Annotated in this window: 180 protein-coding genes, 2 tRNA genes, 1 other RNA gene, 2 pseudogenes and 1 riboswitch (2 of these 186 only partly in view); of the genes and pseudogenes, 91 read left to right on the forward strand and 94 right to left on the reverse strand. The window is 47.7% G+C overall.

Annotated elements, in window-relative coordinates:
• A protein-coding gene (locus AAE250_RS06005) for a SusD/RagB family nutrient-binding outer membrane lipoprotein (RefSeq protein WP_294600656.1) crosses the window boundary here: on the forward strand, window positions 1-234 show its final stretch. 1578 nt of this gene lie to the left of the window's left edge; the window shows 234 of its 1812 coding nt (coding positions 1579-1812); its start codon lies off the left edge, out of view; its stop codon occupies window positions 232-234.
• A 102-nt stretch (window positions 235-336) separates the two neighbouring features.
• Here AAE250_RS06005 and AAE250_RS06010 read toward each other — a convergent pair whose 3' ends face one another.
• Entirely contained in the window at window positions 337-1536 is a 1200-nt protein-coding gene (locus AAE250_RS06010) for a hypothetical protein (protein ID WP_294600654.1), read from the reverse strand.
• 412 nt (window positions 1537-1948) lie between these two features.
• Here AAE250_RS06010 and AAE250_RS06015 point away from each other — a divergent pair, with 412 nt between their 5' ends.
• The 5 genes from AAE250_RS06015 to AAE250_RS06035 all read left to right on the forward strand — a co-directional run bounded on the left by AAE250_RS06015 (window position 1949) and on the right by AAE250_RS06035 (window position 6931).
• A complete protein-coding gene (locus tag AAE250_RS06015) occupies window positions 1949-2638 on the forward strand; it encodes a response regulator transcription factor (protein WP_294600652.1) in 690 nt (229 codons plus the stop codon).
• The gene (locus tag AAE250_RS06020; RefSeq protein WP_294600651.1) at window positions 2613-4409 is read left to right on the forward strand and encodes a sensor histidine kinase; all 1797 of its coding nucleotides are present in this window, start codon (window positions 2613-2615) and stop codon (window positions 4407-4409) included. The genes AAE250_RS06015 and AAE250_RS06020 overlap by 26 nt, the downstream gene beginning before the upstream one ends.
• 28 nt (window positions 4410-4437) lie before the next feature.
• Window positions 4438-4638: riboswitch (cobalamin riboswitch) on the forward strand.
• A 269-nt stretch (window positions 4639-4907) separates the two neighbouring features.
• Entirely contained in the window at window positions 4908-6281 is a 1374-nt protein-coding gene (locus AAE250_RS06025; protein ID WP_294600649.1) for a tryptophanase, read from the forward strand.
• A gap of 101 nt (window positions 6282-6382) precedes the next feature.
• Window positions 6383-6682: a GNAT family N-acetyltransferase gene (locus AAE250_RS06030; protein ID WP_294600647.1), complete on the forward strand. Its 300-nt coding sequence runs from the start codon at window positions 6383-6385 to the stop codon at window positions 6680-6682.
• Window positions 6683-6694: 12 nt separating this feature from the next.
• Window positions 6695-6931 (forward strand): (4Fe-4S)-binding protein, encoded by a 237-nt coding sequence (locus AAE250_RS06035; protein ID WP_294600645.1) that lies wholly within the window; start codon window positions 6695-6697, stop codon window positions 6929-6931.
• Here the strand turns inward: AAE250_RS06035 and AAE250_RS06040 are convergent.
• From AAE250_RS06040 to mutY, 4 genes are all read right to left on the reverse strand, one after another.
• Window positions 6892-7521, reverse strand: a complete 630-nt coding sequence (locus tag AAE250_RS06040; RefSeq protein ID WP_294600643.1) for a 4'-phosphopantetheinyl transferase family protein — start codon at window positions 7519-7521, stop codon at window positions 6892-6894. The genes AAE250_RS06035 and AAE250_RS06040 overlap by 40 nt on opposite strands.
• Window positions 7521-8873, reverse strand: coding sequence for a gliding motility-associated protein GldE (locus AAE250_RS06045; RefSeq protein WP_294600641.1), 1353 nt, complete (start codon window positions 8871-8873; stop codon window positions 7521-7523). The genes AAE250_RS06040 and AAE250_RS06045 overlap by 1 nt, the downstream gene beginning before the upstream one ends.
• A 23-nt stretch (window positions 8874-8896) precedes the next feature.
• Complete coding sequence (locus AAE250_RS06050) at window positions 8897-9352, reverse strand: single-stranded DNA-binding protein (protein ID WP_294600639.1); 456 nt, start codon at window positions 9350-9352, stop codon at window positions 8897-8899.
• 73 nt (window positions 9353-9425) lie between these two features.
• A complete protein-coding gene (mutY, locus tag AAE250_RS06055; protein ID WP_294600637.1) occupies window positions 9426-10466 on the reverse strand; it encodes an A/G-specific adenine glycosylase in 1041 nt (346 codons plus the stop codon).
• 262 nt (window positions 10467-10728) lie between these two features.
• On the opposite strand from mutY, the gene AAE250_RS06060 reads away from it, so the two are divergent.
• Together AAE250_RS06060 and AAE250_RS06065 are read left to right on the forward strand one after the other, a co-directional pair.
• Complete coding sequence (locus tag AAE250_RS06060) at window positions 10729-11004, forward strand: HU family DNA-binding protein (protein WP_294600635.1); 276 nt, start codon at window positions 10729-10731, stop codon at window positions 11002-11004.
• 237 nt (window positions 11005-11241) lie between these two features.
• Entirely contained in the window at window positions 11242-12816 is a 1575-nt protein-coding gene (locus AAE250_RS06065; RefSeq protein WP_294600633.1) for an Rne/Rng family ribonuclease, read from the forward strand.
• A 46-nt stretch (window positions 12817-12862) separates the two neighbouring features.
• Here the strand turns inward: AAE250_RS06065 and AAE250_RS06070 are convergent, their stop codons facing one another.
• The 7 genes from AAE250_RS06070 to AAE250_RS06100 form a co-directional block, all read right to left on the reverse strand.
• Window positions 12863-14035, reverse strand: coding sequence for an iron-containing alcohol dehydrogenase (locus AAE250_RS06070; protein WP_294600631.1), 1173 nt, complete (start codon window positions 14033-14035; stop codon window positions 12863-12865).
• 64 nt (window positions 14036-14099) lie between these two features.
• Window positions 14100-15035, reverse strand: a complete 936-nt coding sequence (locus AAE250_RS06075) for a phosphatase PAP2 family protein (RefSeq protein ID WP_294600629.1) — start codon at window positions 15033-15035, stop codon at window positions 14100-14102.
• The gene (locus tag AAE250_RS06080; protein WP_294600627.1) at window positions 15035-15685 is read right to left on the reverse strand and encodes a CDP-alcohol phosphatidyltransferase family protein; all 651 of its coding nucleotides are present in this window, start codon (window positions 15683-15685) and stop codon (window positions 15035-15037) included. Before AAE250_RS06080 ends, AAE250_RS06075 begins: the two co-directional genes overlap by 1 nt.
• Complete coding sequence (locus AAE250_RS06085) at window positions 15675-16202, reverse strand: GtrA family protein (RefSeq protein WP_294600626.1); 528 nt, start codon at window positions 16200-16202, stop codon at window positions 15675-15677. Before AAE250_RS06085 ends, AAE250_RS06080 begins: the two co-directional genes overlap by 11 nt.
• The gene (locus tag AAE250_RS06090; RefSeq protein ID WP_294600624.1) at window positions 16187-16660 is read right to left on the reverse strand and encodes a phosphatidylglycerophosphatase A family protein; all 474 of its coding nucleotides are present in this window, start codon (window positions 16658-16660) and stop codon (window positions 16187-16189) included. Before AAE250_RS06090 ends, AAE250_RS06085 begins: the two co-directional genes overlap by 16 nt.
• 117 nt (window positions 16661-16777) lie before the next feature.
• Window positions 16778-18067: an inositol-3-phosphate synthase gene (locus AAE250_RS06095; RefSeq protein WP_342288787.1), complete on the reverse strand. Its 1290-nt coding sequence runs from the start codon at window positions 18065-18067 to the stop codon at window positions 16778-16780.
• A 108-nt stretch (window positions 18068-18175) separates the two neighbouring features.
• Window positions 18176-20713, reverse strand: coding sequence for a DUF5686 and carboxypeptidase-like regulatory domain-containing protein (locus tag AAE250_RS06100; protein WP_294600620.1), 2538 nt, complete (start codon window positions 20711-20713; stop codon window positions 18176-18178).
• Window positions 20714-20902: 189 nt separating this feature from the next.
• Here AAE250_RS06100 and aspT point away from each other — a divergent pair, with 189 nt between their 5' ends.
• Together aspT and aspD are read left to right on the forward strand one after the other, a co-directional pair.
• Window positions 20903-22597, forward strand: a complete 1695-nt coding sequence (aspT, locus tag AAE250_RS06105) for an aspartate-alanine antiporter (protein ID WP_294600618.1) — start codon at window positions 20903-20905, stop codon at window positions 22595-22597.
• A gap of 186 nt (window positions 22598-22783) precedes the next feature.
• Window positions 22784-24400, forward strand: a complete 1617-nt coding sequence (gene aspD, locus AAE250_RS06110) for an aspartate 4-decarboxylase (RefSeq protein WP_294600616.1) — start codon at window positions 22784-22786, stop codon at window positions 24398-24400.
• 4 nt (window positions 24401-24404) lie between these two features.
• On the opposite strand, the gene AAE250_RS06115 is transcribed toward aspD, so the two are convergent.
• The 3 genes from AAE250_RS06115 to AAE250_RS06125 all read right to left on the reverse strand — a co-directional run bounded on the left by AAE250_RS06115 (window position 24405) and on the right by AAE250_RS06125 (window position 28679).
• Window positions 24405-25718, reverse strand: coding sequence for a sensor histidine kinase (locus tag AAE250_RS06115; protein ID WP_294600614.1), 1314 nt, complete (start codon window positions 25716-25718; stop codon window positions 24405-24407).
• Window positions 25719-25730: 12 nt separating this feature from the next.
• Window positions 25731-27089, reverse strand: a complete 1359-nt coding sequence (locus AAE250_RS06120) for a sigma-54-dependent transcriptional regulator (RefSeq protein ID WP_294600612.1) — start codon at window positions 27087-27089, stop codon at window positions 25731-25733.
• Between the two features lie 102 nt (window positions 27090-27191).
• Window positions 27192-28679: a TolC family protein gene (locus tag AAE250_RS06125; protein ID WP_294600610.1), complete on the reverse strand. Its 1488-nt coding sequence runs from the start codon at window positions 28677-28679 to the stop codon at window positions 27192-27194.
• A gap of 271 nt (window positions 28680-28950) precedes the next feature.
• Here AAE250_RS06125 and mce point away from each other — a divergent pair, with 271 nt between their 5' ends.
• From mce to AAE250_RS06160, 7 genes are all read left to right on the forward strand, one after another.
• Complete coding sequence (gene mce / locus AAE250_RS06130) at window positions 28951-29364, forward strand: methylmalonyl-CoA epimerase (RefSeq protein WP_294600608.1); 414 nt, start codon at window positions 28951-28953, stop codon at window positions 29362-29364.
• A 69-nt stretch (window positions 29365-29433) separates the two neighbouring features.
• On the forward strand, window positions 29434-30987 hold the full coding sequence (locus AAE250_RS06135) for an acyl-CoA carboxylase subunit beta (RefSeq protein ID WP_342288788.1): 1554 nt from the start codon (window positions 29434-29436) through the stop codon (window positions 30985-30987).
• A gap of 31 nt (window positions 30988-31018) precedes the next feature.
• Window positions 31019-31951, forward strand: coding sequence for an OadG family transporter subunit (locus AAE250_RS06140; RefSeq protein WP_294600604.1), 933 nt, complete (start codon window positions 31019-31021; stop codon window positions 31949-31951).
• Window positions 31952-31975: 24 nt separating this feature from the next.
• The gene (locus tag AAE250_RS06145) at window positions 31976-32407 is read left to right on the forward strand and encodes an acetyl-CoA carboxylase biotin carboxyl carrier protein (protein WP_294600602.1); all 432 of its coding nucleotides are present in this window, start codon (window positions 31976-31978) and stop codon (window positions 32405-32407) included.
• Window position 32408: 1 nt separating this feature from the next.
• Window positions 32409-33569: a sodium ion-translocating decarboxylase subunit beta gene (locus AAE250_RS06150; RefSeq protein ID WP_294600600.1), complete on the forward strand. Its 1161-nt coding sequence runs from the start codon at window positions 32409-32411 to the stop codon at window positions 33567-33569.
• Window positions 33570-33731: 162 nt separating this feature from the next.
• Window positions 33732-35084 carry a tetratricopeptide repeat protein gene (locus AAE250_RS06155; RefSeq protein WP_294600598.1) on the forward strand — a complete coding sequence of 451 codons (1353 nt, stop codon included), beginning with the start codon at window positions 33732-33734 and terminating at the stop codon, window positions 35082-35084.
• A gap of 112 nt (window positions 35085-35196) precedes the next feature.
• Window positions 35197-37047 (forward strand): glycoside hydrolase family 13 protein, encoded by a 1851-nt coding sequence (locus tag AAE250_RS06160; RefSeq protein WP_294600596.1) that lies wholly within the window; start codon window positions 35197-35199, stop codon window positions 37045-37047.
• 367 nt (window positions 37048-37414) lie between these two features.
• Here AAE250_RS06160 and AAE250_RS06165 read toward each other — a convergent pair whose 3' ends face one another.
• On the reverse strand, window positions 37415-38419 hold the full coding sequence (locus AAE250_RS06165; protein WP_294600594.1) for a class II fructose-bisphosphate aldolase: 1005 nt from the start codon (window positions 38417-38419) through the stop codon (window positions 37415-37417).
• A 259-nt stretch (window positions 38420-38678) separates the two neighbouring features.
• On the opposite strand from AAE250_RS06165, the gene AAE250_RS06170 reads away from it, so the two are divergent.
• The gene (locus AAE250_RS06170) at window positions 38679-40160 is read left to right on the forward strand and encodes a glycoside hydrolase family 30 protein (protein ID WP_294600592.1); all 1482 of its coding nucleotides are present in this window, start codon (window positions 38679-38681) and stop codon (window positions 40158-40160) included.
• A 129-nt stretch (window positions 40161-40289) separates the two neighbouring features.
• On the opposite strand, the gene AAE250_RS06175 is transcribed toward AAE250_RS06170, so the two are convergent.
• Window positions 40290-41297, reverse strand: coding sequence for an endonuclease/exonuclease/phosphatase family protein (locus AAE250_RS06175; RefSeq protein WP_294600590.1), 1008 nt, complete (start codon window positions 41295-41297; stop codon window positions 40290-40292).
• Window positions 41298-41474: 177 nt separating this feature from the next.
• Between AAE250_RS06175 and AAE250_RS06180 the strand changes: the two genes are divergently transcribed.
• From AAE250_RS06180 to AAE250_RS06190, 3 genes are all read left to right on the forward strand, one after another.
• Window positions 41475-41726: a type B 50S ribosomal protein L31 gene (locus AAE250_RS06180; RefSeq protein ID WP_005835945.1), complete on the forward strand. Its 252-nt coding sequence runs from the start codon at window positions 41475-41477 to the stop codon at window positions 41724-41726.
• 145 nt (window positions 41727-41871) lie between these two features.
• Complete coding sequence (locus AAE250_RS06185; protein WP_294600576.1) at window positions 41872-43875, forward strand: sensor histidine kinase; 2004 nt, start codon at window positions 41872-41874, stop codon at window positions 43873-43875.
• Between the two features lie 107 nt (window positions 43876-43982).
• Window positions 43983-45503 carry a M48 family metallopeptidase gene (locus AAE250_RS06190; RefSeq protein WP_294600574.1) on the forward strand — a complete coding sequence of 507 codons (1521 nt, stop codon included), beginning with the start codon at window positions 43983-43985 and terminating at the stop codon, window positions 45501-45503.
• Window positions 45504-45569: 66 nt separating this feature from the next.
• On the opposite strand, the gene gcvT is transcribed toward AAE250_RS06190, so the two are convergent.
• The 3 genes from gcvT to AAE250_RS06205 form a co-directional block, all read right to left on the reverse strand.
• Window positions 45570-46655 carry a glycine cleavage system aminomethyltransferase GcvT gene (gene gcvT / locus AAE250_RS06195; RefSeq protein WP_294600572.1) on the reverse strand — a complete coding sequence of 362 codons (1086 nt, stop codon included), beginning with the start codon at window positions 46653-46655 and terminating at the stop codon, window positions 45570-45572.
• 36 nt (window positions 46656-46691) lie between these two features.
• Window positions 46692-47915: a peptidase T gene (gene pepT / locus AAE250_RS06200; protein WP_294600570.1), complete on the reverse strand. Its 1224-nt coding sequence runs from the start codon at window positions 47913-47915 to the stop codon at window positions 46692-46694.
• Between the two features lie 116 nt (window positions 47916-48031).
• Window positions 48032-49441, reverse strand: a complete 1410-nt coding sequence (locus tag AAE250_RS06205) for an amidophosphoribosyltransferase (protein ID WP_294600568.1) — start codon at window positions 49439-49441, stop codon at window positions 48032-48034.
• A 167-nt stretch (window positions 49442-49608) separates the two neighbouring features.
• Here AAE250_RS06205 and AAE250_RS06210 point away from each other — a divergent pair, with 167 nt between their 5' ends.
• Window positions 49609-51018 (forward strand): MFS transporter, encoded by a 1410-nt coding sequence (locus tag AAE250_RS06210; protein ID WP_294600566.1) that lies wholly within the window; start codon window positions 49609-49611, stop codon window positions 51016-51018.
• Window positions 51019-51096: 78 nt separating this feature from the next.
• Here the strand turns inward: AAE250_RS06210 and AAE250_RS06215 are convergent, their stop codons facing one another.
• A complete protein-coding gene (locus tag AAE250_RS06215; protein WP_294600564.1) occupies window positions 51097-53283 on the reverse strand; it encodes a glycoside hydrolase family 97 protein in 2187 nt (728 codons plus the stop codon).
• Between the two features lie 202 nt (window positions 53284-53485).
• Window positions 53486-53902, reverse strand: a pseudogene (locus tag AAE250_RS06220) (HU family DNA-binding protein); the annotation flags it as partial.
• Window positions 53903-54642: 740 nt separating this feature from the next.
• Between AAE250_RS06220 and crcB the strand changes: the two are divergent.
• The 4 genes from crcB to eno all read left to right on the forward strand — a co-directional run bounded on the left by crcB (window position 54643) and on the right by eno (window position 57617).
• Entirely contained in the window at window positions 54643-55014 is a 372-nt protein-coding gene (crcB, locus tag AAE250_RS06225; RefSeq protein ID WP_294600562.1) for a fluoride efflux transporter CrcB, read from the forward strand.
• A gap of 16 nt (window positions 55015-55030) precedes the next feature.
• Window positions 55031-55699 (forward strand): pentapeptide repeat-containing protein, encoded by a 669-nt coding sequence (locus AAE250_RS06230; protein ID WP_294600560.1) that lies wholly within the window; start codon window positions 55031-55033, stop codon window positions 55697-55699.
• Window positions 55700-56028: 329 nt separating this feature from the next.
• Window positions 56029-56256, forward strand: coding sequence for a hypothetical protein (locus tag AAE250_RS23625; protein ID WP_446715730.1), 228 nt, complete (start codon window positions 56029-56031; stop codon window positions 56254-56256).
• Between the two features lie 80 nt (window positions 56257-56336).
• Complete coding sequence (gene eno / locus AAE250_RS06240; RefSeq protein WP_294600558.1) at window positions 56337-57617, forward strand: phosphopyruvate hydratase; 1281 nt, start codon at window positions 56337-56339, stop codon at window positions 57615-57617.
• A 103-nt stretch (window positions 57618-57720) separates the two neighbouring features.
• Here eno and bglX read toward each other — a convergent pair whose 3' ends face one another.
• The 8 genes from bglX to AAE250_RS06280 all read right to left on the reverse strand — a co-directional run bounded on the left by bglX (window position 57721) and on the right by AAE250_RS06280 (window position 73331).
• Complete coding sequence (gene bglX, locus AAE250_RS06245; protein ID WP_294600557.1) at window positions 57721-59973, reverse strand: beta-glucosidase BglX; 2253 nt, start codon at window positions 59971-59973, stop codon at window positions 57721-57723.
• A gap of 2 nt (window positions 59974-59975) precedes the next feature.
• Complete coding sequence (locus AAE250_RS06250) at window positions 59976-61268, reverse strand: glycoside hydrolase family 2 TIM barrel-domain containing protein (RefSeq protein WP_294600555.1); 1293 nt, start codon at window positions 61266-61268, stop codon at window positions 59976-59978.
• Between the two features lie 18 nt (window positions 61269-61286).
• Window positions 61287-62666: a family 16 glycosylhydrolase gene (locus AAE250_RS06255; protein WP_294600553.1), complete on the reverse strand. Its 1380-nt coding sequence runs from the start codon at window positions 62664-62666 to the stop codon at window positions 61287-61289.
• Between the two features lie 76 nt (window positions 62667-62742).
• The gene (locus AAE250_RS06260) at window positions 62743-64107 is read right to left on the reverse strand and encodes a hypothetical protein (protein ID WP_294600551.1); all 1365 of its coding nucleotides are present in this window, start codon (window positions 64105-64107) and stop codon (window positions 62743-62745) included.
• A gap of 24 nt (window positions 64108-64131) precedes the next feature.
• On the reverse strand, window positions 64132-65739 hold the full coding sequence (locus tag AAE250_RS06265; RefSeq protein ID WP_294600549.1) for a RagB/SusD family nutrient uptake outer membrane protein: 1608 nt from the start codon (window positions 65737-65739) through the stop codon (window positions 64132-64134).
• A 20-nt stretch (window positions 65740-65759) separates the two neighbouring features.
• Window positions 65760-68954 carry a SusC/RagA family TonB-linked outer membrane protein gene (locus AAE250_RS06270; protein ID WP_294600547.1) on the reverse strand — a complete coding sequence of 1065 codons (3195 nt, stop codon included), beginning with the start codon at window positions 68952-68954 and terminating at the stop codon, window positions 65760-65762.
• Window positions 68955-69245: 291 nt separating this feature from the next.
• Window positions 69246-72131 carry a helix-turn-helix and ligand-binding sensor domain-containing protein gene (locus tag AAE250_RS06275; protein WP_294600545.1) on the reverse strand — a complete coding sequence of 962 codons (2886 nt, stop codon included), beginning with the start codon at window positions 72129-72131 and terminating at the stop codon, window positions 69246-69248.
• Window positions 72132-73257: 1126 nt separating this feature from the next.
• A tRNA-Thr gene (locus tag AAE250_RS06280) sits at window positions 73258-73331 on the reverse strand.
• A 238-nt stretch (window positions 73332-73569) separates the two neighbouring features.
• Here AAE250_RS06280 and AAE250_RS06285 point away from each other — a divergent pair.
• From AAE250_RS06285 to AAE250_RS06310, 6 genes are read left to right on the forward strand one after another with little or no spacing between them, the layout of a single operon-like run.
• Entirely contained in the window at window positions 73570-74115 is a 546-nt protein-coding gene (locus tag AAE250_RS06285) for a DUF4199 domain-containing protein (protein WP_294601987.1), read from the forward strand.
• Between the two features lie 54 nt (window positions 74116-74169).
• A complete protein-coding gene (locus AAE250_RS06290; RefSeq protein WP_294601989.1) occupies window positions 74170-75123 on the forward strand; it encodes a glycosyltransferase family 2 protein in 954 nt (317 codons plus the stop codon).
• 2 nt (window positions 75124-75125) lie between these two features.
• Complete coding sequence (locus AAE250_RS06295; protein ID WP_294601991.1) at window positions 75126-75608, forward strand: DUF6452 family protein; 483 nt, start codon at window positions 75126-75128, stop codon at window positions 75606-75608.
• The gene (locus AAE250_RS06300) at window positions 75577-76344 is read left to right on the forward strand and encodes a DUF6048 family protein (RefSeq protein ID WP_294601993.1); all 768 of its coding nucleotides are present in this window, start codon (window positions 75577-75579) and stop codon (window positions 76342-76344) included. The genes AAE250_RS06295 and AAE250_RS06300 overlap by 32 nt, the downstream gene beginning before the upstream one ends.
• Window positions 76345-76349: 5 nt before the next feature.
• Complete coding sequence (locus AAE250_RS06305) at window positions 76350-76931, forward strand: manganese efflux pump MntP (RefSeq protein ID WP_294601995.1); 582 nt, start codon at window positions 76350-76352, stop codon at window positions 76929-76931.
• Between the two features lie 27 nt (window positions 76932-76958).
• Complete coding sequence (locus AAE250_RS06310; protein WP_294601996.1) at window positions 76959-77978, forward strand: FAD:protein FMN transferase; 1020 nt, start codon at window positions 76959-76961, stop codon at window positions 77976-77978.
• A 4-nt stretch (window positions 77979-77982) separates the two neighbouring features.
• Here the strand turns inward: AAE250_RS06310 and AAE250_RS06315 are convergent, their stop codons facing one another.
• Window positions 77983-78351: a DMT family protein gene (locus tag AAE250_RS06315; RefSeq protein WP_294601997.1), complete on the reverse strand. Its 369-nt coding sequence runs from the start codon at window positions 78349-78351 to the stop codon at window positions 77983-77985.
• Between the two features lie 12 nt (window positions 78352-78363).
• Window positions 78364-79110, reverse strand: coding sequence for an ATP-binding protein (locus tag AAE250_RS06320; protein ID WP_294601999.1), 747 nt, complete (start codon window positions 79108-79110; stop codon window positions 78364-78366).
• 141 nt (window positions 79111-79251) lie between these two features.
• Here AAE250_RS06320 and AAE250_RS06325 point away from each other — a divergent pair, with 141 nt between their 5' ends.
• From AAE250_RS06325 to mnmE, 5 genes are read left to right on the forward strand one after another with little or no spacing between them, the layout of a single operon-like run.
• Window positions 79252-80682, forward strand: coding sequence for a tetratricopeptide repeat protein (locus AAE250_RS06325; protein WP_294602001.1), 1431 nt, complete (start codon window positions 79252-79254; stop codon window positions 80680-80682).
• A 7-nt stretch (window positions 80683-80689) separates the two neighbouring features.
• Complete coding sequence (locus AAE250_RS06330) at window positions 80690-81160, forward strand: NfeD family protein (protein ID WP_294602003.1); 471 nt, start codon at window positions 80690-80692, stop codon at window positions 81158-81160.
• 24 nt (window positions 81161-81184) lie between these two features.
• On the forward strand, window positions 81185-82186 hold the full coding sequence (floA, locus tag AAE250_RS06335) for a flotillin-like protein FloA (RefSeq protein ID WP_294602005.1): 1002 nt from the start codon (window positions 81185-81187) through the stop codon (window positions 82184-82186).
• A gap of 12 nt (window positions 82187-82198) precedes the next feature.
• Window positions 82199-83077, forward strand: coding sequence for a nucleoside phosphorylase (locus tag AAE250_RS06340; RefSeq protein ID WP_294602007.1), 879 nt, complete (start codon window positions 82199-82201; stop codon window positions 83075-83077).
• 39 nt (window positions 83078-83116) lie between these two features.
• Window positions 83117-84502 (forward strand): tRNA uridine-5-carboxymethylaminomethyl(34) synthesis GTPase MnmE, encoded by a 1386-nt coding sequence (gene mnmE, locus AAE250_RS06345; RefSeq protein ID WP_294602009.1) that lies wholly within the window; start codon window positions 83117-83119, stop codon window positions 84500-84502.
• Window positions 84503-84946: 444 nt separating this feature from the next.
• Here the strand turns inward: mnmE and AAE250_RS06350 are convergent, their stop codons facing one another.
• Entirely contained in the window at window positions 84947-85984 is a 1038-nt protein-coding gene (locus tag AAE250_RS06350) for an alcohol dehydrogenase (RefSeq protein ID WP_294602083.1), read from the reverse strand.
• A 173-nt stretch (window positions 85985-86157) separates the two neighbouring features.
• Here AAE250_RS06350 and AAE250_RS06355 point away from each other — a divergent pair, with 173 nt between their 5' ends.
• Genes AAE250_RS06355 through AAE250_RS06375 form a run of 5 tightly spaced genes read left to right on the forward strand, consistent with a single transcriptional unit; the run spans window position 86158 to window position 90257 of the window.
• Complete coding sequence (locus AAE250_RS06355) at window positions 86158-86841, forward strand: glycine zipper domain-containing protein (RefSeq protein ID WP_294602011.1); 684 nt, start codon at window positions 86158-86160, stop codon at window positions 86839-86841.
• Window positions 86842-86884: 43 nt separating this feature from the next.
• Window positions 86885-87196: an ATP-dependent Clp protease adaptor ClpS gene (locus AAE250_RS06360; protein ID WP_294602013.1), complete on the forward strand. Its 312-nt coding sequence runs from the start codon at window positions 86885-86887 to the stop codon at window positions 87194-87196.
• Between the two features lie 13 nt (window positions 87197-87209).
• A complete protein-coding gene (locus AAE250_RS06365) occupies window positions 87210-89468 on the forward strand; it encodes an AAA family ATPase (RefSeq protein WP_294602015.1) in 2259 nt (752 codons plus the stop codon).
• A complete protein-coding gene (aat, locus tag AAE250_RS06370; RefSeq protein ID WP_294602016.1) occupies window positions 89446-90084 on the forward strand; it encodes a leucyl/phenylalanyl-tRNA--protein transferase in 639 nt (212 codons plus the stop codon). Before AAE250_RS06365 ends, aat begins: the two co-directional genes overlap by 23 nt.
• 14 nt (window positions 90085-90098) lie before the next feature.
• Complete coding sequence (locus tag AAE250_RS06375) at window positions 90099-90257, forward strand: hypothetical protein (protein ID WP_294602018.1); 159 nt, start codon at window positions 90099-90101, stop codon at window positions 90255-90257.
• 15 nt (window positions 90258-90272) lie between these two features.
• On the opposite strand, the gene AAE250_RS06380 is transcribed toward AAE250_RS06375, so the two are convergent.
• Both AAE250_RS06380 and AAE250_RS06385 read right to left on the reverse strand, forming a co-directional pair.
• Window positions 90273-91130 (reverse strand): MBL fold metallo-hydrolase, encoded by an 858-nt coding sequence (locus AAE250_RS06380; RefSeq protein ID WP_294602020.1) that lies wholly within the window; start codon window positions 91128-91130, stop codon window positions 90273-90275.
• 57 nt (window positions 91131-91187) lie between these two features.
• Entirely contained in the window at window positions 91188-92783 is a 1596-nt protein-coding gene (locus tag AAE250_RS06385) for a sensor histidine kinase (RefSeq protein ID WP_294602021.1), read from the reverse strand.
• A gap of 282 nt (window positions 92784-93065) precedes the next feature.
• On the opposite strand from AAE250_RS06385, the gene AAE250_RS06390 reads away from it, so the two are divergent.
• Together AAE250_RS06390 and AAE250_RS06395 are read left to right on the forward strand one after the other, a co-directional pair.
• Window positions 93066-94691: an RluA family pseudouridine synthase gene (locus AAE250_RS06390; RefSeq protein ID WP_294602022.1), complete on the forward strand. Its 1626-nt coding sequence runs from the start codon at window positions 93066-93068 to the stop codon at window positions 94689-94691.
• Window positions 94692-94716: 25 nt separating this feature from the next.
• Window positions 94717-95217 (forward strand): GNAT family N-acetyltransferase, encoded by a 501-nt coding sequence (locus tag AAE250_RS06395; RefSeq protein WP_294602023.1) that lies wholly within the window; start codon window positions 94717-94719, stop codon window positions 95215-95217.
• Here the strand turns inward: AAE250_RS06395 and AAE250_RS06400 are convergent.
• A complete protein-coding gene (locus AAE250_RS06400; protein ID WP_294602024.1) occupies window positions 95139-95999 on the reverse strand; it encodes a TIGR01777 family oxidoreductase in 861 nt (286 codons plus the stop codon). The two genes, AAE250_RS06395 and AAE250_RS06400, sit on opposite strands and share 79 nt — an antisense overlap.
• Window positions 96000-96163: 164 nt before the next feature.
• On the opposite strand from AAE250_RS06400, the gene AAE250_RS06405 reads away from it, so the two are divergent.
• Window positions 96164-97471, forward strand: a complete 1308-nt coding sequence (locus tag AAE250_RS06405) for a rhamnogalacturonidase (protein WP_294602025.1) — start codon at window positions 96164-96166, stop codon at window positions 97469-97471.
• A 14-nt stretch (window positions 97472-97485) separates the two neighbouring features.
• On the opposite strand, the gene nfo is transcribed toward AAE250_RS06405, so the two are convergent.
• The 4 genes from nfo to AAE250_RS06425 form a co-directional block, all read right to left on the reverse strand.
• Complete coding sequence (gene nfo / locus AAE250_RS06410) at window positions 97486-98319, reverse strand: deoxyribonuclease IV (RefSeq protein WP_294602026.1); 834 nt, start codon at window positions 98317-98319, stop codon at window positions 97486-97488.
• 12 nt (window positions 98320-98331) lie between these two features.
• Complete coding sequence (locus tag AAE250_RS06415; RefSeq protein WP_294602027.1) at window positions 98332-98640, reverse strand: MGMT family protein; 309 nt, start codon at window positions 98638-98640, stop codon at window positions 98332-98334.
• A 60-nt stretch (window positions 98641-98700) separates the two neighbouring features.
• A complete protein-coding gene (locus AAE250_RS06420; RefSeq protein ID WP_294602028.1) occupies window positions 98701-99183 on the reverse strand; it encodes a PepSY-like domain-containing protein in 483 nt (160 codons plus the stop codon).
• A 63-nt stretch (window positions 99184-99246) separates the two neighbouring features.
• Complete coding sequence (locus tag AAE250_RS06425) at window positions 99247-101163, reverse strand: tetratricopeptide repeat-containing sensor histidine kinase (RefSeq protein ID WP_446715731.1); 1917 nt, start codon at window positions 101161-101163, stop codon at window positions 99247-99249.
• A 371-nt stretch (window positions 101164-101534) separates the two neighbouring features.
• Here AAE250_RS06425 and AAE250_RS06430 point away from each other — a divergent pair, with 371 nt between their 5' ends.
• Both AAE250_RS06430 and AAE250_RS06435 read left to right on the forward strand, forming a co-directional pair.
• Window positions 101535-101813: a zinc ribbon domain-containing protein gene (locus AAE250_RS06430; protein WP_294602032.1), complete on the forward strand. Its 279-nt coding sequence runs from the start codon at window positions 101535-101537 to the stop codon at window positions 101811-101813.
• A 3-nt stretch (window positions 101814-101816) separates the two neighbouring features.
• Window positions 101817-101909: pseudogene (locus AAE250_RS06435) on the forward strand (nitrous oxide-stimulated promoter family protein); the annotation flags it as partial.
• Here AAE250_RS06435 and AAE250_RS06440 read toward each other — a convergent pair.
• The gene (locus tag AAE250_RS06440) at window positions 101906-102370 is read right to left on the reverse strand and encodes a MaoC family dehydratase (protein ID WP_294602034.1); all 465 of its coding nucleotides are present in this window, start codon (window positions 102368-102370) and stop codon (window positions 101906-101908) included. The pseudogene AAE250_RS06435 and the gene AAE250_RS06440 overlap by 4 nt on opposite strands.
• Window positions 102371-102556: 186 nt before the next feature.
• Here AAE250_RS06440 and AAE250_RS06445 point away from each other — a divergent pair, with 186 nt between their 5' ends.
• From AAE250_RS06445 to AAE250_RS06460, 4 genes are read left to right on the forward strand one after another with little or no spacing between them, the layout of a single operon-like run.
• Window positions 102557-104434 carry a PAS domain-containing sensor histidine kinase gene (locus tag AAE250_RS06445; RefSeq protein ID WP_294602036.1) on the forward strand — a complete coding sequence of 626 codons (1878 nt, stop codon included), beginning with the start codon at window positions 102557-102559 and terminating at the stop codon, window positions 104432-104434.
• A 10-nt stretch (window positions 104435-104444) separates the two neighbouring features.
• Window positions 104445-105167 carry an SDR family NAD(P)-dependent oxidoreductase gene (locus AAE250_RS06450; RefSeq protein WP_294602038.1) on the forward strand — a complete coding sequence of 241 codons (723 nt, stop codon included), beginning with the start codon at window positions 104445-104447 and terminating at the stop codon, window positions 105165-105167.
• 38 nt (window positions 105168-105205) lie between these two features.
• Complete coding sequence (locus AAE250_RS06455) at window positions 105206-106186, forward strand: lytic transglycosylase domain-containing protein (RefSeq protein WP_294602040.1); 981 nt, start codon at window positions 105206-105208, stop codon at window positions 106184-106186.
• 23 nt (window positions 106187-106209) lie between these two features.
• Window positions 106210-106878, forward strand: a complete 669-nt coding sequence (locus AAE250_RS06460; RefSeq protein WP_294602086.1) for an MgtC/SapB family protein — start codon at window positions 106210-106212, stop codon at window positions 106876-106878.
• Window positions 106879-106903: 25 nt separating this feature from the next.
• Here the strand turns inward: AAE250_RS06460 and AAE250_RS06465 are convergent, their stop codons facing one another.
• The 3 genes from AAE250_RS06465 to AAE250_RS06475 form a co-directional block, all read right to left on the reverse strand.
• Complete coding sequence (locus AAE250_RS06465; RefSeq protein WP_294602042.1) at window positions 106904-107674, reverse strand: TIGR03915 family putative DNA repair protein; 771 nt, start codon at window positions 107672-107674, stop codon at window positions 106904-106906.
• On the reverse strand, window positions 107671-108936 hold the full coding sequence (locus tag AAE250_RS06470; RefSeq protein WP_294602044.1) for a putative DNA modification/repair radical SAM protein: 1266 nt from the start codon (window positions 108934-108936) through the stop codon (window positions 107671-107673). Before AAE250_RS06470 ends, AAE250_RS06465 begins: the two co-directional genes overlap by 4 nt.
• Window positions 108937-109080: 144 nt before the next feature.
• Window positions 109081-109254 carry a histone H1 gene (locus AAE250_RS06475; protein WP_106068360.1) on the reverse strand — a complete coding sequence of 58 codons (174 nt, stop codon included), beginning with the start codon at window positions 109252-109254 and terminating at the stop codon, window positions 109081-109083.
• Window positions 109255-109404: 150 nt separating this feature from the next.
• On the opposite strand from AAE250_RS06475, the gene AAE250_RS06480 reads away from it, so the two are divergent.
• The 6 genes from AAE250_RS06480 (at window position 109405) to AAE250_RS06505 (ending at window position 115211) form a co-directional block, all read left to right on the forward strand.
• The gene (locus AAE250_RS06480; protein ID WP_294602048.1) at window positions 109405-110049 is read left to right on the forward strand and encodes an AlbA family DNA-binding domain-containing protein; all 645 of its coding nucleotides are present in this window, start codon (window positions 109405-109407) and stop codon (window positions 110047-110049) included.
• 39 nt (window positions 110050-110088) lie between these two features.
• Window positions 110089-111477: an alanine/glycine:cation symporter family protein gene (locus AAE250_RS06485; RefSeq protein ID WP_294602050.1), complete on the forward strand. Its 1389-nt coding sequence runs from the start codon at window positions 110089-110091 to the stop codon at window positions 111475-111477.
• 54 nt (window positions 111478-111531) lie between these two features.
• Window positions 111532-112161 carry a hypothetical protein gene (locus AAE250_RS06490; protein ID WP_294602052.1) on the forward strand — a complete coding sequence of 210 codons (630 nt, stop codon included), beginning with the start codon at window positions 111532-111534 and terminating at the stop codon, window positions 112159-112161.
• A gap of 175 nt (window positions 112162-112336) precedes the next feature.
• Window positions 112337-114433 (forward strand): KamA family radical SAM protein, encoded by a 2097-nt coding sequence (locus AAE250_RS06495; protein WP_294602054.1) that lies wholly within the window; start codon window positions 112337-112339, stop codon window positions 114431-114433.
• Window positions 114434-114487: 54 nt separating this feature from the next.
• Window positions 114488-115063, forward strand: coding sequence for a uracil-DNA glycosylase family protein (locus AAE250_RS06500; RefSeq protein ID WP_294602056.1), 576 nt, complete (start codon window positions 114488-114490; stop codon window positions 115061-115063).
• A 75-nt stretch (window positions 115064-115138) separates the two neighbouring features.
• Window positions 115139-115211 (forward strand) — tRNA-Trp (locus AAE250_RS06505).
• Window positions 115212-115264: 53 nt separating this feature from the next.
• Here AAE250_RS06505 and AAE250_RS06510 read toward each other — a convergent pair.
• The 4 genes from AAE250_RS06510 to AAE250_RS06525 form a co-directional block, all read right to left on the reverse strand.
• A complete protein-coding gene (locus AAE250_RS06510) occupies window positions 115265-115810 on the reverse strand; it encodes a 7-carboxy-7-deazaguanine synthase QueE (protein WP_294602058.1) in 546 nt (181 codons plus the stop codon).
• The gene (gene queD / locus AAE250_RS06515) at window positions 115797-116129 is read right to left on the reverse strand and encodes a 6-carboxytetrahydropterin synthase QueD (protein WP_294602060.1); all 333 of its coding nucleotides are present in this window, start codon (window positions 116127-116129) and stop codon (window positions 115797-115799) included. Before queD ends, AAE250_RS06510 begins: the two co-directional genes overlap by 14 nt.
• 111 nt (window positions 116130-116240) lie before the next feature.
• Complete coding sequence (locus AAE250_RS06520) at window positions 116241-117074, reverse strand: phosphodiester glycosidase family protein (RefSeq protein WP_294602061.1); 834 nt, start codon at window positions 117072-117074, stop codon at window positions 116241-116243.
• A 113-nt stretch (window positions 117075-117187) separates the two neighbouring features.
• Entirely contained in the window at window positions 117188-118063 is an 876-nt protein-coding gene (locus AAE250_RS06525) for a pyridoxamine kinase (protein ID WP_294602062.1), read from the reverse strand.
• A 35-nt stretch (window positions 118064-118098) separates the two neighbouring features.
• Here AAE250_RS06525 and AAE250_RS06530 point away from each other — a divergent pair, with 35 nt between their 5' ends.
• Window positions 118099-118479 carry a YbaN family protein gene (locus tag AAE250_RS06530; RefSeq protein WP_294602064.1) on the forward strand — a complete coding sequence of 127 codons (381 nt, stop codon included), beginning with the start codon at window positions 118099-118101 and terminating at the stop codon, window positions 118477-118479.
• A 17-nt stretch (window positions 118480-118496) separates the two neighbouring features.
• On the opposite strand, the gene AAE250_RS06535 is transcribed toward AAE250_RS06530, so the two are convergent.
• The 4 genes from AAE250_RS06535 to AAE250_RS06550 all read right to left on the reverse strand — a co-directional run bounded on the left by AAE250_RS06535 (window position 118497) and on the right by AAE250_RS06550 (window position 120580).
• Complete coding sequence (locus AAE250_RS06535; protein ID WP_294602066.1) at window positions 118497-119087, reverse strand: 5'-methylthioadenosine/S-adenosylhomocysteine nucleosidase family protein; 591 nt, start codon at window positions 119085-119087, stop codon at window positions 118497-118499.
• Window positions 119088-119126: 39 nt separating this feature from the next.
• A complete protein-coding gene (locus AAE250_RS06540) occupies window positions 119127-119411 on the reverse strand; it encodes a winged helix-turn-helix domain-containing protein (RefSeq protein ID WP_294602068.1) in 285 nt (94 codons plus the stop codon).
• Window positions 119396-119989 carry a hypothetical protein gene (locus AAE250_RS06545; protein ID WP_294602070.1) on the reverse strand — a complete coding sequence of 198 codons (594 nt, stop codon included), beginning with the start codon at window positions 119987-119989 and terminating at the stop codon, window positions 119396-119398. Before AAE250_RS06545 ends, AAE250_RS06540 begins: the two co-directional genes overlap by 16 nt.
• 108 nt (window positions 119990-120097) lie before the next feature.
• Window positions 120098-120580 carry a hypothetical protein gene (locus tag AAE250_RS06550; RefSeq protein WP_294602071.1) on the reverse strand — a complete coding sequence of 161 codons (483 nt, stop codon included), beginning with the start codon at window positions 120578-120580 and terminating at the stop codon, window positions 120098-120100.
• A gap of 376 nt (window positions 120581-120956) precedes the next feature.
• Here AAE250_RS06550 and AAE250_RS06555 point away from each other — a divergent pair, with 376 nt between their 5' ends.
• From AAE250_RS06555 to AAE250_RS06570, 4 genes are all read left to right on the forward strand, one after another.
• Window positions 120957-121250: a hypothetical protein gene (locus AAE250_RS06555; protein WP_294602090.1), complete on the forward strand. Its 294-nt coding sequence runs from the start codon at window positions 120957-120959 to the stop codon at window positions 121248-121250.
• 14 nt (window positions 121251-121264) lie between these two features.
• A complete protein-coding gene (locus tag AAE250_RS06560; protein WP_294602074.1) occupies window positions 121265-121555 on the forward strand; it encodes a cell division protein ZapA in 291 nt (96 codons plus the stop codon).
• A 129-nt stretch (window positions 121556-121684) separates the two neighbouring features.
• Window positions 121685-123223 carry a ribonuclease Y gene (rny, locus tag AAE250_RS06565; protein ID WP_294602077.1) on the forward strand — a complete coding sequence of 513 codons (1539 nt, stop codon included), beginning with the start codon at window positions 121685-121687 and terminating at the stop codon, window positions 123221-123223.
• Between the two features lie 120 nt (window positions 123224-123343).
• Entirely contained in the window at window positions 123344-124096 is a 753-nt protein-coding gene (locus tag AAE250_RS06570) for a copper homeostasis protein CutC (protein ID WP_294602080.1), read from the forward strand.
• A 200-nt stretch (window positions 124097-124296) separates the two neighbouring features.
• Here the strand turns inward: AAE250_RS06570 and AAE250_RS06575 are convergent, their stop codons facing one another.
• The 4 genes from AAE250_RS06575 to AAE250_RS06590 all read right to left on the reverse strand — a co-directional run bounded on the left by AAE250_RS06575 (window position 124297) and on the right by AAE250_RS06590 (window position 130702).
• Complete coding sequence (locus AAE250_RS06575; protein ID WP_294598504.1) at window positions 124297-126963, reverse strand: transglutaminase domain-containing protein; 2667 nt, start codon at window positions 126961-126963, stop codon at window positions 124297-124299.
• Between the two features lie 51 nt (window positions 126964-127014).
• The gene (locus tag AAE250_RS06580) at window positions 127015-127428 is read right to left on the reverse strand and encodes a DUF2141 domain-containing protein (protein WP_294598507.1); all 414 of its coding nucleotides are present in this window, start codon (window positions 127426-127428) and stop codon (window positions 127015-127017) included.
• A gap of 289 nt (window positions 127429-127717) precedes the next feature.
• The gene (locus AAE250_RS06585) at window positions 127718-129661 is read right to left on the reverse strand and encodes a TonB-dependent receptor plug domain-containing protein (protein WP_294598510.1); all 1944 of its coding nucleotides are present in this window, start codon (window positions 129659-129661) and stop codon (window positions 127718-127720) included.
• Window positions 129662-129799: 138 nt separating this feature from the next.
• Window positions 129800-130702 carry a LytTR family DNA-binding domain-containing protein gene (locus AAE250_RS06590; RefSeq protein ID WP_294598513.1) on the reverse strand — a complete coding sequence of 301 codons (903 nt, stop codon included), beginning with the start codon at window positions 130700-130702 and terminating at the stop codon, window positions 129800-129802.
• Window positions 130703-130926: 224 nt separating this feature from the next.
• On the opposite strand from AAE250_RS06590, the gene AAE250_RS06595 reads away from it, so the two are divergent.
• Entirely contained in the window at window positions 130927-131067 is a 141-nt protein-coding gene (locus AAE250_RS06595; protein ID WP_294598515.1) for a hypothetical protein, read from the forward strand.
• An 84-nt stretch (window positions 131068-131151) separates the two neighbouring features.
• Here AAE250_RS06595 and AAE250_RS06600 read toward each other — a convergent pair whose 3' ends face one another.
• From AAE250_RS06600 to dinB, 7 genes are all read right to left on the reverse strand, one after another.
• Window positions 131152-131526 carry a YccF domain-containing protein gene (locus tag AAE250_RS06600; protein ID WP_294598517.1) on the reverse strand — a complete coding sequence of 125 codons (375 nt, stop codon included), beginning with the start codon at window positions 131524-131526 and terminating at the stop codon, window positions 131152-131154.
• 45 nt (window positions 131527-131571) lie between these two features.
• A complete protein-coding gene (locus AAE250_RS06605; protein WP_294598519.1) occupies window positions 131572-133200 on the reverse strand; it encodes a hypothetical protein in 1629 nt (542 codons plus the stop codon).
• Between the two features lie 12 nt (window positions 133201-133212).
• Window positions 133213-134361, reverse strand: a complete 1149-nt coding sequence (locus tag AAE250_RS06610) for a DUF4249 domain-containing protein (protein ID WP_294598521.1) — start codon at window positions 134359-134361, stop codon at window positions 133213-133215.
• Between the two features lie 6 nt (window positions 134362-134367).
• Window positions 134368-137109: a TonB-dependent receptor gene (locus AAE250_RS06615; protein ID WP_294598523.1), complete on the reverse strand. Its 2742-nt coding sequence runs from the start codon at window positions 137107-137109 to the stop codon at window positions 134368-134370.
• 2 nt (window positions 137110-137111) lie between these two features.
• On the reverse strand, window positions 137112-137795 hold the full coding sequence (locus tag AAE250_RS06620) for a hypothetical protein (protein ID WP_294598525.1): 684 nt from the start codon (window positions 137793-137795) through the stop codon (window positions 137112-137114).
• Between the two features lie 86 nt (window positions 137796-137881).
• Window positions 137882-139003 carry a DUF4249 family protein gene (locus AAE250_RS06625; protein ID WP_294598527.1) on the reverse strand — a complete coding sequence of 374 codons (1122 nt, stop codon included), beginning with the start codon at window positions 139001-139003 and terminating at the stop codon, window positions 137882-137884.
• Between the two features lie 92 nt (window positions 139004-139095).
• Window positions 139096-140187: a DNA polymerase IV gene (dinB, locus tag AAE250_RS06630; protein WP_294598529.1), complete on the reverse strand. Its 1092-nt coding sequence runs from the start codon at window positions 140185-140187 to the stop codon at window positions 139096-139098.
• A gap of 121 nt (window positions 140188-140308) precedes the next feature.
• Here dinB and AAE250_RS06635 point away from each other — a divergent pair, with 121 nt between their 5' ends.
• The 13 genes from AAE250_RS06635 to AAE250_RS06695 all read left to right on the forward strand — a co-directional run bounded on the left by AAE250_RS06635 (window position 140309) and on the right by AAE250_RS06695 (window position 163680).
• Window positions 140309-142225: a helix-turn-helix transcriptional regulator gene (locus AAE250_RS06635; RefSeq protein WP_294598531.1), complete on the forward strand. Its 1917-nt coding sequence runs from the start codon at window positions 140309-140311 to the stop codon at window positions 142223-142225.
• Window positions 142226-142400: 175 nt separating this feature from the next.
• Window positions 142401-144929 (forward strand): fimbrillin family protein, encoded by a 2529-nt coding sequence (locus AAE250_RS06640; protein ID WP_294598533.1) that lies wholly within the window; start codon window positions 142401-142403, stop codon window positions 144927-144929.
• A gap of 56 nt (window positions 144930-144985) precedes the next feature.
• Window positions 144986-147001, forward strand: a complete 2016-nt coding sequence (locus AAE250_RS06645; RefSeq protein WP_294598535.1) for a fimbrillin family protein — start codon at window positions 144986-144988, stop codon at window positions 146999-147001.
• A 726-nt stretch (window positions 147002-147727) separates the two neighbouring features.
• Window positions 147728-149422 carry a hypothetical protein gene (locus AAE250_RS06650; RefSeq protein ID WP_342288790.1) on the forward strand — a complete coding sequence of 565 codons (1695 nt, stop codon included), beginning with the start codon at window positions 147728-147730 and terminating at the stop codon, window positions 149420-149422.
• Window positions 149423-150366: 944 nt separating this feature from the next.
• Window positions 150367-152355, forward strand: coding sequence for a GLUG motif-containing protein (locus AAE250_RS06655; RefSeq protein ID WP_342288791.1), 1989 nt, complete (start codon window positions 150367-150369; stop codon window positions 152353-152355).
• Between the two features lie 323 nt (window positions 152356-152678).
• Window positions 152679-153113, forward strand: coding sequence for an endonuclease domain-containing protein (locus AAE250_RS06660; RefSeq protein ID WP_294598541.1), 435 nt, complete (start codon window positions 152679-152681; stop codon window positions 153111-153113).
• A gap of 1236 nt (window positions 153114-154349) precedes the next feature.
• A complete protein-coding gene (locus tag AAE250_RS06665; protein ID WP_294598542.1) occupies window positions 154350-155834 on the forward strand; it encodes a GLUG motif-containing protein in 1485 nt (494 codons plus the stop codon).
• 162 nt (window positions 155835-155996) lie between these two features.
• Complete coding sequence (locus AAE250_RS06670) at window positions 155997-156218, forward strand: dephospho-CoA kinase (RefSeq protein ID WP_294598544.1); 222 nt, start codon at window positions 155997-155999, stop codon at window positions 156216-156218.
• Window positions 156155-156652 carry a putative toxin-antitoxin system toxin component, PIN family gene (locus AAE250_RS06675; RefSeq protein WP_342288792.1) on the forward strand — a complete coding sequence of 166 codons (498 nt, stop codon included), beginning with the start codon at window positions 156155-156157 and terminating at the stop codon, window positions 156650-156652. The genes AAE250_RS06670 and AAE250_RS06675 overlap by 64 nt, the downstream gene beginning before the upstream one ends.
• Window positions 156653-156833: 181 nt before the next feature.
• Entirely contained in the window at window positions 156834-159434 is a 2601-nt protein-coding gene (locus tag AAE250_RS06680; RefSeq protein WP_342288793.1) for a hypothetical protein, read from the forward strand.
• Between the two features lie 72 nt (window positions 159435-159506).
• A complete protein-coding gene (locus AAE250_RS06685; RefSeq protein WP_294598546.1) occupies window positions 159507-161084 on the forward strand; it encodes a hypothetical protein in 1578 nt (525 codons plus the stop codon).
• A gap of 199 nt (window positions 161085-161283) precedes the next feature.
• The gene (locus AAE250_RS06690) at window positions 161284-163239 is read left to right on the forward strand and encodes a heavy metal translocating P-type ATPase (protein WP_294598547.1); all 1956 of its coding nucleotides are present in this window, start codon (window positions 161284-161286) and stop codon (window positions 163237-163239) included.
• 9 nt (window positions 163240-163248) lie between these two features.
• Window positions 163249-163680 (forward strand): Fur family transcriptional regulator, encoded by a 432-nt coding sequence (locus AAE250_RS06695; RefSeq protein ID WP_294598549.1) that lies wholly within the window; start codon window positions 163249-163251, stop codon window positions 163678-163680.
• 28 nt (window positions 163681-163708) lie between these two features.
• On the opposite strand, the gene AAE250_RS06700 is transcribed toward AAE250_RS06695, so the two are convergent.
• The 5 genes from AAE250_RS06700 to AAE250_RS06720 form a co-directional block, all read right to left on the reverse strand.
• Window positions 163709-167224, reverse strand: coding sequence for an alpha-L-rhamnosidase (locus AAE250_RS06700; RefSeq protein ID WP_294598551.1), 3516 nt, complete (start codon window positions 167222-167224; stop codon window positions 163709-163711).
• A gap of 117 nt (window positions 167225-167341) precedes the next feature.
• Window positions 167342-168814 (reverse strand): RagB/SusD family nutrient uptake outer membrane protein, encoded by a 1473-nt coding sequence (locus tag AAE250_RS06705; RefSeq protein ID WP_294598553.1) that lies wholly within the window; start codon window positions 168812-168814, stop codon window positions 167342-167344.
• Window positions 168815-168835: 21 nt separating this feature from the next.
• Window positions 168836-172219, reverse strand: coding sequence for a TonB-dependent receptor (locus tag AAE250_RS06710; protein WP_446715732.1), 3384 nt, complete (start codon window positions 172217-172219; stop codon window positions 168836-168838).
• 147 nt (window positions 172220-172366) lie between these two features.
• Window positions 172367-173314 carry a FecR family protein gene (locus AAE250_RS06715; protein ID WP_294598559.1) on the reverse strand — a complete coding sequence of 316 codons (948 nt, stop codon included), beginning with the start codon at window positions 173312-173314 and terminating at the stop codon, window positions 172367-172369.
• Between the two features lie 74 nt (window positions 173315-173388).
• Complete coding sequence (locus tag AAE250_RS06720) at window positions 173389-173949, reverse strand: RNA polymerase sigma-70 factor (protein WP_294598562.1); 561 nt, start codon at window positions 173947-173949, stop codon at window positions 173389-173391.
• Window positions 173950-174215: 266 nt separating this feature from the next.
• Here AAE250_RS06720 and AAE250_RS06725 point away from each other — a divergent pair, with 266 nt between their 5' ends.
• Both AAE250_RS06725 and AAE250_RS06730 read left to right on the forward strand, forming a co-directional pair.
• Window positions 174216-175862 (forward strand): sigma-70 family RNA polymerase sigma factor, encoded by a 1647-nt coding sequence (locus AAE250_RS06725; RefSeq protein WP_294598564.1) that lies wholly within the window; start codon window positions 174216-174218, stop codon window positions 175860-175862.
• A gap of 71 nt (window positions 175863-175933) precedes the next feature.
• Complete coding sequence (locus tag AAE250_RS06730) at window positions 175934-176710, forward strand: class I SAM-dependent methyltransferase (protein WP_294598566.1); 777 nt, start codon at window positions 175934-175936, stop codon at window positions 176708-176710.
• A 24-nt stretch (window positions 176711-176734) separates the two neighbouring features.
• Here the strand turns inward: AAE250_RS06730 and AAE250_RS06735 are convergent, their stop codons facing one another.
• The 4 genes from AAE250_RS06735 to ssrA form a co-directional block, all read right to left on the reverse strand.
• Window positions 176735-177253: a PIN domain-containing protein gene (locus AAE250_RS06735; RefSeq protein ID WP_294598568.1), complete on the reverse strand. Its 519-nt coding sequence runs from the start codon at window positions 177251-177253 to the stop codon at window positions 176735-176737.
• 34 nt (window positions 177254-177287) lie between these two features.
• On the reverse strand, window positions 177288-177650 hold the full coding sequence (locus tag AAE250_RS06740) for an STAS-like domain-containing protein (protein WP_294598571.1): 363 nt from the start codon (window positions 177648-177650) through the stop codon (window positions 177288-177290).
• 12 nt (window positions 177651-177662) lie between these two features.
• On the reverse strand, window positions 177663-178553 hold the full coding sequence (locus AAE250_RS06745; RefSeq protein ID WP_294598573.1) for a hypothetical protein: 891 nt from the start codon (window positions 178551-178553) through the stop codon (window positions 177663-177665).
• A 240-nt stretch (window positions 178554-178793) separates the two neighbouring features.
• Window positions 178794-179190: a transfer-messenger RNA gene (gene ssrA / locus AAE250_RS06750) on the reverse strand.
• 971 nt (window positions 179191-180161) lie between these two features.
• On the opposite strand from ssrA, the gene AAE250_RS06755 reads away from it, so the two are divergent.
• The 4 genes from AAE250_RS06755 (at window position 180162) to AAE250_RS06770 (ending at window position 187467) form a co-directional block, all read left to right on the forward strand.
• The gene (locus AAE250_RS06755; RefSeq protein WP_294598576.1) at window positions 180162-182993 is read left to right on the forward strand and encodes a beta-glucosidase; all 2832 of its coding nucleotides are present in this window, start codon (window positions 180162-180164) and stop codon (window positions 182991-182993) included.
• Between the two features lie 4 nt (window positions 182994-182997).
• Entirely contained in the window at window positions 182998-184107 is a 1110-nt protein-coding gene (locus tag AAE250_RS06760) for a lactonase family protein (RefSeq protein ID WP_294598578.1), read from the forward strand.
• A gap of 113 nt (window positions 184108-184220) precedes the next feature.
• Entirely contained in the window at window positions 184221-185270 is a 1050-nt protein-coding gene (locus tag AAE250_RS06765; protein ID WP_294598581.1) for a DUF4831 family protein, read from the forward strand.
• 226 nt (window positions 185271-185496) lie between these two features.
• Entirely contained in the window at window positions 185497-187467 is a 1971-nt protein-coding gene (locus tag AAE250_RS06770) for an LruC domain-containing protein (RefSeq protein ID WP_294598584.1), read from the forward strand.
• Window positions 187468-187572: 105 nt separating this feature from the next.
• On the opposite strand, the gene AAE250_RS06775 is transcribed toward AAE250_RS06770, so the two are convergent.
• The 16 genes from AAE250_RS06775 to AAE250_RS06850 all read right to left on the reverse strand — a co-directional run bounded on the left by AAE250_RS06775 (window position 187573) and on the right by AAE250_RS06850 (window position 204353).
• Window positions 187573-188418: a helix-turn-helix domain-containing protein gene (locus AAE250_RS06775; protein WP_294598588.1), complete on the reverse strand. Its 846-nt coding sequence runs from the start codon at window positions 188416-188418 to the stop codon at window positions 187573-187575.
• Between the two features lie 41 nt (window positions 188419-188459).
• Entirely contained in the window at window positions 188460-188810 is a 351-nt protein-coding gene (locus AAE250_RS06780; protein ID WP_294598590.1) for a PqqD family protein, read from the reverse strand.
• A 22-nt stretch (window positions 188811-188832) separates the two neighbouring features.
• Entirely contained in the window at window positions 188833-190290 is a 1458-nt protein-coding gene (locus tag AAE250_RS06785; RefSeq protein WP_294598594.1) for an MFS transporter, read from the reverse strand.
• 160 nt (window positions 190291-190450) lie between these two features.
• Complete coding sequence (gene secG / locus AAE250_RS06790) at window positions 190451-190840, reverse strand: preprotein translocase subunit SecG (RefSeq protein WP_294598598.1); 390 nt, start codon at window positions 190838-190840, stop codon at window positions 190451-190453.
• 4 nt (window positions 190841-190844) lie between these two features.
• Window positions 190845-191627: a tetratricopeptide repeat protein gene (locus AAE250_RS06795; protein ID WP_294598601.1), complete on the reverse strand. Its 783-nt coding sequence runs from the start codon at window positions 191625-191627 to the stop codon at window positions 190845-190847.
• Window positions 191628-191631: 4 nt separating this feature from the next.
• Window positions 191632-192156: an LptE family protein gene (locus AAE250_RS06800; protein ID WP_294598604.1), complete on the reverse strand. Its 525-nt coding sequence runs from the start codon at window positions 192154-192156 to the stop codon at window positions 191632-191634.
• Complete coding sequence (locus AAE250_RS06805; RefSeq protein WP_294598607.1) at window positions 192143-193393, reverse strand: sigma-54 interaction domain-containing protein; 1251 nt, start codon at window positions 193391-193393, stop codon at window positions 192143-192145. Before AAE250_RS06805 ends, AAE250_RS06800 begins: the two co-directional genes overlap by 14 nt.
• A gap of 1 nt (window position 193394) precedes the next feature.
• A complete protein-coding gene (pdxA, locus tag AAE250_RS06810; RefSeq protein WP_294598610.1) occupies window positions 193395-194492 on the reverse strand; it encodes a 4-hydroxythreonine-4-phosphate dehydrogenase PdxA in 1098 nt (365 codons plus the stop codon).
• A 7-nt stretch (window positions 194493-194499) separates the two neighbouring features.
• Entirely contained in the window at window positions 194500-195558 is a 1059-nt protein-coding gene (locus AAE250_RS06815) for a DUF4837 family protein (RefSeq protein WP_294598613.1), read from the reverse strand.
• Window positions 195559-195629: 71 nt separating this feature from the next.
• Window positions 195630-196670, reverse strand: coding sequence for a 23S rRNA (adenine(2503)-C(2))-methyltransferase RlmN (gene rlmN / locus AAE250_RS06820; protein ID WP_294598616.1), 1041 nt, complete (start codon window positions 196668-196670; stop codon window positions 195630-195632).
• 165 nt (window positions 196671-196835) lie between these two features.
• The gene (locus AAE250_RS06825; protein WP_294598619.1) at window positions 196836-198974 is read right to left on the reverse strand and encodes a peptidylprolyl isomerase; all 2139 of its coding nucleotides are present in this window, start codon (window positions 198972-198974) and stop codon (window positions 196836-196838) included.
• 123 nt (window positions 198975-199097) lie between these two features.
• Window positions 199098-200354: a hemolysin family protein gene (locus AAE250_RS06830; RefSeq protein WP_294598621.1), complete on the reverse strand. Its 1257-nt coding sequence runs from the start codon at window positions 200352-200354 to the stop codon at window positions 199098-199100.
• A gap of 4 nt (window positions 200355-200358) precedes the next feature.
• Window positions 200359-200997, reverse strand: a complete 639-nt coding sequence (lptC, locus tag AAE250_RS06835; protein WP_294598624.1) for an LPS export ABC transporter periplasmic protein LptC — start codon at window positions 200995-200997, stop codon at window positions 200359-200361.
• Between the two features lie 4 nt (window positions 200998-201001).
• Window positions 201002-202324: a tetratricopeptide repeat protein gene (locus AAE250_RS06840; protein ID WP_294598627.1), complete on the reverse strand. Its 1323-nt coding sequence runs from the start codon at window positions 202322-202324 to the stop codon at window positions 201002-201004.
• 45 nt (window positions 202325-202369) lie between these two features.
• Window positions 202370-203635: a hypothetical protein gene (locus tag AAE250_RS06845; protein WP_294598629.1), complete on the reverse strand. Its 1266-nt coding sequence runs from the start codon at window positions 203633-203635 to the stop codon at window positions 202370-202372.
• Entirely contained in the window at window positions 203622-204353 is a 732-nt protein-coding gene (locus AAE250_RS06850; RefSeq protein ID WP_294598632.1) for a type III pantothenate kinase, read from the reverse strand. The genes AAE250_RS06845 and AAE250_RS06850 overlap by 14 nt, the downstream gene beginning before the upstream one ends.
• 909 nt (window positions 204354-205262) lie before the next feature.
• On the opposite strand from AAE250_RS06850, the gene lnb reads away from it, so the two are divergent.
• The 5 genes from lnb (at window position 205263) to AAE250_RS06875 (ending at window position 213225) form a co-directional block, all read left to right on the forward strand.
• On the forward strand, window positions 205263-206480 hold the full coding sequence (gene lnb / locus AAE250_RS06855) for a lipoprotein N-acyltransferase Lnb (protein WP_294598635.1): 1218 nt from the start codon (window positions 205263-205265) through the stop codon (window positions 206478-206480).
• A complete protein-coding gene (locus AAE250_RS06860) occupies window positions 206480-208048 on the forward strand; it encodes an alkaline phosphatase family protein (protein WP_294598638.1) in 1569 nt (522 codons plus the stop codon). Before lnb ends, AAE250_RS06860 begins: the two co-directional genes overlap by 1 nt.
• A gap of 108 nt (window positions 208049-208156) precedes the next feature.
• Window positions 208157-211498, forward strand: coding sequence for a preprotein translocase subunit SecA (gene secA, locus AAE250_RS06865; RefSeq protein WP_294598641.1), 3342 nt, complete (start codon window positions 208157-208159; stop codon window positions 211496-211498).
• Between the two features lie 114 nt (window positions 211499-211612).
• A complete protein-coding gene (locus AAE250_RS06870) occupies window positions 211613-212713 on the forward strand; it encodes a DUF6340 family protein (RefSeq protein ID WP_294598644.1) in 1101 nt (366 codons plus the stop codon).
• Window positions 212714-212778: 65 nt separating this feature from the next.
• A complete protein-coding gene (locus AAE250_RS06875; protein ID WP_294598647.1) occupies window positions 212779-213225 on the forward strand; it encodes a hypothetical protein in 447 nt (148 codons plus the stop codon).
• Window positions 213226-213325: 100 nt separating this feature from the next.
• On the opposite strand, the gene AAE250_RS06880 is transcribed toward AAE250_RS06875, so the two are convergent.
• The 6 genes from AAE250_RS06880 to AAE250_RS06905 all read right to left on the reverse strand — a co-directional run bounded on the left by AAE250_RS06880 (window position 213326) and on the right by AAE250_RS06905 (window position 226848).
• A complete protein-coding gene (locus AAE250_RS06880; RefSeq protein ID WP_294598649.1) occupies window positions 213326-216322 on the reverse strand; it encodes a glycosyl hydrolase family 28-related protein in 2997 nt (998 codons plus the stop codon).
• 9 nt (window positions 216323-216331) lie between these two features.
• On the reverse strand, window positions 216332-219346 hold the full coding sequence (locus tag AAE250_RS06885) for a glycosyl hydrolase family 28-related protein (RefSeq protein ID WP_294598652.1): 3015 nt from the start codon (window positions 219344-219346) through the stop codon (window positions 216332-216334).
• A gap of 84 nt (window positions 219347-219430) precedes the next feature.
• Window positions 219431-220150 carry a DUF3823 domain-containing protein gene (locus AAE250_RS06890; RefSeq protein WP_294598655.1) on the reverse strand — a complete coding sequence of 240 codons (720 nt, stop codon included), beginning with the start codon at window positions 220148-220150 and terminating at the stop codon, window positions 219431-219433.
• A 23-nt stretch (window positions 220151-220173) separates the two neighbouring features.
• Window positions 220174-222135: a RagB/SusD family nutrient uptake outer membrane protein gene (locus AAE250_RS06895; protein ID WP_294598658.1), complete on the reverse strand. Its 1962-nt coding sequence runs from the start codon at window positions 222133-222135 to the stop codon at window positions 220174-220176.
• A 14-nt stretch (window positions 222136-222149) separates the two neighbouring features.
• On the reverse strand, window positions 222150-225596 hold the full coding sequence (locus AAE250_RS06900) for a TonB-dependent receptor (RefSeq protein ID WP_294598661.1): 3447 nt from the start codon (window positions 225594-225596) through the stop codon (window positions 222150-222152).
• A gap of 238 nt (window positions 225597-225834) precedes the next feature.
• On the reverse strand, window positions 225835-226848 hold the full coding sequence (locus AAE250_RS06905) for a FecR family protein (RefSeq protein ID WP_294598665.1): 1014 nt from the start codon (window positions 226846-226848) through the stop codon (window positions 225835-225837).
• Between the two features lie 136 nt (window positions 226849-226984).
• On the opposite strand from AAE250_RS06905, the gene AAE250_RS06910 reads away from it, so the two are divergent.
• From AAE250_RS06910 to AAE250_RS06925, 4 genes are all read left to right on the forward strand, one after another.
• Complete coding sequence (locus tag AAE250_RS06910; RefSeq protein ID WP_294598668.1) at window positions 226985-227575, forward strand: RNA polymerase sigma-70 factor; 591 nt, start codon at window positions 226985-226987, stop codon at window positions 227573-227575.
• 329 nt (window positions 227576-227904) lie between these two features.
• Complete coding sequence (locus AAE250_RS06915) at window positions 227905-228390, forward strand: hypothetical protein (RefSeq protein ID WP_294598670.1); 486 nt, start codon at window positions 227905-227907, stop codon at window positions 228388-228390.
• Window positions 228387-229316, forward strand: coding sequence for a ThuA domain-containing protein (locus tag AAE250_RS06920; protein ID WP_294598673.1), 930 nt, complete (start codon window positions 228387-228389; stop codon window positions 229314-229316). Before AAE250_RS06915 ends, AAE250_RS06920 begins: the two co-directional genes overlap by 4 nt.
• Window positions 229317-229321: 5 nt before the next feature.
• Window positions 229322-230686, forward strand: the 5' portion of a protein-coding gene (locus AAE250_RS06925) for a glycoside hydrolase family 9 protein (protein WP_294598676.1). The gene runs 1029 nt beyond the window's last position; 1365 of the gene's 2394 nt are visible here — the first part of the coding sequence; its start codon is at window positions 229322-229324; its stop codon lies off the right edge, out of view.

Genomic DNA, 230686 nt, shown 5'->3' on the forward strand with positions numbered 1-230686 from the left:
GGAAACTTCGGAGTAGTATATCCGGATATCGATCGTCCAAAGAGCATTCGTGCAGCAGCCTCATCCCAAAAATTCCCGGGCGCTTCAAAAACAAGCGAGAACTATTGGTGGCGCCGTATGGCTCATTGCTCACACGAAGTTAACTACAACGCCAAGAATTTGGAAGCTTCAAATCCTAAAGCAATGGATAATGATATTTGGTCTGTTCCGGTATGGTGGGATATTGAAGAATAAAAATGATAAATGAAACCGAAGACTTTAACGGTCTTCATTCATAGATGATGATCAGAACAGCCGGTTCGGGACGAATCGGCTGTTTGTTTTCCCCTCCTCTTCCTACTTCCCTATCGGCTGTATCCTCCTCCTCACATCCTTAGAAATCTCCAGGAACATATAGTTCAACTTACCGGAATGGATGCCTTCTTCATTTTGCTTATACTTCTTATTAGCATATTCTTTTGATTTATCAAAGGCAATGCGCGACATCTGGTTCTGCGACTTTCCCACCATCGTAGAGTCCAGTTGCTCATCCGGAAAAAAATCATCCAAATCCACATCACCTATCATGGTCGTTTCAAGGAAGTTCATGCCTTTATGGTCAGAATCCGTATAATACCCTACAAACATGTGCCCCGGGGTACGCACCAGTATAGGTTCTATATTTATGGCACGCAGCAAAGAAGCAAACAATACAGTACCATCTACACAATTGATTTGCGAGGACTCCAGCGAATCATCAAATGTACGCACGCGTTGCGAAAAGACCACATTACTGGAAAGACTCGTATTGGACACCGAACTATAACGGAATTTACGCTTCTGAAGCACATTCCACAGTGCATACACCTGTTTGTCCACTACCGCAGCACCGCCTTGATAACCTAAGAAGCGATTGACGATACGGGTATCCAGCGCCTCACGCAGCAACTGGTCAATCATTGGATTCTCCTCATTTACGTATGCAGCAAAGAAAATACCGGTATCATGGAACTTAGTACCATTCGTGACATACCCCAACAAACATTCGTTAATGCTGCGAACCGAGAAAGTACGTACCCTTTGCCCCAGATCTTTACCATTCATCTCCGTAGTAATAGCCACGCTGATAGGTTCTGCCTGGTTATTATTCTTCAAAGCCTCATAGTTCCAGATGATATCGGGATAGATGATATACTCCGTACGCGGCTTTGCCAGCACGAACTCGGAAACAGAGCGGGAAAAAAACGGGGTTTCCGCTACCTCTACCCGTACCCGGCTATACACCTTCCCCGAACGGATACGAATAGCTATGCAGGACTTCGGATTTCCTACATACATCGAATCTACCGGCACTATAACCTGGGCATCGGTAGTAGCCACCGAAAGAATGCTGGAAGGGAAAATATTGCCCCCCAGTTCATCCGTAATTTCAAACCCCGAACGGAAAGGAGCCGTATTCAGCCAGACAGAGCCAATTATCACTAAAATCAAAGTACCCACAATGATACGCAAACGCCATTTGCGGGAATACTTTCCCAGATATATAAGTTCATTCATACAATCAATCCACTTTATGAAGCAAAGATAATATTTATTTGATGAGGATACAAAGGACCGAGGAAGTGTTTAAAAGAAAATATCTCAACATAAAAAACGCCTCCAATTTTTTCACTAAAAATCCCTCCCATTTTTACTAAAATTCCGACTGATTTTTACTAAAATTCCGGGAGATTTTTAGTAAAAATTTCCTGCCCCTTCAGAAAGCATTCTGAAAGGGGTTATGAGCAAACCACCGGAGGATCTCTTTTTCTGACAAACTGCCGGATATAGCAAGATTTGTAACCGAATTGTAACACTTGTTTCATCATTACGTAACAAATTTGCCTCACTTTTGTCGAGGAAAAGAAATAAAGTTTAACTTTGTGACAGGAGATTTGTTTTACCCTTGTCATACATAAACAATAACGCAATGAACGATTACCGGATTTTAGTAGTAGACGACGAAGAAGATTTGTGTGAAATCTTAAAATTCAACCTCGAAAATGAAGGATACGAAGTGGATACGGCAAACTCTGCCGAAGAAGCACTGAAAATGGATATCAGCAGTTACAACCTCTTGTTGCTGGATGTGATGATGGGAGAGATTTCCGGTTTCAAGATGGCAAGCACGTTGAAGAAAGATAAAAAAACAGCCCAAGTGCCCATCATCTTTATAACTGCCAAAGATACGGAGAATGACACTGTTACCGGTTTCAACCTGGGAGCGGACGACTATATTTCCAAACCTTTTTCGCTGCGGGAAGTAGTTGCACGCGTTAAGGCCGTACTGCGACGCACCCAGCAGGGAGAAACAGAGCGCATACCGGAACAGATTGTCTACAAGTCACTGGTGCTGGACATCATCAAAAAGAAAGTCAGCATCGACGGTACAGAAGCTCCCCTCACTAAAAAAGAATTTGAAATATTATTATTGCTTTTGCAAAATAAAGGACGCGTTTTCTCGCGCGAAGATATATTGAGCCGTATCTGGAGTGATGAAGTATACGTACTGGACCGTACCATAGACGTAAACATCACCCGCCTGCGCAAGAAAATCGGAATATATGGCAAATGCATCGTAACTCGTTTAGGATATGGTTATTGTTTCGAAGCCGAATAAAGACAAGCATTTCTTGTCATTCAGCCGGAAGTTATTCCTTTCGGTCATCTCGCTGTTCATAGTGTTTGCAGCTTGCTTCATTGCCTATCAGTATCAGCGGGAAAAAGAATACAAAATAGAGTTGCTGGACGTGCAACTGCAAGGCTATAACGACAGATTGTATCAGGAATTAGGAAAGATTCCGGGCAATCTATGGACCTCCATGTTGGATGACTATGTCTCAAAATCCGTAGACAAAGAATTGCGTGTCACAATAATAGATTTGGAAGGGAATGTATTATTCGACAGTTACCATACTCCAAACCTGCATTTAGACAACCACATCAAACGTCCGGAAGTACAAAGGGCATTGAAAGACGGTAGAGGCTACGACGTACGGCGCACATCAGAGACCACCGGAAAAGCGTATTTCTACTCCGCGACAATCTACAATGACTGTATCATCCGTTCGGCCCTACCCTACGACATTAATCTGATGGAAAATTTGTCGGCCGACTCACATTATATATGGTTCACTCTCATCATATCGCTCTTGCTGATATTTATTTTCTATAAGTTCACTTCCAAGCTGGGCACCGCCATCAATAACCTGCGCGAGTTTGCCAAAAGAGCCGATAAGAACGAACCTATAGAGATGGATATACAGTCAGCTTTCCCACATAACGAACTCGGAGAAATCTCACAACATATCATACAGATATACAAACGTCTGCGTGAAACCAAGGAAGCCCTCTATATCGAACGCGAGAAGTTAATCACCCACTTACAAACCTCCCGCGAAGGCTTGGGCGTATTCACCAAAGATAAAAAAGAGATACTGGTAAATAACCTGTTCACCCAATACGGTAACTTAATCTCGGACTCCAATCTGCAGGCCACCGAGGATATCTTCTCCATCTATGAATTCCAGAAGATAACTGATTTCATCAGCAAAGCCCAGAAGCGTCCTTCCGGCAGAGAAGAAAAAAGAATGTCTATCAATATCAACAAGAACGGACGCATTTTCGTTGTAGAGTGTATCATTTTCCAGGATTTAAGTTTTGAGATTTCCATCAATGACATTACCCAGGAAGAAGAACAAATCCGCTTGAAACGTCAACTGACGCAAAACATTGCCCACGAGCTGAAAACTCCCGTAAGCAGTATACAGGGATATCTGGAAACGATCGTAAACAATGAAAACATGCCACAGGACAAGATGCAGATTTTCCTGGAACGCTGCTACGCCCAGAGCAACCGCTTAAGCCGCTTGTTGCGCGACATCTCCGTACTGACCCGCATGGACGAAGCTGCCAACATGATCGATATGGAGAAAGTAGATATCAGCATCCTGGTAACAAATATTGTAAATGAAGTATCGCTGGAATTGGAAGAAAAGCAGATTACGGTAGTCAACTCCCTGAAACCCAAGATACAGTTGCGGGGAAATTATTCGCTTCTCTACTCCATCTTCCGCAATCTGATGGACAACGCTATCGCATACGCCGGGACGAATATACACATCAACATCAGTTGTTTCCGCGAAGACGAACATTTCTATTACTTCAGTTTTGCAGATACCGGCGTAGGTGTTCCACAAGAGCATCTGAACCGTTTGTTCGAACGCTTCTACCGCGTAGACAAAGGCCGTTCAAGAAAGCTGGGCGGAACCGGCTTAGGACTTGCCATCGTAAAAAATGCAGTCATCATTCACGGAGGAACCATCTCAGCCAAGAACAATCAAGGCGGAGGACTGGAATTTGTATTCACACTGGCCAAAGAAAAAGCATAGAAGAGTTATGAGTTATAACTATTTTTTCCTATCTTTGCAGTGCATTGGTTTGCCGTCTTTGTTCGAAGGCGGCAATTAAAAGGGAATTAGGTGCAAATCCTAAACAGTCCCGCTGCTGTAAGTTTCGCAAAATGTTGCAGACATCACCCTATGCCACTGGAAGTTCGCTTCCGGGAAGGCGCCTGTAACAGAAATAAGTCAGAAGACCTGCCATGCACATGTTATCATTGCTTTCGAGGAAAAAGCGTTGAGTCTAATGAACCGGACAAGTCGTCCATCATTTCATTCATCAAACCTGATTCAGAGAAAGTAAAAGGTAAATAAACTCTGCCAAGTTTATTTGTTGATGTCCGGTCGAAGTGATTTCGCCCGGACATTTACATTACAAAAAGTCACCAATTAATTGGATATTATCTAAATAATACTTATATTCGGCACACTAAACTCTCAAAACAGGTTTAGCCGTTAACTTATTGTCAAATCCTTAAAACATAAAACATGGAATTGCCATTTGCCGAATCATGGAAAATTAAAATGGTGGAACCTATCCGTAAAAGTACCCGCCAAGAACGTGAACAATGGCTGAAAGAAGCCCATTACAACGTATTTCAACTGAAGTCAGAACAAGTTTATATCGACCTTATCACCGATTCGGGCACTGGAGCCATGAGCGACCGTCAGTGGGCAGGCATGATGCTGGGCGATGAAAGTTATGCCGGAGCCTCTTCCTTCTTCAAATTGAAGGAAGTTATTACCCGGCTGACCGGCTTTGATTACGTCATCCCTACACACCAGGGACGTGCCGCCGAAAACGTATTGTTTTCCTACCTGGTGCACGAGGGGGATATCATTCCGGGAAATTCTCATTTCGATACTACCAAAGGACACATTGAGGGGCGTAAAGCTATAGCTTTGGACTGTACCATAGACGAAGCCAAACAGACGCAACTGGAAATCCCGTTCAAAGGAAATGTAGACCCCGCCAAACTGGAGAAGGCATTGCAGGAGCATGCAGAGCGCATACCGTTTATCATCGTTACCATCACCAACAACACAGCAGGAGGCCAGCCGGTTTCCATGCAAAATCTACGCGAAGTGCGTGTCCTTGCAGACAAATATAACAAACCTGTCCTCTTCGACTCCGCCCGCTTTGCCGAGAATGCCTATTTCATCAAGATGAGAGAAGACGGTTATTGTAACAAAAGCATCAAAGAGATCACTCATGAAATGTTCGACCTTGCAGACGGCATGACCATGAGCGCCAAAAAAGACGGTATCGTAAATATGGGCGGCTTTATAGCCACCCGCCGGAAAGACTGGTACGAAGGTGCCAAAGGTTTCTGCGTGCAATACGAAGGCTACCTTACTTATGGCGGTATGAACGGCCGGGATATGAATGCACTTGCCATCGGGCTGGATGAAAATACAGAATTTGATAATCTGGAAACCCGCATCCACCAGGTAGCCTATCTGGCCAGGAAGCTGGACGAATACGGCATCCCCTATCAACGCCCTGCAGGTGGCCATGCCATCTTCGTAGATGCTCCTAAAGTATTGACGCATGTCCCAAAAGAAGAATTCCCGGCACAGACATTGACTGCCGAATTATACCTGGAAGCAGGCATACGCGGTTGCGAAATCGGGTATCTGCTTGCCGACCGCGACCCGATAACCCGTGAAAACCGTTTCAATGGGTTGGACCTGCTTCGCCTTGCCATCCCCCGCCGTGTTTATACCGACAACCACATGGATGTGGTGGCAGCCGCATTGAAAAATGTATATGACAAGCGCGAAAGCATCACCCACGGGGTACGCATCACCTGGGAAGCTCCGCTGATGCGGCATTTCACCGTACAACTGGAAAGATTATAAATAGAGCAACGTCGTTCTTCGTTTGTTTTTTGGTTAATTTCTAAAAAACAAAATTGCTTTATCAAGTGTTATATGATGGTAAACATTAAATACTTGTAATTATGGCAGAAGAATATGAACTGATAGACAACGAAGAACGACGTCAATACGAGTTCCACATCGAGAAATATACTCCGAGAATAGAGTATATCAAGTCTACCAACGGCGAAATCTACCTGACTCATACCGAAGTACCATCTGCACTGAATGGCAGAGGGATTGGCAGTCAGCTTGTAGAAAAATCATTAAAAGATATAGAGAGACAGGGACTCAGGCTGGTGCCGTTGTGTCCGTTTGTTGCCGCGTACATTCACAAACACCCTGAATGGAAGCGCATCGTATTAAGAGGTGTTCACGTTTAAAAAAAGATTGTTATGGAAAGTACTAAAGAATATACCAATGGCGAGTTGACCATCATCTGGCAACCCAAACTATGCCAACACTCCGGAATTTGTGTCAAGACACTTCCCAATGTATATCATCCGAAAGAAAAGCCTTGGATACAGATAGAGAATGCAACCACAGAAGAACTGATTGCGCAAATCAAGAAATGTCCTTCCGGTGCATTGAGCTACAGACTTAACGTCAATACAAAGTCAGAAGATAAATAATAGTGGATGGTAAATCTGCGTTTCTCCGCCGTACGGTATTCTTCGGCGGAGAATATGCCACTTTCATTTACGGGAAAAGGCAATACCCGCATGTGTTCCCGAAAATCGACATCCGAAGCATTCATGCATTTGAACATGGTTTCCTTGGCCGACCAATGAAGTAATAACGACCAAATTTCAGTGCCCCGAAACAAGGATGCTTCTTCATCCTCGCGCATAAATTTGTGTGCTACCCTCCGAACCCTCTCGCCATACTGTTCAATATCAATGCCGACTTCTTTATCCGGCATTCCCAGAACAACAGCAACATAACCTTTGGTATGAGAAATACTAATGGAGGCGGAAGCATCCGCCAAATAAGGCTTTCCGGTAGGATAATAGGCTATTTCCTTCTCCTCACCCAGCAACGTATAGAGCAACACACGGACAGCAAGCCACTCCAACCGGCGGTACTCCGCCTTAAAACGCTGCATACCTTGCAGGTACACATCTTTACCTGGAAGCATGGCAAGCAGTTCGTCCAGAGTCTCGTCTGTTTTCCATACTCCCCATTGGCAGGAAGAGTCTGTATGTTGCAGAAAAAGAGGCATTACTTTTTGTCTTCGGCAGCATCTCCTGCCGGTTCGTTAATGGTAAATTTCACTTTGAGGATGCGGCGGTTATCCATTTCCAGCACTTCAAACTCATAGCGGTCGTAAGTAACTTTTTCATGAAGAGCCGGAAACTCCCCTTTCAGTTCGAGCAAAAGTCCTGCCAGCGTATCGGCATCCCCTGCCACGTCATCAAAAGTTTCCTCGTTTATCTTGGTGATTTTATAGAAATCCGTCAACTGTGTTTTAGCCTCGAATACCCAGGTATGATCATTGAGCACGGCATAAGTACGCTCTTCATCATCATACTCATCATGGATCTCACCGACTATTTCTTCTATAATGTCTTCCATGGTCACAATACCCGATGTACCTCCAAATTCATCGACCACAATGGCAATATGAATCTTATTTGCCTGGAAGTCACGAAGCAGGTCATCAATCATCTTTGTTTCCGGCACAAAATAGGCCGGACGGATAAGCGATTGCCAACGGAAGTTATCGCCTTTATTCAGATGGGGAAGTAAATCCTTGATGTAAAGCACTCCCTTTATGTTGTCGCTGGTATCTGCATAAATGGGAATACGGGAATAAGCATTCTCAATAATACACTTCAGCACCTCCTTGAAAGGTGTACGGATGTCCAGATCGACTACGTCCAGACGGGAAGTCATAACCTCCTTTGCCGTTTCGCCTCCAAAGCGGATAATGCCTTCCAGAATATTGTTCTCTTCCGAAAGCTCCGCTTTATCCGTCAACTCTAAAGCATGCGACAATTCATCGACCGAAATATTATGATTCTTGCGTACAACATGCTTGTTCAGGAAAGAAGTGGAACGTACCAACAAGGATGCCAACGGATAAAATACAGAACGAAACACGGTGATGCCCGGAGCCGCAAAACGACAGAAAGTCAATGTCTTCTGCGCTGAATAGATCTTAGGCATAATTTCACCGAAAAGCAACAACAGGAAGGTTAAGATGACTGTCAGAATAAGGAACTCTGCAATAGGAGAATGAAACCGAAATACATTCATAAAGAAGAAATTGCAGAGCATAATAATGGTTACGTTCACAAAGTTGTTCGTAATCAATATCGTAGCCAACAAGCGTTCGCTATTATCCAGCAAATTACTGATTTTTTCATCCGAAGGATGTTTCTTCTCCGCAATCGTATTCAGATCCGACGGAGAAAGCGAAAAGAAGGCTATCTCGGAAGCTGATGCAAAGCCGGAAACAAGCAGGAGTAAGCCTGCCAACACAAGGGCTATAATAGCCGAAATAGAAGGAACTTGTACGGATATACCGTTAAAAACATCTGCCAACTGGCATAAATAAGCGTCTGGATCCAAAGAATTTGGTTTTAGTTAAACAATTAGAACGGCAAATCGTCCGTCGGATTATCTTGCGCAGGAGCAGCCTGCGGTTGTACTTGCTGTTGCGGTTGGGCACTCGCTCCACCTTGCGGGGCATAAGGAGCAGCACTGGGAGTGGCATTTCTCGGGGTTAACATCTCCATATTATCAACGAAGATTTCCGTTACATAGCGCTTAATCCCTCCCTGGTCGTCGTACGAACGGGTACGGATTTTACCCTCTACATAGAGTTTATCCCCTTTATGCACGTATTTTTCTACGATCTCGCCCAAGCGACCGCGGAATATAAGGTTATGCCATTCGGTGCGGTCGGGGATTTGCGTACCATTCTGTAGCGTATATCCTTTCTCGGTGGTAGCCAGAGAAAGCTGGGCAACACAGTTTCCACCCTCATAATAGGTTACTTTGGGATCTTGTCCTACATTTCCTATCAATATCACTTTATTTACTGACATAAGCTTCTATTCTTTAGATTTTGCTGCCAAAATTAACGAGAATATTCACACTATGCAAGAATACAAACAACTTTTATACATATTTCTCCAAGAAAATATGTATCAGCCTAGGCATGGCATAATGCTCCATGTCTTCTATCCTAATCCGCTGATAACCGGGAAAAGAGGCGGATGTTTCCGGCAAAACAGCCTCATAGAAGTGGGTGTAAATCACCCGGTGAGACAAAACGTGCTTCACGTTGCGAAGCACCGAACGAACCTTCGGAGCCTCCCCTTTTGCAAAAAGTGCATGTAGCTGCGGGCATGCAAGAAACTCCTCCTCCGATAAATCTTTTTCGGTCTCGACCAGCGGCAACTCAAACAGATTTTTCCAGATGTCATTTCCCGTTCTCTTATTAATCAAGGTATACGCGCCCATGCGTACATATATATAATTGAAATAACGGTTAGTAGTTTTCGTCTTATGCTGCTTCACAGGTAACTGAAGAACTGTCCCTTTCGACAAGGCGGAACAACTGTCGGACAAGGGGCAAAACATGCAATCAGGCGCTTGAGGGGTACACTGGATAGCTCCAAAATCCATAATCGCCTGATTATAATCCGCCGGACGGGATTTATCAAGCATCTCTTCCGCTAAAGCTGCAAAAGTCTTCTTGCCTTCGGTAGAATCAACCGGTATATCAATGCCGAAATAACGGGAAAGTACCCGGTATACATTCCCATCCACCACTGCATAAGGCATATTATAAGCAAAAGAGCAGATGGCAGCTGCCGTGTAGTCTCCTACTCCCTTCAGTGCACGCACCCCCTCATAAGTTTCAGGAAACGCTCCATTCATACTTTCAGCCGCCGCATGCAGATTGCGCGCACGGGAGTAATAACCCAAGCCCTGCCAATATTTCATAACTTCATCTTCCGAAGCCTCAGCCAACGCCCGCACATCCGGAAAACGATGCACAAAACGAAGGAAGTATTCATATCCCTGCGCCACCCTTGTCTGTTGCAAAATGATCTCGGATATCCATATCAGATAGGGATCGGTTGTCTCTCTCCACGGCAGTTCCCTTTTGTTTTCCGCATACCATTTCAGCAAAGTTTCAGTAAATATATTCATCTCAATTACAGTCTTTTAAGAGAGCTACACCCTTTACCCCAAATGGTGTAGCCCTAACCTAAAAAAGGTGTAGCCATCCGGGCAAAAGGGTGTAGCCCTTTCCAAAGGAACAAAAATACAGTTTTTCAGCCTAACAAAACTTAATGCCGAGACTTTTTTAGAAAATTGTCTGAAATATATTTTTTAGAGCCGCCAAAAAGCTATATATTTGCAGTCCAAAAAATTAGGAAAACTATAGTAATAATATTTTTTTTGAAGAAAAATGACTAAAGCTGATATTGTAAACGAAATTACAAAGAACACCGGAATTGATAAGACAACAGTACTTACAACCGTTGAAGCATTCATGGACGCAGTGAAAGCATCTTTATCTAACGATGAAAATGTTTACCTCCGCGGGTTTGGTAGTTTTGTAGTGAAGAAAAGAGCACAGAAAACTGCTCGTAACATCTCCAAGAACACTACAATTATCATTCCGGAACATAACATTCCGGCTTTCAAGCCTGCTAAGACATTCACCATTTCAGTGAAGAAATAATAAACAATAGTATTAACCCATAAAATTTTGAAGCTATGCCAAGCGGAAAGAAAAAGAAAAGACATAAAATGTCTACGCACAAGCGTAAAAAAAGACTAAGAAAGAACAGACATAAAAGCAAAAAGTAATTTTTAGTCTGAAGGACAAAATAAAGAACAAACTTGTGAAGCTAATTGTCTCGCGGGTTTGTTCTTTGTTTAAGTACCAAATTTAATTTTTAATTAAAAGCAAATCATTGTGACAAGCGAACTCGTTGTAGACGTACAGCCCAAAGAGGTCTCCATCGCACTGCTCGAAGACAAGAGCCTGGTGGAACTTCAAAGCGAAGGAAGAAACATCTCCTTCTCGGTGGGCAACATGTATTTGGGACGCGTCAAGAAGTTGATGCCCGGCCTGAATGCCTGCTTCGTGGACGTGGGTTACGAGAAAGATGCTTTTCTTCATTACCTGGACTTAGGTCCTCAATTTAACTCGTTAGAGAAGTACGTAAAGCAGACTTTAAGCGACAAAAAGAAGCTGAATCCTATTACGAAAGCAACCATACTTCCCGACCTTGAAAAAGACGGAACGGTTTCCAACACACTCAAGGTGGGACAAGAAGTAGTGGTGCAGATTGTCAAGGAGCCTATCTCGACCAAAGGGCCACGACTGACTTCCGAGCTTTCCTTTGCCGGAAGATATCTCGTGCTCATTCCTTTCAACGATAAGGTTTCCGTATCACAAAAAATTAAATCGAGCGAAGAGCGCGCCCGCCTCAAACAGCTGCTGATGAGCATCAAGCCGAAGAATTTCGGCGTTATCGTCCGCACCGTTGCCGAAGGCAAACGCGTGGCCGAGCTTGACGGAGAGCTTAAAGTATTACTGAAACATTGGGAAGAAGCCATTACCAAAGTACAGAAAGCCACTAAGTTTCCGACGCTGATTTACGAAGAAACCAGCCGCGCCGTAGGTTTGTTGCGCGACTTGTTCAATCCTTCTTTCGAAAACATCCACGTGAACAACGAAGCGGTGTACCACGAAATAAAGGATTACGTAACTCTCATCGCCCCTGAACGGGCAGGAATCGTTAAGCTGTACAAAGGACAACTCCCCATTTATGACAATTTTGGTATCACCAAACAGATCAAGTCGTCATTCGGCAAGACCGTTTCATACAAAAGTGGTGCCTACCTGATTATTGAGCATACTGAGGCGCTTCACGTAGTAGACGTGAACAGCGGTAACCGCACCAAGAATGCCAACGGGCAGGAGGCCAACGCACTGGAAGTGAATCTGGGAGCAGCCGACGAACTGGCACGCCAGTTACGACTGAGAGATATGGGTGGTATCATCGTGGTGGACTTCATCGACATGAACGAAGCCGAAAACCGACAGAAGCTTTACGAACGTATGTGCCAAAACATGCAGAAAGACAGAGCACGCCACAACATCCTGCCGCTCAGCAAATTCGGGCTGATGCAGATTACCCGCCAGCGCGTGCGGCCGGCTATGGATGTCAACACCATGGAGACCTGTCCTACCTGCTTTGGAAAAGGCACCATTAAATCGTCCATCCTCTTTACGGACACTTTGGAGAGTAAAATTGACTATCTGGTCAACAAATTGAAGATTAAGAAATTCTCGTTACACATCCACCCGTACATCGCAGCCTACATCAACCAAGGACTTGTTTCCTTGAAACGGAAGTGGCAGATGAAGTACGGATTCGGTATTAAGATTATTCCAAGTCAGAAACTCGCGTTTCTGGAATATGTATTCTACGATCCGCAAGGTGAAGAGATAGATATGAAGGAAGAAATCGAAATCAAATAAGAAAGACGGCGAAGTAAATGATAAACTTCGCCGTCTTTTTTTTGTATTATAATGCCAGTCTATAGATCTCTTTACTATCCTGTTTCGTCAACTTCACATAGTTACCTACAAACTCGCCCTTATTGCGGTGCAGACTATCTGCCAGGCGGTCTATATCAGGATTCTCGATACCGAGTTCTTTAAAGTTCACCGGCAGCCCCATATAGCGGAAGAAGAATTTCAGGCGGGAAACTCCGGCTAAAGCCATCTCCTCCAGATCTTCCGATTCGGGCACACCCAGAACGCGGGTGGCAAACTGTGCAATCTTCTTCGGGTTATGCTCTGCCATAAAAGTCATCCAGGCAGGAACAATCACCGACAGCCCTGCACCATGCGTTACGTTGTAAATGGCGCTGACTTCATGTTCCAGAAAGTGCGAAGCCCAGTCTTCTTCACAGCCTATGCCACAAGTGCCGTTATGGGCAATGTTACCACACCACATGACATTGGCGCGTGCGTTATAGTCGTTCGGATTCTGCTTTACGCAGTAAGCCATTTTAATAATGGCCATCAATGTACCTTCGCAAAGACGGTCGCTGATTTCCACCTCAGGGGTATTGGTGAAATAACGTTCCATAATATGTACCATCATGTCGGCAATGCCGCATGCCGTCTGGAAAGGGGGCAACGTAAAGGTCAGTTCGGGATTCATGATAGAGAAAACAGGGCGTAACACCTCAGGAGCACGAAGACTCAGTTTCTGAAGGGTATCGGTCTTCGTGATTACCGAATTTCCCGAGCCTTCGCTGCCAGCTGCGGGAATGGTCAATACAACGGCTACTTTCAGAGCTTTCGTAACCTGCGCCTTGCCGATAAAGAAATCCCAAAAATCACCCTCATAAAGCACGCCGGCAGCAATGGCTTTTGCCGTATCAATGACGGAACCACCACCTACGGGGAGCATCATATCCACTTGTTCGCGACGGCAAATGTCAATGCCTTCGTATACTTTGGTATCGACCGGATTGGGCTGAATACCTCCCATCTCGCAAAACTCAATGCCGGCTTCCTGCAAAGATTGCTTCACTCTGTCCAGCAGGCCACTCCGCACTACAGAACCGCCACCATACACAATCATCACTTTCCGGGCACCGTGTTTACGAGCCAGCGCACCGGCTTGCATTTCAGTTTCTCTTCCGAAAACGAACTCGGTAGGGCTGTAAAAAACAAAATTATTCATACTTGCATTATTATAGATTTATTCGGTTACATAAATGGGAATTTAGGGGCGCAGCGCCCCTAAATTATAATTTAATGTACCTGCCATATCTTTCATAGAACAGCTTGAAAGCCCCCCACTTCATCAATCCTTTTTCAAAGACCAGGATGCCCAGCAAAGCGCAGGAAATGCCCAGTATTACATCAATCAGATAATGATGGCCCGAATAAACTGCCGTCCACCAAATGCCTACCATGATAAAAGCAAACAAAGCAATCAGCCATTTTTTACAACGGTCCATGATAGCATAAGCCAGGGCTACCACCATATACGCAGCATGGAGCGAAGGAACTGCTGCAAAGACATTGGCATTCCGCCCGTAAATGGAATTGAAGATAGAACATCCCATGAGTTCATCAAAACGTCCCAATCCGGCTACATTGCCCGGAGTATCGAGCATCGGCTCAAACCCATAATTCATGGCATACCAAGGCGGAGCGGCCGGATGAATGTAATACCCTGCAAAGCCGATAAGATTCACCAGGAGGAATACCATCGCAAAACGGAGATACACCTTGCGGTCACCCTTCAGATAAAGCCACAACCCGAAAGCAATGGGAACCGGCACCCAGCAAAGATAAAATACTCCTGCAAAGAAGTCGGCCACCGAACAATGGTTCAGAGCAAAGTATTCACAAGGAATAAGGGTAGTACCATTGACCGACAAGCCGAAAAGAGACTTTTCCGCCTCATACAATCCCTTCACATCAATAGGATTTACCTCATAATTAGGATATACACGCATCCAGTCGTAAGAAATAGCGAACACGATAAAAGGTAATAGCGCTACTGCCAACTTACGAGTCGTTTTTCCTGCAAAAAACAATACCAGAAACAGACCTGTCATCAAGAAGTGCTCCGGGCGAAATCCGATACAAATCCCTGTCAGAATCAAAAAAAGCACCGTAATGCCAATAACCAAAACAACCTCTTTCACAGAGGGGAAGAATGTTTTTCTCATTATTTATTATTCAATAGTTTATAGCAATGCGCCAGGCGGGCAAATGCCGTCAAGTTTGCCAGAATAGCAATCACCGTTAAAGGTACAATCAGTATCAGCATAGGATCGAATGCCGTACAGTCACCAAAAACGCCGCAGAAGATAGCGCCGAGGGCAGTCAGTACAACCCGCTCGGGACGCTGCATGAAGCCTACCTTGCAATCCAGTCCCAAACCTTCGGCACGGGCACGCACATAGCTCACCATCAGCGAGCCAATCAGTGCGATGAACGTAATCATGGAGCCCCACAGATAGCCCTGCAATATCAGATAATAAAAGATGCCGAACAGAGTCACCAGTTCACTGTAACGGTCGAGTACAGAGTCGAACAATGCGCCGAAAGTAGAACTCATATTACCCAAACGCGCCACACGCCCGTCCATCATGTCGAACAAACCGGCAAAGAGCACAATGCCGCCTGCCCAGCCTACATAAGCCAGTTCACCACTCTTGTACATGCCTGCATAGACAAACAAAGCAGCCGCCACGATATTCAGCACCAATCCCGTAGTCGTAATAAAGTTAGGCGTAATGCCAATTTTAATCATACCGCGCACCACAGGATTGATAATTTTGTATATCACCTGCTGCAACCAATCTCTATAATTCATATTCGTCCTTTTTGTTCTCTAAATAATGTTTCAGAAATCCCTTGAAGTTATGATTCCGGTAAACGAAAAACTTCTGCAGATGGTAGTTCCAGAAGAATGCCACCAGCACAGCTACAATAACCTTCGACAAAATAAACACGTTGTCGACGTAATAGCCCAGCAGCCCGTTGACCCACGTCATGCCTGTAAGCCATTCCGTCAGGGCAAATGTCCCCCAGGTATTCAGCAGAATACTACCTCCCCAAACGAAGAGGTATTTCACGGCAACATGTACCTTCTTTACGTTTTCGGCATGGAACACCCAGCCGTAGTTAATGGCACAGTTCACAATGCCTCCTACTACGGAACCTATAAATGTAGCATAAAGATAGAAAACGCCGAAAGCCTTCACCAGAAGAATAGTCACCAGAAAATCGACAAAACTTGCAAACTGCGCAGATAGTTGAGCCTTGAAAAAGACCCAAACATCATAGCGCCATTTTGCGCCTTTGCTCTTCTCTTTCAACTGATAATCCATCTCGCTATAATCAGAATTATAAAACCATAAACTCCGGACAAGATATCGTCCATCATTACCCCTACTCCACCCGGCAGGCTCTCCATGCGACGGATGCCCAAAGGCTTGAGTATATCAAAAAAGCGGAACAGGACAAATGCTCCCAACGCATACCAGACGTGTCCGGCAGGTGCCGCAAGCAATGCGATCCATACGCCGACCATTTCATCGACCACCACACGGGAAGGGTCTTCACCCCAGGATTCCTCCAAGCAGTCGGCAGCCCATATACCTGCAAAGGTGAATACTAAAATCAGCACTACCGTCAGCCATAACAGGCAAGTGCCCGAAACCAGATAAGACAGCCCGAACCAAATCAGTGTAGCCAGCAAGGCTCCCGCCGTGCCGGGTGCAAAAGGAGAAAAGCCCGAGCCAAAGCCCGTACCTATTATTACAGGGAGAAGGGAGGGTTTCTTCATTAATAGAGTGATAATGTGATAAAGTGATAATGTGATAGAGCGATAAAGTGATAGGGTGACAGAGCCATATAGTATTCATCCTATCACTCCATCACCCTACCACTTTATCACTATTCTTTAATCCAGATAGCTCGGTGCAGTTTCACCCACCATATTGCGAAGCGTCTCCTTCACAATGCGCCATTGCTGGAACAAGTCATGTACCGGCTGATGCTCGAAATCGTGCATCGGGCTCTTGCAGAAGAATGACAACCAAGTCTGGATGCCACACATGCCTGCGCGCAGGGCAAGGTCACTGAAGATAACCAGGTCAAGTGCGATAGGAGCTGCAAGGATAGAGTCACGACACAAGAAGTTTACTTTGATTTCCATCGGATAGCCCATCCATCCGAAGATGTCGATGTTATCCCATGCTTCCTTGTTGTCTTTGCGGGGAGGATAGTAGTTGATGCGTACCTTGTGATATACGTCACCGTACAGATCGGGGAATTTCTCGGGTTCGAAGATGTTATCGATAACGGACAGTTTGCTGACTTCCTTCGTCTTGAAGTTTTCCGGTTGATCCAGCACTTCGCCGTCACGGTTACCCAGGATGTTGGTAGAGAACCAACCGCTTACGCCCAGCATACGGGTCTTGAACATCGGAGCAAGTACAGTCTTCATCAAAGTCTGACCGCTCTTGAAGTCCTTACCTGAGATAGGTACATTCATCTTCTTGGAGAACTCCCACATAGCCGGAGTATCTACGCACAGATTGGGAGCACCCATGATGAACGGAGCACCTTCTGCAATAGCAGCATAGGCATAACACATACTCGGAGAGATCACTTCGGTATTGTTTTCCTTCATAGCCTGTTCCAAAGCAGCGAGAGATTCGTGTTCTTTAGCCAGCGGAATGTAGATTTCGGTACTTGCGGCCCACAGCACAGCGATACGTTCGCAGTTGTTGGCAGCCTTGAAGTTGCGGATGTCCTCACGCAGTTGTTCCACCATGTCCCAACGGGTTGCAGCCTTCTTGATGTGCGTACCGTTCAGACGTTTTGCAAAGTTGTGGTCGAATGCAGCAGGCATCGGCTTGATGGTTTGCAACTCGTCTTTCACCAAGTTCAAGTCTTTTTCTTTCAAAACCTCTGCATACATAGCAGCTTCGTAGGCATTATCCGGGAAAATATCCCAACCACCAAAAACAATATCATTCAAATCAGCCAAAGGCACTATGTCTTTGATAAGTTTTTCTTCACCATCCTGCATACGCATAGTAGCCATTTGTGTGATTGAGCCTATAGCTTTAGCCAAACCCTTACGAGCAGCCAGAGTTCCGGTTATCATGGTGGTAGCAACCGCACCACCTACTCCGACTACCAACACGCCTAAACGCCCGGTTGCCGGCTTAATGTTTTCTTTCATTGCCATTGTTATTATTTAGAGTTTAAAAAATTGCTCAAATTTAGGGTATTTTACTCAATTGGGATTAGTCTTTTTATCCGATTTAATGTTCCTTTAGTAAGATTTACGTTAAAATGTCATATGCAAGCTGATTCTAAGCCCGGATTTATCAATATTTGGTAAATTTCGATAGGTCAAACGCCATACATAATCAACACGAAGTATCTTAAAAATATTCTCAATACCGACTCCGGCTTCCACATAAGGAGTATGCCCCATAGTGGTGCTGCTTACCGGAAAACGAAACAGATCTTCGTTATAAGCCGGATTATTTTTATCACTCAGGTTTCCATACAAGCCGCGGCAGGAAAGCACTTCACGCCATTTCAGCTTTTTCAACAAGGGAACACGGTTGAAGAGCCAGCCGTTCAGAAAATAGGTCACATCCCAGGAAGCATATTCATCGTTCATAAATTCCATGGCATTCATCAGCGAATAAGATTCCGGCTGGATGGTGTACGATAGATTGGCGTTCGGAATAATAAGCAGAGGGAAAGGCACCTTGTTCCAGACCTTTCCTGCCTTCAAGATGACATCAGTATAGCCGAAGGCCGAAAACCAAAAACGTTTCTGGAAACCGGCTTCCGTATAATGATAGGTATAGTCTCCGCCCAGCACACCCTTTGCAGCCATCGTGTGCGTAAGCGAGAACACCGGAGCATCCAGCGAAACGGGGAAGCGGTTCCACTGGGTCTGAAAGAATTTCTCATTCGGAGCATAGCGCAGCTTCACTTCCAGCTCACTGGTCGAAATACTTTTAACAAAGGTCCCTTCTGCATCTTGCCTGATGAACGGAATAAGATGTGACGACTCGTCCTTTCGCAGACGAGTGGTCAGCTGAAAAGAAAAACCGGAATGGAACTCGTTCGTATACGTCACCGACGCTTTGCTCTGATAGCCGATGCGGTCGTCCTTCTGCCGCTTCAAGGCAAGGAAGACATTATCTTGGCTGGTATAGAGATAGTGCTGTCCATATTGGTTGACATCCGATAAATAGCTGACCTTCAGCGAATGGATGGGAAACTCATTGGCATACTCTTTCTTCCGATGGAAAGAATATTCCAGTTCGGCAAGCCCCTTCACGCGGTGGTCGCGGGTTCCATAAGCCACATATCCCTTGCCGAACAGATGCGGATTGAGCCATGCCGTCGTCATTCCACCGGCACGCAAGCGCACACCTTCCAATGTATTTCCGCTGATGGTGGTGTTCATCATACCGATATAGAACAGAGGCGCTTTCTCTTTGGGTGCGGGAATATAGCCGGTAAAGAGCACTTTCAGTACCTTCTCCGACCAGTAATAGACAGGATAGCTGCGCAACTGCGCCATCATCTTGTCCACAGAAGTCTCTTTTTTGCTGACCTCCACATGCCGGTTCTCATCCCAATATTCGTCCGAATAGGCAGAAGACGCTGTTTCCTCAATCACCTTCTCGGGCCGGCGGAATGCTTGCAGGGCCTTCTCATCCGGTTCGTACTGATAGTTCCGGTAGTACACATCCCGTTTGGCGTAAATGCCGTCGCTGTTGTCCACTATCTTAAATTCGGTTGTAATGCTTTCACTGAGGAGCTGGCGCGTACCGCCTTCCGCACGGTCAAAATTCTGCTCTATCTTCATGTAGTCCACAAAGTTCAGATTGATTTTCTGAGGAAAGTTCATCACGGCACGACGCACAAAGTAGGTACTGTCCAGCATGACGTACAGATGTCCCGTAAAGCCGAACGACTCGGAGTTGAAGGGCACGAATGTCAAATCTACGCAAGGCTTTCCGGCAACGGATAGCGTATCCATCAGATAATATTTGTAAAAAGAAGGTCCCATGGACGAAAGCGGACTGACAAACTTATTAGTAAACAGCGTAATATTGTTTTCATAAAGGTCCACGTCGGTCATGGTGACACTGATGGCCTGTTCCATTCCCTGCTGGGAAAGCATTTCGTCCACCCCCGCCTGCCTGCGTGCCTGCACCCATTGCTTCTCGCTATGCGGAGATTTGCGGTAATAGTCCGTAGCCAGCAGTTCGCGATTGGAGACAGCCAACACCGGCTTGCCCGTTACGGCCGAAGTATCGACATAGTCCGTCAAGAATTTGAATTTGCGATAAAGCCACTTCTGCTGCTTCACGCTGTCAAAATTGTTAATGGCAAAAGTCATCTTCTCGTAACGGTCGCGTTGCCAGAAGTCACGCTCCTTGGGCGAATAGTCATCCCGATGCTCTATCATCTTCCGTACAAACTCCACGGCCGGATTGTCTTTTTTCCGGTACCGCTCGTGCTTCGGCTTCACTACCACTTCGTCCAAAGCATAAGTAGCCGGCGACAAAGCCACGTTGAAACGCGAAGCACGCGCCGGATGAATCAGACGCGCATATTCATTGTACCCCACAGCCGAAATGACCAGCATGGCTTCCGGGCGATACGTTTTAAAAGAGAAACGACCGTTATTGTCGGTCATACCTCCTTCTGTGGTTCCTTTCAGATAAACTGACGTATAAGGCAATGGCTCCTTTGTCAACGAGTCGGTAACAACGCCTTGCACCATATATTGTGCCCGCAATGGCAGAATGAATAGCTGAATGAGTAGAAATACCTTAAAAAATAATTTCATACCTCTTTTTACCTATATTTAGGCCGCAAAGGTACGGAAGAAAACTTTTTCTTTATGCTCGGTTTTGCGGAATAAATGTTCTAAAAAACGCCTTTTCTTCAAAACACTTCCTGTTAAAAGCCGTTCTATAGCGAAACGACGCCCTAAGAAGCATCTAATTTAACCTATATAAACCTAAACAGCTTAATTATGGAATGGATTTTCAATCAGCTCAGGGAACGTCCCGAATTAGCCATTTTCCTCACCATCTTCCTGGGGTTCTGGCTGGGAAAACTGCGTATCGGCAAATTTACGCTGGGCACTGTCACCAGTGTATTGCTCGTCGGCGTGGTGGTGGGGCAACTGAATATTGCCGTACCGGGTCCTATAAAGTCGGTGTTCTTCCTGCTTTTCCTCTTTGCCGTGGGTTATAAAGTAGGCCCCCAGTTCTTCCGCGGGCTCAAGAAGGACGGATTGCCTCAAGTTGGATTTGCAGTGCTGATGTGTGTATCGGTATTGGTAGTCACTTGGTTGCTCGCCCTGCTGATGGGCTACAATCCCGGCGAAGCGGCAGGATTGCTGGCAGGTTCGCAAACCATCTCCGCCGTGATAGGGGTAGCCGAAGATACGATGGCCAACATGGGACTGGACGAAGCGCAACGGCAGAGCTATGTCAACATCATCCCCGTATCGTATGCCGTAACCTATATCTTCGGTACGGCAGGTTCGGCATGGGTGCTGTCCTCCATCGGACCGAAAATGCTGGGAGGGCTGGAAAAGGTGAAAGCCGCCTGCAAGGAGTTGGAAGCCCAAATGGGAAATTCCCAGGCCGACGAACCCGGATTTATGCCGGCAGCCCGCCCCGTCACCTTCCGCGCCTATCGGGTTGAGAACGAATGGTTCGAGAAAGGGAAAAGAGTCATCGACTTGGAAGTCTACTTCCAGCGAAACGGCAAGCGCCTCTTCGTAGAACGCCTCCGCAAATCGGGAGTCATCACGGAAGTCAGCCCCAATATACAGATAGAGCAGGGAGATGAAGTAGTGCTGAGCGGACGCCGCGAGTACGTCATCGGCGAAGAAGACTGGATAGGCCCGGAAGTACTGGACTTGCAACTGCTCGACTTCCCGGCAGAAAGGCTGCCCGTGATGGTAACCCGCAAAACTTTTGCCGGAAAGACGGTGACAGCCATCCGTAGAGAGAAGTTTATGCATGGAGTCAGCATCCGGAGCATCAAGCGTGCCGGAATAGACATCCCTGTCCTGGCGCGAACCGTTGTAGATGCGGGAGACGTCATAGAGGTAGTAGGGACCCGTCAGGAAGTGGAAACAGCTGCCAAACGGTTGGGCTACATAGACCGTCCCACCAATCAGACGGATATGATATTCGTGGGACTGGGCATTCTCATCGGAGGATTGTTCGGTGCATTGGCCATCCATATCGGCGGTGTACCTATCAGCCTGAGCACAAGCGGCGGCGCACTGATAGCCGGACTGGTCTTCGGATGGCTGCGCAGCAAGCATCCCACGTTCGGACGCATCCCGGAGCCGTCGCAATGGGTGCTGAATAATGTGGGACTGAATATGTTCATTGCCGTAGTGGGTATCTCGGCCGGACCGAGTTTCGTGCAAGGTTTCCGCGATGTCGGCCTCAGCCTGTTCCTGGTAGGGGCAGTTGCCACTACCCTGCCGCTGATTATCGGGCTGGTGCTGGCAAGGTATGTCTTTAAATTCCATCCGGCCATAGCCTTGGGAGTTTGCGCAGGAGCCCGTACCACAACCGCCGCGCTGGGTGCGGTGCAGGATGCAGTGGAAAGCGAAACACCGGCGCTGGGATATACAGTGACGTATGCCGTAGGCAACACCTTATTAATAATATGGGGAGTGGTCATCGTACTGCTGATTTAAAGAAGGTAAGAAACAAATCGGCAAAAGACAGGAAACTAATTCCCCGGATGCTAAAAACTATTCGTTCGACAATTGTCGAATTATCGTCCGACAGCTGTCGAACGAATAGATGACAGTTGTCGAACGAATAGAAAACAAATGTCGAACGATTAATTATTAGTATCTTTTCACCTAAACCTTAACATAATGAATACAAAACTTTTAGAAAAGAAGATGGAGAGCATCAGTCCCTTTGAACTGAAAAACCGCCTCATCGATATGGCAGACGAAAGTCTGAAGAAGACCGCCCGCATCCTGCTGAACGCCGGGCGCGGTAATCCGAACTGGATAGCCACCACCCCACGCGAAGCTTTCTTCCTGCTGGGACAATTCGGGCTGGAAGAGTGTCGCCGCGTCATGAACCTGCCCGAAGGCATTGCCGGCATTCCCGAACAAAAGGGTATCGCTTCGCGCTTTGAAGCATTCCTCAAAAAGCACGCTGCCGACGCCGGTGCCAAACTGCTGGAACAAACCTACAACTACCTGCTGATGCAGCATGCCGCCGACCCGGACAGCCTTATACACGAATGGGCCGAGAGTGTTATCGGCGACCAGTACCCCGTACCCGACCGCATCCTGCACTTCACCGAGTTACTGGTGCAAGACTATCTGAACCAAGAGATGTGCGACAATCGCCCTCCGCGCGGCATCTTCGACCTCTTTGCCACCGAAGGCGGAACCGCTGCCATGTGCTACCTCTTCGACTCGTTGCAAGAGAACTTCCTGCTGAACCGGGGTGACGGCATCGCCCTCATGGTTCCCGCCTTTACACCCTACATTGAGATTCCACAGCTGGACCGCTACCAGTTCCGGGTAACCAAACTGCATGCCAACCGCATGAGCCCCGACGGTCTGCACCTCTGGCAATATAGCGATGAAGACATCGACCGTCTGAAAAATCCGGCCATCAAAGCCCTCTTCGTCACCAATCCCAGCAACCCGCCCAGCTATGCCCTCAACCCCGAAACGATGGAACGTATCGTAAAGATTGTCCGCGATGACAACCCCAACCTGATGATTATCACCGACGATGTGTATGGCACTTTCAGCCCCCACTTCCGCTCCTTCATGGCGGAACTGCCCTACAATACGCTTTGCGTTTATTCATTCTCCAAGTACTTCGGTGCTACCGGCTGGCGGAATGCCGTCATTGCCCTGCACGAGTTCAATGTCTTCGACCGGCAAATATCCCGCCTGCCGAAAGAAAAACGGGAGGTACTCAACCGCCGCTATTCCAGCCTCACCCTGCACCCGGAGAAATTGAAGTTCATCGACCGCATGGTAGCCGACAGCCGCCAGGTAGCGCTGAACCACACCGCCGGACTATCACTGCCCCAACAGATACAAATGAGCCTTTTTGCCTCTTTCGCCCTGCTGGACAAAGAGAACAAATATAAAGAAAAGATGCAGGAAATTATCCGCCGCCGACTGCATGCCCTTTGGGATAACACCGGTTTCACATTGGCAGAAGATCCTCTGCGAGTAGGTTATTACACTGAAATTGATATGCTGGTTTGGGCAAAGAAGCTCTACGGAGACGACTTTGTAGAATATCTGACACGTACCTACAGTCCGCTGAATGTTGTCTTCCGACTTGCCAAAGAAACCTCCTTGGTATTGCTGAACGGCGGCGGTTTCGATGGTCCCGAATGGAGCATACGCGCCTCGCTCGCCAACCTGAACGAGAAGGATTACGTCGTTATCGGGCAAGGAATCAAGAGAATCCTGGACGAATACGCGAAAAGTTGGAAAGAAAGTAAATGATAATTTATGGAAATAGTATGCGGAAGCGAGTCAACCCATCTTTGTAAGTACGCAGGGAGAACGTACAACCATGGCGACTCAAGACTTCCCGGATAAACACCAGGCCAATTCCCTGCCCGTTCGGCTTGGTGGAAAAGAAGGGGCTGAAGAGTTTAGCTTCGGCTTCCTTGCTTATCCCGGGACCATTGTCAACGACTTCTACCAAAGCGGGGGCAGTGGTCCTTACTATTACTTCGCCTTGTTTATCGGTCTCTCCGGCAGCACCTTCTATACTCTCGGCTGCATTCTTGATGATATTCACCAACACCTGCTCAAAGAGGGATGGATCGAGCTGGACGATTCCAACTGCCGGGTCACACTCCAGAACGAGGTTTATTTTACGGTCGTTGCACATTCCTTCCATGAAGCGCTTGCACATAGACACCAGGTCATTCAGCTGAACGGGCGACAAGGTCGGTTCGGGTATCTTCACCACATCGGCAAAGCGGGTGATGAAACGGCTCATGGAGAAGCAACGCTCCGTGCAGACACGCATTACGTCGCAGATATCTTCCATACCTTCTTCGGTAGAAAGCGCCTGCTCCACAGTGTCGAGCGTGGAGGTAATTCCGGCCGTTGTATTGTTCACCTCATGGGCTATCATGCGGATCACCTTCTCGTAAGCACGCTTTTCCGCCTTCATCACTTCTTCCGTCATGCGCTCTATCAAGAAGAAAGGATGCTTGAAGCCCCGGTCGATAAAAGAAGAGTGGGTACATTTATAGATGTTCGCATCATTGAGGCGGACTACGGACGTTTCATCCTTAGGAATAGCCGCCAACTCTGCCGCCAACGGAGAGTCCACCTGCTCCAACTGCTTGTTCAACGCCTCTTCCAGGCGGACACCGAGCATCTGTATCGCCATCGGATTCAGTTGCGACAGTTCGCCGTCCAATGTCGTGATGATAACTCCCATCGGGGATGCCTCAATCAACAGATCGAGGAAGTGGTTCTGTTCGCGCATACGCAGCCGCTCATTCTTGAGCTGCTCCATCATGCGGTTGAAGATATTCACAATACGGTCGGCTTCATACTGCCCCACCTGGCTGAGCCGGCTGCTGAAGTCTTGCTCGCGCAACAATTCCATACCGCTACCGATTGTGTTCATCGGCTTCACTATCTTATTATAGAACACAATCAGATAAATGAGGATAAAGAGAATAACCCCTTCCAATATGTACAGGTACATAGGCCTCACTCCCCCCAGCAAATGAATCAATGCCCCACTCAGACCGAGCAGAAAGAGGACGAGTATGAAAAAGAAGAATTTGATGCGCACGATTTTCAGTTATTAGTCATTCACCGTTATGTTGTATTTCTCCAAGCGGCGGTAAAGAGCAGCGCGGCTGATGCCCAGCGATACAGCTACCTGGCTGAGATTTCCTTTATGCTGCTCCAATGCTTGCAGAATAGTCTGGCGCTCTATTTCGTCCAGCGTCATGCCTGCAAACGAAGTTCCTTCGGCGGCTTTTACCGGTTCGTCGTGGCGCAGGTATTGGGCATCGAAATCGGCAGCATCCAGCACCGACTTGCCGCTGACCAGGATTGTGCGCTCCACCAGGTTCTTCAGTTCGCGGATATTACCCGGATAGGGCAGCCGTGAAAGGAAGTTCAAGGCATCTGCCGAGAATTCCGTGCGGGGCAAACCGTTTACTTCGGCCTGGCGGTCGGCAAAGTGACGTGCCAGCAAAGGGATATCTTCGCGGCGCTCGCGCAGGGAAGGAAGTTTCACGGTTATCAGGTTGATACGATAGAAAAGGTCTTCACGGAAGGTACGTTCGGAAACCATCTTGCGCAAATCGGCATTGGTGGCCGATACTACACGTACATCGACCTTGCGGGGACGGCTGTCGCCCAGCACCTCGAAGGTCTGGTCTTGCAGCACACGCAGCAGTTTCACCTGGCAGGACGGATCGAGGTCACCGATCTCATCCAGGAAAATAGTTCCTTTGTTTGCCATCTCAAAACGGCCGATACGGTCGGCGCTGGCATCGGTAAATGCACCTTTCTTATGGCCGAACATTTCGCTTTCGAACAAACTCTGCGAGATACCGCCGAGGTTGACCTTTACAAAAGGCTGCTTCAACCGTTGGCTGTTGATGTGGATGGCTTCGGCAATCAATTCCTTACCGGTTCCGCTCTCGCCCGTAATCAGTACGGAAGCATTGGTGCGGGCTATGCGCGCTACGGTGTTCAGCACTTCCATCAGTCCTTGGGACTTGCCGATGATATGGCTGCGGTTCAGAGTGGTGGCTTGTTCTTCCGGCACGTCCTTTGGAGCAGCAGTCAGCTCAAGGGCTGTTTCGATGCGTTGCAGCAAGGCGGCATTGTTCCAAGGTTTAGTGATGAAGTCGAATGCTCCCGCCTGCATGCCTTGCACGGCAAGCTGGATGCTTCCCCATGCTGTCATCAGGATAACGGGCACATCGGGACGGAACACTTTTACTTGCTTCAATAAGGTAAGTCCCTCTTCTCCGGTGGTGGAAAGAGTGAAGTTCATATCCATCAATATCAACGCAGGAGCCTCGGCACGAACAATGTCCATGGCTTCGCGGGGTCCGGGAGCTGTCTTCACTTCATACCCGGCACGCTTCAGCATAAAGCTAAGGGAAGAGCGCACCGCACTATCATCGTCTATTATCAGTATCATATCGATTTGCAGTTTGGTTTTCCTGCAAAAATAGTAATTTAACCACAGATTGCACAGATTAACACTGATTATTTTAAAAAGTGGCAGTATCTGTGGTAAAAATTATCCTCTTATGATATCTTCAAAGTCAGCTTCCAATTCCGTATTCTGCTCAAAATCCCAAAGCGTCAGGCTGCGGAGTTGATAAAAATAGTACCAGAAATAGTAAAGTTCGGAAATATGTTTCTGGCGGGCTTCATCCTTGGAGTTCTGCGCATCGTTCAAATCCAGTGTACTGATCTTACCGATCATAAACGTTTCAACGCTGGTCTGGTAACGCTTTTCGGCAATCACATCCGCTTCTTCGGCAATGCCCAACTGCTGTGCCTGATTATTAAAATTGGCTACCAGCAGGAAGATGTCCTGATTGAAGTCCATCTGTTCTTGACGGAGTTTGGACAGAACCACTTCGCGGTTACTCTTGGCCACCCGCACTTTTCCGCGACGTTTTCCCCAGTCGAGAATAGGAATCTTAACGCCTACCTCTACAATCTGATTATCGAGCAAGTCTCTATAGGCGGATGAAAACTCGCGGTTTTGGCCCGAATAACCGATACTGGCAAAAAGGTCTACACTGCGCAGATTACCTCTTGCCGTAGCCACCTCATAATCGGCTTCCAACTGGCGGCGACGAATGTTCTGCGCAAACGAGTTGCGTTCCAGCGCCTTGTTCAATACGCGGTCGTACTCCATTTTAATATCGGGAACTGAAGTGGGCAATACCGGTCTCAAAATCTCTTGTTCGGACACTCCAAGGAAAGAACGGAGCTGGAACATCCTGGCGTTCAAATTACTTTCGGCTTCAGTCACATCGGCCTTTCCCTGCAGGGAGTTCAATTTCAGTTGCAGCAAGTCGTTCTCCGAAATCTGCCCCATCTTTCGTTTGGCTATCGCCACTTCATAGAGGCGGTCGGCATTCACCTTATTCTGTTGCGCCGTGGCAAGGGCTTCTTTCGCCAGCAGCAGGTTAAAGAAATAGGTGATGGCTTTCATGGTCACTTCTTCCGTGGCCGAAATAAAAGCTGCTTTTGCCTCGGCATAACGCACCGGCTCAATACGGCGATTCCACTTCAGGTTGTTCACACCAAAAATAGGCTGCGTCAATTCAAGGCTCACAGGGACAGACATGAACTGCTTACTTCCACCGGAACCCAATTGCTTGATGTAATCGAGCGAAGAGGTTAACGACAGCTTACCTCCCGTAATCCAGATGTTCTGGTCTACAGAAAGCTGACCGTCCAGTTCCATCGTATTGTTACGGACAAAGGTGTAGGAACCATCGGAATTCTGATAAGTGCTGTACGACTTTTTATAATTAGGCAGTGTACCGGTAAAATTCACCTCCGGCAATAAGTCTGCGCGGAATGTACGGTATTCCCAATAGGCTGTTTTCAATTCATTCAGCGCCACAGCAGCATCTACAGACTGCGTACGCGCCAAAGCGATGGCCTCAGCCAAAGTTATGTCGCGTTCATGTTCCAAGGTATCATTCTGTGCCATGGTTGCCAACGGCATCAAAAAACAAGCTACGAGTAAAATATTCTTTTTCATGTTCGGTCTTTAAAATTATCGGGAATAGAAAAGCAAAGAGTGTGCCAACTGGCTGGAGAGGTACTACAAGGGGGAAAGTGTTCATTTTCGGACAGTAGGAATGTTCGTTAGCGGACGATGTAACTAACAAAAGTCTAAAAAAAGCTTTCCAAACTCCAATTAACCATTAATTAATTGACGAAAAATTTCTTTATTTTAGAAGAAATCTCTTTCTTTGCGCTACTTTACACCCTTTAAAAAGGAATCAATACCAACATTAATTTATATAGTTATGAAGATTTCACACATTGAGCATCTGGGCATCGCTGTTAAGAGCATCGAAGAGGCCCTTCCGTATTATGAAAACGTTTTAGGTCTGAAGTGCTACAACATTGAAACAGTAGAAGACCAGAAAGTTAGAACTGCCTTCCTGAAAGTAGGCGATGTAAAAATCGAATTGCTGGAACCGACTTCTCCCGAAAGTACAATTGCCAAGTTCATCGAAAAGAACAATGGCAACGGCGGTATGCACCACTTGGCATTCGCAGTAGAGGATGGAGTAGCCAATGCTTTGGCCACAGTTGAAGAAAAAGGCATCCGCCTCATCGACAAAGCTCCCCGTAAAGGTGCAGAAGGTCTGAATATCGCATTCCTGCACCCGAAATCAACTCTCGGTGTATTGACCGAACTTTGCGAAAAGCCGTAAGATTTATGATTTAAGATCATAAATCCCAAAATCATAAATCAAAAATTATAAATCATAAATTTAAGTAAGATGAGTAATCAACTTGAAAAGATTAAAGAGCTTATAGACCGCCGCACCGCTGCACGTCTGGGTGGTGGTGAAAAAGCGATTGCCAAGCAACACGAGAAAGGTAAATATACAGCTCGCGAGCGCATAGCCATGCTTCTCGATGAAGGTAGTTTCGAAGAAATGGATATGTTCGTAGAGCATAGATGCACGAACTTCGGCATGGAAAAGAAGCACTATCCCGGTGATGGTGTGGTAACCGGTTGCGGTACTATCGAAGGCCGTCTGGTTTATATCTTTGCACAAGACTTTACCGTTTCTGCAGGTTCTCTGTCCGAAACCATGTCTTTGAAGATCTGTAAGATTATGGACCAAGCCATGAAGATGGGTGCTCCTTGTATCGGTATCAACGACTCGGGTGGTGCACGTATCCAGGAAGGTATCAACGCTCTGGCAGGTTATGCTGAAATCTTCCAACGCAATATCCTTGCTTCCGGTGTTATCCCGCAGATTTCCGGTATCTTCGGTCCTTGTGCCGGCGGTGCTGTTTACTCTCCTGCTTTGACGGACTTCACGCTGATGATGGAAGGTACATCTTATATGTTCCTTACCGGTCCGAAGGTTGTGAAGACTGTAACCGGTGAAGATGTAAGCCAGGAAAACCTGGGTGGTGCAAGCGTTCACTCTACGAAGTCCGGCGTTACTCACTTCACTGCCAAGACAGAAGAAGAAGGTTTGGCTCTGATTCGCAGATTGCTGGGATATATTCCTCAAAACAACTTGGAAGAAGCTCCCTATGCAGATTGTACAGACCCCATCGACCGTCTGGAAGACTCCTTGAACGAAATCATTCCTGATAACCCGAACAAGCCGTACGATATGTACGAAGTAATCGGTGCTATCGTGGATAACGGCGAGTTCCTCGAAATCCAAAAAGACTATTCCAAGAATATTATTATCGGTTTTGCCCGTTTCAACGGCCAGTCCGTAGGTATCGTTGCCAACCAGCCCAAATATCTGGCAGGTGTACTCGACAGCAACGCATCTCGCAAGGGTGCACGCTTCGTTCGTTTCTGCGACGCCTTCAATATTCCTATCGTATCATTGGTAGACGTACCGGGATTCCTCCCCGGAACCGGCCAGGAATACAACGGTGTAATTCTGCACGGTGCCAAGTTGCTGTATGCTTACGGTGAAGCTACCGTACCTAAAGTAACTATCACGCTGCGTAAGTCTTACGGTGGTTCTCACATCGTGATGAGCTGTAAGCAACTCCGTGGTGACATGAACTATGCATGGCCTACTGCCGAAATCGCCGTAATGGGTGGTGCAGGTGCCGTAGAAGTATTGTATGCCCGCGAAGCCAAAGAACAGGAGAATCCGGCACAATTCCTCGCAGAAAAAGAAGCCGAATACACCAAGTTGTTTGCTAATCCTTATAATGCAGCCAAGTATGGTTACATTGACGATGTTATCGAACCGCGTAACACACGTTTCCGCATCATCCGCGCCCTGCAACAGTTGCAAACTAAGAAATTGACTAACCCGGCTAAGAAGCATGGTAATATTCCTTTGTAATCAGGCTTTTTACATTAAAACAAGAACGATTATGAATAAAACAAAAATCGGAATATTCCTTTCATTGATGCTGGTGTTAGGCTTCTGCTCTTCCTGTAAGGAGCAGAGATCGAACAACAAGTTGTTGCTGAATGAAGTGCTGATTGAAAATGAAAGCAACTTCCAGGATGACTACGGCTTGCACAACGCATGGATTGAAATATTCAACAGATCATTCGGTAGTGCCGACCTTGCGGGTTGCTACTTGAAGTGCAGTAGTCAGCCGGGCGACACAATCAGTTATTTTATCCCTAAAGGTGACATCCTGACTGTGGTAAAACCTCGTCAGCATGCATTGTTCTGGGCTGATGGAGAACCCAAACGGGGTACATTCCACACCAATTTCAAGCTGGACGCCCAAAATTCTAACTGGATTGGTTTATATGACTCCGGTAAGAAACTGTTGGACCAGGTTACAATACCTGCCGGTACATTGAAAGCTAACCAATCGTATGCTCGCGTCAGCGATGCAGCCGAGAATTGGGAAGTGAAGGGTGCAAGTGAAGATAAATATGTGACTCCGAGCACTAATAACAAAACCATCGACAGCAATGCCAAGATGGAAAAGTTTGAAGAGCATGACAGTGTAGGTATCGGTATGGCTATTTCTGCTATGAGTGTGGTATTCTGCGGATTGATTCTTCTTTTCCTTTCCTTCAAAATTGTAGGCAAGGTATCTGTAAGCCTCAGCGCACGCAATGCCATGAAGGCAAAAGGTATCACCGACAAGCAAGAAGCCAAGGAAAAACAATTAGGTCAGGCTCCGGGCGAAGTATTCGCTGCCATTGCCATGGCTATGCACGAAATGCAGAGCGACGTACACGATGTGGAAGATACTGTGCTTACCATCACCCGCGTAAAACGCAGCTATTCACCGTGGAGTTCCAAGATTTATACATTGCGTGAAACCCCTCACAGAAAGTAAAGTTACCTATAAAAAGATAAAACGATGAAAGAATATAAATATAAAATTAACGGTAACACATATAAGGTTGCCATTGGAGATATTGAAGATAATATCGCTCATGTAGAAGTGAACGGTACGCCCTATAAGGTTGAAATGGAGAAGGCACCGAAAGTAGCCATGAAACCGGTAGTTCGTCCGGTTTCCACTGCTCCGGCTGCTCCTACCACTCAGGTTGTTAAGCCTGCTGCAGCTTCTACCGGCAAGTCCGGCGTGAAGTCTCCGCTGCCCGGTGTAATCCTCGACATTAAGGTTAATGTAGGCGATACAGTGAAAAAAGGGCAAGTCATCATCATTCTGGAAGCAATGAAGATGGAAAACAATATCAATGCCGACAAGGATGGTAAGATTACCGCTATTAATGTAAGTAAAGGAGATTCGGTTCTCGAAGGTACTGACCTCGTAATTATTGAATAATATGGGAGAATTTATCACATTTTTAGGAAACAACCTTGCCGACTTCTGGACTTATACGGGTTTTGCCAATGCAACGGTGGGACACGTCGTCATGCTCCTGGTAGGTTTGTTCTTCATATACCTGGCTGTTGCCAAGGAATTTGAACCGATGCTGCTGATTCCTATCGGTTTCGGTATGCTCATCGGTAATATCCCCTTCAATATGGATGCCGGACTGAAAGTGGGTATCTATGAGGAAGGTTCTGTACTTAACATTCTGTATCAGGGAGTAACCTCCGGCTGGTATCCGCCACTCATTTTCCTGGGTATCGGTGCCATGACGGACTTCTCCGCCTTGATATCGAACCCGAAGCTGATGCTGGTAGGTGCTGCCGCCCAATTCGGTATTTTCGGTGCGTATATGATTGCCCTTGCAATAGGATTCGATCCGATGCAAGCCGGTGCAATCGGTATCATCGGTGGTGCCGATGGTCCGACCGCTATCTTCCTTTCTTCCAAGCTGGCTCCTAACCTGATGGGTGCTATTGCGGTATCAGCCTACTCATACATGGCGTTGGTACCGGTGATACAACCGCCTATCATGCGATGGCTGACCAGTAAGAACGAACGTCTCATCCGCATGAAACCGCCGCGCGTTGTATCTCATACGGAGAAGGTAATATTCCCGATTGTAGGTCTGTTGCTTACTACGTTCCTGGTACCGTCCGGTCTGCCTTTGCTGGGTATGCTGTTCTTCGGTAACCTGTTGAAAGAAAGTGGTGTGACACGTCGTTTGGCAAATACTGCCAGTGGTCCGTTGATTGATACGATCACCATCCTGCTCGGTCTGACGGTAGGTGCTTCTACACAAGCATCTGAGTTCCTGACACTGGATTCAATCAAGATCTTCGGTCTCGGTGCATTGTCATTCGTTATTGCCACTGCATCCGGTGTACTCTTCGTGAAACTCTTTAACATCTTCTTGAAGAAGGGCAACAAGATTAATCCGTTGATCGGTAATGCCGGTGTATCTGCCGTGCCCGACTCTGCACGTATCTCTCAGGTAGTTGGTTTGGAATACGACCCGACGAACTACTTGCTGATGCATGCTATGGGTCCGAACGTAGCAGGTGTAATCGGTTCTGCCGTAGCAGCCGGTATCTTGCTGGGATTCTTGATGTAGCCGCATTCGGAATTAATAAATACAATATGAAGCGCTCTTTCCTTTACGGGAAGGGCGCTTCTTTTATTCGTTAATCTATCTAAAACACATTACGATTATTTCGTAAATTCATTCTTTTTAGTAACTTGCACGCAGTTTTACTACACTCTAAAGACAAATAATATGAGAAAACTTCTTATCTCCTTATGTCTCAGCGCTTGTTGCTCCTTCCTGGCAGCACAGAATATCAACCCTATTCAGGAAGCAATGGCTAATTATGATTACGAAACGGCACTGTCCCTCATTGAACAGGAAACGCCGACTATCCCACTGCTCTACCAAAAAGGGAAAGCATTGAAAGGTTTAGGAAGCAATGACAAGGCTTTACTGGTATTCCAGGAAATCGTAGCGCAAGATTCTTTGAATCCCCGTGCTTATATTGAAGCTGCCGAATGTAGTAAATCTCTGGCTAAATACAGAGAAGCATTGGATTATTACCAAAGCGCATTAAAACTGAATCCGGACAATAAATATGTACGCCTCCAATACATCAGCCTGCTGATGGGCATGAAAAGATACAAGGAATCTCTGGAAGAAAGTAACCTGCTGGCAGAGAAAGACAGTTCTGCCTATGTGCTGCACCTAAGGGCTGAAAGCATGAGTCACGTCTACGACAATTCCGAAATTATGCGTGTAATAGAAGCCTACCAGGATATACAGAGAAGATACCCTGAAGATTATCTGTCGGCTGCCAAACTCGGAAATATATATGTGGCAGGACGCCAGCTTGAAGATGCGATAGAAATAACAGAAAAATATCGCACCATAGACTCCACCAACATCCTCGTGAATCGTGTCAATGCGCAAGCCTACTGCCTGAACAAAGACTATCCAAAGGCAATAGAAAGGTACGAACAACTGCTTCAAGAGCAAGACAGCACCTTCCAGACCTGCTTTTACGCCGGAATCAGCTACTATGCCATCGAAGACTTCTACCCGGCACACGACTTGCTGGAACGGGCTCTCAAGGATGACGGCACCAACATCAACGTGCTCTACTATCTGGGACGCGCCTGCTCCAAGACTTCGTGGAAAGATGAAGGTGTGGAATATCTGAAAACAGCCGTCAACATAGCCATGCCCGGCGACAGCGTTATGTCACGCCTCTATGTGGGACTTGCAGACTGCTACAAAATGGCATTCCAATTCCAGGAACAAGCAAATACCCTCCTGGAGCAATACAATGAATACGACCGGAACAATCATAAACTGCTATACGACGCCGCCTTCGTCTATTATTATCAACTAAAGAATGTTCCCAAAGCCGAGCAATGCCTGGAAGCCTATCTGAAAACCCGCCCGAAGAGCGGTAAGGGAGCCGTACAAGAAGTAGATAGTGACGGAGTACCCATCATCGGAGAAAACAATCGGTATAATGCTGCCGAAAACTGGTTGAAAGACATCCGGGAACGTCGGAAAAAGGAAGATTTCTTCAAAGGAAAAGTCGATACAGCCAACGTTGCTCCGATAAAATAAGGAGTTACTGAAAACGTTTGCATAATATAATAAAGTATAGTTAGCGGAGAAAGACCAACTTTCTCCGCTATTTGTTTTAAATTAGCACAAAAATAACCGTAAAACGACTATCATGAAAAAAGTATTCTTAATTCTGGGAACAATCCTACTTTCCCTCAGCACGTATGCAGCTATGAACGTTAACAAAATTGATCCTCCGTTTTGGTATGCCGGAATGCAGAATCCCGAACTGCAATTGATGGTGTATGGCGAGGGTATCGGAAATGCGTCGGTATCCGTCAACTACCCGGGCGTATCATTGAGCAGTACAGTCAAGCTGGAAAGCAACAATTATTTGCTGGTTTATCTGAAACTGGACAAAGACGTAAAACCCGGCAAGATGACTCTTACCTTCACCGAAGGCAAGAAGAAACTCGTGAAGGAATATGAGTTAAAGGCCCGTGCCAAGAAAGGTTGCGAGCACAAAGGCTTCGATGCCTCCGATGCTCTGTACCTGCTGATGCCCGACCGCTTTGCCAACGGTAATCCGGACAACGACCAGATTCCCGGCATGGCCGAATACAAAGTAGACCGCAACGATCCCAATGCCCGCCACGGCGGCGACCTCGCCGGCATCGAACAGCACCTCGATTATTTCTCCGATTTAGGAATAACCGCTCTCTGGTTCACTCCGGTACTGGAAAACGATATGACCGGCGGTTCCTACCACGGTTATGCCACCACCGACTACTACAAAGTAGACCCGCGTTTCGGCACTAACGAAGAATACAAGCAGTTGATTGAAAAATCTCATGCACGCGGCATCAAGATTGTAATGGATATGATCTTCAACCATTGCGGCGTAGAACATGTTTGGATCAAGGACATGCCTTCTAAAGATTGGTTCAACAACCCGGATCATGAAAAGAACTTCGTACAGACTTCCTTCAAATTGACTCCGCATGTAGATCCTTATACCTCCAAATATGACTTCGACCAGATGAACGACGGTTGGTTTGTAACTGCTATGCCGGACCTCAACCAAAAGAACCCGCACGTATACCGCTACCTGGTTCAGAATAGTTTCTGGTGGATTGAGTACGCCAGCATCGACGGCATCCGCATGGACACTTATCCGTATGCAGACTATGACGCCATGAGCAACTGGATGAAAGAACTGAACGAAGAATATCCCAACTACAACACCGTAGGTGAAACCTGGGTTACCGAACCTGCCTACACTGCCTGGTGGCAAATGGATTCCAAACTGTCCGCCCCCAAGAACAGTAATCTGAAAACCGTTATGGACTTCAGCTTCTTCGACAAAATAAATATCGCCAAGACAGAAGAGACAGAAACCTGGTTCAAAGGTCTGGATCGTGTATACAACAATTTTGCTTACGACTTCCTCTACCCCAACCCTGCTTCCGTGCTGGCTTTCATCGAGAACCACGACACCGACCGCTTCCTGGGCGAAGGCGACAACCTCCCGATGCTGAAACAAGCCTCTACCCTACTACTCACCACCCGCCGTATTCCGCAACTTTACTACGGAACAGAAATCATGATGAATGGCGTAAAGAGCAAAAGCGACGGCTACGTCCGCAAGGACTTCCCCGGTGGCTGGGCCGACGATAAAGAGACTGCACTGACCACCGAAGGACGCAGCAAACTACAGAATGATTGCTATAACTTCTACAAGACCTTATTGAACTGGCGCAAAGGCAACGATGTCATTGCCAAAGGCAGTATGGTACAGTTCATGGTTCAGAACGGCGTATATGCCTATGCCCGCCAATACGAAGGCAAAACCGTATTCGTGATGCTGAACGGAACAGATACCGAAACCACCGTACCCTTGAAATTCTACAAAGAAGTGCTGAAAGACAGCAAACAAGGAAAAGATATCCTTAGTGGTAAGACCATTGCTTTCGATGAAGAGTTGAAGATGGCACCGAGGGAATCGCTGGTGATTGAATTATAAATGGGAATTTACCAGCGTAGCGCTGGAGCAAGGTTTCCATTCGGATTACTTGCGCAGCAATGCCTGAAAGGCTTCCAGCTATCAGCCCAGGGCAACGCCCTGGGTTTAAGAACGCCCCTTCACCTTACGCCCTGAAAGGGCATAAGATTGTATAACGGGCTTTTGCCCTTTCAGGGCGCAGAGATAGAGGTGCATTATTACCCAGGGCGTTGCCCTGGGCTAATAGATAAAAGCCTTTCAGGCTTGCTGCGCTAAAGCTTTGCTGCGCTAAATTATCATTTTCCTCTTGCAATAATAAAATTTAGCCCTTGCAATAAATTCATATTGCAAGGGCTAATTGTTTTTAATATAATTGGAAACTTAGCTCTTATTCAGCCAGCTTATTGTCTGAACCAAGTACATTGATGATTTTGTGCTTGTACAGTTTCTCCATATTGTCACGAGCCGGGCCCAGATACTTACGCGGGTCGAATTCTGCCGGTTTCTCAGCAAATACTTTGCGAATAGCAGCGGTCATAGCCAGACGAGAGTCTGAGTCGATGTTGATCTTGCAAACTGCAGACTTGGCAGCCTTACGCAATTCTTCTTCGGGAATACCGATAGCAGCCTTCAATGCACCACCATATTTGTTGATTGTCTCAACTTCTTCTTCGGGAACTGAAGAAGAACCGTGCAGTACGATAGGGAAGCCCGGAAGTTCTTTCATTACAGCATCCAATACGTTGAATGCCAACGGAGGAGGAACCATACGGCCAGTTGCCGGATCGATGTGGCACTGTTCCGGAGTGAATTTGTAAGCACCGTGAGAAGTACCGATAGAGATAGCCAAGCTGTCGCAACCAGTCTTAGTAACGAAGTCTACTACTTCATCAGGTTCAGTATAAGTGTGGTGGTCAGAAGAAACTTCGTCTTCTACACCTGCCAATACACCGAGTTCACCTTCTACAGTTACATCGAATTGGTGAGCATATTCTACGACCTTCTTAGTCAGAGCAACGTTTTCATCATAAGGCAGATGAGAACCGTCGATCATTACTGAAGAGAAGCCAGAGTCAATACAAGACTTGCAAGTTTCGAAAGTATCTCCGTGATCGAGGTGAAGAACGATCTCAGGATGTGCGCAACCCAATTCTTTAGCATATTCTACAGCACCTTGAGCCATGTAACGCAGCAAAGTAGCATTGGCATACTGACGAGCACCTTTAGAAACCTGAAGAATCACAGGAGATTTAGTTTCTACAGCAGCCTTGATGATGGCTTGCATCTGTTCCATATTGTTGAAGTTGAATGCCGGAATAGCATATCCACCCTTAATAGCCTTAGCAAACATATCTCTCGTGTTTACCAGTCCTAAATCTTTGTAATTTACCATTTTGTTTAAAGTTTATTGTTAGTGAATAAAAATTCTACGCAAAAGTAATCATTATCCTTTAAAAAGAATAGCAAGACTACGATAAATTATTGCATATTGCCCTTCAAATAAAATCTATTTCAAAGCTATTGCAGGTATTTAACAATATATTGTAATCTCCATGTTACATTATGCGTCATTATATTTGCCATTCCCGGCTTTTTTGATTAACATTGTAGCCGAAACCACATTACGAGAATATAATAATAACCACATTCTTATGAAAAACAAACTTACACTATTAGGAGCATGTTGTCTTGGACTTCTGACTGCATGCCAGCCCCAGCCTCAAGTCAGCGAATGGATCAGTACTACTTACTCGCAACCCTGGCAGACGCTTCCGACAAGTAACATTACACAAGAGGTGACTGAGAACGTCATAAAAATCAATACATCCCAAACGGCACAAGCCATTGAAGGCTTCGGCACCTGCTTCAACGAATTGGGATGGACTTCCTTAAACCTGCTGGACAGCAACGAACGCGAAGACATTTTAAACGAAATGTTCACCCCGGGTGCAGGAGCCAACTTTAAAATCTGCCGTATGCCGGTAGCTGCCAATGACTTCTCCATTGACTGGTACTCATACAACGAAACCGATGGCGATTTCGAGATGAAAAACTTTTCAATAGAAAACGACCGGAAGACACTTATTCCGTTTATCAATGCCGCCAAACAATTCAACCCCGACATTCGGATATGGGCTTCTCCCTGGTGTCCGCCTACGTGGATGAAATACAACAAGCACTATGCCAGCCGCTCCACTCCCTCGGCAGCACGCCAGCTCAGCGACCGGGCAAAGTCGGGCGAAAGCACCTATATGTATAAGGTGATAGACAACGAACTGCCGGAAGACAGGCAAGGTGCAGAAGGTACGGATATGTTCATCCAGGATGACAAGTATATGGAAGCATACGCTTTATACTTCTCCAAATTCATCGATGCATACCGTGCCGAGAACATAGACATATTTGCCGTAATGCCTCAGAACGAATTCAATTCGGCTCAGATATTTCCAAGTTGTTGCTGGACTGCCAAAGGTCTGGCAAAATTCGTCGGTCAGTATTTAGGACCGGCCATGGAGGCTAAAGGAGTAGACGTTATGTTTGGAACAATGGAGCGCCCGAATGTGGCATTGGTAGATACGATTCTGCAGGATAAGGATTGCGCCCGCTACATAAAAGGAGTAGGTTTTCAGTGGGCCGGCAAAGATGCACTTCCCGGAGTATACCAAAAATATCCGGACATGAAACTGTATCAGACGGAACAAGAATGCGGCGACGGAAAGAATGACTGGAAAGGCGCCCTCCATTCATGGGATTTGATGAAACATTACCTCAACAATGGCGTATCGGTATATACTTACTGGAACACATCGCTTTTGAAAGGCGGTATCAGCCGCTGGGGGTGGGCACAAAATTCATTGGTAGTGGTCGATGATTCTACGCGTACCTATACTTATACTCCGGAATATTATGTGATGAAGCATGCCAGTCATTATGTGCTTTCCGGCGCACGGCGCATAGAGTTGGATGGCAATTATAAAGATGCGCTGTGTTTTATCAATCCGGATAAAAGTATTGTATTGATTGCAGGAAATTCGGAAGGAACAGAGCAAAAGGTAACTATCAATATTGAAGGAAATAACTATACGGCTTCTTTGCCGGCTAATTCACTGAATACGCTTGTAATCAATAAGTAAAAACACTTTCCTTGTTTTTATTTATTAGCTAGTATATCTATCTGTCATTCAGAGCGAAGCGAAGAATCTACTCTCCTTTGTAAAGGGTGAAGGGATTCTTCGCTTCGCTCTGAATGACAGATACTTTGTTTATTTTCTCAAATAGATTATCGTCGGCAAATGGTCACTGTACCCATTCAGCCAGGTTCTTCCACCGTGCGTGCGGAGTGGAGAGCCTTTATATTTTCCATCCTGCTGAATCAGATAATCGCGTATAAACACCTCGTTATGGTCATAACGTAATCCTTTCTTTGCCTTCAACAGCGGTTTTGAAATAACAATCTGGTCGAACAGATTCCATTTACCCCGATAAAGCAATGTTCCTACACCTTTATCTTCCAATGTTTCCCACCAGGGATTAAAGAACTCACCTTTCTTCACCTGCTTCGGATATTTACGTGCCCCAAGTTCCTGCATGCTCTCATCCATAGGATCATCATTCATATCTCCCATCACAATGAGTTTCAGCTTTTTGTCTTCACGCATCAGTGAATCTTTCAACGCCTTCACCTGCTTGGCAGCATGTACACGTACCGGAGACTGGGCTCCTCGTGACGGCCAGTGATTGACAATGACGCAGACACGCTCTCCAGCCAACTGCCCGTCTACAATCAGGAAACCACGTGTCAAGTGCACCGTATCACCTTGGAAAGGGGTAGAAAGCACCAATTTGGAGTCAGTAATGCTGAACTGTTTCGGATCATATAATAATGCACAATCTATGCCCCGCTTGTCCGGTCCTTCATAATGCACAAACTCATAATTAGAAATAGCAGGCTGTTTCACCAAATCAGTCAGCACATTGCGATTCTCCACCTCTGCCACCCCGATAAAGGCCGGTCCCTCCGGCACCAGGTCGCGCGAAAGAGAACCGAGGACTTTAGCCAGATTCTTCAGTTTGGCTTCATATTTCTTCGCCGTCCATTGATAACTTCCATCAGGCAAGAACTCATAATCATTCTTACCGACATCATGAATCGTATCAAATAAATTTTCAAGATTATAGAACGCGACACTATACAGTTCCCGTTCCGTATTCTGTGCTCCCAAAGTAGTAATGCAGAGCAAGAAAGAGAATAAAATAAGTAGTTTCTTCATAAATTTAAAAGATTAATTCCCTGCAAAAATCAGAAATAAAACGAGATAAACCTATTTTTTCTTGAAACTTTTTTCCCGTTTCAGAGAAATCCATTATCTTTGCAGCTCGAAAAAGACCATTACACTATTTATTACCAAAATAGTAACAGAATATAAATTTTAAAAACAAATATCGAAATGAAAAAAGGTATTCATCCTGAAAATTACCGTCCGGTAGTATTCAAAGATATGTCAAATGGTGATGTATTCTTGTCTCGTTCTACTTGCAACACGAAAGAGACTATTGAATTCGAAGGTGAAACTTATCCGTTGGTAAAACTTGAAATCTCCAGCACTTCTCACCCGTTCTACACTGGTAAGTCTAAGTTGGTCGATACAGCAGGACGCGTTGATAAGTTCATGAGCCGCTACGGCAACCGCAAGAAATAAATAGCCTTAAAAGCTAAAAAAGGGAGGTTTTGACAAAAGCCTCCCTTTTTTGTTGGGATAAAAGATACACCTATTACTTTTATTATCTATCTTTGTAAAGAGATGATACACGTGCAAGCTAACAACACAGTGCAATGCTAATAATATGAAAAGCTACATATTTCTGATTATAACATTCTTCACCCTTTTATTGCCATCGCCGATAAGAGCGGAGAAAACAATAGAATTCCAGCCGGATTCCATTCCTTCCATATTTGCAGAATTGAAAGAATACCGTTATCAGCGAGCTGCCTATCTATCACGGTGGAACGAAATCAAAAAAAAGATCGATAACCAAATAGGAAACCGTGATATTGATTTATACTATTTGTATCAAGATCGCAATTACTTCCATTATTATCAAGGTGATGTGGACAGCGTAAAAAAGTACACACCTATCATCAAAGATATCTGTCAACGCTTGAATTACGAAAAAGGTTACTATAGAAACTGGTACTATTTATGTATGAGCATTATATTCTCCCAAAATGACCAGAAAGAAATAGAGGAAGTAAATAAGATGTATAATGAGGCCAATTCTAAAAAGAGTAAAATTGGCTTAGCATTTAGCCTCAATGTCTTAGGAGACTTTTACGGCACTGAAGGAGATTATGAAAAGGCGAAACCTTATATAGAGCAAGCCATGCAACTGTTCGAAGAACTTAAATACTGGAGTGAATACAGTACACTGACAGCCAACTACATAACTATTTTAGAATTTATGAAACAGCTGCCTGAGGCCAAGCAGACTTTCTATCATCTGGACTCGCTGGCCAATGCATTTTCTGATGGGAAACCATTAATGAAGCCTGTTACTATTGCTATGATTAAAGATATGGCTGCCAATGTATTCACAAGTCTCCAAGACACTTCCACGCTGAAAAAGTATATGAAAGAAATAGATGATTTGTACAAAGAGTACCCCAATACCCCCCGTATGTACCTGTACAACACCAAAGAAAAATATGCTACGATCAAAAACGACATGTCCACCGTCATCGCTTATCAAGATTCCGGAGCCCACTACTATAAAAGCGTTCACGATATGGTCAACCTCAAAAGGATGTATCACAACATGGCATTCAACCTATATGAAATAGGCAAATACAAAGAAGCTTTTGATGTGATGAATACCTATGCCACATTGGGTGATTCACTCGTCAAAGCAGACACGCGACAGCAACTCAACGAGCTATCTACCCGTTACAACATGAACAAACTGGAACTGGAAGCCCAAAAGTCCAGTCTGAAAGCGCGTAATATTCAGTTCATCTATGCGTGTGTCCTCATTTTTGTATTGCTATGTACCCTGGTCATCGGAGTAAAGTTCTACCTGCACAAGCTGAAAGTAAACCGCATTCTGCAAAAGCAAACCGACGAACTGAAACAAGCCAATGAAAGAGTACAGCAGGCGCAAATTATTAAAACTGCTTTCATACAGAACATGAACCATGAAATACGCACTCCGCTGAACTCCATTGTAGGCTTCTCCGAATGCCTCTCGCAAATACAAATGAGCCCGGAAGAAATCAAGGAAATCAGTGGTACCATCAAGAAGAACAGCGACAACTTATTGAAAATAATCAGCGACATACTCTACATCGCTAACCTCGACAGCGAGAGTGAAACATTGCAATGTGAAGATATTTCTGTTGACGCCTGTTGCCGTACCATCATTCACGAAATGTCCGAACACACCCAACCGGGTGTAAAGTTGTTCTATACTCCGGGAAATACAAATCTGATATTCTCTTCCAATGAGTATGTCATTCACCAAATAATCAGCAACTTGCTGCATAATGCACTGAAATTCACAACGAACGGTGAAGTAGAACTGAAATATGAAGTGGATGAAAAAGAAGAAAAATTGTACTTCTATGTACGGGATACAGGTCCCGGCGTTAGCAGCGAATTGAAAGAAAAAATATTCGAGCGCTTCTATAAAGTAGACAGCTTTGTCCCCGGCGCCGGACTCGGATTAGCTTTATGCCGCATCCTGGCAGAGCGCATTGGAGCACGTATCTATTTGGATGACAATTACCATCCGGGATGTCTGTTTGTCGTTGAGCATCCATTGCGGCAATCGGCACCGGAGAGAAACGAAGAGTAATACATTCATTTATAGGGGAATTCCTACCATAGAATAGGAAAAAAGATAGGAAGGGGAGAAAAACCTTTCCTATTTTTGTATCATCAAAATCATAAATCACAATAATCATGAAACGATTTGCCAGCCTACTTATGTTGACAATCCTTGGCATCACGGCAGGATTCGCCCAACCAAGGAAAGATTTAAGCGGCGTCATCGCCGTCAGAGGAGAACTGAAGAAAGAGTACCAGAATGTACCGGCCGGAACTCCTATCGTTATCCGGCGGGTAGTGCAGATGAAAAAATCCAGCGAATATGGCAACAATATCTGTTATGCCATTGAGCTCAATGGTATGCAAGTAGCAATCCCAGTAGAGGAAGCGGGAATAATCAGCCTCTCGGCTCCTGAAACAGACCAGGAGTTCTGGCAGCAAGTCTACCTGAAAAATCACCTCTACGAATACTTCAATAAACGCGGATACAAAAATAAGTTGCGCCAGGAGATTGATGAGGAGTGCCTGGACTACTTGGATAAATTGGGTGAGATAGCCTATCAAGACGATTATCTCACTTCATACGCACAAGGTGTATTTGCCAAATTGAATTCCATCATCATCGATCCCAAACGGAAGGAGAATCTGAATATACGTGTCATACAGTCTCCTGAACCGGATGCCTTTATGCTTCCCAACGGCTCCATGGTTATCAGTACGGGACTTATTTGCACCCTCGACTCTGAAGACGAACTGGCCGCCGTCATAGCCTGTGAACTGTCGCACTTCGTACTCGATCACCAGGTAGACAACATCTATCGCGCCGAACGCCGCGCCAAACGTGCCGCCTTCTGGGCAGATGTCTTTGCCGCAACTTCCGAAGGTGCCCTCGACGTAGCATATTGGAATGATGACGACAATGCCTATGCCGTCAGCCTGGTTTCCGATATCGGATTTATCGCATCTTTACTGAGTATCCCGGCAACCGACCGCTTGGGTATGAAATACAAAGCCGGACAAGAGTTCATATCCGACCGGATAGCACGTGATTTATTGGTATTCAAAGGCTATAATCCCGATGGAGTGGCATCGGCCCTTGGCAAGATTATCGGTTACTATAGTCTGCAACAACGCAGCGACGATATTCCCCGCTATGGCAGCATAGGCAATCTGAAAAAACGTATCGAAAAGTCCGGCGAAGCTCATAGTCTGAGCAGTCGGCCTTATCTCAGGGCTACCAGCGATGTCGTCACCTTCAATGCGGCCATGAACTATGCCAATAAGCGCTACAAAGAAGCTGCCCGACTGATAAGCAAAAACATGGACAATAAGTTTGCTACGGACAATGACTATATCATTTACGTAAAGGCGCAGATGGCTTTGTCGAATACAGAAGAGATCAATAACCAATGCCTCGCCCTGCTCGACAAAGCTCAGGAACTGGCAGGCACCAGTCCTAACCTGGACATATACAAGCAAAGAGTCCTGCTCCTGATGCGCATGAACAAGCAAGCCAAAGCAGCCGATATCTTAAAAGAATACATCACCCGGCTTTCAGAATATCATGATCAGGGTATAGAAGGGGAAGAAAAGGAATGGACAAAGAAAGAAATAGGTTGGGCAAGCCAAATGCTGGATAAAATAAATAGAATTTAGCGAACAAAGCGCACTAAGAAACAATAAGCAGATAGTAGTTGACCACTATCTGCTTATTAGTAATTATCACTTGCGGAACGGCGGTTTTACCACTACCGCTTTCAATTTACGTCCCCGCATATCAATACAGATTTCAGTTCCAACCTTACTATATTCGGGTTTTACATATCCCATACCGATACCTATCTTGCGAGTAGGAGACATTGTACCGGAAGTAACTACACCAATAGCAGTACCATCTGCATTGTACAATTCGTAACCATGGCGCGGAATACCGCGATCCACCATTTCAAAACCTACCAGCTTGCGGACTGTACCCTCTGCCTTCTGCTTCTCCAGCATCGGACGATTAGTAAAGTTCTTACCTTCCGTAAACTTGGTAATCCATCCCAAACCGGCTTCTATAGGCGAAGTGGTATCATCCAGGTCATTGCCGTACAAACAGAACCCCATCTCGAGGCGAAGCGTATCGCGTGCACCCAAACCTACGGGTTTGATGCCAAACTCAGCACCTGCTTCGAACACAGCATCCCAAATCTTCATGGCAGCATCGGGATAGAAATAAAGTTCGAATCCACCTGCACCTGTATATCCGGTATTGGAAATAATGACATCTTTCTCACCGGCAAACTCACCATGCGTAAAGGTATAATACGGAAGGTCGGAGAGATTGATAGAAGTCAGTTTCTGCAAAGCAAGAATAGCTTTCGGCCCTTGCACGGCAAGCTGTGCCATACGGTCGGAAGCATTTTCCAACTCGGCACCCTCTGTATTATGAGAAACGCACCAATTCCAGTCTTTCTCAATATTGGAAGCATTAACAACGAGAAGGTATTTCTCCGGTTCGTAATGATAGACAAGAAGATCATCTACAATACCGCCGTCTTCGTTGGGGAAGCAGGTATATTGAACCTTACCCGGAGTGAGGGCGGCAACATTATTGGACGTCACTTTCTGCAGGAAGTCCAGGGCATGAGGGCCTTTCACCCAGAATTCTCCCATGTGGGAAACATCGAACACGCCGACACTCTGGCAAACAGTGAGATGTTCGTCAATAATGCCGGAATATTCGATAGGCATATTGTATCCCGCAAACTCGTGCATCTTAGCACCGAGCGAGATGTGTTTTTCGGTAAATGGAGTAGATTTCATGATAATAAATTTAAGTTGGAAGTTATAAGTTATGAGTTATTTGCTGGCTACGAGTTCGGCAATCTTCACAATGACATTCATAGCTTTCTCCATGCTCTGGATAGGCACGAACTCATAGCGCCCGTGGAAGTTCAGACCACCGGCAAAGATATTGGGGCATGGCAAACCTTTGAAAGAAAGCTGTGCACCGTCCGTACCTCCGCGGATAGCCTTTACATGAGGCTCTACGCCTACTGCTTTCATGGCGGCAAAAGCGGTGTCGATGATATGCATCACCGGTTCAATCTGCTCGCGCATATTATAGTATTGGTCATGAAGATCGAGGATGGCAGTACCTTCGCCATATTCGGCATTGATTTTCCGTACAAGGTGTTCCACTTCCTTCTTGCGACTTTCAAAACGGGCACGGTCGTGGTCGCGGATAATATAAGAAACGGTAGTTTGCTCCACGTCACCGGTAATTCCGATAAGATGGTAGAAACCTTCGTAACCTTCGGTATGTTCGGGAGTTTCATGGCTGGGAAGCATAGCCATAAAGCGATTGGCCACACGGATAGAATTTATCATCTTATGCTTGGCATAACCCGGATGTACATTGCGTCCCTTAAAGGTTATCTTGGCAGCCGCTGCATTGAAGTTCTCGAATTCGAGTTCGCCCAGTTCGCCGCCATCCATGGTATAGGCCCATTCACAACCGAATTTCTCCACATCGAACTTATGTGCACCCAGACCGATTTCTTCATCGGGATTGAAACCGACACGAATTTTGCCGTGCTTGATTTCGGGATGCTCCTTCAAGTAAACCACAGCCGATACGATCTCGGCAATACCAGCTTTATCGTCGGCACCAAGCAGGGTCTTGCCATTGGTCACAATCAGGTCTTCACCTTTATGATCAAGCAATTCGGGAAATTGTGCAGGAGAAAGAATAACATTCTCTTCAGCGCAGAGCACAATGTCCGTACCGTCGTAATTCTCTACAATACGCGGAGATACATCTTTGCCGCTCATATCGGGGCTCGTGTCCATGTGGGCTATGAAACCGATGGTAGGCAACGGTTTATCCGTGTTGGCAGGAAGCGTGGCAAAAAGATAGCCGTTCTCGTCCAACGAAATTTCCTCCAAGCCCAAGGACTCTAATTCTTCTTTCAAATACTTGGCAAAAACCATTTGCCCCGGAGTACTCGGAGTCACTCCACTCTCTTCATTCGACTGGGTATCGAAGCTTACGTACTTTAAAAAACGTTCTACTAAAGTCATATCATTATTATTTTGAGTAGTTAACAACATATTTATCTGCCGTAAAGGTAAAAAAAGGGGCGTGAACTGCCAAGCAATTCACGCCCCTTTTTTATTTATCAACGACAATTTGTCAATCAGAAATGGCTGCTACCATCAAAGCAATGTGTACACACCTTACACTTAGGCAATCCGATAGCTTCTACTAAGGTTTCCAGCGTATTGAACTTCAAGGAAGAAAGTCCGAAACGCTCGCGGATCACATCTACCATCTTCTCGTACTCGGGAGATCCGGTAGTGGCATACTTTTCAAGATTCTTGTTCTCATCGCCTTCCAGCTCCTTGATAACGCGGCGGGTGATAAGTTCCAAATCTCCCTTGGATGCCGTAAAGCCAACGAACGGACAACTATAAATCAGCGGCGGACAAGCGATGCGGATATGCACCTCTTTGGCACCATATTCATACAATACTTTTACATTATCGCGCAACTGCGTGCCACGGACAATAGAGTCGTCGCAGAACAGCAGGCGCTTGCCTTCGAGCATGGCGCGATTGGGAATCAATTTCATCTTCGCTACCAGCGAACGCAATTCCTGCTTGCTGGGAGTGAAGCTGCGGGGCCACGTCGGAGTGTATTTGGAGATAGCACGATGATAGGGCACCCCTTTACCTTCAGCATACCCTAAAGCCATACCCACACCGGAATCAGGAATACCACAGGCACAGTCTACTTCAGATTCATCCGTCTGTCCCATCTTAAAGCCGGACGTAAAACGCGCTTCTTCCACATTCTTGCCTTCGTAGCAGGAAGTAGGGAAACCGTAATACACCCACAAGAACGAACAAATCTGCATCTCTTCATTGGGTTTGCGCAACTGCTCCACACCATCGGCACGCAAATGGACAATCTCACCCGGTCCGAGGTAGCGGTCTATTTCGTAGTCCAGATTGGGGAAACTGCTCGACTCGCTCGTGGCTGCATAAGCACCTTCTTTTTTACCGATAACGATAGGGGTACGTCCCCACTGGTCGCGGGCGGCGATAATACCGTCTTCGGTAAGCAGCAGCAGGGAACATGAGCCTTTAATATGCTTGAATACGTTTTCGATACCTTCTACGAAGGTTTTGCCTTGTATAATAAGGAGGGCGATAAGTTCTGTTTGATTGGTCTTGCCGGAGCTGAGTTCGGCGAAATGCATATTCTGCGCCAGAAGGTCTTTTTCTAACTCCTGGAGATTCACTATTTTAGCGACTGTAACGATGGCAAAACGCCCGAGGTGAGAATTCAATATAAGTGGCTGAGGGTCCGTATCACTGATGATACCAATACCGGAATTACCTTTGAACTTATCCAGTTCGTCTTCAAACTTCGTGCGGAAATAGGTGCTTTCCAAGTTGTGAATGGAGCGGGTAAAGACGGCTCCTTCAGAGTCGTACGTAGCCAATCCACCACGTTTTGTACCTAAATGCGAATTATAATCTGTACCGTAAAACAGATCTGCCACGCAACTTGCCTTGGCTACTGTTCCGAAAAAACCTCCCATAAATTTCTTGTTTGTTATTGATTGCTAAAATTAACGAGTGCAAAGGTACAAAGAAGTTTCCTTGTTCGCGTCATTTTCTACCTACACAAATTCTAAAAAAACTTATTTTCGCAGACTGAGCCGAACTCCGCGAAGCACCGCTTGTTTATAATAAATAAAAAGATTTTATGGTCGTTCAGGTTGATAACAGACAAGAAGTTGACGAAACAGACGGGCTACCCTTCCCACAACGTTTGTGGGCAATAGTAGCCATCGCCTTCGCACTATGTATGTCGGTACTCGACATCAATATAAGTAACGTAATCCTCCCTACCCTTTCGCACGACTTCGGTACTTCACCTTCCATGTCTACCTGGATTGTCAACGGCTACCAGCTCGCTATCGTAGTCTCTCTACTCTCCTTTTCGTCTTTGGGCGAAATATTCGGTTACCGGAAAATCTTCATATTCGGCGTAACCTTCTTTTGTATCACTTCACTGATGTGTGCATTGTCCGATTCTTTCTGGACACTGACCGCCGCCCGTGTATTTCAAGGGTTCAGTGCATCGGCCATCACAAGTGTGAACACCGCATTGTTACGACAGATTTATCCTAAGAACCGGATAGGGCGCGGAATGGGCATTAACGCAATGGTCATCGCCATATCGGCAGCAGCAGGTCCGTCAGTGGCCAGCGGTGTCTTGTCGATAGCATCGTGGCATTGGCTGTTTGCTATCAATCTGCCTTTGGGTATTGTAGCACTGGTGTTGGGCATCAAATATTTACCCCGCCCCAAGGGAGCATCGAAACGCAAGTTCGATACGAAGAGTGCCATTGCCAATGCCGTCACCTTCGGGCTGCTGATTTATACGCTGGATGGTTTTGCACATCATGAACGTTACGATTATCTGATACTTCAACTGATTGTGTTGGGAGTAGTCGGAACATATTATGTACGTCGCCAATTGGGACAGGAGTCTCCCCTGCTGCCATTGGATTTATTGAAGATACCTATTTTCAGACTGTCGATACTGACCTCCGTCTGTTCGTTCACGGCGCAGATGCTGGCGATGATCTCATTGCCTTTCTTCCTGCAAAACACTCTGGGGCATAGCGAAGTGATGACCGGCCTGCTGTTGACGCCGTGGCCGCTTGCCACACTGATTACCGCCCCCCTTGCCGGATACTTGATAGAGCGTATCCATCCGGGAATATTGGGAAGTATCGGCATGGTGATATTCGGCATCGGGCTTTTCTCGCTTTCGAGTCTGAGCACGGAGTCCACCGTCATCAGCATCATTTGGAGGCTGGCACTTTGCGGAGCAGGATTCGGTATCTTCCAGACTCCGAACAACAGTACCATCATTTCTTCCGCACCGGCCAAGCGTTCGGGAGGTGCCAGCGGAATGATGGGAATGGCCCGATTGATGGGACAAACGTTGGGAACAACGTTCGTGGCGCTCTTGTTCAGTTGGGTAGTGGCAGACAGGAGCACGGCGGTTTGTCTGATAACCGGCAGTGTGTTTGCCCTGGTTGCTGCTGTAGTAAGCAGTCTCAGATTATCAGAAGCATCTGTTTTCAAGTCCCAAAAGAAGTAAATAGAAACAGAACGCCCCGCAGAGCCAATGTCCTGCGGAGCGCCTACTAATGCCTAATAAAAACTCTTTCTACCCTAATTATCTCCATTTCTTTACAGCCTTTTTGTCGGCCGGAGTTGCTTCAATCAAACTCAAGCCAAAACCACCGCTGCGTGCTTCCCATACGGGCATCTTGGTCTTACTGGTTACAATACCTTTCTTAATTTGATAAGAAGTCGGATTTTCTTTGTAGTCAGCATCCTTTCCATCGGCATAAAGAGTGGCTACGTATTGCTTGCCCGGTTCCAGGAAGTCGAGTGTAAAGACAGCGGTGCGCGCGTTTTCGTCAGTAATACCACCAACAAACCAGTTACCGGTACCCTTTGCCTTGCGGGCTACGGTAATGTAGTCACCCGGTTCTGCTTCCAGATACTTGCTGTCGTCCCAGTCTACTGCAACATCCTTGATGAACTGGAAAGCATCCATGTGCTTCTCGTAGTTTTCCACCAAGTCGGCAGCCATCTGCAAGGGACTGTAAAGAGTGACGAAAAGAGCCATCTGCTTGGCAAGGGTAGTTTGCACTTGTCCGTGAGGCAAGTCACCCATAAATTCAAGTTTTGTATCGAAGATACCCGGAGTGTAGTCCATCGGACCACCGATGAGGCGGTTGAAGGGCAACAGCGTGGTATGGAACGGTTTGCTGCCGCCAAATGCTTCGTACTCGGTACCGCGGGCAGATTCATTGCCAATCAGGTTGGGATAAGTACGGCACAAGCCGGTGGGGCGTACAGCCTCATGGGCATTGACACAGATCTTATAGTCGGCAGCCTTCTTCACAGCATAGAGGTAGTGGTTGTTCAGCCACTGGCCGTAATGATGTTCGCCGCGAGGAATCATGTTACCTACATATCCGCTCTTCACGGCGTTGTAACCGTTATCTACCATAAACTGATAGGCTTGGTCCATGTGGCGTTCGTAGTTACGGACAGAGCCGGACGTTTCGTGGTGCATCATCAGCTTCACGCCTTTGCTCTTGGCATAAGCATTCAACATCTTTACATCAAAGTCGGGATAAGGAGTCACGAAGTCGAACACATAATCTTTCGATTTGCCGAACCAGTCTTCCCAACCTTCGTTCCAGCCTTCTACCAGGACCTGGTCAAAGCCATGCTCGGCAGCGAAGTCGATGTATTTTTTTACGTTCTCGTTGTTAGCACCATGACGGCCGTTCGGTTTAGTCTTCGAATAATCTGTCTCACCCAGCTTCACGGAAGGAAGGTCGTCAGTATAAGCCCACGTGCTCTTACCGGCAATCATTTCCCACCATACGCCAACGTACTTCACCGGTTTAATCCAGGAAACGTCTTCGTAGGCACAAGGCTCATTCAAGTTCAGGGTAATCTTGGAAGCAAGGATATCGCGGGCATCATCGCTGACGATCACTGTACGCCAGGGCGATTTGCAGGGAGCTTGCAGATAGCCTTTATCGCCTACGGCATCGGGAGTAAGCCAAGATTCAAAGATGAAATTCTTGTCGTCCAGGTTCAGATGCATGCAAGAGTAATCTATCAAAGCTGCTTCGTGCAGGTTGATGTACAAACCATCGGCAGTCTTCATTTGCAAGGAAGTCTGTACGCCGGTCGGTGAAAATTGCGTCTGTGAAGAATTAGGAGTGATGGCTCCATCCATCAAGCCGCGTATTTCGGAAAGTTTGGATTCGGTGTAGTCATATTCCTGCGTGTCGTAGTCGCCCGGAATCCAGAAAGCGGTATGGTCGCCCGCCATGGCAAACTGGGTATGTTCTTCTTTGATAACGAAGTAATTCAGATTCTTCTGCAAAGGAAATTCATAGCGGAAGCCGAGACCATCGTCGAACAGGCGGAAACGGATGATGATATTACGGTCTTGTGCTGCTTGATTCAGCGTAACGGCCATTTCGTTGTAATGGTTGCGTATTTGCTTTACTTCGCCCCATACCGGTTCCCAGGTTTCATCGAAAGTAGAGGTTTGGACATCAGCCAAAGTAAAGCCGTTCATCAATCCCGGGTCGTCCTTCAGTTCCAATCCCAGCTTGGAAGGTCTTATCACGGCTTTTCCTTTATAAGTAAGTTCGTAAAGCGGTTCACCCTTTTGATTTACCGCAAAGTTCAGTTGCAGTTCTCCATTAGGAGAGCCAATGTTTTCAGCAGTCGAGAGTTTGATTTCTTCCCCTTTGGCCATGCCGCTCGCCAATAAAGCAAACAGCAGACAGGCAAGTTTCGTGCAGATACTTTTCATGTTCTTCATGTTATCGTTTATAAAAATAATGTTCGTGCTGCAAAGATAAACGGGAAAGGGATAAGTCGAAAAGTTATCTTATGAAAAGGCAAATGATTTATGGGCAAACGTTTGCATAAGCACGTCTCTATAGATAATGTGAAGGGGACGAAGCCTCAACAGCCTTCACCCCCATCACTTTCATCCCAATGCATCTACTACATCCGCCTGGTTATCCCAACGGATTTTCACCTTGATCACCGTCACTGCCACTGCCGCTTCCGCCCGAAGGCTTGTCAGTGCTTCCACCGGTACTGCTTCCATCCGTATAGTCTGTATCGGGAACCACCATCCTGGTGATGCTCATATCGCCCAGCATCTGACTAAAATTCTTGCCGGGATAGAAGAGAATGCGTTTACGAACAATATTAGCAGCCGTAACTCCTTCGGCCGTATCTGCCGACTTTCCAGTAAAGGAAGGGCGGAAGCGTCCGAAGTCTCCCAAACAAACGGTCTTTCCGTCATCTATTTCTTCGGACATAATATCTACCAATCCAACGGCTACCAAATCTACAATCTTACGGTGGACGCCGAGGATACGGCTTACCTTCATGCACAATTTATCAAAACTCAACTCACCTGCTCCTACAAGCAAATGGGGTAAATAGTTGATTATGAGGATATGGTTTGAAAAGTATCTCTACCATTGCTATATTCCTTGCAATTCAAAATTTTACTCATATTCCATTTAAGTTAATTGTTATTTTACATCTTTTCTCTATCTTTGCCAGTGAGTGCGGAAGCATTCATTAAAATAGTATCAGTTTTAGTGTCCGAAAAACGGCAAATTTTCAAGACACAAACTAAAACTGACGTGGTTCGTTATGTCGTTTTCATTACGATATGCGTGCCCGTTCAGTGTAAGTTTGTGTAGGTTCTTTGCCGTACCTTCGGGCGCTTCATTGGATGTGGCACGTTTTTTTGTGCCTATTCCTAAAACCTTAAAGGCATGAAACACACATTCCAATTATTAGATTATATAGATTTACTGCCTAAGAAAGTACGCATAGCATTGTACATAATGTCAGTTGTCATTATAATACTTTTAGGTTTGGTTGGCTATTTATGTACAGTTATCTATTTGCAAAATGGATATATTGATTGGATAAATTATAGAATAGACAAAGGATTATTCGTATATTAATCAACCAAATAACGTCTTCCGGATTTTTACTAAAAATCCCGACCATTTTTACTAAAACTCCGACTGATTTTTACTAAATATTTTCTGTCCCGTTCCGAAAGTATTCTGACGAGGCATAACAAACAAACGAGGAAAATCCACCAAGTTTTCATATCTTTGTCACCTCAAAACAGACTTGGAAATCTATGACCAAAATACTGATAGCTATATTTCTTGGCGGCGGTACCGGCAGCGTGTTGCGCTATTGCGTGCAAATGATGCTCCATGAGCGGATAGTCCCCTACTCTTTCCCATGGGCTACGTTCACTGTTAATATACTCGGCAGTTTTCTCATCGGGCTTTTTTATGCACTATCGGCCCGTTTCAATCTGTCTACCGAAATACGGTTGTTGCTGACTACCGGTTTATGCGGCGGTTTCACTACCTTCTCCACCTTCAGTAACGATGGACTGATTCTGATAAAACAAGGATTCTGCGGAATGTTTATCCTATATACCTTATTAAGTATCGCATTGGGTATCATCGCTGCCTTTGCCGGTGGAGCCATCGGACGTTAATGAATAATGGATTAAAATGAAAACAAGCAAACCTTTCATCATGCCGCCCGTGCGGATTATTCCTCCTACATTGGAAGGACAAACTGAAAGCAGTAAATCACTGAATGACTGGCTCGAAACGGAAGAAACCGTCAGAGGGCTTTGTTTCAACAAGCAGACGGTGGAGCAGATGGATTATTCTTATAAGAGCATTACAAACTGCACCTTCAGCCACATGCAGTTCAATGCCTGCCGACTGAAAGCAACCCATTTTACAGATGTACGTTTCGAAAATTGCGACTTGTCCAATATCTCATTTGCCGAAAGCTCGCTGTTCAGAGTAGAGTTCATATCTTGCAAGCTGGTAGGCACCAATCTGGCAGAAACGATTCTGAACCACTTGACGCTGAAAGACTGCAATGCCAGATACCTCAATCTATCGATGAGTAAGATTAACCAAGCGCGCTTCTCTACCTGCGACCTGCGAAACAGCGACATCAACGACTGCAAACTAACCTCTATCGCCTTTGAGAACTGCGAACTGATAGAAGCCGAATTCTCACATACTCCCCTGAAGGGTATCGACCTGAGCGATTCTCATATCGAAGGCATTCATGTCAATTTGCCCGATATACGGGGAGCTATCGTTAATACTGCGCAGGCCATGGATTTGACTTCACTTTTGGGGATAAGGATAAAGGATTAGTCTCCATCCCAATATCAGTCAGGTTAAAACAGATAAGAAAACAAAGGGTTTTCTTGCCGATACCGGCATAAAACGCTAACTTTGAGACTAAAATCAAATGAAAACTTGCCGATAGAACAGATATGAAATATATTTCAGTAAATGAATTTGCCGGAAAATATGGCATTTCGGAGCGTACAGCACGTAATTATTGTGCTGCAGGAAAGATTGAAGGAGCATTCTTGACCGGTAAAACATAGAACATACCGGAAGATGCTAAACTTCCATTACGCAAAGGCACAAAGAAAAAGTTTTCTCCTCTGCTTACTGCACTCCGCGAGCAAAAGGAAATGAAACTGAAAGGTGGCAACGGTCGTGTCGGACGGTTAATCACTTTCAAAGAATGTCTGGCAAACAGCTATGTTCCTTTCATCATAACAGAAGAGCTAAAAATGTTCTATTATCGTGGATTGTATGAATGGAATCGTGTCAAAGGCTATCTGCTCGATACTTGCCTCACTGCACAAGACAATTACAAAGCAGTGTTAGATTACTTCAAGATTGAACACAATAACTGATCTTGAATAAAGGCCGGCCTCTAAACATTTCTTCTTTTTCATTTGTTATAAGCATAGTTTACACTAAAAACTTATTCAAAATGAAAATAGAAAAGATTATCGGACGCGAAATCCTCGATTCACGAGGAAACCCCACAGTAGAAGTAGATGTAATGCTGGAATCAGGCTTTATGGGCCGTGCTTCTGTTCCTTCGGGTGCATCTACGGGAGAACACGAAGCATTGGAACTGCGCGATGGTGACAAGAAGCGTTACGGAGGCAAAGGCGTGCTGAAAGCTGTAGATAATATCAACGATATCATCGCTCCTAAACTAATAGGTATGTCTGCCCTCAACCAGATGAGCATCGACCATACCATGCTGGCACTGGATGGCACCAAGACCAAATCGAACTTGGGTGCCAACGCCATCCTCGGCGTATCACTTGCCGTGGCCAAAGCTGCTGCCGCATACCTCGATATCCCCCTCTACCGCTACATCGGTGGTACCAATACCTACGTAATGCCCGTCCCGATGATGAACATCATCAATGGCGGTTCGCACAGTGACGCTCCCATTGCATTCCAGGAATTCATGATACGCCCTGTAGGCGCTACATCTTTCCGTGAAGGCTTGCGCATGGGTGCCGAAGTATTCCATGCCCTGAAGAAAGTATTGAAAGACCGCGGTCTCAGCACAGCTGTTGGCGATGAAGGTGGCTTTGCCCCTAACCTGGAAGGCACCGAAGATGCCCTGAACTCCATCATCGCCGCCATCAAGGCAGCAGGCTACGAACCGGGCAAGGATGTGAAGATTGCCATGGACTGTGCTTCTTCCGAGTTCTATCACGATGGCATTTACGATTACACCAAGTTCGAAGGCGAAAAAGGCAAGAAGCGTACCGCCGACGAGCAGATAGACTATCTGGAACAGCTGATTAATGAATACCCCATCGACTCCATCGAAGACGGTATGAGCGAAAACGACTGGGACGGCTGGCAGAAGCTGACCGAACGCATCGGCAACCGTTGCCAGTTGGTAGGCGACGACTTGTTTGTGACGAATGTCGATTTCCTTGCCATGGGCATTGAGAAAGGTTGCGCCAACTCCATCCTGATTAAAGTAAATCAGATCGGTTCGCTGACCGAAACACTGAATGCCATCGAAATGGCACACCGCCACGGATATACCACCGTCACTTCCCATCGCTCCGGCGAAACCGAAGATGCAACCATTGCCGACATCGCCGTAGCCACCAACAGCGGACAGATCAAGACCGGTTCGTTGAGCCGCTCGGACCGTATGGCCAAGTACAACCAGTTGCTGCGCATCGAAGAAGAGTTGGGCAGCAATGCAGTCTATGGTTATAAGAAACTGAAATAAACATATATTTTTTCGAGGTTAGTAAATAGATATGTGTTAGTGAAAGCAAGAGAGGACGATCCATCACGGACCGTCCTCTCTCTTTTAACCTTAAAATCAACAATCAATCTACTACCTTAAAGAAAACTTCATCACCAGTTTGGCTATCCGGACCAACCCAAAGACCGAAGTCTCCCGGTTCAACCGTCTTCACCATATTTAAATTCCAGAAGGCAAGTTCACTTATAGGAAGTTCGAACGATACGGTTTTCTTTTCACCCGGCTTCAGCGTGACGCGGGCGAAACGTTTCAATTCCTTCACCGGACGGGTAACGGAAGCGACTTTATCTTGTACATAAAGTTGGGCTATCTCCGTACCTTCATATTTGCCCGTATTCTCTAAATCAAAAGTCACGGTCAGCACATCTTTCGAAGAAAGTTCCCCGGCAGAAAGCTGAGGCTTACCATACTTAAAGGTAGTGTAGGACAAACCATATCCGAAAGGATAAAGAGGCTGAGCACCTACATCCATATAAGAGGAAGAACTACCCTCGGATGTTTGGCTGGCTTCGAGAGGCACTTCATCCAAAGGTTTGAGATGAGAAGATGCCGGACGCCCGGAGTTATTGTGCGCATAGTATAAAGGAACCTGACCTACCGTCTTCAGGAAAGTAACAGGAGTCTTGCCACTCGGCACAGCTTTGCCGAACAACAAATCGGCAAGTGCCGGACCACCCATCGTTCCAGGATGGAAAGAATACAATACGGCATTCGATGCCTCTACTTCTTTACCGATTGTCAGCGGACGGCCAGCCATTATCACAGTTACCAACGGACGACCGGTCTTGGCCAATGCAGCAATCAGTTCGGACTGTGCACCCTGCAAGTTCAAGTCTGCCAGGCAATGAGCCTCACCGGACAAAATGGATTCTTCGCCCACAAAAGCAATTACTACATCGGCACGCTGAGCGGCAGCAACAGCTTTTGAGATGCCGGCCGTATTCTTATCACGGCTGTAAGCCAAGCCTTGCTCGTAAATAACCTGCACTTTATCGCCGTACATCTCCTTGATAGCCGTCAGCGGGGTTTGTGTATGCGCCTTCTCACCGTCGAAAATCCACGTTCCCAGCTGGTCATGGGGAGCATCCGCCATCGGACCAACCACGGCAACCGTACGTATATTCTCCTTGAGAGGTAACACTTCGCCCTCGTTCTTCAACAAGATAGCCGATTCTTCGGCAGCACGCTTGGCAGCTTCCAGATGGGAAGCATCATACATCACCGAAGCTTTCTTTTCGTCCACATACGGATTATCGAACAAACCCAAGCGAAACTTCACCCGCAGGATATTGCGGACAGCCTCGTCAACAACAGATTGCTTCACCTTTCCGGCCTTTATCTCTTCGGGCAGGTACTTGAAGAAAGTATAGCTTACCATCTCCATATCCACTCCGGCATTCACAGCCAGGGCAGCCGCATCTTTATCGTCCGTAGCTACACCATGGGCTATCATCTCACGGGCTGAATTCCAGTCCGTCACCACCAGTCCGTCAAAGCCCCATTCGCCGCGAAGCACATCGCGGAGGATGAACTTATTTCCGGTAGAAGGCACACCGTCGTTGTCATTGAACGAAGTCATGAACGTAGCGGCACCAGCCTTCGCAGCAGCTTCAAACGGAGGAAGATAGATATTGCGCAGATTACGCTCGGATATAAAAGTAGAGTTATAATCACGCCCGCCTTCCGCTGCTCCATAGCCAACGAAATGTTTGGCACATGCTGCGATTGAAGTAGGACTGTTCAGTGAATCACCCTGATAACCTTTCACCATAGCCGCTCCCAACACTGAAGAAAGATAAGTATCTTCACCGCAACTTTCGGCAATACGCCCCCAACGGGGATCGCGGGAAACGTCTATCATCGGTGAGAAAGTCCATCGGACACCTACGGAAGAAGCCTCGATGGCAGCAATCCACGCACCGTCTTCAACCACCTGCGGATCGAAAGTCGCCGCCTGGCCCAACGGGATAGGGAAGATCGTCTTGAAACCGTGAATGACATCACGCGCCATCAGCAAAGGAATGCCCAGACGGGATTCCTCAACAGCTACACGCTGCAATGCATTGACACGCACCGGGTCTACCTCATTCAAGATAGAACCGATTTCACCTTTCTTTATCAACCCACTCATGTCCTCAATGTTGCCATAAGAAGATATCTGGTTCATCTGTCCCAGTTTCTCTTCCAAGGTCATCTTCGACAACAGAGCCTCCACTTTCTGTTCGGTAGCCGCATCACCGCCTTTGTTCTGCACTTGCGTACAAGAAACGAGCGGAAGCAACAGCAAACAAGCTGAGAGTAATTTAACTGTTTTCATATTCATTTTATTACTTGAAATGGAACGTTCACAGTAGAAACAAACCCTGTATTATCCAGTACATAAACATACAACCGGTATTCTCCGGGCATATCAACTGCAACTTCATACGTATCCGTGTCCGAAGTCACCACTTCACCTACTCTGTCGGGACGTGGTTCATAAGAACCGCCGAATCCAAGAACTGTAGCTTCTTTAAGAATCTCCCAGACATAAGTCAGGCGGTCGTTCTCTTTATCCGTAACAGCGACATGAGCCTTAAAAGGCTTACCGGCTTTCACCTGTACATTGTCAATGGCATACTTATCATTGATAGTCATTCCTTCAATCACCGGAGCCGTTTCCGTCAGTTCCCTACCGGTCCACACTCTTTGCATGGCTTCTACCATCGGAGTTTTCTCTCCGTGCAGCGGAAGCTGGTCTACATTATCTTCTACAAACATGCTGAACCACGTAGGAGTACGTTCTTCTTTCTGTCCCCACAAGAAGACGAAAGAGCCCAGGCAGCGGGGATTCGACTGAATGTATTTGGTATAGCGTTCTTCGTAGACCTGCAGTTTTTCTTCGCTGGTTTGTTCGATAGGTGCTTTCCATTCTGTAGTAGCAGTTTCCCACCAGCCTGTCGGTCCCCATTCCGTAATCATAAAAGGTCCTTTGTAATTCGATTTTTCAAACGTATTCTGGACTTCGTTCATCGGGCCGTAGACGTTGATGCCTACATAATCGAGGGAAGGCACATACTTGGCAATGGAGTCCAAAGCCGACGGATTATATGAAATCACAGTAGACACCAGATGTCGCTTGTCTACCGACTTGATGATCTGTGCCAGTTCTTCAACAAAACTCCACGCTGCACCTATATTGGCATTGCCCAATTCTATTTCGTTGCCTATGCCCCAGGCCAGCAAGCAGGTATCATTCTTGAATGTTTCCGCCAATGTGCGGACTTCCTCGCGCATCTTGTTCTTAAATGCAGCATCATAGTAACGCATGGAGTCTTTTGGCAAGCCAATGCCCTGCATCACATACATATTGTTTTCAGAAGCCTGTGCCAGGATTTTCGTCACTTCCTCTACACTGCCTCCCCATGTTCTGAAAGCATTGGCCCCACTCTGACTGGCAACATCCAGCCGGTAAGTTCCTCCAACACCTTTTATATACGTCTCTCTTCCGTCAATATACATTTTATATCCATCGGCGGCTTTCTTTATTGCAATTCCTGACTCAGGTGCAGAAGAACAACCGAAAAGGACACCGGCAAGAAAGAGACAAGCAAAATATGATAGTTTCTTCATACCAATAAAAACTTTAAGTTACTTTTTTTGAAATACACGCACATAGTCGATTACCAAACTGATAGGAAGTGCTGATTCATCAACTCCCTGCATACCTCCCCAACTACCTCCCCAAGCAAGGTTGAAGATTATGTAATATGGTTTGTCATATGGCCAGTTTGTAACCCCTTTATTGTCATTGTCATAAGTAAGTTGAACCTTGCCATCTACATAGGTCGTTATGTTTTGCGGTGTCCATTCCATGGCATAAGTATGAAATTCTCCTTCAGCCTTATCAATGGTCATGGCATGAGTCACTTGGGTACCGTTGGTATGGTTGTGCCCTTCAGCATGAAGACTGGAAGACACTTCATTGGGCACAACACCCACTTCTTCCATTATATCTATTTCACCACACTTAGGCCATCCTTCCGTCGCCCAATCTACATTCACTGGCATCATCCAAAATGCCGGCCATGTGCCCTTACCCTTCGGTAACATCATACGAGCTTCAATGTATCCGTACTGCCAACCCTCCGTTTCGTGAGCATAGACACGACCGGAATATATTTTTCCATCACTTTCCTTGAAGCAATGAATACGTAACTTTCCATCTGACAATTCCGTCACCCGTTTGCCATTGACAGCACCATTCACATAGTTCTGGAGTTCATTATTCACCCAGCCGGCATTCTGTACTTCATGTCTCCAATGGGCGGCATTAAGTTCTGCACCTTCGGTGAATTCATCGTGCCAAACTAATTTATATCCTTCACGTTCGGGCACAGTGGTGACTTCAGCACCCTCCTGGATTACAAGAAAAGTTCGTTCTTGCCCTTCCCCTGCCACAGTTATTACAGCCGTACGGCTTGTCAAACTGACATTAGCAGTATAAGAAACAATCACATGCGCATCATTGCGACTCACTGTGACCCAATCCGCATCAGATTGTACATTCCAGTCATTACTCTCATATACCGTCACCTCGGCATTGCCTGCTCCTGAAGTACAAAGTACCTCTTGTACAGAAAATCTAATGCCGCCTTTTTGCTTCACCTGCACATATTCACTCTTTTTTCCAGAAGTCACAGTTATCCGCCCATAACGTTCGGCATCTTTGTTCTGCTCCACAGTAACTTTGATTACTTCTCCCTTGCCTTCTCCGCTTTCCGGAGTAAGGCTCACCCATTTATCCGTAGAACGAGCAGTCCATCCTTCACCTGTTGTTGTCACTTTTATCTCATAGGTGCCTTCCACAGCCATGGCATCCAAGGCTGACGGCGAGACAGTCAGTACCACCTCATCCGGAGTTCCAGGTTTATCCGGTGTTTCAGGAGGCATCGAATCTTCATCACCACCTCCACAAGCTGGCAATAAACCAACTATACATAAAAGAGAAAATAGAGACATATTCTTCATGATATGCTTTTTAAACAAAAGCCACTTCTCCCCAACTTTTTCATACCAGGAAGAAGTGGCCTTCGTACAAAGTTAATTACTTTTTAATTATCGTAATATCAGCAATTACAAAATCGACACCAGCCTCACAACCGCCAAAATCATAAATCAATTTTACGGGAGAAGCAGCACCCTTAGCGAACTTGCAATCCGCGAACTTGATAACCTGCACCTTCCCAGCTTTTAACTGAATATCGTTCTTGTAAAAAGCCTGATTATCATCATCATTTACCTGACAGAGTTTTATAGTCACACGGCTGTCCGCAGTTGCTACCATCAGACAAGAGAAGTCAAATTCATCATCAGCAGCAAAACCAAGCGACGTTGTATTAAACACATTCTGTGCCTGCCATTCATCCTTAGTAGCATCATTGGAAGTAATAGTATAAATACGGCCATCAACATCAAACCCGGGATCACCAATCTGAGTCCAGTCTGCATTCGCCCACCAGAAAGACATTTCAAAAGCCTGAGCATCATCTACAGCCTTCCAAACATTGTCTGCTGAATTATAATCCAGCGGAATAACATTCGAATCATTATGTTCTGCAATATAGAAATTCTTAATGGTAAACACAGTACCCTCCGGTGCCCCGGCAAAGTCGAATGCAACTTTGAGATTTCCATCAAATCCGGCACAGTCAGTCAAAGCAATCACATTGTTACCCTTATGCAACGAAAATATATTTTCGGTAAAGAACGTGCCGTCATCACCATCTTTCTGTGGCTTAACTGTCGCGCTAACACCATCCACGCTCGAATTAATCACAACAGAGAAGTCATAAGCCTTACCTGACGACAATACAATGCCTGTATTTTCAACCTGCACTTGAGCCTGCCATCTTTCAGTACCACAACCATTCATTGTAAAAGTAATACCGGTTGCCACGTCGCCATCATTGTCCGGATCTGCTATTTGACCCCAATCACCACCAGCAAACCAAAAGCGGTGTGTTGCTGATGCACCCTCAAAGAAATTCGTTCCTGCCGTGAAGCCAAGCCACTCAGTCGGATCATCTGTAGGAGCATTCGGGTCTATCCAATCTTCAGCTACCTCAATATTTTGAGAGATCATCTTTTGGTCACAAGCAGAAAAGGCATACAGATAAACTGGATAAGTACCTTTCTTCTTATATTGGTTAGTAATGGAAGCGCCAGCTGCAATTTCGTTCAATTTATTGCCATCAAGACTGATAAAGTAACGGACATCAGTCAATTTCTGTGAGGAATTGGTAATAGTATAAGTATTGTCCGCTCCTCCACTAATCGTCATCGACAAAGCATCTTGAGAAACGACAGAACCTCCCAAACTATGGTCATCACTGTCCAATGGGGAGCAAGATGACATCCCCACAACGGCCATGCTCAATGCAAAAAAGCCATATAATAGATTTTTTTTCATAATAATTCCTTAATTAATAGATAATTAATAACCTTCGTTCTGTTTCAGTTCAAATTCTGTACCCTTAGTGGCATCAATATCACCTTGCGGAATAGCCACATACTTATTATGAGACTTCCAAGTACGCGCAGTGTTTACGCCCGGTACATTGTCTACACTCAGCACTTCCGTGATGCCCCAACGAACTACATCATAATAGCGATGTCCTTCACCTACAAATTCATAACGGTTCTCATTGATAATATTCTGCTTGTTCACTGCCACGCGGTGGTTAGTGTCACCGAAAGCACGGTCACGAACCATATCCAGACATTGCTGTGCAGAAATACCCTTCTGTTCAGGCACTCCTTCTATACCTACAAGTTCAGCGTACGCCAATAAAGTCTCGGCATAACGGAAGATGCGTAAATTATTACAATAATTCAAGGCTGTAGTACCTGTCGGTTTATGATAGCCCTTACGAGCTGCATATTTTGCCAACCAGAAACCAGTATCTTGAAAACGGATAACATAAGTACCACCGGATGCGATTTCTACCTTGTCACCTATATTGCCGCCACTACCTTTGCCACGATAGTCACGAATAGAAGCCTCGCGACGGGTATCACCTGCAGCAAACATCTCATAAGCTTCTTGACGTACCGGACCAAAACCCCATCCGTCTTCGTAAGTGTTAGTAGGATCGGTCAAAGTACTCGGTGAAATGTAAGCCGGAAGATTAGTACCACCAGTAGCCCACTGATTGCCCCAGTCTTTACCTTCACCTATGTGATTGGCCTCAAAAATAGATTCCTTGTTGAATTCCCCTTCATCTAACCAAATATCTGCATAGTTAGGAGTCAGTTCAAACTCACCACTGGCAATAATCTCAGCCAAACCACTGGCTGCTTCCGCATATTTTGCATTATCCTTCTGATACATCACTACACGGGCTTTCAACATCAAAGCGGCAGCAAGACTTGCACGTCCGCTATTTGCACCACCATTCGTAGAATACTTAGCTTCGGCTTCTTTAAAACTAGCGATAGAAGCATCCACATCTTTAATAATCTGAGCATACACTTCGTCCGGACTTAACTGCCGACTGACATAGGGAGGCTCGTACAATGTTTCCTGGAAAGGAACGGAACCGAAACTTCTCCACAACATATAGAGGTAATAGGCACGCAGAAAATGCCCTTCGCCACGATACTGTGCTATGAGTTTCAATTCTGCCGGATTGGTCGTCGTTGCAGTCTCACAAAGCCCCAGTGCACTATTTACGCGTGTAATACCGGAGGTATAGATATTCCACGTACCGCTCAATGTACTGTTACCCGTAGTGGTAAACAATGACACGTTCAAGTTCATACCTGCCATACCATCTTGAGCGTCACCGCCACCTTTCCAAATATCATCACTCTGGATGTCACCTATATAAGCTGCTGATTCATAAGAACCGCCTGCGTATGAATCCATCAAAAGGATTTGATATGCCGCCGCTAAACCGGAGTTGATATTCATTGGGTCGCCCGCTGATCCGGCAGCACCCTTCGATGCTGGGTCAGGATTCAAAAAACTATCGCCGCAAGAGGTCAGGGCCATGCCCGAAACCAAAATAGCAGCCACTGTATAAAATTTAATTTTATTCATTTTCTGATTGATTTTAAAGTTTAGAATGTAATGTTAGCTCCCACTGTAATTGTACGAGATTGCGGATAAATACCCTTATCCACGCCTAAAGTAGTATAACCACCGGATGCCAGTTCAGGATCAAATCCTTCGTAACCGGTAATGGTAATTAAGTTCTCAGCACCCACATAGAGACGCAAACGCTGGATAGAAGCCTTACGGGTAAGAGCTGCAGGAAGCGTATAGCCAATTTGCGCATTCTTCAAACGAAGATAAGAACCATCGTGAATATAAAGGTCAGAGGAAGTCCAGTTACCATTAGGATTGGCAGAAGTCATACGAGGAATACGATTGGAAGTACCTTCACCATGCCAGCGATCCATAATCCAAGAAGGACGATTCATGGCCGGAACATCACCGCGTTGTGCAAAATCAAATACATCGTTGCCCAAAGTTCCTTGGAAAGAGAGACTCAAGTCAAAACCTTTCCACTCTGCACCCAGAGAGAAACCGAAAGTCCAATCGGGCATACCCTTACCAATCTTGGTACGGTCTTGGTCATTGATAACACCATCAGGAGTAACATCCACGAAACGAACGTCGCCAGGTTGTGCATTGGGCTGCAAGAGTTCGCCTTTCTCATTTACATAACTGTTCACTTCATCCCAGTTCTGGAAGACACCGTTCGTCTTACGACCATAGAAATAAGGCCATACTTCTCCATTCATGGCGTGTACGTAGTCGCCTACACCAGAGGCACCTGCACTTTCGTAATTCCGTTCACCGGAAGCATTACCCAAATCCAAAAGCTTGTTCTTTGAATAAGACCAGTTAGTATTAAACCAATAAGAGAAGTCTTTGATACTGTCTTTCCAGCCCAGTTCAAATTCAACACCCCAGTTCTCCATAGATCCTAAATTACCCCAAGGCTTGCTTTGACCGATATAAGTAGGAACCGGCATTTCGGCCAGCATATCTTTTGTTTTCTTATAATAGTAGTCAAATCCGAAGCTCAGGCGCTGATTGAGGAAACGCATATCCACACCTATGTCAGTTTGCGTAGAAGTTTCCCACTTGATATCGGGATTAGCCGCAGCATCAGGAGAAGTACCGTAAATCATAGAACCGCCATTTTCGCCCGGTTTCGTAAAATCAGCCATATTAGGTTTGTAGCTACCACCGAAGTAGTAGTTTTGACCACCACCCATCAAGGCACGATAACGAAAATCACCGATGTTCTCATTACCATTCTGTCCCCATGAGAAACGGAATTTCAGTACATCAAACCATTCAGGCTTAATTTTTTCCATAACAGGTTCATTCCAAACATTCCAACCTAATGAGAAAGAAGGGAATACACCCCATTTGTTATTGGCACCAAAATGAGAAGAACCGTCACGACGAATTGTGAACTGCAATATATAACGCTCGGCAAAGTTATAGTCGATACGTCCGAAATAAGAAGCAATAGAAGAATGGGTTGCATCACCGATTCCTCCCCACAAGATAGATTCTGTTTCAGCTGCCGTAGCAGATCCGAAATTAGCATGGATGGGATTCAAGTCAAACAAATCAAAATCTTTACCACCTATGTTGCGTGAACGATAGCGAGCGGCAGATTGACCCAAAACAATAGAAACATTATGCTTTTCAGCAAAAGTCTGGTTGTAAGATAAATAATTTTCTGTCTGCCAACGCATACCGCGGTTCATTTCACTTTGCACCCAGCTGGCATCCGTATGAGTCATCGTACCCAAATAATCGGGATAACCATAACCATCATAGCCCCAAAAAGCTAAATCCACACCATAACTGGAACGGAACTTCAAGCCAGGAAGAATGCTCAGTTCAGCATAGAACGTACCTACTATTTTATCAGTATTATTGCGTCCCATCGTCGGTCTGTTCAGTTGTGCAACCGGATTGGTCAGTTCCTGGAAACCGGAAGGCGGCAAAGAAAGTACTTTACCATTCTTCACAATGGCATTGGGATTAGCGGCAAGGATTGCTGCTCCTTCTTCCTCGGAAGCATAAACCGGAACCAACGGAGAAAAAGCGATTGCACTACCCAAAATAGAGCCATACTCAGAGTTAGCCTCAACACTTGTTGAATGGTCACGAGTATAACCAAGGTTCACACCCACTGTTACCGCATTCAGATACTTGCGGTTCTCTGCCTCGAACACTTTATAAGTAGAGTTACTACGGATAGATAAACGCTCGTAATTGGAACGTCCGTAGTTACCACCGACGATACCTTCTTGGTTGAAATAACCCAAAGAAAGGAAATAAGTCATTTTATCGCTACCGCCATTGATGCTCAGCTGATGTTGCTGAACAGGAGCATCGTAATTGAACACCTCGTCCTGCCAGTCGGTATCTATCTTATTATCAGCAATATCCTTTGCCGAATAACGAGGAGCATTACCATCATTCACCTGCATTTCATTCATGATAGTCATGTATTCATGAGCATTCAACACGGCTTTCTTCTTCCAAGGATTCTGCCAACCGTAACTAAAATCATAGTTTACAGTAGTCTTGCCCTTGCTACCGGACTTGGTAGTCACCAAAACCACACCATTAGCGGCACGGGCACCATAAATAGCTGCGGAAGCGGCATCCTTCAAGATCTCAATAGATGCAATATCCGTAGGGTTCAGGTAATTAATACCACCACCTACAGGCATACCATCCACAATATATAATGGATCTGAATTATTAACCGTACCAATACCACGAATACGTACCTTAGAATCGGAATTAGGCTGACCGGAAGACTGCGTAATCTGCACACCGGAAACCTTGCCTTTCAAAGCATCTTCCACACGTGAAGGCTTCGTCAGGTTCAATTCGTCAGCACTAACCTTACTAATAGCAGCTGTCACCACCGATTTCTTCTGAACACCGTAACCCACAACGATTACTTCATCCAAGGTCTCTGAATCCTCCTGAAGTACAATTCTCAAGGATCTCTGTCCGTTGACAGAAACTTCTTGCGGTTTAAAACCAATATAAGTAATGGAAAGAGTTGCGTTTGCAGGTACCGACAACTCAAAATTACCATCCAGATCGGTAATTCCGCCATTGGTAGTGCCTTTCACCACCACATTTACTCCAGGCAAAGGCTCATTATCCGAACCACTTACCACTGTACCTTTTACCTGTATATTTTGGGCATATACAGAAGCCAAGGTAAAGCTTAACAGAAATAAAACTGATAATAACTTTTTCATAAGTTTTACTAAATTAAGATTAACGTTTCTCGGTTTTGTCCTCATCGGACAGTGCAAACGTAGAATAAAATGATAAAAAACCAACTATAACCTACCATTTTTTAATACGTCAAATCAAAAAAAGGAATACGTTATCAATACGTCACATAAACGTAACTATTTAATAATCAAGGAATAGATGATACAACAACGTAATACGTCATTATATGTTATAAAACACAAAGGGGAAGAATTTAACATTCCTCCCCTCTTTAGAACAATCATTATCTAAAGGAAGTTAACAAGCGAAGTCTATAGTTTGTTACTTAAATAGTCCGTTAAACTATCCTCTCTTTCCAGCCCGAACTTCTTGCGAAGACGATAGCGGATTGTCTCTACTCCACGAACGGAAATATTCAGCAAAGGCGAGATTTCTTTGGAAGAGAGATTCATCTTCAAGTACGCGCACATCATACGTTCGTTGTTCGACAAATCCGGATGCTTGGCATGGAGACGCTTCATGAAGTTATTATGTATAAGGTCAAACTGGTCTTCGATACGTTTCAGGACTTCGTCGCTCTGAATATTGGCATCAATTTTACTATTAATAAGTACAAGCTGCTGTTTTCCCTCGCGGGCACCTTCACCCCTCAGCGTAGAAGCAACCTTTAATATCTCGGATTTGATTTCTGTGAGCATTTCATTCTTTCGGACGAAGTTTATCATCAGGTTGGCCATCTCCTGACTTTTATGCTGCAGGTCATATTCCAGTTTTTCCTTCTCCAACTGCATAATCTGCTTCTCCTGGCGGGCTTTCTCTTCTTCATACTCTTTCTCCATCTCGTGCAGCTCCTTATCCTTCTCCACAACGGCCTGCTGCTTTTTGCGCTTCACACGGACATCATCCCAACGGTAGACAGACCACAAAGCGAACAAAGCCAAGACAATATAACACACATAAGCCGCAGCACTGCGATACCACGGAGGAAGCACCCGAAATGTTATTGCATCCGAAGAAGTAGTGCCATCAGGGAAAACTGCTTTCACCTCAAATGTATATTCCCCCTCCGACAGATTACTGTACTCTTTGGTACGTACGGTAGTAAAATCAGACCAGCTTCCTTTATTCAGACGATACTGAAAACGGATGTCATCACCTATGCCCAGAAAAGCCAGTCCGTAATCAAAGCGAACGGAGTTCAACGAATAGGATATCATAAGGTCCGGCTTCTGCCCTAAGAAGTTGGCCGTATATACCAGCGAATCTTTGGGATAAGACAGATACATATTCTTTATATATAAGGAATGACTCCGGTCCCTTCTTTCCCTGACGGACGGAATGCTGAACAAAGCAAATCCATCATCATTAGGAATCACCATCAGGGAGTCCGACAGAGGAACAATCGCCTCAAATGTGGGAACAAATTCAATAAGTGACTGCTGAATGGGGTTAATACTTGTATTCGAACCACGCTTATACGTTCCCAAATTGGCGATACAAATTTCATGAGGGCTCAGACTGATCAATTGGTCGTGATATTCCAGCAGGCGCGTATACGTAGTTGCGCCATTCAAAAGATTATTCATGTCCGGACAGGGTTCCATGATATCCTTATGAAGATTATACTTATAAATGCCATGAGAGGTAGCAAAATAGATACGCCCCTCAACTTTAGCCACATACGTATCATGATCTGCCGGAAATCCCTCATTGACACCATAGCTCTTCATATTGACGACCCTTGTCAAATCACTGCTCAGCTCCACCCGGATGACGTGATCCGCAATATAAACCCAAAGTACCCGATCACTCTCCTGCTCAAAAAGACGGCAAGAATCGGCCATACCTTCAACTCTGCAAACCACCTGCCACTTCCCATCTTTCTTAGCAACCAGATAAATGCCATTATACACCCCGACGTACATCATATCCGTATGCCCTACAACCGGTTGGCAGGACCATGCACCTGCAATATCCGTTACACGCTCCATAGTAGTACCTTTGACAAGGAAAACGCCACGGTCGTGCAAGCAGAAAAGTTCATCGCCCACGCGACAAAGATTCCACACCTGTCCGCTGGACTGAGGCATAGGATGAATATCCGGCAAATTACCATTCAGTTGCACCGGATAAGAAGTATAATACAAACCGCGATTGGTACCCAAATAGAGATATCCGTTTTCCACTGCCGCAGTATATCCCGTACCATAAGAGTGGGGATAGGAATATAGATTGGTAAACGGAGAACTAAGGCAGACATAATCGATGCCACTATCCAAACCGGCCCAAAGATTTCCCGTCACGTCGAAGGAAACGGAAAGCACCGTATTGTTCCGCAACCCGCTGTTCTCATTGAAATACTTCAGTTGCATGGTATTGCAATCTATCAGCAGCAATCCCTTATGAATAGTTCCCAAAGCAATCTTATCGTCTTTCGTTGCTACGCAGAATACTTCATTTTCGCGCATAAAATCCTCAGCACCGGTTACAAACGGCTTCGTCGTACGCCCGTCGCAATAGTACAAACCGCTATAGGCAGTCACTACAATCACACCTTGTTTATAAGGTATAATGCCGCGAATACGTTTGGAAGTCAGTTCATCAGCACCCTGCAATGGGAAAAAAGTATTTCCGACAAGAAACCATACACCGTTGTCCGTACCTATATAGAGGATGCCGTTCACCATATTCGAACAATCAATCTTGGCATTCATTTCAATGGCCGTATATTTCCCATTCAGATATTTTATCACACGGCTATCACCTTGCATATACAAGATGTTATCTATCTCATGAATGCCCCATACATTGCCAAGATAGCGGAAAGCGCCATCCAAATTCTCGGACATACAATGGTATACCAAAGAGCCGTCCACACCCGGCTCGAAATAGCCGAATTCGTTGATACCGCCTACATAAATACGCTTTTGAGTGGCCGAAGCCAGTACCGATCGCACATCCGAAGAGTTGTTCAAAGGAAAAACATTCCATACATTACCATCGAACTGTACCATCCCGTTCTTATTGGCAAAATACACCCATTTGTCATCATAAGGGGCTATCTGCCAGGTTTGAGCTCCCTTGCCATAGACACTTTTATCGAAATTGACAATAAAACTGTTCCATTCGGCATGCATTTTAAAGAAAGGGAAGAGGGAAAAGAGAACAAAGAGCCAATATGATATGCGATTTTTCATGTGTATGATAGCTTGTTTGGTTTATTAGTACAAAAATAATGTTTATTTTCAATACACTACCCTAAAGCATCTCATAAATTTTATACAACAGTTCATTTATAGAGAAGAGTGTCGTTTTTCGCTCATGTAAACAACTACAAATAAGATAGTTACAGTTTCCTACGGTAGGAAACTGGCGTTTCTGCACGCGGGAACGACAGTTTCTCCTCATGGGAACGATCGTTTCTCCTAATGGGAACTGCAGTTTCCTCTTATGGGAACGAGCGTTTCTCTATATGGGAACGGGAGTATCTGACTTATTAACAGAAGATTTTATTTAAGACAAAAGAACAGAAGAACAGAAGAAGGAATCATCTTAAATATGTTCTTTTGTTCTTCTGTCTTAGAGAATAAATCATCATTCGGCCACTTATTTAACGAAGAAAACGTCGAATTCAACGAAGAAAACGTCAAAAGCCGCCATTTTTCGTGTTAATAGAAGTTATTTTGCCACGTTCACAGAAAGATTACAGAAAGAGGAGAAAGCAGTTGTATATAAGAACATTACACACAAAGCAAACTAAACATTTGCCTAAAAAATCAGTGACGGAAACCGTTTACCGTCACTCTACCTACACGCATCCTACACGCTCTGTAATGCCGATGAATAAAAGGATATAGAACAATCGTGCTGGAGTGCTGGTAAAAAACAAAAAAACTTTCGTGTAGAAAAATGGGATCAGTCGCAAAACCTGGTGGATATCTTTCTATGAGTTATGTGATGCTTACTATTATTCATAGCGATGATAGAAATGAATGAAATGATAAACATGAGTATCTCAAACTCTCCCGCCTGAAAGGGGGAGTACCCCGTAGGGGGGAGGGGGTCTTACATAAGCAGAGAGTAACTTTGTAATACATAAGTCCCTGCGGATGTGAAACCCCTCCGCCCTACGGGCACCTCCCCTTTCAGGCGGAGGAGTTTGAGATACTCTTGCTCATATCCCTGTCAGAAGTGAATGAAATGTCAACCAGTAGTAGCTTAAAACACCAGGTTTCGCGGCTGATCCTAGAGAAATGCAAATTATACTCTTTAATCAGCATACAAAAAAAGCAGATAACACTTTCGTATCATCTGCTTTTTTCGAGCCTCTTGTCGGATTCGAACCAACGACCCCGAGATTACAAATCACGTGCTCTGGCCAACTGAGCTAAAGAGGCGGGGTGGGTAAGCTTGCTATATCGCGCCGCTACAACCAACTACCTTTGCTGCGATCAAGCCCTGGAGGATTCGAAGGGAGCTGGCCGTATAGGACTTACCCGTTTTTGTTTTGCGGTTGCAAAGGTAGACATTTTTTTTATACCTGCAATACCCTACCCTAACTTTTTTCAACTTTAACAAGAATACAGCCTCTACATACAATATTATTTTTACCTTTGCGCCATATTTCTAAGAAAGATGACAGAAAACAGAGGCTACATGCAACGATACGCTATGCTATTCGGCACCTATATGGGCGGATATTGGATATTGAAGTTCATTCTCCTTCCGGTGGGGCTGACGGTTCCCTTTTTATCCGTTCTCTTTGTAGGGCTTACGCTATGCGTTCCTTTTATGGGATATTATTATGCGCGGATGTATCGCAATCAGGTATGCGGAGGAAGCATCAGCTTCTTGCACGCGTGGATATTTACCGTTTTTATGTATATGTTTGCCGCGCTGCTTACGGCCGTGGCACACTATATTTATTTCAGGTTCATCGACCACGGCTTCATGATCAATACCTGCGAGTCGCAAATTAACATTCTTGCCCAAAGCGGCATTCCGGGAATGGAAGAGTATGTGGACACATGCCGTGAAGGCTTGGAAGCAGCCCGACTGCTCACCCCGATAGACATCACATTGCAGATGATATCACTGAATGTGTTTTACGGCTCATTGCTTGCTTTCCCCACCGCTTTGTTCGTGATGAAACGAAGAAAAAGCAATGAAGCGGAAGGATGACAAAATGATGATAAAGTAACTTCAATCGTAAATAGTTAAATTGTAAATAAACAAATGGATATTTCAGTTGTCGTACCATTATATAATGAGGAGGAGTCACTTCCCGAACTGTTCGCCTGGATAGAGCGGGTGATGAAAGCCAACAACTTCTCCTATGAAGTGATCTTCGTGAACGACGGAAGTACCGACCACTCCTGGCAAGTGATTGAGCAATTGCAAGCACAGGCTCCGGACGCGGTACGGGGCATCAAGTTCCGGCGCAATTACGGCAAGTCACCGGCACTGTACTGCGGATTTGAACAGGCGCAAGGCGATGTCGTGATAACCATGGATGCTGACTTGCAGGATAGCCCCGACGAAATACCGGAACTCTACCGCATGATTACAAAAGACGGATACGACCTGGTATCGGGCTGGAAACAGAAACGTTACGATCCGCTATCGAAGACCCTGCCTACCAAACTCTTCAATGCCACCGCCCGGAAAGTATCCGGCATCAAAAACCTGCACGACTTTAATTGCGGCCTGAAAGCCTATCGCAAAGATGTAGTCAAGAATATAGAAGTGTACGGAGAAATGCACCGCTACATCCCCTATCTTGCCAAGAACGCCGGTTTCAAGAGAATAGGCGAAAAAGTGGTGCACCACCAGGCACGGAAATATGGAAAGACAAAGTTCGGACTCAACCGCTTCTTCAACGGCTATCTGGACTTGATTTCGCTTTGGTTCCTCTCCACCTTCGGCATAAAGCCCATGCACTTCTTCGGTCTGCTGGGTTCGCTGATGTTCTTCATCGGTTTCATAGCCGTCATCATTGTAGGCGTCAGCAAGTTGTACTACATGCACCATGGCATGCCCTACCGACTCGTAACAGATTCTCCTTACTTCTACCTGTCGCTGACGTCGATGATCATCGGCACGCAGCTATTCGTAGGAGGATTCCTCGGAGAACTGATTTCGCGTAATGCTCCCGAACGAAATAAATATCAAATAGAGAAAACGATTTAACGATGAAAAGCTTAGTCAGACTTATTATAATCGGTGCTATCCTCTGCCCCATAATCAGTATCGTGATTTCCTGCTCGGAAGAAGCGGATTGCTCCATGACGGCACGCGCCATGGTGCAATGCTATCTTTACACGATAGACCAAAACGACCTCGCAGTAAACGATACCCTCGACTCGCTGACGGTGACGGCCTTCGGTACGGACTCCATCATCATCAACAACCAGAAGAAAGTGCACGACATTTCGTTGCCGCTGAGATATACGGTAGACTCTACAAAACTGGTATTCCGATACAGTAAAACGAAGACCGATACCATAGTTATCTACCACAACAACACGCCCTATTTCTTGTCGATGGATTGCGGCTATCAGATGAAGCAATCTATCACTAAAATAGTTAGCACCCGCCATTCTCTCGACTCTATTTATATAGCAAACAAAGAAGCCAGTATCTATGGAAAGGAAAATCTTAAATTATTCTATTAGTCTGGCGCTCTGCCTGCTGATGTCCTTTCCTCTCTGGGCGCAGAACGGGAATGCTCCCGCATCTCCGGGAAACAATCAGCCCCCGAAAGAGAAAAAGGACAAGAAGGAAGAGATATACTATCCGCTCTACAACGGCGTTTCCGTCGGCGTGGACTTATGGGGACTTGGCAGTTCGGTATTCGGAGGAGATTTCCTGAGTTCGGAGGTAGCGGTGGACGTCAACCTCAAAAACCGTTTCTTTCCTATAGTAGAATTGGGATATGGCTCAACGGACAGTTGGAGTGACAAAGGTATACATTACAAGAGTAACGCTCCTTACTTCCGCATCGGTATGGACTACAACGCTTTATACAACAAGCAACACGGCAACATGTTGCTCGTAGGTTTGCGCTACGGTGCAAGCAGCTTCAAATATGACATAGAAGCGCTGGGGCTGGACGATCCCATCTATGGCGGAGTTGTAGGTAACCCGAACCTGGAAGATAATATATGGGGTGGAAGTCTCCCCTACAACCACGAAGGGATGAAAGGTTCCATGCAATGGGCAGAGTTTTGTGTCGGCATCCGTGCTCACGTATGGAAAGCACTTTATATGGGATGGACGATGCGCTTCAAATTCAAGGTATCCGGTTCGGTCGATGAATATGGCGACCCGTGGTATGTACCCGGTTTTGGCAAATACGGCTCCAATACATTAGGAGTGACATATACGATAACTTATAAACTACCTTTTTAGGACTTATGACAGGGTTAGAAATTTGGCTGCTGGCTATAGGACTCGCGATGGATTGTTTCGCCGTTTCTATAGCCAGCGGGATTATTTTGAAACGCACCCGCCTGCGCCCCATGCTGATCATGGCACTCTTTTTCGGCTTATTCCAGGCACTCATGCCGTTGCTGGGATGGATAGGTGCCAGCATGTTCAGCCACCTGATAGAAAGCATAGACCATTGGATTGCCTTCGGTATACTTGCCTTCCTGGGTGGACGCATGGTAAGGGAGTCTTTCAAAGACGAAGATTGCAGACATGAGTATGACCCCACCAGCCTGAAAGTGGTACTGGCATTGGCGATAGCAACCAGCATCGATGCGCTGGCAGTAGGTGTTTCGTTCGCATTCCTGGGTATCAAGGGATTCTCGGCAATCCTCCCTCCCATCGGTATTATAGGATTTGTTTCATTTGTCCTGTCCATGGCAGGACTGATGTTCGGCATTCGTTTTGGTTGCGGCATAGCCCGCAAGTTGCGTGCCGAGTTGTGGGGAGGTATTATTCTCATCCTCATCGGTACAAAGATATTGATTGAGCATTTGTTTTTCAGCTAACTATTTCTGCTAATTATAGATACGATTATGGAGAAGAAAGTACAACGGAATTTTTTATGGATTGCCTTACTGGTATTGGGTACGATATGGATACTTGCCCGCCACAACCAGGTTGCTCCTTATCAGATGGATAACGGATTGATATTCGGCACGGTATATAAGGTTACTTACCAATACGACAAAGACTTGAAAGCAGATATAGAAGCGGAGCTCAAGCGCTTCGACGGTTCGTTGTCTCCGTTCAACGATACGGCAACCATAACGCGCATCAATCGGAATGAGGACATTGTTCCCGATACATTCTTTACCAACGTGTTCCGCCGTAGCATGGAGATCTCCAAAGAAACCAATGGTGCTTTCGACATAACCGTTGCCCCACTGGCCAATGCCTGGGGATTCGGCTTCAAGAAAGGTGCATTCCCCGACTCTATGATGATTGATAGCCTGCTGGAGATTACGGGATATAATAAAGTAGATTTATCTCCGGAAGGTAAAGTCGTGAAACAAGACCCGCGCATTATGCTCTCGTGTAGTGCGGTGGCCAAAGGCTATGCGGTGGACGTCATAGCACAACTGCTGGAGAAGAAAGGTATCCGTAACTTTATGGTCGACATCGGCGGAGAGATTGTTGTTCGCGGAGAGAACCCGCAAAAAGGTCTCTGGCGTATCGGCATAAATAAGCCGATAGACGATTCGTTATCCGTGAACCAAGAGTTGCAGACGGTGCTACAAGTGACCGACCTGGGCATGGCGACTTCCGGCAATTACCGCAACTTCTACCACAAAGACGGAAAGAAATACGCCCATACCATCGACCCCCGAACGGGATATCCGGTACAGCACAACATTCTCTCGGCTACCGTCATTGCCAAAGATTGCATGAGTGCGGACGCTTATGCCACGGCATTCATGGTCATGGGACTGGAAGAAGCCGAACGCTTTGCCGATGCACATCCGGATATAGACGCCTGCTTCATATATAGCGATGAAGAAGGGAAATTCCAGACGTATCTGACGAAGGGGATGGAGAGGTATATAGCGAAGTAAATTATCATTTATAAAATACAAAATACACCGCCAGCACCAGGCAGATGAAAGCAGCAAAATGATTCCAATGCAACGCTTCTCCTTTGAAGAGCACCGTTGTAAACACCGTGAAGATAATCAGAGTAATAGCCTCTTGAATTACTTTTAATTGCATCAACGAGAACGGGCCTCCGTTGCCAATAAAACCGATACGATTGGCTGGAATTTGAAAGGAGTACTCGGCGAGAGCAATCATCCACGAAAAAAGGATGACGGCATAAAGCGGCCAATTGGAAATAACCTTCATCTCCTGGAGTTTCAAATGTCCATACCAGGCAAATGTCATGAAGACATTGGATATTATCAAAAAGAGAACAGTGTAAAACGCTTTCATGGGGTTTATTAATTATAAGTTTTTAATCGGTAATAATTCCTCTTGTACATTCGTCATGCTCCCCCAAAGGCTATAACGCGCCTCCGGGTTCATTTCTTCCAGTTGCTTCAGGATACCTTTCATCCCACTACGACTGGATTGCGACTCATACGGACAATTCTTCACCTGCTTCCGGTACCCCCGAACTTGTGCCAACTCTATTAAGTCAGCCTCGTGCACCAGGCACATCGGACGAATGATAGTCATATCGAATTTCTTCATCACAAGGCGGGGCGGCATGGAACTGAATGCTCCCTGATAAGTAATATTCATCAGCAATGTTTCCAGAATATCATCCATGTGGTGCCCAAGCGCAATCTTATTGCATCCCTGCTCCTTGGCTACCGTAAACAACGCCTTACGCCGGTTCCAGGAGCAAAGAAAACAGGGAGACTTACGGGTATCGGTAGTTGCGTCGAACTCCGTTTCATAGAGCACAAAAGGTACTCCCCACGACTCCACATACTCCCTGAGATACTCCACATCGCTCTGATAAGGAATATTCCGCATCACCACATGAACGGCTACGACAGAGAACCGGGGCTTGAAAACACGTGCACGCTTCGCCAGCAACTCCACCAGTGCCAAAGAATCCTTACCACCGGAAAGCCCGATGAGAATCTTGTCACCGTCCTCTATCAACCCGTATTCCACCACACCTTTGCTGAAGCGCTTCTCGATGCGTCGCAACATTTTCTCTTCTTCGGTAAATTGTGCCATAGTTCCTTCTTTCAAAATCGCCCGCAAAAGTAACAGAAAAGAACGATTTAAAGAAGAATTAACATAATAGAATTACGGAAATCGGCTTTATTCACGATTAATTTGTATTTTTGAACTTCTGAATTAAGTATGCACATCAGTATGAAGAAAAAATATATCTTGTTCCTTCTATTCGGACTTCTAAGCATAACGGTTTCTGCACAAACGTTGGCAGAAGCCAGAGCCATGTACGACAGAGGAGAATATCAAGAAGCCAAGCCCGCTTTCCAAAAACTCGTCAAGACGCAACCTTCCAACGGGAATTACAATCTATGGTACGGGGTATGTTGCCTGAGAACGGGAGAACCGGCAGAAGCCCTGAAATATCTGGCGACCGCCGTCAAGAGACGTGTCCCCAGCGGCCAGCTTTACCTGGCGCAAGCCTACAATGATCTGTACCGGTTTGAAGATGCCATTGAGACCTACGAAGATTACATCGCCGACCTCACCAAAAGAAAACGCTCCACCGAAGAAGCCGACAAACTATTGGAGAAGAGCAAAGCCAACCTGCGCATGCTGAAAGGCGTAGAAGAGGTTTGCTTCATCGATAGCTTTGTGGTGGACAAGGAGAACTTCCTGGATGCATACAGAATCAGCCCCGAGTCGGGAAAACTATTTATGTACGATGCCTACTTCAAAGACTCCGACAAGCAGGGTGGTACAGTATACGAAACAGAGTTGGGAAACAAGCTTTATTATAGCGAACAACAATCCGACAGCACCCTCAGCATTCTTTCGCGCAACAAGCTACTGGACGAATGGAGCAAAGGAAGCCTGCTGCCCGGAAGCATCAACGAAGCCATGAATGCCAACTACCCTTATGTCCTGACAGACGGCGTAACCATCTACTACGCCTCCGACGGACCGGAATCAATGGGTGGCTACGACATCTTCGTGACCCGCTACAACACGAATACCAACTCCTACCTGACGCCGGAGAATGTGGGTATGCCCTTCAACTCTCCCTACAATGACTATATGTACGTCATCGACGAATTCAACGACCTCGGCTGGTTTGCCTCCGACAGATATCAGCCGGAAGGAAAGGTCTGCATCTATGTATTCATTCCCAACTCCTCCAAGCAAGTGTACAATTACGAAGCAACGGAGCCGCAAAAAATGATTCAACTGGCGCAACTCCATTCCATAAAAGACACGTGGACTGATACCGACGCCGTGAAAGCAGCCCGGGAAAGACTCAGAAATGCCACCAGCGAGAAGCCACAAACGGCAAAGAACTATGATTTCAAGTTCATCGTTGATGATCATACCACCTACTACCATGCCGATGATTTCCGTTCCAAACAAGCCAGAGAGCTATACGGCAAATACAGCCAGTTGGAGAAGAGTTATAAGCAACAACAAAGCAAGTTGGAGGAAATGCGTTCGGAATATGCCCGTGCCGACAAAAATGGGAAAGACAGGATGTCCGCCGCCATCCTTGACCTGGAGCAACGGGTGCAACAACTATCCGCCGAGGTAGAACAGACCGGCATACAAGTACGCAACTTAGAAAAACAAGCCATCAAATAAGACAACTATGGATATACTAATCATCACCGTGCTGATCATCGCAGCAGTCATTCTGTTCTTAGTGGAATTATTCGTAATTCCGGGCATCAGCATCGCCGGATTCCTGGCAGGAGGATGCATCATCTTTGCCAACTATTACGCTTTTGCCTATATGGGGACGGCGGCAGGCTTCATTACACTTGCCATTACGGCCGTTGCCTGCGTCGGTTCGCTGGTGTGGTTCATGCGATCTAAGACACTCGACAAGATAGCCCTGAAGAAAGACATCACCTCGAAGGTGGACCGTAGTGCCGAAGAAAAAGTAAAGGTAGGCGATACAGGTGTTACCACTACCCGACTCGCACTTATCGGTTACGCCGAGATTAACGGAGACATCGTAGAAGTAAAATCGACCGACGGCTTCCTGAACGAAAAGACTCCAATCATCGTGACCCGCATTACGGACGGAGTTCTGCTGGTTGAAAAACATAAAATATAATATTCACTTAATACTTGACAATTTATGGATCCAAGCGCAATGTATTTAACCGCCTTCATTATCATAGGAGGTATTGTTTTCCTGGTACTATTTTTCCATTACGTACCCTTCTTCTTGTGGCTATCCGCCAAAGTATCAGGAGTCAACATCTCGCTGGTACAACTATTTCTGATGCGTATCCGTAATGTTCCTCCCTACATCATCGTGCCCGGAATGATTGAGGCGCACAAAGCAGGTCTGAAGAACATCACCCGCGACGAACTGGAAGCACATTACCTCGCCGGAGGACATGTAGAAAGAGTGGTGCACGCATTGGTATCTGCCTCCAAAGCCAACATCGAGTTGCCGTTCCAGATGGCTACCGCCATCGACCTTGCCGGCCGTGATGTGTTCGAAGCCGTGCAGATGTCAGTAAACCCGAAGGTGATTGATACACCGCCCGTAACGGCCGTTGCCAAAGACGGTATCCAGCTGATAGCCAAAGCCCGTGTAACGGTACGCGCCAACATACGCCAATTGGTGGGTGGTGCCGGAGAAGATACGATCCTGGCGCGTGTCGGTGAAGGTATCGTATCGTCCATCGGTTCGTCCGAGAACCATAAGACGGTATTGGAAAACCCCGATTCCATCTCCAAACTGGTACTCCGCAAAGGATTGGATGCCGGTACGGCTTTCGAAATCCTATCCATCGATATCGCCGATATCGACATAGGTAAGAACATCGGTGCCGCCCTGCAGATAGACCAGGCCAATGCCGACAAGAACATCGCCCAGGCCAAGGCAGAAGAACGCCGCGCCATGGCCGTAGCCAGCGAACAAGAGATGAAGGCCAAAGCACAAGAAGCCCGCGCCAAAGTAATCGAAGCCGAAGCAGAAGTACCCAAAGCAATGGCCGAAGCATTCCGTAGCGGAAACCTGGGCATCATGGATTATTATCGGATGAAGAACATTGAAGCCGATACATCCATGCGCGAGAACATAGCCAAACCTGCAACTGGTAACACCAACCAGCCGCTAAGCAAATAATAACCTTGTAATATGAAAAAGTATTTTGCATCTTCCGAACTGATTATCAATGATGACGGTTCCGTTTTCCACCTCCACGTAAAGCCCGAATGGCTGGCAGATAAAGTAATCCTGGTAGGCGACCCCGGACGCGTGGCACTGGTTGCATCCCACTTCGAGAACAAAGAATGCGAGGTAGAAAGCCGCGAATTCAAGACCATAACCGGTACATACAAAGGCAAACGCATCACGGTAGTCTCCACGGGCATCGGTTGCGACAATATCGACATTGTGATGAACGAATTGGACGCCCTGGCAAACATCGACTTCCAGACCCGTGAAGAAAAGCCCGAACTCCGCCAATTGGAATTGGTACGCATCGGCACGTGCGGTGGTCTGCAACCCAACACCCCCGTAGGTACATTTGTATGCTCGGCCAAGTCCATCGGTTTCGACGGCCTGCTGAACTTCTATGCCGGACGCAACTCAGTGTGCGACCTGCCCTTCGAGCGCGCCTTCCTGAACCACATGGGATGGTCGGGAAACATGTGCGCCCCCGCCCCTTACGTAATCGATGCCAACGCCGAACTGATAGACCGCGTTGCCCAAGACGACATGGTACGTGGCGTGACGATTGCCGCCGGAGGTTTCTTTGGCCCGCAGGGACGTGAACTCCGCGTGCCACTGGCCGACCCGAACCAAAACGACAAGATAGAGAAGTTTGAATACAACGGTTACCGCATCACCAACTTCGAGATGGAAAGTTCCGCCCTTGCCGGTCTGAGCCGCCTGATGGGACACAAAGCGATGACCGTGTGCATGGTCATTGCCAACCGCCTGATAAAAGAAGCCAATACGGGATACAAGAATACCATCGACACCCTTATCCAGAAGGTACTCGACCGCATTTAACGTGTCCCCCCCGGTGAATCTATAAGAAACCAAAGCCCAATGAGCCAAGATACCATTTGCGCCATAGCCACCGCCCAAGGAGGCGCCATCGGATGCATCCGCGTCTCCGGACCGGAAGCGATAGAGATAACTTCCCGCATCTTCGTCCCCGCCGCCACCGGCAAGAGACTGGAAGACAGCAAGCCCCGCACGCTTACCTTCGGACGCATCTATGAGGAGACCGAAGTAGTGGACGAAGTACTCGTCAGCCTGTTCCGTGCCCCCCACTCCTACACGGGCGAAGATAGCACCGAGATTACCTGCCACGGCTCCGCCTATATCCTGCAAAAAGTGTTGCAACTGCTCATCAAGAGCGGTTGCCGCATGGCCGGGCCGGGCGAATATACCCAGCGCGCATTCCTGAATGGCAAAATGGACCTGAGCCAGGCAGAAGCCGTTGCCGACCTCATAGCTTCCACTTCGGCCGCCACCCACCGTCTGGCCATGAGCCAGATGCGTGGCGGATTCAGCAAAGAGCTTGCCTCGCTACGCGACCAACTTCTGCACTTCACCTCACTCATCGAGTTGGAGTTGGACTTCAGCGACCACGAAGAGTTGGAGTTTGCCGACCGCACCGAACTTTGCCAACTGGCGGAAGAGATAGAGAAGGTTCTTCAGCGGTTGGTGCATTCCTTCAGCGTAGGCAATGCCATCAAGAACGGTGTCCCCGTAGCTATTATCGGCGAAACGAATGCCGGCAAATCTACCTTGCTCAACGTCCTGCTCAATGAAGAAAAGGCAATCGTCAGCGACATTCACGGCACCACTCGCGATGTGATAGAAGATACGGTCAACATTGGCGGGATTACTTTCCGTTTTATCGACACGGCAGGCATCCGCCAGACAAGCGACACCATCGAAAGCCTCGGCATCGAACGCACCTTCCAAAAGCTGGACCAAGCAGAAATCGTTCTTTGGATGATAGACGCTACCGATGCCGCCGCCCAAATTTCACAATTATCCTCCCGGATACTTCCCCGTTGCGAAGGCAAGCAACTGATCCTTGTCTTCAACAAGGCCGACCTGGCAACAGATGCTCAAAGTATCGCTCCCGTCGGCTTCCCCGACGACGTAAAGTCCATCGTCCTTTCCGCCAAGAAGCGCGAGCACATTGACGAGCTGCAACACATGCTGATAACCGCCGCCAACCTGCCCGCCATCACCCAAGCCGACGTCATCGTCACCAACACCCGCCACTACGAAGCCCTGACACACGCTTTAGAGGCTATCCATCGCGTCCGGCAGGGCTTATCCGAGAATCTCTCCGGCGACTTCATCGCGCAAGACATCCGAGAGTGCATCTTCCATTTGAGTGACATTGCGGGAGAGGTGACGAATGATATGGTATTACAGAATATTTTTCAACATTTCTGCATCGGCAAGTGATGCAGAACTACCACCTCTACTCCTCCCACTTCCGTTTATGCTTTGACTTCCGATTATAAGTCTTCGTTGAAGCATGCACGTGGCGGGTAGCATGAAATCCGGGCCCCAGTAATTCCTGTTCAGCCTCACGACTTCCTTTCCTCATAGCTTTGACATAATCATCTAAAGAGAATGATTGCTTATTTTTCTTTTTCATTTTTTGTTTTATCTATCTGTTTTTGAATAACATTCCGCACTTGCCTATAGTTTTATTGTCTCCCTACAATACAAACTTATCTACTCTACAAAGAAAACTTAGAATAAAGACTTTATTCCTAAGAATAAAGCTTGTATTTCTAAGAATAAAGGCTTTATTCTCAAGAATCAAACTTATATTCTTAGTTCTTATAGTAGCAAAGACAACTATTCTTACCGGAAAAGACAATTAATTATAGTATAAGCGTCTTATTTCCCACATATTGCCACCTTAATAACCCCCTCCTCCTTGTTTTCAAAAATCCGATACCCCTCCTCGATCTCGCTCAACGGAAAGCGGTGGGTGATAAGCGGAGTGGTATCTATTTTGCCCTCCTCGATCAGATTGAGAATTTCGGCACAATCGCAACCGTCCACTCCACCGGTTTTGAACGTCAAGTTCTTGCCATACATGTCGGGCAGAGGAAGAAGTTGGGGTTTATCGTAAAGGGCCACAATGGTGACAACGGCATTGGGGCGGGCACACTCCCACGCCAAACGGAAGGTATCTTCGCTTCCCGCTACTTCCAGTACCACATCGGCTCCGCCGTGAGCGCTATTTCGGAGCACAAAGTCCCGGCAATTCTCCGGTTGCGTCACCAACACATCGGGGTAATGTTCGCGGACAAAACGGATTCTTTCGGGAGACTTTTCGCAAACAATGATGCGTTGTGGCATCTTCAGCATCACGCATAGCAAGGTACATATTCCGGTAGGCCCGGCACCGATGATGAGAACCGTATCGTCCCCGGAAATCTCCGAAATGCGCGCAGCCCAAAAGCCGGTTGCAAGCACATCGCCTACAAACAATGCTTGCTCGTCGCTCACCGAGTGGGGAATACGGCTCAGCCCCTGGTCGGCATAAGGCACTCGGACGTACTCCGCCTGACCGCCGTCAATACGGCATCCCAAAGCCCAACCGCCATCAGGATCGGTACAATTATTCACATAGCCATGTTGGCAAAAGAAGCACGCACCGCAGAAGGTTTCTACGTTCACCGCCACCCTGTCGCCCGGCTCGACCGAGGTGACGCCGGAGCCCACTTCCTCGACAATCCCCACCATCTCGTGCCCGACCGTAACTCCGGGAATGGCACGGGGCACGCTGCCATGCTTGATATGGAGATCGCTGGTACAGATGCTGCCAAGCGTCACGCGCACGATTGCGTCGCACGAGTCCCTCAACTCAGGCACCGGTTTCTCTCGCAGTTCAAATCTTCCGTGTTCAACGTATGTGTATGCGAGCATAACGTCCGCCTTATTCTTTCGTGTTCCCATAAAATCAACATTTACCGTATTGGCATACGAAGTTTACTACCATTATTGGCGACAAATATAACCCTTTTTAGCCTGAAAGTGAATAGCAACTTCCAAGATTTTCCCTACCTTTGTCTCATCATATCTAAGCTCAAAAAAACAAGATGAAGAAACAAATTGCGATATGGACCGCTTTGCTACTGATGCTGGCAAGTTGCGGTACAAGCCAGATGGCATCGGGCGACCCGGGTGCCGTACTGATGGGAGCCTCCATCGGTGGCAATGTAGGCGGCGCCATCGGCGGACTGATAGGCGATAGTAACGGAGGATGGAGAGGAGGTTACCGGGGTTCGGCCATCGGTAGCATTGTAGGAACCGTGGCGGGAGCCGTCATTGCCAATGCCGCCACCGCTCCCAAGAAGCAAGAAGAATATAGTTACCGGATAGAGCGGACTCAGCCCTATCCGCCACAAGCCGAAACAGAGCAGATAACGTCGGCCGTGGGCAACCTGAGAATACACAACATCCGCTTCGTGGACGACAATCGCGACCACGTCATCAGCTCAAACGAAAGTAGTAAAGTGATCTTCGAAATCATGAACGAAGGAGACAGGACGGCCTACAACGTGGTGCCGGTAGTGGCCGAAACCACGGGCATGAAGCGCATCTATATCTCACCCTCCGTCATGATAGAGCAGATTGCACCCGGCGACGGCATGAAATACACCGCCAGCATCAACGCCGGAGAACGGATCAAGACGGGAAGCGTCAACATACGCATTGCCGTGGCCGATGAATATGGAAACGAATACGACTGGCAGGAGTTCTCGTTGCCCACAAGCCGGTAAAAATACGTCCGCCTCTCCGAGAAAAAGCATTATAATTTAAGAAATGGAACAACAACAATCATCTTTCCGTGAAAAAGAACGCATCGAACTGCGCGAGCCGCGACGCTTCAAAGTAACCATCTACAACGATGACTTCACCACGATGGAGTTTGTCGTGAAGATACTTACGACCGTCTTTTTCAAATCCGGAGCCGAAGCAGAAACGCTGATGCTACAAGTACACCACGGGGGCTCGGCAATAGTAGGCATTTATCCCTACGACATCGCCCAATCCCGAGTACAAAAGGCCACCCGCATGGCACGAAACGAAGGTTTTCCACTCCGGCTCACCGTAGCGCCAGAAGGGGAAGAATAAGAAGAAAACAGATATGAATTTAAAGAATACAGAACTCGTAAACTACGCATTTACGTCCGCACAAACAAAGGCCCGACAGTACCGACACGAATTCATCATGCCCGAACATCTGTTGAGCGCCTTCCTGGAGCAAACACCATTCGTCAAAGCCCTGGAAATGTGCTTTTGCGATGCTCCGCCACTATACAGCACCTTGGAGAACTATCTCATGGAAGAGATAGAAGGCGTTCCCGAAGACATGGAGTACGAATTGGAAATCTCCGCCCAACTCAATGAACTCCTGCAACATGCCTACCACGTGGTAGACTACTCGGGCGCCGAAGAGTTGGACGTCCCGCACTTGGTGCAGGGCATGATACAATTGTCCGACTCCTGGGCATGCTTTCTATTGAAAGACTCCCTCGAAGAAGATTTGCCCGAATTCCTCGCCCAACTCGTCTCCCACTACGAAGAGGCGAAACAAATGGACTACATGGAAGCAATGGGCGGCGCGGAAGCAACCGGCGAAGAAGGGAAAAGCGAACCGTGGCGGCACTACGTGACTTGCCTCAACGATTGCCTCCAATCCCACAATCCCCTCATCGGCCGTGAAGCGGAACTGGAACGAACCATACAGGTGCTCTGCCGCAAGGAGAAGAACAACCCGTTGCACGTAGGCGAACCGGGAGTGGGCAAAACCGCCCTGGCCTACGGACTTGCCGCCCGCATCGAGGCGGGCAACGTACCGGAACGCCTCCTCGGTTGTCGCATCTACGAACTCGACCTGGGCAACCTGCTGGCGGGTACGCAATACCGGGGCGACTTTGAGAAACGCCTGAAGAACATCATGGAAGGCGTGCAAAGCGAAGGTCGCGCCATCGTCTACATCGACGAGATACACAATCTGATAGGCGCCGGAAGAACCAGTGACGGCTCCATGGATGCCTCCAACATGTTGAAGCCTTATCTGGAAAGAGGAGACATACGCTTCATCGGCTCTACCACCTACGATGAGTACAACCGGTACTTCTCTCGTAGCAAGGGATTGGTGCGCCGCTTCCAGCAGATCGACATCCTGGAACCGAGCGTTGAAGAAACGATACACATCATCGAGGGGCTGAAGGAGAAATACGAAGCGTTCCACGGAGTGACCTACGAACCCGATGTCATCCCCTACGCCGTGAAAGCAAGCGCACGTTACATCAGCGACCGATTCTTGCCCGACAAAGCCATCGACCTGGTGGACGAGGCAGGAGCCTATCGCGAGATCCACCCCACTCCCTCCGAAGAACAGATCGTGGACAAATCACTGATAACCGATGTGCTGGCACGTGTGTGCAAGGTAGATGCACTGGCCATGAAAGAGGATGATACCGTGGCGTTGGAGAGCCTGCACGAGCGCATCAGCAGCAAGATATACGGACAAGAAGAAGCCGTGCGCCAGGTTGTGGAAGCCGTGCAAATGTCCAAAGCCGGATTGCTGGACGAGAACAAGCCGTTGGCAAGCCTGCTCTTCGTGGGCCCTACGGGGGTGGGGAAAACCGAAGTGGCCAAAGTGCTGGCCGCCGAACTGGGCATCGCCTTGCAACGTTTCGACATGAGCGAATATACCGAAAAGCACACCGTAGCGAAACTCATCGGTTCGCCCGCCGGCTACGTGGGTTATGAAGACGGCGGCCTGCTGACCGATGCCATCCGCAAGACCCCGAATTGCGTATTGCTGCTGGACGAAATAGAGAAAGCCCATCCCGACGTGTTCAACATCCTGTTGCAAGTGATGGACTATGCCGTCCTGACCGACAACAAGGGACGAAAAGCCGATTGCCGCCACGTGGTGCTCATCATGACTTCCAACGCCGGAGCACAATATGCCCGCCAGGCCACCATCGGCTTCAGTAGCCAGGTCACCGCCGGAGAAGCCATGCTGAAACAAGTGAAGAAGACCTTTAAGCCCGAATTCATCAACCGTCTTTCGGCCACGGTAGTCTTCCATGATATGGACCGGCAGATGGCTTCGCTCATCCTCGACAAGAAGCTCGGAGAGCTGGGTGGCAAACTATCTGCCCGCCACATAGAGATGGAACTAAGCGAGGAGGCTCGCAACTGGTTGCTTCAACGAGGGTTCCTCCCGGAGTATGGTGCCCGCGAGATGGATCGTGTGATAGCTTCGCACCTGAAACCGTTATTGATGCGCGAGATTTTATTCGGCGCCTTGAAGAACGGCGGGAAGGCATGCATTCAAGTAGAAAAGGATCAATTAAAACTACAGCATGATCTTCCAACTGACAAATAGACTTGCATTTCCCGATCCGCATTATGGCGAACCCGATGGATTGCTGGCTGTGGGCGGTGATCTCTCCATAGACCGTCTGATCCTGGCCTACTCCAACGGGATATTTCCCTGGTATGCATTTCGGGACAATCAGATACAATGGTGGTGCCCGCTGAACCGCTTCGTCATCTTCCCGGGAGAGATTCATATCTCCCACTCCATGCGCACGCTTATCAACAAGGGGAAGTACGACGTCACCTTCAACCAGGCATTCGATGAAGTGATTCAGGCTTGTGGCAATTTGCGGATAGACATGGAGGGCGCCTGGCTCGGCAAGGAAATGATGGAAGCCTACACCCGCCTCTACGAGCAACGCTTTGCGGCCAGTGTAGAGGTATGGGAAGGAGAACGACTGGTGGGCGGTCTGTATGGCGTGACCTTAGGGAAGTGCTTCTTTGGCGAAAGCATGTTCTCCCTGGTGCCCAGTGCATCGAAGTTGGCTCTTATCCATTTGGCGCAATTCTTTGGAGAGCATGGTGGCGTAATGATAGATTGCCAGTTCGAAACGGAGCATCTGAAGTCAATGGGGGGAAGGTATATCAGTTATAAAGAATATATGGAGTATATCCAAGCGTAAAAAACAATCGGACTATGGCAGATAATTATATTGAAAAACAAATGGAGCAATACCAGGCACGAAAGGCGGCTTGGGAAAGGGAACGGAAATATGGAAAGAAGAAGGGGCATGCTAAACCAAAAGCCCAAAAGCAGGAACAAATCCCCGAACCCGCTAAAGGGACCGGGGAATAGTTCTGCAATGCTTTTTTATTTGAATGCCGGCGCAGGCAGATGCATTCCTGCCATCGTCAGCCCGTTGTCCTTGGCATATTGAAGGTAATGCTTGCGCGCTTTCACGGCATCTTCCTTATTCATATCGAAGGAGGCACATATCTCGGGATGTTCCATCTGGAGGGCGGCACCATGAATCAGGTCGCCAATCACCAGGAGCTTGCCTGCCTGGAAGACGGTATGTCCCGGAGTGTGTCCCACGGCATCCATCGCAACAACCTCGCCCGGCAAGGTATCGCCGAATTCAAACAGGTGCAGGCGGTCTTTATAAGCGCCCATCGTCTTTACTACTTGTGCCTTTCTATCGGCAGGCATAGCATTCCAGGCATCGTACTCTACCTTCGACGCATAAACCTCGGCATTGGGGAACACCACGTCGTCGCCTTTCATCATTCCACCAATGTGGTCGCCATGGAAATGGGTAAGGTAGAGATACTTGATATCGGCAGGCTCCACCCCCAGGGACTTCAAGCCGGTCAACAAGCGGCTATCGGGCGCACCCATGCCCGTGTCAAAAAGAATACGGACCCCGTTCGTCTCTACCAGGAAAGCGCTCATGGAAGCAGGTATTCCATCCTGAAGCGACAAACTATCTATCAAAGCATCACTTGCATCCGGAAAGATGGTCCGGGGCATGAAATGTTCCTTGGCATTATCCTGAATCCAAGATACTTGCACACCATAGAGTTGCAACGTTTTTACACCATCAACGGCCACACTTACGCTATCCATATTTACCTCCTCACTTGTTTGTTTCTTTGCACCGCTACCACAACCTGCCAATAGCAATGTAGCAGATACGACAACCAGATACTTTCCTATTTTGTTCTTCATCTACGTAGAAATTTTAATTTATGAATATTCTAATTCGCACAAATATACGGAAAAAAACTATTCGGCACACGGATGCGTAAACCAAAAACGGCTACCAACTCCCACTTCCGATTCGGCACCGATAGCACCACCCAGATGCTCGACAATACTCCGACAGATGGACAAGCCCAAGCCGGTGCCCTTTGAGAAGGTATTGAGTTTTACGAAACGGTCGAACACCGTATTCACCGCCTCCGGTGCGATGCCCATACCGGTGTCCGTAACAGAAAACTCAAGTTCGCGGGTATCTTCCCTTAAATGGTATTCAAGAAGAATCTGCCCTTCAGTGGTAAATTTAAGGGCGTTATTTATAAAGTTGGTAACCACCTGCGTCAGACGTTTCTTATCGGTGTAGATGCGGTAATCGGGCAAGTCGGGAGCAAGCAGAACGGGTACCGGCTTATCTTCTTTGATATCATAGATGCGCATCACATCTTCACAGAAATCCCTGACATTCAAGTAACCCATATTATAATCCAGCGTGCCCGCCTCTATTTTGGACAAGTCCAGAATGTCGGATATCAATTGCAGAAGCAGCTCCGTATTCTCTTGCATTATTTCAATATACTCCTGCCGTTCTTCCTTATCCTCGGACTCGACAAGCAGACTTGCAAAACCTACAATGGAGTTGAGCGGAGTACGGATTTCGTGGCTCATATTGGCCAGGAATGCGGATTTCAGGCGATCCAGATTCTCGGCCTTATCTTTGGCTATCCGCAACTCCTCCTCTATCTTCTTCTGGTGGTCGATATCAACGCTGGTAATGACATGCGCCATCTGCCCGTCTATCCAGGCAAATGCAGCACTGAACACGCGGAACCAGCATTTATCGAACGGACGCTGATAATCCCAGGAATACACTTTGGTAGGTTGGCCATTTTCATCGATCAGATGCTTTTTAGGGCAGAACTCGCATTCTCCCTTCTTATCGGTATAAAGGGCCTCCCAACATTTCTTTCCTCTGAAATGCTCTATGCCGCCATACGGAGCCGCCATGGACTCATTGGCATATAGCATGTCGTGAGAATCGAAAGAATTTACATAAATATCAACTCCCATGTTATTCATGATGCTACTCAATGTGTTGCTTGCCCGCACCTCTCTTTCCTTATACTCCCTGACCGCTATTTCTTTAGAAAGCGAACCCAGCAACAAATGGATAGTCCGCAATTCTTCGTCCGAAAAGTCTTCCTCATCTTCTTTGTCCGCAAACCCTATAAAGCCGATGACCTTTCCTTCCGTATCTTCAAAATGCCTGATCAGTAAAGAATTTGCCTCAAAGAAGTTCAAAATCCCAACATTATCTAAAGAGAGATCTTTATTCTTGCCGGTATAGAAAGGTTTATTTTGAGTCCTTACATAAGCTACAAGAGCTTCTATTGTTTCGCACATTTCAAAGGAAGGCGGCAAAGGTTTTTCTTCACATCCGGCCGTTTCCTTCAAAAAGAAATAGCGAAAGCCATCGGTCTGATATACAAATCCTCGTTTAAATTGGAAGCAGTTACAAAAACCTGCCAATGAATCTATTACTTTCTTCTCAATAGAGTCATTGCCATTCAACTGCTCTAAAAAATGAAGCATAAATATACTTAAACTCTTTTTATCCTTAGTCATATTACTTTAAGTATCTTAAAGAGAATTAGATACACTCAAGAGGAGCATAACATTGATTACCTACTTTAATCTGCTAATATACAAACTAAAAGAAAAAAAGGCGTATCAGAACGATGCCAATAAAACAAAAACAAAGTTAATTTCCACTCGTGGGGTTATTGCACAAGGCTTGCTATATTTGCATAAATATAAATATTTTTTCTTATGAAATTGCATAGCAGGCATAAAGAATTGTAAAGCAAACTATAAGGTATAGAAGAAATATAGTATCTTTGCGCCATTATGTTGCATCGTTTCACTACCCCCATAACCGGTATTCCACTCCCGGAAAGGTTCACCTATCCTTTCTGCTATACTCCGCACCCCTTATGTACATTGGCCGCAAGGGAAGTGCAAGAGTATCTCGGTAAACAAACGGAATGGAAAGAAGAACTGAACGAGGGTAAGATGTTCGGTGTACTGGTGGTGCAAACCGAAGACGGTGAAATAGGTTACCTGGCAGCATTCTCCGGCATACTGGCAGGAAGAAACCGGCATCCCTACTTTGTGCCCCCCATATACGACCTGCTACAACCGGAAGGATTCTTCAAAATAGAAGAAGAAAACATCTCTACCATCAACCGGATAATCGAGCAATTAAAAGCGGACGAAGAACATACCCGTCTGCAATTCGAACTTGCCCAAACCATTCAATCCGCCCAAGAAGAACTGGCCATTGCCAAAGCAGAACTGAAAGAGGCGAAAACCCAAAGGGAACAACGCAGGAAAACGGAAGAGCTTGATGCCAACGAAGAAGCCGCCCTGATACGCGAAAGCCAATTCCAAAAAGCGGAATACAAACGCCTGGAACGTTCGTGGAAAGAAAAGATAGCCTCCTTGCAAGCACAGACCGGTAATTGGGAAAAGCGGATACAGGAATTGAAGGCAGAACGCAAAACCCGCTCTGCTGCATTGCAACAAAGATTATTTGAACAATTCAAGTTGTTGAATTACCGGGGAGAAATCAAAACCCTCCCTGAAATCTTCGAGCAAACCGTACACAAGACACCACCGGCCGGTGCGGGCGAATGTGCCGCTCCAAAACTATTGCAATATGCCTATCTGAACGGTTGGCGACCGGTTGCAATGGCCGAGTTCTGGTGGGGAGCCTCACCAAAGACCGAGATACGCCATCACGGGCAATACTATCCGGCATGCAAAGGGAAGTGTGAACCTATCTTGCAACACATGTTGCAAGGACTACGGGTAGAAGAAAATCCGATGCTGGAAAGTATGCAACGTGCCGTCAAAGAACCGGAAATAGTTTACGAAGACGCATGGCTTTTAGTTGTCAACAAACCGGCAGGCATGTTATCCGTCCCTGGTAAGGAAGATACGGTTTCCGTTTATAGCCTGATGCGCCAACGATATCCGGAGGCAGATGGCCCCATGATTGTACATCGCCTTGACATGGCAACATCGGGCTTGTTGATAATCGCCAAAACCAAGCAGGTGCATCAGAAGTTGCAGGCACTATTCAAGAACCGCCTCATCAAGAAGCGCTATATTGCCCTGCTCGACGGTATTGTACAAGAGGATGAAGGAACGATTGAACTTCCACTTTGTCCGAATCCTCTCGACCGTCCCCGGCAAATGGTAGATGCGGAATATGGAAAGCCCGCCATCACTGATTTCAAGGTTTTAGAATGTACCGGCAAGCAGACACGCATCGCTTTCTATCCACGTACCGGACGTACTCACCAACTCCGGGTACATGCCGCATACTCGCAAGGCTTGCATTGCCCCATCATAGGCGATGAGCTTTATGGCAAGAAAGCAGACCGTTTATATCTGCATGCCGAAGCGCTGGAATTTATACATCCGGTAACGGGAGAAATAATCAAGATAGCCCAAGAAGCTGATTTTTAATGAATGACTGATAAATCGCAATTAAATGACAATACTCCAACCCACTCCGCAAGACTATGACGAGCTCCTGAACGTATGGGAGGCCTCTGTCCGCAGTACTCACCACTTCCTGACGGAAGAGAATATCCGGTTCTATAAGCCACTGGTGCGCGAGCAATATTTTCCGGTCGTAGAGCTTTACATCATCCGTAATAAGGAAGGAAGAATTGCCGCTTTCATGGGATTAAGCGAGGAACTTATCGAAATGCTTTTCGTACATCCCGACGAGCAAGGCAAAGGCTATGGAAAACAATTAATGGAGTATGCCCTCCATCAAAAACAGATATATAAGGTAGATGTGAACGAGCAAAACGAACAAGCCTATCGGTTTTATCAGCATTTGGGATTTCAAGTCATCGGCCGTGACGAGACCGATTCTTCAGGAAGTCCTTTTCCAATATTGCATCTTCAATGGAAATACCCGAATAACTCTTCGACCGTCGGTACCGAGAACTCAAACCCTGCCTCGAGCAGGCGTGACGGATAAACGGTCTGTCCTTCCAGCAAGAACTTACTCCGCTCACCAAAGAAGCTACGGAGAAGGAAAGCCGGTACAGGCAATGTTCCCCATGCATGATAAGCCTTTGACAAAATGCAAGCCAAATGCTTCTGGGTAATCTGTTGGGGAGAAACCAAATTATAGACGCCCCTGGCTTCGTTATTATCTATCAAGAAGGAGATAGCCCTACAAACATCTTGTATAGCTATCCACGGAAAAGCCTGCTTGCCGGAACCCAGCACAGCGGAGAACTTCGTTTTCAATAAAGGAGTAACCATCTCTTGTACGGCACCACCACTATCAAGCGCAAGCACAACCCCCAAACGCGTAATGACCAAGCGGGTCTCAGGAATACATTTCCGGGCAGTAGCTTCCCATTTCCTACAAAGCGATGCTAAAAAACCTTCGGCCATCACTTCATCCCGCTCATCATAGCTCCCCGTTGAAGGATAATATCCCACGGCAGAAGCAGATATCATAACTTTAGGCTTCTTCTGGGCCAATTCAATGGCATTCACCAAACGGGATGTAGGTCCAAGACGGCTGTCAAGCAACTCCTCTTTATATGCAGAAGTCCAACGCCGGTCAATGGAAGCACCGGCCAGATTTATGACCACATCACAGTCCTCCAACGTATCGACCAGGTGCTGGAAAGAGTCTTCACGCAACAGCCCTCTTCCCAAAGGGACAATATGATGCCTGAGTCCTGTAAAATATTCCGTAAGATGACTTCCTATAAAACCAGATACTCCACCGATTGCAATTCTCATAGCTTACCTTTATTTATGATTAATAACGAAAATACATGTTCTTTAGTTCACCCCACCCTATGCAGAAAAGTCATTTTATGCAGAATTTAAATCATCACTCCACACCGGACATTCCTCTAAGTTTCTTATGTTTGCAACATAATTCAACAATTTAATTATAAACCATGAAACTCATTGCATTCCTACTTACTACATTTATCAGTCTACAATCGTTCGGACAAGAGAAATTTCCCGATGGAACCCCTATCCCTGACTGGTTCAGACAAAACGAAATCGTGAATATCGAAAACCTTGGAGGCAAATACAACATTGCCGACTATGGCGTGGCCAATGATAGCACCCTCCTGCAAACAGAAAAGATACAAACCGTCATCGACCAGGCATCCCAAAATGGCGGCGGTGTCATCATCATTCCCCGGGGAACCTACCTCAGCGGTGCCCTTTTCTTCAAGCCGAAGACACATCTCTATCTGGAAGAAGGTGCCGTACTGAAAGGTAGCGACGACATCAGCAACTTCCCCATTGTGGACACCCGCATAGAAGGACAAAGCCTGCCATACTTCGCAGCACTGATCAATGCCGACAAAGTGGATGGCTTTACCATCTCCGGCAAAGGAACAATCAACGGCAACGGGTTGCGCTACTGGAAATCATTCTGGTTACGCCGCAAAGTTATTCCCAAGTGTACCAATATGGACGAGTTGCGCCCACGTCTGGTTTATATCTCCAATAGCAACGATGTACAACTCTCCGGCGTACACCTCATCAATTCCCCATTCTGGACCACACACATTTATCGTTGCAACCATGTGAAGCTGCTGGGTCTGCATATCTTCGCACCATCTGCTCCGGTAAAGGCTCCAAGCAGTGACGCGGTTGATATCGATGTTTGCAACAATGTGCTGATAAAGAACTGCTATATGTCGGTCAACGACGATGCCGTAGCCCTGAAAGGCGGTAAAGGCCCGTGGGCGGACAAGGACCCGAATAATGGCGGCAATAGCAATATCATCATCGAAGATTGCACCTACGGCTTCTGCCATAGTGGCCTGACGTGCGGAAGCGAGTCTCTGCACAACCGCAATATCATTCTCCGCCGTTGTAAAATCAGCAATGCCAGTCGGTTGCTATGGCTGAAGATGCGTCCGGACACTCCGCAACACTACGAATACATCCTGGTAGAGGATATCACCGGAAACGCAAAGAGTTTTCTCTTCATCAAGCCCTGGACGCAATTCTTCGACATGAAAGGGCGCGAAGACATGCCAATGTCTTACTCGAACAACGTGACAATGCGTAACATCAACTTTGAGTGCAACGTATTCTTCGACGTACAAAAGTCCGACCAGTACCAACTGAAAGACTTTACTTTCGAGAACCTCGACATCAAAGCCAAAAACGGAGCATGTGACAAAGAAATCATCTCGAACTTCAAGTGGGACAATGTAAAGGTGGAAAGTAATAAAAGATAATACGTATATCAGTTTTACTCAAAACTACGTAGTAGCTTTATTTCTTCCGCCCAAAGAGCTTCATCAGGAGTTTCCAGGATGATAGGCATATCATTGAAACGTGCATCCTGCATGAAGCGCTTGAAGAAATCTATACCAATCAGCCCCTTACCTATACTGTCGTGACGGTCTACCCTGCTGCCTAACGCCTTCTTGGAATCATTAAGGTGGATGGCGCGGAGGTAGCCGAAACCTACCGTTGCATCAAAGTCCTCAAAAACTTTGTCGTATTCGTTCACAATGTCATAACCGGCAGTATAGGTATGGCAGGTATCCAGGCAGACACCTACACGCGACTTGTCTTCCACACGGTCAATGATATGCTTCAGCTGCCAAAACTCATTTCCCACATTGCTGCCTTGCCCGGCGGTATTCTCGATAACGGCCGTCACGCCCCGGGTTTTGTCCAAAGTGATATTGATGGACTCTGCTACCTTGTCCAGGCAAGCCTCTACGGAAATCTTATTCAGATGGCTGCCCGGATGAAAGTTCAGAAGTTGCAAGCCCAATTGCTCGCAACGTTGCATCTCATCCAGAAAGGCGGCGCGGCTTTTCTCCAGCCCCTCCGTTTCGGGATGCCCCAGGTTTATCAGATAACTATCATGCGGCAAAATGTAGCGGGCATCCAATGCATATTTTCCACAATTTTCCTTGAAGAGTTCGATACTCTCACCCGTGAGAGGCTTCGCCACCCATTGGCGTTGATTTTTGGTAAACAGGGCAAAAGCGTTTGCTCCTATTTCGTGAGCATTGACGGGAGCTACCTCAACTCCGCCGCCGGCCGATACATGTGCACCTACAAACTTCATAATTCTATTTATTTATTCTTTCATGAATTCCCACTGAAACTTCTTCATGTCTATACACCCATTCTTCTTGAGCGTCACACCTTCGTCGGCCAACAACGTTTTCTGTTCGTCCCAACAAGGTGCCGGCCGTCCCTGGCTGTTCACTACCCGATGGCAAGGCAGATGCAACCCGGAAGGTACATTGTGCAGGGCCTGACCTACCATTCGGGAGCATTGGGGCTTACCGATGAGATAGGCTATCTGCCCGTAGGTTACTACCCGCCCCGGGGGGATGGCAGCAACTACGTTATATACTTCTTGCCGGAAGGTATCTTGATCCATGACATGTTTCATTTCAGGAAGGCAAAGATATGATAAATTCGGCAGGAATATGCCGTCTGTCTACAAGAAAGTGCTTGCACCAAGGGGATTGTAGGTATAGGTTACGTTACGAACCCGCAATATTTCGCCATTCGGAGTGAATAATATCTGATATTTGGTCTGAAGATTTGCCATTCCTACTTCAACGGCAACAATTGCCTGCCATTCAGGAAACTGTACCCAGGTAACGTTCTGCACCATTTCGCCGGAATACTGGCTGGCGGCAAAAGCATTGTAGACGGCAGGCGGCACTTCATCCATCGTTACCCAATCAGTCTGCTTCATCACCCATTGTGCTTCCGAATTGAACCAAACCTTGGTGTCGAAACCATTCATCATAAAATCTGCTACATAATACCCTTCATCGCGCGACCAGGCGATGTCGTCAGCCGTAGGATATATCTTTTTCAAAGCTGCCTGCACATTGGCAGGAGCATAATCGGCAAACACGGATACAGACACCATCAGCATCCATATCAGAAAAGAGATTTTCAGTTTGTTCATAACTTTATCAGATTGTCATTGCTCTGAGAACAACAGCATTCCGCAAGTTTTGTTTAGCAAACCTTATTTGTCAAGAGGAAGTATGAACAAGAAACGCGCCCCAAGTGTGTAACTCTTATCCAGTTTTACCTCCCCGTTCAGACGTTCGGCAATGGTAGAGCAAATATTTAAGCCAAGTCCCGAGCCTTGCTTAAATTCATCTAGTTTCTTGAAACGCTCGAAGATACAATCGGCTTTATCTGCCGGAATGCCCGGTCCGGTATCTGTAACCGAGAAAGTTATCTTCCCCGGATATTCTTTGAGAGAGCAGTGGAGGTGGATTTCTCCATGTTCAGTATATTTCTCTGCGTTGGTAAGGAAATTAATAAGCACCTGCACCAAGCGTTTCTCATCTGTGGTAATCTGATAATCATCCGCCACCTCCGAAGTAAAATAAAGCTCCACGGCTTCCGGCTTCCGATACTTTACCGTAGCTATAGCCGACCGGCATAGCTCATTGCAACAATGAGATTCCAGATGCATCGTGTATTTGCCGCTTTCCAAACTGGCAAGGTCAAGAAGATCTTCGACTAAAGCAGTAAGTAAATCGGAACTCTGCTGGATACGTAGAGCAAACTCCTGCTTCTCTTCGTCATCAAAATCCATTTCAGGGGTAGACAACATCTGAGAGAACCCTACAATGGCATTGAGCGGTGTACGTATTTCGTGACTCATATTCTGTATGAAATACATCTTCATCTTATCCGACTGCTCTGCATGGTCGCGTGCAATAGTCAACTCACCATTCTTCTCCTGCAAAACAGCCATAGATTTACGACGTTTATACAAATAGAATATTAAAAAACAGGTGAAAAGGAAAAGAAATGAAATGACGAGGCTCAATGTTACAATGTGATGGCGCGCGGAAAGCGCTTTGGCTTGCATTTTTATACGCTCGTTGTCAATCTGTGCATTCAACTCTGCCAAATCGGATGTCTGCACTTGAAGGTTCACCGAATCCCGGTAATTATGAATCTTGGCATTACTGATATAAGCTTTCTCATAATCCCCTAATTTCAGATATATGATCTCGCGCATCTGATAAACTTCCATTAAACTACCGACAGAATCTGCCGCCAATAATGCCCGGTCATAGTCTCCGTCCAAAAGGAATTTAAAGATACGTATTTTTTTTAAGACATTCCCACGAAAATCACCATAGCGCTTTACCTGCTCCATGCATTCCTCATAGCATGTATTGAATTCATCGACACGATTCATATAATACAATGTCCGGCATTTATCGGCCAAGGCAGCCAGACGGTTTTCATTGGTCTTTGCCGCCTGAATAGCCTTCTCGCCGTACTCCAGTGCCTTCGGCAAAAGTGTATCATTTTCATTACGATAGTAGTCGGCAAGGTTCAGATAAAGTAACGACGGGTCTTGTTCGGGCAAGTGTTCCAGCGTATAGTCCAAAGCATTTTGATAATATTCTGCCGCCAGTTCACTATTCCCACGCATTGCATAAATATTCCCCATCGTATTGATACAAGAAAAGATTCCGTATTCATGCTTGTCTTCAAAAGCCTGTACTTTCATTTCTTCGGCCTTCTGAAGGGCACGCAAAGAATTGCCATGATTCAACAGCCAATTGATCTCGCGCATACAGGCATAATAATAATATTGCAGATAATCGTTGTCGCGCGCTCCTCTCTTCAGTTTCGCTACTGCTTGTACCAAGTTGTCATAATCGTCAACGTTATAGTAGTAATTGACCGGGATGGCAAGTGCCAGACATTGGGCCTTCTTATCATTCTTCCGGATAGCTTCCGCATACATAGTATCTGCAATCGACAATCCTTCAGGATTTGTACGCCACTTGGAGGCTCGCAAATACATAGGATACAGCGCATCATCAATCTTATAGGGATTGTTTTGTGCTCCGACTGAAGCAAAACTCCCTACAAGAAGTACCAACAACAATATATTTGTGTATCTCATTGACGACATGGGGGCAAAGATACTTTTTTTGTTGTAAATACATATTAGAATATAGAAAAAAAGTTCATTTTATACAAGTAAGCAAAAATATAGAAGCTACTATTCCAATCGTAAAAAGCAAAATACCCGAAAGTGTTCTATTTCTCTTTTTCTCCCTACCACATTCCTGTTTTCTTCGTGTCTATAGGGTAAGAGAATACAAGAACCGGATAAGAATCGGGTAAGAACCGGGTAAGAATCAGGCAAGAAGACAGACAAATTGTTCTATTTGTCCGAATCCCTCTCTTTTTCCAAAATAAAGGATTTCTGAAAAAGATGCTGCAATCAAAATAAAGTTCTATATTTGCATATCACTTTAAAAACAGAACATTATGGAAGCTAAACTTTGCCAAAGTTGCGGAATGCCTTTATCATCCGATGAAGTACGTGGTACAAACGCTGACGGTAGTCTCAATGAGGAATACTGTACTTATTGCTATCAGCATGGAAAATTCACCCAAGATTGCACCATGGATGAAATGATAGAACATTGTGCCGAATTTACAGAAGAATTCAACAAGAATTCCGGTATGAATTTTACCAGAGAAGAAGCCATTGCCGGTATGAAAGAATTCTTCCCGACACTGAAGCGCTGGCAAGCAAAAAACTGAGAAGTGCGGGAAGTCATGCGGTACGCAGGTCCACGGATGCTGCTATATCATCCTATAGCAGCTATCCGGCACCTATGGCGGGAATATTTTTCTTAATTGAAATAATACAAGAATATAGCCACTCCCTCGAGTGCTTTCTTCTTCTCACCCTGAATTTCGATAGCAAACTTAATCTCTGCCTTGGCAACTCCGCGCAGATTGGTCAAGGATTGAAGGTCAGCCACCAGACGAATGCTTTGACCGGTCAGCACAGCTTGCCCGAATTTCATCTTCTCTATGCCATAATTAATCATCATCTTCAGATTATTCACTTCAATAATCTGGTTCCACATATAAGGAAGCATAGACAGGGTAAGATATCCGTGGGCAATGGTACTCTTGAAGGGGCTTTCCACTTTGGCACGCTCTGCATCAACATGAATCCATTGATGATCTAAAGTTGCATCAGCAAAAAGATTGATGCGCTCCTGGGGAAGTTCCACATATTCTGACACACCGATTTGCTGGCCTACCAGCTTTTCAAAATCCTCATACGAATTAATAATTACTTTTTCCATTATTCTCTATTTAATTGATAAATCATAAAATTATTCACCCAATATCCGCTTACCTCCGATAAAAAATGTACGGATGCGAAAATTGGAAACAAATATACTTTTTATTCCGGCAAGTACAAAAAGTCTCTAAAAAAAATGTACCTTTGTGTCACTCTTGTCCCAGAAACAACTATAAAGATTTTCTTAATGAGCTATAAATTTGACTATAACTTACTATCAGAGATGATGGATAATGCCAATATGGGATGGTGGGAAGCAGATTTAAGCACAGAAAATTATATCTGCTCCGAATACATTGCCAAACTATTGGGATTAAGTGAAGATGGAATCATCAGTTTTGAAGATTTCAACAAGCGTATTCTGAAAGAGGAACAGAAACCGACTTCAGTCCGCTCTTTCAATAATATCCAAGAAACAACCGAAGCCGTATATCTGCTTGACACGGTGAAAGGTCCTATTTGGGTACGAAGCAAGGCTTGTTTACAAAAGACCGACGAAAACGGCAACTCTAAAGTTTATGGCATAGCCGAAATGCAGGATGGCCCCGACATGTCATCGGCATCACGTGCCTTGCAACAACGAGAACAACTTCTTCATAACATCTATAAGCATCTCCCGGTAGGAATTGAATTGTACAATCTGGAAGGAACACTGATAGACCTGAATGACAAAGAGATAGAAATGTTCCATTTGCAACGGAAGGAAGATTTGCTCGGAATCAATATCTTCGAGAATCCCATCTTCCCGGAAGAGATGAAAACAAAGCTAAAGAAATACGAGAATGCCGATTTTACTTTCCGATACGATTTCTCGAAGATAGGCAATTATTATAAAAACCGGAAAAAAACAGGTACAATAGACCTCGTGACCAAGGTAACAACACTCTACGACGACCACGGTAACCCCATCAACTACCTGCTGATTAATGCCGACAAGACAGAGACCACCGTAGCCTACAACAAAATACAAGAGTTTGAAAGTTACTTTGAGCTGATAGGCGACTATGCCAAAGTAGGATATGCCCACTATAACATACTCAACCAAAAAGGATATGCCCAACATAGTTGGTATAAAAATGTAGGAGAAGACGAAAAGACGCCATTACCTGAGATTGTGGGCACCTATAAGCATTTTTATCCGGAGGACCGCGCTGCTATGAGTAGTTTTCTGGATAAGGTAAGAAAAGGATTGGAAAACAAGCTCAGTCGTGAAGTACGTGTTCTCAGAGAAGACGGTACAACAACATGGACGTATACCAACCTCATAGTGAGACGCTATGCCCCCGAGGAAAATATTATAGAACTTATCAGCATCAACTATGACATCACCCAACTGAAGAAGACCGAAGCCATGCTTGTGCAGGCCAAGGAGAAAGCAGAAGAAGCGGATCGCCTGAAGTCTGCTTTTCTTGCTAATATGAGCCACGAAATCCGTACTCCGCTGAATGCAATCATCGGCTTTTCAAGTCTATTGCACTACGTAGATAATGACGAGGAACGGGAGCAATACATATCCTTGATAAACCGTAACAACGAACTGTTACTCAAGCTTATCAATGACGTACTGGACTTGTCGAAAATAGAAGCCGGACACATGGAACTCCACCCCGATTGGTTCGATTTGTCCAAACTTATCAACGAAAGCATTACCGAGTACGAGCGATACGTGCCGGATGGTGTGACACTTACCGCCAAACTCCCAGTAAACGCCTGCTTGATAGAGCATGATTCAATACGCATCAAGCAAATTCTGAATAATTTCATTTCGAATGCTCTGAAAAATACGACGCAAGGGCATGTCGAAGTTTACTATGAAGTAGACGATACCGGCGTCAAAATCAGTGTGGCCGATACAGGGCGCGGAATTCCTGAAGATAAGATAGACAAGATATTCGAACGATTTGAAAAAGTAGATTCTTTTGTACAAGGGGCAGGATTGGGATTATCCATCTGCAAAACTATCGCCGAGAAGTTGAACGGAGTAATTAAAGTAGATTCAACAGTAGGTGTGGGAAGTACGTTTACCCTCGAATTGCCCTGCCGGACAAAACCAATTGATAAATAAAAAGTAACCAATGAAAGCCATCATAATAGGTGCCACCTCGGGCATCGGACAAGAAGTAGCCAAATTGCTGGTTAAGCAAGGCTGGCACATAGGCATCGCCGGCAGACGTGAAGAGGCTTTACGAAGCTTACAGGCCACTGCACCCGACTTGATAGAAATCGAAAGACTGGACATAACAGAAGAAAATGCATCCGAACATCTGCACCAATTGATTGCTAAATTGGGAGATATGGATTTATTCTTCCTCAGTTCGGGAGTCGGTAGCCAAAATCGTGACCTGGAACCGGAAATAGAACTGAACACTGCACGAACCAATGTGGACGGATTCATCCGCATGGTGACAACGGCATTCGACTTTTTCAAGGAGAGAGGCAGCGGACATATCGCCGTCATCAGTTCCATTGCAGGTACCAAAGGATTGGGTGTTGCTCCGGCCTACTCTGCCACCAAACGATTTCAGAATACTTACATCGACGCATTGGCACAACTTGCCAGGATGCAGCACTTCAGCATCTGCTTCACGGACATCCGCCCCGGCTTTGTTGCCACCGATTTATTGAAAAACGGCAAATACCCGATGCTGATGCAACCGGACCGGGTGGCACTGCACATTCTCAAGGCTTTAAGGCAGAAAAAGCGGGTAGCAGTTATAGATGGTCGCTACCGGATACTGGTGTTTTTTTGGCGTTTGATTCCACGATGGCTGTGGGAAAGGTTGCCTATAAAGAATTGATTTTGTATCTTCACGCCACGAAAACAAATAGTACCAGCATGAAGAAAAACTCAAAATACATAGCAGTTACTGCCATCGTGGCTTTATGCGCAGGTTCCACCCTGCCTTTCCTTACGGGTAGCAGTACCTTGAACCCGGAACGTGACTCCGTAAAGTCCGAAGTGCCCTATTGCGTTACTTCCCCTACCGTACCGGATAAAGTTACCTTTGCCGGACAAGATATCGACTTGTTGCGCTATGATCACCGCGAACGTATGGACCGTGAGCTGCTGTCTTTTACTTATATGCACTCCACCACCATGCTTATGGTGAAACGTGCCAACCGCTACTTCCCCGTCATTGAGCCGATACTAAAGGAAAACGGACTGCCCGATGACTTTAAATATCTGGCCGTGATAGAAAGCAACCTCAGCCCCATAGCCAAGTCACCGGCAGGTGCAGCAGGTTTGTGGCAGTTCATGCCTACCACCGGACGTGAGTTCGGGCTGGAAGTAAACAACAATATCGACGAGCGCTACCACATTGAAAAAGAGACAAAAGCCGCCTGCAAGTATCTGAAAGATGCCTATCAGAAATATGGGAACTGGCTCTGTGTAGCTGCGGCCTACAATGCCGGACAAGGGCGTATCTCCTCCCAGCTGCAAAAGCAAATGGTGGATCAGGCCGTAGACTTGTGGCTCGTAGAAGAAACCTCACGTTATATGTTCAGGCTGCTGGCAGCCAAGAGCGTTATCAGTAACCCGCAACAATACGGTTTTCTGCTGAAGCGTGAACATCTCTACCCGCCCATCCCCTATACCGAGGTAAGCGTTACCACGAGCATCGGCAACCTTGCACAATATGCCAAAGACAAAGGCATCACCTATGCCCAACTGAAGGATGCCAATCCCTGGCTGCGAGATGCCTCGCTGATGAACAAAAGCGGGCGTACCTATATATTAAAGATACCGACACAAGCCGGCATGCATTACGACCCTAAGAAGACCGTACCTCACAACAAGAACTGGGTCATCGACTAATTTTTAAGAAAGGAGGAGCTATGATGACGTTAAATTTAGACTTTGTGCTCAGACTGCTGGTGGCCGGAATACTGGGTGCCATCATCGGCCTGGACCGGGAGTACCGCGCCAAAGAAGCAGGCTACCGGACACATTTCCTGGTATCCCTGGGAAGTGCGCTTATCATGATTGTATCCCAATATGGTTTCCAGGAAATCATCAAAGAGAGCAGTGTGACACTGGACCCCAGCCGTGTAGCTGCCCAGGTAGTAAGCGGCATTGGTTTCATCGGTGCAGGCACCATCATCTTCCAGAAACAAATTGTCCGCGGACTGACGACGGCTGCCGGAATATGGGCTACTGCAGGCATCGGTCTTGCCATCGGAGCAGGCATGTACACCATTGGCATCGCCGCTACCTTACTGACGCTGGCAGGACTCGAACTACTGAGCCTTGCGTTCAAAAGCCTCGGTATGAAGAGCTCCGTCATAACTTTCTCCACGCACCACGAAACTACGCTCAAAGAGGTGGCAGAGCGTTTCAACTCAAAGGACTACCTGATAGTGTCTTATAATATGGAGAAGCAAGGACAGGGCGAGGTTGCCAATTATCAAGTAACAATGGTCATCAAATCGAAGCGAAGCAATGATGAAGGAAATCTACTGCAACTGATGCAAGAGTTTCCCGGAGTTACCGTAGAGCGGATAGAGTGATACTCATCACTCGCTTCCCGGCTCGCTACTGCTTTTCCGTCATGTGTTTCCAATAGCGCACGGGCATGTCTTGCTTGTGTTTGCGCGGGTTGAGGCGTTCCTTTATGCAGATAGCTTTAAAGTAAGTCTTCCAAAGAGATTGGAATAGCTTTTCGTCTTTATCCATCAGGCTCTCGTCCAGCATACCGGTGACAAGATGGCTCTCGCGGCTGTCTTCATCGAAGGTCACTATGCGCATCTCTTTCAAATCGTAGTAGTATCCGTAGGCCCGCTTAATGTCATAAATCAGCCAACGCTGGTCGGCATAGCGGTCTTTAAAGTGATCCACAGCCAAGGGAAGGGCATTCTTCTCAGGCTCTACGGGAGCAAAGAAAGTGCCGTCGGCAGCTTTCTGGAAGCGGACAAATTGGAGCAGGCGCAGACGTTCCCAATCTACGCGTTTCCACATGCGCGAGAATTCCAACACATCCGGGTCAGCAAAATTGGTCTCGATGGAACGGGGAGCATCTATAGCCTTGCGGATGTAGCGGAAAAGAAGCATCGGGGTTTCGGGCTCTTCGGCCAGCCAGCACTGCGCAAGACAAGCAAGGGCGGAAGAAGAAAGTTTCTTCTGCAATCCACGCCACACACGACCTGCTTTCTCTTCATCGGTTATTACGGTAAACACTTCATCGTGGAACAGAGGCAACGGCTCGCCTTCCAAGAGCAATGCATCGGGGAAGGTGCGGCGGGAATAGGCTTCGAAAACAGAAGTAAGTAATCCCTCAAAAGTATTATCGTATAGAAAGATGTTCATTCCTGGAAATCGAGCACTAGTTGCCGCTCATCTACTTTCTTTTTATTCGGTTTTGCTATCAGTAATCCACGTACGCCCTGGGGGGTCAGTTCATGGACTGTACGCATGGGCAGTTCGTGGCAAGTAATGAAGTACTGTGCTTTCTTCATCACAATTCCTATCTTCTTCAGTTCGTAGAAGCCCAAACGCGAGAAACGGCGGGAAGCTACTATCAGCCGGGCAGACTTTACGCCTATGCCCGGTACACGAAGCAGCATTTCATACTCTGCCCGGTTCACATCTACCGGGAACTGTTCGGGATGGCGCAATGCCCACGACAACTTAGGATCTATCTCCAGGTCAAGATCAGGATAGGCATCGTCCACAATCTCCTCGACCTTGAACTGATAGAAACGCATCAGCCAGTCGGCCTGATAGAGACGATTCTCGCGTACCAGGGGTGGTTGCTTCAAAGCCGGAAGACGGGTGTCGTAGGTATTCACCGAAATGTAGCCGGAGTAGTAGACACGCCGCATTGTGGGACCTTTGTAAAGAGCTGACGAGAGGTAGAGGATGTCTTTATCCGTTTCGGCGGTAGCGCCTACAATCATCTGCGTGCTTTGTCCGGCAGGGGCAAAACGAGGGGCATGGCGATGCTTCTTACGCTCTTCCGAGCTTTCGAGTACACCTTGCTGGATGTATCGCATGGGAGCATACACACTTTTATGGTCTTTCTCCGGTGCAAGCAGTTTCAGATTCTCTTCCTTAGGGATTTCTACGTTGACGCTGAGGCGATCGGCATAGAGACCCGCCTCATTCACGAGTTCACGACTGGCACCGGGAATACTTTTCAGATGGATATAGCCGTTGAAACGGTGGACGGTACGCAAGTCTTTAGCTACGCGCACCAGACGCTCCATCGTATAGTCAGGGTTGCGTACCACCCCACTGCTGAGGAAAAGTCCCTCGATATAGTTGCGGCGGTAAAACTCCATTGTGAGGTCCACCAGTTCGCTGACGGAAAGCGTGGCACGCGGCAAATCGTTGGAACGGCGATTGATGCAGTAGGCGCAATCGTAGATGCAGTAGTTGGTGAGCATCACTTTGAGCAGGGAGATGCAACGCCCGTCTTCAGCAAAGCTGTGACAGATGCCCCACCCGCCTACGGTATTGCCCAGCATGCCTGCCTTATTGGAGCGCACTGTACCGCTGCTGGAGCATGACACATCATATTTGGCCGACTCGGCAAGTATCTTGAGTTTACGGAGGACGTCTTCGTTCATAAGGCGTTAAATCTATTAGGTTGCCAAAAGTACGAATTCATCTCTTACGAGACAAGGGAAAAGAGAGTTTGTTGTCTATAAATAAACAAAAAAAGACCGCCAAAAACGGCAGTCTTTCACAGCATTGATTTGCTTTTTCTTTAGTTACTTCGCAGCTTCCAAAGATGCTTTACGGAAAGCCTTCATAGCCTTTTCGATTTCCAAAGAAGCCTTACGTGCACGAGTACCGGCTGCCTTGTTACCATTTTCCAACTGAGCTTTTGCATCTTTCTCAAATGCAGCATACAATTCTGCTACTTTTTCAACTAATTCTTTCATAATCCTTTTTTAATTACTTCGTTAATAATGTCCGGCAAAAATACACTCTTTCTTGAAATAAATGCAGAAAAACGATATTTTTTTTGAAATAATCGGCAAAAACAGCATAAAAAACAGCCTTCAAGCGTTTTTTCCTCTACTTTTGCAGGCATGAAAATGCTTACTGATACCGAGTATATACATGCACTAATAGCCGAAGGAGAGCATCAACAACAAGATTTCAAATTCGAAATTTCAGATGCCCGGAAGATAGCCAAAACGCTCTCTGCTTTTGCCAATACAAACGGGGGACGACTGCTCATCGGAGTGAAAGACAACGGAAAAATTGCAGGTATACGCTCCGACGAAGAACAATATATGATAGAGGCAGCAGCCGGACTTTATTGTCAGCCGGAAGTGCACTATAGCATGCAGACTTACCACGTAGAAGGCCGCAGCGTACTGGTGGTGCAAATTGACGAAAACGAGCAAAAGCCGGTATATGCCAAGGATGAGACGGGGAAGTTCCTCGCCTATCTACGCATAGACGATGAAAACATCCTGGCAACTCCCGTACATCTGCGCATATGGCAGCAAAGCGGAAGCCCCAGGGGAGAGTTGATAGAATATACGGAGCGCGAACAGTTGTTGCTCAACCTGCTGGAAGAGAACGACCAATTATCTTTGAACCGGTATTGCCGGCTGGCGCATCTCTCGCGGCGTGCAGCAGAGCATCTGCTGGCAAAGTTTGTGCGATACGAGATAGTGGAGCCGGTGTTCGAAGGACACAAGTTCCACTTCCGGCTGAAAGAATAGAATAGTAAATATTCAAAGAAAACAGAAGTTCAAGAAAATATGGAATATATCAATCTGATCAACGATGTGCTGTGGACCTATATCCTCATTGCCCTGCTATTGGGATGCGCCGTGTGGTTCACCCTGAAGACGCGGTTCGTGCAGTTCCGGATGATACGCGAGATGGTGCGTCTGCTGGGAGACTCGGGCGGCACGGGCAATAAAGACGAGAAGCATATCTCCTCTTTCCAGGCATTTGCCATTTCTATTGCCAGCCGTGTAGGTACGGGTAATCTGGCAGGTGTGGCTACAGCCATTGCCGTAGGTGGCCCGGGGGCTATATTCTGGATGTGGATTATCGCACTGTTCGGGGCATCCAGTTCGTTTGTGGAATCGACCCTGGCACAACTCTATAAGATAAAAGGGAAAGACTCTTTCATTGGCGGCCCCGCCTACTACATGCGCCAAGGACTGAAACAGCCGTGGATGGGAACTGTTTTTGCCGTACTCATAACGATTACCTTCGGTTTTGCATTCAATTCAGTACAGAGTAATACGCTGTGTGCTGCTTTCGAAGGGGCTTTCGGGTTCGACCATACTATCGTGGGAGCAGTCATCACCGCTGGCACATTGATTATCATCTTCGGCGGTGTGCAGCGCATTGCCCGGGTAAGCAGTATCATCGTGCCCGTCATGGCACTGGGATATATCGCACTGGCGCTCATCATTGTGCTGCTGAACATCAGGCAACTGCCGGCAGTCATCGAACTGATCGTCAGCCATGCCTTCGGATGGCAGCAAGCCCTGGGAGGCGGTGTGGGAATGGCACTGATGCAAGGTATCAAACGCGGATTGTTCAGCAATGAGGCCGGTATGGGTTCGGCACCCAATGTAGCAGCCACCGCGCATGTCAGCCATCCCGTGAAACAAGGATTGATACAGACCTTGGGGGTATTTACAGATACGCTGATCATCTGTACTTGCACGGCTTTCATCATTCTGTTCAGCGGCGCCCCGCTGGATGGTTCGACCAATGGTGTACAGTTGACGCAGCATGCCCTGACCAACGAGATAGGTCCTTCGGGAGGCATATTCGTAGCCGTAGCCCTGTTCTTTTTCGCGTTCAGCAGCATCCTGGGCAATTACTATTACGGCGAAGCCAATGTGCGATACCTCACCCGGCGCCGCTGGATATTGAACATATATCGCGTGCTCGTAGGCGGCATGGTGATGTTCGGCGCTCTTGCCACCCTCGACCTTGCCTGGAGTCTTGCCGACATCACCATGGGATTGATGGCTCTCTGCAACCTTATCGCCATCAGTCTGTTGGGAAAATATGCTTTCAAACTGCTGGACGACTACCGTGCGCAGAAACGGGCAGGCATCAAAGACCCTGTTTTCACAAAAGACCGTCTGAAAGAGGTAGAAAAAGACTTGGAGTGCTGGTAAAAAGCAAGTTATTTACTACCTTTGCACCCACAAATCAGTAAATTAAATAACGCCATGGGTATATTTGCCAAACTATTTAACAAGAATAAAGAAGAGATTTCTTCTAAAAACGTGGAAGACTTCGTATCGCTGACACGTGTTTACTTCCAATCCGTGATAGCAGCCAACCTGGGCATCACCAACATCCGCTTTGTGCCGGACGTAGCCAACTTCAAGCGCCTCTTCAAAATCCCAACCCAGGGAGGACGCCTGGGGCAAGCTGAAAAAGCAGCTTCGCGCAAGATGCTGATGCAAGATTACGGAATCAGCGACAATTTCTTCAAAGAAATCGATGCTTCCATCAAGAAGCACTGCCGCACACAGAACGATGTGCAAGGCTACCTCTTCATGTACCAGGGTTTCTCCAACGACCTGATGATGCTGATGGGCAACCTGATGCAATGGAAGTTCCGTACCCCCTCCATCTTCAAAGGAGCACTGCGCAGCATGACCGAAAAGACCGTTCACGACGTATGTACCAAGACCGTATGGAAAAAAGACGACGTACACAAGACGGCAATGTCTGTACGCCAATACAAGGAACGCCTGGGCTATTCGGAGCAATGGATGTCAGAATACGTCTACAACGTGGTGATGCTGGCAAAAAAGGAACCGAAAAAGAAGGAGACAGAGGGAAAGCAATAAGACAATAAAAGAAAAAGAACTTTAAAGTATTTCACAAAAAGACAGGCGAGGAAGAAATTCCTCGCTTTTTTTTGTTATTTTTAGCAATCCAAATAAATTTCCTCTCATGGAATAAAAACGAGCGCACTTTTGCGCCAATCATCATATTATTAACTTCTAAAAAAGACAACCGCTTATGAAACAAAAGAAAATGCTTGCACTCACTCTCTCACAACTGGAACTGCTTTATCGGCACGAACTCCCCGAACTGGTCAGCATTGCCGGACAAAGCGACGATGCCGAGACATTCAAGACCAACCTCACGGAGTACATTGCCGGGCATCCGGAAGTGGAAAGTGAAGCCGGTAAGCAAATTCGACTCCTGATTGAATTCGACGGGCAGGAAATACACGAGCTCTCTACCGGAGAGCAAATGCCCATTTCAACATTATCAATGCTATATTCCTTCTTGACCGGACAGTGGAACGAAGAGATAGAAACTGATTTATTCATCGATCTGTTCCAGCAGTTCAAGCGCTTGGATCAACCGACTCCTCCTCTGCCTTCCGGACAGAAAATAAAAGCCTTGACTGAACGTTGGCCCACAGGGCTTGATGAGGACGTACAGCAAATCCGTGCCAAGAATAAAGAGCGCATTCTGCACCTGCTGATACAGAAGGTAGAGCATCGAAAGCACCCGGGCTCCCGCTTCCACTTCGAAGAAGGGCTTAGCTACGAAGAGAAATACCACCTTGTCAACGAATGGTGGAACGATTACCGCTTCCATCTGGCCATGGCTGTCAAGAGTCCGACAGAGCTAAACCGCTTCCTTGGCAGTTCTCTTTCTGCCGAAACCATGTATCTGCTGACAAAAGCACGCAAAAAAGGGATGCCATTCTTTGCCACCCCTTATTATCTGTCTTTGCTGAACTGCACCAATGGCGGATACAATGATGAGGCCTTGCGGAGCTACATCCTCTATTCCCCCCAGCTGGTCGAGACATACGGACAAATCCGTGCCTGGGAACGCGAAGATGTAGTAGAAGAAGGCAAGCCCAATGCCGCCGGCTGGTTACTGCCCGACGGGCATAACATCCATCGCCGCTATCCGGAAGTTGCCATCCTCATCCCCGACACTTTGGGACGTGCCTGTGGAGGGCTTTGTGCATCTTGCCAGCGCATGTACGATTTTCAAAGCAAACGCCTCAACTTCGAGTTCGAAACTTTACGTCCTAAAGAAAGTTGGGACAAAAAGTTACGCCGCCTGATGACTTACTTTGAAGAAGATACCCAGCTACGCGACATCCTCATCACCGGTGGTGACGCCCTGATGAGCCAAAACAAGACATTGAGCAATATCCTGGATGCCGTCTACCGTATGGCCTACCGCAAACGGAAAGCCAACCAGGAACGTCCCGAAGGAGAAAAGTATGCAGAACTGCAACGCATCCGACTGGGTTCCCGGCTTCCTGCCTATCTGCCCATGCGCATCAATGACGAACTCGTAGATATCCTGCGGGAGTTCAAGGAGAAAGCTTCTACCATCGGTATCCGGCAATTCATTATTCAGACCCACTTCCAGACACCGCTGGAGGTTACCCCCGAAGCCGCCGAAGGAATACGCAAACTCTTGGCAGCAGGTTGGCTCATAGACAATCAGTTGGTATACAATGTGGCAGCTTCCCGCCGCGGGCATACTACCCGCCTGCGCCAGATACTGAATCAGTTGGGAGTAGTTTGCTACTATACTTTCTCCGTCAAAGGGTTCGAAGAAAACAATGCAGTTTTTACCCCGAACAGCCGCTCCGTGCAAGAGCAAATGGAAGAAAAACGCTTCGGCAAGCTATCTAAGGAAAATGCTCACAACCTGTCTGTACTGCTCGAAACAGTCCATGATCCGGCTGCCTGCATCCGGCGCTTTATGAAGACGCATCACCTACCGTTCCTTGCCACCGATCGGAATGTACTCAACCTGCCTGCCATCGGTAAGAGCATGACTTTCCAAATGGTAGGCATTACTGCCGATGGAAAACGGATTCTGCGTTTCGACCATGACAGTACGCGGCGTCATAGCCCCATCATCAACCAACTGGGAGAAGTCTTCATTGTAGAGAACAAATCCATCGCCTCCTACCTGCGCCAGTTGCAGTCCATGGGAGAAGACTCAGAAGAGTATGCTACCATCTGGTACTATACAAGTGGAAAGACCGAACCGCGGTTCAGCCTCTACGAATATCCCGATTTCCCCTTCCGGATAACCGAAAGAATGAGCAATCTGGAGATTACCGGATAGCACATTTCCGAAATAATCCGTATTTTTGCGAGCAAACAATGAAATTGCAAAAATATGGAAATAGAGCAACATCCTTTAGAACCCTTTCTCCCCGGCAATGCACGACTGCTAATGCTGGGGAGTTTTCCACCGCAGAAGAAACGCTGGTCCATGGAATTTTATTACCCTAACTGGAACAACGACATGTGGCGGATTGTAGGACTTTTGTTTTTCAATAACAAGGATTATTTTGTAGATAAGGCGGCAAAGACTTTCTGCAAAGAGCAACTTATCAGCTTCTTGCAGGAAAAAGGCATCGCCTTGTTCGATACGGCAACTGCCGTGCGACGCCTGCAAGATAATGCTTCGGACAAGTTTCTGGAAGTGGTGCAGCCTACGGATATTCCAGCGCTGCTACATCGGTTGCCACAATGCAAGGCCATTGTCACTACCGGTGAGAAAGCGACCGAAACTCTCTGTACGCAGTTCTCCATAGAAAAGCCCAAGGTTGGCGACTTCACGGAGTTCCTTTTTGAGGATCGTCCGATGCGCCTCTACCGAATGCCTTCTTCTTCAAGAGCATATCCGCTTGCGTTAGAAAAAAAAGCTGCTGCGTATCGCGTTATGTATCAGGACTTACAAATGTTGTAAGCAACTTTCTCTATAAAATAATAGGGCAGGGTACTTGTATATTTGAAAGTTTCCATTACCTTTGCAGCCGCAAACACGGGAGTAGCTCAGTTGGTAGAGCACCGGTCTCCAAAACCGGGTGTCGGGAGTTCGAGCCTCTCCTCCCGTGCAAAAAGAAGAAAAGCTGTGAGTTTTATGACTTACAGCTTTTTTTATGTCCTTTTACTGAATATCTATCAGTTTATGGGTTTGCAGACTAAGCCTCCACTTAGGATGTTGCATCACACAAGCCACCGTCTCGCGGGTATTGCTACACGAACAAGGCTGAAGGAAGAAATGCTCGGCGGGAAGCAGTTCGTATACGGTAATGTCTTGCCCTTCGTATACCACTTTCACCTCATCGATGCGGGTTATCCCCAATTTCACTCCTTGTTTGGGAGAACAAGTCACCCAATCTATATTATCCGGCAACGGACGCGTACCGTTTGTCTCAATGCAGACATACTTGCCGGCCTGATGCAGGTGATCGATAAATTCCCGGTCAATCCAAAGGGAAGGCTCGCCACCTGTCAGTATCACTGTGACGGCAGGGTATTTCTTCACTTCGTTTAATATCTCTTCATCGGACATCAACGTACCCTCTTCGTGCTGCGTGTCGCAGAACGAACATTTCAGGTTACATCCCGAGAAACGAATAAAGACTGCCGGAGTACCGGTATGATATCCTTCGCCCTGAAGGCTATAGAATATCTCGTTAATCTTTCTCATAAACGGCAATGTTTGACTCGGATTCTTGTACCTCTACCTTGAAACAAGTTGGTATCTGGTCGCATATCCAGCGGGCAATGTTTTCGGCTGTAGGGTTGAAAGGGAGTACTTCGTTGAGATTACGGTGGTCCAATTGTTCTTTCACCACCTGCTTGATGTGGCTGAAATCGACTACCATTCCGTCGGCGTTGAGTTCCCCGGAACGGCAATAGACAGTGATAATCCAGTTGTGACCATGCAGATTCTCACACTTGCTGCGATATGAAAGTTGCAGGCTGTGGGCAGCCGACACTTCCATGCGTTTAATGACTGTGTACATATTGTTAATACGCTAATTAATACTACGATATAGTTTACCGCACCTAATGTCACCTCGATGCGGCAGCAAAATTACTAAAAACTTAGGATTTATCCGTCGGCTTGCCGGCACTTATTCGTATACACATAGAGAATTGGCAACTTTTCGTTCGGCACTGCCACTCGGAGTATTGGCAATACCTTTGCCCGGCAATGAAGCAGCCCATAGGGTGGACGAACCACCACCATCCAGGTTCAAAGCATCCCAGCCTCCTAACACACGAATCAGATGAGTCAGTTCGGAGATGCTGACGCCCTCCGATTTTCCCTTCAGACGTCCGTCGACGACTATGAACAGAATCTTCCGGTCTTTGGTCAATGCCACGGCGCTACGGGGATGCTTGGTGTTTACAAAGTTTTGGTTGCAGGCAGAGAGGTCGCACACTTTTCCTTGCTGCAACATCAAGGGACCGGAAGAAAGGACAGTACCTTGCTTCAAATCACATGTTTTTGCATCTTGCTCGTTCCAAGGAATCAATTGCAGTTTCCCTTTGCGAATAAGCATAGCACCATTCGAGACCGTTGCCAAGACGCCGACGGCAGTCGTATCTATCACCACCCCATCTCTGCGCAGATAGCAAACAGAATTACCCTTCTTCATATCGAAATAGGAACCGTTGATAGCAGCTATCGCTCCCGAGCGACGGGCAGCTACACTGGTTTCTTCTTTAGAGTTATGAATAAGGATATCCAAATGATGATGTTTCGGAGATATTTCAAAAATAGAGACTTCCTGAGGAACGCCATACAAGGAAGGAAACACTGCTTTGCGATAAAGAATGCCTTTTTGCAAAGGAGTAACCTGCCAGTCGGCAGAGACAAGAGCGAGGGAATCGGCAGTGGTCTGTGCTGTCACTGTGAACAAACCACACCAGAGAAAGAGCAACAAGAATATATTCTTTTTCATAAGATGAGATTGAATGAATACCAAATCTTTTATTATCATGTTTTTCAGACCACAAACATAGTCATTTTTCATGATTGCACAACTATCGGCATGAAAAATTGCAATAGCAGTAATCAATCTATCAGCTCGTAACTACATACCTGAATCGGCATATCGAGGTTATGCAATACTTTCTCAAGCTGAATTCCTTCGCGGTTATCATATTCGTACCCGAAAGTTGCACGAATGCCTTGCAGAATGAACTGCGTGGCACGGTCCAGCGCAATGGGCAGACTGTCTCCCTGCAACAAGGCGCCGGTAATGACACTCGTAAAAGTATCTCCCGTACCGGGATAATGGGCAGGCAGATAAGGACAAGTCACTTTCCAATAGCGGTTGCCGTTCCGGTTGTAGGCATACACAGAGGTCTTGTGTTTGTCTCCCAGCACAGGTACGCTGGTGATGATCACCACCTCAGGGCCACAATCGGAAAGCCGACGGAGATAGGACTTCAACTCCTCGTCCGTATTCTGTTCTTTATAGGAAATATCCAGTAAGTAGAAAAGCTCCGTCAGATTAGGAGTGATGACGTCGGCTTTAGTGATGAGGTGCCTCATTTTGTCAATCATGGAATGGTCGAAGTTCGTGTAAAGGCGACCGTTATCACCCAGCACAGGATCTACCATCACCAGATTGTCCGGCCGGCGAAAATCGTCAATGAAATCGGAGACAATGCATACTTGTCGCGGGGAACCTAAATAGCCGGTATAGAAGGCATCGAACTGCACTTCCAGCTTTTTCCACTCGGAGATAATCTTCGGCATCTCATCCGTCAGATCGAGGAAAGAGAATTCCGGGTATTGGGTATGGTTAGACAATACTGCGGTAGGCAACGGACACACTTGGAAACCCATGGACGACAGGATAGGAATGACCACTGTCAGAGAAACCCGTCCTACTCCCGAGAGGTCGTGGACGGCAACCACCTTCTTTACTTTATTTGCATACATACTATCTATATTATTATTTTTCCTACATTTGCCGCATGAAAATAATTTGTATCATCGTAGGAACAGTATCTCTGGCACTCGGCATCATCGGCATATTCGTACCCTTGCTGCCTACTACCCCATTCCTGCTACTCACAGCGGCTCTTTATTTCAGAGGCTCTCCCCGACTGTATCAATGGCTGCTGAACCATAAATACTTCGGCACGTATATCCGGAACTTCCGCGAGAACAAGGCCATACCGCTACGGGCAAAAGTCATCTCCTTGCTGCTGATGTGGGGAACGATGCTTTACTGTATCTTCTTTCTAATCCCGCTGACGTGGATAAAGGTACTGTTATTGCTCGTTGCCGCAGGAGTGACTTGGCATATTCTGTCGTTCAAGACCTTGCGGAATGATTCCAAAGGCTCCGAGTAAGTATAACTCCAAACGCCTTAATATGTTCTCACCACTCCGCCTATATTTTCAAAAAATTCGCCCAGCCCTTTCCGTGCATCGGCAAGTTTATCTTCCCAATGCTTCACGGAATTCTGGCCGATGATGTCCGTAACGTACTTCACAGATATAAACGGTACGCTCTTGGCACGGCACACCAGTGCTTGTGCATACGCTTCCATATCTACGACGTCACCTTTGACATCAGATAATTCAGTCAGGAAAGTATCTCCCGTATTACATACTCCTTCACCCTGCCAATGGAGGCAGTAGCCCTTCTGCGCCAGCAAATCTGTCGAATCAATTTCACATTCCACGCCCAAGTCTGACAGTTTCTGCATATCGCGGTCAATGAAATGGCGACATACAAAGATATCTCCCACCTTGTGATGGATAGCTCCTGCCGTACCGACATTAATCACCAAGTCAGGTTGTCCGTGATTAATCGCTTCCGAAAGATAAAAAGCAGACTTCACCTTTCCCACTCCGGTACGGAGGTAACCCACCTGCACCTCATCCTCCCCTATCAAACCGGGGAACTTCAATTCCGTAAACTCGCCCTGTACGGCGTAAGTAACTAAAATTCTCATAACTATAATATTCACTTAAATTGTTTTCTTATTCACCGACTACTTCATTATATAACTTTTCAGCGCTTCTACATACTCCTCAAAGGCATCCACCCCCTGCGGAGTAATCTTGCAAATCGTACAAGGCATCTTTCCTTTAAATGTCTTTGTCACCTCCACATAACCCGCCTTGCTGAGTTTATCCAACTGCACACTGAGGTTTCCAGCCGTCGCTCCGGTCTGTTGGCGGATATAGACAAAGTCCGCCTCTTCGACACTGATAAGCAACGACATCACTGCAAGACGCAGTTCGGAATGGAGCAAAGGGTTCAGTTCTTTAAACATGCCACTGTTTTTTCAATCCTGTTCAAGTAATGTCCCGGTATAACCATCATAAAGACAAAAGCCAGGGCAAAAAGCAATATCTGGTCGAATCCGTGTATGCAGAGGCAGCCTAATGACAGCAGTCCTCCTAAAATTCCGCATATCGTCACAACTCTCATCTTCACAATCAGACCGGTCAACGCCGTTCCCATTCCCATCATTAATAAGATGACGAAGAGCACCGACAAGTTCCAAAAGAAAATGGCAACCCAGGATACAAAGAAACCGCCTGCTCCGAAGACCAGCCATACATATCCCAGTATTCGATCTATATAGGTTTTCATCATCTTCTGCCTGTTCCGGCCAGTCCACATCATGACGGTATAAGCGATGGTAGGCAACAGAAACCAACACCACTGCCAATTATAGTTTCCGGTTGATTTCAAGAGAAACCAAACGACAAGCGACGTCAACACGGTGGTATACCCCCATATCAAGAAAGGTACTCCGGCATTTTCCGCCATCCCGGATTTCGTATTCTGTATCATTTGAGCGATGAGTTCCAAACTCTCTTTCTCATTCAATTTCTTATCATCCATTGCAGTAATCAATTATTTAGTCCAAATCATATACGTTCAATATCACAAAAAGCATCAACAGCCAATCGACCGTCAAAAAACACACAAGCCAAGTTTCCATATCCCACTTTATTTAAAGTTACACACAAACAAAAACTGAAGAAGCCACAAGAGCAACAAACAACCCATCAAAATCAGCAATGTCTTCTTTGTTGCAACATATCGTTTAGCCATCAGCCTTTTCCTGAACAAGAGAGCCTCACCAAAAGCCAATATTACCAACCAGGCATAACCATAGAAAGTAGTAGCATGCCATACATCCTTTGAACCCATCCCTACGGCAAAGAACAAAAAGTCTGAAATCAAAGAGATCCCTACGGCAATCAATGACACGAGAAAAGCCTTCTGCATCAAGTTCTTAGTACCGCCCTCACAAGCCAGGCAACGATATATTCCCACTCCCCAAAAGAGGGGATTCACCGTAAGCATCATTGCTATGCCCAGCTGCGGACTATAACGCCAGGGAAGCCAAAGTACAACATTGGAAAGCCAGTATAAGCACATGACCGTCAGCACCGTGGACGCCCACCAAAACCGATTTCTTTTAAACATTTCCTTTTACCTCCCTATTCAAGCGATGTCCGGGAATAACAAACATACTGTGCTGTTGCAGCAAGCGTACACATACTAAAAAAAAGAACCGCAATACATTTATAACCAACCGTTTTCATAATCTTACCATGTTTAATGTTAATTGAAAAAGCATATCTTGGGTTCGAACTCCGATGCAAATATAAGTAGTTTATTTTATAAACCAAATTATTTCATAAATTATTTTATGCATATTATAGAAAGAAGAAAAAAGGTACAAAAAGAGAAGAGTAGTGAAGAAAAAACGGAATTATTGGGTAAAAAGGTGACATTTTATCCGAAAAGTTTTTGTAATCTACAAGTAAATTGTATTTTTGTGTACAATTTTGGTGTAGTAATGACAGACGAAGAAAAGAAGCTATTAAGTACCTTTGAAGCAAGACTGCTGCATTTAATCTATCTGCATGATGAATTAAAGCGCGAAAATGCTGAACTGAAGCAACTTCTCGAAGCCAAAGCAGAAGAGTGCGAGAAGATACGGGCCGAATACAATGAACTGGAACTTAACTACACGAACCTAAAAACAGCAACGACAATCAGCCTTAACGGCAGCGATGTGAAAGAGACGAAGCTGCGATTGTCCAAATTAGTGCGTGAAGTCGATAAATGCATCGCTTTATTGAATGAGTAAAGGAAAGAAGATGTATGAACGATAAGATAAAAATAAACCTGCAAATGGCAGGCTCTTCCTACCCCGTCACCATCAACCGTGAGGACGAAGAAATGGTCAGGGAGGCTGCCAGACAGGTAAACATGAGGTTCAATCTGATTCAGGAACGTTATCAGAATGTATCTCCCGAAAGAGTTATAGCCATGGCGGCTTATCAATTTGCTTTGGAGAACCTTCAGATGAAAGACCGTAACGATACAGAACCTTATACAACTAAGATAAAGGAACTGACAGAAGTATTGGAAACCTATTTTAAAGAGGAATAAGTCCGCCAACTCCATCCGTTCCGGTCTGTAAAAAGAGAATATTCGCGCACTGTACAAAAGTCTGTTCTTTATTGGAACAAACTTTTATGCAGTGCTTTTTTATTTATATACTAAAAACAAATTAATAAAATGACAGTAGTTACAATAGTAGTATCCATTGCCTGCTTCATCGTTGGAGGATTTGCCGCGTATATGTTCTTCAAGCATGGGCTGAAGACTAAGTACGACAGCATTCTGAAAGAAGCCGAGACGGAAGCGGAAGTGATTAAAAAGAATAAGTTGCTGGAAGTAAAGGAGAAGTTCCTGAACAAGAAAGCCGACTTGGAAAAAGAAGTGGCCATCCGCAACCAGAAGATACAGCAAGCGGAAAACAAGCTGAAACAACGTGAACTGGTATTGAACCAACGCCAGGAGGAAATCCAGCGGAAGAAGATGGAAGCTGAAGCGGTGAAAGAAAACCTGGAAGCCCAATTGGTTATTGTAGACAAGAAGAAAGAAGAACTGGACCACATGCAGCGCCAGGAGATTGAGAAACTGGAAACCATTTCCGGTCTTTCTGCCGAAGAAGCTAAAGAGCGTATGATAGAGTCCTTGAAAGAGGAAGCCAAAACGCAGGCCCAATCTTTCATCAACGACATCATGGACGACGCCAAGCTGACGGCAAGCAAGGAAGCGAAGCGCATCGTCATACAGTCCATCCAGCGCGTAGCTACAGAAACAGCTATCGAAAATTCGGTAACTGTATTCCATATTGAATCAGACGAGATCAAGGGACGCATCATCGGTCGCGAAGGCCGTAACATCCGTGCCTTGGAAGCAGCAACCGGTGTAGAAATCGTTGTAGACGATACTCCGGAAGCAATCGTATTGTCAGCCTTCGATCCGGTTCGCCGTGAAGTAGCCCGCCTGGCATTGCACCAGCTGGTAACGGACGGACGTATCCACCCTGCACGTATTGAGGAAGTAGTTGCCAAGGTACGCAAACAGGTAGAAGAAGAAATTATCGAGACCGGTAAGCGTACTACCATCGACTTGGGTATCCACGGTCTGCATCCCGAACTGATCCGTATCATCGGTAAGATGAAATACCGTTCTTCTTACGGTCAAAACCTCTTGCAGCATGCTCGCGAAACAGCCAATCTGTGTGCTGTGATGGCATCGGAACTAGGTCTGAACCCGAAGAAGGCAAAGCGTGCCGGATTGCTGCACGATATAGGTAAAGTACCCGATGAAGAACCGGAATTGCCGCATGCACTCTACGGTATGAAGTTGGCAGAGAAGTTCAAGGAGAAACCGGACATCTGCAATGCAATCGGTGCCCACCACGACGAAGTGGAGATGACCAGTCTGCTGGCTCCTATCGTACAGGTTTGCGATGCTATCTCCGGTGCACGTCCGGGGGCACGCCGCGAAATCGTAGAAGCTTACATCAAGCGTCTGAATGACCTCGAGCAGTTGGCCATGGCCTATCCGGGTGTGACGAAAACGTATGCTATCCAAGCAGGACGCGAGCTTCGTGTCATTGTCGGTGCAGACAAGATTGACGACAAGCAGACGGAGAACCTTTCCGGTGAAATTGCGAAGAAGATACAAGATGAAATGACGTATCCGGGACAGGTGAAGATTACCGTTATCCGCGAAACACGTGCGGTGAGCTATGCAAAGTAAAAGCAGAAGATTAAAATAAATAGAGTAAGAAAGGGTGAATGGAATATTTCACCCTTTTTTATTAGAAGAAAAATAGCAGATACTTTACTTAATGATCGGTTATCAAAACAATATAACGATATGGAGAACTATCAATTTGAAGTCTGTGCCAACTCAGTAGAGAGTTGCATTGCCGCACAAGCCGGAGGTGCCGACCGGGTAGAGCTATGTGCAGGCATTCCCGAAGGAGGTACAACGCCTTCTTTCGGAAGTATTGTCATCGCACGGGAAGTGCTGAAGGCAACGAAGCTACATGTTATCATCCGCCCACGCGGAGGTGATTTCCTCTACTCACCCGTTGAACAGCGCATCATGCTAAAGGATATAGATAACGCCCGCCGGCTGGGAGCGGATGGAGTAGTATTCGGATGTCTCACTGCAGAGGGAGAAATAGATATGCCCTTGATGGAGCAGTTGATGGAGGCGGCACAAGGCATGTCCGTTACTTTCCACCGCGCTTTTGATGTTTGCCGTGACCCGCAGAAGGCACTGGAAGATATCATTCGCTTAGGTTGCAACCGCATTCTTACTTCCGGACAGCAGCCTACGGCAGAACAAGGTATACCGTTATTGAAAGAACTTCAGCAGCAGGCAGCAGGACGCATCATTCTATTGGCAGGCTGTGGTATCAATGAAAACAATATTGCACACATAGCCCATGAAACCGGTATTCATGAATTTCATTTCTCGGCAAGAGAAACAGTTACGAGTAGTATGCAGTACCGCAAAAGCAGGATTCCAATGGGAGCAACCATACAAGTCAATGAATTTGAGCGAAGCGTCACGACAAAAGAAAGGGTAAAGGCGACGATTGGGAAATGCTTGGATCGGTAAATGATAATTTAGCGGCGTGTGATAACAAGTGTATCTCAAACTCCTCCGCCTGAAAGGGGAGGTGCCCGCTTGCGGGCGGAGGGGTCTTACATAAATAGAAAGTAACTTTGTGCAAGTCCCTTCGGATGTGAAACCCCTCCGCCCTACGGGCACCTCCCCTTTCAGGCGGAGGAATTTAAGATACTCCGCTAAATTATCATTTATAATCCCCTCACCGTCTTCATCAACTGTTCCCCCAACCCGATCGTATATCCTTGCGAAACAAAGACTACCCGATTGAATGTATCGGCAATGATGAATATCGGCAAGGAATCTTTATTCTTTAGCTTCATGCCTTCCGCTATCTGTCCGGCAATGCCATCCGTATCTATACCATATATAATAGTAGACGGCAAGTTGGGGAATGCCTCTTTACTGAATTTTCCGGATGAAGCCTCATCCGGGAAGAGCAATACCATCTTCCGTCCCCATTTCTCCAAATCGGCCTTGAAAGCAGCAATATCCCGCAATGCATGGTTCGTTGGCTCCTGATTGACACCCAATATCCCTACGACGAAATAGCCACGTCCGCAGGCTTGCAACAAACTTTGTTTGGAAGAAGGCTCTGCACCCTCCAACGGAGTAAACAGAGACTCTGAATTGAAGTTGCCGATAACCTGCACCTCATCCATACTTTCGCGCATCACCAGATCAATCTCTGTGCTCTTCTCCGGCACAATGCTGAAGAATGTAGCTTTGGAAAGCACCGCACCACTGGCCAGTCGGGTACCGGTAACCAACACATACTCCCCGGCATCCAGCGCTGTTCCTTCTTTCAGCAAATTGCTCCATGTGGCACCGCCACCCATATCTATATCACCTTCATCATAAGCCAGCAACTGCAAACTGCCCTGCGGAGTTATTTTAGAAATAGTAAAGTGCGAATAATATTTCGGATTATCCAACGAAGGAACCGGAGTATATTTAGCAACCAGTCTGCCTTTGGGCGCAGAAGCCTGCACGGCAGCTCCGAAGTTCACATCGACCAGGGCGTCATCTATTATCAGCTGTACCTTGCCGGTCACCTCATCGATGCGTGCAGGAATACCCATGCCACGCGCCATGGAAACAAAGAAGATATCACGGCTGTGTGCATCCGCTACACGTGCTTTCCATACTCCTGCAGGAGAAATGGGTGCCCCTCCCAAATTGCAATCCTTGTCTACCCGGATGTTCTCCGTCACCCATGCAACCAGCTTCATCGGGTCTGCCACATAAGCCTCGGCATCTTCCTCCGGCACGACCTTGGTGAAGAACGATTTATACGGTGTCAGCATCTCATTGCTCACCCGCGGATTGCGGACATATCTGCGGAAATATTCGGCGTTCGTACGCATGCGAGATTGCATGTGGTCTATCAGCACTTCCAGGCTAACGTCCCGAAGATCTTTTGCCGAAATACGCTGCAAAAGGTCGATGCCTCCTCTTTTCGACTTCTCGGAACGCAGGCGCGCCATAAAATCGGTAATGACTTTATGATTTCCGCGGGAAGCAACCAGTATCTTTGCCACCGCGTCTTCGTCCAACTTATATTGCTTTGCAAAGTAGCGTGCCGTTTCATCAGTCATGAACATGGCCACATAGGCATTGCGGATAGAGTCTTCCTGAGCCATGCGACGGTCGTTCTCAGCCCGTTGCTCCGGAGTTACTTCGGGCAGGTTCGCACTTTCCACCGGGGGAACAATGTCGAAATCGACTGCAAAAGCATCGCCTGCCTTTTTATCAAGAGTCACCGTCAGTTCCGGCTGCTTACCGAAAGAAAGTTTGGCAAAGCCGAAGCGCCCGTCTTTCGAAGCCCATACCAGCATATCCCCTTTTCCGGCAGTCAGGCAACAGACTCCATTTGCATCGGTCTGTTTCGTGGCTACCGTATAGAACTCAGCATAATTATAAAGCTTGAACTCTACGCGTGCATCGGCAATGGGATTTCCTTGTTCATCCTTCACCGTGACGGAAGCCTTGGCGGACGGAGCATAGTTGTCTATCACATTGATTTCCGTATAATTGGGAGTAACCATCATCACTTCCTCCGCACCTTCGTAACGGCCGAAGACCTTGGTATGCATCAGCATACCCCGGCTGGCCGGCGCATTGAACCAACCCAGATTGAGCACCGGTTCCGGTTCGCAAGCACCCAGGAAGTACCACTTTCCGTCGGCCCAAGCCTCTACCCAGGCATGGTTGTCGTCGGTATGCGCCCAACGGGGCGTATATACCTGCCGTGCCGGAATGCCTACCGAACGAAGTGCGGCAACCAGCAACGTCGATTCTTCGCCACAGCGTCCGTAAGCCGTGCGCACTGTTGCCAGCGGCGAACTGGTACGGGCATCGGAAGGGGTATAAACAGCCTTCTCATGGCACCAGTGGTTCACTTCCAAGATGGCATCGTAGAGCGAAAGAGACTTCACACGATCTTTCAGTTCCCCGTAGAACACGACCCGCGCACTATCCAGATTCTCATTATTGACCCGCACCGGAAGCACGAAATGCCGGAATACCTCTTCGGGAATAGCTTTCCCCCAAGGCATTTCCTGCGCGGCCTGCTGCGCTGCGCGCACATTCATCAAATGGAATTCACCGGAATAGTCGGTGATATCGGCCAGAGGCATATAGGCATAAAGAAACTCAAGCGCTTCCCGCTCATACGCCGACAAGTCCGTATTGAAGATGGCAAACAAGTCGCCCTGCGTCAGCAAAGCCTGCTTCTGCTGAAAGTCTTGTTCCACGCGGGAACGATAAGAGGCATCCGTCATAAAATGAGAGTTACCGCAAGCGGCAAACAAGCATATCAGCCCCAGGATTCCGAAAAGTCGTGTAATCTGTTTCATAATGTAGTCCATTAAGGTAGAGGACACAAAGTTAAAGAATTATCTGATATTCTACTTCAGATGTATCACCAAAGTTGTGTCTTCGGAGAAAGTGAAGCGACATTTTTCGTAGGACGGCGGGCCCATCACGCCCTGGGCATCATTACTGAAGCCGAACTTCTCGGTAGGAATGCCGAAGGCGGCAGTATCCAGTTTCCCGTTGCCGTTCTCGTCCTGAAACAAAGAGATGGCGTAGCTGCCCGCAGGAAGTCCCTGACAAGGAATAGAAAGTACTTTGTCCTTTACATCTACCCGGAAAGCCGCCAGAGGCTTCTTCATGAAGTTTTCTTCCGAGTTGTAGATGGCGACATAAAGATGTCCTTCCGCCTTTTCGATGTCGCGTACTTCAACTGTCAGGTTCTGTGCAAACAGCAGCTGGGCTGCGCCATGCAATACAAATACTAAAAAGATAATCATTGTTCTCATTTTCGTTGTTTTTTAAAAGATTAATAATAATATGATACAAAATTACAAGTCATAAAAGCAGGCGTTATTTTAGGGTACCTCAGTCGTATACAGAGGGTATCTCTGTCGTATACTGAGGGTACCTCTGTCGTATACTGAGACTACCTCTGTCGTTACCTTAGACCGCCTCATCATTACGCATTGATAGTCAGCATATTAAAAAGTACATATTTCGCTGTTTTGATAATCAAGGCATTTCCTCCTTACATCAATATATTCAGACAGAAAACAACAGGGATTCCTCTGCATTTTAGAAGTTGGATACATCGTAAGCCGCCTTCTTGCCCAAAGTGATGAATACTCCGACGTAGAAGAAGTGATCGCTGGATGCCAGTACGGCTTTGTTATCTACCTTTCCGAATTCATTCTTCCGGCACAGTACATTGGTGGCAGAGGCATGGATAATCACCTTTCGGCTTGCCAGGAAAGTCAGTCCCAAATCGAGGCTGTTATAAGGTTTCACCTCATCGTTCATCAAGCCGGCACGTGCCGGATTATGGTAAGGACGCCCGCTGCTGAAACGATCCGTCACACTGATGATGGAATGCAAACGGGGAATGGAGTACTTCACTACCGCAGCTGCATTGTGGCGGGTAGCATATTGGGGCGTAGTCAGTTCAGTATACTCCTGATACTTGCGTTTGGAGATATTGTAACTGTACGAAAGCTGGTATTCCACATTCTTCAGCAGAGCCCGATCGCGAAAGAAGAGGTCGATGCCCCGGCTACGCCCGTAACCGCCGGAAGTAAGAAGAGAAGTTCCCGCAGCGGCATCGGCATCCATACCGGCATTTTCTTCCACCAATGCCAGACGGCTGTAGTCCTTATAATAAAGTTCGGCTTTGTAGAATCGTCCTTCGTGGTCGTACTGGGCACCCAGGTTATACTGCACGCATGCTTCGGACTTCAAATCGGGCTGACGCACCAGATAACTGTTCTCCGGCAACTGCGTATAGCGCCCTATGATAGCCGAAAGCATCACATCTCCCCAATAATAATTCACCGCCAGCCGCGGAGAAAAGTTCACCTTCCGGCTCCGAGAAGCATATTCCGTACGAAAAGAAAGTTCCGCTTTCAGTTGTTCCAACGGATAGTAAGTGGCAGAGACGAATCCTGCACTGACGGCAGGCGACATCCGGTTACGGTCGTCTACCACGGACAAGCGGTAATGGTTCTCGTAACGGCGGATAAAACTCTCCGCCCCCATATCCAGGCGGAAAGCCGGAGACAGCCGTTTGAATACTTTTGCCTTCAGGTGCAATTCCTGCTGCCGTTCCAACCAATCATCTCCTGCCGCTGCGGCACCAGCTATCTTCTGCTCATAGAAAGAATAAGCTGCTCCTGCAAACCAATTCCAATCTCCCGAAGTGCGTCGACGGAATGTAGCATTGATATAGACGTTGTCCTCTCCCAGACCGAAGATTCTGCGGTTGCTCCCTTCGTAAGTAGAAAAGTCCGTGCGGTCGTATTGTGCATAAATCTTCAGTGCAGTCGCTTCGTCAGGGGTATATCTGAACTGTGTGGCTCCGGAGAACATCCGATAGGGCTTCTCAAAGTCCCTTCGTCCGGAGTAAACCTTATCGTATAAACCCAAGTTCTGATAGTTCAAGTCCACCGAGAGCGAGCCTTTATCAAAAGTGCGTGTGCCTCCGCCACCTACCCCCACCACAGAAGCATTCACCCCTATCTTATTGACTTTGCTATAGTCCTTCGTTTCCAGCGGCAGCACTGCCGAAAGCGCTTCGCCATACTCTTGCGAAGCCCCGCCAGATGCCAGGTTTACCCCACTGAACATAAAAGTGGAATAACGGCTGCGGGCCGGGGTGTTAATCCCGGTAGAAGTATATGGATTCAGCACATGCATCCCGTCTATATAAGTCTGCGTCTCGTAACTGCTTCCGCCGCGTACCAGCAATTCACCGCTTTCGCCCTGCACTTGCGTGCCCGGCAGGGTTTGCAGTGCCTTATACAAATCACCGTTGGCACCGCCCACTGTCACCAGTTCCACGGGACTCAAGTCACTCCACCGGCTATTGGCGGCAGGCGTCCTATGCCCTTTCACCACTACTTCTTCCAAGCCTACGCTGTCAATGCTGAATTTCAGATGCACCGTGTCCGTCACCGCCTTCTGTGCTGCGGAAGGTTGTACAAGCAGCCAACTGCCTAAAGCTAAAAAGAGAATTCTTCGTTTCATATCCATACGTTTGTTTCGTTTTCCATCGGCAAACATAAAGGAAGAATTCCGGGCAAAAAAATATCCGGGACAGACAGCCCGGATATGTGACGAATGACTAGCACCGTGTGACGAACGGCATATTTCTGTGACGAATGACTAATCTCCTATCTTGTTTTCTATCAGCCTCTTCACCTCTTTAGAGTAGGCTCTGGAAACGGGAACTTCCTCCTCGCAACCTTCCAGCCGCAAGCGATATCCCTGCGAATTTCCATCCACTTTCACCACCTGACGGACGTTCACCAGGAAGGCGCGGTGACAGCGAATAATGAAAGGACAGGCAGCCACCGCCTCTTCTGCCTGCTTCATGGTGACGCGCAATAATTTCTGCACGATCTTTCCGCTTCCGGCCGAACGATAGTTCACCTTTATATAATTCCCTTCTGCCTCTGCATACAGGAAATGACCGGCCTCCACCTGCAGCATCTCTTTCGCGCCGCCCGAGAAAGTCAATACCTCGGAAGCTACTTCTTTTTCTTCCCGGGAAGTCTCCGCATCCCCTGCCGATATTTTCTTTGAAAGATGGAAATTCATCTCCGTTGCTTCCCTCAGATTACGGGTCAACTGCAAATTCCGGTTCCACATCGACAAGAAGATAGTAGGGAAAGGGGCAAGCACTGCCACCCAAAACAAAGTCAAAAGAAACAGTTGCCAATTCAACCACATTCCCCACAACCATGACTGGTAGGCCCAGACACCCACAGCTATTAATAGAAGGAGCAGAAACAAATTCAGTACATACTTGCCCAGCGTCCAATTCTCTTCCTTATAATAAGCAGGAAACAGCGCCGGCAGCAAGTAAGTAAAAATGCACGATGCAACCACCGCTATAAGTGCAGAGCCTAAAGCTACCACCAACTTGCTCCCCTCTATCTGCGATATGCCGAACGGTTGAAGCAAATAAAGTATCAGGAAAATAATAACAGAAGGTATCACCACTGCCTTCCATCGTTGATAAAGCACGGGATATGGGCTATGTAAAAGTTCTGTCAGTTTGTTCATTACTGTTACGCCTTAATAAGTATGAGGCAAAGATATGCAATAATTTTGTTATACGCAGATTGCAAAAACCACTATTTTAGAGAAAAAACAAACAGAAAATGAAGATTTTTATGTTGTAGAACATATTTTCCAAGAACAATTCGTATCTTTGCAGCGTTATAAGATAAAAGAAAAAGATGTAGAACCCGCTTTCCGAAACGCGGAAGGCACAATACTAGACGATTATGAAAAAGAATGCAAATGAAATTTTTATGTTACAGTACCGTATCAAACGTTATCAAGCAATGGGAAACGGAACTATGTGCCAGGCTTTGAATGGCAAACTTCAAAAACTGCTTGCAAAGCAGTCTCACATCACCATGTAAACATCACCTTTAAATAAAATGAATAAGGGCGGAGAACCGGAAAGTTCTTCGCCCTTTTCTTTTTCATGTACCTTCAATATAAGATTAAGTAGAGACGATATCCTTCCCGAAAGGAGTCAATGCCAATGCAGCCAACTTGAAATGCTGCATGCCGAAAGGAATGCCTATAATAGTAATGCACAGCAATATTCCGAAACCCAAATGCGAAAGGCTGATCCAGATACCTCCTAAGAATATCCATACTACATTCATCAGTACATAAAGGCAACCGCTCGAGCGCTCTCCGCTACGTACTTCTTTGCCGAAAGGCCACAAGGCAAGTCCCGCCAGCTTCAACGTCTGCATGCCAAAAGGAATGCCGACAATCGTAATCATCATTAACAAACTGGCTATAAGGTATTCCACCGCAGTAAAGATACCGCCGAATACCAACCACAAAACATTCATCAAACATCCCATCGCATTTCATTTTTATAGTTTTCAAATGCAAATATAGCATTATATTTACATACCTACCACAAACTCGCTTTGTATTTTCACCTCCTTGCCATCAGCTGAAATGCCTTGCAAAGTAACGACATACGTCCCATTCATATCAGACGTATAGAAGTTAAGAGTACCCGTGGCAGGAGTAACTTCAGGATTCCAATAAAGGGTATGGCGGAAATCGGGTATACGGGATTTGATTTGCTCTTCAGAAGAATATACCGGCGCTACAAACATCGGTCGCCTTTGCGGGAATTCATACGAGAACATCTGTGAATTCTCATCCAACCGCATATCAGGGAACGTACCTCTATGGGTGATGAGCGAGAGAATGCCATCATACAGTTCGCCGCCAAAAGTATATTTTCCGGTATACCGATGTATATAATGCAACAAGCGGGCATCATAATTCAAAATGGCCTCATGATCCATAACCGGAACTCCATCCAGCAATACCAGTGTTTTCAGATTACTGAACTGCTTGACATCCGGCTGAAGTATCCGAATGGCACTTTCACCACCTATCTTACTTACACGTACTCCTAAAACGAATTCTGTAAACGCTTCACGCACGGTGTTGAAACGGACATACTCATCCAGGTTGTAAGTAGATGTGGGCAGAAAGTCATGCAGTTGTTCTAATATTCCCCGCTTCTGTACAGAGTCCACCGGCAAGATGGAATGCATCTGTGCACCAAAGCTACGCTCTATCAGGGCATCTTCATGGAATGACAAGCGAACTTTAGGAAGAGCCTCCGACACTATCCCGGCAAAAGGCGAAACAAGTTCCAGGCGACATGCACTTTTCTTATCGGGCAAGGCTGTCAGTACAATCTCCTGCATATCTGTTATTTCGGTCGTATAGAAAACATAAGTACCATCGGATTGGGGTTGCCCGGCAAAAACACGGATGTCTTCACCTACACACGACAAGTTAGCATTTACGAAACCGTCAGAGGGGCCTACCAATTTTCCGGTCACAATGTGTCCCTCACATTCTGCAATGAAATGCTTGTCGGAAGCACGGCTGCCTCCCTCCTTTCCACCGGTTTGTGGAAGGAGACCGGACAACGTGCAGTCTTTTCTTACTACAGACAATGTCAGTTCCCTGGTGCCGGCAGGCAATTCGGGCAGTGTCAAGGTTACTTTGCTGCGGTTTCCATATATCGGTTTATCCGTCAGCAAGCGCCCCTGCAAAGAGGTCTGAGCAACGGAAGCCTTTGAAATGGAATCGCTTATAAGCTCCACATTATCTTCCTCTGTAGCCTGAACGGTATTCAGCAGTGCAATGTATTTCTTCGGGAAACAGTCTGCCGGACGGTTTCTCATATAACGTGTGTATGCCGTAAGCTGATAAGCTCCCGTATGCATAGTTTGGGGAAGCCTGATACGCCCCCATCCGTTTCCGTTCTGCAAGTCTATCTTGCCTTGCGCATAGACCTGCTTCGTATCGCCAATTTCTACATAGGCCACCTTGCTCAGCAGGCTTGCATGAGACAACGAGTCTGTGACACAAATCTTTATCCACAAATCTTCTCCCGCCAGGTAGCATTCCTTATCTGTATACACACGCATGGATTCAACAATCTGAGCGTGCAATCCCAAGACAATAATCCAACCAATGATGATAGCTATTATTCTTTTCATGTCATTCAGTTATTAATTAATTTCATCCGGCCAGAAAGAAGGCTTTTCAAGGGTAGCACCCAACTCGCGCACGTCTGCACATTCTTTCGGAACCCAATAACAAAATTCCCTTCCAAAACTACTCCAGAAAGCAAGACGAAATCCCATTGCATACAACTCGTCATCTGTGTATTTCAATACTTCTTCTCCTTCCATAATTCTACAATTAAGCTGATTATCGTATTGTATGTCTTTATTGGAAATATAAAGGCGGTGTGTTGCCACATTCATATTAACACCCACATAGCCAATCACTTGTTTGTCAGGATCGCTACAAACAATATTTGTAGGCAATTCCGATGGTTGGGGGGTAAACAGTCCACCCATCCCTTCATTAAGTTTCACTTTCTCCTGATAATATTCATACTCGCCTTTCGATAGCTTACGCTGCTGTATCAAGGAACTGTAATAGCAAGAAACCCGGTGATCGCTGGCTGCTATAGAATAAAGCCGTTTATTCTCCAAACGGTTGCCAATGCTCGATCCTGTAGTACCGACCAGTGTTTCGGGCGAGCTAGCATGACACCATCCAAGCGCATAGGGAGGTTTGCTATAAAGAATCACATTACCGGTCAACGGGTCATAAAACCACACAGTGCTATATTCCGCTCTCACTTCCCAATCTTCTTCATAAGTCCACATATAGTATGCAGCCTCCTGGCTATGGGTAGCAATCTTGATGTGGATATCTCCATAACTTTCCGGCTGCTCAAAGCTAACGTTGTCTATCCCCTCTGTCACTATCGGTTGCTGAGGTTCGGAAGTATATGTATCTCCGTCATAAACTATTTTCAGACTGTAGCCGATATCCTTGCTCAGTGTACCGATGTCAACCTGATATTTCCCTTGCCCCAAAGCAACTCCATTGAAGCACGAACCGTCACTCCCCACTACGCTGACTTCTGCATTTACCAGATTATAATCCGGAGGGAGCCCTTCGACATTCAGGGAGAAACTACGACTGAGAGAGAATACGACAGCACTATCCGACACGATATTTCCCTCAACAACAAGCAGGCTCTTATTATTATCCGACAGATGTGCATCGAATTCATCGACACAATTACCGATAATGAGCCACAGTAAACACATCCATATTCCTATGCTTATTTTGTTCTTCATACCTCCTTAGAATTTTATGTTGTAAGTAATAAAAGGAATGGGAGCGCCGAAAATAGACATCTTGTATCCTTGAATCTTACCTTTCTCAGATACGTAATAGATGGAATAGGCGTTTCTTCTTCCTGTCAGGTTATAGACACCAAAAGAGATTGAGCTATGTGTAAGCAACGTCAGATGGTGGCTCGGCTCGATGTTGAACGACAAGTCTATACGGAAATAGTCGGGAATGCGGTAACTGTTACGATCGGTATAATAGACTTGCATTTTTTTCAGGCTCTGGTCATAATACTGTCCGGCAGGTATGGTGGTGGGACGCCCCGTACTGTAGTCCATATTGAACGACATGCTGTAACGGCGGGTAAACTTATAGTTTCCTACAAACTTGAAGTCATGCGGCTTGTCATATTCCGTCGGGTACCAGTCTCCATTATTGATGGGACGGCTTATACGCGGATCATTCTGTCGCAGGAAGGTGCGCGAGTAAGTATAACTCATCCAGCCATTCAGTTTCCCGGCCGGCTTCTTCACCTGGAATTCTACACCATAAGCATATCCCTCTGTATTGATGACATCCGTTTCAAGGTGATGGTTCATCAACAATTGGGCGGAACTGCGATAATCCAGATAGTCGGTCAGTTTCTTGTAATATCCTTCTACGGAGAGTTCCAGCACTTGTCCCGGTGTATTATAGTAAGCACCTGCCGCTATCTGCCAGCCGCTTTGGGGTTTGATATTAGGATCGCTCAGTTTCCAGGTATCCGTGGGCGACATGATTGTTGTATTCGACACTTTATGAATATATTGGCGCATAGTATTGAAACCCGCCTTCACAGAAAAGTCATCAGTAAATGCATACCGACCGGATAGTCTGAACTCCGGTCCATGATAGGTTTTAATTATCTTTCCGCTACCTGCCGTAATAGAGTCTGTCACTGTAGTGGCAGAAGGCAGCATACCTGCTTCATACGTATAGTAAGTACGGGGGCCCAATGCATTGAATATGGAGTAACGTATGCCTGCATTTACGGAAAGTTTGGAAGTAATATCCCATTGATCGCCCACATAAACGGCACTCTCCAGCGCCTTGTCTTGCTGAAGTTCATCCCGTCTTACCAGGGAGTTTGCCCCCAAGGGTTCGTAGGTTCCCGAATTTACATTATAGAACTGACTCATCAATCCGAAGTTCAATGTATGATTATGGCCGACACTGTAAACAAAGTCTGCCTTGCCAAACCACTGGTTGATGGCAAAAGACAAACGTGCAGCAGCAGGCTCTTCCACCGTTTCATCATTCCGGTAGTCATAGTGGTCATAACCGAAAGAGAAGTTGGCAGTCAGCTTTTCCGTAAAGATGCTTCGCCAATTCGCCGAGAAGTTCATATTGCTATAAGCATACTTCTCGTTATTGTTAAAGGCAAAACGGTCGTGGCTATAATAACCGTAGACATTCAGTTTGTTGCGTTCGTCTAAAGTATGCGAGAAGACGGCGCCCATATCATAGAATCCGGCTTTCCCGTCACGATATCCACTCTTTTCGGGCAGCGTCTTCATAATCCAGTCCGAATAGGTGGTGCGCCCGCTCAACAGGAGGGATGTTTTTTCTTTTATGATAGGAATTTCAAGGTTCAACTTACTGGTGACCAATCCGATGCCGGCCGAACCTGTAAACTTCTCCTTACTTGCCTCTTTGCTGGTAATGTTCAGTACAGAGGCAATGCGACCGCCATACTGGCTGGGAATGCTGCTCTTGTAGAGTTCCGCATCCTTTATCATATCCGAGTTGAAAGCCGTAAAGAAACCGAAGAGATGATTCGGGTTATAAATCGTTCCGTTGTTGAGCAGTAACAGATTCTGATCGGCAGCACTTCCGCGCACATTATACCCGCTGGATGCCTCCCCCACAGTTTTGATACCGGGAAGGGTCTGTATCATCTTCAGCACATCCACCTCGCCCATCGCTGTGGGAATATTCTTCAGTAAGGCCGGCTGGAACTTCTCCATACCCAGCTGGACGCTCTTCACATTTTGCACGCGCCCGGAGACGACAAGTACCTCGTCCAGCATGTGATTTTCTTCTTCCAACTCTATGTGTGCGATGCCATCATTATAGGCCATAAACTGCCGGCGGGTTTCCTTGATGTTCATTCCGCTAATTTCAATAACATTGTATCCTACGGGCAGTTCAATCGTGAATTCCCCCTGACTCCCGGTAGTAGTAGCCACCCACGGTTCACGGTGCACGATGTTGATACCGGTCAGACTCTGTCCGGTTTTAAAGTCCGAAACTCTTCCGGTCAAGGTTACCGTGTTGCCGGAAGAAGGTTTGTACTTGTCTCCTATCTCATAAACTCTGTTTTCAGAGGAAGATTTGACTATAGGTATATAGGAAGAAAGCTGCTCATCATCAGTTCCGGGCTTCTCTCCCCTCAGCACCGGAGGCAGGGAAGTGGCAAGGAATATATCGGGCAAGACAAATATCTTGCTTCCATAGACTGTCACTTTATAAGGAGTAGTGGCCAGCGCTTGCCGTAAATGTTCGGCAGTAGGTTGCTGAGTTTCTGTCCGCTTCACTTTAAAAGGCTTTGTTATAGTGGTATAGATGTGGCAGGAAGTGCTTTTTTCTACAGCATTTATCAACTCAAAGATAGAGATACTGTCCGTAACTGCCTGTTGCTGCTGTGCAAAGGTAACCAAAGGAAATAGTATAAGAAGTAAGGTTACTATATACTTAAAATTGTGTGCTTTCATATTCATTTCTTATGAGTTAGAGAATCGGCATATTCCGTTAACAGGGTCATAGCCTGTGCACGATAGTCTTTACTGAAGTTCAACTCGTTCTTCCGGCAATAGGCTTTCAGTTGTTTCTTATAGGCAGGAAAAAGTTTCAGGAAACCGGAACGGGAAGTTACCGTATAGTCGGTTCCGTCTTTATGAATACTGAAGTAGATGTTTTTCTTGAATTGATTGTAATAGCGGTTCTCCTTCTTGGCTTGCGTATCAATGGTAGTCACAACATACTGCTTCAAACTCATTTGCGGGCTTTCGTATAGCAATGCAGCATAACTGTCGCCGTATGGCACAAACTTCTGACCGTCTATGATGAAATACTCCACTTTCCGCATATCCGCCTGCAGCAGAATCCGCTTTTCCGGAGTAACCAGAACCAAACTTTTTTTATGAGTATCATAACGAAGCAGCAAATCGGAGTAAAGCCATCCCTGATAACAGACAGCTCCCTTACGAAATTCATCTGTATCCCAATAAGGATGATTAAGATACCTATTCTGATTGTAGCTCACCTCTGCTTTACCGGAATAAAGGGCAGCGTAATCTCCCGCTACTTTTCTAAACTCATCGAAAACCGTCTGCTGCGCATAGGCCGAAGGCAAAATAAAAAGAATGCCAAAAAGCATAAAGATCTGTATTTTTCGCATAGGTATAAATTATTATAGGGATGCAATGGCTACAAATATAACATATCCTTCTGAAATACAAAAACATCTGTAGCTAATTCACTAATTTAATGAGTATCATCCGGCCAGAAAGAAGGCTTCTCTAAAGTAGCACCTAAATAACGCACATCCGTACAACTTCTTCTGGCCCATGAGTACCCTAAATCACGATAAGCAATAGCGTATCCCATCAGATATAATTCCAGCGATGAGTACTTTTTCGAATCTTCCATAATACTGCAATCATCAAGCATCTGGTATTGTATGTCATTGGTAGAAATGAAGATACGACATTCTGCTACATTCATATTAACCCCCACATAGCCTATTGCACTTTTTTCAGGGTTGCTGCACGTGATATTCGTAGGAAGCTCCGATGGCTGGGGAGTAAACAGTCCTCCCATCTCTTCATTAATCCTCACCTTCTCTTGATAGTATTCATATTCACCTACCGAAATCTTCCGCTGCTTTATCAAAGTACTGTAATAGCAGGAAACACGGTGATCACTGGATGCAATGGAATAAAGCCGTTTATTCTTCAAACTGTTATTCACATTTGTTCCCGTGCCGCCCACTATTATATCGGACGATTCATTATGGCACCATCCATGTGCATATGGAGCTGTTTTATAAACAATCACCCCATCTGTTTCCGGATCATAAATATATATAGTCCTATATACTGCTTTTACCTCCCAGTCTTCTTCATAACTCCACAAATAATGTTCAGCATCCTGGCTTTGCGTAGAAAGACGAATGTAGATGTCGCCATATTCTTCCGGCTGTTCGTAGGTAACATCACCTATCGTTTCCGTCTCCAGCGGATACTGGGGATCGGAAGTGTAAGTATCACCGTCATAAACAACCTTCAGACTATAACTGACATCCTTGTTCAGCGTGCCGACAGCAACCTGATATTTTCCACTGCCCAAAGCAATGCCACTGAAAGACGAACCATCAGTCCCCACAACACTGACCTCAGCATCTATCCGGTTATAATCCTGAGGAAGTGACTCTACATCCAAAGAGAAAGAACGACTTAGAGCAAAAACCACAGTACTATCTGATATAATATTACCTTCAACAACAAGTACCGTAGAGTTCTGCGGCAAATGTGCATTGAATGTATCTACACAGGCACTGATAGAGAGGCACAACAAGCATATTCCTATCTGTATTTTAGTCTTCATATTCCTTTAATATTTAATGTTATACGCATACGATGACCTACAAATATAACATTTCCAACCGACATATGAAAATATTGGTAAAATTACCTCTGTCACTCCCAATCACTGAATTCAAAACTCAACTGTTCCCAAACACCACTTTTCTCCTCTCCTTCTTCCCGAGGATTGGAAACAGAAAGACCTATCAGACGGATGGGATGATGTTCATAATCTACTTCCTTCAGCAGTTGTTTGGCTAAAGGCAGGATGACATCAAGAGTGATTAGCTCCTTGGACTGGGTAATACTACGAGTGATCTGGCTAAAATCGTGGAACTTTATTTTCAGAGTCAGCGTATTTCCGCGAAAATCCTTATGCTCCAGGCGACTCACCAATTCTACCGCCGTATGATATAGTTCGATGATAACAGAAGAACGTTGGTTGATGTCCTTCTCCAGCGTATGTTCGCAGCCGATAGACTTGCGGATACGCACTGCCTCCACCGGACGCATGTCAATGCCTCGGGCAAAGTCATAATAGATAGCTCCCACCTTGCCAAACTCCCGGGTCAGCATCGCCAAAGAACATGCGCGCAACTGCTCGCCGTTGTGTATCCCCAAAGAATGCATCTTCTTGGCAGTCACCGGGCCTACTCCCCAAAAACTCTCGATAGGCAGATGTGCAACGAATTCCAGTGCCTGGGCAGGATGGATGGTACAAAGCCCGTCCGGTTTACGATAATCCGAAGCTATCTTGGCAAGAAATTTATTATAAGATATGCCGGCCGAAGCAACCAGATGCAGTCTCTCCCTGATCTTCTGCTTGATCTCCTTTGCAATATCCACAGCCAGGGAGATACCGGGTTTGTTCTCCGTTACATCCAGAAAAGCCTCATCCAGGGAGATAGGTTCGATAATATCCGTATATTCGTGGAAAATCTCGTGTATCTGACGGGAAACGGATTTATACACTTCCATCCGCCCCGGAATAAAGATAAGTTGGGGACACAGCCGTCTGGCCTTCTGCGAAGACATGGCGGAACGCACCCCGAAGCGGCGTGCCTCGTAGCTGGCCGCAGCTACCACGCCCCGTTCTTCGGCATGCCCCACAGCAATGGGTTTACCCCGTAGTTCAGGATTATCACGCTGTTCTACAGAAGCATAGAATGCGTCCATGTCTATATGAATAATCTTACGCTCGGTCATCGTTCTATAAAACTCCCCCGATACAAACTTACATAAAATTTTCCATTTCAGAGAAAGATAGCAAATGATTCGGAGATAACGAAAAGAAAACTTATTTTTGCCCCATCAAAACGACATCAGCATGAAAAGATATCAACCCTTCCCCGCCCTCCTGACACTGCTGTTATGCCTTGCCGCCTGCCACCGTCCCGCCGCCCTTAGTCCGGCCCAAGCCGCCTACTACGCCGACACCCTGCTGCGCCTGCAACGCACCGCCTTCAGCCAACCCGACGAATGCCTGCGCCAAGCCAAGCTCATCGGCAACGAAGGCAACGCCCCCGCCTTCAAGGTGAACTGGGTCATCGGCACCGCCTACCAGGTGCAGCAGAAGCACCTGCTCGCCATCCACTACTTCGAGCAAGCCTTTGCCACCGACTCTGTACAGCAGAACCCGCGCCACTACATCAACCTCAGCCGTAATCTGACGGACGAATACATCCAACTGAACCGTTACGAAGACGCCTTGCGCCACGTCCGCCTCATGCTACAGAAGTCGGACGAACTGGAGAACCCCGACAACGGACGACAAATCGTCTATCAATACCTCACCAACATCTACTTCCGCACCGGCGACTCCCAAAGTGGCATCCGCGCCGCCCGCACCGCCCTCGCCCTGGGACAGCAAAAAGTAGAGCAACGCCAAAGCAGCGGCGAAGGCTACGTGGCCCGAGCCCTCTACGACCTGGCCTGTATGCGCGCCACCCTGGTGAAAGAAACCCTCAAAGCCGGCGATCTGGAAACCGCCGCCGGAAACCTCGACACCCTGTCTGTCATCACCCACCGGCTCCACGACATGGAACTGACCCCGCAACGCCCCGACGGAATCCCCCGGAAAGTGCTCGACGCCCTGCAATACGACGTATATTCCTATAAGAGCACCCTCTGCCGGCTACAAGGCCAAAGCAACGAAGCCCGTCAATGGGCCCAACGCCTCAGTCAACCTGCCGATGAGGGAGACCCCTACGCCCGCGGCCATCTCATCAGCCTTTATCTGGAAAACCAAATGCCTGCCGCCGCCCTCCCCCTGCTGGAAACCCAGCTACAACAGGACAACCACCTCGACAGCTTCAGCGAAAACACCCGGAATACCTACCGGCAACTGGCCGAAGCCCTGCGCACCACCGGCCATCAGCAGCAAGCCTGGGAGTGCTACGACCGCGCCGCCCTCATCACCGACACCCTGAACTACCGCCGACGGGAAAGTGAAAGCATGCAGACCGCCGCCCTCTACGAAAACGAAGAGAAAGCCATGCGAATCGCCGCACAGCAGGAAGAGCTCGCACAGCAACGCATCATCATGGGTACGCTCGGCATCGCCCTCCTGCTACTGTTCGCCTGCATCTACCTGGGCTACCGCAACCTTAAAGCCAAGCGCCGCAGCAACCGCACCATGGCCGAACGCATCCAAGAGAACCGACTGACCATCCGAAATCAGGAAACGCGCATCGCAGACCAAGAGAAGTGCATTGCAGAACAAGAGAAGTGCATCGCAGAACAGGAAATGCGTTTCGCAGAGCAGGAACAGAAGAACCAAGCCTTGGAGAAACGAACCGTAGATCTGCTACAGGCACTGAAACGGCGTCCGCTGCCCCCACCCGGAACAACACCCGTCACCCCGGCCACCGAAATTCCCATCCAGAGGAAACACCTCACCCGAAACGCCCCCGAACTCTTCACCCGCCTTGAGAAGTTACTGAAAGAGGAGCAGCTCTTCAAAGAGCCGAATCTCCGCCGTGAACACCTCCTTACCCGCCTGCAGACCAACAAGGACACGCTGAGCGACACCGTACAGGCCTACACCGGCATGAGCCTCGTCAACTATATCCAGCACGTACGCCTGGACCATGCCATCAGCCTGCTGGAGAACACCGACGAAATTATCGCAAACATCGCCACAGCCTCCGGCTTCACCAGTACGAGAGGCATGCAACGCGCCTTTCAGGAGAAATATAATATGTCGCCCACAGAATACAGGAAGATACAAAGGGAAAAGAAATAATAAATCAGCTGTTCATGCAGGGAGAATGAGACGATCTGGCGGAATACATGCCGACAATCTGACGCATATTCATAGACAATTTGACTCCTTAGGGTTATTATAATCGAATGGCTTTGTGATTTTTATAAAATAGATTGATATTTGTCAACAAATAAATATTCAATCTATTAGATCAATGAAACATTCCGTACTCACCGCAATCGCCTTAGCATTGCTAACATTGGCTGGCTGTAGCGACAACGAAACAGACAGTAACAACCCTGACAAACGCACCGCCGTAAATCTTACCAACGTCAGTATCAGCGCCACCATCAGTACCTCCATCAGTACTCCCAGCACTCGCGCTACCGATAATGCCTGGCAAGCCAACGACGCCATCGGCCTTACCCTACTTGAGGCCGGAACCACCACGCCGGTGGACGGAAAAACAGTCTGCAAATACGTAACTGCCACCGCCAACGGAAAATTTGTCCCTGCCAATCCCGAGAACACCGCCTACTACCCCGCACAGGGAGAAGAGGCCGACGTGTTCGCCTTCTACCCCTACCGGCAGATAGATGCCGACCTGCTGATACCTGTCAGCACGGCAGACCAGACGTCGCTCAGCCGGATTGACCTCATGGTGGCAGACAAGAGCACGGGACACAGTGACACCCGCCCCGACGTTGCCCTCAATTTCCGCCATAAGCTGGTGAAGCTGCTCATCACCGTGGACCGCGAAGCCTCGGCAGCGGACGTGGACCTGAGCAGCGGCGCCACCCTGACACTGCGAGGCACGGCCACCACTGCCCAATGGAGCCTGGCAGAGGAGAAACTCATCGGCAGCGGTACGGCCACAGACCTGCTGCTACCCGTCGCCTGGAACGCCACCCAGCAACAGTTGGAAGCCACTGCCATCGTGCTGCCCACCGCGGCCGACGCAGGTGTCACGCTCATCGTCAGCACAGGCAAAAAGACCTTTGAGGCTACGCTGCCCGCCGAAGCAGCCCTGGTGGAGGGCACCGTGAACACCTTACGTGTGCACTTGAGGCAGACGGAAGCCGTAATCAGCGCCACCGTGACGGACTGGACCACCGGCGCCACCATCGACCTGGAGACACTGCCCGTGACCGTCACTGCTACCGACGGCACCGCAGCCGGCATCAACGCCCTCACCCTCTGGACCGCTTCTGCACCCACCGCCAAAGCTGAATATACCTTTGATGCCACCACTGCCAAGTGGAACAGTGCCACGCCGTTCTATCTGGAGAGTCTGGCTGCCGACGAGGCTTTCTATGCCCGCCACACGCCGATGCAGGCCGATGGCAATACCCCGGCGACAGATGCCGTCAGCGGACTGGCCGACGTGCTGGGCAATACGGTGCCTGCCACGCTTTCCGGCGGGGGCATCAGCCTGGAACTGAAGCATCTCTATGCCAAACTGAACGTTACGCTGCTGAAGGGGACGGACTTCCCCGCCACAATCAGCACCGCCGGGGCTACGCTGACGCTGAACGGGTTCAGGCAGAACACGGAGATCAGCGATGAGAATGTGGTGACGGCGAAAGCGCAGGCTGATGCAGGAAGCACCGATACACGGAGCACCGATGCCTCCGCCGCCTACACCCTGCCCCTGGACCAGGCCGGAAATGCCTCCCTCCTCGTGGCTCCTCAGAGCATTGCGGCAGGCACCACGTTCGTCGTGCAACTGAAGAATACCGGCACTGCCACAAGCACCTACACCTTCACCCTGGGGCAGGACCTCGTGCTGGAAGGCGGAAAGATTCATACCCTGTCACTGACCCTTACCCCCACCGCTGCCGACATTCGCGTCAGCACAGCCGACTGGGGAACCGGCGTCCAAGAATCGCAGACTATCAGCATCGGCGGTATCACCGACGGAAATGGCGGGGTATCGGGTGAGGCAGGCTACACCCCGGCCGAGGGCGATCTGCTGACAATAGCAGCCGGTACTCCGGGCGATAACGCTACTGCAGGAAATAGCATCGCCGGAGCTACTGCCGGAAGCACCGCCACCTATACCTACTCCGCCGCTACCGGCACCTGGAGCAGCCTTGCCCCCCTGTACTGGGATGCTTTGCCCCAAGCCGCCACCTACACCTTCAGCGCCCTGCTGACCCCTGCCGCCGCCGACACGCCGGAGAAGGACTACATGGCAGGCACCACCACCGCAGCCTTCGGCAGCGCTGTCCGCTTCAGCGGAGACAATGCCCTGACGCACTTGATGAGCCGCCTCACCATCTTCCTGAAACCCGGCACGGGATACACTGCAGACGACATGAAGCGTGCCACCGTCAGCCTGCTGAAAGGATACACCGTGACAGAGGCAGGCCCCGCACCGGGAGCCGGCTTCACAACGACGAAAGCCACGAAGGACCTGATAGCGACCCACAATACCGAGGCCGAAGCTGCCGATGCCGGCAACGCCCGGGCCGTGATGAACACCCTCACCCTCTGTCCGCAGAGCTGGCCGCAAGGCGCAGCCATCTTCAGTGTACAGATGAAGCAGCCCGACGGCACCGACGGCGCCACCTACACCGTGCGCGCCACAGCCGAAGCAGGCTTCACACTGCTCCCCGGTAAGGAACAGGCCATCACTGCCACCATCGGAAAGACGGGCATCAGCCTCAGCTTTGCCGTAGTGCCCTGGGGCAGCGGAAGCCAGGCCGATGAGGAAGGCGATTGGGACGACCCCGCCAAGTAAGACAGGGAGATGGATTTAGAGTAACAGATAAAAAGATTATAGAATAAAAAAACAATATGGAAAAGAAACTCCACTTATGGGCTGCCGCAGTAGCCTTGGCAGTAACCGCCCTCAGCGTCGGCGCCTGCCAGAACGATGAAGCCACAGACCAGGATGCCCCCGAAGCCATCGACCTCAGCTTCGGCTTGAGCAACACCATCCTGCATACCGCACCCGGTACACGCGCCAACGGCACCGCATCCGCCAACGGCACCGCATCCGGCACCACCCGCGCCACCGACGTCCCCCGCGACCTGGATGCCACCGCACAGGTAGGCGTCTTCTTCGCCGCTAACGGTGCCTCCACCCTCACAGGCATGGAGGCCGCCAGCGCCAACCGCCTGTACAGCGGCACGGGAACCCTCGCCGACAATGGCGACCCCATCTACTGGAACAACTACAGCACCGCACTCGACATCTATGCCTACAGCCCTTACAGCAGCCCGGCGCCCCTGAACAAGGCAGGAAATACAGGCACCACCACCCAGGCAGACGACCCCACCGGCAGCACCGGCGAAGGCATCTCCTGGGCCGTCTCCACCGACCAGTCCGGCAATGGTGCAACCCCCGGCAGCCAGGTGCTCACCGCCAACGACCTGCTCGTCAGCAGCAACATGCGCGGACTGACCTACACCGCCAACAAGGGAGCCAACGGACAGAAACTCCTCCTCTTCACCCACGCCCTGGCCAAGCTGACCATCAATCTTGTGGATAACTCCGGCGATGACGGCGCCTACACCGCCCAGCAGCTGAAGCAGGCCGTCGTCACCGTGAAGGAACTCAGCACCACGTGCGACGTCCTCTTCGTGGGCAAGGCCGATGCCGCCAAGATCATCACCAACGTGGGTACGAAGAAGAAGGACATCACGCCCTGCCGATGCGCCACGCCTCAGGAGAACGCCGCCGTCAGCTTCGAAGCCATCTGCGTGCCGCAGACCATAGCCCGGGGCACGGTCATCGCCGTCATCAGCATCACCGCTGCAGGCGAAGGCGCAACGCCCCCGACGCAGACCTACAGCGTAAGAGTGAGCAACGACTACGAGCTGCAGCAGGCCGCCAACAACGTCATCAACGTCACCCTGACCAAGAGCGACATCAGCCTGAGCATGCAGCTGAAGGAGTGGGAGACGAACAGCACAGGCACAACCGTCACCGTGGACGGACTGAAGGGCGGCACGCCCGATGCTGACAGCGGCATCGCCCCCGCCGAAGGCGACCACCTCAGCGTGCACTACGTGAAGGACGGCACCGTTCAGTCCGCCGCAAGCTACGCCACCGCCTACAGTTACTCCGCCGGCACCGGCAAAGGCTGGGCGCCGGCTTCAGGCTCCACCCCCATCTACTGGGACAACATTGCCCAGACGGGCAACCCGTACACCTTCGTCTGCCGCTACACCCCGGCCGCCACGCCGACCGTGGGCAACGAGCAGGACATCTGCACCGGCATCGCCACCGCCGAGTATGGCGCACCGCTCAACTTCCGAATGACGCACACCATGGCGAAGCTCACCGTGAAGCTGCTGCCCGGCACGGGATACACCGATACTCCCGATGCCCCCAGCGCAGACGATAAAAACGCCCTCGTCGCAGCACTGACCGGCCGCAGCATCAACCTGAAGAGAATAGCAGCACAAGGCGGCGTCACCCTGCAGGCGGACGGCACAGCCGCAATCCAGCTGACGGACCAAGCCGAAAGCATCACCGCCCCCTACGCCTTCGGCGCCGAAGCCATCACGTCCGAGGACGGTATCACCTACCTCGTGGCACCGCAGACGCTGGGAGACGACTGCACCGTGAAGCTGGTGCGCGGCGACAACGAGAACTCCTACACCGTGCAGCTGAATACGCTGCCCGCCCCCACGGCAAGCAGCACCGACAGCAACGCCGGCACCGGCAAGTTCGAGCAGCTGGAGCCCGGCAAGCACTACACCCTGACCCTGACCGTGAACGAGACGGGCGTAGGCTTCGCCCTGACGCTGGCCGGCTGGGACAACCTCGAGGGCAGCGGAGAACTGAAACCGGACAATAACTAAACGATGGAGAAACCAAGCATGAAGAATCTACCTATATATATAAGGTATAAAGAAGCCGCCCGCCGAAGCACGGCCCTTATCAGCCTCCGCAGCACGGGCATCAGCCTCCGAAGCACGGCCATCGCCGCCGGCCTCCTCTGCCTGACCCTCGCCGCGTGCGACCCCAGCGAAGCGATAGACGTCCCCGCACCGACTGCTCCCGACGCCCTTGTGGCCACCGCCGCCCTGCCCGCCGCCACCGCCTCGGGCACCTTGACACGCAGCACCCGCGCCCTGCCCCCGGACAGCAAGCTCTCCGCCCTCACCCTGTGGTACCCCGCTGCCCAGCCCGCCGAAGGCAGCACGGAGGGCCTCACCGCCTACCCCGTCCCCGGCGACTTCATCACGCTGGGCACCGAAGGCGGAGGCAACCCCACCCTCTCCTTCGTCACCGCCAAGACCGGCGCCGCAACTCCTGCCCCCCTCTACTGGTCGCAGATACAGGGCGAAGGCGCCACTCAGCAAACCTTCTACCTCACCGTGAAGCGCAACGAAGACCTCAGCGCCAACGCCGCCGCAGCCTCCCCTGCACTGACCACGCTTTGGGGTAAATACCAGATGACGGCCGATGACGGCCACCGACAGCCCCTGCAGTTCGGCACCCTGCAGAACCGCCTGGCCCGCCTCACCGTGGTGGTGAATCCCGGCGGCGGACGCCCGGACTTCGGCCACCTGAGCAACATCGAGGTGAGCCTCTACGCCGTGCCTTGCGCAGCAGAGGCCGTGGCCACGGACGCCACACACATCACCATCCTGCCCTGGCCCAGGGCGAAGAAGGACGGCGGAAGCAATCCCGATGCCGCCTCCGATGCCGACCCTCAGAAAGTCGTCCTCATCAGCAGCAGCGCCCCGTCCGGTAGCAGCAAAGTCCTGTCCGGCAGCATCTACCTGGCTCCGCAGCCGGTGCCCACGGGTGGCGACGGGCGGCAACAGTTACTCTCCATCAGCTACACCTACCGCGGCCAGACGAAGACTGTGACCAAGGATTTGACAGACCTCTCCGTAAACCGCGCCACGGGCAGCGAGTTTGCCAGCGGCGACACCGATTCCGGCAACGGCATCTACGCCACCGGCACCGCCTTCGCCTACAACGCCAACGAGCACCTGCGCCTCACCCTCAGCCTCGTGGTGAACGACGCCCTGACGCCGGACGAAGTAACCGTAGAGGAATTGACGGATGCAAGCACCGAGGCCGGCAACAATCAGGAATGGGATCAGGAGTCCTACGAAATCGAAACCGATGCCGACGGCCAGAAAACCTACGTAGTATACAATGCCGCTGGCCTGCAAGCCTTTGCCGACGCCGTGAACAACGCCACCACCGACGAAGGCCGCGCCCTGAACTGCCGCCTCGAAGCAGACATCACCCTGCCCGCACTCAGCAACCCCGACACGGAAAGCAACTGGACGCCGATAGGAACTCACGACAAGCCTTATACCGGCACCTTCGATGGCAACGGGCACACAGTGTCCGGGCTGGTCATCAACCGGGAGAGCACGAGCTATCAAGGCTTCTTCGGGTACATCGACGCATACAGCAAGCCCGCCACGGTGAAGAATCTGACGGTGGAGGGGAAAGTGACGGGAAAATACTACACCGGCGGCATCGTGGGATGCAGTTTGCTCGGAAACCGGGTGGAAAGCTGCGTCAGCCGAGTAGAAGTGAAAGGTGATGACTTTGTAGGCGGAATAGCGGGAAGCAATCACGTCGCCACCATCACCGCCTGCACCAACACGGGAAGCGTGACGGGCACGGGCAACATCGGCGCCATCGGTGGAATAGCGGGATACAATTCCGGCTCCACCATCACCGCCTCCACCAACACGGGAAGCGTGATGGGCACGAGCGACAAGAACTACGTCGGCGGAGTAGCGGGATACAATAACTCCTCCGCCACCATCATCGCCTGCACCAACACGGGAAGTGTGATGAACATGGGCAGCAACACCGGCGGAATAACGGGATACAACATCAACAACGCCACCATCACCGCCTGCATCAACACGGGAAGCGTGACGAGCACGGGCAGCGTGACGGGCATAGACTACTACACCGGCGGAGTAGTGGGAAGCACACTCAACAACGCCACCATCACCGCTTGCTACTGGCAAACCTTCGGCACCGGCCACAGACCAACAGAAGGCGTCGGCAATAATAAATCTCATTCCGGCACCACCAAGATAGCAACCGCCTCCGCCTGGTCTTCCTCCGCCCTCACCGGCCTGAACACCGCCATCGGCACCTGGAACAACGACCACGCCGACGACGGCCTCGCCTGCCCCTACGAGTTCTACGCGAACACGTCCTACGACGGCGGTACGAACGCCGACACCACCGTCCCCCCGCTCCTGCTGAGGAAGAAGGGGACAACGCCGCCATAGCACGCAGAGGGTATCTCAAGCTCCCCCTCTAAGTTAGAGGGGGTGGCAGCGCAGCTGACGGGGGCGTGTGTGAAGCCGCAAGCAGTAGTAACTCAAGATTCTCCCGCCTGAAAGGGGGAGTACCCCGCGCAGCGGGGGGAGGGAGTTTAGCACAACACTTGAAGTTACTCCGGTGAAGCGAGAGACCCCTCCGGCCTTCGGCCACCTCCCCTTTCAGGCGGAGGAGCCTGAGATACTCCCGCCTGAAAGGAGAACAGATAAACAACGTAACGTAACAAAATCATCAGACAGATATGAAATCAAAGACAGTAATACACATCCTCGCAGTCATCGCGACCATTGCTTCCGCCGCCAATCTGCTCGTGGCCCTCTCCCTGCTACTGGGTTCCTGCACCGACGATAACGGCCTGGGCAACGACGGCACTGACGGCAACGACCCCGCCACCACCGCCCTCCTCACCCCGCGCGACATCTCCTATTCTCCCCCTGTCTTAGGGGGAGTACCCCGCGCAGCGGGGGGAGGGAGTCCCACCACCGTGAGCGCCACCACCCGCGCCGTCTACGAGGAACTGGGCGTCGGCACCAGCCAGCAGCCCAATGCCATCATCACCGCCTTCGAGGCCGGCGACCCACTGACCCTGGACTACAGCTTCAGCCCCGCCGATGCCAACGCCAATGCCAACCCCGACGGAAGCCCCGACGCCGACAGTTACCCCTACCACGCCACCCTCACCCGCCAGGCCAACGGCGCCACCCCCCTCTGGCAGATAAGCACCAAGGACGCCGCCAACAACCCCCTGCGCCCCAACGCCGACACCCACCCCGGCGAGTCCTGGGCCTACGCCCGCGCACGCCTCACCTACGAGCCGCTGAAGAACGACGACGGCGGCGCCACCGCCGAGCTAATCCCCGGCACCGACGCCACCCCCACGGGCTACTTCTACATGGGCGGCACCGACCCCATCACCAACATCGCCACCCGCATGTACTACGACCGCCTCGTCGCCACCACCGCCACCACCAGCGGCTCCGGCAGCCTGCGCATCGTCACCGACCTGAACGACCCCAACCTGGGGCAGTTCTCTGCCACGCTGCAGCACGCCGGCGCCATGCTTCGCCTGAAGCCCGACGACATCTTCATCGACGCCGCCTTCGTGGAGGGCTACACCGCCGACGGCCTCAGCCTGATGGCCACCGTACGCCCCGCCGGCGGCAGCGAGGATGGCACGGACAACTACACCCTCGCCTTCAGCCGCGTGACGGCGGTGAGCGGAAGCACGCCCGGAACCATCAGTACCCCCGCCGTAGGCACCCTGCAGGCACTGCTGCCCGCCGGAGCAACGGTGCTCGCCTTCCAGGCTGTGCTGACGAAGAAGAACGGCAACGGCGTCGTCGTCAGCACCACCACCTTCCCCCTGAGCACCACCCCCATCACCGTAGCCGCCAACCACCGCTACCCCATGACGCTGGCGCTGACGCCCACGAAGGCGGAAGTGAACTTCGCGAAGGCGGAGGGAGAGTTGGGATTCGGAGAGGAAGAAGAAGAGATAAAGAGCGACCTGATAGAAGGCCGCGACTACAACGAAGTGAAGGACGCCACCGACAACGTCACCGGCTGGGAAGTGCACAGCGCTGCCGGGCTGAAGGGCTTTGCAGCACTGGTGAACAGCGCGAAAAACGATGGCGCCGCCATCCTGAAGCTGAACTGCACCCTGACCGCGAACATCGACCTGAGCCTGCTGCCCAAGGACGATACGGGGAGTAATTGGATGCCGATAGGCACCTACAGCTACCCCTACCAAGGTACCTTCGACGGCGGCGGACACACCGTGTCCGGGCTCGTCATCAACCGACCGGACGAGGGCTACCAGGGCTTCTTCGGACGCATCGGCATAACCGGCTCCCCCGCCACGGTGAAGAACCTGACGGTGGAGGGGACAGTGACGGGAAGACTGAATACCGGCGGCATCGTGGGATATAGTACCTCCTCCTCCACCATCACCAACTGCACCAACAAGGGTAGCGTGAAGGGCACGAGCTACACCGGCGGAGTAGTGGGAAGCAACTCCTCCTCCATCACCGCCTGCTACAACACGGGAAGCGTGACGGGTACGGGCTACACCGGCGGAGTAGCGGGATACGATAACAACTCCTCCACCATCACCGCCTGCCCCCATACGGGAAGCGTGACGGGCACGAGCTACCCCGGCGGAGTAGCGGGATACAATAACAACTCCTCCCCCATCACCGCCTGCCCCAATACGGGAAGCGTAACGGGCACGAGCAACACCGGCGGAGTAGCGGGAGAAAACTACTCCTCCTCCACCATCACCGCCTGCTACAACACGGGAAGCGTGACGAGCACGGGCTACTACATCGGCGGAGTAGCGGGAGAAAACTACTCCTCCTCCACCATCACCGCCTGCTACAACACGGGAAGCGTGACGGGTACGGGCTACTACATCGGCGGAGTAGCGGGAAGCAATTACTCCACCATCACAGCCTGCTACAGCACAGGAAGCGTGACGGGTACGGACATCTACGGCGGAGTAGCGGGATTGAATACCGCTGTCCTCACCACCTGCTACTGGCAAACCTTCGGCCCCAGTGGCAGCAGGCCGACGTTAGGAATAGGCGAAGACTACGACAACATTATCCCCTCCATCTCCTCCGCCTACGCCACCGATGGCACCCCCTCCTGGTTTGCCCCCGCCACCGCCGGCGACACCGACACCACCCCTGCCGCCAAGCTGAACGAGGCCATCGACAAGTGGAACGGCGCCCTCGGCACCGACGCCGCCGACCAGAAGAAGCTCTGCCCCTACCGCTTCGTCAAGAACACTGCCTACAGCGAAGCCTTGAGCAAGGCTGGTGCTCCGGACTACGACACCTCCGTGCCGCCCCTGCTGCTGCAGAAGGTGCCGGCGGACTGAGCAGCCAGTCTCCTCCCCGCAGCCAGCCCCCCGCAAGCAGGACTATCTCAAGATTCTCCCGCCTGAAAGGGGGAGTACCCCGCGCAGCGGGGGGAGGGAGTTTAGCACAACACTTGGAGTTACTCCCGCCTTGTGTGAAACTCCCCCGCCCTGCGGGCACCCCCCCTTTGGCTTCGCCGACCGTTGGTTCAGGCGGGGGAATTGGAGATAGCACCGGCTACCAATAACATTGGAGATAGTACTGGCTAACAATAACCCAATAAACAATAACCCAATAAATAATAACCCAATAGTACCAATAACCCCTAAAACCCCAACATCCCATGGCATACAACCGAAACATCGCCCCCAACCCGGACAACAACCGCCACCAGCAAAAAGAACTGAGGCGACAACTGAGAAACCACGCCACACCGGCCGAAGCCATCCTGTGGCGAATGCTACGAGCACGACAAGTGTGCGGCCTCCTCTGGCGACGACAGTTCGGCGCAGGACCCTACGTGCTCGACTTCTACTGTCCCGCCCTCAAGCTCTGCATCGAGCTGGACGGAGAACCTCACTTCACCGACTGCGGCATCCAGTACGACGAACAACGCACGGAATACCTGGAAAGAACGCAGGGAATAGAAGTCATCCGGTTTGAAAACCGAGTGGTCTTTGAGTGCCCCGAAGCCATCCTCAGCGAGATTGAAAGAAGAGTGGAAAGGGAGGCGGAAGAGATCATAAAGAAAGAAGCCATTAGCCTAACAATAATATAAGCAGATATGAAACCTATAAGAACATTCGCATCGATGCTCGCCATCGCCCTCACCCTCCTCCTCGCCCTGGCCGCCTGCCGGCCCGACGAGCTGGACACATACAACTCCAACCCGACGGAGAAACCCGTCGCCACCGACGCCTTTCGACTCGCGCTGAGTACGACGACAGGGAGGCCGCAGTTTGAAGAAGACGGAGCTGCCCCCGCTGCCGAAGGCGCCCAAACCCGCGCGGAAGGTATATCAACCCGCTCCATCGCCCCCGAAAAGTCCGCCTGGACCACCGGCGACTGCATCTACTTCACCCTGCAACTGCTGGGAGGAGAAGATGAAGACGGCGACGACCTGCCCGACACCGCCTACAGCCCGTGGGACGGACAGGAGCTGACGACGCCGGGGAACGTGACGACCCAATACTTCAGCGTAAGTAGCGGAGAGGACGGCGTAACGATTGTCGATAACAGCGGAAAGGAACAAACAAGCAGTAACTTCGGCGGCGGCGGCGGCGCTTTCCGCCACTACCTCGTCGGCATCGCCCAATACTCCGGCACCGCCTGGAGCATCACCAGCCTGAAGGCAATTGTTATCAGCAACAGCAGCTACGCCAACGGCAAGCTAAAAGCCTTCAAGCCTCTCTCCCCCTCCTCCCTCGTCCTGCCCGACGCCGTCACCACCCTCGTCTGCACGGCGCAGTACGCACCTGCCAAGACGCCGCACCAGTACGATGCAGAAGAAGTGGGCGGCAGCTACGGCGGCCCCTTCTACACCGGCATCCCCGTCTGGCGCTCCACCTGCACACTGCGGCTGGGCGGCAGCGGTTCCGGCTCTGGCAGTGGCTCCGGTTCCGGCAGCTCCGCCTCCGGCTCCCTCTCCCTCGACTTCGGCACCTGGACCCCCCTCTGCGCCCGCCTGCGCATCAACACCCTGCCCGGCCTGATGCTGGACTTCCAGGAAAGCCAGTTCAGCCTCTTCGGCGGACAGCCGCTGAAGTACACCATCCAGGCAGACAGCGAGGATGAAGTAACCACCAACCTGCTGAGCTACGACCCCGCCACCGGATTGCCCGCCCTGGGCAGCTTCGACAGCTCGCCGAACGCCGCGCTGATAAAGAGCCTCGTCCCCGACCCTGCCACCGGCGACCTCATCTTCTACGTCCCCCTGACTACGAACGGCGACGACGCCGGCAGCAACATACCCACGTCCGCCGCCGGCAAACTCACGCTGCGCGCCTCCGGTGCCGTGGGAGCCGGCGCCCCCAACCCCCTCGGCCTCACCGACCAGCTGCTGCAGAGCGCCGGGCTGACTACCGATGACGCCTCCAATCCGGCCGACCCTATCTTCAAAGTCAACCAGCTGAAGCTGACGCAGGCGAAGGGGTACAAGGTGGATGCCGCCACCGTGCCCGGATATAAGCTGGATGCACTGATAGCCGCCGAAGGCTCCACCCTGCCCAGCGTCACAGAAGGCGACAAGACCTTCTACCTGATAAGCGGTGTGAACGGGCTGCAGAAGTTTGCACACATCGTGATGGGGACGAAGAAGGATGGAAGTCTGGGAGAAGGAGGCAGCGGCGCCGACTATAGCACCGACGCCAACCTCGCCGCCTGCGCCCGCCTGATGGCGGACATCCATCTGACGCCACCCGCTACGGGCGGAAGCAACTGGACGCCGCTGGGCGGCAACACCTTCACCCCCTACATCGGCACCTTCGACGGCCAGGGGCACACCGTGTCCGGGCTCGTCATCAATCGGCCGGAGGCGGACAACCAAGGCTTCTTCGGGTACATCAGCGCGAACGGTTCCCCCGCCACGGTGAAGAATCTGACAGTGGAGAGCACGGTGACGGGAAGAGGGAACACCGGCGGAATAGTGGGAAACTCCTACTCCTACTCCACCATCACCAACTGCACCCACACGGGAAGCGTGAAGGGCACGAGCTGCGTCGGCGGAATAGCGGGAAACAATCAGAACTCCGTCACCATCACCGCCTGCACCAACACGGGAAGCGTGAAGGGCACGAGCAGCACCGGCGGAATAGCGGGATCTACCACCACCTACACCACCCTCACCGCCTGCACCAACACGGGAAGCGTGACAGGCACGAGCAGCACCGGCGGAGTAACGGGAAGCAATAAATACGCCACCATCATCGCCTGCACCAACACGGGAAGCGTAACGAGCACGGGCGAGAACACCGGCGGAGTAACAGGATACAATGAAATCTCCACCCTCACCGCCTGCTACAACACGGGAAGCGTGAACGGCGCGAACAAAACCGGCGGAATAGTGGGAAGAAGTTACGACGGCTCCACCATCACCGCCTGCTACAGCACGGGAAGCGTGACGGGCAATGGCGACACCGGCGGAGCAGTGGGATACAATCACACCTCCACCGTCAGCAACTGCTACTGGCAAAGCTTCGGCCCCGGCACCAGGCCTAATAACGGAGTAGGCGGCGCCAGCATCCCTCCCCCCGGCACCGGCGGTGGCGGCACCAGCACCAGCGTCATCGGCCCCAACGCCTACAACGGCGACGGCACCATCCCCTCCTGGTTCGCCGGAGGCGGCAACAGCCCCGCCAACAAGATGAACGCCGCCCTCGGCAATAATCCCTACCGCTACGTCCAGAACCCCGCCTACCCCGCTGCCCTGCGCGCCGCCGAAGGCAAGAACTACGACACCAACGTGCCGCCACTGCTGCTGAAGAAAGTCCCGGCGGACTAAGGGAGAGGGGTATCTCAGGCTCCCCGCGCCCCGCGAAATCGCTCTTTGACATTCTGGAAACGAAAACTATTGCCCCGTCGGCATTGCGATTCTGAACAAGGATTCGTAACTTTGTCGGCGGAGAAAACAACGTAACGTAACAAAGAAAGGAGAACCCAACGTATGAAGACCACCGTATTCAACAAAGCCCAGCTGGAGATGCTCGACATCATGTCCGACATCCGCACCGACGAAGAGCTGCAAGAACTCAAGCACGCCATCTCCGAGTTCTTCGCCCGCCGCGCCGACCGCGAAATGGAACGCCTCTGGGAAAGCGGCCAGTGGAACGAAAAGACTCTGGAAGACCTCAAGAACGCTCACTACCGAACACCGTACAAGCAATGAGCCGCCGCCCCATCGTCATCGATACCAACTGCCTGGTGCAGATGCTATCCATCCACAGCCCCTACCGCCTGGCCTGGCAAGCCTTCCGCGAGGGTCGCTACACACTCTGCGTGAGCAACGAAATCCTGGACGAGTATCACGAAATCCTGGAACGCCTGGCAAGCGCCGAGTTTGCCTTCAACATTGTGAACGCCATCGTACGCAGCCCCTTCACCAGCTTCCACGACCCGCACTTCCGCTTCCGCCTCATCGAGCGCGACCCGGACGACAACAAATTCGTGGACTGTGCCATCATCGCCGGAGCCGACTACATCGTGAGCAATGACGCCCACTTCCGTTGCCTGGCCCACATCCCCTTCCCCAAAGTGAATGTCATCCGGCTCGACCAGTTCCTGGAACGGCTGGAACAGCCGGAGGCGGAAGGAGGAGAGTAAGGAGAATCCATCACCGCCCCCGCCGCAGCAATAGTTTTCGCCCCGCCCCGCCATCACCCTTCACAACACCGAAGGAGTGAGGCGGAGCGGGGCGAAATCCGTTTCCGGAAGCAAGAGATAAACAACGAAGAAAGAATGAACAAAAGAAAAAATGAAACATATAACTAAAAGAACTGTAACAATGAACAAGAAAACAATCGCCTACACCTGCAGCCTGCGCGCCGCTCACAGCCTGCACGCCGCCTTCGGCCTGCTCGCTGCCCTCCTCGTCCTGCTGGCCGCCTGCCAGAACGAGAACGACCAACTGCTGCCCCCCGACCCCAACCCCGTCGGCCCCAACAGCACCATCCTCGACCCCGACCCCGACGGCGGAAACCTCCGCCTCACCACCCCCATCGTCGCCCTCGACGCCACCAACGACGCCGGAAGCACCCGCAGCAACATTGTCCCCTACGACGCCATGACCCTGCAAATCCGCCTCCTCAGCGCCGACGGCACAGCCTACCGCCAGCAAGAGGCCACATACACCTATACCGCCCCCGCCGCCAGTCCCGACGGCAACAGCACCGACGGCACCTGGACCCTCACCTCGGCCACCGCCCCTGCCGTCTCCGCCCCCGGCCGCTACCGCATCCGCGCCTTGGCACGCCTCCTCCGCCACGACGACCAACTCCCCATGTTGGCCTACTTCGACGGCACCACCACCATCACCACCGACGGTACCACCACCGCCCCTGATGGCACAGGCACCGCCCACTTTACCCTCGCCCTCCGCCCCGCCGCCGCCCAACTCCGCCTCCGCCTGAAGGACATCAACGGACGCATCATCACCGACGGCACCCTCGCCGCCCTCCGCGCCACTAACCCCGACCTGAAGGACGCCACCAACGACGACCCCACACTCCTGGCACATGCTGCAGCTGACGAAGCAACTTTCGATGCCCTGCAGACCTATGAGAATGCTCTTTGGCATGCCCTATTGCCCACCCATATCTTCACCACCGATGAAGCCGATGCCTTCGACCCCAAACCCGACACTGAAACCGCCTGGGCACCCGACGCCACCGCCCTTCCCCTCGACCACGAGTACTACACCACCCCCGCTCAGGACGCCGACAACATCGCCACCGCCCCTATCCTCCGCCGCTCCCCCACCTACCTCAGCGACGCCCGCAGCTTCGTCCTCGCCGACGTTTACCCTAACGGAACACTCCGATATAGCGACAGCAACCCCGTCGGCATACCCGGCGGCACCCCCCTCTTCGAAGTCACCCACCTGGGCAAAAACTACACCGTCACCCTCCCCAGCGGCGCCACTCCGCTGACGCTTTCCGCCGGCACCATCACCACCCTCAGCGTCACCCTCGGTCCCACCGACGCCACGGTAGAGGAGATTGAGATTGCAGATATGGACGAAAACAACACCAGCATAGGAATCAGCAACAGCGACATACGCATAATCGGAACAGACGACAACGGACAGCCCATCTACGCTATTTATAATGAGAAAGGACTGATGAAGTTTGCACATATTGTAATGGGGACGGCTGCGGACGGAAGTGTGGGAGATGGCACCGGCGACGATGCCAACCTCGCCGCCTGCGGCCGCCTGATGGCGGACATCTACCTACCCAAGCCTGCAGACCCCACGAACGGCAGCAACTGGACGCCACTGGGAAACTACAGCACTAATATTAGAGCCCCCTACACCGGCACCTTCGACGGCGGCGGGCACACCGTCTTCGGGCTCGTCATCAATCGGCCGGATGCGGACGAGCAGGGCTTCTTCGGACGCATCGGCAGCAACAGCGACATCACCCCCGCCACGGTAAAGAACCTGACGGTGGAGGGCATAGTGACAGGAAGAGACAACACCGGCGGCATCGTGGGAAACAATGCTAATGGCATCCTCCGCAACTGCCGCAACGAGGGAAGCGTAGAGGGCAGGGATAATGTCGGCGGAGTAACGGGAATCAGTCACAACTTCTCCACCATCATCGCCTGCACCAACACGGGAAGCGTAGAGAGCACAGGCACAGGCAGTGCCGTCGGCGGAGTAGTGGGATGCACCCCCTACGCCATCATCACCGCCTGCACTAACACGGGAAACGTAGAGGGCACAGGCAGCGCCGTCGGCGGAGTAGTGGGAGGCACCCCCTACGCCATCATCACCGCCTGCACTAACACGGGAAACGTAGAGGGCACAGGCAGCGCCGTCGGCGGAGTAGTGGGATGCACCCCCTACGCCATCATCACCGCCTGCACTAACACGGGAAACGTAGAGGGCACAGGCAGCGCCGTCGGCGGAGTAGTGGGATACACCCCCTCCTCCACCATCACCGCCTGCATCAACACGGGAAGCGTAAAAGGCACGAGCATGAGCAGCAACATCGGCGGAGTAGTGGGATACACCTCCTCCTCCACCATCACCACCTGCTTCTGGCAAAGTATCAACGGCCAACCGGACAAAGGCATCGGCACCGGCTTCAGCTCCAGCTCCAACACCATCACCGACATCACCACCATCGGTACCCCTGGTATCGCCACCCTCAAAGAGAAGTGGCGCCTGGCCTGCGGCGACTACCAATTAAGTGGCGATGGCACGCTGAACAAAGCCCTCCACGACTGGAACGCCGGCAGCACCGGAAGCCAAGCCTATAAGTTCTGCCCCTACCGCTTCGCCGAAAACCCGGAGTACGACAATGCCGACGCACAAGCCGCAGCCACAGCGGGTAAAAGTTATCCCATCGCCCCATTGCTGCTGGTCCCCATTGACCAGTAACCCCTCGGGGCGTTCCCCCCTTCGGCCTATAACAATAATCCCCAACAGTAATAATATCAAAAGCCAAGCAATATGAAATCATACAAATATCTCCTCCCCGTCCTCCTGCTCGCCCTCGCCGCCTGCACGGACCAAGACAACATCAACCCCGGAAACACCTCCGAGGATAATCCCAACACCCCCGTCTCCTTCAGCCTCACCCTGCAAGGAATGACCGGCACCGGAAGCAACAGCAACACCCGCACCCGCATCGGAAACAGCCTCAGCACCCGTAGCGCCAGCAGTACCTCCACCGCCGCCGACCTCGCCGCCATCCCCGCCATCGGAGAAATCACCGCAAGCACCCGCTTCGACCGCGGCAATGGCGCCCTCACCATGTACCTGCCCGGCGTCACCAAAGCCGGCGACTTCTCCTCCGGCGGAAGCTACTACCCCACCGGCAGCTACTACTATCTGCAAGCCTCCACCGACGCCACCCTCGGCGCCCCCGCCTGGCAATACATCAACGAAGAAGGCCAACCCGCCTCCCTCCCCCAACTCTACATGAAAGACTTCTCCCACGACCGCAGCCGCCTGGGCCTCGTCACAGCCACCAATTATGGCTACGACAACCTCTACGCCATCACCCAGCGTGCCTCCCAAGAAGCAGGCCTCACCTACCAGTACACCCTGCACCACACCACCGCCAAAGTCTCCCTCCTCCTGCAGGACAAAGACCGCCAGCCCATCCCCGCTGCCGACATCAACACAGTCAGCATCCACAGCTACGCCACCTACTCCGGCACCGACAACATCATCTCCATCAATGGCCAGCCGATGTTCCCTGGCATCCTCATCCGTAGCATCGACGCGCGTAGCAGCGCATCCCGTAGCAGCGCATCACGCAGCAACGCATCCCCCACCCATGCCACCTTCTACACCTGGGCCAATACCCCCGATGCCGATGGCAACCTCCCCGGTCCGGACGACCTGGAGATAGCCTACACCAGCAACCGCAGCAGCCAATCCTATTTCACTAACCCTGCCAACGCCTCCTCAGAGCCCGGCACCATCCCCACCGGCCTTTGGAACGCACTCATTGCCCCCAACCCCACGCACACAGAGACCAGTCGTACCTACACCCGCCTCTCCGCAGGCGATACCTACACCGGTGAAGACATCAACGACTCGCCCTTCTCCATCGACGCCATCGCCACCGGGCACACCTACCCCAAGGCCGCACCCGGGTACACCGGCAGCACCACCGGCAGCTCCCAGCAACCCCTCTGCGTAGCCCCCTACCTGCCTGCCACCGACGCCACCGCGAAGAAAACGCACATCCTCACCGTCACCCTGCGCGACGGCGGCTCCGCCCTCCCCGCCGGCACCTACAGCATCCCCCTCTCCTCCATCGCCCTCACCACCCTGCCGGAGAACGACGGACGCCGAAACGACTTCGATCCCAACACCGGTACTAACACCGGCAATAGCACCGGCCCCGGCACCCTGAAGTACCTCCTCCCCGGCGAACACCTCCTCGTCGTCCTCACCCTGGACCGCCAGCAAGGCCTCACAGCCACCGCCACCATCGGAGACTGGAGCCTGACAAATGTAGATCTGGGCAATATGGGCGACCCGGAAGATACCAGCGGCGACATCGTCAAAGACTAAGCATAAAGCAAAACATACTCCCCCGGAATGGCAGAAGCCCTGCAAGCATCGGATCAATACTCCGATACCTGCAGGGCTTCTGCCATCAGTACGCCTCAAGGCACTCTTTCAGAAGAAAGAAATATTTAAGGCCCTGCTTTGCCTTTGCAACTTAGTTGCATTCCTTATGTGCTACCTTTGCATCAAAATAAAAGAGAATATGGGACATCATACTTGCAAGTGCTGTGCTCACGACTGTGCACAGACGGAAAATAGATCAAGAGAGGCCGGTAATCCGTTGAAAGATTACTGGAGGATTATACTGTCGGCCGTTCTGCTTTTCGGCGGAATAGGCATGCATGCCATGGACGTTGCTTTCTTCCGGGAGCAATATGTAGCCTTGGGGTGGTATCTGCTGGCTTATCTGCCGGTTGGCGTGCCGGTGATGAAGGAAGCCTGGGAAAGTATTACGCAAAAGGACATTTTCAGTGAGTTCACCCTGATGTCCATAGCTACGCTGGGTGCCTTCTACATCGGCGAATATCCGGAAGGGGTGGCCGTCATGCTTTTCTATTCCTTGGGAGAGCTCTTCCAGGAGAAAGCAGTGGATAAAGCGAAACGCAACATCAGTGCCTTGCTGGACGTCAGGCCCGAAACGGCAACGGTTATCAGAGGCAAAGAAGCGATTGTAGAAGCTCCGCAAAAGGTGCAGGTGGGCGAGACGATCGAAGTGAAAACCGGAGAACGGGTTCCGCTGGACGGCATCATGCAGGGCGAAGTTGCGGCATTCAACACTTCGGCATTGACAGGCGAAAGCGTACCCCGCAACATCAGGAAAGGAGAAGAAGTGCTGGCCGGAATGATTGCGACAGACAAGGTGGTGCGGGTGGAAGTGAGCAGGCCTTTTGAGAAGAGCGCCTTGTCGCGAATCCTGGAATTAGTGCAGAATGCCTCCGAGCGGAAAGCTCCGGCAGAGTTGTTCATCCGCAAGTTTGCACGCATCTATACGCCGATTGTCACAGGATTGGCAGTGCTGATTGTGCTGCTTCCTTTCCTTTATTCATTGATAGATGGGCAGTTTGCATTTACTTTCAATGATTGGCTATACAGGGCGCTGGTATTCCTGGTTATCTCTTGCCCGTGTGCGCTGGTGGTGAGCATTCCGCTGGGGTACTTCGGAGGCATCGGTGCGGCATCCCGCTTGGGCGTCTTGTTCAAAGGAGGGAACTATCTGGATGCCATTACCAGAATCAATACAGTGGTATTCGACAAGACGGGGACACTGACCCAAGGGACATTCGAAGTGCAATCGTGCAAGACGCAGCCGGGCATATCCGAAGAGAAGCTGGTGCAGCTGGCTGCCTCGGTAGAGCGGAACAGTACCCATCCCATAGCCAAAGCGATAGTAAACTATGCCGGGCAGCGGAACATAGCACCGGTTCCTACGGCGGAAGTCACGGAGATAGCCGGTCATGGGCTGGAAACCTCTATCGACGGAACACGCATCCTGGTGGGCAATACGCGTCTGCTGAGCAAGTTCCGGGTGGAATATCCGAAGGAGTTGTTATCCATTCCCGATACGATTGTTGTCTGCGCCATCGGAACAGAATATGCCGGTTATTTGTTACTATCAGATACGCTGAAAGAGGATGCCGGCAGGGCGGTTGAAGAATTGAAAGCTTTAAATATCACAAATATTCAGATACTGTCGGGAGATAAACAAGCCATTGTCACTAACTTTGCAAAGAAGTTGGGTATAACGCAAGCTTACGGCGATTTGCTGCCCGACGGCAAGGTGAAGCACATAGAAGAACTGCGCCGGGATGCCGGCAATCAGATCGCTTTTGTTGGCGACGGCATCAATGACGCCCCGGTTCTTGCCCTCAGCCACGTAGGCATCGCCATGGGCGGGCTGGGCAGCGACGCCGCCATCGAAACCGCAGATGTCGTGATACAGACCGACCAACCGTCCAAAGTAGCCACCGCCATCCGCGCAGGCCGACAGACGCGCCGGATTGTCTGGCAGAACATATCGCTGGCATTCGGAGTAAAACTGCTTGTATTAGTCCTGGGTGCCGGCGGACTGGCCACTTTATGGGAAGCCGTCTTTGCCGACGTAGGTGTTGCCCTCATTGCGATAGTAAACGCTATACGCATACAGAAACTGATAAAATAGGAATAAGAAATGGACGAGAAGAAATATTTAGACCTGTTGGCTAAGAGGGAGATACAACCCACAGCCATACGTATATTAGTGTTACAAGCCATGATGCAGGCCAACCGGTCTGTATCTCTGCTGGACTTGGAGAATATGCTGGACACGGTAGACAAGTCCACCATCTTCCGTACCATTACTTTATTTCTTTCCCACCACCTGATACATAGCATTGATGACGGAACCGGCTCGTTCAAGTATGCCGTATGTAGCAACAGTTGTTCCTGCGAAGTGAACGACCTGCATACCCACTTCCACTGCGAGAAGTGCAACAAGACGTTCTGTTTCACCAATATCCCTACGCCGGTGGTAAAGCTGCCGCAAGGGTTTACGCTGAATAGTATCAATTATGTGTTGAAGGGGATTTGTCCGGAGTGCGCGGGGAAGGAGGCAAGTTCATAGTACCGACATGCCTCCTATATCCGTTTCCTTATCTTTTCACTTCGAAGAAATAGTTACCGGACAATAATTCAAATGTCACAGTGCCATTATCCTCACTTATGAATTTAATCCCTTCATGCTTTTTATGAATGTCTTTCCCACTCTCCTTAATATCTTTTACAGACGAAGCCGGTAGACAAACTAAAGCAGAAGTATTACCCGGAATATTGAAAGTATAATAGGCTATTTCATTTTCCACCTTCCAGCCACTCCCGATACGTCCATACATGGAGTCATAATACCCTTTTGCATATTTCATTTTTCCCGTCAAATCTATTTCCGGCTTCAAGATAAAATGCTTAAAACCAGGTGAAGCCTCATCACGTTGTATGCCAAGAGAGTAATTATACATCCAACTTCCCACCGCACCAAAAGAATAATGATTAAAAGAATTCATACGGTTATTTCCTCCGAATCCATCGACATGTGTATAAGAATTCAATCGCTCCCAAATAGTAGTTGCACCCTGGTCTACAGAATATAACCATGAAGGATAGCTTGTTTGTTGCAGCAAATGATAGGCTATATCGGAATATCCATTATCTGACAGCGCCTTACTTATCCATGCTGTGCCAATAAAACCTGTCATTAACGAATAGGTTGGACACAACTTACCACGGTCGGTCGTATTCTTCCTCGTTACTGTCTCTATCAGATTCTTTATGACTTTACTTTTCTGCTCATTATTAATAATATCAAACACAAGTGGAAGTACATAAGAGGTCTGAATATCAATCAAAGTTCCTTGTTTATCGGGAATAAAAGAAGAAAAAACAGTCTTGCTATCACTGGGACGGATATAAATCTTGTTGAAGAATGCTTTTCTTTCATCATGCAACTTTCTGAACCATTCGGCATCACTTCCCTTTCCTAAAGCAACAGCCATTTTGTGCATTAGTTCCAAATCGTAGATGAAATATGCCTCCCACAAAAGTGACCTGTCATTCTTCTCATCCTCCAATCCTAACCAGTCACCCAAGTCACCCCATGCTCTGTTTTGGACAAGTAAACCAGTTTCCTGATCAATCATCTTATCAAGAATATGGGAAATATATTGCTTCATAGCATCATAATGTTCATTCAGTAAGACTTTATCTCCATACTGCTGATAACATTCCCAAGGTACTGTTATTCCAGCACTTCCCCATAGCAAGCCACCAAATCCGCCACCCAAAGGAGCTATATCGGGGAAACATCCGTCATTACGCTGCACATCACGCATAGCCTGAAGATATCTTCTCAAAAATTGAGGAACATCTGCCAAATAAGTTGCCGTACGAGAAAATACAGAAATATCCCCAGCCCATCCCAAACGTTCGTTACGTTGGGGGCAGTCAGTAGGTATAGACAAGAAGTTCCCGAAAGAAGACCATGTGATGTTTTCCCACAATTTATTCACCATCGCATTAGAAGTTTCGTAATGTGAGGCGAGCTTATGAATAGAACTAAGTACCACCCCTTTCACCGCTTCTATCGGTATAGGAGTATCAATACCTGTAATTTCTATAAAACGATAACCGTGATACGTAAAGCGGGGAAAGATTATTTCTTCTCCTCCTCTAGCAATGTAAATATCTTGCGCCATAGCCGCACGAATATTCTCAAGCATTATCATTCCTACATTAGCTGCATATTCTGGTAAATCAGGATATTTCACTTCAGCAAAACGCAGATAAATCCTTGTACCGGGTTTTATTCCCGACAGCTTGACTTTAGGTACGCCTACCATGTTTTGCCCCATATCGTAAACATATACTCCCGGACGAACTTCTTCTACAGAAAGTGCCGTCAACTCATTAACAGCCTGGACTGTCTGTCCAAACTGTCCCATAAGTTTATAATCAGAATAATCATTTACCCAAGGCATATTCGGATTTCCCGCTGTACTAACATTTCCTTCCAAAACAACTTCTGTTGCCGGTTTCCAATTGGTTGCAGTATATGAAGCAGTACTCCATCCCTCTATTTCCGCATCTTTCAAGGCATCATATACTTCCCCTTGGAAGAAACTACCGTAAAGAATAGGACCATTGCTAAAATACTGCCAGGTAGAAGGATCAGTAACAATAACCTTTTCTTGTCCATTCTTATAGGTGATAACTAATTTAGCTAATAATGACTGACGATCACCAAAAAAGTTCCAATTATCTCCTGTAAAAGTTGCGCCACCACTCCACCAGCCTTCTGCCAAAAAAGCTCCGATGGCATTTTGACCTGAATGTATATAGTCCGTAACATCAAATGTTTGATATAAATGTGTTTTATTATACTGAGTCACTCCGGGATTAAAATAATCGTTTCCTACCCGCCGTCCATTGAGATATATCTCATAGATACCACGGGCAGTAACATATAAACGTGCCTTAGCTATTTCCATATCCGGAGAAGCAAAAACTGTTCTAAGCATAGGAGAGGAATTTCCTTTTGGAGTAAAAATCTCCCAAAAGTCGTTAGTACCACTTACTACACGATATTCCCCATCTTTCACTGTTGATACCACATTCGAAGGGGTTCTATAATTGACTATGTTCACTTTTGAAAAAAAAGCCCCTTGTTTAGCAGGAACAAAAAAACCAATGTCCCCTACTACCGGAAAAGCAATGAAATCACCTCCCTGTCCCAATGGATTCAAATTAACCGAACCTACTTCCTTTTTAGAATTATCAATATAGAATTTCGTAAAGCCTAACTCAGAACTGAGCTTAACCACGTGACAAGCATACTTATTATCTTTGTCAATCAAGTTCTGCGGAATAGGAAAGCTCACATAAGGAGTATCCGACTTATCATCCGGGTGATAACCTACTCTATAAATATTCAGTATTGCTTCCTTATCCGAAGCTAACGGAGCAATGTCCAATTCAACCTTGATGTAAGACTCATTTTTCTTATTCTCCAGATGATATAAATTCTTGTTCCTATCCATTAAACGAGTATCATTAGCCCCATATATAAAACTTGCACGGGTACTATTCGAAACTTTATCTAACCTGAGGGAAAAGTCTAATCTGAAAACTGGAAGATAATGTGAATATAAGGTCATATCCTTATCCCCACCACCAATCCATTTCGCACCATCCCATCCTTGATAGGCGTGGTCGCGACTCATTAAGCCCGTTTCAAACCAAGAACTTTCTGACGCTTGTTCACCTTTCTGATTCCAGACATTTACAGTCCACCAATAACGAGTAGAAGGTTGCAAAGGTATACCAGCATACTCAATATTCAAAGAGTTTCCTCCTTTTGTCTTTTCACTGTTCCACACAAGTTTCCCTTCCTCATCTGAAACGGTGATTTGATAAGCTGCCTGCCATTGTCCCCGTTCGAAATAAGGAGCTTCCATTTGCCAACTGAATCGGGGAAGTTCAGTATCAATTCCCAAAGGAGTTACAGCATATTCCGTCTGCAATCTCCTGACAGAAAAAGAAACATTACCAGATTGTAACCTAGCCTGACATGTCATACATACTGTAAAGAACAGAATGAGAAGTTTGTAAATCTTCATATATATGATAGTTTATTTTAAACAAGTTTACGAGCAAATATTTTACGGAACGGCAATATCAACTAGTTTTAGAATAGTATAATGCCGTTCCACTGATTTAAATTCTACGAGAATCCACTAAAAATAAGGACTAAGCGCAGCCTCTGATGCAGGCAACGGAAATAGTAGGCGGATATCTGTAAATGCAGTTGGGGCTACCGAAAATCCTTCGGGAAAATAGTAAGACATAGGATTGGCCTTTACCCTCTCACCATAGGCTTTCATCACTTGTTCTGCTTTTCCGGTACGTACCAAGTCGAGCCAACGTTTATTCTCAAAAGCCAGCTCCACACGGCGCTCATTTATAATGGCTTCTCGTACTTCGGCCTGCCCCGAAGCACTACTTACAGGCAGTAGAGCTCTTGCCCTTACTTTATTCAAGTATTCTAAAGCCTCATCCGTCTTACCCTGCTCGTTCAGGGCTTCAGCAATAAAGAGCAACACCTCGGCATAACGGTAAACCGGCCAATTATCACCGGTTTTTCCACTCTGAGTATGAGAATGGCAATATTTCTTAATATAAGGATAAGGTGTATCGTAAGCAGTCAGCATACCTATGGAGGCGTCCTTACGTGCATCTCCCGGTTCATAAGCTTCCAGAATATCAGGTGTAGGTATGTTGTAACCCTCCACCGTACGTGCCACTTCAGGAATACCTGTGATAGTTTCAGTCTCCTCGGCTGTGATAGGCTGCACTAAGAAAGTGTAGAAAAACGAACTATGCAACCCTTCATTACCATCCTTGAATTGTACTTCAAAAATAGACTCTGAACCATTTTTATTGGCTAGTTCAAAAACATCAGCATAACGGGACATCAGTTCATAACCTGTAACCTCTTTCAGTACTTGTTCCGCCTCTGCCCATTGTTTCAGTACGATATATACATTGCCTATAAGCGTTTTTGCTGCTCCCCGCGTAGCCCTTCCAAGTTCCTGCTCACTCTTAGGAGGTAGCAAGGAAGCTGCTTGTCCGGCATCTGCTAAAATTTGTTTATACACATCTTCCACACTTGCCAATGGTTGTGAAGTGTCAGCTTGTGTCTTTGCCGGTTTCAAGTGCATAGGTACGCTACCGAAATATTGTACAAGGTCAAAATAGGCCAATGCCCGAAGGAAATAAGCTTGTCCCTTTATGTTATCCTTTACCTGCTGGTCAAAATTGACATCATCTATTGGCTCCAACAGATGATTCACCCGTGAAATAATACGATAATCAATCACATATTTGGAACGTGGTACGCCATTGGTTGCATCATCCAAGAAGTTCTTTACGAATTCAGCCTCTATTGTACCCCGGTCATTGGGGTTATATTTATAGGTAGTGTTGTCGCTGCGCATTTCCCCCATCGCCCAAGCGCCATAGGTACCGTTATACAAATCGCGTAACGGAGCATAAGCGCCATTGATTGCCTGTTCAAAGTCACTCTGTGATTTGTAATAGACTGCCGTACTCAAGGAAGTCTCGGATGGCAGATTCAGGAAATCACTCTGACATCCAGTCAATATACACGATGACAATAGCATCGCCAGCATATATTTATTGTTTTTCATAATGGTATTCTATTTTATAATTTAGAAGTTTACGTTCAAACCGAATGTGAATGTTCTCGGCACCGGATAAGTAGAATAATCTATACCTTGCAACAATGCTCCCGGTGAGTTTCCATCAAAATCTACCCCGACCTCAGGATTACCATATTTGTATTTACTGAATACAAATGCCTGCTGCACACTGGCGTATATTCGTAGTTTGCTGACAAACTTGATAATATTGGATGGTAAAGTATATCCTAATGTAATATTTTTAATGGTCAGATTACTACCATCGTACACAAAACGAGAATGGAAAATATCTCTTTCGCGCGAAGTACCTCCTGTGGTTTTACCATACAGTCCGGCCCCGGGATTTTCGGGTGAGCGCCACCGGTCCTTTACCTCTTTCATTACATTGAAAGGACCGTCAAGATTGGCCATACCTTGTTCTACCGCAGCTGCAATCTTATTTCCATAAGTCCCCGTAGCAACAATAGTCAAATCGAAGTTCTTGTAAGCAAAGCTATTTGTCAAACCAAAAGCGAACTTAGGAAGTGGATTACCTATTTCCGCCTTATCACCACTTTCATCATCTCCATAAGTAATCTGCTTATCACCGTTGACATCACGGAATTTAATAGTTCCCACCTGTGAGTCCACAGCTTTGGGAGATTGATCATAATCCGCCTGGTTTACATAGACACCCTCCTGCACCATTCCATAGAATTGTCCTATCCGACCTCCTACACGGGAAATAGTACTCACAATACCTGAATAAGCTACTAATTGGTCACTCAAATCACTCAATGCCAATACACGGTTATCACTGAAGGAGATGTTAAAACTCGTGTTCCAATTGAAAGTACCTACAATATTATGGGAATTAATGCTGAACTCATGCCCCCAGAACTTTAGTTTGCCAACATTCCCTATCAAAGTAGAGAAACCTGATTCTTGAGGTATAGGTAACGAATAGAGCATATTTGACGTTATTTTGTTATAATAATCGTAAGTAAAAGTAATGCGATTGTTGAATAAGCCAAGATCTACGCCAAAATCCAACTGACGAGTTTTTTCCCATCCTAAATCGTCATTTCCAAGAGCTGTAACCGCACTTCCACTTGCAGTGGTGCTGCCAAACACAGCATTTGTATTGCCACTTACCGTATTATAATGTGTATAGTTTCCTATATTGTTATTTCCTATTGTTCCATAGCTTCCGCGTAACTTCAGTAAGGACACACTCTTAAGTTTGCTCATAAAAGCCTCATCGCTTACAATCCATCCCAGAGATACCGACGGAAAATTACCCCACTTGTTGTTACTACCAAAACGGGATGAACCGTCCCTACGAATACTCGCTCCAATCAGATAGCGGCCTTTATAACTGTAATTAACACGGCTCAGATAAGAAATCATGCTCCATTCCTGAATATCCATTGTCGGATTGTTCTTCACCAATGCTGCATCAATAGTCTGTATTCTGTCATCCGAGAAATTAGATCCGCTAAATGCACTATAATCGCTACGAAATCTCTGTGTCGTATATCCTAACAATACTTCAAATGTGTGGTCACCTATTTCTTTCGAGTAATTGGCTGTTGTTTCGGATAGCCAGGACCAGTATCGGTTGTTGGCTTCGTACAAGTTGGCAGCAATGGCACTTGGTGCAGCAGCAAACCCTCTTCCTGCTGTAGAAGGTTGAAAATTGTGCTGATAATTAGAGCCCATATCTCCATTCAGGCTGGTTTTCAGTACTAAACCTTTAAGAGGTTCATATTGCAGGCTCGCATTTGCAAGCAGTCTTTTAGCCTCACGCTTATTGACAATATCCTGAATAGAACGCACCCAATTCGGAGTTTCAAAGGCTGTAATACCGGGAGTTGTTACCGCCACAGGATAGGTTCCGTCTTCATCTTTATAGGAAAGAATAGGAGGAGTCAAAGTAGCATTGGCAAGCAAACCGCCACCACTGAAGAATGCTCCGTCTGATGACGGCCTGTTCTCAAAGCTATAAGTTGGTGCCAGATTAAAGGCGAGTTTCATATTCGGGAGAATCTGATAAGTAGAGTTTGCTCTTGCCGAAATACGTTGATAATCAGAATTTAGCAACACACCGTCTTGATTGAAATAACCTAGAACGAAAGAACTGGTGAATTTATCTTTTCCCGTACTGACAGATACATTATAATCCTGGATTATAGCACTACGTAGCATGGCGTCATACCAATCATGTCCCTTACCATATTGTGAAGGAGTCTGGAAAGCCGACGGAACGCTTTGTCCCAGATCTTCATAGCACTCTTTTTTGAATTGTGCCCATTCAGTTCCATCCATCATATCGGGTCTGCCCTTTTGAGGTACATTCTGCACTCCCATGTATGCGTTGAGGCTGATGTCCGTCTTTCCTGCTTTTGCTCCCTTCGTTTGAATAAGTACAACGCCGAAAGCTGCACGCGAACCATACAAAGAAGTTGCTGCCGCATCTTTAAGTATTGTCATTGACTCTATTTCATTGGGATTGATATCATTAATATCACCCACAATAGGAAAACCATCTACAACATAGAGAGGATTTGAACCTGTAGACAGTGATGCCGCTCCACGAATACGGACATTTATACCTTGTCCTGGCACTCCCGTACCTTGGCTTACTTGTACACCTGCAATCTGTCCCTGCATCTTTTGGGTAAATTGAGCAACCGGAACATCAGCGAGTTTATCAAAATCCAATGTTTCCATAGCTCCCGTCACTGCTCGTTTGGTTTGTGTTCCATAAGCCACTACTACCACTTCATCCAATGACTTGACATCTTCCATCAACACAACGCGCAATAATTTGGCATCGGTTAACTTTATTTCTTGTGGAATATATCCAATATAGCTGAATTGAAGTACATCACCCACATTAGCAGATAAAGAGAATTTACCTTCAATATCCGTTACCGCACCTTGGGCAGCCCCTTTTATCATTACAGTAACACCTATCAGTGGGTCGCCCGACGCATCGGTCACAATACCGGTTATACTTTGCTGTTGCTGGGCGCCCAACGCTTCATTGCGAGTAAGGATGATATGGTTTCCCTCCATCTTATAGTGGATGGAAGAACCTGCCAGTAAGTTATTCAACACTTCTGCCACCGGTTTGCTGTTAACGCGGATGCTTTTATGAATTTTCACATCTACATCTTCCTTGTATATAAACAGATAGTCAGTTTGAGATTCGATCTCATTTAAAATAGATTCCAGTTGAACATTGTTCCGATTGATAGTCACCCGGGCATTTTGGGAATGACTATTTTCCGCCCAAAGGCTGAATGCACAGAAGAATAATAAGAATATAGATATTCGCATGATTCTAAATAATTGTTTTACGTCCGGATTTTTAAGGCAATAAATATCCGGCAAAGGAATGTTTTTCATATCTTTGCAAATAAGTTATTAATACGATTTATTTAAGAAATTGTGTTAGTCCAAGGCCGATAGATGGGGCAAACATCTGTCGGCTTTTTGTTTTTCATAAGTATCACTGCATAGGCTTTGCTCTGTATTAAAGGGTTAGTACCAGGGTTACTTTATATAAATGACGTCATCTTCTTTATCTCGCCGATAAGTGAAAGCCACATCGTTCTGCAAAACACGCAGAGCGTAATCCAGACCGTCGGATATACGGAACTTTCCGGTCAACACCACCTTGGCTATACTCTGCTTATCCAGTTGGATTTTAAGGTCGTAGCATTTCTCCAAGTCTCGCATGATTTCAGCAAAGGGTTTGTTTTTGAAACAATACAGTCCTTCTTTCCAACGATAGACATTGTAATCATCAATCTTGCTCACTACCAACTTACCGTTCTGCAAGGTAGTCTTATAATCAGGAAGTAAGGTCACAAATTCTTTTCCATTATCGGGGGATTTCACTCTAACCTTACCTTGTAGCAAGGAGGTCTCAAATATTTTCCGATTAGAATAGGCTTCGACATTAAACTTCGTTCCTAATACTTCCACATCCAGCATAGCAGTATGGACTACAAACGGGCATTTTTCGTTATGCGCCACTTCAAAGTAAGCTTCTCCGTCCAATATTACTTCCCGTTTACCTTTCATAAACGAAACAGGATATTGCATTTTGGTTCCGGCATTCAACCAAACGTTCGAACCATCGGGTAAATCGAGGTTCACACGCTGACCTGCCGGAACGGTAATGGTCTGCATTGCTATATTTATATTATCTTTACCTTCGCCTATTGAAAACAAAGCAGCCGTTATCCCTACCGTTATTATTACAACAGAAGCTATCTTCAGGAATTCCCGAACGAAATAGTTCTTTTTCTTAATCTCCTTCACCGGCATATCAGACTTTTTCGAATGTCTTACAAGAATCATCGCATTGAACAGCTTACGCTCCCGCCGGAAGAGTTTATTATTCTCTTCGGAAGCTTCAGCCCATTCTTTCACCGACTTCATCTCATCTACAGTGGCACGACCTTCGAAAAAGCGGTATAATATATCTTTATCCATAAATACTCTTGTTTTGCGTATCTACAGTAATAGCGAACGGGAGAAAGCATTCCCTAGTGAAAAAGAAGTTTTTTTTAGTTCAGATAGAAAAAAAGAATGGAAGCAGGCAAATAGTCCTTCAGAGCAATGCGTAATGCCTTGGTAGCTTTGGAGATATGAAATTCCACTCCTTTGGTAGTCATAGCCAACAGACTGGCTATTTCTTTATGAGGCTGATTCTCGTAACGACTCATGATGAAGATGCGCCGGGTCTGTTCGGGCAAGTTCTCCAAAGTCTTGTCTACAATATCCTGTATCTCTTTGGTAAAGATCTCATTAGGTTCAAAATCTTCCAAAGTAACAATGCGGCTCGATAACTCCCAAGCATAGATACGCGATATTTCGTCAGAAACATCTTGATGTATCTGTTGGTGGCGCAGATGGTCTATACAACGATGTTTTATTGCGGTCAGTACATAAGCGGGAATATTCGTATCAGCAGGCAGACGGTCTTTGTTCTCCCAGTAATACATCATGGACTCGATGACGAAGTCTTCAGCAACAGCTTCGTCGTGTACATAGGTATCGGCAAAGTGTACAAAGCGCTGCTGATAGTCTATGAAAAAATGGTTGAATTCGTTCAGATCAAAGGTCATTACAGATTACGAGTAACCAGTTAAAGTGACAAATATACACTTTATCTTTAAAAGGAACAATAAAGAATAAGGAAAAAATATAAATACTTGTCTCATGTACTTATATTTCCTCTCATTTGAAATGAACTTAATCTAAAGTAAACTTCAGAGCTATTGATTATCAGTGAAAATGATATCTTTGCAAATGAAGAAAAGAGTTAAAAAAGACAAACGCATGCAGTCATTCATATTATTTATCATCTTAGATAAATAACATTATGACACACATGAACATAAAAGATCTTGTTGATTTATGCCAAAAAGGAGATGAGCAGGGCCTGAACCTGCTCTATATGAATTATTCGGAAAAAATGATGAAGATATGTCTTCATTACATTCCCGAACCGACAATTGCCCAAGATCTTCTTCATGATGGTTTTATCATAATCTTCACCTCAATCCGATCATTGCGCAACCCCGAGAAGCTGGAAAGCTGGATGAAGAAAATCATGAAAAACATAGCCTTGAGATACCTCAACCAAACAAGTATTGTCACTAACATTCCCCTGACCGACATTTCCGAAGAAGAAGAACCGTCAGAGACTCCTTTTTATCCGGATTTCGTCTCATACCACCAAATGCTGGATATGGTAGACAACCTTCCGGAAGGCTATCGTAAAGTGTTCAAACTGGCCGTCCTGGAAGGACTTTCGCACAAAGAGATCGGAGAATTGCTGGGCATCGCTCCCCATTCCTCTTCCTCGCAACTGTTCCGGGCAAAAGCATTGCTCAGAAAGATGTTAACCGGTTATCGGGTAGTAATAGTTCTGGTACTGCTACTCCTTTTCCCAATGCTGTATGAATATCTGCATAAAGAAAAAAGAACAATCGCATTCAAAGAAATACGCTCTACCGGAACTGCCACCCAATATCCTAAAACAGAAAAAAGACCGGAAGAAAGAAACGTTATTGAAAGCAGACGAATGCCACATTACGATGAAGGAAAATGCCGGAACATAACAGCTATAAACCGAACAGCCCCACTCCCAGATGTTCTTCCCCTCACTATTCCCGAAACACAAGATTATGCAAGCAAGCTGTTCATTACCAATCCTTTTATCACCGTGAATAGAACTAAAAGAGACGGGATCTCATATTCGTTCCCACAAACGAAGCTTCTCCAAAATAAGAAAAGCAGCAAATGGAAACTGATGCTGACCGGTTCACTCGGTCCGCAACTTGCACAAAGCCTATACAAATTGATGGCCACTCCGCAGACCGATGCTTCCTCCGGGCATCTTCCTCAACAAGTCAGCACTTGGGAAGAGTATTATTCCTATCTGAACACCCGATACCAACAAGGAATATTAGGCAACGACTCTGTGGGTCTCATGCAAGTGGCAGAAAGTAATAGTGGCAGAATCATAGAACATCAGCATCATGAAGCCCCCATCACTGCCGGACTCTCCTTAAGCAAGAAGCTGAACGGACCATGGAGCCTGGAAACCGGATTAAACTATACTTATCTCAAATCGGAATTCAGCACCGGTGAAGAATATCATATACTGGAAACTCAGAAGTTGCACTACATCGGTATTCCCTTGCGGCTTTCCTATCGTTTCTGGAATTACAAACGCCTCTCCTGCTATGCTTCAGCAGGGATACAAATAGACATTCCCGTAAAAGGAACACTCCAGACTTCTCATACGACGGACAGTATACCCAACCTTCTTAAACGGCAATCCTTGACTCCTCCGATTCAATGGTCGGTCAATACAAATGCAGGTATACAATATTATATTAGTCCCCATACCAGCATCTATATAGAACCGACTGTCAACTACTACATTCCCGATGGAAGTGAATTGCGTACCATCCGGAAGGAACACCCGTTTACGTTCACCATGCCGATAGGAATCCGTTTCTCTTGGTAAAACCTAATTTTCCATGCAGTCTTTTGCCCGGATGATTATCATAACTATAGATAACCTAAAAACGAGTAAAAATGCAGAAACGTCATACCAACCGTGAACGCTACTTTGAGGAGCAAGCACAAACAAGCAGGAATTACTATATCCCTTATATAAAAAAGATCATCGGATATATACCAAACACTGTATTGGAAGTAGGTTGCGGAGAGGGAGGCAACCTGCTTCCTTTCGCAGAATCCGGTTGCCACGTTGTCGGCATCGACATTGTCGCTTCACGAATACAGCAAGCAGGCGCATTCTTCAAGAAGAAACGTCAAAAAGGCCATTTCATAGCCTCTGATGTCTTTCAGCTGGAAAAAGACGGAAAAGAATTTCCTCTGATTCTCATACACGACGTGATAGAACATATTGAGAATAAATCACGTTTCCTAGCCTGCATGAGAGATTACTTATCTACCGACGGAGTGATATTTGTAGGATTTCCTGCCTGGCAAATGCCATTCGGGGGCCATCAGCAGATTGCACACAGTAAAATCATTTCGCACTTTCCTTTCATACACCTGCTACCTTACACATTGTACAGACAAATACTAAGACTATGCGGTGAGAAAGAAGCGACCATAACAGAACTATTAGACATTAAACATACCAGATGCACCATTGAAATGTTCCACAACATTGCGCAAAAAACAGGATACCAAATTGTAGACCAGCAATTATACTTTATAAACCCACACTATAAAATCAAGTTCGGATTATCACCGCAAAGACTGAACAAAACGGTTGCCTCCATTCCATACTTAAGAAATTTCGTCAGTACAAGTTGTTTTTACGTCTTAAAGAGAAAGTAAACCCTAAATGTATAATTAATGATATTATCTTTTAAGATTGCCCAATATAACCATATTATCATTTGATATATTCATAAAATCTTTATCATCTGTCACAAACTTAAAAGAAGAATGTCTACATAACTCTATATAGTAACTATCGTTAAAATCTATATCTATAAAATGAGAAAGAATAGATTGAATATTTAAAGCGTTGAAATTATCAGTACATTTCTCACACAATGCTAATATTTGATTTATCGCAGCACAAATACTTTCAACTGTATCATGGTATCTTTGGGTTTTCCTGTATGCTTGTTTGTAATCTAAATCCGTTTCTAACAAAGTTTGCTTTACTTCATTTTTCTTCCATAAATTATAATCCAGCTTAATGCTTACATTCGCAAATTCAGAAATAACCAGGCTATTTATCCATATAGTAGCATTTGCTTGACGAACAGATTGCAAAAAAGAAGAATATATTTTCTGTTTACTCTTGTCGTGATTGCCTATTGGACAAAACAAAAATATCCAAATATTATTATCAAAAAAGAAATTATCCATCCTTTTAGGAGAGTAATTTCTAATATCCGTACAATTACTCCCCATCTAGAATTTCTTTTGTAGTCTTAGAGAATTCCTGTTCGTTTTTAAAATACTCCTTTGCTCTATCCGTTACTTTCTTGAATAATGGCAAATCTTCCTTATTTACATTAGACAAAAATAAACGGGATGCTAATTCTTCCGAACTGAAATCATTATATAACTGCCCAATAGCAGCATTTAAAAAAGCAGAAGTTAACAAAGTTATACCAGAAAAGTCAATAGTTACTTTCTGGTATCGTTCCAACAATAAACGAATATGCTGATTGATCTTATCTCCTTCATCAGAAGATACAGCAATATCCAATACAGTATACTCATTAACTTTTAATATGGCATTTCCCTCTTTCATATTCATGGCACAAAATTACTAAAATATATCATTCATAGTCAAATTAACCTCACTTTTTAATTGATAAAAGCAACTATCATCAAAATTGAACTCAATATTAACGATAGTCCCTGGAAAATTGTTCTTTAGTGTACCCATACGCACTCGATTGCCACGATACTCCCAATATCCATTAGATGATATTATTTGCATTACTCCATTGTTTAACTTTATAAACTCAAGAATTAGACTTAATCCTAATCCCCCGGTCCTCCCTATTTTGGTCGTGTTCCCATATTTTATAGCCCAATCTATAGCCATGCATGCATCAAATTCCTTCAAAGGGAAATGGAAATCATTAACGTTCTTATGAATAGTTTGGCCTACATCAACAATTGTTATATCCAATCGAGCAGGGCTTTTTCGTGGATAATATTGCCCACAGGTATGAATAAACTCACATTTTCCATGAGTCCTTGCATTTTCAAATATTTCAAAAATGCTCTCAGTTATTCTTTTTCCAAGCAATACACTATGCTTAGGAAAATCTGATTTTGAAAGAAGTTCTCTTTTTATATAACCATTAAAAGCACTGTCTTGATTATGCTTAAATCTTTGAAAACTTACAACCGTTCCATTATGGTTATCTGATAAGTCTAAATAATTACTGCCTATAAACCCATTTCTTGTTAATATATCTATTAAAGAATTAGACATATTAGAATAAGTTATTCTGACTCTATTTTTTTCCATCAGCAAACCAATAGAGCCCAAAACGGCACATAGATTGGCTTCAAACCAACGATTTGACGAGAAATCCAAATCAATAGTAGTGTTACTATATTCTTTCATCTGATGGTACAGTGAGACTAATTGCTCATATCCCTCATAATTACTCCCTATACTTGTCCCTATTTTTATTTTTGGCATACTCTGATTCTAAATTGTCGCAAAAATAGAAATAAAAAAAGAAATAAGAGATATTATTCAAACAAATGTCACCATTGAAACAAATGTATCTCTTACCTTAATAATAATACATATCATTCATTACTATATTTCATAGCTACTGTAGCATAAACGTAAAAAAGACGCAACAATGCATCACTACCAACTAACACGTCAGTTTTAATACATTGTTGCGTCATTAATGAGTTTCAAACATCCACCTTGTGGACCTGGAGGGAATCGAACCCTCGTCCAAACGAGGAAATCATAAGCTTTCTACATGCTTATCTTTGCCTAATTTTTCGTGCTACGGCAGAACCAAAGCCATCAACCGTAGCCTTATCCTCTTTAGTTTCATCCGCGCCGCGAGGCCGACACTGACTATCCCCGATGTAACTGCACCACTGGATCGGAATGCTTCGGAGCAACAGCTTCCGAGTGATGTCTCGTCCCAGCACCTAGTGCCGGGATTAAGCTAATCTACTATGATTCGATTAAGCAGCAAGAGCGTAATTAGTTTCGCCAGATAAAATTTTGAGGACTGAGATTTAAGTGCAAATCAACGACGCACTGCATGCTTACTCACCATTTCTGCCCGCTGTCAAATCCAGTCAAGCCCAAAATTGTGCACGGTTCTTTGGGGAATCGTGGCTGCAAAGATACGTATTCTATTGATGCCAAACAATTATTTGTCAGGTTGAATAAACATTATTAACGAAAGAAATTAATTGTTATCTTACTTCTTTTCTCTATCTTTGTCACCGAATGCAAAAGCATTCATAACATAGTAGTCAGTTTAGGCACCCAAAAACGGCAAATTTTGAATGTGCGAACTAAACTGAACAAGGCTCGTTATGTCGTTTCATCACGATATGCGTGCCCGTTCAGTATAGGTTCGCACGGGTTCTTTGCCGTACCTTGGGGTGCTTTATATTGGATTGGGCACGTTTTTTATGCCTATTCCTAAACTCCCAAAGGCATGAAAACAATATTTCAATTACTAGAGTGTTTAGATTTACTGCCGAAGAAGGTACGGATCACATTATATATAATGGCAACCATCATTATAATGCTTTTATGCCTAGTTGGCTACCTATTCACTGCCATTCACTTGCAAAATGACTATATCGATTGGTTGGATTATAGAATAAACAAGGGATTATTCATAAGACAATAAAGCCGGAAAGCTAAAACAATAAGCCCTAAGAACCGGAACAATAAACCCCAAGAACAGAATCCCTAAAGCATCCCATGCACAAGATGCCATCTTGTGTAGCATAAGATGCCATCTTGAGCAGCATAAGATGCCATCTTGTGCATGACATGAAGCAGTGTTCAAGTTGAGAAGGTTATGCCTTTCAGATGCAAGGGCCTAATGCTACACATCTGAAAGTTTATTGTTGCAAATGCAAAAGCCTATTGTTGCAGCCGCCAAAACTCATTGTCATACCCCTGAAACCCCGTCCCCACGCCCCTTTGAAAGCATTTCCGGACTATTACTGCTCATACTTCGGACAATTTTATAACCCGAATCCGAGTAATAAGCCGTACATTTGACAACAGAAAATTAATACAAAACGATAAGATACCATGAAAGGATTAATTGTAGCCACTTTATTGCTGGGCAGCGGCACACTGCTGTCCGCACAGAACGCGACAAAAGTACCGGCCATTTACCGACCGGTAAAGACAGAAATGTACCGCAAAGGTTGGATTGATTTCAACAAGAACGGAGTGAAGGACATCTACGAAGACCCCACCGCCCCGCTCGATGCGCGCATTGAAGACCTGCTGCGGCAGATGACCCTGGAAGAGAAGACCTGCCAAATGGTAACCCTCTACGGTTACAAGCGCGTGTTGAAAGACGCCCTCCCCACGCCTGAATGGAAGTCAGCCCTATGGAAAGACGGCATCGGCGCCATAGATGAGCACCTCAACGGCTTCCAGCAATGGGGCCTCCCCCCATCGGACAACGAAAACGTCTGGCCCGCCTCCCGCCACGCATGGGCACTGAACGAGGTGCAGCGCTTCTTCGTAGAAGACACCCGCCTCGGCATCCCCGTAGACTTCACCAACGAAGGCATCCGCGGCGTGGAAAGCTACCGCGCCACCAACTTCCCTACCCAACTGGGCCTGGGACATACCTGGAACCGGAAACTGATTCACCAAGTGGGCCTCATCACCGGACGGGAAGCCCGGATGCTGGGCTACACCAACGTCTACGCCCCCATCCTCGACGTAGGCCGCGACCAACGCTGGGGACGCTACGAAGAAGTCTACGGAGAATCGCCCTACCTTGTAGCCGAGCTGGGCATCGAAATGGTGCGCGGCATGCAGCATAACCACCAGGTGGCCGCCACCGGCAAGCACTTCGCCGCCTACAGCAACAACAAAGGTGCCCGCGAAGGTATGGCGCGTGTCGACCCGCAGATGTCGCCGCGCGAAGTGGAGAACATACATATTTATCCTTTCAAGCGCGTGATTCGCGAAGCCGGACTGCTGGGCGTGATGAGTTCGTACAACGACTACGACGGTATCCCCATCCAAGGAAGCTACTACTGGCTGATGACCCGCCTGCGCAGCGAAATGGGCTTCCGCGGTTATGTAGTGTCCGACAGCGACGCCGTAGAATACCTCTACACCAAGCACGGCACCGCCAAAGACATGAAAGAAGCCGTGCGCCAAAGCGTGGAAGCCGGACTGAACGTGCGCTGCACCTTCCGCTCCCCGGACTCTTACGTACTTCCGCTGCGCGAACTGGTGAAGGAAGGCGGACTGAGCGAAGAGGTCATCGACGACCGCGTGCGCGACATCCTCCGCGTGAAGTTCCTCGTGGGACTGTTCGATGCCCCTTACCAGATCGACCTTGCCGGTGCCGACCGTGAAGTGGAAAAAGAAGAGAACGAAGCCGTTGCCTTGCAAGCCTCCCTCGAGTCCGTCGTCTTGCTGAAGAATGCAGACAATACGCTTCCGCTGGACATCAACTCCATCAAGAAGATTGCCGTATGCGGCCCCAACGCGGATGAAGAAGCCTACGCGCTGACGCATTACGGTCCGCTTGCCGTAGAAGTCACCACCGTGCTGGAAGGCATCCGCGGCAAAGTGCAGGGCAAAGCCGAAGTCCTCTACACCAAAGGTTGCGACCTGGTAGACGCCAACTGGCCCGAAAGCGAAATCATCGACTATCCGCTGACTGCCGACGAGCAGGCCGAGATAGACCGCGCCGCAGAGAATGCCCGCCAGGCCGACGTAGCCGTCGTAGTGCTGGGTGGAGGACAACGCACCTGCGGCGAGAACAAATCGCGCACCAGCCTCGACCTGCCGGGACGCCAACTGCAACTGCTCCAAGCCGTACAAGCCACCGGCAAACCGGTAGTACTGATACTCATCAACGGGCGCCCGCTCTCCGTCAACTGGGCGGACAAGTTCGTCCCCGCCATCCTCGAAGCCTGGTACCCCGGTTCGAAAGGCGGAACAGCCCTTGCCGACATCCTCTTCGGCGACTACAACCCCGGCGGCAAACTGACCGTCACCTTCCCGAAAACCGTAGGACAAATCCCCTTCAACTTCCCCTGCAAGCCCTCTTCGCAGATTGACGGCGGCAAGAATCCCGGCCCGGACGGCAACATGTCCCGCATCAACGGTGCCCTCTACCCCTTCGGCTACGGTCTGAGTTACACCACTTTCGAGTATTCCGACCTGACAATCAGCCCTCGAATCATCACCCCGAACGAAACGGCCACCGTGCGGCTGAAAGTGACCAACACCGGAAAGCGCGCCGGAGACGAAGTGGTGCAGCTCTACACCCGCGACGTACTGAGCAGCGTCACCACTTACGAGAAGAACCTCGCCGGTTTCGAGCGCGTCCACCTGGCACCGGGCGAGACGAAAGAAGTAACCTTCACCATCGACCGCAAGCAGCTGGAACTGCTGGATGCCGACATGAAATGGGTGGTAGAACCAGGTGACTTCGTCCTCATGGCAGGCGCCTCCAGTGAGGACATCCGCCTGAACGGTACGCTCACCGTAGAAGATTATCAGACACGCGTCAAAGCTCTGGAAGCCCAAAAGCCCGCCAGCCGCGTAAGCGCCAGCACCAATCAGGAGGATGCTGAAAACGTGCTCGATGGAAAAATCAGCACCGCATGGCAAGGAAATAAGGGAGATTATATTACCTTTGCCTTGGAGAACGGAGCCAAGGTAGACCGGGTGTCCATCGCCTTCAAGCGCGACAACCAACTGCCGGCAGCGTTCGAAATCCAGCTTTCGGGCGGCGGCGGACAGTTCCTGACCGTATATTCGGGCACCGTCAGCGAGTACGACAAGCCGATTTCGTACTCCTTCAAAGGTACTACCGCCAGCGACCTCCGCATCGTGCTGAACGACGACCGGGTGGGAATAGCGGAAATTAAAATACAATAATATAATGAAAACACTTCTTTACTGTATGCTCGGATTAAGCGTAGCCGCATGTGCGCCCAAGAAGGCAGCCAACGGCAACCCGGACGAACTCGCCATGCTGGTGGGCACTTACACCAACGGAACAAGCAAAGGCATCTACACCTTCCGCTTCGACCAGGAAACAGGAACGGCCACCCCGCTCGGCAGCGTGGAACTGCCCAACCCCTCCTACCTCACTCCATCGGAAGACGGGAAGTTGGTCTACGCCGTCAGCGAAATGAACGACAGCACCGCTGCCCTCAGCTCCCTGGCCTTCGACAAGGAAACGGGTGAACTCCGTCTGCTGAACACCGAACTCACCCAAGGAGCCGATCCCTGCTACGTGGCCACCAACGGCCGGGAAGTGTTAACTGCCAATTACAGCGGCGGAACCATGTCCGTCTTCCCCCTGCGCCCGGACGGCACACTGCTACCGGTCGATACGCTTTTTGAAGGCATCGCCACCGGTCCCGATCCCGTGCGCCAGATTGTTCCGCACATCCACTGCACCCTCTTCTCACCGGACGGGAAGTACATCTTCGCCACCGACTTCAGCGCCGACCGCATCCTGCGCTTCGTGCTGCATCCCAAAGATATCATCCCCCATCTGTCCGCCGAGGCCATCGACATAGAGGCCGACTCCGGTCCGCGCCATCTGACGTTCAGTCCGGACGGCAAGCATGCCTATCTCGTCACCGAGCTGTCCGGCAAAGTCATAGCTTTCGACTACGACGACGGTCGTCTACAACAGATACAAACCATCGTTGCCGATACCGTAGGTGCCCGTGGCGGTGCCGATGTTCACCTCAGTCCGGACGGCAAGTACCTCTATGCCAGCAACCGGTTGCAAGCAGACGGCATCGCCATCTTCGCCGTCGACCCTGCGAACGGAACGCTTGCCAAAGTGGGATACCAACTTACGGGCATTCATCCGCGCCACTTCAACATCACCCCTAACGGCAAGTACCTGCTGGCCGCCTGCCGCGACAGCAACGTCATTCAGGTGTACGAGCGCGATGAAAACACGGGGCTGCTGCGGGATACTCACCAGGATATTGTAGTAGATATGCCGGTCTGCGTGCAGTTCGTGCAATAAGCATCCACTTCAAAGCATCGCTTATTCTGTTAATAATTTATAATTGAATATTTGACAAAGATAACTTGATTAACTTTGTCCCTAAGCTAAATGCAATCTAACAAATGTACATTATGAAGAAGAATATATTGATGCTTTCTGCGCTGTTGCTGGCTACTACCGCCGTGGCCCAGACAGAAGTAACAGCCGGCGTAATGCGCGGCAAGGATTACGGCGTGACCTATATGCTGCCCCAAACAGAAATTGAAATAGTGCTACAAACTACCAAGCATACTTATACCCCCGGAGAATTCTGCCGCTATGCCGACCGCTACCTGCGCCTCAACAACATATCCGCCGAACCGGAAGAGTACTGGACACTGGACGGAATAGAAACCCGCATCGTCGGTGTGCCCGACAAAGAGAACGTCTACTTTGTGAAGTTGAAGGACAAAACCGTCGCACCGCTTATGGAACTGACCGAAGACGGCATTGTGCGTTCCATCAACATGCCCTACAGCGGCAAGCAAACCGTAAAGCCGTCTCAGCCCCAAGCCCCTGCAAAGAGCATCGACCCGCGCAGTTTCCTCACGGAAGAGATTCTGATGTCCAACTCCAGCGCCAAGATGGCGGAACTGATTGCCAAAGAGATCTACAGCATCCGTGAAAGCAAGAACGCCCTGCTGCGTGGCGAAGCCGACAACATGCCCCAGGACGGGGCACAACTCAAGATAATGCTCGACAACCTGAACTTGCAGGAAAGCGCCATGACGGAGATGTTCTCGGGCAAAGTAAAAGACGAGCCCAAGACTTTCACCATCCGACTGACGCCCAAGGAAATGAAGAACGAAGTCGCCTTCCGCTTCTCCAAGAAGCTGGGCGTGGTAGCCAACAACGACCTTGCCGGCGAACCGTACTACATCAGCATAACCGACCTCAAGACGCCCGACTCCTCCACCGCCGAAGAGTCCAAGAAGAAACTGGAAGGTGTAGCCTACAACGTTCCGGGCAGAGCACAAGTCACGCTGACGCACAACAACAAGAAACTGTTTGACGATCAGTTGCCTATCACGCAATTCGGTACCATAGAATACCTGGCGCCGGTACTGTTCAACAAGAATTCAACTGTAAAGGTACAGTTCGATACGGCAACGGGAGGATTGATTAAAGTGGACAGAGAATAGGCTATAAGAACTAAATATTAGAAATAAAAGGCTGTACAGCTCTAAGGAGATAATCTCCCGGACTGTACAGCCTTTCATTTTTTTAATATTCGATATTCCGTTTTTACTCTTTTCAGACAGTAGTTCCCAATTATATTTATCTTTGAACATCAATAGAGTGAATAGTATTTTGTACACATTCTATCTGATTGTTGACAAACAATGTATAATTTAAACTATCATGATTATGGAACGAAAACACTTACAAAACATTTTAACCGGAGCATTTATGATGATGTTCATAAGCTTGGTAGTGGGATGTACTGAAAAAGATCTGTACGACCCCAGTAAGGGAAAAGAACCGCTCCCGGATGAGAGTGAGTATTTTGGGTTTGAAACGAAAAAGGTATCGAATCTTTATGTAGACTATAATGCACCCGGATTCAAAGCATGGATTGCTGTATATAGCGAGAATCCGATGAATTCCGATGGATCGAAAAGAGAGGATATAGAGCCTTTCTTTACAAGCTATACGGATGGAAACGGTAAGTTCGAAGGGAACATGGAAATCTCTACTGCCGTAAAGACAGTCTATCTGTACACAGATACGTGGGGATTGCCGAGATGCATTGAGTTGGATGTGGAAAATGGAGCAGTACGCCTGGATTTGAGTAAGAGTAGCAAACCGGAGACAAGAGCGGTAACACGCGCCTATGGCTTTACGGGAGATGCTCCTTATTTGATTGAGAAAAGCCAGAACCTTTACTCATTGTGTAAATGGGGAGATGGAGGAAATCTCAGCTATAGATGGGACCTGGGCAATATTAATGAAGGTTACATTACAAATGCAAGCACTGTAGGACAAGAATCTATGGACGATTTCGCAAAGCGTATGAAAGCATTTCTCGCCTCTAAGAAGAACCAGGATAATTCAGCTCTTGTCAAACAATCCGGCACAACCAATATTACAATCAAAAATGCCCCTGCCAAACTGGATGTGGTATTCGTAAATAGGGATGCAGAGTGGGATAATACTTTCGGGTATTATTATTATAAAACGGATGAAGCAGGAAAGGTGGATGTCAAAACAATAAAGAAATATATTGTTTTTCCAAATGTAGAATTGTTCAGCCAGGCTATCTGGGAGAACATCTTACATTCCGGCGACAAAGTAAGATTAAAATTCTATGATCAGAATGGAAACTCTTCTGACGAGTTCCCTGTGGGTTACACTGTTGGATGGTTTATCTATGCACAAGGTTTCCAGTTTAATCAGATCAGTGGTGGCGATCATAGTAACGATAATATGATAAATACCAGCAAGCTTATCGCATCCAATCTGAATGGCAGCAGTGTATCAGATCAGAGATTTATCACCATCAAAGATCAGAAAAGCGGTAACGTTATAATCGGCGTTGAAGATGGAGGTAATAAGAGTTATTGCGATTTACTCTTTTATGTAAATGCCACTCCTGAGAGCTCCATTGAGAATCCCGACAGACCGGTAATTCCAGATCCTGATACGCCGCCCGTGCAAGAAGATAAAACGCAATCGAATAAAGGTACACTGGCATTCGAAGATATATGGCCCAGCGGCGGTGATTACGACATGAATGATGTTATTGTAGAGTACAAGCGTACGGTCTATTATAATACCGATAATGTAGTTACCAAAATAGAAGATATTTTCAGGCCGACTCACGATGGTGCCGATTATATCAATGCATTTGCATATCAGATTGATGTAGCACAGTTCGGGCAGGTAACTTTATCATCTGATGAATCAACAGTAGAATCTGCAACTTCTTCCATTATAGTATATGCTAATAACAAGACATCAATCGGTAAGGAGTACACAATAATTAGAGAGTTCCCGAATGGTGGATTCGACAAAAAGGATATAAAAGACTATAATCCATATATTATTGTGAATTATGCTTCTGAAAACAAGCAACGTACGGAAGTACATTTGCCAAAGTTCAAAGCCACTTCGTATGCCGATCCTTCTCAGATCGGTACTAAGGATGATGCCTACTATATAGATCGCAAAGGAACGTATCCATTCGCTATTGATTTATTCGACGTTACAGGTTTCCACGCAGTAACAGAGACATATAGAATTGATAGTGAAAAGGAATATCCTGAATTCAAGATGTGGACAGAATCAAAGGGAACAACAAATACTGATTGGTACAACCACTATAAAGGTGGCAAGTAATAAACAGTCCTGATTCTCTGTCATTCAGAATAAAGTGAAGGATCCCTTCTCCGCGTAGTATAGGAGAAGAGATCCTTCACTTCGTTCAGGATGACAGAATTTTCTTTATTCTTCCCTGAATGATTGCGGTGTAACTCCGGTATGTTTTTTAAAGAATTGATTAAAGAACGATAGATTGGTGAACCCGAGTGACAATCCAATTTCTTTTATCGGCAGCGTAGTCGACTTCAATTGAGCCTTTGCATCCATAATCAGCGCAGCCGCAATAACCTCGAGAGGAGTATACCCGGAAGCCTTTTTGATGGAATTGCAAAAATGGGGAAGGCTTAACCCCAATCGTTCTGCATAAAAAGCAACTCCGTGTTGGAGCTTATAGTATTTCATTACCATCAGCATAAACTCCCGATATACCTCGTTTTTCCTGGTTTGTGAAGGAATGACGTATTTATTACGCCGTTTGTATAACTCGTAAACTCCCTGCATGAATAGAGCTAGAATGGCTTTCACGACTTCTTTATTTTCACAAACATCCGGATTAGCATACGATTTTATAAATACCCGGTATAATGCTTCCAAATCACCAACCTTTGTAGGTGACAAAGAGGTAATAGGATTCTCGATAATCATGGGCAATAACCCCCGAGTAGTACTAATCAAGTTGGCTGATGCCATCATCTTGCTTGAGAATCCTGCTACATACAAATGGACATCGGGAGATATTTCGTGCACTTGTATCAGATAATTCGGGAGCAGGGTAATAAAGTTATTCTCCTTGATGACATATTCCGATACATTTATGCTGATATGTATCTCTCCTTTTGTACAAAGGACGAATAGTCCGGACATAACTCGGCAAAGAGATTCCATATAGTCATTCAGGCTACTCTCTATATGCTCATCGGTTATAATGTAATCAACGGGCAGATCGAATTTTATAACATCTTCTCTCATTATTTTGCAAACAAGAAAATTAGATATGCCGAGTTTTTACTTCAATCTTTAATCGTCAATTGAACAAACCCGTCTTTACGCAGCTGCATCACGTAAGTAGTGACGCGTGAAGGATAATTCTCTTCGCCTTCAAAGTGTTCGGCAAGCAGGGAGATGATTTCGCGCACCGTGCGACGCCCGTCTATCATATTCCACACGGCTGTTCCGTGCTCTTCCAACTTCACATGAATATCCGGCGACATACCTTTCGGCAACAAGAAACGGCGCATCCATTCGTATTTAAACCGGGGATAGGTGAGCACAGCGCACTCACCCTCCCATTCGGTTGTTATATGTCCGCAACGAACCGGAACAGCATCCAACAGACTGATTTTTCCTTCGGGTGTTTCCATATTTCCGTTCGTTATTTACATCTTATTTCTGAATATTGGCTTCTTCCAAACCATAACCTTTACGCTTGTTTTCAGCCTTCAACAACAAGGCTACAACTACCGATAAAATTCCAAAGATCATGAATATAGATAAAGGTACCGTATAATTATAGCCTACAGTGCCGTCCGCCGCAGTAGTCTTGGCAAAGTGGTCTATCACCCAACCTATCAACAACGGTACCATCGACAAACCTATGTTCTGAATATAAAAGATCAAAGAATAGGCCGAACCTAATTGCTTCTGCGGAATAATCTTGGGCACGGAAGGCCACATAGCAGATGGAACCAAGGAGAATGCAACTCCCAATACAATGACTAAAAGCAATGCAAACCACCAATATTCCAAAATGGGCAATGTGAAGCACAAATGTACAAACACCAACATAATAGAACCGATAACCATCAATGTGGCTCCTTTACCAATACGGTCGTAGAGCGAACCGAAGACCGGTGTCAGAAGAATACAACCAAACGGCAGCATCATCGGGATATACCCGGCCAAGCTCGGCTCTACATTATACTTATAAATCATCACCTTTACCGCAAACTTCAGGAACGGGAATACACCGGAATAGAACAACAAACAAAGGAAGGTAATCAGCCAGAAACCCTTGTTCGTAACAATAAACTTGATATCGCTGAGCTTGAACTTGTCTTCGTCCGATGCCGTAACCGTACTCGCAGCAGAAGCATCCAATTTTCTATCCATCACGCAATAAACCATATAGAAGAGGAAACCGATGCACAATGCAATAGCACCGAGCAGCACAGACTGGGACAGATGTCCCATCGCCTTGGCTATCGGCAAACTGAATCCTAAAGCAATACCGGTTCCGATACGAGCCATAGCGACCTGCAGTCCCATAGCCAAAGCCAACTCATGACCGGTAAACCACTTCACAATGACCTTCGATACGGTAATACCCGTTATCTCGGCACCGACACCGAAAATGGCAAAACCTAAACATGCAAAAAGCACCTGATAACTAAAACCGAACAGACTTCCTTCGAGAGTGAAATAAGGAGATATAGCCCAATATTTTATTAAAGCACCTCCAAACATCAATAACGAAGACATTGTTCCGGTGAAACGTACTCCCATCTTATCCAGAATAATACCACCAAGCAGCAGCATCACCAGGAATACGTTGAAATATCCATAGGCTCCCGTAAAGAAACCATATTCGGTCGATGACCATCCCAAACCATCCAGAGTGGCGTCTACAGCCTTCGTTGACTGCACAGAAATGGCATTCTCTACTTTTTCAAAACTACCATCCTCGTAGTATACAACTTGTCCTTTTGTAGTCAACAAGTCCTCCAACGGGGCCATTACATCAGTCATAAAGTATCCGCACATCATAGTAAAGGATACAATCAGCAAAGCGCTCCAGCGAAAAGCTTTGGAGTCACTCAATTTAAGTTTCAATTGTTCTGTCATCGTACTATTATATAAGATTTCAAATTATTAATCGGATTGCATAAGTAGCAGCAAAGGTAAATAAATCCTCGCTCAATACGAAAAAAGGTTGATACCTTTTCATCGGTATCAACCTTTCTCTTATTTCTTCAAGCGGAAATCATCCGTACTATCCTACCCTTTATTCGGCAGCCGGTGCTTCGTCTGCTGCGGGAGCAGTAGTTGCAGGAGCAGTTTCAGCAGGAGTTTCGGTTTGCGGAGCTGCTGTACCTACGGGCATGTTATAAGGGTTAGTCTTTTCCTCTTGCTGTGCTTGTTCCATGATTACGTCACCAGCTTTGCCCGTGCCGGAAGGAACGGTATAAGCAGATACGATACTGAAAACGACCATGACACCGGCCAGGGTCCAAGTAGCTTTTTCAAGGAAGTCTGTAGTCTTGCGTACACCCATGATCTGATTGGATGAAGAGAAGCCTGATGACAGACCGCCTCCTTTGGAATTCTGAATCAACACAATGAAGCACATCAGCACAGATGCAATCACCATTAAGATAATTAGTAATAGATACATTTTGTTATTTTGATTTAGCGTTAATAATCAATTTCTCCAAAAATCTGATTTGGTCTGCAAAGTAAGCATTTTTTTTTGGATAATTCAAACTTAATTTTTTAATAATTTCAAGAGCCTTGTCATATCGGCGCTGTTTTATGTAGATTTTGGCTAAAGTTTCAGTAAAACAGCTGTCATCCAGCTCTTCATTGGCAGAAGATACCGGGGATTCGGAAGGAGAAGCCGAAGGTTCAGAAGGCAATTCTTTAGCTTCGAGCAAAGGCACATCCGTGGTCTCGCTCTTCAGGATAAAGCCGTCTATCAGTTCGTGTCCCCGCAACTTCGGCACCTCGGGCACGGTTTCCGAACCGGATTCGGACGGTTCGGCACGTTCATCTTCGTTCATCAGATAGGCGGTGTAGTCCATTGTATAGTCCAGCTCGGTGTTCTGCGAATGCTCTTCGGGAACAGTAGCGAGAAATGCATCGATCAGGGAGAGGGTGCGGTCTACGCTCGGTTCCTCTTCCATGGCATCGGAAGAAAGCAACGGAGATTTCCGGGATTTCAAGGTATAACGGTCGCCCTCGATGAGATAGAACAGCACACGGCGATCGGCCACATACAACACGGCTTTGCGCAACTCGGCGCCAAAGTTGATGTCGTGCAGCAGATAGAGGTTCTTCAGATAGAGCAAACGGATCGACTGAAAATAGGGATAGCGTGCTACCAGTGTGCGGAGCTCGTACAAAGTATCCCTGTTCAGCGTCTCGGGATGCTGAATCCATTGTTGCAAATGGGTAGAAGTCATAACTTTACCAGTTAGCTACAGTTGCATTGAATATCTGTTCGGCGATATCTTTCACCATCAGGGTTATCAGCTGGTCTTGCACCTCGGTCAACAGTTTCGAGGAGTCGTACGTCTGGAAGGCCGAGAACTGCTGTTCAAAGTCCTCCTCATGATTCGTATTGTTGACGTAGCGCACATTGACGGTCAGTGTCACCTTCACCTTGGAAGAGTAACCGCTGGCGTCCACCGATTCGTTATATTGGTTATATCCGGTTATCTCACCGTCTATTTCAAGGTCACCACCCGAATTCACCAGGTTCAGACGGGTCTGTTGTATGAACATGTCCTTCAACTTCTGGTTGAATTCCGTTGCCAGCGGTGCATATACATATTCCGCCCGGTTCTGGAAGTCGGCAATAGAAATAGTCTTCACCTTGCTGTAGTCAATGGAACTAATCGGGGCAAGCCCCATAGAGATGCGGCACGAATATACCACAAGCCCCAGCACCGCCAAAACGGCAACCAGTGCTATCTTTTTAATCCAATCCATATTCTTTTATCTTTCTGTATAGGGTGCGCTCGGAAATATTCAGGTCCTGCGCTGCACTTTTACGCTTGCCGTGATGTTTTTCAAGCGCTTTGCGTATCATTTCTTTCTCCACTTCGTCCAGTGAGAGTGATTCTTCTACATATTCTTCCGTGTCCTGGAAGTCGTCGTCCATCTGCGGAGCCGGTTTTACCGACGGGTGTATGATGGTAGGCACACCGGAAGTCACCGGAGGCACCACAGCCGGAGGAGCCGGCGTATAGTAAGCAGCAGCGGCAACCGCAGGACCGGCCACAGCTCCGCGTTCCGTCATAATCTCGTGCACCAGCTTCTTCAGTTCCGTGACGTCCTGGCGCATATCGAACAGCACCTGATAGAGAATCTCCCTTTCGCTCTCAAAGCCTTTGTGATCTTTCACACCGAACAAGGCCGGGAGGCGCTGCATATTGTTCTGTTCCGGCAGATAGCCTTTCAAGATAGCTGCGGTGATATCGCGATTAGTCTCTATAATAGACACCTGCTCGGTGATATTCTTCAGTTGGCGCACATTGCCCGGCCACGAATAAGCTAGCAACATCTGCTTGGCATCCTCCGTCAATTGAATGGCAGGCATCCGGTATTTCTCGGCAAAGTCCGAGGCGAACTTGCGGAACAGCAACACCACATCCTCACCACGCTCGCGCAAGGGCGGCACCTGGATAGGCACGGTATTCAGACGATAGTACAAGTCTTCACGGAAACGGCCGTCGGCAATGGCTTGCGACAGGTTTACATTGGTAGCCGCCACAATACGCACATCTGTTTTCTCTACTTTGGAGGAGCCCACCTTGATAAACTCACCACTCTCGAGCACACGGAGCAGACGCGCCTGGGTAGGAAGAGGCAACTCGCCTACTTCATCCAGAAATATCGTTCCGCCGTTTGCTTCGCCGAAGTAGCCTTTCCGATCGCCGATAGCACCCGTAAAAGCACCTTTCTCATGACCGAACAACTCCGAGTCGATGGTCCCTTCGGGGATGGCGCCGCAGTTCACGGCAATGTATTGTCCATGCTTGCGCCGGCTATATTGATGGATGATTTGAGGAAAACTCTCCTTTCCCACACCACTCTCCCCGGTAATGAGCACAGACAAGTCGGTAGGCGCTACCTGAATAGCGATGTCAATGGCACGCATCAGCGTCTCATTGTTGCCGATGATGCCGAAACGTAGTTTTACTTGTTGTATTTCCGCTTTCGTCATTCTACAAATCTTCTTCTACACTATCGAGTTTCAGTTTGTCACTGTCGTCACGTTTTTCGTAATACTGCTTGCGCAGCGGATTGGCATGTGCAGCCTTCTCACGCAGACGGTTACGGAACACGTCTATCGCCACATATACCGCCTGACGGAAAGAATCTTCGGATGCAAGTCCTTTTCCTGCAATATCGTAAGCCGTGCCGTGGGCAGGCGAAGTACGTACCACCGGAAGTCCGGCCGTATAGTTCACACCTTCGTCCATGGCCAATGCCTTGAATGGAGCCAGTCCCTGGTCGTGATACATAGCCAGCACACCATCGAAGTGGGCAAAGTTACCCGAGCCCATAAATCCGTCTGCCGGATAGGGTCCGTAGCAAAGTATTCCTTTCTCAGCCATTTCTTTAAGGGCCGGGATGATAATCTCCTGCTCTTCTGTTCCCAGCAGCCCATTGTCTCCTGCATGCGGATTCAGTGAAAGCACTGCAATGCGCGGTGCATCTATGCCGAAGTCCAACTTCAGAGATCGGTTGAAAATCATCAGCTTCTCCTGAATCAACTCTTTGGTAATTGTCGATGCGATCTGGCTTACGGGAATATGCCCGGTCACCAGCGCTACGCGGAAATCATCTTTCATCAGAATCATGAGTGCTTTCTCTCCGTCACCCACTCTTTGCTCGATATATTCCGTATGTCCGGGGAATGCAAATTCCTCGGACTGGATGGTGTGCTTGTTAATAGGAGCCGTCACAATGACATCTATCAATCCTTCCCTGTATTCCTCAAGAGCCTTCTCCAATGCGCCGAGCGCGGCTTTACCAGCTTCGGCATCGGCCTTTGAGAATTCTACCTTTACTTCATCATCGGTGCAGTTCACCACGCTCAGGCGGTTGCAGGCTGCTTCGGACGCAGAATTCACGATACTGAAGTTGGTAGGTAAATCCAGTGATTTACGATGATAGGCTGCTACTTTGGGCGAACCGTAAATAATAGGTGTACACAGTTCCAGCATGGCGGGCTCTGCAAAAGTTTTCAGAATCACTTCATAACCTACACCGTTGATGTCGCCTTGTGTAATGCCGACTCTTATCTTGTTGTCTTCCATTTTTAAATTACTTATTATTAGTAGTATCTTTTGGGGTGGTACCGTTTACCGGAATTTCCGCCCCTTCCTGCGTGCTGCCGGGCAACTTCAGGGTATAGAGCGAAGCCTCCATCTGGCGGACCAGATTACGTTTCATTTTATCGGGTGAATAAACAAATATTTCTGATACGATAATGCGTTGGTTGGGCTTGTCCAGACGGACGTGTGATACGAACGGGCCACCCATAAAGTCACCCTTGATGCGCCACAGGCCGCGGGCTTCCAGCGCATAGTCACCCTGCACACTGATAGGACGGACGTCGGTCATCAGAGAATCCGTCATCATGTACATGCCTTCCCGAGCTCCGGGGATATTAACCTTCATCACAGAGTCGCGCTTATGCACGAAGTATTCCTTGGTGAATGTATCTTTATCGGTATAGGGATAAGAATAAATCACAAAGTTCTGGTCGCCGGTAGCCGTATTCGTACCTGCCCAGAAGAAGTTCTCTCCTACCTTGGTAGAGTTCAAGTCACCGGGTACCCATACGTCACAGTCGAACATGCTCTTCACTTTCGTAGAGATATAGTCGCTATGCTTGTCCTTCAATACGGAAATCTGACGGTTCATCTCGGCATGGGTGAAGAAGTCGATAATGGTCTGTTTGTTCTCTTCTACAAACTGCTCGAACGAGGCTTCATCCGGTGCCTGGATGGTCAGGATAGATTGCGGAGCAGCATATACGTCTTTAGCATATTTGAACTTGGGCTGAGTATAAAGATCCTTGTTCACATCCACAATGATGATGTTGCGAATCAACTTCAAGGTAGCATCATAGTTAGCAGGAGCTGTATACATGATGCGGAACGAACGTTCGGACTGCGGAAGTCCCGGTACATCAGAATCGAGCACATCGAACAGTGCCCTGCCGGCGGGGCGTTCCCACAATCCAGGGTCTACCACTACCAGGATTTCATACGCGCGACCGCTGGAGGTCGGAGTAAATACACCCTTATTGCCGCCACTGCACGCGGAAAAGAGCGTCAGTACAAGAGCCATACTTAAATAAAACAGGTGCTTTCTCATATCTCTATACATTTTAGTTTTTCACAAAGCTACGAAGAATGCGTAATATCCTTCCTACCAAAGTTAATAATTTATATTAATTCTTGTTTATTCTCCTCCTGCTTGGCCGTCGAAAGCATGCCGCAGGCAGCAAATATATCTTCACCGCGGGATGCCCGTATGGTAGTGAACAGTCCGTGCGAGGTGAGGTAATCGCGGAGCGTCGTCATGGTTTCCATATCTGCACCTTCAAGGTCGACGCCGGGTATGGCATGAAAACGAATCAGGTTTATCCGGCAATCTACGCCACGCAGCAACTTCAAGAGTTCCTTGGCATATAGCAGGGAGTCGTTCACTCCTTTAAAAACAATATACTCAAAAGATAGTCTGCGCTGTTTGCTAAAATCATAGTTTCTTAACAATTCTACTATTTCCGTGATGGAGAAGGCCTTCTCGGCGGGCATCAGTTCACGACGCTGCAAAGGCACCGGCGAATGGAGGCTGATGGCAAGATGACAATCGGACTCTTCGATGAAACGCTGCAAACCTTTCCGCAATCCTACGGAAGAGAGGGTGATGCGTTTAGGACTCCAGCCGTAGCCATAAGAGGCAGTCATTACTTCCAGGGCTTTCAGCACTTCGTCCAGGTTGTCGAGGGGTTCGCCCATGCCCATCATCACGACATTGGTCAGTTTATCGCTTTCGGGCAAGGAGTTAATCTGGTTGATGATTTGGTTGGCAGTCAGATTGGCGGTAAAGCCTTGCTTGCCGGTCATGCAGAACTTGCAGTTCATCTTGCAACCCACCTGGGAAGATACGCAAAGGGTGGCACGGTCCTCATCGGGGATGTAGACGGCTTCTACAAAATGCCCCTCGCCTGCCCGATACAGGTATTTCACCGTACCGTCTTCCGAGCGCATTGCATCGACGGGGGCTTCGGCACCTACCTCGTAAATGTCCTTCAGCAATTCCCGGTGCTTCAACGAAAGGTTGGTCATTTCGTCGATAGAGGTCACTTTCTTTTCATACAGCCACGAAGCTATCTGCTTGGCAGAGAATCCGGGCATGCCCAAGTTCTTCACTACCGTTTGCAATTCGAGGAGCGTCAAGCCTAAGAGGGGTTGTTTCTGCATATATGATCACCTAAATTTATATCAATAATATCCCTTTATGAAATGCAAAGGTAGGAATAAAGTTGCACAACGGCAACGGCAGGGACAGAAAATGAAATATACAGATAACGAAAAAGCCGCCCGGTAATTCCCGGACGGCTCTTCTGATATCTGTTTTACCTATTCTTAGAAGAACAAGTAACGTTTATCTTTTACATCAGCCTTCAGATACAAGTCGTTGATGAACTGAGATGCCATGCGGGCATGCATAGTTGCCAGAGTAGACTCCTCGGCTGCCTGATCGAATGTCTCGTTCAATTTTTCCTTTGCATAAGGTTGGAGAACGAATACACCACCGTTACCCTTGATGGGAGCGCTCAACTTGTTCAGCTCTGCAACAGAAGCATAAGCACTTACCATCGGTTCGCTGCTACGCAATACCGGAACATAAGCAGGAGCTGCAAAAGTCACATGCTTTACAGAGTCGCTAACGGCATTAGCCATATTCTTATACTGATCGAAAGAAGAAGCATTGGCAGCCTTCATATCAGCCATAATCTTCTCAGCTTTCTTGTCGCGAAGAATCTCTGCTCTCAACTGTTCTTTTACCAAAGCCAGCGGACGGTAGCCTTCAGGAATGATGCTTGCCACACCTACTACCAGCATACGGTCGCTTTCTCCGCATTCGTACAAACCGGAAACTTCACCGGCCTTAGCCTCGAACGCCCATTTCAAAGCGTCTTTCGTACCTCTGATACCACCGATACCGTGTTCCGAGCTATACAAATCAGCTCTATCCAGCAGTCTGTAGCCGGCATCTTCTGCATTGGCCATCATTTTTTCCAATGTATTGTTTGCAGCGATGAACTGGCTGAAGTCGTTGTATGCCTTGCTATAAGTTTCCTTGCTGAAGTCAACCGGACGCTTGATAATAGCTACTTTATATTTATCCTTTACAGACTTTTTGTTGGTTACCTGCAAAATGATGTTTGCCTGTCCCAAAGCCAGGTTAGCCAGTTCGTTCTGTCCCAATGAAGTAACGGCAGTAACATACTTCAAGTTGTCACCGTCAATCTGTGCACCTTCATAGTTGGCAGAAGAGATCCATGCAGACTCACCGGTCTGACCATATTTCTTAGCAACCTCTGTAAAGCTTGCACCACCCTTGATGGCATTGTAGATACTGTCGGCCAAAGTCTTCGTCTTAGCAGCATCATCAGCAACTACCTGAATCTGACGGAACTCGATAGAGTCGGGCAAAGAAGCGGTAGCCAGTTTCTTGAATGAGTTGATTGTATTGTCGGTTACATTGTAGTAAGGTCCGTATACGCTACCTGTTGCAACAGAGTCCAGACGGGCTACTACATCAGCAGGCAGAGCTTTGGTAGTATAGAACAAGTCTACGTAAGGTGCTTCCGAACCGGTAGAACGGATGAAAGTAGTGTAATCACCCGGAGTGCCGGCAAGCTGTTCGGTATACTCTTCCACTTCTTTCTGGAGAGCAGCCTTATCTTCAGGACTTGCAGTTACCTGTACATCGATGTACTTGATGTTGCGGGTTTCTACATATTGTCTGAATTGCTCTTTCTTCTTGTCGTAAGCAGCCTTCAACTCCGATTCCTTAATAGCGATGGTAGAATCGACGATAGAAGTATAAGGAATAGCAGCAAGCAGCAAGTCAGACTGATCTACTCTGGCATCGAAAGCGTCTTGTGCTTCTACCGGATTAGAGAACAGCGATTTAGTGATCAGAGCCTGATACTTCTCTTGCAGACGAGCCTGGATAAGAGATTTCTCAAGGAAAGACCAGAACTTATACATTGATTCGTAGTATTCCAAATATTGAGAAGGCATCTGTGCTCTATTCATCTTGGAGTAATCTACCAGGAACTTCTTCAGCATATCCTTATCGAATGCACCGTTTTGCGGGTTGCGGAACGGAGTCTGTTGCAGCATCGGGTGCACACCGGCATCGATGATAGCCTGCAGTTCAGCCTTAGATACTGTCAATCCCAGCTTCTCAGCTTCTTTTTCAATCAATTTATTGTTGACGTATGTTCTCCATACTTCATCTTTGATCTGGTTGGTTTGCTCATCGCTCAAGGCAGTTGTACCACTGGAGAATTTAATAACTTCCGTGTATTCTTCTACCATTGCCTGATAATCCTGAGCGGAAATTGATTTCCCGTTTACTTCACCTACGTCTTGTGACTGGTGTGGCTGGAGCACTTTCCACGCGTCACCTGCGATGAAAGCAAACAGCGCCAAACCAATAACAATCACCAATAAAGGTCCTTTCGACCGAATGTTTTGTAATGTTGCCATTTTTGTAAATATGAATTATTTGTTTATTATTATTTTCCTTACAATGTTCATTTTAGCGCACGAAGATACAAAAAATGCTAATACGCATCTATTTATTCTTTAAAAATTTACGCTCAAACAGAATTATTCGATGACTTTCAGACGTACCAGCTCGATTTTGGTAGCTGTTACCTTCACTATTTTGAATTGATAATTGTCTACCGTAATCACTTCGTGCAATTTCGGGAAGCTTTGATAGCGGTTCAGAATCAGTCCGCCCACCGTCAGATAATCATCCGATTCCGGCAGATCCAACCCGAAAGTCTCGTTCACCTTTTCTATTTCCAAACGGGCCGAAAGTACGTATTCGTGCTCATTTATCTGCTTGCAGACGTACGATGTATTGTCGTGTTCGTCTTCAATGTCACCAAAAATCTCTTCGACCAGGTCTTCCAGCGATACAATGCCTGCCGTGCCTCCAAACTCATCCACCACCACACCGATCGTTTTCTTCTGCTGCATAAACAGCTTCATCAGTTTATGGGCGGACATTGTTTCGGGAACAATAGGCACCTCTTTAACGTTATTCCGCCAGTCCACCGGATTCCGGAACATTTCCGACGAATGGATATAGCCTACTACGTTATCTATATTTCCATCGTAGACTATAATCTTGGAGATGCCGGACTCCACGAAAAGATTCTTCAGTTCTTCCAGTGAGGTGGTCACATCTACTGCCACTACCTCCGTACGGGGGACAATGCAATCGCGTATCTTTATATTCGAAAAGTCGAGCGCGTTCTGGAATATCTTCACCTCCGCGTCCAGCTCTTCCTTACTATCGGCATTATCTATGCTCGACTGAATGAAGTAATCCAGGTCCACCTTACCGAAAGCCTTGGCAGATGCCTCCTTATTAATCTTCATGCCAAACACGCGAAGGAACATATACGACAGCCCGGAAGCAAATTTTGAGATCGGGAACAGAACGACATAGCAGATAAACAACGGTACCGCACACACCCGCAGCATCAGGTTCGGATTGATCTTGAACAATGTTTTCGGCAGGAACTCACCCGTCACAAGGATGATAAGAGTAGAAATAATGGTCTGCACCAGTACCATCACAAAATGATTGGAAATGATCCCGGCAAGCAAATTCACCTCTATGATTTGCGCCATAAGGATACCGTAGATAACAAGTGCAATGTTATTCCCCACCAGCATGGTAGAGATAAAGTTATTCGGGTTGCGCAGAAAATAAGCAATGATACCGGAAGTGACGCCCGGCTTCCTTTCCATCTCAAAGCGCAATTTATCTACGGACACAAAAGCAATCTCCATTCCCGAAAAGAAAGCGGAGAATGCCATAGTTATCAATAAAGAAATGACGGTATCCATTTTATTAGTTTATGGTATCTGTTTGCAAACTGTCCGCAGCAGCGGTTTCCTCGTCAACGTAGAAGACACCTTCCGGCTGGCGGATGGTATAAACGGTCATTTGCTGGTTGGACTCAAAGCCGCGCCCGGTAATGATACGATCGGGCTGTTCTATGCGGATAAACTGATCCGAATAGACTTTCTGTTTTCGCTGATCCCAATACAGCAACTCCGTATTGAAGCGTTCGCCCTTCAAGTTTTGAATATCAACGTTGCCTATCAGTTTCCATAGCTCTTCCTTATTATAAAAGTAAGCAGTATCTGCCTTAATGCTCGCTTCCACCTGAAACAATGAATCGAACTTCTCCAGATAAATGCCTTTCTCAAAAGCCCAGTATGGAGGATTTTTCCGGTCAAAGACCAGCCATTCTTCCGTATTGATGCGATAACGGGTGATACCGGAGTCTGAAACCAACGTAGTTACTCCGCGGGTATCCATCACCGGCAAGGAGTCACGCTCGGTTATGGCATCGCCCAATTCCTTTTTTCTTCCGGAGCAAGCGGAAAATAAAGAAGAAAATAAAAGAAGCATAACCATTACCCCTAAGGTAATGGTTATGCTCGTATTTCTATGACAAACAACGTTGATGGGTTGTAGTGGCATAGTTTTATCTAATGGTTGTAGTTTCACCGATCCAACCGCCAATAGTGATGCGGTCGCCAGCCTTATAACCTAACATAAAGAGGTCTTTAGCCTGCGGTGTATGACGCGAATAAGTTGAGATCAGTTCGTTTGCTTTCTCTGTTACACTGGGGTCAACAGCTTTTGCACGTTGCAACTTATCGATAACTACAAAGTAAGTACACTTGTTCAATGCAGGTTCGTCATTCCAGTTAGGATTAGATCCGTACATTTGTGCCAGCAGGATATATGGTTCACCATAGTTCTCATTGAAGCTGATAGCTTTTTGGCAATAGCTTCTTGCCTGCGACAACTTCTTAGCCTGCATCAAGGCAGCAGCAGTAGCGTAAGCCATCTCTGCTTTTTTGATATTATCAGTTTCCTTGCTCAAAGCTTCGTCGAAGAACTTCACAGCATTATCGTAATCACCTTTCTTATAATACATGTATGCAACGCCTACGGCAGCATCCGGAGTCGGATCAATATTATACATATATTCAGATGCCTTGAAGTAAACTTCACTTTCGTTGCACTTCATCAACTTCAGGATATTGAGAGCTTTCTTCAAGAAGGTAGAATCAGCTTTGTTTTCTTCCACTTTCGGGCCATAAATATTTTGCAGAGATTCGCAGTCGGCAACACCACTCTGTACGAACATGGCTACCAGATTATCTTTAATAGTCTGCAGTACCTCTTTCTTCTTCTCATTGGTTTCAGCTTTGATTGCATTGTCTGCATATTGAGAAGCATTGATATAATCCTGGAAGAACTGGTCTGTATGGTTGTCGTCAGCCTTTACTTTCTTCATAGAGGTCTCCAGGAAATAGTGAAGTATAGCGCCGTCAGGATCATCAGTTGTTCCTTCCGCAGCTTCTTTCAGCCACTTATAAGCCTGGTCTTCATCAGGGTTCGGAGCAAATTGCAGATAATCAATTGCCTTTTTACCTAGCTCTTTAGATGCATTCATCGGAGTTTTCAATTTCTTATTGATCTCCGGCAAGTATTGCAATTCCTGATCATACACCTGCATCAATTCATCAAAATACTTCTTATAATCTGCAGAGTTACGATCCTTGATATCACCTAAGAATGCCTTCAATATTTTGATAGCATCAGAATAAGTGTAGAATCTCAATGTCGGGCAATCCTTCAAGACAGCCATACACGGCTCGTATGCATCTTTAAAATTACCAGCTCTCACCGCTTCGTGCGAGATACTACTGTTCGAATTACAATTTTCAGTCTGTGCAAAAGCGCTGGTCACTCCACCCGAAAGGAGCAAGGCAGCTACAAGCATCTTAATTTTCATTGTATTTAAATTTTAGTTGTTATATTATTGTCTATTCAATTTCCATTAATCTACTTTACGCTTGAAGAACCAACGTTCGTTGAAGGTTACTCCGACACAGAGACGCAAGGTATTTTCGTTCAAGAACGCAGATTGTGTACCTTGTGTTCGCACATACTGTGCAGAAAGGCTCAAAACAGAACGAGTTCTCGGGATAGGCAGTCCGAAACCCGCCGTCACGCCATATTCGTCGGCAGCACGTGCTCCGTCAATCTTGTAATAAGGTTTGGAGTAATAAGCCCCCAAACGATACTTAACATGGGCAAAATAACTTCTTCCCACCGGATTGGGAAGATATTCCGCACCCACTGCTATCTTACCACGGTTGCAGAAGGCATCTTCCTTATTCATATAAGTCACCTTCCCCCAATTCTGGTACATGAAGTCGGCCCCTACCGTCAGACGATGGTCATACACATACGTCACACCTATACCGAATGTAGTAGGGATGCCGCAAGTAACAATCGTATCTTTAGACGTTGTTGTCGCTCCCGTATATTGATCACCAATTTGTCTCACTTCGTACGCATCGTTATTCAAGTCATGGCCGGGAGAGAATATTACTCCCAACGTAGCAACATGCTTCTTGCCGAATTGTTGCGTATATTGAGCGCCGAGATCGATCTTATAACTTTTCACCGCTACATTTGACTGTATTTTAACGGGGAACACGGTTCCGGTACCCGACGGGAAAGTCATATTAGTGGTTCTCGTTATATCTCCCCAAAGATACGAAAAATTCGCACCAATCGAAAGATTTTTAATTATTTTAAAGCCTGCTCCTAAATAAAGTTGATGCAAGCCGCCTTCTCCCGAATAAGTTACCACGCTCGAGCTGGTAGGCGTAGCCGTATCTTCACGATATTCTCCCATGCTATATCCCACATTCGAATAAGGCAACAAGCCCAGGCTGACAGCAGCCCATTTGCTTGCACGGAATTGCATGGTAATGTAATCAAAACTGGAGTTCTTGGCATTTCGCTTCACCGTACCGTCACTGAAATTGGCGTTCTGCAATGAAATACCTCCGTCAAAGATAAACGTAAGCGAATCAACCGCCGTATAGGATGCCGGATTTGCAAAGTTAACCTGATACTTGTCGCGTAAACCATAGGCAATACCACCCATAGCCTTGCTATTACCCGAACCTTGGTCTGCTAACTGTCCATATCCATAACGTGTATAGGGAGAATTTGTATTATTTTGAGCGAATGCCGCTCCGGATAATATCGTAAGCAAGAGCACCACAAGTGTTTGTCTATATCCTATCATTATTATAGTTTAAAATTCGATTTAATCCTTTCAATACTAAAAATCTGTCTGCAAAGATGATACTTTTTACGTTTGTATCAAAAGAAAAATCATCCCCGCCCGTTAAAAAAACCAAAAGTTCATGATATTTATGCTTCATAGTCATAATGTAACCCGAAATTTCGTATTCGATGCCTTTCAGTACTCCGGCACGGATCGCAGTATCGGTATCTTTTCCCATTGGCAACCGCCGTCCTTCGGAAGCTACCAGCGGAAGCCTTCCGGTGAACCGGTGGAGCGCTTTGAAGCGCATCTGCAAACCGGGAGAGATGTTACCGCCATGATAGCGCCCTTCGGCATCAATGAACTCATAGGTTATGCAAGTGCCCGCATCAATCACCAACAGGTTCCTGCCCGGAAACTGTTCATAAGCTCCCACTACGGCTGCCATACGGTCATACCCCAGTGTTTGGGGCGTTTCGTAAAGGTTTTCTACCGGAAGCGGGGTCTTTTCATCGAGCCGAAGTACGGGAACGGGTAACTTCTTCAGTTGTGCCGACGCTTCTTCTCCCAAGTCGATAACAGTAGCCACAATCGCCTTTTCCACCGGATACTTGCGGCAAACATCCGGCAGGCGCTCCAATGTAAGGTTAGAATCATACACCACTTCGACCATGGATGCATCGTCAAACACTGCCACTTTGGCTACCGTATTCCCTATGTCGATAATAAGATTCACTGCATCGCATTTTTTTAGCGACGCAAAGATACTACTTTATTTCATTCCGGCATTATACTTGTTTGAAAAGAACATGCAATCTCCAAGTTGAAGGGCGTACCCACCGAAACAAACCTAACCGTATACGCCAGAGGTTGCGACTGATACAGAATACGCTATATATTAAATGTTTATAGAAAGCCTGCGAAAGACTAACTGAAAACATAGGAAGAGCTACCCCCGGAAGCAGCAAAAACTGAACGCAAAGTTACTAAATACTATTCTTACTACAGCTATATAAGTTTCTTACAACAGCTGTTGTAAGAAAACAACATTACTATCGTAAGAAAACTACATGGATGTAGTAAGATTAATAAGTAGCAACTACAGTCCTAATCGTTAGTAAGTTTACTGTCAGTTATCAGGCTGTTTAGGGATAATTTTATTATAACGTGAGTTTGATATAGGATGATTGACTCATATCTGACAGGTTATGAGCAAGAGTATCTCAAACTCCTCCGCCTGAAAGGGGAGGTGCCCGTAGGGCGGAGGGGTCTTACATCCGAAGGGACTTATCTATTGCAAAGTTACTCTCTGCTTATGTAAGACCCCCTCCCCCCTACGGGGTACTCCCCCTTTCAGGCGGGAGAGTTTGAGATACTCATGTTTATCATTTCATTCATTTCTATCATCAATATGAGTCAAGCATCTTATATCGAACTCACGTTAAATTATATTAGCCTGATACAAAGATAACCAAATCTTACCACTATAAATCAAGACCTTGATAAACAAACCTATGCAAACTACAGCAAGCATATTTTCAGTTTTCCCTATTTTTATCTCCTAACTGCTTAATTCTCAAGTTCTACTACGCTAATCTGCACATTTCTTGAGGTTATTACAGAATTTTTACGTAAGTTTGCAGCCATGAAACGGAATTTGCTCTTCCTTATATATATGGCTTTCTTTTTCCTTTGCCCGCACGCGGCTGCTGCCCAAACACAAGGACAGCAAGGAAATACTCCCGACTCTATACGCATCAGCTTGCTGACATGTGCCTCGGGCGGAGAAATCTATTCACTCTTCGGACATACCGCCATCCGTTACGAAAACTTCACACGCGGCATCGACGCCGTATTCAATTACGGCATGTTCAACTTCAACGCCCCCAACTTCGTCTTCCGCTTTGCCCTCGGAGAAACAGACTACCAACTGGGAGTTACCAACTACGAGAATTTTGCCGCCGAATACAACTACTTGGGACGCGACGTTTGGCAGCAAACACTCAACCTGAGCCAAAAAGAAAAAGAACGCCTCGTAGAACTACTGACCGAGAATTATCGCCCCGAAAACCGCGTGTACCGCTACAACTTCTTCTACGACAACTGTTCCACGCGCCCGCGCGATCTAATAGAAAAAGCCATTGACGGCACTCTGCAATATGCTGACAATATGACCGATACCCATATCGGCGTCTCCTTCCGCGACTTGTTGCACCAATACAGCGAAGGGCACCCTTGGGAGCGCCTCGGCATGGACCTGTGCATGGGCAGCCAGGCAGACAAACCCATCAACCGCAGGCTGATGATGTTCGTCCCCTTCAACCTGCAGGCCTTCTTCAATACAGCCCAAATCGCAGACCAGGAAGGACACACCCGCCCGCTGGTCGCCTCGGAAGAGAAAATCGTAGTTACCGGCCTGACAGCCGCCGACTTTCAGTCAAAAGGAATTACCCCGTTGCAGGCTGCCCTGTTGCTGTTCATTGCAGTAACAGCCGCCACCATCTACGGCATCCGCCGCGGAAAGACCCTTTGGGGAATCGACCTCGTGCTGTTCTTCATTGCCGGAGCTGCCGGATGCATCCTGGCATTCCTCGCACTCTTCTCGCAACATCCCGCCGTAAGCCCCAACTACCTGCTGTTTGTGTTCCATCCGTTCCACCTTCTCTGCCTTCCGTGCATGCTGAACAGGGTACGAAAAAGGAAAAGAAGCCGGTATATGATGGCTAATTTTGCGGTTTTAACACTTTTTATTGTGCTTTGGGCCGTAATACCGCAAAGAATTGATTTAGCTGTATTACCTTTGGCACTTTGTTTGCTGATACGTTCGGCAAGCAACCTCATCCTCACATACAAACGAAAGTAATGAAAAAAGGACTGATAACTTCCATACTCGCACTGACATTCACCGGCCTGCAAGCCCAACCGCTGCCTGCTACCCCAAAACTGGTAGTGACGCTGACGATTGACCAACTGCGCACGGACTATATGGAAGCCTTCTCGTCCCTATACGGAGAAAAAGGTTTCAAGCGGCTGATGCGTGAAGGCAAAGTGTTCCGCCAGGCCGAGTTCCCCTTCAACGGAACCGACCGTGCCTCGGCCATTGCCGCCATCTACACCGGAAGCACGCCTTCCCTGAACGGCATCATCGCAGGAAACTGGCTGGACATCAACACCCTGCGTCCCGTGAGTTGTGTAGACGACCCCAACTTCATGGGTAACTATACCGATGAAAATTCCTCCCCCTCCCAACTGCTGACCTCCACCATTGCCGACGAGCTGAAAATAGCCACGCGCAACAAGGGACTGGTCTACGCCATCGCCCCTTTCCGCGACGCCGCCATCTTCGGTGCAGGCCATGCCGGAAACGGCGCCTTCTGGTTGAACCAGAACACAGGGAAATGGTGCAGCACCACGTATTACAGTGAATTTCCGTGGTGGCTGAGCCAATACAACGAACGGAAATCGCCCGACTACCGCATCAAGGAAATGGTGTGGACGCCGGTACACCCTTTCACCAGCTATACTTATCTGCCGGAATGGCGCACAGAGCCATTTAAATATAAACTGGACAGCGAACGGATCAACAAATTCCGCCGCCTGATTACCAGTCCCTTCATCAACGAGGAAGTCAATCTGCTGACCGAAGAGCTACTGAACAAGAGCACGATGGGGCAGGATGACGTTCCCGACCTGCTGTCGCTGACCTACTATGCAGGCAACTACAACCACCGCAGCATCCAGGAATGCGCCATGGAGATGCAGGACACATACGTCCGCCTCGACCGCAGCATTGCCTCCCTGCTGGACATCATAGACCGCAAGATCGGTCTCCACAACGTGCTTTTCTGCATCACTTCCACCGGCTATGCCGACGCCGAGACACCCGATCCGGGCATTTACCGCATACCGGGCGGCGAGTTCTACCTGAACCGCTGCGCCACCCTGCTCAACATGTACCTCATGGCAACATACGGGGAGGGGCAGTATGTAGAAGCCTATTACGACCAGCAAATCTACCTCAACCACAAGCTCATTGAAAACAAACAACTGAATCTGGCTGAGATACAGGATAAGTCTGCCGAATTTCTGGTACAGTTCAGTGGAGTGAACGAGGTATATTCTGCCCACCGCCTGCTCTTAGGCCCCTGGTCGCCGCAGATAGAACGTACCCGGAACAGCTTCCACCGCAAGCGCTCGGGCGACCTGCTGATCAATGTGCTGCCGGGCTGGACCATCATGCAAGAAAACAACACCGATAACCGCGTAATACGCACTGCCAATATCCCCGCGCCCCTTATTCTGCTGGGCGGAGGCATAAAGGCAGAAACCATCCGCATCCCCATCAGCGTTGACCACATAGCCCCTACTCTGGCAAGTGTGATGCGCATTCGTGCCCCAAACGCAAGCACGGCAAGTCCGCTGGAATTTTAAGACTTGCCCCGTCCTTCCGATAAAATAACCAGCGTTCATTGTGTTATCTGCTGCAAAATCAGTAACTTTGCGCAGAAATTCAGAAATAATAATAAAAACAGATATATAATGGGATTTAATGAATTTTTAAGCTCGATTTTCGGCAACAAATCCACGCGCGACATGAAAGAAATACAGCCGTGGGTGGACAAAATCAAAGCTGCCTACCCCGAAGTTGCCAAACTCGACAACGACGCCCTGCGCGCCAAAACCGAAGAACTGAAAGCCTACATCTACAACTCCGCCGCCGACCAGCGTGCCAAAGTGGAAGAACTGAAAGCAAGCGTGGAAAGCACCGAGCTGGAAGACCGTGAAGACCTCTTCAACCAGATTGATAAAATTGAAAAAGAGATACTGGAAATCTACGAAAAAGCATTGGACGAGGTATTGCCCACCGCTTTCTCCATCGTAAAGGAAACCGCCAAACGTTTCTCTGAAAACGAAGAGATAGTAGTGACCGCCACAGAATTTGACCGCCAACTGGCAGCCACCAAGGACTTTGTACGCATTGAAGGTGACAAGGCCATCTATCAGAACCACTGGGTGGCAGGCGGTAACGAAGTCACCTGGAACATGGTACACTACGATGTACAGCTCTTCGGTGGCGTGGTACTGCACAAAGGTAAAATCGCCGAAATGGCAACGGGTGAAGGTAAGACACTGGTAGCTACCCTGCCCGTATTCCTCAACGCACTGACCGGCAACGGCGTACACGTGGTAACCGTGAACGACTACCTGTCCAAACGTGACTCCGAATGGATGGGCCCGTTGTATATGTTCCACGGCTTGAGCGTGGACTGCATCGACAAGCACCAGCCCAACTCCGACGCCCGCCGCAAAGCCTATCTGGCAGACATCACCTTCGGTACGAACAACGAATTCGGTTTCGACTACCTGCGTGATAATATGGCCATCAGCCCGAAAGACCTCGTACAACGCCAGCACAACTACGCCATCGTCGATGAGGTAGACTCCGTGTTGATTGACGATGCCCGTACTCCGTTGATTATCTCCGGTCCCGTGCCCAAGGGCGACGACCAGCTCTTCGAGCAACTCCGCCCGCAAGTGGAACGCCTGGTAGAAGCCCAGAAGAAACTGGCTACACAATACCTGGCCGACGCCAAACGACTGATTGCCTCGGACAATAAGAAAGACCAGGAAGAAGGTTTCCTTGCCCTGTATCGCAGCCATAAGTGTCTGCCCAAGAACAAGGCATTGATCAAGTTCCTCAGTGAGCAAGGCATCAAGGCCGGTATGCTCAAGACCGAGGAAATCTATATGGAGCAGAACAACAAGCGCATGCCCGAAGTGACAGATCCGCTATACTTCGTCATCGAAGAAAAGATGAACAGCGTGGACCTGACCGACAAGGGTGTGGACCTGATCAGCGGCAATTCCGAAGATCCGACATTCTTCGTATTGCCCGACATCACCGCCCAGCTCTCCGAACTGGAAAACGAAACCGACCTGACAGACGAACAACGCCTGGAAAAGAAAGATGCCCTAATGACCAACTATGCCATCAAGTCGGAACGCGTTCATACCATCAACCAGCTGCTGAAAGCCTACACCATGTTCGAGAAAGACGACGAATATGTAGTGATTGACGGCCAGGTGAAGATTGTGGACGAACAAACCGGACGTATCATGGAAGGCCGCCGCTACTCCGACGGATTGCACCAGGCCATCGAAGCCAAGGAAGGTGTAAAGGTAGAAGCTGCTACACAGACTTTTGCTACGATCACGTTACAGAATTACTTCCGTATGTATCACAAGCTGTCCGGTATGACCGGTACTGCCGAGACGGAAGCAGGTGAGTTGTGGGACATCTACAAACTGGATGTAGTGGTAATCCCAACCAACCGCCCCATTGCCCGTAACGATATGAACGACCGCGTTTACAAGACCAAACGCGAGAAATATAAAGCCGTAATCGAAGAGATTGAGAAGATGGTGGCTGCCGGACGTCCGGTGCTGGTAGGTACTACCTCTGTAGAAATCTCCGAAATGCTGAGCAAGATGTTGACCATGCGCAAGATTGAGCACAGCGTGCTGAATGCGAAGTTGCACCAGAAGGAAGCGGACATCGTGGCTAAGGCCGGTTTGAAGTGCGCCGTAACGATTGCCACCAACATGGCAGGTCGTGGTACGGACATCAAGCTGAGCCCGGAAGTGAAGGCTGCCGGCGGTCTTGCCATCATCGGTACGGAACGCCATGAGTCACGCCGTGTAGACCGCCAGCTGCGTGGTCGTGCCGGACGTCAGGGAGACCCGGGTTCTTCCGTATTCTTCGTGTCTCTGGAAGACGACCTGATGCGTCTCTTCTCTTCCGACCGCATTGCCAGCGTAATGGACAAACTCGGTTTCAAGGAAGGCGAAATGATTGAGCACGGCATGATCTCCAAATCCATTGAGCGTGCACAGAAGAAGGTGGAAGAAAACAACTTCGGTATCCGTAAGCGTCTGTTGGAATATGACGACGTGATGAACAAGCAGCGTACCGTAGTCTACACCAAGCGCCGCCACGCCTTGATGGGCGAACGTATCGGCATGGATATCGTAAATATGATTTGGGACCGTTGCGCCGCTGCCATCGAAGCACCTACCTACGAAGACTGCAAGATGGACTTGCTGCAAACTCTCGCCATGGAAACTCCGTTCACCGAAGAGGAGTTCCGCAACGAGAAGAAGGAAAAACTGGCAGACAAGACTTTCGACGCTGCCATGGAGAACTTCAAGCGCAAGACCGACCGCATGGCACAGATTGCCTTCCCGGTGATCAAGCAAGTGTACGAAACACAAGGCCACATGTACGAGAATATCCTTATCCCGATCACAGACGGCAAACGGATGTACAACATCTCTTGCAACCTGAAGGCTGCCTACGACAGTGAATGTAAGGAAGTGGTGAAAGCGTTCGAAAAGTCCATCCTGCTGCACGTCATCGACGAATCGTGGAAAGAGAATCTGCGCGAACTGGATGACCTGAAACACTCCGTGCAGAATGCAAGCTACGAACAGAAAGACCCGCTGTTGATATACAAACTGGAATCCGTGAACTTGTTCGACAACATGGTAGACAAGATCAATAACCAGACCATATCCATCTTGATGCGCGGACAGATACCGGTACAAGAAGCTCCGGCCGAAGCACCGCAAGCTCCCCGCCAGGTAGAGATACGCCAGGTAGAGATACGCCAGGCTGCCCCCGAACAACGCCAGGATCTGAGCAAGTATCGCGAACAGAAAGTGGACCTGAACGACCCGAACCAGCAGGCTGCCGCCGCACAAGATACACGCGAACAACCCAAACGCGAACCGATCCGTGCGGAAAAGACAGTAGGACGCAACGATCCTTGTCCTTGCGGTAGCGGCAAGAAGTATAAGAATTGCCACGGGAAGAATGCATAATAATTAATATATAGACAGTAGCAAAAAAAGCCTCGAACGGTTAAAATCTGTTCGAGGCTTTTGTATATTCAGCTAAAAGATTACTTTTGCTAATTGGAATAATACAAAAAAACTATGACCAAGTATTACTATTGTCTGTTATTGATAGGTTCGTTGCTATTGGGCGGTTGCCAAAGCATTGAACAGCTGTCTATTGACTATATGCTTCCGGCAGAAGTCAGCTTCCCTGCAGTGCTGAAACGGGTGGCTGTTGTCAACAATATGCCGGATGTTCCCGACAATAAACTGATTGTAAGCGAAGAAGAACAAAAGAAAGGTGAAGATGAGCTGGCACGCCTCACCAACTACTACAACGGAGACGCTGCAATCACCACCGAAGCCCTGGCAGAAGCCCTGGCCAACGAAAACTATTTCGACGAAGTCGTGATATGCGACTCCGCCCTGCGCAGCAAGGACATCTCTCCACGCGAAAGCACCCTGACGCAGGAAGAAGTCAGCGAACTGGCTCAAGACCTGAACGTAGACTTCCTGATTGCTCTGGAAAACATACAGATGCGCTCCATTCGCAAAATCAACTACCTTCGTGAATGGAGTATATTCCACGGCACAGTAGATGTAAAGGTATATCCCACCGTAAGGGTATATCTGCCCAACCGCAAAGGCCCGATGGTGACCGTAAACAGCAACGACAGCATCTTTTGGGAAGAAATGGGGAACAGCGAAGCCTATGTACGTTCCCACCTAATCAGTGAGGAAGACCTGGTAAAGCAGGCATCGGAATTTGCCGGTGCAGTGCCCGTGAAACACCTGCTCCCTTACTGGAAGACAGCCGAACGCTACTTCTTCAGCGGTGGTTCTGTGGAGATGCGCGATGCGGCCGTTTATGCCAGAGAGAAAAACTGGGAAGAAGCCGTCAAGCTGTGGAAGCAAACCTACGAAAGCAAAAAGGGAAAAAAGAAAATGTATGCAGCCTATAACCTTGCCCTCGGCTACGAAATGCAAGACAGCATAGAAACGGCCACCGACTGGGCACTGAAGGCACAAGCCATAGCCCGCGAAGTAGACAAAATAGACCAGAAACAAACCACCGGAATCAGCAGCGAAAGTGTTCCCAATTATTTCTTTACAAGTGTATATGTGGCCCAATTGCAGGAACGAAAAGAGGGATTGTCTCGCCTAAACATGCAAATGAACCGATTTAATGATGATTTTTAGTCAAATGATGCAGAGGTAATTATTTTTTTTATACCTTTGAACAACTATTAAGAAAGAAAGCCATTATGAAGCTCAGTCAATCGTCTTTAGCACTCCTGGAGGAAACCATCAAAAAAGCAATCGGCAGATACACCTGCGGTTGCGAGCAAACTATTGTTACGGATATTCATCTGCAACCCAATCAGAATTCCGGTGAATTGTCTATCTTTGATGATGAGGACGAAGAACTTGCCAATGTGGCCATTGAAGAATGGATGACTTACGAGGGGGATGACTTCTATGAGAACGCAGAACGCACCCTCAGCACCCTCCTCTGCAATATGAAAAATGCAGGATGCTTTGACAAACTGACCATTTTAAAACCTTTCTCCTTTGTATTGGTGGACGACGATAAAGAAACAATCGCCGAACTGCTGCTGCTGGATGATGACACCTTGCTGGTGAACGACGAATTGCTGAAAGGACTGGATGAAGAGCTGGACGCTTTCCTGAAAGACTTGCTGGAGAAATAAAAGACCATAAGAAAATTATTCTTTCCCGGCAATAAAAGATTAGCCCCTGCAATAATTTGATATTGCAGGGGCTAATTTCCTTTTACCAGGCGGATATATTTTACTTGATCCTTATGCCATAAATGGAACGGGTAGTCGTTACAAACAGAATATCCTTCTGACGGCCGCCGATAGCCAATGAGATAGGACGTTCTTCTACCTGTATTCTTCTCTGTTCCTTACCGGATTTGTCGTAGACAAAGATCTCGCCATCGGCAATATATATATTGCCGTTATCATCAGTCACATTGCTGTACTGGCCGAACGGACAAACCACACCTTGCTTCGTCAGACGTCCATCGGCATCGACGGAGAACTTGACGGTAGTCTTGTCCGATTCGTTCGCTACGTAAACCGGTTGCTGCTGGCCTGGAACCACTGAGAACAGTGCGCAAGAGCGACCCAAGTCGTAGGTTTCGGGAATAATAGTCACACCGTCGGGAGCTACAAAACTGTACTCGGAAAGGCTCGATGCTATTTTGTCGAAATCGCCTCTCCAACGGCTGGAAGGATGGACAACCTTACGTACATTCTTAGCTTGGGCAGTAACGATGCGAGGCATAGGCTTCATCGTAGCATCTGCATGGTCCGGATTGAAAGAGTATCCCAAAGCACTCCAACCACCATTTCCCCAACCACTATAATTCGGATTGTCGTCCGGCAGGCGGGAAACGGTCTCTTGCTTGCCATTTACCATATAGCCCGGTTGCGGGTCGTAACGGAAGATAACCAGCAGGTTGTCTTGCGTATCCGTTGCCAGCGTGAAAGGCTTCCAGGGATAATCGGCAATCAGGGTGATCTGCTTCGTATCGGCCGACCACTTATAGATCTTCTTCAAACGATTCTCGCAGAAGTAAACGTTCCCTTTACTGTCGGTAGTAGCACCGGAAGCAAGCTCAAAGCCGGTAGCAAGTTTCACGGGCTGGTCTATCACATCACAAGCCGGACGGTTGCTCTTCTCATCACCCGAAACGGTGAGGCGGGCGAAGTCCCAGGAATAAACAGGCAGCGCCTTGTTCATATCGTAGATGGGGAATTCGATCACCGGCAAGATCTGCGTGTAGTTGTGCATATTGCGGAAAGTGATATTCTCGCAATCCCAGATGCGGAAACCGATTTCCTTCGGCATAAAGGCACGGATCACGCGGTACATCCACACGTTTATCAACTCGATATTCTTACAGTTGGACATTTCTGCCATGTGGCAGTCGGGGCCTTCGATACCCTCCTCCTCGAACTGGAAAGCATAGATTTTCCAGTTGGAAGCGTTGCTGAAGCGGGCTTCCGTACGCACGTGGTGCTCCAAAGACATGGCGTAGATGCGGCCCTGAGTCTCCGTATCACTGAGGTACAAACCGCTGGCAGCATAGGTACTGGCTGTCCACACATCCTTGATGGTACCGCCACCGTTGTTGGTAATCCACAAGCTCCAGTACTGCTTGTCCCAGGCAAGGTCTTTGCCCGTCTCCATGACAGGAGAAGAAGGAGAACTGATGCGGCGTTCGCCACCTCTCCAACGGGGTTGCTGTTCTCCGGGAGTAGGCTTGCGCATGGTGCCGTGACCACCTACGAACTTAACATCATTCAGGTAGGAAGCTTCGCCTGCCATCCATTTACAGCCGGCAGCACGATAGTTGTATGCACCGGTGTTGATACCGATACCGTTCAGAATATCATCACCACCTTCGGAAGACTCAACCAACGGAACCGGTGTGCCGAAACCGCTGAATGCAGGTTCACTCTCTTTCAGAATGAATTGAGTACCATAGGGATGCAAGCCGATCAGCTTCGTTCCCGGAGCCATCTTCAGGGTTCTGGTCAGGCGATACCAGCCTTGCGGAACGTAGATATTCTTGTGCTGTGCAATCGCTTTCTCAAAGGCCGGCGTATCATCGGTTTCACCGTCTCCCTTCGCACCAAGTTCACGAATATTTACCCATGTCTCCATGGCAGGCAAGGTAGGAAGATCTTTGACAAGTGCCGTAGCAACTTTAGCCATCGGTTCTATCTTACATATTTCGCGGAAACCGGAAGTGGCATTCAAATTATCGTACATAAAGCCGTAAGTGAAATCTTTGACCTTATACATCTTATCCTTGACGTCCACTTTCTTTCCGTCGGCATAATCTACCAGTACAGGCACATTCTTGCAATCTACGTTCACCAGGTTCAGCTGTGAGAAAGTATTGCCTACTACACTCACTTTGACACCGGCTTCGGAGATATTCTCCCACAATGAGTTCTCTACATAAAGGCGGTCTACTATATTTTCTGCCATTTCTACGGCTACGGGGGTATTCTTTACGTGCATGTTCACAATAGCAAAGCCTACTTCACGCGAGTAGATGGCACCCTTCCTCTGACCTTCAAAATAAGTGTCGACCATCATCATAGGCCAGCCCGGAGAGGGTCTGGAAGAGATGATGCCATACTCACCACCAAAGAAACGCATGTCTTCCATCTCATTGCCTACATCGTAGACACCTGCTTTACCGTAGCCAATATGAATGTCGCAGTGGTTAAGAAAGCTATGCTGTGCAAAGTGCGAGCGGATGGCAATGGCCTGGGGATTGCCCTTATCAATGCGGAAGTCTACATTGGACACCGCACTGTAGAAAGTGCCTGCGTTGGCATCCGAAGGTTCTCTGCCTTCGGGAGCCAGTCCGCCCGTAAACCACACCATATAATTCTGCTTCGTCTGATAACCGGGAGTATCTGCCCCCAGGTAAATGACCGGGCGTTTCTTTCCATAACCAATCAAGCGAACAGATGAAGGTATCTGAATCGTCTTACTGATGCGGTAACTGCCTTCCGGCAAAAACAGGATTCCGAAGTTTTTCTCTATCTTCACCTGGTTAATCGCCTTCTGAAGAGCTTCGGTCACATCCGACTTCCCGTCAGCCTTGAAACCGTAGTTCTCCGGAGTGAAGAAGAATGCCTCCGGATCATTTGGCTTCAGCGTATACACTGAATTACTACCCGCAGCCCAACCGGCTGCCACACTTCCGATGATACAACAGACCATCAACAAGCGTCTAATTGTTTGAATACATCTCATAGGCTCTCATTATTTAATACGTACACCAAAAAATTTGGAACGACCCGTAATAAATAAGGTATTACCGTCTTTTCCGCCAAACTGCAAAGTAGAAGGACGTTCCGGAACGCGGATCATTCCTTTCTTATTACCATCTTTATCGAATATATAGATTTCTCCATCTGCTACATATAAGTTTCCTTCCTTATCTACGGCAGAACCGAATTCTCCTTGTTCTACAAAGTATTGCAGGTTGGAAAGCGTACCATCATTGGCAACATCCATCTTCACCATTCGGCGGTCATACTCATCGGACGTATAGAATGGCTTGCCCGGATAGGCTTCGAGCAGGGAAGAACTGCGCGACAGGTCGAAGTAGTGAGGGATAATAGTCTTTCCGTCCGGTGCCAGAAAACACATCTCGGGGACATATACCGATACTTCGTTGAAATCGTGGAAGTCTCTCCAACGGTTGGAAGGATAGAGTGCCTTATAAACATTCTTCACCTGACTCATAGGAACGCGGGGCAACAACTTGATTGTTTCTTCGGGATTATCGGGATCGATGGAGTAAACCTGCATCGTGTATCCGGAGTTACCATAACCACTGAATGAAGTACCCTTCGTATCGGGCAATACCGGCATCTGCTCAGGCTTGCCGTCAATCAGATAACCCGGTTGAGCATCGTAACGGAACAATACAAGGAGATTGTCTTCGGAGTCGAACGCCAGATTGGAGGGTTTCCATGGGAAGTCGGCAAGTAGGGAAAGGCTGTTCGTTTCTACCGACCATTTGAAGATGCGGCGCATGCGGTGATCGCAGAAATAGACGTTGCCTTTGCTGTCGCGTGCAATGCCTTCGGTAAAGTCGAAGTCGGAAGCCAGTTGGTTCACCTTGCCCACTTCGTTGCTCAAAGGTTGTTGGTGCGGTTCCTTACCGGTTACAATCAGACGGGAAAGTTCCCACGGACGGATGTCAATGTCCTTGTTTACGTCGAAGACAGCGATATTGTTCGTATACTTGATCTGAGAGTAGTTGTGCAGGTTAAGGAAGGCGATATTCTCACAGTTGCGGATGCGGACAGAACTATGATAAGGCTTGTTGATGCGGATTACGCGGAACATGTACAAATTGGCAAATGTAATGTTCTTGCAATCATCCATTTCAATAGGCTGGCATTCGGAACTTTCACGGCTTTCTTCTTCAGTCTGCATGCAATATACCTTCCAGTTGGACACCTTGTTGAAGCGAACTTCATTCCGCACGTGGTGTTCGATGGACATGGCATAGATACGGCTCGGAGTGGCAGTGTTGTTAGCATAAAAGCCGTTGGTGGCATAGGTGCTGGCGGTCCAGATGTCCTTGAAGGTACCTCCGCCGTTGTTGGTCACCCACAAGCTCCAATATTGGTTGTCCCAAGCCAGGTCCATGCCCGATTCGGACACCGGATTATCCGGCGTGCTGACACGTGCCGGCCTCTCCCACCATCCTCTTGGTGCTGCTACACCCGGTTTCGGTTTCCACATGCCTCCGTGTCCACCTACAAACTTCACGTCGTTGATATATGAATCGGCATTTGCCATCCATTTCACTCCTACTGCACGATAGTTGATACCACCGGTATTAATGCCGATGCCTACCAGCATATTCGTACCGCCTACGGAAGATTCCACCATAGCCTTCGGACCACCGAAGCCACTGAAAGCGGGAGTGCTTTCGGCCAGACGGAATTGCGTACCGAAAGGATGCAAGCCGATCAACTTCGTATTCGGCTTCATCTTCAATGTTTCAGTGATGAGATACCAGCCTTGGGGGACGTAGATATTGTCATATTGGTCGATAGCTGCCTGAATGGCCTTGGTATCATCCGTTTCTCCGTCACCTTTCGCACCCAGTTCGCGAAGATTCACCCAGGTTGCCATTGCCGGCAATGCAGGGATATCCGTCAATTGGGCAACCGGCATTTTCTGTATCGGTTCCACATTCAGCAGGGTTTCATATTCGGGCATATCAACCAGGTTGTCCATCTGAAGGCCGTGATCGTAAGATTTCACCTTATATATCTTATGAGCAACTTTCGTATCCGTATTGCTACGAGTATATTTAGCCAATGTCGGTACGTTCTTGCAATATACATTGCGGAACGTAATCTGATTATTGCTGTTGTTTTCATTGGTAATGACCACGGCAGGACCGCTTACATTCTCAAAATAGCTATTCTCCAGGAACAGTTTGTCGCAATAATTAGGATCGATATCAAAGACGGCAGGTACATTCTTGGCATACAAGTTCACCATTGCCAAGCCTGATTCCTGACAGCGGAGTGCAGCAATGCGTTGTCCTTCAAAATAAGAATCGACCATCATTACCTGCCAGCCCGGAGAGGCCTTGGTAGTGTAGATGCCATAATCTCCTCCATAGAAAGCCACATTCTCCATCTCGTTACCGACATCGAACAAGCCGGCTTTACCTTTACCGATATATACAGCTACATGGCTGATAAAGCTATGTTGTGCATAGTGGGTACGAAGCGCAACCGCATGGGGGTTACCGTCCTCAATGCGGAGGTTGATATTGGACATGGCACTGTAGAAGGTTCCGGCATTGGCATCACGAGGAGCTTCCCCCTCTTCCACCAATCCACCGGTAAACCAGAACATGTACTTGGCCTTTCCTTTATCCGCAGGAACTTCTTCCTGAAATCCCGGGGAATTCTTTGCCAGGATAAATTCGGGGCGGTTCTTTCCATATCCTATCAGGCGGATAGCACCGGGAATATAGATTGTCTTACTGATTTTATACTTTCCTTCGGGAATGAAGAGGATTCCGAAATTCTTTTCTTTCTTCACCTGGTTAATGGCTGCCTGTAGCACGTCGGACACATCCATCTTACCATCAGCCTTTATCTGATAGTTTTCAGGGGTAAAGTAAAACGCTTCGGGATCATTGGGTTTCTGGGGATAAATAGAATTCAGCTGTACAGCGTAAAGCCGGGTACAAAGTATCCCCAATAACATCAGAAAAGTAATGCTTAGTTTCTTCATGGTTTATTATTATTATTTTATTAGAAAAAAGGCGCTCTGCTACCAAAGTTGCAGAACGCCTTACTGCATTTTTATTCTATTCTATTAGAATTCAATTGCAACCAATGGACTATAATTATGACGAATCGTACCGACATTGTTCACATCAGCTTTAGCACCGATACGGAAGTAGTAGTTCTTTCCCGTGTACTTGAAAAGATCTTTGTTTCCTTCCGATGCACAATCGATTTCCAACCGGTAAGCGGTATTGTCTACATCAACAGACGGACTAAAGTTAAGGATATCGTTACCGCCGGTCACGCCAAACTTAATGCTATTGCCCACCCACATATCACTAAACGCGAACAACTGAACAGAGGCAACCTTTACTTCGGCCTTACCACCTTCCAGACTGAAGGTAGCAACAATCTTACTGCCTTCCTTCTTAATAGACGGATTAACAATACGAAGATAAGGAGTTACTTTGAAATCTTTTGTATTATCACCCTTTTTAACTACTACGCCCTTCTCTTCAAAAGGATAGCAGTTGCTGTTCTCAACGCGCATGTCGTAAGTGCCGGAAAACACCATGTTATTGCGATATTCTCCGGTATTCATTATCTTCCAGCCTTGATTCTCCGGATTGGCAAAACCCAGTTCCACAACCGTAAGACTGCACTCCTGAATATCCGTACCTACCAGTTCACCCGTTTTTTCATCAAGGAAGGAACCGTGAATAGAGGCATTTGGAGCGTCATAGTTATCTATTTCACAAGATGTCAATGCCAAAAGGCAACATGATACCAATAATCCTAATTTTTTCATAATCTTCTAAGAATTTAGTGATATTAATAACCCGGGTTCTGAACCAAGCCGTTCGTACCGATGCCCGGAATACTTTTGTAATAGCTTTGCGGAGAGAATGTTCTACCGTTTCCTTTTTCATCACCGTGGAAGTTGGCACGGACGAAAATGTACTTCGGCGTAGCCTCACGCAGGTCAACCAGCGGTACCAATGCCGAACGCATACCGGAATTGAAGAATACATGGTTCTCACGACGGCGAACCATATCCCAATAGCGTTGGCCTTCGAAAGCCAGTTCCACACGACGTTCTTTCAATACGTTGTCCAGCGTCAAAGGAATGTTGTCCGTATGAGCCGCGCGATGGCGAATGGCATTCAGGTATTGGGCCGCTTTTGCAGCGTCGCCTTTACCACTCTCCACAACAGCTTCCGCATAGTTCAAATAGATTTCTGCCAGACGGATGTCGATAAACGTAGTTGTGATAGATCCCCAACTGCTGGTCAAAGAACTGAACTTATATTCCTCCATATACTTGCGGATAGAGAAACCGGTTGTTGTGTAGTTACCATTCTGGCTGTCACCAAGGTTACCAAAGCCGGAATAGGAAGCAGAACCTTCGGCACCGAATCCAAAGTAAGTTTTACCATCCTTACCGACAGCCGATTGGTTTTGATAGATGAAAGGATTGCCATCCTTGTCAATCAGACCACCTTGCATCATAATCTTTATGCCGGCATAATCGGCACCCGGAAGAATGATACTTGCCTGTAAACGGGCATCCTTGCCTGCAAACGGAGCAGTGAGGCTCTCATATTTGATATAGGGAGCAGCAGCAACGGCAGCACCGTTCAGCTGTATCTGTACAACATTCTGTTCTACCCCATCTGTACGGGTCTTGATGGGAGCACTCTTGCCTGTACCATCATCGGTATAGTCTTCATAGAGGTCTATCAAGTTGAGCATAGGGCTGAAACGACCGTAGTAGAGTGCGCCCGGATTGGCCTGTGCAGGAGCGAAAAACAAGCTATAGCTGTGTCCCTGATTGGAATTGGTCGTACCATCTACGTAACCACGGGAGAGGATAACTTCACTATCCGGTGCTTCCAGAAAGAGCTTCTGATAGTTTTCAGCAGCCTCGGATGCAGAAGCAGGAGTGGCTGCATAAAGAGTCTTGCCGGAGTTATTGATAATATTTTCCGCAGCCGAGATACATTCACCATAGAAATAATCGGCCTCGGAAGTATCGATACCTACCAGTTTCTGATTAACAGCCTCACCTGCCAACGGAGCCTTATTCCAGTACTTGGCCAGAGAAGCGGCAAACAAAGCGGCACGCGACTTCATACCCAGTGCACCCCACTTCGTGAAGCGATAACCGTCTGTAGTGGTAGGCAGGTTTTCGGCTGCCTCGCCAAACTCTTTGATGATAAACTTCCAGGTATCAGACTCCGTACTACGAGGTACTTTCAGAGATTCCGAATTGCCCGGCACGTAGTCACCATCCTGCACACGGTCGATGATAGGTACACCGCCGTAGCGCTTGGCCAGACTGTAGTATATATAAGCACGTGCAAAACGGGCTTCGGCAGTCATGCGCTTGGCGTCTTCATTATTCAAAATACCTTTCTCGTAAGAAGAGGCTACCGTCTCGATAAAGATATTCACCTGACGGATTTTATCATAAGGCCAGTAGTCAAAACTCTCCGTAATACCTGAACCACCTTCACTACGGGAAGCCTCGTCAGTAAGGAAAGAGATGCTGGCAGCTCCACTCACACCGTTGAACTTGCGGCGATCGAATCCACCATCCTGAGGACGGAATACAAAATCTTCCATCGGAACAGTTGTGTAAACATTAGCCAGCAATGACTTCACACCACCGTCTGTTTCTGTCAGTCGGTCGCCCGGCACCTTGTCAAGCGGTTCCAATTCCAAAAAGCTATCGCAACCTGAAAGACCAACCAACGCGCAGAGCGCAACAGTAGTCAATATGTTTTTCTTCATACTATTTTTAAGCATTAAAAGTTAATATTCAAACCTATATTATAAGATTTCATCAACGGATAAGCCAAGCTGGCACCCCAGTCACGTTCTTCACGTTCGGGGTCGGCATTCTTCAACAGAGAGTTACAGAATGTCAGCAAGTTGAAGCCATTCACGAAGATGCGGCAATCACTGATACCGGCTTTCTTAGTCAGATGCTTCGGCAATGTATATCCGAGTTCCAAACTCTTCAGACGCAGGTAAGTGGCATTCGGGTTCCAGAAACTGATGGCACCGTCGCCCCAACTGTTACCATTATCTTTTGTACCGGTAAAGTCACGGCGCAAAGCAGGATACTTACCGGATACCCATTGAGTGGCAGGATTGTATGGGTCGTCTGTAGCATTCACTGTATGCCAACGGTCCATATACTTCTTCATCAAAGTCGGGTTGGTCTTGGAGCCGTAACCGAATACGTCGTCATTGGCATAACCAATTACATAACCGGCTGCTCCCTGAAGCAACATATTCAAGTCGAAGCTCTTATAAGTCAAACCGATGTTCAAACCGAACTGATAAGGAGGATTGGCACCTGCACGACGGGATTCGGGCTTCATATCGTACATATCAATCACACCGTCACCGTTTTGGTCAACGATTCTGAAAGAACCCGGCAACATCATAGAGTTACCATTACCGCCACCATAAAGAGGAGCTGTCTCCAGTTCTTTCAAAGAGCTAAACTGACCGTCGTATTTCTGAATCCACATACCGCCTCCGCTGTGATCCCAGAAGCCACCAATGGTACGATGGTCTTTACCATAAAGCCAGCGGTTCATGGAACTGGTATAATCACCGTGCTCTACTTCCAGGAACTTCTCACGTACAAAAGTATAGTTGGCGCTTACCGAGTAGCTCCAATCTTTACCAATCTTGCCACGCGTACCAAGTTCCAATTCAAAACCGATATTCTCGGTGGAGTTAATGTTCTCATCGGGGAAGCTGGCACCAAAAGTATTGGGAATATCCTGCAAGCGCTGAGCCAGAATACCTTCGTTCTTACGACGGAAAAGTTCTATCGTACCAAACAGCTTACCATTCCACAATTCTGCATCCAGACCGATATTGGCCGTCTTGGACACTACCCAGGAAAGATTATCGAGTACTACACCCGGAGCCTGCATACCAATGACATTAGTATTGTAAAGCACATAACCGAACGGCTTGTTATCAGAATAGACATCATCATGCGTAGCTTGTGTATAACCGGCTACATACTGGAAAGGATCGCCGGCATCATATCCGCTCTTTCCATAAGAGCCGCGCAACTTCAGGTTGGTAATGAAAGGCAGATTCTCTTTCATGAAGTTCTCTTCAGAAATACGCCAGCCGGCACTGAATGAGGGGAAGAATGACCAACGGTGTCCCGGAGCATAACGGTAAGAACCGTCGTAACGGGCTACTACTTCCAGCAAATACTTGCCTGCATAGTCGTAATTGGCACGCATCAGGTAAGCAGCCAGACGGGTTTCTTTGCGATAACCGCTGTTAGTGGCAGTACTTGCGTCAGCCTGATTCAAGATATCATTGCTGAAGTAACCGGCATATTTACGGGCACCGACGAGTTCATCGTAACGACTGCCCGACATTTCGGCTACAGCAGTCAGGTTCAGGTTATGCTGACCGAAAGAGTTCGTATAGTTGGCCTGCACACGACCGTATAATTTCTGGAAAATGCCCATGGTATTGCTATAGTGGTCTTCACCGAAAGTCTTTGTAGGAGTATTCGTGAAATAGTCATACAACTGATAAGACTTCTGCAATTCTGAGTTATTGCGATTGTTTCCATTGAAAGAGCCGAGTATTCCCAGGCTCAGTCCCTTTACGAAAGGAACCTGCCATGTCAAATCCACATCGGCATTGTAAGTCAGTCCTCTGAAACGGCGATAACCATCCGCATCGATATCCGTCAGAGCAGCGGCATTCTTGCTTTCAGGTTGAATATCGGAATAGTGGTCGGTAGAACCCATGGCATAGGGACCTACACCGCGGTCGTTAACCAACAAGGTTTTGAATGTCCACTGGAAGTCTTCACGAGGACGTTGCGTACGGTCCCAACGACCGGACACCTTTACATTCATCGTCAGGCCCTTGGCCAGTTCGGCGGTCAAGTTGGTACGGAGGTTGTAACGTTCGTAGTACTGAACATTATTCTTCAGCAAACCGTTGTCGCGGTTGTAGCCGAAACTTACGAAATATTTCACTTTGTCGGAACCGCCGCGAACAGAAAGCGTATGCGATGTCTGGAAAGCCTGCTTATTCATGTACATATCCAGCCAATCCCAGTCCTGATAGCCTTCCACTCCATTTTTATACTTATCCAACACGTCTTGCGTGTAAGGTTCGGACTTCTTTCCGTTGCGTGCCATTTCGTTGGCCATTGTGCGGAAAGTGTAGGCATCTACAGTCTCTTCTATACCGGTAGCCTGCTTCATACCGAACAAGCCGGAATAAGAGATGCGTGTCTTCTCGGAAGCACCTTTCTTTGTGGTAACGATAATAACGCCATTAGCAGAGTTCATACCGTAAATGGCAGCAGAAGCATCTTTCAAAATAGAGATACTTTCGATGTCTTCGGAACTCAGCTGTGCCAGCTCGTCTTTTTCGCGTGTCACACCATCAATTACTACCAACGGGTCGCCGTAACCACGGATACTGATCATATTATCAAAAGTTCCCGGCTCACCTGTCTTCTGACGAATCAACAGACCCGGCATCTTACCCTGGATGTTATTCACCAGATTCTCGGTCTTGGTAGTCTGGATGTCATCAGAATTGATAGCGGTAACGGCACCGGTCAGAGATTGTTTCTTCTGAACACCGTAACCCACAACAACTACTTCGTCCAGCATCTCGGCATCTTCCTGCAAGATAACTTTGACAGAAGTCTTTCCGCCTACGCCGACCGTCTGTGTCTTATATCCCACATAACTGATGACCAAAACAGCATCCTGAGCCACATTGCTCAAAATGAAGTTACCGTCAATATCGGTAATCACACCCGTACCGGTACCTTTCACCTGAACACTGGCACCGATAACCGGTTCGCCGGAGGCATCCACAACAGATCCTTTGACCGTTATGGCTTGCAGGGTAGCCTGTACCCCTTCTGCACCTATCGCCTTATCATACAAGATTATATTACGATCTAATACCTTATAAGTAATATTCGTACCTTTAAAAACCTCGTCCAAGACTTTGAATATAGTTTTGTTATTCGCTTTAACGGATACACGACGGTCAACGTCTACTTGTTTGTTGTTATAGAAGAATACGAACTCGGTGCCCTGTTCCAGTTCTGTCAATACTTCATCGACCGTCCTATTATTAAGAGTAATGTTCAACATTGTTTTTTGGGCATAGCCATCATTGGCAAATGTCATACCGACCAAACAAAATAGCATAAAGAATGTACATCTCATAGCAAGAGGAATTTTTCTTATACCTCCCATCAGGACACTTTTTGCCCTAAATGATTGGATACAAATGTGTTTTTTCATAATTTTGCATTGATTTCTAGTGAAAAAAATAAAGTTACTTTAATCTGTCGCCAAACAGATTTTCTAAAAAAGTACAGTTTTCATGCAGGAAAATGCGCCAACATTTTCTTGCATGTTTTTTTAACGTGTGTTCTTCTTCATTGAATCATTCTTTTAAGGGTTAATAAACTTCAATTACTTGTCTCTCTACATTTATATCTCCATCTTCTACAAACTTAAACCGTATGTTCGAAGATATATGGAAATTCTCCAATATACGTTCCAGCCGCTGTTTAGTGAATGTTGCTGTAAAAGAATTTTGTTTCAATGAAGGATTCTTCAATACAAACGTTACATTATATCGTTTGCTCAAACTCTTCAGTACCTCTTCAAAAGGAGTATTCCTGAAAATCAGGCATCCATCTTTCCAGCAAGTTTCTATATCTACATTCGCAGCCTTTACCACTACCTTTTTCCGGGCAATATCATAAACAACCTTTTGCCCGGGTTGTATCATCAGTTGTTCCCTCTTTTCCTTATTTATATAAGAAAAACCGACTTTACCCGATACTAACGTGGTTTGTACTGTCTCGTCTTCCTGATAAGCCTCAACATTGAATTCCGTTCCGTAAACTATTATTTCCGAACCGTTCAACGCATTGACCACAAATTGCTTTTCATCCTTCTTTACACTAAAAAAAGCCTCACCAACTAATTTCACTTCTCTTTTTTCATCCGAAAACCGAGAAGGATATTGCAATGAAGACGATGAATTCAAAATGACTTTCGTGCCATCCGGCAGTTCTACAGAAGTAGTCATTCCCGGATTCGTTTTGACTTCCATCATTTGTATCTCCTGGTTATCCTTACCAAAATAAAGGATGCACCACGATATTACCAAAGGGATAAATAAAATGGCGGCCGCCCGTTGCATCCCTCTAAATAATACTTGATACCTATTAACTTTTTTCTGTTTCATCTTTCGATGAGTGTTCATCAAAGCCTTCCTTATATCCAACTTTGGTGATAGCTGCGCCATATCCGTAGCCAAACTCACCGATTGAATCTGTCGGGCTATCCTGCGGTTTTCATCGGAAGCCTCCAACCACTCCTCTACCGAAGTTGTTTCTTCTTCCGTTGTTTCTCCGTCATAATAACGAAGAAGCAGTTCTTCCATCCCTTCTCTTTTTACCATAAATTTTATTGCTAGCTTTACTATTAAGACAAACGAGGTAAAAAAACTCCTAAACAGAAATTGAAAAAATATTTTATACAGTGAGATTATAATAGGAAAAAAGGCTATTTTTGTACAATAATAACAAACCCCTACAATGAAGGACACTATATCAGAAGATACATCTTTATTATTTGCCATGCAGCAAGGAGACAGAAGCGCTTTTGATAGATTATTCCAAAAATACTATGCCTTGCTCTGCACCTATTGTTACCGTTTCGTCAGATTGGAAGATGCCGAGGAAATAGTTCAAGATGTCATGCTGTGGCTTTGGGAGAATAGAGAAAGACCCGTCATTGAATACTCCCTTAAACAATATCTTTTCAAATCGGTATATCATCGTTCCATGACCCGCGTTGTGCAAAATGAAGTAAAGCAACGGGCAGATGCAGCATATTATGAAAGAATGTATGCTTCGCTGCAAGACGCAGATGTACTACTAATCAATGAATTGAGTAAACATATCCAAAAGGCAATAGATGAGCTGCCACCTTCCTATAAGGAAGCATTCATCATGCATCGCTTCCGCAATCTGAGTTATAAAGAAATAGCAGAAGTACTGGATGTTTCTCCTAAAACTGTAGATTACCGCATTCAGCAGGCTTTGAAAATACTGAGAGTGAAGTTGAAAGACTATCTGCCTATACTGCTTTCGCTACTGATGAATATTGCATTGACAAAGAACTAATCAGTACTTTGAAAGGGATTCTTTGGTTATCTAATTCTCTGTTTAAAGCTTGCGAATATCCGTTCGCGCTGTGCGAATACATATTCAAGCACTGTGAATATCCGTTCGCAAGGCTTGAACAGAGAATAGTTACTAAAGAACACAACTTTTCTTCCTATAGTCCAGACTTTTTCTCTTAATGCCGAAGAACTTTTCTCTTTATATCCCTCTATATGAGATTTATGCATTTCATAATATATCCTAAATGTATTTAGGAAAGACATCTTCTCCGTTGTCTTATTGGTAGATTAGTAATCTATTAAATATCTTATTAACTAAAAACACATCAAATGAGAAAATTGATTTATCTGCTCTCCGTGCTGGCGTATACCCTCAACGCGCAAGCACAATTCTCGGTGACAGCCCATCAAGAAGGATGGAACAACATTCCCCCACAAGCCCAAAAGCCAGGTTTCTCCCTGCAACAGTCCGTACTTGCCAATATGGATGGAGACGCTGCACTGGAAGAAGTCATGCTCTTCGGGCGGGATAACGGGCATTATCCCACGTTCGACCTCTTTAAAGCGTATTACGTCATCGTGGACAATTACACCAAAGAGATTCAGTACATCTCGGACGAGATTTATGTTACCGACAAGTACAACATGCTGGTAGAAGACCGGAACAATGACGGAATCTCCGAACTCTACATCTCCTACTTCAAAGACGGAAAGTTCAGCGTAGACGAGCGGGGCTATAATCTGCAAGCGACGCGTTGCTACGACCGCATCGAATGGAATCCTACAAACAAGAACTTTAAATCCTCCACTAAATGAAAACAAGAATCATTCTCTTAATAGCATTCCTTACTTATATAGGAATCTCCTCACCCGTACAAGCGCAGCAAAAGAAAGTAATCAAAACCATGATGATAGCCGGAGCAGACGGCAGCCACTACTGGGAAGGTGCTTGCGAAGCCATGAAGCAGATACTGGAGAACAGCGGAATGTTCAAAGTAGATTTTGCCTTTACTCCCAATTTCGGCGGAGACATCAGTACCTTCAAGCCCGATTTCCATAAATATGATCTGGTTGTCATCAACTATGGTGGAGCCACATGGATAGAATCCGTACGGAAAGAATTCGAGAAATACGTTGCCAATGGCGGCGGGGTAGTCGTCATCCACTCCTCCGTTGTTCCGATGGCCGACTGGAAAGAGTATAATGAAATCATAGGCATGGCTGCCTGGGACGGTCGGAATGAAAAGGACGGCCCCTACCTCTACCTGAAAGACGGACAGTATGTATACGATTATTCTCCGGGATATGCCGGCTACCACGGGCTGCAACACGAAACGGTGATAGAGCATGTCGTACTCGACCATCCTATACTGAACGGACTGCGCCCCCGGTGGAAACACTTCAAAGACGAAATTTATACCCGCCTGCGCGGACCGGTGAAGAATATGGAAATCCTGGCAACGGCCTTCGAGCGTGGTCGCCACGAACCGTTGATGTGGACCGTGAAGTATGGAAAAGGACGTGTCTTTGTCGACCTGCTGGGACATTGCGGCAATGATCCTAATATGATTTACTCCATGCTATGCACCGGTTTCCAGGTAACCCTGCTCCGTGGTTGCGAATGGGCCGCCACCGGTGCCGTTACCCAGGAAGTCCCCGCCGATTTTCCTTTGGAAGATACCTATACGCTGCGCCCGGAATTCAAAGCGCCTTTCCACGCATATCCCAATACTAAACCCTGAATACAATGAAATACATCATAAAGATATTACTGCTGGTACTTTGTATACAAGCCCATGCCCAAGCTCCGTGGAAACCGGATGCTGAGTTGGAGAAGCAACTGAAAGAAAGCAACTACGTGCATCACATCCTGAAAGCCAACCCCGAACATGCCGGACTGACCCGGTGGTACAAAAAAGAAGTACTGAAAAGCCGGGAGTTACCCCTTGCCGAAGACTTCGCTTCCCTACGCCATACCGGCCCCGGAACACTGCATATAGACCGGGAGCTCACCATATCGGGCAAAGGAAGTGTGCGTCTGGACACTCCGGCTTCGCTGGGAAAGAAGAACCCCACCAACCGCAACTATGCCACCCCTGAGATTATCCGCCCGCTCAACCGGGAAGATTTACGGGATTACAACCGCTTTTCCGTCTGGGTGTACGTCGATGCTCCGGGTGTGTACTTGACTTTTGCCGGGTTCACCCTCTATAATGAAGGAGAAAAGCCGATGCCCACGCCGGGACGCTTTGAAGGACAGCACTTCGAAACGGTCTATCCCAACAAGTGGCAGCGCATCGTTTGGGAGATACCCGACTTGTATCGCGATTGCGTCACCGGTTTCTCCGTAAACATCATGCTGGCAGGTGCCCCCGCCGGAGCCAGCGAGAAGATGAGCCTGTATGTAGACGATATGCGCATCGAAAAAGTGGAAGCCGAAAACAGCCGCGGCTTCGACCTGCGCAAGCAGGCAATAGCCTACAGCCATAGCGGATATAAACCCGGAGCACGCAAGCAGGCACTTGTGCAGAACGTGAAGGAAAGCTCTTTCAGCCTGCGCAACACCGCCACCGGAGCCATAGCCTATCAAGGAGCAGGCAAGAAGCTGGACAAGGGCTTCCTGCTGCTGGACTTCAGCGACTTCGACACTCCGGGACAATACATGCTCTCCATCGGTGACCTGCAGTCAAAGCCATTCCCCATCGGGAATGATGCCTACCTATCCACAGCCTGGCACACGCTGAACTTCTTCTTCTCCGAGCGTTGCGGATTCGACCAGCCGGGCATCCACCAGGAATGCCACCAGGATGTCTTCATGTATCATCCGGACGGACGCAGCCTGAGCGTTTCCGGCGGTTGGCATGATGCCGCCGACCTGACGCAAGGAACCGGAAACACTGCCGAATCGGGCATCGCCCTCTTGGAGATGGCAAACGCCGTACAAGGCAAGGACAGCATCTTCTACGAGCGCCTGTTGGAAGAAGCACGTTGGGGGTTGAACTGGGTTATGCGTACCCGTTTCGGCGACGGTTACCGCCTGGGAGGACTGATTATCGGCATCTGGACCAAAAACATCCGCGGCGATAAGGACGATATGCAGGCAGAAGCCCGC

This window comes from Bacteroides sp. GD17 (assembly GCF_038448625.1).
GTDB lineage: Bacteria > Bacteroidota > Bacteroidia > Bacteroidales > Bacteroidaceae > Bacteroides.

Excerpts from the sequence above, each read along its gene's own strand:
- AAE250_RS06010 (WP_294600654.1), bottom strand. The coding sequence starts at position 1,536 with ATGAATGAACTTATATATCTGGGAAAGTATTCCCGCAAATGGCGTTTG.
- AAE250_RS06015 (WP_294600652.1), top strand. The coding sequence starts at position 1,949 with ATGAACGATTACCGGATTTTAGTAGTAGACGACGAAGAAGATTTGTGT.
- AAE250_RS06020 (WP_294600651.1), top strand. The coding sequence starts at position 2,613 with ATGGTTATTGTTTCGAAGCCGAATAAAGACAAGCATTTCTTGTCATTC.
- AAE250_RS06025 (WP_294600649.1), top strand. The coding sequence starts at position 4,908 with ATGGAATTGCCATTTGCCGAATCATGGAAAATTAAAATGGTGGAACCT.
- AAE250_RS06030 (WP_294600647.1), top strand. The coding sequence starts at position 6,383 with ATGGCAGAAGAATATGAACTGATAGACAACGAAGAACGACGTCAATAC.
- AAE250_RS06035 (WP_294600645.1), top strand. The coding sequence starts at position 6,695 with ATGGAAAGTACTAAAGAATATACCAATGGCGAGTTGACCATCATCTGG.
- AAE250_RS06040 (WP_294600643.1), bottom strand. The coding sequence starts at position 7,521 with ATGCCTCTTTTTCTGCAACATACAGACTCTTCCTGCCAATGGGGAGTA.
- AAE250_RS06050 (WP_294600639.1), bottom strand. The coding sequence starts at position 9,352 with ATGTCAGTAAATAAAGTGATATTGATAGGAAATGTAGGACAAGATCCC.
- mutY (WP_294600637.1), bottom strand. The coding sequence starts at position 10,466 with ATGAATATATTTACTGAAACTTTGCTGAAATGGTATGCGGAAAACAAA.
- AAE250_RS06060 (WP_294600635.1), top strand. The coding sequence starts at position 10,729 with ATGACTAAAGCTGATATTGTAAACGAAATTACAAAGAACACCGGAATT.
- AAE250_RS06070 (WP_294600631.1), bottom strand. The coding sequence starts at position 14,035 with ATGAATAATTTTGTTTTTTACAGCCCTACCGAGTTCGTTTTCGGAAGA.
- AAE250_RS06075 (WP_294600629.1), bottom strand. The coding sequence starts at position 15,035 with ATGAGAAAAACATTCTTCCCCTCTGTGAAAGAGGTTGTTTTGGTTATT.
- AAE250_RS06080 (WP_294600627.1), bottom strand. The coding sequence starts at position 15,685 with ATGAATTATAGAGATTGGTTGCAGCAGGTGATATACAAAATTATCAAT.
- AAE250_RS06085 (WP_294600626.1), bottom strand. The coding sequence starts at position 16,202 with ATGGATTATCAGTTGAAAGAGAAGAGCAAAGGCGCAAAATGGCGCTAT.
- AAE250_RS06090 (WP_294600624.1), bottom strand. The coding sequence starts at position 16,660 with ATGAAGAAACCCTCCCTTCTCCCTGTAATAATAGGTACGGGCTTTGGC.
- AAE250_RS06095 (WP_342288787.1), bottom strand. The coding sequence starts at position 18,067 with ATGAAAGAAAACATTAAGCCGGCAACCGGGCGTTTAGGCGTGTTGGTA.
- AAE250_RS06100 (WP_294600620.1), bottom strand. The coding sequence starts at position 20,713 with ATGAAATTATTTTTTAAGGTATTTCTACTCATTCAGCTATTCATTCTG.
- aspT (WP_294600618.1), top strand. The coding sequence starts at position 20,903 with ATGGAATGGATTTTCAATCAGCTCAGGGAACGTCCCGAATTAGCCATT.
- aspD (WP_294600616.1), top strand. The coding sequence starts at position 22,784 with ATGAATACAAAACTTTTAGAAAAGAAGATGGAGAGCATCAGTCCCTTT.
- AAE250_RS06120 (WP_294600612.1), bottom strand. The coding sequence starts at position 27,089 with ATGATACTGATAATAGACGATGATAGTGCGGTGCGCTCTTCCCTTAGC.
- AAE250_RS06125 (WP_294600610.1), bottom strand. The coding sequence starts at position 28,679 with ATGAAAAAGAATATTTTACTCGTAGCTTGTTTTTTGATGCCGTTGGCA.
- mce (WP_294600608.1), top strand. The coding sequence starts at position 28,951 with ATGAAGATTTCACACATTGAGCATCTGGGCATCGCTGTTAAGAGCATC.
- AAE250_RS06135 (WP_342288788.1), top strand. The coding sequence starts at position 29,434 with ATGAGTAATCAACTTGAAAAGATTAAAGAGCTTATAGACCGCCGCACC.
- AAE250_RS06140 (WP_294600604.1), top strand. The coding sequence starts at position 31,019 with ATGAATAAAACAAAAATCGGAATATTCCTTTCATTGATGCTGGTGTTA.
- AAE250_RS06145 (WP_294600602.1), top strand. The coding sequence starts at position 31,976 with ATGAAAGAATATAAATATAAAATTAACGGTAACACATATAAGGTTGCC.
- AAE250_RS06150 (WP_294600600.1), top strand. The coding sequence starts at position 32,409 with ATGGGAGAATTTATCACATTTTTAGGAAACAACCTTGCCGACTTCTGG.
- AAE250_RS06155 (WP_294600598.1), top strand. The coding sequence starts at position 33,732 with ATGAGAAAACTTCTTATCTCCTTATGTCTCAGCGCTTGTTGCTCCTTC.
- AAE250_RS06160 (WP_294600596.1), top strand. The coding sequence starts at position 35,197 with ATGAAAAAAGTATTCTTAATTCTGGGAACAATCCTACTTTCCCTCAGC.
- AAE250_RS06165 (WP_294600594.1), bottom strand. The coding sequence starts at position 38,419 with ATGGTAAATTACAAAGATTTAGGACTGGTAAACACGAGAGATATGTTT.
- AAE250_RS06170 (WP_294600592.1), top strand. The coding sequence starts at position 38,679 with ATGAAAAACAAACTTACACTATTAGGAGCATGTTGTCTTGGACTTCTG.
- AAE250_RS06175 (WP_294600590.1), bottom strand. The coding sequence starts at position 41,297 with ATGAAGAAACTACTTATTTTATTCTCTTTCTTGCTCTGCATTACTACT.
- AAE250_RS06180 (WP_005835945.1), top strand. The coding sequence starts at position 41,475 with ATGAAAAAAGGTATTCATCCTGAAAATTACCGTCCGGTAGTATTCAAA.
- AAE250_RS06185 (WP_294600576.1), top strand. The coding sequence starts at position 41,872 with ATGAAAAGCTACATATTTCTGATTATAACATTCTTCACCCTTTTATTG.
- AAE250_RS06190 (WP_294600574.1), top strand. The coding sequence starts at position 43,983 with ATGAAACGATTTGCCAGCCTACTTATGTTGACAATCCTTGGCATCACG.
- gcvT (WP_294600572.1), bottom strand. The coding sequence starts at position 46,655 with ATGAAATCTACTCCATTTACCGAAAAACACATCTCGCTCGGTGCTAAG.
- pepT (WP_294600570.1), bottom strand. The coding sequence starts at position 47,915 with ATGACTTTAGTAGAACGTTTTTTAAAGTACGTAAGCTTCGATACCCAG.
- AAE250_RS06205 (WP_294600568.1), bottom strand. The coding sequence starts at position 49,441 with ATGGGAGGTTTTTTCGGAACAGTAGCCAAGGCAAGTTGCGTGGCAGAT.
- AAE250_RS06210 (WP_294600566.1), top strand. The coding sequence starts at position 49,609 with ATGGTCGTTCAGGTTGATAACAGACAAGAAGTTGACGAAACAGACGGG.
- AAE250_RS06215 (WP_294600564.1), bottom strand. The coding sequence starts at position 53,283 with ATGAAGAACATGAAAAGTATCTGCACGAAACTTGCCTGTCTGCTGTTT.
- crcB (WP_294600562.1), top strand. The coding sequence starts at position 54,643 with ATGACCAAAATACTGATAGCTATATTTCTTGGCGGCGGTACCGGCAGC.
- AAE250_RS06230 (WP_294600560.1), top strand. The coding sequence starts at position 55,031 with ATGAAAACAAGCAAACCTTTCATCATGCCGCCCGTGCGGATTATTCCT.
- AAE250_RS23625 (WP_446715730.1), top strand. The coding sequence starts at position 56,029 with ATGAAACTGAAAGGTGGCAACGGTCGTGTCGGACGGTTAATCACTTTC.
- eno (WP_294600558.1), top strand. The coding sequence starts at position 56,337 with ATGAAAATAGAAAAGATTATCGGACGCGAAATCCTCGATTCACGAGGA.
- bglX (WP_294600557.1), bottom strand. The coding sequence starts at position 59,973 with ATGAAAACAGTTAAATTACTCTCAGCTTGTTTGCTGTTGCTTCCGCTC.
- AAE250_RS06250 (WP_294600555.1), bottom strand. The coding sequence starts at position 61,268 with ATGAAGAAACTATCATATTTTGCTTGTCTCTTTCTTGCCGGTGTCCTT.
- AAE250_RS06255 (WP_294600553.1), bottom strand. The coding sequence starts at position 62,666 with ATGAAGAATATGTCTCTATTTTCTCTTTTATGTATAGTTGGTTTATTG.
- AAE250_RS06260 (WP_294600551.1), bottom strand. The coding sequence starts at position 64,107 with ATGAAAAAAAATCTATTATATGGCTTTTTTGCATTGAGCATGGCCGTT.
- AAE250_RS06265 (WP_294600549.1), bottom strand. The coding sequence starts at position 65,739 with ATGAATAAAATTAAATTTTATACAGTGGCTGCTATTTTGGTTTCGGGC.
- AAE250_RS06270 (WP_294600547.1), bottom strand. The coding sequence starts at position 68,954 with ATGAAAAAGTTATTATCAGTTTTATTTCTGTTAAGCTTTACCTTGGCT.
- AAE250_RS06275 (WP_294600545.1), bottom strand. The coding sequence starts at position 72,131 with ATGAAAAATCGCATATCATATTGGCTCTTTGTTCTCTTTTCCCTCTTC.
- AAE250_RS06285 (WP_294601987.1), top strand. The coding sequence starts at position 73,570 with ATGACAGAAAACAGAGGCTACATGCAACGATACGCTATGCTATTCGGC.
- AAE250_RS06290 (WP_294601989.1), top strand. The coding sequence starts at position 74,170 with ATGGATATTTCAGTTGTCGTACCATTATATAATGAGGAGGAGTCACTT.
- AAE250_RS06295 (WP_294601991.1), top strand. The coding sequence starts at position 75,126 with ATGAAAAGCTTAGTCAGACTTATTATAATCGGTGCTATCCTCTGCCCC.
- AAE250_RS06300 (WP_294601993.1), top strand. The coding sequence starts at position 75,577 with ATGGAAAGGAAAATCTTAAATTATTCTATTAGTCTGGCGCTCTGCCTG.
- AAE250_RS06305 (WP_294601995.1), top strand. The coding sequence starts at position 76,350 with ATGACAGGGTTAGAAATTTGGCTGCTGGCTATAGGACTCGCGATGGAT.
- AAE250_RS06310 (WP_294601996.1), top strand. The coding sequence starts at position 76,959 with ATGGAGAAGAAAGTACAACGGAATTTTTTATGGATTGCCTTACTGGTA.
- AAE250_RS06315 (WP_294601997.1), bottom strand. The coding sequence starts at position 78,351 with ATGAAAGCGTTTTACACTGTTCTCTTTTTGATAATATCCAATGTCTTC.
- AAE250_RS06320 (WP_294601999.1), bottom strand. The coding sequence starts at position 79,110 with ATGGCACAATTTACCGAAGAAGAGAAAATGTTGCGACGCATCGAGAAG.
- AAE250_RS06325 (WP_294602001.1), top strand. The coding sequence starts at position 79,252 with ATGAAGAAAAAATATATCTTGTTCCTTCTATTCGGACTTCTAAGCATA.
- AAE250_RS06330 (WP_294602003.1), top strand. The coding sequence starts at position 80,690 with ATGGATATACTAATCATCACCGTGCTGATCATCGCAGCAGTCATTCTG.
- floA (WP_294602005.1), top strand. The coding sequence starts at position 81,185 with ATGGATCCAAGCGCAATGTATTTAACCGCCTTCATTATCATAGGAGGT.
- AAE250_RS06340 (WP_294602007.1), top strand. The coding sequence starts at position 82,199 with ATGAAAAAGTATTTTGCATCTTCCGAACTGATTATCAATGATGACGGT.
- mnmE (WP_294602009.1), top strand. The coding sequence starts at position 83,117 with ATGAGCCAAGATACCATTTGCGCCATAGCCACCGCCCAAGGAGGCGCC.
- AAE250_RS06350 (WP_294602083.1), bottom strand. The coding sequence starts at position 85,984 with ATGCTCGCATACACATACGTTGAACACGGAAGATTTGAACTGCGAGAG.
- AAE250_RS06355 (WP_294602011.1), top strand. The coding sequence starts at position 86,158 with ATGAAGAAACAAATTGCGATATGGACCGCTTTGCTACTGATGCTGGCA.
- AAE250_RS06360 (WP_294602013.1), top strand. The coding sequence starts at position 86,885 with ATGGAACAACAACAATCATCTTTCCGTGAAAAAGAACGCATCGAACTG.
- AAE250_RS06365 (WP_294602015.1), top strand. The coding sequence starts at position 87,210 with ATGAATTTAAAGAATACAGAACTCGTAAACTACGCATTTACGTCCGCA.
- aat (WP_294602016.1), top strand. The coding sequence starts at position 89,446 with ATGATCTTCCAACTGACAAATAGACTTGCATTTCCCGATCCGCATTAT.
- AAE250_RS06375 (WP_294602018.1), top strand. The coding sequence starts at position 90,099 with ATGGCAGATAATTATATTGAAAAACAAATGGAGCAATACCAGGCACGA.
- AAE250_RS06380 (WP_294602020.1), bottom strand. The coding sequence starts at position 91,130 with ATGAAGAACAAAATAGGAAAGTATCTGGTTGTCGTATCTGCTACATTG.
- AAE250_RS06385 (WP_294602021.1), bottom strand. The coding sequence starts at position 92,783 with ATGACTAAGGATAAAAAGAGTTTAAGTATATTTATGCTTCATTTTTTA.
- AAE250_RS06390 (WP_294602022.1), top strand. The coding sequence starts at position 93,066 with ATGTTGCATCGTTTCACTACCCCCATAACCGGTATTCCACTCCCGGAA.
- AAE250_RS06395 (WP_294602023.1), top strand. The coding sequence starts at position 94,717 with ATGACAATACTCCAACCCACTCCGCAAGACTATGACGAGCTCCTGAAC.
- AAE250_RS06400 (WP_294602024.1), bottom strand. The coding sequence starts at position 95,999 with ATGAGAATTGCAATCGGTGGAGTATCTGGTTTTATAGGAAGTCATCTT.
- AAE250_RS06405 (WP_294602025.1), top strand. The coding sequence starts at position 96,164 with ATGAAACTCATTGCATTCCTACTTACTACATTTATCAGTCTACAATCG.
- nfo (WP_294602026.1), bottom strand. The coding sequence starts at position 98,319 with ATGAAGTTTGTAGGTGCACATGTATCGGCCGGCGGCGGAGTTGAGGTA.
- AAE250_RS06415 (WP_294602027.1), bottom strand. The coding sequence starts at position 98,640 with ATGGATCAAGATACCTTCCGGCAAGAAGTATATAACGTAGTTGCTGCC.
- AAE250_RS06420 (WP_294602028.1), bottom strand. The coding sequence starts at position 99,183 with ATGAACAAACTGAAAATCTCTTTTCTGATATGGATGCTGATGGTGTCT.
- AAE250_RS06425 (WP_446715731.1), bottom strand. The coding sequence starts at position 101,163 with ATGAGATACACAAATATATTGTTGTTGGTACTTCTTGTAGGGAGTTTT.
- AAE250_RS06430 (WP_294602032.1), top strand. The coding sequence starts at position 101,535 with ATGGAAGCTAAACTTTGCCAAAGTTGCGGAATGCCTTTATCATCCGAT.
- AAE250_RS06440 (WP_294602034.1), bottom strand. The coding sequence starts at position 102,370 with ATGGAAAAAGTAATTATTAATTCGTATGAGGATTTTGAAAAGCTGGTA.
- AAE250_RS06445 (WP_294602036.1), top strand. The coding sequence starts at position 102,557 with ATGAGCTATAAATTTGACTATAACTTACTATCAGAGATGATGGATAAT.
- AAE250_RS06450 (WP_294602038.1), top strand. The coding sequence starts at position 104,445 with ATGAAAGCCATCATAATAGGTGCCACCTCGGGCATCGGACAAGAAGTA.
- AAE250_RS06455 (WP_294602040.1), top strand. The coding sequence starts at position 105,206 with ATGAAGAAAAACTCAAAATACATAGCAGTTACTGCCATCGTGGCTTTA.
- AAE250_RS06460 (WP_294602086.1), top strand. The coding sequence starts at position 106,210 with ATGACGTTAAATTTAGACTTTGTGCTCAGACTGCTGGTGGCCGGAATA.
- AAE250_RS06465 (WP_294602042.1), bottom strand. The coding sequence starts at position 107,674 with ATGAACATCTTTCTATACGATAATACTTTTGAGGGATTACTTACTTCT.
- AAE250_RS06470 (WP_294602044.1), bottom strand. The coding sequence starts at position 108,936 with ATGAACGAAGACGTCCTCCGTAAACTCAAGATACTTGCCGAGTCGGCC.
- AAE250_RS06475 (WP_106068360.1), bottom strand. The coding sequence starts at position 109,254 with ATGAAAGAATTAGTTGAAAAAGTAGCAGAATTGTATGCTGCATTTGAG.
- AAE250_RS06480 (WP_294602048.1), top strand. The coding sequence starts at position 109,405 with ATGAAAATGCTTACTGATACCGAGTATATACATGCACTAATAGCCGAA.
- AAE250_RS06485 (WP_294602050.1), top strand. The coding sequence starts at position 110,089 with ATGGAATATATCAATCTGATCAACGATGTGCTGTGGACCTATATCCTC.
- AAE250_RS06490 (WP_294602052.1), top strand. The coding sequence starts at position 111,532 with ATGGGTATATTTGCCAAACTATTTAACAAGAATAAAGAAGAGATTTCT.
- AAE250_RS06495 (WP_294602054.1), top strand. The coding sequence starts at position 112,337 with ATGAAACAAAAGAAAATGCTTGCACTCACTCTCTCACAACTGGAACTG.
- AAE250_RS06500 (WP_294602056.1), top strand. The coding sequence starts at position 114,488 with ATGGAAATAGAGCAACATCCTTTAGAACCCTTTCTCCCCGGCAATGCA.
- AAE250_RS06510 (WP_294602058.1), bottom strand. The coding sequence starts at position 115,810 with ATGAGAAAGATTAACGAGATATTCTATAGCCTTCAGGGCGAAGGATAT.
- queD (WP_294602060.1), bottom strand. The coding sequence starts at position 116,129 with ATGTACACAGTCATTAAACGCATGGAAGTGTCGGCTGCCCACAGCCTG.
- AAE250_RS06520 (WP_294602061.1), bottom strand. The coding sequence starts at position 117,074 with ATGAAAAAGAATATATTCTTGTTGCTCTTTCTCTGGTGTGGTTTGTTC.
- AAE250_RS06525 (WP_294602062.1), bottom strand. The coding sequence starts at position 118,063 with ATGTATGCAAATAAAGTAAAGAAGGTGGTTGCCGTCCACGACCTCTCG.
- AAE250_RS06530 (WP_294602064.1), top strand. The coding sequence starts at position 118,099 with ATGAAAATAATTTGTATCATCGTAGGAACAGTATCTCTGGCACTCGGC.
- AAE250_RS06535 (WP_294602066.1), bottom strand. The coding sequence starts at position 119,087 with ATGAGAATTTTAGTTACTTACGCCGTACAGGGCGAGTTTACGGAATTG.
- AAE250_RS06540 (WP_294602068.1), bottom strand. The coding sequence starts at position 119,411 with ATGTTTAAAGAACTGAACCCTTTGCTCCATTCCGAACTGCGTCTTGCA.
- AAE250_RS06545 (WP_294602070.1), bottom strand. The coding sequence starts at position 119,989 with ATGGATGATAAGAAATTGAATGAGAAAGAGAGTTTGGAACTCATCGCT.
- AAE250_RS06550 (WP_294602071.1), bottom strand. The coding sequence starts at position 120,580 with ATGTTTAAAAGAAATCGGTTTTGGTGGGCGTCCACGGTGCTGACGGTC.
- AAE250_RS06555 (WP_294602090.1), top strand. The coding sequence starts at position 120,957 with ATGACAGACGAAGAAAAGAAGCTATTAAGTACCTTTGAAGCAAGACTG.
- AAE250_RS06560 (WP_294602074.1), top strand. The coding sequence starts at position 121,265 with ATGAACGATAAGATAAAAATAAACCTGCAAATGGCAGGCTCTTCCTAC.
- rny (WP_294602077.1), top strand. The coding sequence starts at position 121,685 with ATGACAGTAGTTACAATAGTAGTATCCATTGCCTGCTTCATCGTTGGA.
- AAE250_RS06570 (WP_294602080.1), top strand. The coding sequence starts at position 123,344 with ATGGAGAACTATCAATTTGAAGTCTGTGCCAACTCAGTAGAGAGTTGC.
- AAE250_RS06575 (WP_294598504.1), bottom strand. The coding sequence starts at position 126,963 with ATGAAACAGATTACACGACTTTTCGGAATCCTGGGGCTGATATGCTTG.
- AAE250_RS06580 (WP_294598507.1), bottom strand. The coding sequence starts at position 127,428 with ATGAGAACAATGATTATCTTTTTAGTATTTGTATTGCATGGCGCAGCC.
- AAE250_RS06585 (WP_294598510.1), bottom strand. The coding sequence starts at position 129,661 with ATGAAACGAAGAATTCTCTTTTTAGCTTTAGGCAGTTGGCTGCTTGTA.
- AAE250_RS06590 (WP_294598513.1), bottom strand. The coding sequence starts at position 130,702 with ATGAACAAACTGACAGAACTTTTACATAGCCCATATCCCGTGCTTTAT.
- AAE250_RS06595 (WP_294598515.1), top strand. The coding sequence starts at position 130,927 with ATGAAAAAGAATGCAAATGAAATTTTTATGTTACAGTACCGTATCAAA.
- AAE250_RS06600 (WP_294598517.1), bottom strand. The coding sequence starts at position 131,526 with ATGGGATGTTTGATGAATGTTTTGTGGTTGGTATTCGGCGGTATCTTT.
- AAE250_RS06605 (WP_294598519.1), bottom strand. The coding sequence starts at position 133,200 with ATGAAAAGAATAATAGCTATCATCATTGGTTGGATTATTGTCTTGGGA.
- AAE250_RS06610 (WP_294598521.1), bottom strand. The coding sequence starts at position 134,361 with ATGAAGAACAAAATAAGCATAGGAATATGGATGTGTTTACTGTGGCTC.
- AAE250_RS06615 (WP_294598523.1), bottom strand. The coding sequence starts at position 137,109 with ATGAAAGCACACAATTTTAAGTATATAGTAACCTTACTTCTTATACTA.
- AAE250_RS06620 (WP_294598525.1), bottom strand. The coding sequence starts at position 137,795 with ATGCGAAAAATACAGATCTTTATGCTTTTTGGCATTCTTTTTATTTTG.
- AAE250_RS06625 (WP_294598527.1), bottom strand. The coding sequence starts at position 139,003 with ATGAAGACTAAAATACAGATAGGAATATGCTTGTTGTGCCTCTCTATC.
- dinB (WP_294598529.1), bottom strand. The coding sequence starts at position 140,187 with ATGACCGAGCGTAAGATTATTCATATAGACATGGACGCATTCTATGCT.
- AAE250_RS06635 (WP_294598531.1), top strand. The coding sequence starts at position 140,309 with ATGAAAAGATATCAACCCTTCCCCGCCCTCCTGACACTGCTGTTATGC.
- AAE250_RS06640 (WP_294598533.1), top strand. The coding sequence starts at position 142,401 with ATGAAACATTCCGTACTCACCGCAATCGCCTTAGCATTGCTAACATTG.
- AAE250_RS06645 (WP_294598535.1), top strand. The coding sequence starts at position 144,986 with ATGGAAAAGAAACTCCACTTATGGGCTGCCGCAGTAGCCTTGGCAGTA.
- AAE250_RS06655 (WP_342288791.1), top strand. The coding sequence starts at position 150,367 with ATGGGCGGCACCGACCCCATCACCAACATCGCCACCCGCATGTACTAC.
- AAE250_RS06660 (WP_294598541.1), top strand. The coding sequence starts at position 152,679 with ATGGCATACAACCGAAACATCGCCCCCAACCCGGACAACAACCGCCAC.
- AAE250_RS06670 (WP_294598544.1), top strand. The coding sequence starts at position 155,997 with ATGAAGACCACCGTATTCAACAAAGCCCAGCTGGAGATGCTCGACATC.
- AAE250_RS06680 (WP_342288793.1), top strand. The coding sequence starts at position 156,834 with ATGAACAAGAAAACAATCGCCTACACCTGCAGCCTGCGCGCCGCTCAC.
- AAE250_RS06685 (WP_294598546.1), top strand. The coding sequence starts at position 159,507 with ATGAAATCATACAAATATCTCCTCCCCGTCCTCCTGCTCGCCCTCGCC.
- AAE250_RS06690 (WP_294598547.1), top strand. The coding sequence starts at position 161,284 with ATGGGACATCATACTTGCAAGTGCTGTGCTCACGACTGTGCACAGACG.
- AAE250_RS06695 (WP_294598549.1), top strand. The coding sequence starts at position 163,249 with ATGGACGAGAAGAAATATTTAGACCTGTTGGCTAAGAGGGAGATACAA.
- AAE250_RS06700 (WP_294598551.1), bottom strand. The coding sequence starts at position 167,224 with ATGAAGATTTACAAACTTCTCATTCTGTTCTTTACAGTATGTATGACA.
- AAE250_RS06705 (WP_294598553.1), bottom strand. The coding sequence starts at position 168,814 with ATGAAAAACAATAAATATATGCTGGCGATGCTATTGTCATCGTGTATA.
- AAE250_RS06710 (WP_446715732.1), bottom strand. The coding sequence starts at position 172,219 with ATGAAAAACATTCCTTTGCCGGATATTTATTGCCTTAAAAATCCGGAC.
- AAE250_RS06715 (WP_294598559.1), bottom strand. The coding sequence starts at position 173,314 with ATGGATAAAGATATATTATACCGCTTTTTCGAAGGTCGTGCCACTGTA.
- AAE250_RS06720 (WP_294598562.1), bottom strand. The coding sequence starts at position 173,949 with ATGACCTTTGATCTGAACGAATTCAACCATTTTTTCATAGACTATCAG.
- AAE250_RS06725 (WP_294598564.1), top strand. The coding sequence starts at position 174,216 with ATGAACATAAAAGATCTTGTTGATTTATGCCAAAAAGGAGATGAGCAG.
- AAE250_RS06730 (WP_294598566.1), top strand. The coding sequence starts at position 175,934 with ATGCAGAAACGTCATACCAACCGTGAACGCTACTTTGAGGAGCAAGCA.
- AAE250_RS06735 (WP_294598568.1), bottom strand. The coding sequence starts at position 177,253 with ATGGATAATTTCTTTTTTGATAATAATATTTGGATATTTTTGTTTTGT.
- AAE250_RS06740 (WP_294598571.1), bottom strand. The coding sequence starts at position 177,650 with ATGAATATGAAAGAGGGAAATGCCATATTAAAAGTTAATGAGTATACT.
- AAE250_RS06745 (WP_294598573.1), bottom strand. The coding sequence starts at position 178,553 with ATGCCAAAAATAAAAATAGGGACAAGTATAGGGAGTAATTATGAGGGA.
- AAE250_RS06755 (WP_294598576.1), top strand. The coding sequence starts at position 180,162 with ATGAAAGGATTAATTGTAGCCACTTTATTGCTGGGCAGCGGCACACTG.
- AAE250_RS06760 (WP_294598578.1), top strand. The coding sequence starts at position 182,998 with ATGAAAACACTTCTTTACTGTATGCTCGGATTAAGCGTAGCCGCATGT.
- AAE250_RS06765 (WP_294598581.1), top strand. The coding sequence starts at position 184,221 with ATGAAGAAGAATATATTGATGCTTTCTGCGCTGTTGCTGGCTACTACC.
- AAE250_RS06770 (WP_294598584.1), top strand. The coding sequence starts at position 185,497 with ATGGAACGAAAACACTTACAAAACATTTTAACCGGAGCATTTATGATG.
- AAE250_RS06775 (WP_294598588.1), bottom strand. The coding sequence starts at position 188,418 with ATGAGAGAAGATGTTATAAAATTCGATCTGCCCGTTGATTACATTATA.
- AAE250_RS06780 (WP_294598590.1), bottom strand. The coding sequence starts at position 188,810 with ATGGAAACACCCGAAGGAAAAATCAGTCTGTTGGATGCTGTTCCGGTT.
- AAE250_RS06785 (WP_294598594.1), bottom strand. The coding sequence starts at position 190,290 with ATGACAGAACAATTGAAACTTAAATTGAGTGACTCCAAAGCTTTTCGC.
- secG (WP_294598598.1), bottom strand. The coding sequence starts at position 190,840 with ATGTATCTATTACTAATTATCTTAATGGTGATTGCATCTGTGCTGATG.
- AAE250_RS06795 (WP_294598601.1), bottom strand. The coding sequence starts at position 191,627 with ATGACTTCTACCCATTTGCAACAATGGATTCAGCATCCCGAGACGCTG.
- AAE250_RS06800 (WP_294598604.1), bottom strand. The coding sequence starts at position 192,156 with ATGGATTGGATTAAAAAGATAGCACTGGTTGCCGTTTTGGCGGTGCTG.
- AAE250_RS06805 (WP_294598607.1), bottom strand. The coding sequence starts at position 193,393 with ATGACGAAAGCGGAAATACAACAAGTAAAACTACGTTTCGGCATCATC.
- pdxA (WP_294598610.1), bottom strand. The coding sequence starts at position 194,492 with ATGGAAGACAACAAGATAAGAGTCGGCATTACACAAGGCGACATCAAC.
- AAE250_RS06815 (WP_294598613.1), bottom strand. The coding sequence starts at position 195,558 with ATGAGAAAGCACCTGTTTTATTTAAGTATGGCTCTTGTACTGACGCTC.
- rlmN (WP_294598616.1), bottom strand. The coding sequence starts at position 196,670 with ATGCAGAAACAACCCCTCTTAGGCTTGACGCTCCTCGAATTGCAAACG.
- AAE250_RS06825 (WP_294598619.1), bottom strand. The coding sequence starts at position 198,974 with ATGGCAACATTACAAAACATTCGGTCGAAAGGACCTTTATTGGTGATT.
- AAE250_RS06830 (WP_294598621.1), bottom strand. The coding sequence starts at position 200,354 with ATGGATACCGTCATTTCTTTATTGATAACTATGGCATTCTCCGCTTTC.
- lptC (WP_294598624.1), bottom strand. The coding sequence starts at position 200,997 with ATGCCACTACAACCCATCAACGTTGTTTGTCATAGAAATACGAGCATA.
- AAE250_RS06840 (WP_294598627.1), bottom strand. The coding sequence starts at position 202,324 with ATGAAAATTAAGATGCTTGTAGCTGCCTTGCTCCTTTCGGGTGGAGTG.
- AAE250_RS06845 (WP_294598629.1), bottom strand. The coding sequence starts at position 203,635 with ATGATAGGATATAGACAAACACTTGTGGTGCTCTTGCTTACGATATTA.
- lnb (WP_294598635.1), top strand. The coding sequence starts at position 205,263 with ATGAAACGGAATTTGCTCTTCCTTATATATATGGCTTTCTTTTTCCTT.
- AAE250_RS06860 (WP_294598638.1), top strand. The coding sequence starts at position 206,480 with ATGAAAAAAGGACTGATAACTTCCATACTCGCACTGACATTCACCGGC.
- secA (WP_294598641.1), top strand. The coding sequence starts at position 208,157 with ATGGGATTTAATGAATTTTTAAGCTCGATTTTCGGCAACAAATCCACG.
- AAE250_RS06870 (WP_294598644.1), top strand. The coding sequence starts at position 211,613 with ATGACCAAGTATTACTATTGTCTGTTATTGATAGGTTCGTTGCTATTG.
- AAE250_RS06875 (WP_294598647.1), top strand. The coding sequence starts at position 212,779 with ATGAAGCTCAGTCAATCGTCTTTAGCACTCCTGGAGGAAACCATCAAA.
- AAE250_RS06880 (WP_294598649.1), bottom strand. The coding sequence starts at position 216,322 with ATGAGATGTATTCAAACAATTAGACGCTTGTTGATGGTCTGTTGTATC.
- AAE250_RS06885 (WP_294598652.1), bottom strand. The coding sequence starts at position 219,346 with ATGAAGAAACTAAGCATTACTTTTCTGATGTTATTGGGGATACTTTGT.
- AAE250_RS06890 (WP_294598655.1), bottom strand. The coding sequence starts at position 220,150 with ATGAAAAAATTAGGATTATTGGTATCATGTTGCCTTTTGGCATTGACA.
- AAE250_RS06895 (WP_294598658.1), bottom strand. The coding sequence starts at position 222,135 with ATGAAGAAAAACATATTGACTACTGTTGCGCTCTGCGCGTTGGTTGGT.
- AAE250_RS06900 (WP_294598661.1), bottom strand. The coding sequence starts at position 225,596 with ATGAGATGTACATTCTTTATGCTATTTTGTTTGGTCGGTATGACATTT.
- AAE250_RS06905 (WP_294598665.1), bottom strand. The coding sequence starts at position 226,848 with ATGGTAAAAAGAGAAGGGATGGAAGAACTGCTTCTTCGTTATTATGAC.
- AAE250_RS06910 (WP_294598668.1), top strand. The coding sequence starts at position 226,985 with ATGAAGGACACTATATCAGAAGATACATCTTTATTATTTGCCATGCAG.
- AAE250_RS06915 (WP_294598670.1), top strand. The coding sequence starts at position 227,905 with ATGAGAAAATTGATTTATCTGCTCTCCGTGCTGGCGTATACCCTCAAC.
- AAE250_RS06920 (WP_294598673.1), top strand. The coding sequence starts at position 228,387 with ATGAAAACAAGAATCATTCTCTTAATAGCATTCCTTACTTATATAGGA.